Raw genomic sequence first — 222,279 nt, forward strand, 5'->3', positions numbered from 1 at the left:
GCAAGCGCCGGCGCGGCGAAGACATTCATGACGAAGGGCACGGCCATCAGCACGAGGGCCGTGGCGATTGGCCCCGTATTGTGCCACTGCCGCCCGAACAACAGGTCGATCGTCTCCTGCGAGAGGGCGCCGAAGCCGAACAGCAGCGGGAACGTACCCAGCGCCGCAGCACCGACGATGCGGTTGTAGGCGTTGCGGAAGGCCGTCTTGTCGTGCTGAAGGCGCGACAGCGTAACCAATGAGACGCTGCCGATCGGGGCAAGCACGGCCTGCCCGATCAGTTCGATCAGGCGCCAGGCGATGCGATAGCGCCCGACCTCGGCCGGGCCGTACCATCGGGCGATGAAGATGTCCTGCACCCGCGTCAGCAGCATCCACAAGAGCTGGCTGACCATCAGGCTGATGCTGAAGGTGAAGACGCCGCGAAAGCGCTGCATGTCGAAGCGCAGCTTCGGCATCCACGGGAAATAATACCACCCCAGCGCAACCGTCGCGACGGCCTGGACCGCCGCCTGTGCGACGAGGGCATAGACGCCCCAGCCGCCCAGCGCGGCCGCGATGGCGGCGCCGCCCGACAGCATGCTTGCGACAATGCTTTGCGCTGCCAGATTCTTGTGCCTGAAGTCGCGCGCCAGACGCGCATTGTGCACCACGGCCAGCGAGCCGAGAGGGATCAGGAAGGCCAGCCAGTGCAGGATCGGCTCTACCGCGGGGTCGCGCACGGCGGATGCATAGAAGGGCGCACTGAAGAAGATGACGAGGCCCATGGCGAGGCTGAAGGCGACGAGCGCCCAGAAGGCGGTGTCGGCCAGCTCCTCGTCCAGGTCGTACTGCCGCGTCACCGCATCGCCGAAACCGCCGAAAGCAATGATGCGGCCGACCTCGGTGAACAGGCTGGCCAGCGCGAAGGTGCCGAACTCGGCCGGTCCGAGCACGCGTGCGAGCACCAGGAAGATGACGAAGGTCGCCACTGTGCTCCACGCCACGCGCACGACCGACCACAGGACCGACAGGACCGTCTTGTGCTTCAGATCCGCGGTCGCGGGGGTGCTCATCGCCCGGCGGCCGGCCAGTTGAGCCAGTAGGACATCATGCCCGAGAGGCTGTCGCGCATGGTGCCGCGATAGGTCAGTCCCATCTCGGCGCTCATCGTCTGGCCCGTCCACAACTCGCGCGCCGCCATCCGCATATCCCAGCGCAGCATGCCGCGCATGTTGGAGCGGCGGTCGAAAAGGTACTTGGCATAGAGCGCGCCATTGCCGAAGGCGTAGCCCGATTGCAGCTTGCGGATATCCTCCGGCAGGCGGCGTCCGTGGAAATGGCGCACCACGATGTCGGGGCAGTAGACGACCGGGAATCCCGCCTTGAAGGCGCGATGGGTAAAGTCGGTATCCTCGCCCGAGCGGAACGGCGCACCGGCCCCGAAGCGTTCGTCGAACGGCCCGATGGCCTCGATGAGCGCGCGCGGAAAGGCCATGTTGCAGCCATGGATGAAGCCGCCGGGATGCAGCGTGCGGTCCAGCGTGGCGGGCTCGATGTCGGGCTTTATGGTGACGGGAAGGTCCCGGGCGTCGCCGAGCTCCACCCGTCCACCGCGCAGGACCGGCCCCTCGTCGGCGGCAAAGGCCTGCGACAGCGCCTGGAAATAGCCGGGTTCCGGTTCGCAATCATCGTCGGTGAAGGCGATGAGGCCGCCACGCGCCGCCGCGATGCCGGTGTTGCGGGCGACGGCCAGGCCGGGGCGCGCTTCGTGCAGCAGGCGGACAGGCAGCGGGGCGGACGACGCCCAGGCCGCGACGACGGCGCTGGTGTCGTCGGTGGAGCCATTGTCCACGAAGACGAGTTCGACCGCCGTCGGACCGGCCGCCCGTGCCGCGCGGCCGATGGCCCCCAGGCATGAGTCGAGGCCGTAGGCGCGGTTGCGCGACGAGACCACAAGGCTGATATCGCATGCACCCGAAGACATAGGGGCTCCTGGAACTTTCGGTCGATGGTCGCAGGATACGGGCGCAACGGCGGTGCGACAAGTTTATTGTGCCGTGCAGCATAATGGCAGGTCGTTCGCGGTTAGATGGTAAAATGGGCATCAACGGGGCAAGGCACTCACCTTGGGGTTGCTCTCGCATCGAAAACCGTGTGGGTTCTGGCTCATTGAAGGCTCGTTCAACGAAACCGGGCCACGACCATAATGGAGCAAGTCATGAACCGATTCATAGGCGTGGCGCTGACGAGCCTGCTGTTTGCCGGGGCTGCGCAGGCCAACGATCCGCAAAGCTGCGCGACGGTGCGCCTGTCCGATCCCGGCTGGAGCGATATCACGTCCACGAACGCCCTGGCTTCGGTGGTGCTGGAGGGGCTCGGTTACACCGCCGACGTCAAGACCCTGTCCGTGCCGATCGGCTACCAGGCCCTGGCCAACAAGGAGATCGACGTCTTCCTGGGCAATTGGATGCCGGCCCAGACGGCATTCCGCAAGGACCTTGCGGATAAAGGCGCCGCGGACGAGCTGGCACGCAACCTGGAAGGGGCCAAGTTCACGCTGGCCGTACCGACCTACGTCGCGGACGAAGGCATAAAGGACGTCAAGGATCTTAGCGCCCATGCCGACAAGTTCGGCTCGCGCATCTACGGCATCGAGGCCGGGGCGCCCGCCAACGAGAACATCCAGAAGATGATCGCCGATCCGGCCTTCGGCCTGTCCGGCTGGGAACTTACGGCCTCGTCGGAGCAGGGCATGCTGTCGCAGGTCTCGCGCGCGGAGCGGCGCAAGCAGTGGGTTGTGTTCCTGGCCTGGGCGCCGCACCCCATGAACAACAGCTTCGACATAACCTACCTGTCGGGGGCGGACGATTTCTTCGGCCCCAACTATGGCGGCGCCGAAGTCTTCACCCTTGCGCGCACCGGTTATGCAGGCGAGTGCCCGAATGCGGCCGGCTTCTTCAAGAAGCTCGTCTTCGACATCGACATGGAAAACGAGATGATGGCGAAGCTTGCCGAAGGGACGGAACCGCGGACGGCGGCGCGCGAATGGCTGGCCGCCCATCCGGATGTTCTGGACGGCTGGCTCGATGGGGTGACGACGCTGTCTGGAGAGCCGGGGCTTCCGGCCGTCAAGGCTGCGATCGGAGGTTGAGGCATCAGCATGGCATCCCGCCGACCGAATATCCTGATCGTCATGGTCGATCAGCTCAATGGCACCCTGTTTCCGGACGGCCCCGCCGACTTCCTGCATACGCCGAACCTGAAGGCGTTGGCCGCGCGCTCCGTGCGCTTTGCCAACGCCTACACGGCCAGCCCGCTCTGTGCTCCGGCACGCGCTTCGTTCATGAGCGGGCAGCTTCCGTCGGCAACCCGCGTCTATGACAACGCGGCCGAATTCTCATCCGAGATTCCGACCTTCGCGCATCAATTGCGCCTCGCGGGCTACCGCACGATCCTGTCCGGCAAGATGCATTTCGTGGGGCCGGACCAGTTGCATGGCTTCGAGGAGCGGCTGACCACCGATGTCTATCCGGCCGATTTCGGCTGGACGCCCGACTATACCAGGCCCGGGGAGCGCATCGACTGGTGGTATCATAACCTGGGCTCGGTCACGGGCGCGGGCGTCGCGGAGATTACCAACCAGCTCGAATATGACGACGAGGTCGCCTTCCATGCGGGCGCGCGGCTCTATGACCTGTCGCGGCAGCAGGATGACCGTCCCTTCTGCCTGACGGTGTCCTTCACCCACCCGCACGACCCCTATGTCGCCCGTCGGCGCTTTTACGATCTCTACGCCGACTGCGCCGCGCTGCAGCCGGCGGTCGGCCGCCTGCCGGACCCGGATCCGCACACCGCGCGCCTGATGGCGGCCTGCCGGGACGAAGCCTACGATATCACGCCGGAAATGGTGGCCAGGGCGCGGCGGGCCTATTTCGCCAACATCTCCTATGTCGACGAAAAGATCGGCGATTTGGTGGGGATACTCGAGCGCACCGGCATGGCGGACAACACCGCCATACTCTTCGTATCGGACCATGGCGACATGCTCGGCGAACGCGGCCTCTGGTTCAAGATGAACTTCTTCGAAGGGTCCGCACGCGTGCCGCTGATGTTGGCGGCGCCCGGTCTTGCGCCGGGCCTGTGTGCGACGCCGGTCTCCACCATGGATGTCATGCCGACCCTGTCGGAGATGGCGGGCCAGCCGCTCGGTGCGCTGGCGCCGTGGCTGGACGGGGTATCCCTGTTCCAGTCGCTTCACGGCGACCGCCCGCCCGTGCGTATGGAATACGCCGCGGAAGGCTCGATCGCACCGATGGTCTCGCTGCGGTCGGGCCCGTACAAGCTCAATCGCTGCAAGGCCGATCCGGACCAGCTTTTCGACCTGGCCGCCGATCCGCTGGAACTGACCAATCTTGCGGCCGATCCGGCGCACGGCGCGACGCTGGACGCCTTGTCGTCGCAGATCGACGCGTTGTGGAGCCTCGACGCGTTCGACGCTTCCGTCCGGGAAAGCCAGGCACGGCGCCACATAACCTATGCAGCGCTGCGCAACGGGCACTACTACCCCTGGGACTACCAGCCGCTCCAGCGCGCATCGGAACGCTACATGCGCAACCACATGGACCTGAACGTGCTGGAGGACGAAAAGCGCTTCCCGCGCGACGAGGCTTGATCGCACCCAGCGCGATGCCTGAGCTGTGGATGGAGATACAACCTATGGTTCAGGACGTTGCCCTGTCATGAAACTATCTTAGGTTTGTCACCAAGCTGTTCGCCGGCATGGGCTAGGAGGAGCCCACCGGCCGGACCGTAAAGGGTCGCAGCATTGGGAGAACGGAACTTATGAAGAAGATCGGGCTAATGGGAGCGGCGATGGCCGCGCTTTTGTCGATGGCCGGCCAGGCCGCCGCACAGACCGAAATCCAGTGGTGGCACTCCATGGCCGGTGAACTCGGCCAGAAGCTCGAGGGGCTTGCGAGCCGCTTCAACGAAAGCCAGTCCGAATACAAGGTCGTACCGCTCTACCGCGGCACCTACCCCGAATCGATGACGGCGGCCATCGCCGCCTTCCGTGCGGGCGAGCAGCCGCACATCCTGCAGGTCTTCGAGGTCGGCACCGGAACCTTCATGGCGGCGCGCGACGCGATCTACCCCGTGCAGGAACTGATGACGGACACCGGCGAAGCGTTCGATCCGGCCAGCTACCTGCCAGCCGTTACCGGTTATTACCAGACAGGCGACGGCGAACTTCTGTCGTTCCCGTTCAATTCCTCGTCCGTCATCCTGTACTACAACAAGGATGCCTTCGAAGCCGCCGGCCTCGATGCCTCCCAGCCGCCCAAGACCTGGGGCGAGCTGGCCGAGGCGGCGCAGAAGATCGTCAGCTCCGGCACCAAGACCTGCGGCTTCACCAGCACATGGCCCGCCTGGGTGAACCTCGAAAACCTTTCGGCCTGGCACAACAAGCCCATCGCCACGCAGCAGAACGGCATGGCGGGCTTCGACGCGGTGTTCAATTTCGAGGAAGCGGGCCTCGTCGGCAAGCACTGGGCCAATCTCGTCGAGTGGCAGAAGGATGGTGCCTACCAGTATCGCGGCCGCACCAACACGGCCGGGCCTTCCTTCAATTCCGGCGAATGCGCGATGCTGCTGGAATCGTCCGGCGGGCGCGCTTCCATCTCGGCCAATGCCGATTTCGACGTCGGCTACGGCATGATGCCCTATTATGACGACATCGAGGGTGCGCCGCAGAATTCCATCATCGGCGGGGCCTCGCTGTGGGTTCTGCGCGGCAAGGACGAGGACAGCTACAAGGGCGTCGCTCAGTTCCTGACATTCCTGTCGCAGCCGGAGATCCAGGGCGAGTGGCACCAGAGCACGGGCTACCTGCCGATCACCGAGGCCGCCTACGAGGCGACGAAGGCGTCCGGCTTCTACGAGAAGAACCCGGGGGCCGACACGGCCATCAAGGAAGTGACGCTGAATACGCCGACCGAAAACTCGCGTGGGCTCCGCTTCGGCAATTACGTCCAGATCCGCACCATGTTCGAGGAAGAGCTCGAGGCTGCCCTCGGGGGCCAGAAGAGTGCCGAGGACGCGGTCAAGTCGGCACAGGAGCGCGGTAACGAGATGCTGCGCGAGTTCGAATCCCAGAACCAGTAATTCATCCGCGGACAAGCAAGACGGGCCGTCGCCGTTCCGGCGGCGGCCCATTCATACTGAAAAGAGGGAGGCGGGGGCCGCATGGCACAGAAGCGCGTCACCTTCGGCGGCACCGCGCTGCCGATCCTGCTGCTTGCGCCGCAGCTCGCGATCACTGCGATCTTCTTCTTCTGGCCGGCCATCCAGGCGGTGCGGCAATCCATGTATCGCTCCGATGCGTTCGGCTTCGGAGAACGGTTCGTCGGATGGGATAATTTCACGGCGCTGTTCCGCTCGGCGCGGTATTGGGAATCGGTACAGGTGACGGCCGTCTTCGCCGCCTCCGTCGCCATCATCACGCTCTGCGTCTCGTTGGCCTTCGCCTCGGCGGTGGACAGGATGATCCGCAGCCGAACAACCTATTCGACGCTGCTCATCTGGCCCTATGCCGTGGCGCCGGCGGTGGCCGGCGTACTCTGGTGGTTCCTGTTCAACCCCTCGGTCGGCATCCTGGCCTACGTATTACGCGGCTTCGGCATCAGCTGGAACCATTTCACCAACGGCAACCAGGCGCTGCTTCTCACCATCATCGCCGCAAGCTGGGCGCAGATCTCCTACAATTTCATCTTCTTCCTGGCCGGCCTGCAGTCCATTCCCCGCTCGCTGATCGAGGCGGCCGCCATCGATGGCGCCGGCCCGACCAAGCGATTCTTCACGATCATCCTGCCGATGCTGTCGCCGACGATCTTCTTCCTGTCCGTCGTCAACATGGTCTACGCCTTCTTCGACACGTTCGGCATCATCGACACGACGACGGAGGGCGGTCCGGGCCGCCAGACGACGACATTGGTCTACCAGGCCTATACGGACGGCTTCCTCGGGCAGAACTTCGGCTCGTCCGCCGCCCAGTCGGTTGTGCTGACGCTCGTCGTGATCCTCCTGACCGTGGTGCAGTTCCGCTTCGTGGAACGGCGCGTACATTACTGACGAGGCGCCGAACCATGGTCGAGAACCGCCCTTTCCATACGTTCCTCACCCACGCGATCCTGATCCTCGGGGTTGCGCTCGTGCTGTTTCCGGTGTGGATCGCCTTCGTTGCATCCACCCATTCGTCGTTTCGCCTCAACAGCGGCATCGCGCCGTTCTGGCCGGGTGGCGAGTTCTGGACGAATTACGGCCTGATCCTGTCCGACGGAGCCAGCCGCAACGGTCTGCCGCCAGTGCTGCCGATGATGCTGAATTCGCTGGTGATGGCGCTGGGGGTGGCCCTGGGCAAGATCGTCATCTGCATCCTTTCGGCCTTCGCCATCGTCTATTTCCGATTCAGATTCCGCATGGTGGCCTTCTGGGCGATCTTCATGACCCTGATGCTCCCGGTCGAGGTGCGTATCGTTCCGACATTCCAGGTCGTCGCGGGGATGGGCTTGCTCAATTCCTATGCCGGGCTTGTCGTGCCGCTGATCGCCAGCGCGACGGCGACGTTCCTGTATCGGCAGGTCTTCCTGTCGATTCCGGAAGAAATGCTGGAGGCGGCGCGCATGGACGGGGCGGGGCCGCTGAAGTTCCTGTGGGATATCGTGATACCGCTCACCCGCACCTCGACGGCGGCACTGTTCGTGATCCTGTTCGTCTACGGATGGAACCAGTATCTCTGGCCGCTGCTCGTCACCACCCAGCCCGATTACTACACCGTCGTCATGGGTATCCAGCGGATCGCGCGGGCCGTCGATTCCGAGCCGGTATGGAACCTCGTCATGGGCGTCGCCGTGATGGCCATGCTGCCGCCGGTCATCGTCGTCGTCGCGATGCAGAAGCTGTTCGTGCGCGGCCTTACGGAAACGGAGAAATAGGAAATGGCGTCCATCGTTCTGGACACGGTCCGCAAGGTCTATCCCGGTGGACAGGAGGCGGTCAGGGGCATCTCCCTCGACGTGGCGGATGGCGAGTTCGTGGTGCTCGTCGGTCCGTCCGGCTGCGGCAAGTCGACATTGCTGCGCATGGTGGCCGGGCTGGAAACCATCACCAGCGGCGAATGCCGGATCGGCGACCGCCTCGTCAACGAGGTGGAGCCCGCCGACAGGGACATCGCCATGGTGTTCCAGAATTACGCGCTGTATCCGCATATGAGCGTACGCCAGAACCTTGCCTACGGTCTGCGGAACCGCAAGACCCCGAAGGCCGAGATCGAGAAGCGGATCGCCGATACCGCCGCGATCCTCGAGATATCCGATTTTCTGGATCGCAAGCCACGGCAATTGTCGGGTGGCCAGCGGCAGCGTGTCGCCATGGGGCGCGCCATCGTGCGGGAGCCGGCGGCCTTCCTGTTCGACGAGCCGCTGTCCAACCTCGACGCCAAGCTGCGGGTGCAGATGCGGGCCGAAATCCGCGCACTCCAGGCCCGCCTCGGGACAACCAGCCTCTACGTCACCCATGACCAGCTTGAGGCCATGACGCTGGCCGACAGGCTGGTGGTGCTGAATGGCGGGAAGATCGAACAGGTGGGCACGCCGCTCGAGGTCTACGAGCGGCCGGCCAGCCTTTTCGTCGCCAGCTTCATCGGTTCTCCCGCCATGAACCTCGTGCCGAAGGATGTCCTGTCCGAACTGGTCGGCCAGCCGGCGGCGGCCACCACCATCGGCGTGCGGCCGGAGCATATGCGCGTTGCCGAGCGCGCCGGCCCGGGGGAACTCGGGCTCGATCTCAAGGTCAGCGCCGTCGAGGTCGTCGGAGCGGAAACCTATCTCTATGGCCTGCGCGACGGGCTGACGGCGCCGATCGCGGTGCGCATGCCGGGATACCAGAGGCGCGACATCGGCGCGGCCTTCACGGCGGTCGCCGACCTTCAAAGCCTGCATCATTTCGACCGGGAGGGCAGCCGTATCGATTGATATGGAACCTGTAGTATATGATGCGAGTTTAAATAATGCCTAAAAGTTAATCTTGCCGCTCGGTGCGGCATTGTGTATAAACACCCTACACGCCGCTTGCGGGAGAGACTGGTCTTTATCGGCCGGCGCCGAAGGAGCAACCGCCCCGGAATCTCTCAGGCAGAAGGACCGCGCGGCGTTAAACATCCGGAGAGTGGTCGCGGAAACGCGCCCCGCCGAAGGAGAAAGCGTTGCGGGACTGACTCCTGTTACGTGAAGCTCTCAGGCCAATGACGGATGGGGCACGCAGTCAGCGCCGCGAAGCCGCGGCCGAAAGGATCTGTCGTGACCTCAGTTGCCGTCATCGGCGCCGGTATCACCGGCGTAACAACCGCTTACAAACTCATGAAGCAGGGCATGGACGTTACGGTCTTCGACCGGAACCCCTATGCCGCCATGGAAACCTCCTTCGCCAATGGTGGACAGCTTTCGGCGTCCAACGCCGAGGTATGGAACTCGCCGTCCACCTTCATCAAGGGCGTGAAATGGATGCTGAAGAAGGATGCGCCCCTGCTGGTGCATCCGGCGCCGACCTGGCACAAGCTGTCCTGGATGGCGGAATTCGTTCTTGCGGCCCGCAACTACGAAGAAAACACCATTGCCACCGTCAGGATGGCGGTCGCCGCGCGCCGGCATCTGCTGGAGATGGCCGAGGCCGAGGGCTTCGGCTTCGACGTCGAGAAGCGCGGCATCCTCCATGTCTACGAATCCAAGTCCGAATTCGAGCATGCGAACCGCGTCAGCCAGCTCTACAAGCAGGGCGGGCTCGACCGCCGCGCCTTGAGCGACAGCGAGATCCACGACATCGAGCCGGCGCTGGCCGGGAAGTTCTACGGCGGCTTCTTCACCGAAAGCGACTTCACCGGCGATATCCACCGATACACGCGCGGGCTGGCCGATGCCTGCCGTCGCAAGGGCGTCACCTTCGTCTACGAGGCCGACGTCACCAAGCTGCAGCACGGCCCCGAGGGCGTAACCGTCTCCAGCGTCGTGGGCGGCGCGCCGCAGGCCACCGACCGGCGCTACGACGCCGTCGTCATCTGCGCGGGCGTCGAAAGCCGCCGCTTCGCTTCCATGCTGGGAGACCGCGTCAACATCTATCCGGTGAAGGGCTACTCGATCACCGTCAATCTCGAGGATCATGAAAGCCAGCAGGGCGCCCCTTGGGTCAGCCTCCTGGACGACAAGGCCAAGATCGTCACCAGCCGCCTCGGCCGCAATCGCCTGCGGATCGCCGGTACGGCCGAATTCGCCGGATACAATCGCGATATCCGGATGGATCGCATCCGGCCGCTCGTCGATTGGTGCCGCCATCGCTTCCCCCGCGTGTCGACGGCGTCGTCCGTGCCGTGGGCGGGCCTGCGGCCGATGATGCCCGACATGATGCCACGCGTCGGACGTGGTCATGCGAAGGGGGTCTACTACAACACCGGTCATGGCCATCTGGGCTGGACCCTGTCGGCCATAACGGCCGACACCATCGCAGCGGAGCTGGCCGGCGACATGCTCGGCGGCTATCATGTCGCGCCTTCGCTTCCGACGGTCGATGACGTCCGCGATGCGGCGGCGAAGCAGGTGTCGCGGCAGGCTGCCTGACAATTGCGAAAGGCCGGGCGGCAAGCCCGGCCTTTGTCCGTCTGCCCGTCGGGCGGGGGGTGGCTATCGCAAACCGCTCGCCTATGTTCAGGGGCGAGATGCAAGCCAGAACCCAAATTGACTTCAGTCGCCATGCCCTGTTCCTCGACTTCGACGGCACACTCGTCGATTTCGTCGACGATCCGTCGGCCGTTTCCATTCGTCCAGCGACGCTGCGAAGCCTGATCGCGCTGCAGGCCGCGCTGTCCGGCGCGCTCGCCATCGTCAGCGGCCGGCGCATCGCCGATCTCGACCGTTTCCTGTCGCCGCTGGAATTCGCAGCCGCCGGCGTCCACGGGCTGGAGCTGCGGCCAGCGCCGGGCGATCCTGTCGAGCGGATCGCCAGCCCGCAGGATCTGGACACCGTCCGCGCCGCCCTTGCCGAGGGGGTTGCGGGGGATGCCGATCTGACGCTGGAAGACAAGGGAACGGCGCTCGTCCTGCATTACCGGACCGCGCCCCATCGCGGGCAGGATGCCGGACGCCTGATGGACGAGGCCGTGTCCGGTGTGCCGGGCTTGAAGGTCATGCATGGCAACAACATCGTCGAAGTTCATCCCGCGGGAATGGACAAGGGTGCAGCCGTCCGCAGGCTGATGCGCGATGCGCCCTTTTCCGGCCGCAGGCCGATCTATATCGGTGACGACACGACGGACGAGTTCGCCTTCGCCGTGGTTCCCCAGCTTGGTGGCGCCGGCATCAAGGTGGGCCCGGGTGCGACGGCTGCAACGGAGCGGCTGGACGATGTCGCAGCCGTCCAACGCTGGCTGGCAGAGGCTGGAGAGCGCATATGAGCGGGGAGGCGAAAAGGCTGGTCGTGGTTTCCAACCGCGTCGGCCCTCTCAACGACGAAGGCAAGGCCGGGGGCCTGGCGGTGGGCCTTGCGGATGCCCTGCGCCGGCGCGGCGGCCTGTGGTTCGGGTGGAGCGGCGATGTCTCGCCGCAGGGCACCTTCAGCGAACTGAAGACCGAGATCGTCGGATCGACGGCGCTCGTCACCATCGATCTCAACGAGGAAGAGCTGGCCGGCTTCTATTACGGCTATGCCAACCGCTCGCTTTGGCCGTTGCTCCATTACCGCCTGGATATCGCGCAGTTCGACCGGCAGTCCGATCGCATCTATCGCTCGGTCAACCAGCGCTTCGCTGCAAGGCTGTTTCCCCAGCTCGACGAAAGCGACATCGTCTGGGTCCATGACTATCATTTCTTCTATCTGGGTTCGGAACTGCGGCAATGCAGCTTCAAGGGCCGGCTGGGCTTCTTCCTGCACATTCCGTTCTGCCCACCCGAGATCCTGACCGCTTTGCCGGCCAGCCACGACCTCGTGCGTGCCATGCTCGCCTATGATGTCGTCGGCTTCCAGACGGCGCAGGACAGGCGCAATTTCGTGGCCTTCTGCATCCAGGAGCTGGGCGGCGAGGAACTCGACAATGACCGGGTCCGGGTCTCGGGCCGCACCATTCGCGCCAGCGCCTTCCCCATCGGCATCGACGCCGAAGGCTTTGCCGAGTTCGCGCTGAGCCCCGAGGCGGTCGAGCACGAGGACATGGTGCGCGATATCGCCCATGGCCGGCACCAGATCGTGGGCGTCGACAGGCTCGATTATTCCAAGGGCATCATCGAGCGGCTGCGCGGATTCGAACAACTGCTGGAGGACTACCCCGAAAACCGCGGCGCATCGCAGTTCCTCCAGGTCGCGCCGCTGTCGCGGGCCGAGCTGGACGCCTATGCGGAACTTCGGGTGGAAGTGGAGCAACTGGCCGGCAACATCAACGGCCGCTTCGCCACGCTGGATTGGACGCCGGTCCAGATCATGACGCGCGGCTTCACCCGCCGGGCGCTGGCCGGTATCTACCGTGCCGCGCGCGTCTGCATGGTGACGCCGCTGCGCGACGGCATGAATCTCGTCGCCAAGGAGTATGTCGCGGCCCAGAACAGCGACGACCCGGGCGTACTGGTGCTGTCGCGCTTTGCCGGCGCGCGGGAGGAACTGGGGCAGGCGCTGATCGTCAATCCTTACTCGTCGGAAGACGTGGCAAGGGCCATGCAGCGGGCCCTGACCATGTCCCTCTCCGAACGCAAGGAACGCCACGACGCGCTGCGGCGAACCGTTTTCAGCAATACCGCCGGGCACTGGTGCGCCGCGTTCCTGTCCGCGCTGGAGGACGACCGGCCCGAAGTCGCCGCGCAGGGCGACCCGGTCATCAAGGGCTGATATCGGGCGGATCGCTCCCGCTTCGGCGTAAAATGCTCTAAAAGCTCGGGCGAGCGAGTCGCGATGCGGTTGCCGCATGTCCATGAGAGGGAAGTGATATGGCGCAGAAGACGGATGCCTTGCGGACGGTGCTGACGGGACAGGCCGTCATTCCCGTGGTTGCTGTCGACAGCGCCGCTGCGGCGGTGGACCTTGCCCGTGCGCTTGCGGCGGGCGGCCTTCCCGCCATCGAGATCACGCTCCGCACGCCGGCGGCGCTGGACGCCATCCGCGCCGTTGCATCCGATGTGCCGGAGGCCATCTGCGGCGCCGGCACGATCCTGACGCCGCAGCAATACGACGCCGCCGAAGAGGCCGGGGCCACCTTCATCGTATCGCCCGGCGCGACGGTGGAGGTGCTGGATGCCGCCAAGGCCGGCGATGCGCCTCTTCTGCCCGGCGCGGCAACGCCCAGCGAACTGATGGCGATGATCGAGGAAGGCTACGAGATCCTCAAATTCTTCCCGGCCGAGCAACTGGGCGGCGTCGCCTATCTCAAGGCGCTCGCCCCCGTGTTCCAGAACATCAGCTTCTGTCCCACCGGCGGCGTATCGCCGTCCAATGTGCACGAGTATCTCTCACTGCCGAACGTTATCTGCGTCGGCGGATCCTGGGTCGCGCCGAAAGACCGGCTTGCGGCCGGAGATTTCGCTGCCGTCACGGCCCTGGCGGCGGAAGCTGCGGCCTTGCGGCGCTGAGAGCCGCGATGCGAATGGACCTGTCGCACTACACGCCGCGCCCGCACCCCGGCATGGCACCGATGGCGGGCCGCTTCGCGGATGTGGTGCGCGTCGACCACGCCCATCTGCGCGATCTCTACAAGGCTTTCACGCAGCCCGGCGGTGAGCGGCTCTGGGACTATCTGCCCTACGGGCCCTTCGCGGATTACGAAGCCTTCGAGCGGTTTGCCGAGGCCACCTATTTCGGCGACGATCCATGCTTCTACAGCGTGATCGATCGCAGCAGCGGACAGGCGCTGGGTGTCCTGGCGCTCATGCGGATCGACCGCGCAAACGGCGTCATCGAAGTGGGCAATATCTGCTTTTCGCCGGCGCTGCAGCGCAGCCGGATCGCCAGCGAGGCATTCCACCTCGTCTTGCGGCGTGTCTTCGGCGAGCTGGGATATCGTCGCTACGAGTGGAAGTGCCACAACGAGAACGCACCGTCCCACGCGGCCGCCAGGCGCCTCGGTTTCCGGTACGAGGGCCTGTTCCGCCAGCATATGATCGTCAGGCACCGCAACCGCGACACGGCCTGGTATTCGATCATCGACGCCGAATGGCCGGCGCTGGACGCCGCCTATGCGGCCTATCTCGACGATGCGAATTACGACACGGAGGGCCGTCAGGCCCGCCCCCTGCGCCGGTTCATAGCCGGGGCGACCCGTTAGAGCGTTTCCCGTTCATATGGGATCACTCTGCCGGAGGCGCTTCGGGCCACAATCGAGGTGGGTGTCGAAGGCCATACTGGTGTATGACCAGGATGCACGCCGAAGACGGCGGCTCGAATGCCCCGGCCCTTCGGGCTTCCCGGGGGCGGACGTCCGCGGCGTCAGCCGGACTTGCCCGTACCGCCGGTACGGCCTGCGTCGCCTTCCTGGCGGGCCATCCGGCCTCGGAGAAACAGAGTGGTTCCATATGAGCGGGAAACGCTCTAGCCCTTTGCGGGCACGACGGTAATCAGCGCGGTGTCGGGATAGACGCTTTCGTAAAGGACGCCATCGCCCGGCAAGAACTCGAGCACCGTACGGCCCGTGTCGTCGGCCATCAGCAGGGTCCCATCCGCGCCGACGCGCCAGTAAGCGGCCTTGGACAGGTCGCTCGAGGATGCGCATTCCGGCCCCATGGCGATGCGCTGCCAGGAGCCGTCGACACCCGTCGGTTCCGGAACCTTGCAGCTTGCGCCGTCCCGCAGATCGATGAAGCGGAGCGCCTTGCGCTCCGCGCCGTCGACCCGGTGCACCGAATTGGTGATCTCCGGTGATGGCGACAGGGACGACAGCAGCGACTCGTGTGCGGCCACCGTGGCGCCCTGCATATTCGACACCGCGATCACACCGGCCAGGCCGATCGAAAGAACCATCACGGCGTAATTCATGGCGATCCCTCCTTCTCGATCAGAAGGTCGGAAGTATAGCTTTCTTAAGCTTACCCAAGAGTTAACCGTGGCGACGAACACCGGCCGAAACGCATTCGGAAACGGGGGTCAGGACGTCCTTTCCGGAAAACCATGCCTTCAGGTTCTGGACGACGAGGCTGCCCATCTCGTTGCGCGTGTGGTGCGAGGCCGACCCGACATGCGGCAGAAGCACGGCATTCGGCAGGTCGATCAGCGCCTGTGGAACCTTCGGCTCCTTTTCGAAGACGTCGAGGCCGGCCGCCATGATGGTACCGTCCTTCAGCGCGGCGATCAGGGCTTCTTCGTCCACGGTCGTTCCGCGGCCGATATTGATGAGAATGCCCTTCGGCCCGAGCGCCTTCAGCACCGCCGCATCGATGGCCTTGTCCGTGGACGCGCCACCCGGCGCCGCGACGATCAGGGTGTCGACTGCGGCGGCCAGCTCTTCCAGCGACCCATGATAGGCGTAGGGCACGTCGTCCCGCTTGCTGCGGTTGTAATAGGCGATCTCGACACCGAAGCTCTCGAGGCGCCTGGCGATGGCGATGCCGATGCGTCCCAGCCCCATGATGCCCACGGTGCGGCCGCGCAGCGTACCGTGGGTGAGGGGGTACGGCCCCTCGGCCTGCCATTTTCCGGCGCGTAAGTGGCGCTCGGCCTGCGGCAATTCGCGCACCGTCATCAGCAACAGGCCGAGTGCGGTGTCGGCGACTTCCTCGGTCAGGACGTCGGGCGTATTGGTGACCATGATGCCGTGGGCGGCGGCGTGGGCCGCATCGACGCTGTCATAGCCGACGCCGAAACTGGCGACGATCTCAAGCGCCGGCAGCGCATCCATCATCGCGGCGGACACGTTGCCGAAGGACGCGATGCCGCGAATTTGGGCCTTCTCCTCGTCCGACAGTTCGGAAAGATCGCGTTTCTGAAATTCGCGGACCGCGAACAGCGCCTCCAGGGCTTTGCGGGATTCGGCGTGGAAGCCGATCGGGACGAGCACGGGCACTGTCTTGAGGTCTGTCATTTTCAGTCGTTTCCTTCGTGTGGGGGCGGGCTTTTCGTCAAAGCCCCTCGGTGGATTGCCTGACCTTGATCTGCGGTGTGATCAACTCGACCGATTCGACGGCCGGGGCACCGTTGAGCCGGGCCAGCAGCGCGGCTGCCGCGCGGCGGCCCACTTCGCTCTGGCCATTGGCGACGGTGGTCAGCGACGGCATGGCGATGGCCGCCTCGTCGATATCGTCATAGCCCGTGACGGCAATGTCGACGCCGGGTCGAAGGCCTTCGCGGGCCAGCCCGTACATGAAGCCGAGCGCGACGAGATCGGAGAAACAGGCGACGGCATCGGGCCGCTCGGGCAGGCGCAGGAAGCCGGCGACGGCGTCGAAGCCCGAGTGGCGGCTGCGCGGTCCGGGGATGCGCCATTCCGGCCGATAGGCGATGCCGGCCTCCGCCAGCGCCTCGCGGTAGCCGCGCTCGCGTTCGCGGCCGGTGGAAGTGAGGTCCGTGCCGCCCACCATGGCGATACGGCGATAGCCCTTGCCGATGAGATGATTGACCGCCAGGCGCATGCCATAGCTGTCGTCGCCGCTGAAAGAGGTGACGCCGCAGCCTTCGACCGTCCGGGCGATCAGGGTGACCGGCAGGTCGTTCTGCTCGGCAAGATGGATGTCGGGGGCGGGCGTCCCGATGGCGGGGGACATGATGAGGCCGTCCGCGCCGAGCTGCAGCATCGTATCCACGAAGGCGCGCTGCTTGGAGAGTTGGTCGTAGTGATTGCACAATACGAAGGTCTGGCGATGCCGGTCGAGTTCGTTTTCGATGGCTTTCAGGATCTCGCCGAAGAACGGGTTCATGATGTCGCTGACGCAGACGCCGATGATTCCCGATTTCGACGTACGCAGGCTCGCGGCGCGCCGGTTGTAGATGTAGCCGGAGGCGCGCGCCTCTTCCTTGATGCGCTCACGGGTCGACTCGGCCACCAGCGGGCTGTCACGCAACGCCAGGGACACGGTTGCGGTGGACAGGCCGAGCGCCTCCGCAATCGTCGACAATTTGACCTTTTGAGCCACCGATCTCCCGAGACATTCGATCCGGCAGTGAATCTGCCTGAACGATCCTTAAGCGATGGACCGCTTTTCATGCAACAGAGGAGTGCGAAGCCGCCTCGACTTCATCGCTTTCCTTTTCGGGCGGCGCAAGGTTGCGGGCCATCTTGGCGAGCAGCTTGCGCAGCCGCCGGCGCTGCTTCTGGCTGAATCCGGCAAGCGCGGCCTCCTCCATGTCGCGCTGCGCGCGCCGTGCGGCGCCTGCCGCCAGACGGCCGCTGTCGGTCAGGAAGGCGAAGTTCTGACGGCGGTCTTCGGTCGACGCCCGCTTTTCCAGGAAGCCTTCGGCGGACATGCGCCCCACGGTCTTGGTGATGGTGGGCGCCGAGACGCCAAGCTTCGAGGCCAGCTCCGCCAGGGATTGACCGTCACGCTCGGCAAGCGCGAGAAGCAGCGCGTCCTGGCCAGGATGCAGGCCAAGGCCGGCCAGGTGCCGCGCCAGCAACTGGCGCTCCGCCCGCGCGGTCACGGTCAGCTGGCGCAGGATGGATGTCTTGCCCTTCTTCATGGCGCGCCTTTCCGCAGAAGCCTTCGTTGCGAAGCCACTTTTGCAGGGGCGTCGCCGGCCCGTCCATAGCAGGGGCGGCCAGAACCTGCATCCTTGCCAAAATCATCCGTGCAATCGTGGCGCCGGCTCCTTATATCGGTGTCCAACCTATCCGCAGGAGACAGGCAAGCCCATGTCGCGCACAGACAACGCCGCCGCCGAACAGGTTCCCGTAACCGTGTTGACCGGCTATCTCGGCTCCGGAAAAACGACACTCTTGAACCGGATTCTCACCGGCGATCACGGCAAGCGCTATGCCGTCATCGTCAACGAGTTCGGTGAGATCGGCATTGACAACGACCTGATCGTGGAGACCGACGAGGAAATCTACGAGATGAACAACGGCTGCATCTGCTGCACCGTGCGGGGCGATCTCGTGCGGGTGGTGGAAGGGCTGGTGCGCCGCAAGGGCCGGTTCGACGCGATCATAGTAGAGACCACCGGTCTGGCGGACCCGGTTCCCGTGGCGCAGACCTTCTTCATGGACGACGACGTGCGCGCGCGCACGCGCCTCGATGCCGTGGTGGCCCTTGTCGATGCCAAGCATCTTCCGCTGCGCGTCAAGGACTCGCGCGAGGCCGAAGACCAGATCGCCTTCGCCGACGTCGTCATCGTCAACAAGACCGATCTCGTGACGGCCGAAGAGCTTGCCGCCGTCGAGGCTACGGTGCGTGCCATCAACCCGCACGCGCGCATCCATCGTGCCGCCCGCGCCGAAGTGAACCTTGCCCGGGTGCTGGACCAGCGCGCATTCGACCTTTCGCGGGTGCTGGATGAGGACCCTGCCTTCCTTGAAGAAGCGGCCCATGCCCATGACGATCACGTCTGCGGGCCGGACTGCGATCACGGCCACCATCACCACCACCATCATCATCATGGCGATCACGATCATCATCATCACGACCATGAGCATCACGACGGTCACCATCACCATGGCGAGGTCGCGGCCATCCACGACGTGACGGTAACGTCGATCTCGCTCAAGGGCGGCGAGATGGACGAGAAGGCCTTCTTTCCGTGGATACAGGCGCTGACCCAGACCGAGGGCCCCAACATCCTGCGGCTGAAGGGCATCATCGCCTTTGCCGGGGATTCGGACCGCTACGTGGTGCAGGGCGTGCACATGATCATCGAGGGCGATCACCAGCGCGCATGGCGCGACGGCGAGCCGCGTGAAAGCCGCCTGGTCTTCATCGGCCGCGAACTGGATCGTGCGCGGCTGGAAGCCGGCTTCACGGCCTGCCTGGCGAAAGCGAAGACGCCCGCCTGATGCCACAGATCGCTCCGTACGAGTTCGACACTTTCGTCGCCTGCGCGACCTTCCTGGGCGACGACCCCTTCTTCGCGCTCGCCGACGGTACGGTCCGGCGGATGCAGGGCGGGGAAACCGTCATCGAAACCAACCCGGCCGGCCTGGTGGTGGCAAGGCGCGACGAAACGTCGAACCGCATCCTCTGCGGCGGCGAGGACGGGCGCGTCGTCGCGCTTGCCGCCGACGGCCAGGCCGTGGAGCTGGCGTCGATCGGCCGCAAATGGATTTCCTCGGTCGCCGGCGGTCCGTCCGGCGCGGTCGCCTTCACCTCCGGGCGCACGGTCCATGTCCGCCTGCCCGACGGCACCGTGAAGACCCACACGCATGACCGCTCGGCCGAGGACGTGGCGTTTGCTCCCAAGGGCATGCGCGTCGCCTTCGCCCGCTACGACGGCGCGAGCCTCTGGTTTCCGGCCATGCAGGCTCCGCCGACCGGGCTCGAGTGGAAGGGCGCGCACATGTCCGTGTGCTTTTCTCCCGACGGACGATTCCTGGTGACGGCAATGCAGGAGAACGCGCTTCACGGCTGGCGCCTGGAAGACGGAAAGCACATGCGGATGACGGGTTATCCGTCCAAGGTGAAGGGCTGGTCCTGGTCGGCCAAGGGCAAGTATCTTGCCACGACCGGCGCTCCGGCGGCCATCCTCTGGCCATTCTCCGGCAAGGAGGGCCCGATGGGCAAGGTGCCGCTGGAGCTGGGTACACGCGGCGACACGATGGTGACAAGCGTTGCGTGCCACCCGGGCGACGACATCCTGGCGATCGGCTATGCGGACGGGATGGTGCTTGCGGTTCGCTTCGCCGACCAGAAGGAGGCGCTGCTGCGTCGCGGCGGCACCGGCGCAGTGAACAGCATGACCTGGCACCGCGAGGGTCGTCTCCTGGCTTTCGGAACGGAGTCCGGCGAGGCCGGCCTCATCGACATCGCCGCCTGAGAAGCGTCCGCACGGCTCATCGCAAGGCGCCCGGCTTACCGGTCTTCCGCCTCGTCCTGGCCAAGGTGCACCGGCGCCTCGATGACGAGGCTGGCTCCATCCGGGGGAAAGGTCAGCTCGACCGTTCCCCCGATCTCGACCGGCAGGGACTGCCGGATCAGCTTCAGGCCCAGCCCGAAGCGGCGCGGCGGCTGCACCGCCGGGCCGCCATGCTCCTTCCAGCTCATCCGGAGGTGTGGGCCGGACGGCGTCATCGAAACCGACCAGTTCAGATCGACAGTGCCGGTGTCGCCGCTGAGGGATCCGTGGCGGATCGCATTCGACAGCATTTCGAACAGGGTCAGCGACAGGGCAAGGCTCTGCCGGGCGGACAACGGCACGTCGGGCCCGCCGTAGTGGATACGCTTCGTCACGTCGCGGTCGGCCATGATCCGGTCGACGACGGCGCGCAGCGGGGCGCTGGTCCAACTGGTCGTCGTCAGGATCTCGTGCGCCTCGCGCAGGGCCGCCAGCCGGGCCACGAAGGCCTCGAGGCCCTCTTGCGGGGTCGCCGCCCGGCGCATCGTCAGCCCCGCCAGCCCCTCCACCATGGCAAGCGTGTTGTTGACCCGGTGCCGCAGTTCCCGCGTCATCAGGGCCTGCTTCTCCTGCCCCGTCCTTTCTTCCGTGACATCATGCACCGCCCCCACGAAGCGGACGACGCGTCCTTCTTCGGCAACGGTCTGCGCTTCGAGGCGGACGTGCCGGATGCCGCCGTCGACACGGTTGAAGCTGCGGAACTGCAGGTCCAGAAGGCTTTCCGCAGCCGAGGCGAGCGCCTTCTCGACCTGGGCCTTTACCGCCGGACAGTCTTCCGGGGTGATCGACCCCAGGAGATCGTCCGGAAAGGTCGGCTCGGCCGTCTCGGCAATGCCGAAGATGGCCCTGCATCTTTCGTCCATGTCGAACGCGCCGGACAGGGGGCGGTAGTCGAGCGTGCCGATCTCGGCCGCCTCCTGGGCCAGTCGAAGCCGCGTTTCCGTTTCGATCAGCTGCCGTTCGGCAAGCCGGCGGCGGCTGTAGGTCCAGGCGCGGTTGAGGATATCGCGGACGAAGGCGAGCTGCTCCGCGTCCCAGTTGCGGGGGCGGGAGCTGAACAGAAACAGGATGATCCGCACGCGACCGTCTTCCACCACCGCCATGTCGATCATGGCCGCGACGTTCAACCCCTGCCAGACTTCAATGTTGTCGCGGGTCGCCGGGTGCAGGTGCACATCTTCCACAACCAGCGTGCCGTCCTGGGTGAGTCTGTCCACCAGCCGCCGCTCGATCCGGCCGATCTTCCCGGAGGACGGGATGGGGGGCGAATTGCCGTCGGTCCATTGCGCGGTGACCGCGAAGTACCGGTCGTCATCCGTAATGGCGGCGTATCCCGCCTGGCCGAGCTCCAGCGTCTCGCCTATGATGGCCAGCGAGCGCGCGGAATAGTCGACGGCATCGCCCAGCTGCTCGACGCCTTCGTCGCCCAGGCGCAGCAACGCGGCCTGCATGTTGCGCCGGCGCTTTTCCTGAGTGATGTCGATGATGGCCCCGGGAAACCGGATCGGATTGCCGAGGGCATCGTGGAAGCAGCGCCCCTGCGCCGATACCCAGTGGACGTCGCCCGAACGGTCGATGGTGCGGTATTCCAGGGCGAAGGGCTGGCCCGATACCTTTGCGCCCATGATCCGGCTTCGGGTCGTCTCCCGGTCGTCGGGGTGGACGCCCGCCAGGAAACGCTCGACGGGGGCCCGTCGCCGCGGATGTCGGCAGTCCGAAGAACTCGCGGAACTTGTCGTCGGCGTAGACGAGGTCGTTGACGACGTCCCAGTCCCAGGTGCCGACGAGGGACGACGAATTGAGGGCATAGTCCAGCCGCTCGCGGCTTGCCTCCAGCTCATGCTGGATACGCCGCTCTTCCGTCCGGTCGCGGAGGATGTGCAGGAAGCCCGCCAGGGCATCGCTGTCGTCCCGCAGGACCATGACTTCCCCCGACGCGAAGAAGTGCATGCCATCGGCGCGGCGATGCCAGCGCTCCTGCCGGGTCGAGCTGGAGGCGAGGGCCGCCCGCATCGCTGCCGCCGGTACCTTGGCAAGGATATCGGCCTCGGTGAAGATGTCCTCGATCGAGCGACCGACCATCGCCTGTTCGGACCATCCGAACAGCATGGACGCCGATTCCGTCCACAGCGTGATCCGGCCGTCCAGATCGGTCGCGATGATGGCATAGTCGACGATGCTGTTGACGATCAGGCGGTAGCGCGAGCGGCTTTCGTTCAGGGCCTTGCGCGCCAGGGCCAGCTCCGCCTCGAGCGCGGCAATGCGTGCTTGCGCCGCATCGAGGGCGTCAGGCTCGGGCATCGGAACGGGCGCACGGAGCAGGCATCGGAGCGCAATCGGCTAATCGCAATGATCGTCAGCTAAACGTGTATCGGTCGATTCCGCAATCACTACTCGTGGTTCTCCTGCGTTCGACTGATCTCGAAGGGAATATGCTCAATCAAAAGTTATAGGCGCTCGCCAGAGTCGACATAATGCAGGCTCCTGGCCTGCTCGTCCGCAAGGACGCCTGCGATGCACGCGCCCAAGGCGGTGAAACCCGGCTCACGGCCGGACGACGCGCGGTATGCCAGCGCCAGCCGGCGCATCGGCTGCGGTGCATGGAACGGCAGGAAGTCGATACCGCCATTGCGACCTTCCGCGGCCAGTGCAAGCAGCGGCGCCAGCGTCACGCCGAGCCCGCCGGCCACCATGCGCAGCAGCGTCGCAAGGGAGGTGGCGCCCAACGATGCCAGGTCGCGGGTTTCCACGATCTTGCACACGGCCAGCGCCTGGTCGCGCATGCAGTGGCCTTCTTCGAGGAGGATCAGCCGTTCGTTGACCAGCGCCTGCGGCCGCACCGGCGACGCGATGCGCGCCGCATCGGCGCTCGGCACCGCCAGGTAGAACGGGTCGTCGACGAGTTCGACGATGCGGAAGGAGGGGTCCGTGACCGGAAGCGCGACGAGGGCGCAGTCCAGGCCGCCGGCCGACAGATCCGCCAGAAGGCGCTCGGTGACATTTTCCTTGAGGCCGAGGTCGAGGCCCGGAAAGCGTGTCGAGGCCCGCGGCAGGAGTTCGGGCAGGAGATACGGTGCGACTGATGCGATGACGCCCAGCCGCAATTGCCCGGTCAGGCCCTCGCGCCGCCCTGCCATGGCCTCGAGGTCCCGGATTTCGCCCATGATCCGCCGGATGCGCTGGCGGATCGCGTCACCTTCCGGCGTCAGGACCACGCCCGATGGGCGGCGCTCGAAGAGCCTGACCGCAAAATCCGCTTCCATCTGCGCGATCTGGCCGGAAAGGGCCGGCTGCGTGATGTTGAGGCGATGCGCCGCGCGTCCGAAGTGCAGCGCGTCGGCAAGCGCTTCGAAATAGCGCATCTGGCGTACGGTGAGCATCGTCATCAGATAAACTGATCGCGATGCAATGTAAATACGATTGGAATTAATCGAGAAAGGATGTTGGAACGGCTCCAGCTTTCGCCTGTTGGGCGGCAGAACGGAGACTGATCATGACCGACCGAAAGACCCTGACGACGACTGCCGGCTCGCCGGTGCCCAACAACCAGGACACATGGACGGCCGGTCCGCGGGGCCCGGCGCTTCTGCAGGACTACCAGCTTATCGAAAAGCTGGCGCATCAGAACCGCGAGCGCATCCCCGAGCGCGTCGTGCACGCCAAGGGCTGGGGCGCCTTCGGAACGCTGACGATCACCGGCGACATCTCGCGCTACACCAAGGCCAAGGCGTTGCAGCCGGGTGCCCAGACGCCGATGCTGGCGCGCTTCTCCACCGTTGCCGGCGAAATGGGTGCGGCAGACGCCGAGCGCGACGTGCGCGGCTTCGCCTTGAAGTTCTACACCGAGGACGGCAACTGGGACCTCGTGGGCAACAACACGCCCGTCTTCTTCGTGCGTGACGCGTACAAGTTTCCGGACTTCATCCACACGCAGAAGCGCCACCCCAAGACCAACATGCGTTCGCCGACCGCCATGTGGGACTTCTGGTCGCTGTCGCCCGAGAGCCTGCATCAGGTGACGATCCTGATGTCGGATCGCGGGCTGCCCGTCGCGCCGCAATTCATGAACGGCTACGGCTCGCATACCTTCTCGCTGTGGAACGACGCAGGCGAGCGCTACTGGGTGAAGTTCCACTTCAAGACCCAGCAGGGCCACAAGCACTTCACCAACGAAGAGGCGGACCAGGTCATCGGGCGCACGCGCGAGAGCTATCAGGAAGCCCTGTTCGGCGGCATCGAGAAGGGCGAGTTCCCGCGCTGGACGCTGCAGGTGCAGATCATGCCTGAGGCGGATGCCGAGAACACCCCCTACAACCCGTTCGACCTGACGAAGGTCTGGCCGCATGCGGATTATCCCCCCATCGATGTCGGCGTCATGGAGTTGAACCGCAACGCGGAAAACTACTTCGCCGAGATCGAGAACGCGGCCTTCTCGCCGTCGAACATCGTGCCGGGCATCGGCTTCTCGCCCGACAAGATGTTGCAGGCACGCGTCTTCTCCTATGCCGACGCGCATCGCCACCGCCTTGGCACGCATTATGAGACCATCCCGGTCAACCAGCCGCGTTGCCCGGTGCATCACTACCATCGCGATGGCCAGATGAACGTCTATGGCGGCATCAAGACCGGCAATCCCGACGCCTATTACGAGCCGAACTCGGTCAACGGTCCGTTCGAGGACAAGTCGGCGCAGGAGCCGCCTCTGCGTATTTCGGGCGACGCCGCCCGTTACGACCACCGCGCGGGCAATGACGATTTCGGCCAGCCGCGCGCCCTGTTCAACCTGTTCGACGAGGGGCAGAAGGCGCGGCTCTTCGCCAATATCGCGGCGGCGATGGGCGGCATTCCGGAAGAGATCGCCGAGCGGCAGATCGCCTTGTTCGACAAGGTCCACCCGGATTACGGGGCCGGGGTTCGCAAGGCGCGCGCCGAATTCGCCGGCCGCGAGCCTGCCATTTCGGTAACGCCGGCCACACCGCAGCAGGCCGCAGAGTAACCGGGCGCAGGCCTGCGCATCGAGGGGGCTGCCCGGCGACGGGCGGCCCCTTTTTCTATGGGCTTGCCGATGCCGGGTCCCTTCGATACCAAGCGGCAGCAACGACCTCAGGATCTTGTCCATGCGCCTTGGCGGAAGAATCGCGGCTGCGATCGAAATCATCGAAGACATGGATAGCCGGCGCCGCCCCGTGGCCGATGCGCTGAAGGATTGGGGCCTGTCGCATCGCTTCGCCGGCTCCGGCGACAGGGCGGCCATCGGCAATATCGTCTACGACGTGCTGCGTCGGCGCCGTTCGCTGGGCTGGCGCATGGGCGACGATACCCCCCGCGCGCTGGCTTTCGCGGCGGTCGTGGATGCCGGCCTGCCGGTGGACGATCTTGCGTCGGCGCTCGCGGGCGACAGGTTCGCGCCGCAGATGCCGCATCCGGATGGGTTCGTGCGCCTGGCGCAGGTGCGGCTGGACGATGCGCCGGACGCAATTGCGGCCGACGTGCCGGATTGGCTGGCCGTCGCGCTGGCACGCTCGCTCGGCGATGACTGGGTGAGCGAGGCGCGCGCCATGGGCGATCGCCCGCCGCTGGACATGCGCGTCAACACGCTGCGCGCCACCCGCGACGACGTGCTGGCGAAGCTGGCCCCGTTCGGCGCCGTACCGACGCCGCACGCGCCCCAGGGGCTCAGGATACCGCCGATAAAGGGGGATGGACGCCATCCCAATGTGCAGGTGGAGGAATCCTTCCAGACCGGCCAGTTCGAGATCCAGGACGAAGGGTCGCAGATCGCGGCGCTGCTGGCCGGGGCGCGGCCGGGTATGTCGGTTCTCGATTACTGCGCCGGCGCCGGCGGCAAGACGCTGGCTTTGGCGGCGGACATGGCCGGGCAGGGCAGCATCCACGCCTACGACGCGGATCGGCAGCGGCTGGCCCCCATCTGGGATCGGCTTCGCCGGGCCGGTGCCGAGGCGATCGCCGTTCACGCGCCGCGCGACGATCTTTCGCCCCTTGCTGGGACGATGGACCTGGTACTGGTGGATGCGCCGTGTACCGGGTCGGGCACCTGGCGGCGCCGGCCGGATGCGCGCTGGCGGCTGACGGAGCAGCAGCTTCACCGCCGCATGGCCGAGCAGGAGAAGGTCCTGTCGGCGGCCGCGCAGTATGTCAGGCCCGGCGGGCACCTCGCCTACGTGACGTGCTCCGTCCTGGAAGAGGAGAACGGCGCGCGCGTCAGCCGCTTCGTGGAAATGCACCCGGACTTTCGCGTCGAGGATGCGTCCATCCTCTGGCAACAGGCGCTGCCCGATGCGGACTCCCCGTACATTCCCACCGACGTCGCAGGCGGCCGCGCAATGACGATGACGCCGCATCGCACCGGCACGGACGGGTTCTTCTTTGCCCGGCTGGCCCGCATTGGAGACGCATGATGAGCGAGGCGCGGATCTCATTGCTGGCCGGAATGCCGACCCTGTTCGTCATGGCGGCGATGCCGGAATACGGGCCGCAACTGCGCAAGCGCATCCAGCCGGCCATCGTCGGCGTCGGGCCGGTGGAGGCGGCGCTCGAGACCGGTCTGGCCCTCCGGCTGGCGCAGGAGGCCGGCACCATGCCGGGCCTCGTGGTGTGCCTCGGCTCGGCCGGCTCGCGCATCCTGCCGCAGGGAGAAATCTACCAGGCTTCGAGCGTTTCGTGGCGCGACATGGATGCCTCGCCGCTCGGCTTCGACAAGGGGCAGACACCGTTCACCGATCATCTCGTCGAAACACCGCTGGAGACGCCCTTGCCCGGGGTTCCCTCCGCTCGTCTGTCGACCGGCTCCGACGTGGTGACGGGATCGCGTTATCTGGCCATCGACGCCGACATGGTCGACATGGAAAGCTTTGCCGTCATGCGCGCCTGCCAGCGCTTCGGCGTGCCGATGGTGGCGCTGCGGGGGATATCGGACGGCGCCGCTGACCTTCGGCGCTACGAGGACTGGACGCATCTTCTGGACGCGCTGGACGAACGCCTGGCGATCGCCGTGGATACGCTGGCGGTCGTGCTTGCCGGGGGATGGCGCCCGGCGCCGATCGCCGCCGATGCGGGCGGCGTCTGACCCATCCTCGTCGCAGAAAAAGCCCCTTGCCTTTTGGGCGGCTTTATCTAGAAGTTCGCCATGACCCAGCACCCCGACACTATCCTCATCATCGACTTCGGCTCGCAGGTGACGCAGCTCATCGCGCGGCGCGTCCGCGAGGCGGGCGTCTACTCCGAGATCGTCCCCTTCCAGTCCGCGGCGGAAGGCTTCGCGCGGTTGAAGCCGAAGGGCGTGATCCTGTCCGGCTCGCCGGCTTCGACGACCGAGCAGGACTCTCCGCGCGCCCCGCAGGAAATCTTCGATGCGGGCCTGCCGGTTCTCGGTATCTGCTATGGCCAGCAGACCATGTGCGCCCAGCTCGGCGGACGGATCGAGGGCGGCCTGCACCGCGAATTCGGGCGCGCCTTCGTCGAAGTGCAGAAGAATTCGCCGCTGTTCGAGGGCGTGTGGGCCGAAGGCACGCGGCATCAGGTCTGGATGAGTCATGGCGACAGGGTCACGGCGCTGCCCGAGGGCTTCGAGATCGTCGGGGTTTCGCCCGGGGCGCCCTTCGCGGCGATCGCCGATGAGGGGCGGCGTTTCTACGGCGTGCAATTTCACCCGGAGGTGGTGCACACGCCGGATGGCGCACGGCTGATCTCCAATTTCGTGCATCGGATCGTCGGCCTGAAGGGCGACTGGACCATGGCCGCCTTCCGCGAGCAGGCGGTTGCGGAGATCCGCGCGAAGGTCGGCGACGGGCGGGTAATCTGCGGGTTGTCCGGCGGCGTCGACTCCTCTGTTGCCGCGATCCTGATCCATGAAGCGATCGGCGACCAGCTGACCTGCATCTTCGTCGATCATGGACTGATGCGCCTGAACGAGGCGCAGGAAGTGGTCACGATGTTCCGCGACCATTACAACATTCCGCTCGTGCACGTCGAAGCGCAGGATCTCTTCCTCGACGCGCTGGAGGGCGAACTCGACCCGGAGGTCAAGCGCAAGACGATCGGCCGGCTCTTCATCGAGACATTCGAGGCGGAAGCCGCCAAGATCGGCGGCGCCGACTTCCTGGCGCAGGGGACGCTCTACCCGGACGTCATCGAAAGCGTGTCCTTCACCGGTGGCCCATCGGTGACGATCAAGTCGCACCACAATGTGGGCGGGCTTCCCGAGCGCATGAACATGAAGCTGGTGGAGCCGCTGCGTGAGCTGTTCAAGGACGAGGTCCGGGCCCTTGGGCGGGAGCTGGGCCTACCGGAGCAGTTCGTCGGGCGGCACCCCTTCCCCGGGCCGGGCCTTGCGATCCGCTGTCCGGGAGGCGTCACGCGGGAGAAGCTGGACATCCTGCGGCAGGCCGACGCGATCTATCTGGACGAGATCCGCAAGGCCGGGCTGTACGATGCGATCTGGCAGGCCTTCGCGGTGCTGCTGCCGGTGCAGACGGTCGGCGTGATGGGTGACGGGCGGACGTATGAATTTGTCTGCGCCTTGCGGGCAGTGACGTCGGTGGACGGCATGACGGCGGATTTCTATCCCTACGACATGGAATTCCTCGGCAATGCGGCCACCCGCATCATCAACGAGGTCCGCGGCATCAACCGCGTCGTCTATGACGTGACTTCGAAGCCCCCGGGCACCATCGAGTGGGAATAATTCGCGCCTACCCAAACGCCGCCGATAACCGCCGATTACCCTCCATAAAGCGCTGAAAATAAAGAATTTTCTTTCCGGCGTCTTTCGCCGTCAATTGCTGGGAAAGCCTCGCGATCGACGGCGGAGCTGACGGTATGGGGCGTCTTGTGACATCGCGGAATTGCATATACCGTCATGGCTAGAGAGCTTGTGACGGTATTTTTTTGATCTTATTCCATTGAGGATAAAGGAAAATTCGCCGTCAGGATTGGTCGATTTTGGCCTGACGGTATTTTTAGGGGCTCTCTGGCGTTTTTTTAACGATCTAGGAGGGTCAGATGCTCACCGATGCGGCAATCAAAGCACTGAAACCAAGGGACAAATTATACAAGGTCACTGACCGTGACGGTATGTATGTCGTCGTGAACCCGTCGGGCGCCGTCGTATTCCGCTATGACTATCGTATGCACGGTCGACGGGAGACCTTGACCCTCGGCCGATACGGGCCGGCGGGCCTCTCTCTGGCCCGTGCGCGGGAAAAGCTGATCGACGCGCAGCGTTCGATTCAGGAAGGGCGGTCGCCTGCCCAGGAGAAGCAGCGCGAGAAGCGCCGCATCAAGGAAGCAAAGAGCTTCGGCGAGTTTGGCGAACGCTGGCTGCAAGAGCACCGGATGGCCGAAAGCACCCGCGCGATGCGCCGCTCGATCTACGAGCGGGACATTCTGCCGACGTTCCGCAATCGGCTGCTGACGGAGATCACGCCCGAGGATCTTCGGGCGATTTGCGACAAGGTGAAGAAGCGGGGAGCGCCGGCCACGGCGATCCATGTTCGTGACATCGTGAAGCTCGTCTTCGCCTTCGCGAAGCTGCACGGGGAGAAGGTGTCGAACCCCGCCGAAGAGGTCGGGCCGGCGTCGATCGCGACGTTCGTTCCCAAGGACCGCTCGCTCTCGCCCGCCGAAATCCGGGTCATGCTCGGCCAGCTTGAGCATGTGGCGACGTTGCCTACCATCCGGCTCGGCCTGAAGCTGATCCTGCTGACGATGGTCCGCAAGAGTGAGCTGCAGGATGCGGTGTGGGATGAGGTCGACTTCGAGAATGCGGTGTGGTCGATCCCGAAGGAGCGGATGAAGCGTTCCAAGCCGCACAACGTCTATCTGTGCGAACAGTCGCTCGACATCCTCGTCACGCTCAAGACCTGTGCCGGCAATTCGCGCTACCTGCTGCCCTCGCGCTACGACGCGGATGCGCCGATGTCGCGCGCGACCTTCAACCGCGTCACCTCGGCAGTCGTCGTGCAGGCCAAGAAGGCGGGGTTGCCGCTGGAGCCGTTCACCGTGCATGACCTTCGCCGCACGGGCTCGACGCTGCTCAACGAGCTGGGCTTCAATAGCGACTGGATCGAGAAGTGCTTGGCCCACGAGGACGGGCGCTCTTCGCGCGGCGTCTATAATAAGGCCGAGTATGAGCACCAGCGCCGCCACATGATGCAGGAGTGGGGCAATTTGATTGACGCATGGGTCGGTGGACAGAAGTACACCCCGACGCTCTATCCGGCTTCTATGGACCTCCTAGCCCCGGAGCCTAACCTTTGACGGGCCGGAATTTCCTGAGCTTCACATCAGGAGACGGAGCACGTTTGATAGCTTTGTCTCTGGAGGCTTGGCGACGTTTTTCAAGCCAAGCCTCCACCTCGGCCAAGTCCCAAACCACGCACCGGGCCGTCAGATAGAACCGTTGGGGAAATTCACCCCGTTGCTCCATGTCGTAGATTGTAGTGTCAGCAAGGGGAACGAGTTCTCGAAGTTGATGCCTGCGAATCGTCCGTTTACCCGGCGCAAATGTCGGATCACTCATCTTCATAACCTCGGTAGCCATGTTCAACGGGATTCCGGGCAACTGGAGGCTCCCGAAACTAGGCGAACCATGCAGCGAGGTCGGCGGCCTGTAGCGTGCCGCGTTTGCGCCTATGCGCTGGCGGCACCCCCTTGATCATCATCCAAGTTAAATTTAGGATTTCTGTTTGTGCGAAAGTCGGTGGGGGAGCGATGACTTACAGGAATTATATTAACTTAACCGAAAAACAAAAAGATACGCCAATATACCGAGTATTTCCGGTGGGAAGATTTATTCAGATTTTGACGACAGGGAATCTAACCCTTGTGAAGCCCAAAAAATGGGACGATCCTTTTGAAAATATACTATTATCATCAAAATTCAAGATAGGAAGAGAATTGGCTGAAGTTTCAGCAAGAGACTCCGTCTATGGTCAATGCTGGACTTGGCACAGGGAAACCGACGCAATGTGGAGAATTTATTCTCCAAACAAAGATGGTGTCCGTGTCAAATCGACGCCGAGAAAATTACTGGAGTCATTAAGAAAGTCATGCGGAAAATTTTCCGATGTTCAGTGCTTCATCGGTGGAGTTAAATACATATACAAAAAAGATATGAGGGAGAAATTTGAGAATATTAACATATTTTCAACAGACGGCTCTGGAATTGCAGAATCTCTTCTTTATAAACGGAAAGAATTCTCGCACGAAAGAGAAGTCAGAATAATATATTCCGGAAAGGACGGAGAGTGTGAGAGAGATATTTTTGAATTCCAGATCGATGTATCGAAAACTATTGATAGAGTTCTATTTGATCCAAGAATGAGTGAAGATCTCCGTAGATCATATATAGAAGCTATAAAATCTCTCGGATATAAATCTGAGATAAAAAGGTCCAGCCTTTATGATCCGCCTGAGCAGCTAACTATAAATACATCTCAGTAACGGCAGAAATAAAAGGTTTTTATAGGTAAGATCAATTTCGCCGTGCTTTGGCAAAACCGCGATCCGATGCTATGAAGTGTTGAAGCATAGGCACGATGAGCCTGACGGGATCAGCGGCGGGCTGGCCGCTCTTGCGGGCCAGCACTTCGGCATAGGCGATCAGATCACGTTGAAGCGGTGCAGGCAGTTCCACCGTCACCTTTACCGGCTTGTCGTCGGGTAGCGGCCCGAGTTTCAGCTTGGTCATGGTCAATCTCCTGCCGGCTCGAACACAAGATCGCGGGTGACGATGATCCTGACCGGAAAGCCCGGCCGGATGGTGAGCGTCGGCGCGACCTGCAATTGGCGCTGGACAATCTGCTGACCGGCCTGGTTGATCGTGTCCTGCGCGCCGTCGCGGATGGCGCGGATCAGCCGGTCATTGTCGTCGGTCGCGAGTTCCGCGCCGACGCCGAGCAGGGTCGAGAGCGCGGCGGCCTTAGCGAGATCCCACCAGTGATAATCGACACCATCCTCCAGGCCGGCATAGCCCTGGGTATCGGCGCCTGGCTGGCGCTCAAGAACCATCGAGCGCCCGTTAGGCATGATGAGGCGGTTCCAGACGAGCAGCACGCGGCGCTGGCCGATCTGCACCGCGTTGTCATACTGACCGATCAGCCTAGTGCCTTGCGGCACGAGCAGGATGCTGCCCGTCGGGCTGTCATAGATGTTCTCCGTCACCTGCGCGGTGATCTGGCCGGGAAGATCCGAACGGATACCGGTGATGAGCGCGGCTGAGATGACGGCTCCGGCTTGCAGGACGAAGGGCGATGCCGGCGGCGTGACGCGATCCGGCGTCACGGTGCGTCGATCGACCGCCGCATTGAGGAAAGCAAGCTGCCGGTCCTGGGCGCTCGGTTGCCCTGTGGCGGCGCTGCCGGGGTCAAACCCCGCAAGGCCGGGCGTGGCTCCCGGCGTCGCGGCGGCCGTCGAGCCCTGCCGCGACTGGAAGAAGACGGTGCTGAGGCGCGCGGCTTCCTCCTCGGCGCGGCGGAGTTGCTCGGCCTCGTCGACGCCCGGTGTCGGAACGACAGGTGGCACGACGGGCTGGCCGGCATTCTGCGCGGACAGGATGGGGCCGCCCAGATCGCCCGGCAACGCCGGTCCAAGAATGGGAACTGTATAGTCGCGTGGCAGTCCGGCAAGACCATCGGCGGGCTGGCGGTTGGACGTAGAATATAGCTCCTGACCGTCATCGCCGCCCGTGCGCGTCTGGAGCGCATAGATCAGCGCGCCGCCGATCCCGACCATGGCGACGGCCGCGAAGCTGGCGAGCATCTTGCGTGACAGGCGCGTGACTCGGGGCGCTTCGGCACGCAGGCGCATCGGGGCGGTGTTGGTGTTGTCGGGATCGCTCATGACTGCGGCCTCCCATCCGTGCGGACGATCCTGACGGTCTGCTGGCTCTTGCCACCGCCAAGACGCAGCTCGGCCGCGCCGAACAGGCGGTCGACGATCAGGATGTGTTGGTAGACGCGGCTGTTGGCGATCTGTGCCTCGCCTTCGGGGCCAATGACGAAGATCGGCGGCATTTCACCCTGCACGATCCCGCGCGGAAACTCGACATAGACACGGCGGCCGTCGTCATAGACAGCAACGGGCTTCCATGGCGGATTGCTGGAGCCGGTCAGGCCATAGCGATAATTGCGTGCGGCTACGGCCGGAATGACCGGCGTAGCCGGAACGGCTTGACGCCCGCCACCTGGTGGCTGCGGGTAGGACCAGGCCACGGCGGGCATATATGGCTTCTCGCCGGAGCGCAGCTCGACCATGTAGGTGCGCCGGTCGGTGGTGATAACCAGATTGGTGGTGATGTCGGCGCGCGTCGGCTTCACCAGCACGTGGACGCGACGGGCGACACCGGAGCCGGACTCGGTGTCGCCGATGATCCAGCGGGCGGTGTCGCCGGCGGCGATCGGTCCAGGGCCGGTCAGGCTCTCGCCCGGTTCGAGCGCGATATTGGTGATCTGGCCTGGTGCGGCATAGACCTGATAGAGCGCGCCTTCCGACCACGGATAGACCTGAATGGCATTGAAATAGCCTTCGCGGCGCGGCTGCACGCGGGCGGCGGCATTGGCGTTCTCAACGCGGCCGGTCGCCGTGCTGGCAGTCTGGCCGCCGCGTGCGACTGTCCACGCCGGCGGGACATGGATCGGCCTCAGCCGCTCGTCCGTCACGGCGGCGGGAATAGCCGGCAGCGGCGGTACCCTGTTGTCGTAGCTGATTTCTGGCGGACGGTTGGTGGCGCAGCCAGCCAGCATGGTTGCGGACAGCAACAGAGCCGGAATGGTGGAGGTGCGAAGGACTGGGCTCATTGGCTCAGCTCCCGAGACCAGTTAATGGCGTTGACATAGATGCCGAGCGGATTGGCTTTCAGGCGTTCGGCGTCTCGGGGCGACTGGAGGACGATGGTCAAGATAGCCGTCCACCGCTCCGTCGTCGCGAGCTTGCCATCCTCGTAACGGCGCTCGGTCCAGGCGACGCGGAAGCTGTCGGCCGAGGCGCGAATGACGCTTGAGACCTCAACGGCGATCTGCTGCTTGCCCACCTTGGTGAAGGGGTCATTGGTGCGGGCATAGTCGTTGAGGGCGCCCGCCCCACGATCGGTCGTCCATTCATAGGCCCGAAGCCAGTTCTGGCGCACAATGATCGGATCGGCGGGGATGCTTCTGACCTGCTCGATGAAACGGGCGAGATGCCACGCGATCTGCGGATCGGTCGGGCGGAAGTCGGCAGTCGCCGGGGCGACGGTCTGGGCCTGGCCGAGCTTGTCGACCTGCACCACCCAGGGAACGACAGTTCCCTGCACTGACTGCCAGACAAGTGCGGCGGCGAAGCCACCAGAGAGAACCAGCGAGCCGAAGGCCATTAGCCGCCAGTTCTTGGCCTGCACACGGGCCGAGCCGATGCGCTCGTCCCAGAGCTGCGCGGCCTTCTGGTATGGGGTCTCGGGTTGCGGGGTTTTGCCGTAATGCGTGGCGGGTCGTCGAAACAGGTTCATGAGTGGTCACTTTCGGAAAGGTTGACGGAAGAGCCGGAGCCGTGGCCGTCGCCGGAGCGGACGGCATGGGTTGTGGTCTGGACGCCATGCGAGAGGCGCTGCGAGCGCTGCATTCGCTTCGCCCAATCGGGCTGGTCCTTGGCGGTGTGGATGGCGGAAGCGGCGTCGGCCGCCGCATCGGAAGAACCGCCGACTGTCCCCATGGTGGAAGAACCGCCCGTGACGCCGAAGCCGCTTTTCACGCCATCGGAAAAGCTGGCCTTGACGCCCTCCACGATGTCGATGGTGGGGACATAGACGTAACGCTCGGAACGGCTGTCATGCGCCTCGCGGGCGAAGATGGACGGGACGTGCCGAAACAGGGCCTCATTGTCGAGCGGTTCGCGTCCGCTGATCTGGTGAGCATTGCGGCCGAACCGGGTGGCGAGCTGGTGATACATGTTCTTTCTCCTGTGGGCTTGGGTTGGAGCGCAGCGCTGCGCTGCAACCCTGCCCGTCGGCGAGACCGGGGGGTGCAAGGTGCAAGGGCACCGGGACGGAGGGGGATCACCCGGCCTGCACGGAACGGAGGAACGGCGTGGAGGAAGGCCGGGGAACCGTCCCGGTCGAGAGTCAGCGATCCCTTGCGCCGCGCCGGGGGGAGACCCCCAAGCAAGCCGCCCGGCCAGCACGGAGCGGAAGCCGGGCACGAGATCCGATCGGGAGTCCCGTTCTCCCGATTCCCTGTTCCTTGAAGGTGGCGGACATGAGCATGAAGAAGCCCCGCCGCGGCGGGGCTTCTTGAGGGGCCGGTCTTACTCGCCGTTGCGACGGGACCAGATGAGGTTGTGGCTGCTGCCGTCCTCGGCTTCGACCAGGCTGGCGTAGATCGGGGCCGGGAAGCTCGGATCGTCCAGCTTGACCGAGAGGTATTCGCGACCGGTTTCGCGGGCGGTCTTGTTCCAGGCGGCGCCGAACTCGGTCGCGCCGGCGAAGATGACGCCGGACTTCGCAACAGGTGAACAAAAGCAGCTGCAATGGCGCGCCTTCGTTGCGGACTTTGCGCACAATCCGCGCGAGCTCGCCGATGTCGTGAGAGAAATAGCTGAATTCCTGACACCGCATGCCATCTCAGCATCGAGAATGGGCCGATGAGCGGCTTGATTTCAAGTGCTGGGCTTGTGGGGCACGAAAAGGCAGTCGCGCTGCGCCTCGAGCCTGACGTTCGGGCCAGACGCACTCACGGCGGCTGTCGCCAAGGGTCGCCACGACGCGGTGCGATGCACCCAGTTGGCACACAACCGTTTTAAGGGGAGCCGCGCCGCAAGCTCACTATTGACCTCCGGTGACGAGTCCAACATTATATTCATGGTTTGTTCTCGATCGTGGGCTCCGGCGTCAACGCGGATTCGAGCCTCCGTATGAGATTGGACTCCGGCGACGTGCGTCAATGGCGCGCAAACACCGGATTTCCGAAAATCTGGAGACCTGATGTCGGCGAGTCTTATTCTCGGCAGTTCCATTGCCAGAGGTCGGGCAAGTCAGAGGAAAGTAGTCGGCCACTAAAGCAAGCGTCACATAAAACGACCGGAAAAATACTTCAATAAAGCGCAGAAAGCGGCCTTTAGCGTGGAATTTACTGCAGTTACAAATTGTCAGCAATGGGTTGGTAGCCTCTGGACTTGGAGCGGGACAGAGGATTAAATGGCGCGCCGAGCGCCCGCGCACCTGCGCGGGCGCTCGGCTGTGAATCGGCCTTCGACGATACTTTTCCGGCTCGGACCGGCGTGGGAGAAAACTGGGGACGAGCGTGCATATAAGTAGTGATCAGCCTGTCTTTATCGATGCTTTCGCGGGCTGTGGCGGCCTCAGCCTGGGCTTGCTGCGGTCCGGGTGGCGGGGCATGTTTGCGATTGAGAAGGATGCATTTGCATTCGACACGTTAAAAACCAACTTGATCGATCCCGGCGCGCGGTTTCGGTACGATTGGCCAAATTGGCTTGAGCAGCAACCATGGACTATCGAATCGCTGATGGAGGCACATGGGGACAAGCTTTCAGCTCTTCGTGGCCAAATCGATCTCCTTGCCGGAGGGCCACCCTGCCAAGGGTTCTCAAGTGCAGGCCGTCGACGGCAAGGCGACCCGCGGAACGAACTGGTCGAACGCTATTTGGAGTTTGTTGATCTCGTGCTCCCCAAAATGGTGCTGATCGAAAATGTGCGTGGGATTACCTATGACTTTGTTGATGATGATGGGCGTGTGCCGCCTCGGAACTTCGCGGCAGAACTGATTGCCCGGCTTGGCCGCCACTATCATGTCTATAAGGACACAGTTCGGTGCTCCGAATACGGGGTGCCCCAGCAGCGGCCTCGCTTCTTCCTCGTAGGCATGCTGAAGGCTGAGATGCGTAAGCTGTCGCGCCGCGATGACCCGTTTGCTCGGCTGCGATCATCAAAGGTTCGCTTCCTCGCAGAGCGGGGACTTCGATCAAGGGTGAGTTGTAAGCAAGCGATTTCCGACTTGGAGCGCACGCACGCAGGCGCGGGCCCTTGTCCAGATTCCAAGGGATACGAAGCGTTGCTGACAGCTCACCCACGCACGGCCTACCAGTGCTTGATGCGGGATGGATTTGCTGGTGCTGTTCCAGATACCCGGCTTGCCAAGCATCGCGCTCATATCGTCGAGCGCTTTACAAATATCATCGCGGATTGCAAGTCAGCTGGTCGGCTCAGTGTACAACTGAACCGCGAGATGCGGGATCGCTATGGGATAAAGAAGATGGCGACCCGTGTACTGGATCCGGACAAGGCCGCCCCGACGATAACCAGCATGCCGGATGACCTGCTCCATTATTCGGAGCCCAGGACGCTGACGGTCCGCGAAAATGCGCGGCTGCAGACCTTCCCGGACTGGTTTGCGTTCCAAGGAAAGTACACGACCGGAGGCGAACGCCGAGCTCGCGAGGTGCCGAGATTCACCCAAGTGGCTAACGCAGTTCCACCACTGATCGCAGAGATGTGGGGAGAAGTTCTACTGAAGTATCTGGCTGCGGCGAGAAGAATTGACAGGTTGGCCGCGTAGAATGGGCGGCGATGAAAGGGTAGCTAATCAACTTGGATAAGCCTGTGGAGAATGAGAGCCGAGTGATCTATCCAGCGGGCTTACTTGACTGGGCGGGGCACCGCGGCGGCGGGGTGCGACGCCTCTTCGACCCTGGCAGCGGCCGCCCCGGCGAAACTGTTTTTGAGACAAATCTTCTCAGCCGACTTCGAGATTGGGCGCGACGCATCGCGACATCGGACGAGAATGCGCCGCGGGTTGTGCTACTTGTCGGCGGGCCGGGCAACGGAAAAACCGAGGCTGTAGAAGCAACCATAGAGGAACTCGACAAGGCGCTTGATTGCCGTGGCGCGCTGGTGGAGGAGTTAGCAAAATCCTATCATCCGCCCGAGGGCAAGGCTGTCCCGCGGCTTGTTGTCGTGGACGCGGGCGCGACGGGGCAACCGAAGCGAGATCTTCGTATCGAGGTGGTCCAAGACGCAACAGTTGGAGGACAAGGCAGCCACTCTCCCGCGATGTTACTCGTGGACGAATTGGAGGGCGCCCTACAGTCGCCGACAGGGGCATACATCTGCTGCGTGAATCGCGGAGTCCTTGACGACGCGTTAATTCACTCGATCGACCATCGGCTCAGCAAATCGCAAGACTTACTTGAGGCAATCGTGCGTGCGGTGAGCCTCGCACCCGACGCACCGTCGTGTTGGCCGCTGGATGAGTATCCGTTGGTCGCAGCGTGGCCTATGGACGCCGAGTCCTTAATCGAGCCAACTGACAACCACGATAATGCGCCAGCCGCGGCGGTGCTTAGCCGGGCGCTCGATCCGGCGCGGTGGCGGGAGGCTGGTGCGTGTCAGGCGGGTAGCGCCTGTCCTTTCTGCGGCAGCCGAAAGGCGCTGGCCGGGCGAAAGGAAACGGAGTCTTTTCTCCGTATGCTACGCTGGTTTGAACTTGGGACGAGCAGGCGATGGGCGTTCCGGGATCTCTTCTCCCTAACCTCCTACCTGTTGGCCGGTAATGGGACCGGACAGCGCGGAGCGTCCGTCGATCCATGTGAATGGGCTGCGGGTCTGGTAGAAGCAGACAAGCAGGCCCAACTGCGTGGAAGGCCCAAGCGCGACACGTCGGCGGCGCTGTTTTGGCTCGTCTCCGCGCAGTACCAACACGCTCTTTTCCATCGCTGGGAACGCGGCCTCGCGTCCTCCTTGCTTCAGGATATTCGGGACCTCGGGTTACAAGAGGACAACACAGCGATGGGGCTGCACTACTTCTTGCAGTCACGGATCGCAGGCTATGTCCCGGCGACGATTGCTGCGTCGCTCGACGCCTTTGTCGAACTATTAGATCCCGCCATGTCGTCGCCTGATGCCGAAGTGGCAGTATGGGGGGGGCCAATTCGACTGGGCGAATTTGACGCCCGTTTCAGCCGGTCCGTTCGCGAAGGCTTGGACTATGCGATTGGCTGCCGGGCGTTGTCTCATAACGAGCGCATGCTGCTCGAGCGGCTTTCCGGGCTGGATGAACTTCTCGCTGTTCCGCGGCTGCGGCTCAAGCGGCCAGCCGCAGCCAATCGCATCCAGCGCGCAGTAAGGGATTTCGCCTGCAGGGTGACGCGCCGCAGCGTCGGCGCGAGGAATGCGGCAGTGCCAGATGCCGCAACGTTGGACGCCTTCAAGCGCGTGGTGGCGGACGCTGACGGGCAGGGCCACGACTTGCGAGAGATCGCGAACCAGGTAGAGGACCTTCTCAACGAAGATCACAATTTCAATGTGTCGCTGACGACGACATTCGGCCAGCCATTGCCACCGTCCCGGCGCCGAGCGACTTTGGTCGTGTCGCGCCGGCGAGTCTTCCCTCGCGACCTGGCTCACTCGGGACGCCCGCGTCCGTCGATCTGCTTCCTAGACGTGGAGGTTGGATCAACGCTGCAGCCAATTGCGTTGACATACGACCTGTTCAAGGCCGTGAGCGATCTTGAACATGGGCTGTCGCCGGCGTCGCTTCCCCGTAGCGTGCTCGCCCTTCTCGACACAACGAGGGCTCGAATGGCGGGATCTATCGTCCGGGATCGCGACGTACGCGAGCGGCCTACGATCATCCTGGGAGAAGCAGTATCGGTCGAACGATACAGGGGACGTTTCGAGGCAGGGAACCTTGGGGGGCGCCGATGAGCCTTGCAGAATTTAAGGCGTCGCCGTGGGCGAAGTCCCACCAGCTGTATAAGGCGGCAGCGCTTTCGGTAACCCCGGCGCCGGAATATGCAAACTCTGAAGTCCTTGTAGCGGGCCTCTATCGAACCATCGGCCTTGCTGGACTGAGCGAGGGAATGGTTCCTCTCAAGGGAAGGGAGCTGGATCGCAATATCGGCACAAGACGTGACAGGCGGACCAAGCCCGACGGCGCATCGCTGGAGGGCGATGCTCTTCACGCGCTCCTGCACGATGTGCTGGAGAGTCCGAAGCTTCCCAATCAGTCGACCAAGCGCTTCGTACAAGTGACGCCTCTAGTCGGCGAGACGGCATCGTTCTCGGGGTCTGCGCGGTTAGCCGGCAATCCATGGCCGGCGGGCGCTCTGGTCCGTAGGATGATTTGGCTTGGATCCCACAGTGGCGAGGCGGCCGAGGCCCGCTGGTCAAGCCTGTTTGATGCATTGATGGTTCATGACGATGACGATGTTTTCGCGCGGTTCCTGAGAGACGAGCTGTCCGCTTGGACTGGAATCACGTGGGGTCCTGCATGCATACCACCCGACGCGAGCGACGTGCATTGCCTTCCACCTGATGAACTCGAAGGCTACGCGTTTCCGGCGCGGCAGTTTGTTCGAGACTTGGACGCAGTCGTTGCCGCAAAGCCTTCGATGACGCGCCGGCAGTGGACAAGCCTCCTAGAAGCCCTGGTGCGGGTCGCCGCGGTGGCGCATGTGGCGTGGCTTTGCGAAGTTCAAAAGATGACGTGGGATAGCGTAAGGCTTGCAATCGACGGCCAGACGGTCCCCGATGACCCCCGCACGCTGTTTTACCCTCGCGTGCTGAATTATCTCAGCTATGGCACTGGCGCTGTTTCGGAGCTCAAGGACCGCACGTCGAAGTACCTGCGATCACGCCTCGGAATGAATGCCGTGCTCTGGACTCTCGAAGAGGCCGGAGCAGCGTATGCGGGCACACTTTCATCTGCCGCTGACCTCGGCGCCTTTTGCCGCCACGTCGGCGCACATCGGTCGAAATTAACGGAGGTCATGAGCCTCGTCGACGACCTTGCCGATAGGGAGGCCCGCGCGCTCCTTTGTCGCAAGGGCGTGGGGTCGAACCTCATGGAGTTCGGGCGGCATGTCCTCTACCAGCGACAGGCCGCAAACCCGATCCTTCGCGGTTACGACCAAGGCTATATATTGCGCAAGCGCGGGGCGGCAAAATCGAGTCCGTGGGTGTGCGCCCCAGGTCCAGTGGCCGTGCTCGCCTTGGTACATTGTTCACTTGCAGGCCTTGCTGGGCCTCGATCCGTACATCGGCTCGCCCAGCATATGGCGGCCTACGGGATTGCAGTAGACTATCGCGACATTGCCCAAAACGAGCTGGGCCACCAGCTCCGCATGCTCGGTCTGGTGCTGGATAGCCCCGACGCCGAAAGCGGGATGCTCCTAGTCCCACCATTTGCGGCCGCTGGACAAGGCCGCGCGGGTGTAGCGCAATGAGCAAGCTTGTCGACTGGCTCGCCGGGGAGATCCTATCGCGTGTGGCTGAAACCGCCGCCGGGGGTGAGTCTCGGTTGATCTTCCATGGGCCTCCGCTCGAAATTCTTGGACAAGTTTACGAGCGGCTTACGGCGGGAACCGCAGGTCTAGGCCTGCCCATTCTCCTTCAAATCCCCCAGCACGAGCCAGATGGCACCAATCCTCCGATCGGCGCTTCCGGCCGATGCGATGAAACCCATTTGCTGGACTTGCGGAATTCGCCTAACGCTTCGAGTTACCTTGCCTTGGTCCCACCGCGGCAACACGCGATCCGGTCGGTGTCGTCGACAACCGACGAGTTTGGTGTGTCGGGCGCATGCAACGGTGCCAACGTGCCATTTGACGAATGGTGGGCCGACTCATTCGTCCAAAAAGCGATAGGAGCCTCGCTTGAGACCACCAAAATCTCTGCCGAGCTGCGCGATAGTGGTGCCGAGCTTGTGCAGCGGGCGATGCGAGCCATGGATGACGTCGACCCGGACAAGGATAGCCGCCGAGCAGCGTGGCGGCTCTTGTCACGCGTTTTCGCGGTTGGTGACGGTTCCCTCGCTGCTGCGCGAGGCATCAGCCTGGCCTGCGGCGTGCCGCCAATGTCTGGCGACAAGCTTTCTCCAAGTGAGCAGCACGCGAGTCTGGACGGGGTTGCTGCAGCGCTATCGGACGGGTTTAGGTCTGGCCTCGCCGACGCTTTCGACGCCGCCGCGACAGACCAAAAGCTGTTGCTTGAAGCCTTCCTCCAACACATTCGGTCAACCTGCGACGTCCCAACCGCTTTAGAGCGAGCGCCAGAAGCATTCTATGCGCCCGATGGTGGCCTCGGCCTCATTGATCCACCTGCTTGGTGGATGGGCCTGACGGCCGAACTATGGGCGGAACTGCTGAGCGACGAGCCAGAGATTACGGGCGATATACGGCTGGAGTGCCTCAATCCACTATTGCCCGCCTCGAAGGGTGTGCCCTTGCTGGTCGAGCGTGACGTGCAGCTTGCGATCCGAGCGGGAACCGAGGGCGAGGAACCCGTTGCGGTGACGCTCGGGCGCTCACCCGGCAAAAATGTCGGGGGGTTTCCTGGCGTTGTCGACGTCGAAGGCGGAGCCGAGTTCACAGACGCATCTCCGCCGCCGCATCGCTCGCCCATCCAGTACAAGGCCAGCGCCGAGAACCACAAGCTGGCGTCTATAAAGGTGATATCGCTGGAAACTTGGCTTCCGGGCATCTTTGTAGCGTGCCGCCTTGCGAGGAAAATTACCGCGCCGAAGGCGCCCGCGAGGCGAACACGCGGAGCGAACTGGGAGAGCAGTATCTCGCTTCCAGGCCCCGGCCGATACGAGCTCCTGATATTTATGTCGCCCGGCACGACGGCAGGCGGACGCGCGACAGGGACAGCGGGCGGCGAAGGTAATGGCGGCGACGAATCCCAGGAGCTCGTGCTCAGAGAGATGCGCCCGGGCTTGCACCAGCTCGAGGTTGAAGCGGACGGCTCGTATCAGTTCGACATAGCGTTCGAGCGGGCATTGCCGAACGGCAAGATTGCTTCGGAGACGTGCCGCGTATTCCTTTCATGCGAGGATGTAGTTGAGGATGGTTGCAAGAGCGAGTTCGAACGACTGATCAAGCTAAACCGGAGGCAAGTCGATCCGACTGGATCGAAGCCGGTTGTACAGCTGAATAGGAGCGCACGGACAAGCAGCTTGCAGGCATGGATGCTCCAGGACGAGGATGTCTCGCAATCCTACCTGCCGCTTGTCCTAGCCGAGGACTATGGCGAACAGTGGGTCCAACCGAAGTGGGCCGAAGAGACCGGGCGTATCTTGTCTGTTGGGCGGTTTCTTCAGGATCCACGCCCGCCGGCGAGCCACTTTGATCCTCCCGCCGCCTTTGTGGGGGCTCGGCGCGCGATCGCCGCGCTGATCCGAGGTCCAGGCGATCAATCTGGCCTCTTAGAGGCCGCCCCGCTGGGAGAGTGGATACGCAACCACGAGTCGTTCCCGGGGCTCATTGAGCAGTACCTCGATGCCTACGCTGCGTGGCTGAAGGCGAGCCCAGAGGTCGCGACGTGGTCCGACGTCGTTGCTGTAGCTTCTCTGGAGCCGGGCGGTCGCTCCTTGTCCCGAGTGCCTGACGCGATCCTGCTCTCGCCTCTGCATCCCTTGCGGTTGGCTTGGCACGCTGTAGCCCAGGGCGTGCTGGATGCGTCGGCATCAAGCAGCCGGCCTTGCCCGGCAGCTGGCGTACTCGACCCCGGCATGGTGCCAGACATCCTTCGGATGCCGATTATCTCCCCCGAAGGTATTGAGCACATCCCATTCCTGGCCGTTGAGTCCAACTCCGACTACTGGTCTGTCCTCTGGAACGGGACGCGCCTGCGCACGTTGCCAGAGCGTTCTCGATCCGCGCCTTTCGGCCCGGCGCTTGGTATTTCGGTTGGCGGAATCTCCACGGGCTTTAGTGCCAGTCAGGTGGAACGCGCGCTCGATGACGTCTCGAATGTGCTTTGCGCCAAGCCGATCATAAGCGTCGTTGTTAATAGCGCAGGAGGCGCGACCGACTCGTGCAACGAGGGCCTCGTGGCGTGGTCGGGCGCCCGCTACGCCGAGGGAGGCAAGCCGGTCAGGCGGCACGCATCCGGCCCCCGGCGCCTTGATGTATTTGACACAAGAACGGAGGCTGCGAGGCCGGACGAGGCCACGATTGCCAATCTCTCTGAGGACACCAGGAACCATGTCAGGTGGTTTTCGGGGCATCCACCGGGCGTTGGCCTTGACTTGGGCATTATCGCGCAGCTCGATTCCTCGGAACCTGAGGCTTCGGAGACGCCTTCGCTGTCAGCGCTTGGGGCTGGAGGTCTCATTCGCCATCGGGTACGCCGCCAGCTTCCGGGCTATTTCCTAAGCGAATCCCGGCAGGCGCGACCGGCCGGGACTTCGGGCGATCCTCTGGCAGACAAGGTTGCCGCTTGCATCGGGGCTTTGGAGAACACGAGTGTGCAGCCCGCAGGGCTTCGCTTCGCACCAAACGTCCATGCAATTAGCGACATGCTCGAGGAGAAGAAGACCGATTTTGTAGCCGTTTCGTCATCTGCGGTGGACCCGGCTTGCTTTCTCGGAGGCTGGCTCCCGCAATCCTACCTGTGGGACTATGACCTTCCCTCCTATTCGCACCGCGCCGGCGACACCAACGGCTATTATCTTTTGTCGCGAGTGAAGGCTTCGGACCGCGATGGCCTGAGAAAGGTACTATCCCGGCTCCCCGGCTGCGAAACGCTCGACGATGCACGGGTGGAAGACATCCTGCTTGAAGTCGCGCGCCGCGGAATCCCAACGATCCGCGGGCTCGCCGGCGACGATACCGGAGCAACAGGGGATTTAGGTCTTTTCGTTGCCGCCCGCCTCTTGCAGGACCGGTTCCGACTAGGGTCAAGCGCCAACAGCCTTATGCCCGTGATCGGCGGAAGTAGTGACCAACCAACAATCTCCTTGGTGATCCCGGTCGACCCATTCCGGGGATATCTCGATGACCTTTCTCGAGCGTTGAACAAGGATCGGCCTGACGCGACGTTGGCGCGGCCGGACCTCCTGGTCGTTGGCATCACCTTGGGTTCAGGGAAGACCCATATCCACCTTACTCCCGTCGAGGTGAAATGCCGCCTGGGCTCCGTCTTTCCGGCAGCCGACGTAAAGGACGCCCTAGGGCAGGCAAGATCCCTGGCGGACCTGCTTTCCGAACTAGCGGAGGACCACGACGCTCTGTCGGCTTGGCGTCTCGCCTACCAGCACCTCCTCCTGTCGATCATCGGCTTCGGGATGAGGGTGTATAGTGCGCATCAGGATCTGGTGGGCGCCTCGGCCGATTGGGCTGGCTTCCATGAGAGGATCGCCGGCGCTGTCCTAGGGGTAAATGGAGACGTCACTATCGACCGCCGTGGGCGTCTTATCGTCGTCGATGACACGGTCATCAGCGATGCAGTAGATCGGGACGGCGACGGCTTTGAAGAGACGATGATCATAGGGATGCGCGACGCTGAACGGATCGTGGCGGGTGACGCGCAGGGGTTCTACGATAGCGTCCGCGCGAAGATTGCCGACTGGTCGATGGGAGCGAGGTGCGCGGACCACGCCCGCGTCCCCGGCGGCGCTGCTGTCGCCGCCGATCCTTTGGACCTCATCTCCGAACCGTTCGACCTGACCGATCCCGAAGTTAACGGGGCTAATGGCGTTGTTATTTCTCCGACCGGCTCCGCGCCAGCGCCGGAGGCCAAGGATGCACCGACGCAACCGGACCCCAGTCTCGACGATAGCGGCGTCAAGCTTGCAGTCGGGATAACAGTCGACGGGTTTGAGCGCCGCGACGTCTCGCTTCTATTGTCGGACACCAGACTCAATCAGCTCAACATGGGCGTCGTAGGCGATCTTGGCACGGGGAAGACGCAGCTCCTAAAATCACTGGTCTTCCAGATTGCTTCTTCTGCACCAAGCAACAGGGGGATAAAGCCGCGCATTCTGATCTTCGACTATAAGCGCGACTACAGCAGCGGCGACTTCGTCAAGGCCACGGGTGCGAGGGTCGTGAAGCCTTATCGTCTTCCTCTCAATCTTTTCGATACGGCTGGAATGGAAGACTCGATGGTGCCCTGGCTCGATCGCTTTCGGTTCTTCGCCGATGTGCTCGATAAGATCTATTCGGGGATCGGTCCGGTCCAGCGGGATAAGTTGAAGCGCGCGGTGAAAACCGCCTATGAAAATTGTGCTGGGCGCGCGCCGACCATCTATGATGTCCATGCCGCATATGCCGACTTGTTGGATGGCAAATCAGATTCCCCGATGTCGATCATCGATGACTTGGTCGACATGGAAATCTTCGAGCCCGACCCGGCAAAGACCAAGCCATTTGCCGACTTCCTCGATGGCGCCGTGGTGATTTCGCTTGATGCGCTGGGCCAGGACGATCGCAGCAAGAACATGCTGGTCGCCGTCATGCTGAACATGTTTTACGAAAATATGCTTCGCACGCCCAAGCGACCGTTTATTGGAACGACCCCGCAGCTTCGCGCCATCGACTCATATTTGCTGGTCGACGAAGCGGACAACATCATGCGATATGAATTTGACGTCCTGCGCAAGTTGCTCCTGCAAGGGCGGGAGTTCGGCTGCGGTGTAATCCTCGCCTCGCAATACCTCCGGCACTTCAAGGTAAACGCAACCGACTACAGGGAGCCCCTGCTGACCTGGTTCGTGCACAAGGTCCCCAACGTGACGGCCGCGGAACTCAGTGCGCTGGGTCTGGCGAGCTCCGCAGGCGAGATCGCAGAACGGATCAAGGGCTTGCCGAACCATCATTGCCTCTACAAATCGTTCGATGTCCCCGGCCAGGTTGTCAAGGGCCTGCCTTTCTATGAGTTGATGGCGAACAAGGCCGAGGGCTAGGACATGGCGGATTTCCTGTCGCCCGCGGAACGCTCGGCTAGGATGGCGCGAATACGATCTAATGATACCTCGCCGGAGGTCGCGCTCCGCAGGGCGCTCCACCGTCTGGGCCTTCGATATGTGCTTCGCAAGAAGGGCCTTCCTGGCAAACCCGATCTGGTCTTCCCAAAGCATCACGCAGTCGTATTTGTTCACGGTTGCTTCTGGCATCGACACGCAGGCTGCAAGGTCGCCTCTACACCGAAGAGCAACACGCAGTTCTGGACGGACAAGTTTGACCGAAACGTTGCGCGAGATGCACGCGTCCAGGATGAGCTGCGAGCGCAAGGATGGCGTGTTTTTGTGATATGGGAGTGCGACCTTCAGTCAAAGATGCGGGCAAACTTAACGGCGGAATCGCTAGCCGCCGATATACGTTGTGACCTGACCTGGAATGAGCCGCCGACTCAGTCATGAAGGCCGCAATGGTTAGAATTTGGGCGGGGCGGCTTTGCCGGGCTGCCGCCTATTTTCCAGATGGCTCGGAACGCGCCACGTAGGTTTGGACGATGATGCTTTCTTTCGGCTGCCCGCTTTTGTCTGTCAGGACGAGGTATAGCCCACCCGGAAGAAGTGGCTTGTTGGTCACAGGCATGCCGTTAGCCTCCGCAATCGCGCGGCGCTTGCCGAATTCGCCCTCAGCCAAGATCAGGTAGGCTTGCTCGATACGCGAGCCTGGAAAGTAAGTCGCAGGATCGTAACCTTGCATTCTCTTGAAGGATGCAAGTAGCTCGTCGCTAAGGAAGTAGAATTCCTCCCGCATGAGGCCTCGCTCGACGGCATCGTCAGTGAGGATGCTATAGAGCCGCTCCATTATGGCCAGCTTCTCGCCGCCTTGTGCATCTACCGGTAATGACAGGTCCGGCCGCGCGTTAAAGCCTCGGTGCATCTCTCTGTGACACGGACTGCAAAGCGTTATGCCATTTCCAGTCTGAAATTGTGCCACGGTCAGGAACGACTTGCGACAAATGTGGTGAGCGGACAGACGGCGGCGCGAATGGCAGTCCACACACCTATGTCCGTCACGTTCTCGGATGAACTCGCTCCACCGGCGAAGACAGCGCTCGCGAGACAAGCCCTCCGCTACGGCGGCCTGGAGCTTCGTTAGTTTGGCGGTGATCGCTTCGAGAGCGGAAACATCGGCCGTTTGGGGCATTTGGCTACCTAATGCGACTGAACTTCAGTGGCGAGGTATTCAGACAGCGCCGACTGCATACGCAGACCGCCAATTTCCCGGACCGAATAGCGGTAGTTCGGCTCCGACACAATGACCGACTGGCCTTTCATGTCTTCGGCAGTAGCGAGCTGCGTTGTAATGCAATCCCTGCAGATTTTCACGATAGGTAGGTGATGTAGGCGTGGCTTGGTCAATAAGTTCTTCGATGGAATTGTGGCCTGCAATCGTGTGGAGGCAAGCGCGCGGCCACGCGCGATGTATGCGCCCCGACTTCTGCGGTTCATCCATGAATTCCTCAATTTTATGCATAATCCCTGCCCCCGGTTTGTTCGCTGAAGATACATCATGCCCGGACTGGCAGGATAATTATCGTCGCTGCCAATTACCCCACTTTCCCATAATGAAGTTACCACGACCGAGAGTTCAATCGGAACGGCCTGTGTCAGTGCTGTCATTTAGTGAGCAACGGCGCTAATGCGCGTCCAGGCGGTTAGGAACGTTCAATATCGCTGATGCGCTTCAAAATAGCGCCAAGGAACAAATCGCGCGGATGTTCACCTGGGCTTTCGCCTAGCTCAATCATTGCGGCCATGTCGTCTACAAGATCAGCGCCACCGGATACATGGTACTGAGGTTCGCCGCTGGCTCGATGCAACTGACCGGCAGCGATGCGCTGGATCGAAGCTGTATCCAGAGGTTCGATTTCACGGCTCAAAATTCTCAGCTTCTCGCCCGCAGGGAAATCGCCCACATCCGTATAACCCGGAGGAAGTCCGATGGCAGCTTCAACATCGCTCCAGTCGTAACCCAATGCCGTCATACCTTCTTCGGTAAAGGCACGACAGGGGCAGGAATCAAAGGGGAAGACCCTAACACATTCAAGAAGCAGGTTCGCCAATTTGACCAGATGGGCTGCACAACAGGCGTCAATGTCGCGACCTATGAGTTCTTCTGGCAGGGAATGCGGTCTGCCGACGAAGCGATAGGTCCACCCGCCTCCCGGGAGCGATCCACCCACGAAGGAAACCGGCCCTTGTTTCTGCGAGATGTTCCGCAATTCGATAAAAAAACGCATTGCGGCATCCGCCTTCATCACAGCTTGTTGCTGTCCGTACCATGAAGCAAAGCCGGTCACATCTGACATGGCTTTCTGAAGAACAAATGTCACGCTTCTGCTAGCGGAAAGGAAAGCGTTCAGCTCGAATTGAAATTCTAACCCATTCGAATACGTCAAGCGCGCGAGAAAATGCTCGGCCTCAAGGAGCTTTTCAACAGGGTGGCGAAGCGTTGTGAAGCTGTGGGTCATATGTCAGAGTGTAGCGGATGTTTTCTTCCGTGACCCACCCAGCTCGAAGAGCGAAAGAGCTCCCCATGCTAAACGCTACATCTATACGCTCGGGTTGCGCCGGAATAAGTTCTGCTTTGCTCAGCTAGTTGCGATCTTCTGGGGTCATGGGCACATTATGGTTTGGGAATAGACAGATCGATACCGTCACTGCTTCGAGCTATGCCGGCACGCAGCCGGGTGACCTACCTACAGACGTAACGTCGGTAGGGCCGCGGAGTCATGTGGAGACGATTGCCTCGCGGAAGATTAAGGGCTTTCTAGGCACGATAGACGAGAACGGCGAATACTACGATCCAGTCCACAAACAGAACCAGAGTCTCTCCCAGCACATCATCGCCGATTATCACGGCCGCTTCCTGATCGAGCTGATTCAGAACGGTCACGATGCGCACGACCGAAATCGCCGGGATGGCGAAATATCGGTGCTGCTGGCCAGCGACGAGGGTCATAGCGGAACGCTATACGTCGCCAACAGAGGACAGCCCTTCCGCCCGAATAACGTCGACGCACTTTGTGAGATGGGGCTTTCCAGCAAGCCGCCGGGGGAGGCCGTCGGGAACAAGGGCCTCGGCTTCCGGAGCGTGCGTCATGTCACAGACATGCCGCAGGTCTTCTCGCGGCTAGTCGAAGACGCATCAGGTGGCGCGTTCGACGGGTACTGCTTCACGTTTGCACGTGACGCTGAGCTCGATCCGCTGCTGCCCGATGAGACCACGCGGGCTTTGGCGCGCTCGGACCTACCCGCCTTCTACATCCCGCGCTGGATCGAGGACGTGCCCGATGCCGTCGCGGGCTTAGCGAGGAACGGCTTCTCGACGGTGATCCGGCTGCCGATCCGCAACGAGGCGGCCCTTAGCGCGGTCCGCGACGAGATGGTTGGGCTCGCGCAGGCCGACGCACCTATGCTGCTCTTCCTGCGCCGCATCGGCCAGATCAAGGCCGAGATCGCTGGCGAACGGCTGGCGGATGACGCCTTCTCGCTCACGCTGACCAGGGAGGAGACGCCGCTGGTCGAGAAGTCTGGGCCTGCCCTCGTCGATTTGGGGGAAAACGGGCGCTTCTGGATCGCGCGCGTCGAGATCCCCGAGCTGGAGATGCAGGCCGCAGTGGCCGAAAGCCTCGAGTCAGGCGCGCTCCCGGAGAGCTGGAGGGGTTGGAGGGGCGCAGGCGAGGTCGCGGTGGCGGTGCCCATCGGCGAGGAGCGTCCGGGATTCAATCCTCGACTGTATACGTTCCTGCCGATGGGGCGTGGCGCGACGTCTCCGTTTCGGGGATACCTGCACGGCAGTTTCTTCCCGAGCTCGAACAGGATGAGTCTCGATCCGGCGGTCAAGGTGAACACCCTTGTGCTCGAGCACGCGGTCACGCTAGCTGCGGACACGGCGCACTGGCTCGAGGAGCGAGGGTCGAGCGAAAGGGACGCCCCCGTTTCGGCCGTCACGGCGGCAAGAGCGGCGGTGGATCTGTTGGTCTGGAAGACGCCTGCGAGCCTGCTGCAGGCCGACAAGGACGACGACGGGGACGCCGTCGATCTGGGTGCGGGCATGGCGGCGGCCATTGTCCGACGTTGGTCGGCATCGTCGCTGGCCGATGCCAAGTTCGTACCATGCCTCGCGGATTGGACCGGTGATCCTCTGACGCGCCCGGAATTCGGTCCCGTCCGCTGGTCCGCGCCCGCTGCCGCGCGCAGGCCATCGGCCAGCGGCAAGTCCTTCTCGCTGGACGTCATCGCGCGCCATGGCGGATCAGCGTGGGTCGCGCCGCTGTGGCCTGGGCTGGGACAGCGCCGGGCAGATTCGCTTGCGGAATTCCTCCGCGTCCACTCTGGGGGCCGCTTCAAGGACCGCTTGTCGCCCGTCGAACGTGCCGAGATCGTGGAGGGGCTGGCCAAGGCGCTCGCCAAGGCTAAGCGGCCGGACTGGGCTCGCTGGCGCGCCTTCTACGGTGATCTATCGGACTTCATGGAGACCGACGGCGACGCGCTTGCAGCGCGCGAGATCCTTATCTGCCAGGACGGCAGCCTCCGGGCAGCTAGATCGAGTGCGCCGGTCGTGCAGGCGCCGGGTGGATCTCCCAAGAGGCGTCGTCGGCGCAGCCCGCTCGAGGCCTCGGTCTTTGTGCCGCCGCGTCGCGGCGAGGCCGAGGAAAGCATAGGCGAGGAGCTCTATCCGCCTGCTCCGGTCCGCGACTTCTTCGCCTTCCTGCATGATGCGCTGCCCTGGTACGGCGAACTCTCGGACGCGCGTCTTTTCCTGGAGAAGAAGCTCGCACAGCCCTTCGAGAGCGAGGCACTCCTGACCCGTATCTCCCAGATCGTCGAGCGTGACGAGACGAAGAAGGTCCGGGTCGCCGGCCTGCGCTGGGCATTCACGATCTGGCGGCGCTCGGTCGCGGTCAAGCGCGCGGTGACGCTGAGTCCGAGTTACCGGCTGTACGTGCCGACCCTCAATGGCGAATTCATCCGCGCCTCGGACGCGGTCTTCTCGTCGTCGTGGCCGGACCGCACCCTTGGTCACAGGCTGCAGCAGTTCCTCGAACTGGCGCCGAGCGGATCGCGTGACATCAACGAGGTCCGCGCGCGTCGGATCGCGTCGCCGTCGAACTCGGTTTTTGGTACTAAGCATCTGGAGGAATGGACCGACTTCCTCATCGGGATCGGCGTCCAACGCGGGCTTCAGCCCCGGTCGGTTAAGCTCGAAAACTATGTGGAGGCCTGGCGCGTCACGAGCTTCGATTTCCTGAAGGATGTCGGCTTTCCGGAAGCCTTCGGTTCATTGCTGAAGGAGGATATCGCGACCCGTCCTGGATGCAGTCTCGGCCTGCAGACGTCGACCAATTATCAGGTGACTGATCCGCTCTGGTGGCTGCCCGGACAATCCGACGTCGGCGAATTCACCGACGACGCCCTGGATGCGTACGCGACGCTCATCGTCGAGTGGATCGGCCGGGTCGAGCACCGGCAGCTCTGGATGGAGGTGCGCCACCAATACAATTACAGGTCGGACACCCGGAACTGGCCCACGCCGCTTGCGGCGTTCCTGCGATCGGCCGCCTGGGTGCCATGCGAGGAGCCCAGCGCGGATGGATGGAGGCGTCGGCGCTGCAAGGCCGCGGACGTATGGCTCTCGACGGGCTCGGATCGTTATCCACCATTCCTGCGGCGCCCGTCGTTCAAGCTGATGCGTGCCCTCGACCGTGTGCCCGAGGCGGTGATCGACCAATTGCGCAGGCGCTCCGAGTTCAGGACGTTCAACGCGAACGAGACCCTTCTCGATCAGCTCGGGTTCCTGGCGGCACAATTCGCCGAAGGTTGCGTCAGGCGCTTCTACGAACGCGAGCTGGTCAACATCTATAACCGCTGCTGGGTGCGCCTGGCGGACCAGTACGGCTCGCCGCAGGGGCCGGCTCCTGCGGCAAGGCCTCCGGCCCGGCTTCTCGTGCGTCGACGCGGCGAGCTTGGGTTCGCCAAGGTCGCCGGAAGCGGAGCGGAGACCGTGTACGTCCGCGACAGCGCGGATTTGATCGCGGCGGGCCTCGTCGAGGCGATCGGCGATCCGCTCATCGACGTGCGCACCAGCGAGCCTGCCAAGATGGGGACGCTCCTGCAACGGCTATATGAGAAGCAGATCCGCCGGACGTCGGAGCTAGCCTACGCCATCAACGTCGGCGGCGCCCCGCTGGGGGAACTCCCGCTCGGTCCGCGGCTGGTGGATCAGTGCCCATGGCTTCGCCCGATGCTCGCCGTGGCGCTCGAGGCGTTGGACAGCGTCGATCTTAACCGCCTACCTGCGGACCGGTCGAGCATCGTCCAATTGCTGGACCGCATCGAGCTCCAGATGAAGGACAGCGTGAGCTTCATGCTCGAAGGCCACAACGTGACGCCGCCGACGCTCCGTCCAGCCTATACGTTCCAGCGAACCGACGGCGAGCCCCTCGTCATCATCGTGGGCGACGGAGCGTTCAGCTGGTCGCACGTGGAGGCGGCGCTGCCGGCGATCGGCGACGCGATCCAGCACTCCGCCATCGTGCCGCACATGAAGCTGCTGATCCGCCAGCTCTCGCTCGACGGGATTCCCGTCGATGATAGGCCGATCGGGCATGAGGATCTGCTGCGGCTCTGTAGGGCGCTCGACCTCAGCGAACAGGCGAGCGAGGCCGCACGCGACGCACTCGGCGAGCGGATCGACCGTCAGCTTCCATGGCTGCGGGCCGTCGTTCATCTGGTCGGTGGGGAGGAGGCGCTGGAGACGTGGCTGGAGGGCGAGCTCGGTGCCGCCGAGGACCGCGCAGCCCTTATCGATCTCCTACGCGCCTGCCTGCCCGATGACGCTGTTTCGCCCGAAAGCATCGTTGAGGCGGTCAAGCTGAGCTTCTCGATCGGCGAGCTGCGGGAGCGGCTGACGCTCGACTTCGCAGCGTTCAACGCGAGCCTTATTGTGACGGGAAGCGTGCCCGACGTCGACCTGGAGGGGCAGACGTCGCAGCTCGCGTACTTCGTGCAGGACCGTCGCATCGCCATCGGCGATGCGCTCAGGAACATGGTGGCGCCGACGGTTCTCGGATTCGAGCCGGATGAGCGCTACAAGGTCGCGCGGGAGGGTTTGTCCGACCTGCGGCCGGATCCAGATTGGCTGCTGCGGTTCCAGCGCGTGCCGGACGAGCTGCTTGAGGAACACGTTGAGAAATGGCTCTCGGCGAAGGGCGCCCCGCCGATGGGAAGCAACCCGCTCGGGCTCGGGGACGTGGCGGCTGTCCGGGCCGCGAACACAATGGCCGTCAGGCAGACCGGGCGGACGGCGCAACCGCTCGTACGGGCGTGGGGCATACAGCATGCAGTGCCAATCCATGACCTCTGGCGCGACCTTGAAATGGTGGAATCGGACCTGCGCCGGCGGCTCGACGACGCCGGGGCATTCGACTGCAAGGCCTGGAGCGAGGGCGAGATGTTGATTTGGTTCGGCCGGCTTGGGCTCTGGCCGACCGGGATGGAGCTGACGCTCGACCGGGAAAGGCTCGGTGTTCCCGGGACGGAGGTCGAGGCCGAGGCGCAGAAGGCGCGCGAAGACCGCGAGCGCCGTGACCGGGAGGCGCGGTCGATGCGACTGAATGGCGAGTTGCGCGATCCGCAGGCGGTCGATTGGTTGAAGCTGTCTGAGGAGATCGCGGGCGGGCTTCCGAAGAGCGTGCTCAATAGGCCGATCGGCACCTTCGCCGATCTTGCTCCTGCACAGGAGGCTCGGAAGCGTCGTTGCGGATCCAGCGGAGGTGGTATTGGTGGCAGCTACGGTGGGATCCCGCAGGAGAAGAAGGACATGATCGGTCGGCTCGGCGAGCTGACCGTCTACCACTGGCTAAAGGCGCGGCAGCCTGGTCAGGACATCGACCGCTGCTGGATGTCAGGTAACGCGGCCCTATTCAACGGTCAGGAAGGCAACGATGGGCTCGGTTATGACTTCTGCATCAGCTTCAACAAGCAGATCTGGTACATTGAGGTGAAGACGAGCACAGACGACCCGTGCCAGTTCGAGCTCGGTGAGACAGAGGTTCGGAAAGCGCGCGATGTTGCTCGCTCAAGGACGGCCGAGCGTTATGTGATAGCATATGTGGCGAACGTCGGGCAGACGGGTTCGACCACAGTCGATATCCTTCCCAATCCGTTAAGCCCCGATGCCGATGGGTTGCTGAACATCGCCGGTGACAGCATCCGCTATACTTTCAGACGCCGATGACGCCGAGCGTCGTAGACAACCCATGTTAGGCCCGATGGGGCGATAGTCGTCGGAGGTCGGCGTGGATGGATGAGCAGAGGGCTGGCATGAGCTGCTATTTTCCAGGCTGCAACGAGAAGGGGACCACGAAAGAGCACATACCGCCGCGCTCGTTCTTTCCCGTGGGCGAGAGGTTGCAACTGCTAACCGTCAAGTCTTGCAAGAAGCACAACAATGATAAGTCAACGAACGACCTATATGTGTTAGCGCAGATATGCATGAACGCGTCGCCGAGCAACCGGGCACGAGAGGTGTTTCAGGAGAGGGTAGCACCGCAGCTTTCGCACAATAACGATATGCTCCGACGGATGCTGCTGAAGGGGGCATTCAAGGTCCGCGGAGGTGTTGCGTACCCTGTGGACCACGCGCGTTTTGACGAGTTCTTCACAGCGCTATCATGTGGCCTGATTTACAAGTCGCAGAAGGCTCCTCTGCCGTCCGATTACAAGGTCAGCCATATCTATCACCGATTCATCAGCGACGCAGATGCCGAGCGGCAAGCACTCGAAGCAGGTATCGACCGCTTTTATGATGGAAAGCCGCTGGATTTCATGTCGTTCGGGAATCCCGACCTACGCAACGAGCGGATCTACACTGTCGAGATCCACGGCCTTCCCGGCTTCCAAGGAAGCATCACAATCGTTCATAAGTTCTTTGGAGTGTTCAAGGTGACCTCGATGCTCACTCGGTTCGTGAGCCGAAAGGGTGGCGATCCTATGTAACCGGGACGCTGGCCTTGGTCCGCTTCCACGTCCCACTTCAAAGCTGCATTATTGCAAACGGTCCATAGCGTTTCATCCCAGGTTGGTGTTTGCCGGAACGCTCGCTGCGTGAAGGCGCAACACGATCCCTAACGCATCATTTGCAGGAACAAACGCGTGATTGTAGTCGAATGCGTGCCAATCGATTTCTGTCCGAGCGCCAAGCTGATCTTGATGGATCTTGTCGCGCACGGCTTTTACTCATCGCATCTTGATGTCGAAGTCGAGTGTACCTTGCGGGTCCGCCGCCGCCACCAAAGAACCAATCCAGTTGTTGGGTGAAATACGTGGAGCCGCAGCTCCATCATCATTTTGGCTACGAAGCCAAAGCGCTGAACCAATACCCTCGCAAACAGAGAATACTCCAACGCAGAACTCGAACGTCAGCAACTGACAATACGGCTCAAAAAGCACGGCCCGGTTGGAGATCCGCGTCGCATGCGGCACGATCAAGGCGGCTTTCATCTCCAGACCCACCAAGATGTGTTTAAGGTTCGAACGGAGACGGCTCGTCACACCGGCATGGAGACCTGCAGGAATGACTGCATTGAGCCACGGCTCCCAGTCGGTAGAGGTCGAGAGTGTCACGTAACCTGATGGGTTTTCTGGGTACTCTGAAAGGTAAAACACGTTGTTCGCTCCCGCGTACATGAATTAGCGGATGTTACGTGCTGTATGCCGCCAGCGAAATAACCCTCTCGGATTGTTCGTCAAGAGGGAGGCTCGTGCACGCCCAAATCACACAACACCCGGATGGGGCGTGCGGTAACGTTGGTCATGGATTTGGACCAAACCTACTGCGTAAAGCTTCTACCTGGAAACCGTCTTTTGTCGGTTTTGACGGTTAGTGTTCCCCATGTTCCGCCATTGATCGCCTCACCGGTGCCGATCTCCCGTCCACAACTACACTGTCAATTTTCGGCCCTTTCGAACTGTTATCTGTCGAATAACCCATCGTTACCAGCGCGCTTTCGATCCCAAGCATCTAGCAGCGTCTGAACTGTATTAAGGTCGTCCTGGTTCAGCTTTCCACTTGCCGCGATTTCCTTCAATCGAGCCCGAAATGCCTCGGAGTCAATAATCTCGGTATCGTCGCTGATCTGTGCCACCACGGTGACTTTGGAAACACGATCACCGAGGCTTCCAAATCCGCCCATTCCCATAGACCATGAGCGTCCCGTGAAATCCCGAGCAAGTGCGACAAGGCTAGGATCTTCGAGGATACGCGCGCCCGTCCACTCGCGCACTTCGGTCGAGTCGCCGCCGAGCAGATCACGCCAACGATAAAGGACATAGACGAGATCCCGGTGGTCAATCAGCGAGCCGTTCGCCGCGGCCGTACGGATCGTATCCAATGCTAGTTTGCGCACAGGCTCGATGGCGGAGGCTTGCACAAGGCAATCCTCGTCCCGCTTTGGACCTTGCTTCCGTTCCTCCTCATGATCGCCAATGGCTGATGAAGCAAAATCGACTAGCCAACCGAGGGCCGCATTCTGAATCGCCGCAACGAGGACATTGCTCCGTTCCTCCGGCGTGAAGCGCTCGCGCGTAACGCGGCGTAGTAGCCAGTGATAGCGCAGGCTCGTGTTTGCTATTCCGCCAAAGCCGCGCTCGGAATCGACGTCGAGGTCGATCTCATCGTGGATCTCAAATAGTGCCCCGAGAAACGCAGTTACTTTGCCTTTGTCGACGCGAGCGGCATGTGTCGTCAGTTCGTCTAGATAGACGGGCACCATCGATTTCCCGTTGCGGCGAATCGCTTTCGCGGCCGTTCGCATCGTCATCTTGATGAAATCGGCATCGTCAGCCCGCTTTGCCATCTCCTCAATGATCTTTGTCGGGAGTGTTTCGTCACTCAGGGTGAGGCGGAAATAGGTATCGAAATGAGCCTCGATGCAGACGCGGCGTTCGGCATCCCAATGTGAAATCCAATCGCCGCCGTAGCCCATGTTTTCGAGCCTAGGGAACAGGCGCTGCAATGCTACCTTTGCTAGATCGTGACGTGACACAGGAACATCATCCAAGAACGGCTCCAGACGATCATCGTGATTCTGATTGCCGTTATGCTGATTGGAGACACCACACGCCTCCTCTTTTCGGGAGCGTATCGCCCGAAACAAGCCAGGCTCATACAGGCGCAGTGCTTCCAGAGCGATGAAGTCGGCCAAGCTCACCTCGCCTGCAACGGCGGGCCACGTCACGCTGATCGCATTCTGATATCTGGCCACATGCCGAGGGGTCGCCATGTATGGAGCCACGATATCGTAGAACAGGTTCATGATGCGGACGATCTGAGCCTCTTCTGGGTCGCCGCAAATCTCCTGGATTGCGGTAAGGACCGCTTGGTTCAAGTCTGTTTGGAGAGGGGCAGGCACTTCAAATCCCGCTTGGACGATCTTCTCCAAAAAGTGGGGGCCTTCCGAAGGAAACCGCTCCTGCACCGCCTTTTCGGCCAGATCGCGGTCGAACACCAGCAGGTACATGATATTGGGCAAGCGGCCGACGGACTTCACCAGCCGGAATATCGCTATCGCTTCGTCGGGCGAGAGACGATCGATGTCGTCGATCACGACGAGGAATCGACGATCCTCATCGGCAATGATTTTTGCCAGCTTCTGAAATGTCTTCTCGAGAGTATCGCCCTGGGGAAAGAAAGTGCTCACAAACTTCGAGCCGCCGGTGAACAGGGCTGTCAATGGCGCGCCGCTTGCCAGAGTCACTGCTGCGCCGATAGTCGGTCCGGCTTGAAGCAGGCGTTGAGTGATGCTGGGGATCAGGTCTCTTACCTTGTCGCCCAGGCTGGTTCGCAACGTTCCATTTAGGCTTTGCAGAAAGGCGAGCGCCAGCGCTTCTTCACCTCGGTACCACCAGCATTTGAAATCCGAAACCACCAGCTTTTCGCTGCCGGATTGTGCTAGCGCAGCGCGGATGAGGTTGACGACGCTGCTTTTGCCGGACCCCCACGGCCCATTGAGTGCAATGGTCGTTCCAACTGGCTTTTGCATTCGCATGATGCTCTTCGCGATCGATTCCGCAAAACCGGTCACTCCATAGCGGTCATCGTCGGCTGCTTCGATAGGGCTGTCATTGAAATAGCTTCGTTCGGAATCGCTCATTGTTTGCCCACTCCCATCCGCTCGCAGCTGCTTACTCTTCCACGAATAAATGTAGAGACAATGGAAATGAACGTTATTTCCGAACCCTACATGATTTAAACTTACCGATGATTGTCCGCGCTGATCAGAAAACGATATTGCTTCGGCTTCAAGCTCTTCGAACGACAATTTGATGGCTGGGCACAAGACCTTAGTGAGGGCGACATCTGCGAACTGAATTTCAGCTTTGCTAAGTCGAACGTCGAAAGGTACCCGTCGGGTGCCGGCCTTTACAAGAAATTGGCCTGATAACTGGTTGCCATCAGCGACACATGCGCCTCCAACGGAGGCCGCAACTCAAATGCCCGTGGCTCCCGTCCGAAATTCCATAACCTCACCAGTCGCCAATCGCCGCGGCGCTCCTCGGCAAGGGCCAATTCATTCCGCGTGATGTGAAACGGCGTTCGTTCCCAGCCTTTGGTCGTCTTCACCTCGATCAGCCGATCGCGGCCATCGGGATCGAAACTAAGGATGTCGTAGCCGGCACCGTCGCCATCGACCTGCGATACCCAGCGGATGCGATCTGCGAGATCACTTCGGCCGGCGGCGAGCAGGCTGGCACGCTCATGGGCGAGGATCCGCTCCTCGCCGGCGCGGCCCAGTGCGCGGTTGCGGGCATCACGCTCGGCCACATCGTACTTCCGGGCGATAGCTGTCATCTGCTCGAGTTCATTGGGCGGCGGCGCATTGCTGTGCGTCGGTGGCGGGCCGATCCATAGAATCGCCTCTTCCCTCAGCGCTGTCGGCGACGGATTCATGGCCGTCCGTGCGATGGATACGAGCCAATCCGGATGACGATCCAGCCAGCGAACCACCGCGTCGACGAGCGACGCTTGGAAATTGAAGGCCGGTTTATAGCCAGGGATCCAATCTTCCCCGAGGCCCTTTAGCACTGCGCTGATGTTCTGGTGCTTATATTCTATGGAACCCCGAGGCCGCCCAATTACCGCCTGCAGCAGCCGGTTGTGGTCGGCCTTGCTGTATGGCCGGCCGGCGATGTCGTCGGCGAGCATTGCGAAGTAATCCGCAACGATCGCGTCGTTCTGCTCCTCAGTCCAGACACCAGCCATCTCCGCCATCGCTTCGCCTATCTCGTCAGGACCTCTTGAAGCTGTTTCACCAGCGTCCCCCGCTTCTCGGCACTCAGGCTATCGAGATTCTGTTGCCGCCACCGCACGGCCGGCAGACTAGCGGCTGCCTCCAAGCCGACTGTTGACCAATCGGGCTCGCCTCGTTCGAACGCCAACAGGAATTGGCGGTGAGCATCAGGCATTGAACCGACGATTTCGCTGATCAGCGCTTCACGCGCTGCCAGAAGGTCGTCGAGTGCAACCGGCTGCCGCGTCATGCCGACGAAGCCGCGCTCGAACTCAGCTTTGATGTCTTTCCGGCGCGCCGCAAGCACCTCGGCCATGGGCCGGTCGTGGCTGATGAGGTAGACGAGAAAGGTCCGCCGCAGCGCGTCGTCGATGCCTTCGTTTGCCAGGAGGTCGCGCGCATCGAAGAGGTCACGTGGATGCTGCCGGTCGAATGCGGCGACGATCTTCCCGGCGTAGAGATCGGGGAAGGAGACAATCCGCATTTCCGCGAAACCAAACTCGTCTTCGACGCCAGAGGAAACCGCACGAAATTCGGGTTCGAATACGCAGCCTCGCAGGACCGGCGTGACCTCGATTTTGATCTGCGCACTGTCGCTGCGAACCACGAGCTTGGTGACGACGTTTTCGCGCGAGCGCGACGGTGCGACGCGGGTGCCACGAACCGCTTCAGTGATGCGCTCCGCGATGCGTAGCATCGCCGCATCGATCGCAGCTAGCGAGGCCGCGCGTTCCTGAACCGGCACATAGGTGAGGTCGATATCGACCGAAAGCCGTGGCAGGTCCCGGATGAAGAGATTGATGGCCGTGCCGCCCTTCATCGCAAAACACTCTTCCGCTGCGACTGAAGGCAACGCGCGGATCAGGAGCGCGACCTGGTTGCGGTAGGCGTCAGCAAAAGCCATCAGGGTGCCTCATCCAGTTCTTTCGGCACGGTGATCTGATAGACGGGATCGTAGCGCCCCTCCTTGAACAGCATGCGCTTGCCCGAGCCAAAATCGATTGCAGCGCGCTCAATGTGTTTGAGCCATGCGTGGCGATGCCGATCGGCAAAGAAGAAGAAGAGGCGCTTCACCTTTACGCTTCGACAGCGGACAAGCAGCTTCTGCAGCCGTCGCGGAGCAAGATCGCTCAGGCCCTCCATGAGCACGTCGACCTGATGGAAGCTTTCATGGTCGGGCAGTTCGTCGAGAAGCTCGAGGATGGCACGTTCCGGTGCTGAAACCGTAAGCGGCCAATCCCATTGTCCCCAGGCAAGGGAGCGCAGTCCGGCCTCCTGGAGAGGCCGGTCGCCTTGCTTGCCGGCACCCGGAACGAGGGAAGGGAAGTCAACATCGTCCAGGTCGCTCCCAAAAAGCGGTGTGCTGTTGCGGTAGACGAATTCCTCCTTGAGTGGCAGCGCGGCGAGCCAGTTGGGAGGCTTGGTTGGACCGTGAATATAGACCTTAGAACTGCCTTGCGAGACGTAGTGGGCATAGCCTTGCAGTTCGAGAGCTGTCCGACCGCCAACGACAAGGCGATGGTCGAGGAGCGTCTGGAGCGAGATAATGACCTGCTGCCAGCTCAACTGTCCGCGGGGGCGTCGATAGACCCGGCGTGCCGGCTGTTCGAGCCAGCCCGAGGCGACATATTTGGTGCGCAGCGAAGTATAGTAGTCACGCGCGGAGAGCCACGCGGAATCGACGAGCAAGCCCTCCGGGAGGAGGCGCTCGAGCTGTTTCAGCTTTCCTGCGTTTTGCTCACTCATGGTGGACTTTTTAGCCCATATTCAAACTGCACACCAGTTCGAAGATATCCCCGTTAGCGTCACTTCGGTTGGCAAATACGGCATATGGCAAACCGCAAGGCCTTGCGTTGATACAAATCCTCGAATTTTGATGGCTGAAACTGGTTTCGTATCATTCAGTCGGAGAGGCTTCGCCCGTTTCTGCTTCCTCGATCGGCAAGGCCAAGGCGTCTGTCCACTCCAGCGGCGAGCACGAGGTGGCCAGCCCCTTTTCGTCGTCGACAGACCAGAGTTGGAGGGTGATGGGGGGCGAATAGTAAAAGCTGCCCCTTTCTGCTTCCTGTTCAGGATCTGGCTCGGCGAAATCGACTTTCGACGATCTCGCCGAAATGTCGAGAAAATGGGGATTGATCAGGGCGTCGATCTGGTTCAGACGCTGCCGGACCCAAGTCGTCATTGCGCTCACTCTTGCAGCATCCTCAGACGTTGCATTTTCGAGATGATGCAGCACTGCAGTAAGTTTGTCCCGTTGGCTCAATTGCTCATGGACTGCATCCACAAACTCCATGCGGCGCTTCTCGCGGCTATTGAATGCCTCTTCACGCTGGCGTCGAGCTTCGGCCTCTCGCTGGCGGCGCTCCCGCTCGTCGGATTCTCTCCTGCGCTCACTAATGTAGGCTGCGTGCCCGGCGAAACCTGCCAATATGTCGGGCAGCATGCTTTCCAAGGTTTGTGTCTTTCCGTCTGAGTAAGTGCGGCGAAGACCCGAATATGGGTTGGCGTGAATGACGATGGCGAGCCGGCCGGATGGAAATTGGTCGTATTTAGGCCATGGATCGGTGGTGTAGCCCCAGCGCGCCCTTTCATCCCGCCGCTTCAATTCCGCGGGTGTTGGTTGATGCAAGGTTTTCTCGGGCTGTTCCTCCAGGCCGAACGCAATTGACTCATTCTCGACAATGAGCACCAACCCGTCTTCAGTCGCCTTGGGCAAATGGCCTTGGGTTACCGCAAGAGTGAACAACTGGCTTAGAACCCGAATTCCCCGTTCAATCGAAGCACGAGCAATTTTGAGTGGGACAACGCCTTTCGAGCGGACCGACGCGAAACCTTGGTCGTCAGGACGCGCTTTCAAAATCGCGCGCCTTGTCGCAGCGAGAGACGGCGGTTCAACGATGCTTAGCGTCGGTTCGGATTCAGAGACCAGAAGCGGCTTAGCCGTAGCGTGCTTGTGGAGCCTGTCTCTGGCTTTTTCCTTGGCGTCGCGGACCGACGGAGACAGATGCTGCTCGGAACTTCCTGATATCCTCACCGTAGCCAAGTTTGGTTCGCTCAGTGGCGGTAGTGCTTCCTTGTTGACCCGCTTTCCGTATTCCAGCTTCGCCCAGTATCCACGTTCTGGTGTTGGAATGTCGTGGCGGTCACAGGTCTTCTTCAACGCCGTACCCGTAACGCCATAATCAGCGGCAACTTTGGTCATGGGTTTGGACCAAACCAGCTCGTAAAGCTCTTCCCGAGAAACTGTCTTCACCTCTCAACCTCTGCCGTCCATGCAATGTTCGATCTCAGCCCGCCGATCCACGACCAAGTGGGAGCATTGATTTTGCCGGTTTTGACGGTACTTTATCGACGCATCAGATTCGACGTTTGTGGTTGCTGCCTCACTGCGAAGCAGCCGATAGATGCCGAAAGTTCACAGGATTTTTTCAGCAAGTTTGACGCCTGAAAACTCAGCAAAATCAAGAGGCTAGGTTTTTGACGGCACCTTACACGGCATAATCGGACGCTGAAATTATTTTTCGCAGATATATCAGATGCTTAGGGCGAAAAAAATATTTGAGTGGGAATAATTCGGGCCTATCCGAACGCCGCCGATTTTACGCTTCGGCACGATATAAGTTACTGAAAACAAAAATAAAATCATCCTGTGTCTATCGACATCTATCGGTGGGCATAGATGGCGTTCGGCGGTCTCACTGACGGGCCTCACCCCCATTGATCAACCGGAAAAACGAAAGTACCGTCAGGTCAACCGAGGCCAATGACGGTACTTTTTTCGAACCAATGCGCTGAATATAAGTGTTTTCGACGACATCGGCCAGCAAAAACCGCGTGACGGTACTTTTCCGCGCGGAGGCCCTAAATGTTGACCGATGCAGCACTCAAGTCTTTGAAACCAAAAGCCAAAATGTATAAGGTTTCCGATCGTGACGGCATGTATGTGCGCGTCGCGCCGTCGGGCGCCATCTCATTCAGCCTCGACTATCGGCTGAACGGCAGGCGGGAGACCGTGTATCTCGGCAGATATGCCCGTGACGGAATATCGCTCGCCAGGGCTCGCGAGCTATGCATCGACGCGCGGCGCGCGATCACCGAGGGGCGGTCTCCCGCCATCGAGAAGCAGCGCGAGAAGCGCTGGATCAAGGAAGCAAAGAGTTTCGGCCAGTTCGGCGAGAAGTGGCTGACCAACGCGACCATGGCCGACAGCACGCGCGCGATGCGTCGCTCTATCTTCGAACGCGAACTCATGCCCGTCTGGCGAAATCGTCTACTGACAGAGATCAAACCGGATGATCTACGCGCTCACTGCGGCAAGATCGTCGAACGGGGTGCTCCTGCAACTGGTATCCATGTGCGTGATATCCTTAAGCAGATCTACGGTTTTGCCATTCTCCACGGCGAGAAGGTCGCCAATCCGGCCGATGACGTCGGTCCAGCCTCGATCGCTACCTTTACGCCAAAGGACCGCGCGCTTTCGCCGGCAGAGATTCGCATCATGTTCAAGCAACTCGAGCATATTGCGACGTTGCCAACGATCCGCCTCGGTATGAAGCTCTACCTGCTCACCATGGTCCGGAAGAGCGAGTTGCAGGATGCAGTTTGGGACGAGATCGATTTGGACAACGCCGTCTGGACCATCCCGAAGGAGCGCATGAAGCGGTCGAAGCCGCACAACGTCTACCTGTGCCGACAGACGTTGGACATCATGATTGCGCTCAAGACCTGCTCCGGCAACTCCCGATATCTTTTGCCGTCCCGGTACGATGCGGACGCGCCGATGTCGCGCGCGACTTTCAATCGGGTCACCTATGCTGTCGTCGAACAGGCCAAGAAGGAGGGGCTACCGCTGGAGCCTTTCACGGTCCATGATCTGCGGCGGACGGGCTCGACGCTACTAAATGAGCTGGGCTCTAACAGCGACTGGGTCGAGAAGTGCCTGGCGCACGAGGATGGGCGTTCGTCGCGCGGCGTCTATAACAAGGCCGAGTATGAGGTGCAGCGTCGGCATATGATGCGGCAGTGGGCGGATACCGTGGACGCCTGGATCGACGGCCGGAAGTATGCCCCCACGCTCTTGCCGCAAGCTATGCCCTTGATGGAGCTTGATCCCGCCCTTTGACCGGGCGGGATTTACGCTTGGAAACATCAGGATGTTGGGCACGCCGGATCGGCGCAGCCCGCCGTGCCGTGAGCCAAGCCTCAACCTCGGCCAAGTCCCATACGATACAGCGCGGCGAGAGCGCGAACCGACGGGGGAACTCGCCACGCTGCTCCATTTCATAAATAGTGCTGTCAGCCATCGGCACCATCTCACGCAACTGCTGCCGCCGGATTGTTCTCCGAATTTGCGTAGTTTCGATCTTTGCCATGCTCAATCTCCTGCGTTGCTGAAGCGATTGAGACTGATAGATGCTGATACTGGAAGCCCCGTTGAAATCCCATGCGGTGTTTTCGGGCCATAGCGTACACATCGGCGGGTTTTGCCCGACTGCTAGGTGCAGAGTAGGAGCGAACAGGCGCTGCTAGACGAGCTCGAAACTTGCGGCACCCGCTACGAGGAGGCGCATTCAGTAAACGCGACTCCCTTCAAAATCCGGTTCCGAAAGGAGTGTCGGTTCGATTCCGACCACCCGCACCATCCTTCTTCAAAGGGCTCGACGTAGTTGAGTTCGAGTCCGGCTCGGCTCCCCGGACTGAATGAAGAAACGAATCTCATGTCCGAGATTCCCCGAGAAACTACGCGGAAACCACACGCGAAGCAAAGGAAGCGTGATCGAGAACGGGCGGAGCGTGTACGTCTAGCTGGGAGCTCCTCCTTCCCTGAGGTCGCGGGCCGTTGCGCTGGCTCTTCAGAAGGGAGAGGTTCGAACGAAGGATTTGACCGATATTGGAGTCCCTCGTTGTTACCTGTCTCGCATGTGCGACGAGGGGCTGCTCGTAAAGGTGGCTTATGGACTTTACCGGGCTGCACTTTCTGATGCTGCTTGAGCGCGTAGGTGGCAGCCGAAAGATTGAGGCCGGTGGCGTCGGCGCACCTGCCGCTTTGCCGCCTGTTCATGCTGTCGCAGCGGTTGCCTGCGCGGTAAGAAAGTCGATGAACGCCCGTAGCGGCGGTGGTATGTGACGGTTCCGCGGGTAATAAAGTGTCCAGCCTGGAAATGGCGGGCACCAGTCATCGAGCAGGCGTACCAGGCGCCCGGCATCAAGATGGTCAGTGATCGTCGCTTCGGTGATACAGGCCAGACCGGCGCCATCGAGCGCGGCCGCGATCAACAGGTCCACGTCATTCGTCGTCAGCGGGCCGTCCAGTGATAGCGCCACCTCTTTCCCCGCTCGCGAAAACTCCCACGGCAGCAACCGTCCGCTGAACGGCAGCCGGTAATTGAGCCAGCGGTGATGGGACAACGCCTCCGGCGTGGTCGGCACGCCGGCGACCGCAAGATATGCCGGGGAGCCAACGACTACACCGCGCAAGGCGCCGCTTACCGGAACCGCCTCCATGTCACGGCGGACGCGCTCGTCCAGGCGAATACCGGCATCGAACCCGTCGGCGACGCTGTCGACCAAGGCGTCATCCACCGTAATCTCCAGGCGAATATTGGGATAGTCGGCCAGAAACTGACCGAGGATCGGGGACAGCACCATCTGCGCTGCCACCCGCGGCACGGTCAGACGCAACGTGCCGGCGGGCTTGTCGGCGCCGGCCGCAGCCTCCTGCACCGCTCCCTCGATGTCGGCGAAGGCCGGTGCAAGCCGTCGTTCCAGCTGACGGCCGGCATCGGTCAGCGAGACGCTGCGCGTGGTGCGGTTGACGAGCTTGGTACCCAGGCGGTCTTCAAGGGCGCGTAACGTGTGACTGATCGCTGATGGGGAAACGGCCAAGGCGTCCGCCGCCTGACGAAAGCTTCGATCGCGCGCGACGGCCAGAAAGGCCACCAGCTCGGCATATTCAACTCCGCGCAATTGCTGCTCCCTGCTCATTAATCTGCTGAGATACTAGCGTATTATACCGTTCCGCACATCGCCTATCTTTTGAGGTAGAATTTCAAGTGGAGACGGGCATGACGAAGACAGTCGGCAGGTTGGATGGCAAAGTCGCACTGGTGACAGGCGCAGGAAGCGGAATCGGCGAAGCCGCTGCGCTCCGCTTTTCGCGCGAAGGCGCCGCCGTGGCGCTCGCCGGTCGCCGAGAAGCCCCTTTGGACGAGGTCGCGCGCACGATCGAGCGCGAGGGCGGCAGGGCGATCACGGTCCCGACCGATGTCTCTGACGAACGTGCGGTCGAGGCATTGATCGCGCAGGTGGAAAATGCGCTGGGACCGCTGGACATGGCTTTCAACAATGCCGGTATCCTTGGACCGTTCAAGCCGATCATGGAACTCTCCGCCGCAGACTTCGACGAAGTGGTGGGCACGAACCTGCGCGGCGTATGGCTGCTTGCGCGCGCGGAGATCCGCGCCATGACGGCGTCCGGTCGACGCGGCAGTATCGTAAACACGTCGTCGTTTGTGGCCGAGGCCGCAACGCCTGGCACATCGGCATATGCCGCGAGCAAGGCCGGGCTGAATGCGCTCGTGCGCGCCCTGGCTCTCGAAGTCGGACCTCAGGGCATCCGGGTCAACAACGTCGCCCCCGGCGTCATCCGGACGCCGATGTCGGCCGGGCTGAGTGATGACTTTTACGAGGCGCTCGCCAACAATGCGGCGCTCAAGCGCCTGGGCGAGCCCCGCGACGTGGCCGATGTCGCGGTGTGGCTCTGCACGGAGGAGGCGCGCTTCATCACGGGTCAAACCATCCGTGCCGACGGCGGCTTCGCGATCCCGGGACTGCGCTGACGCAAGAAGACGTGCCTCCCAAGGTAGAGACGGGCGGCGGACGGACGCGGTGGATGCGCCCGTCCGAACATCATGCAGACACCTGACTGCGTGGTGAAAAGCCTCCCCGCATGTCGCTCACCGCAGTCGTCTTCAAAGTCCAGCCGTCACGAGCGCATGGACCACGGGGAAAGCTGTTCTCGCTCCATCGGCCGCCGCGAGTATCGCCTGTTGCACCGGCCCTGCCGCACAGTCCCCCGCCGCCGATAGACCGGGGACGGAGGTCTCGCCGCGCTCGTCCCGCCAGATGGCGCCGTCTTCGCGTAGACGCAGCCCGAGCCTGCCGACCAGGGGCGCCTGGCTCTGTACCGGCCGCACCCACAGTGACCCCACCTGATGGTCGGACCCGTCTGCAAGTTCGACGCCCCGCAGCGAATGTCCGTCACCGCCGACGACCCTGGCGATGGCTCCGCCAACGAGACGAATGCCGCGTTGACGAAGCGCGTCGTGCCGTTCAGCGCTCACGTCGCCGGGCCGTGCGAATACCGTCATATGATCGGTCCACCCGCGCAGGAACAAGACGTAATCCAGAACCTCGGGCTGATCCGCGAGGACGCCCCAATGTCGATCACGATGTTCGTAGCCGTCGCAGTAGGGACAGGCATGAACACCCTTGCCCCAGTTCTCGCCCAGACCTTCGATGTCGGGGAGCGTGTCCACGAGGCCGAGGGCGAGGATAACCTTGCGGCTCGTGACCGTGTCATCCCCCATGACGACCTCGAACCCCTGGCCGGTGCTGCGGATGTCGGCTACGACGTCGGCACGGCGCACGATGGTGGAATAGGCCGCCAGTTCGTCGTGACAGATGGCGCGGAAGTCCCCCGGCAAAATGCCGTCGCGCGACAGGAAACTGTGCATGGCGGGCGCGGCTGCATTGCGAGGGCTGCCGCCGTCGATAAGGATCGCGCGCCGGCGCGCCCGGCCGAGCACCAATGCGGCGGATAGGCCCGCGGGGCCGCCGCCGACAATGGCGACTTCGAAATCATTCTGCATGTCGCTGCTCCTCATACCGGCCAGCATCGGCTGTGCTGTGGCAGTCCATAGGCGCGCTCCAGGAACGCTGCCGGATAGGGAGGACAGCAGGCGCTCGGCCGTTCCTTGAAGCGCGTGTACCAGGCGCCGAGTCTCTCCAACTCTTGCGGCAGCGGCACGCCATATGCGCCTTCGGCGAATTCCAGCGTCGCCATGGCCACGCAGTCGGCCAGGCTGATCCTGTCGCCCCCCAGGAAAGGTCCGCCCGTCTCGCGGAGCAACAGATCAAGACGGTCGAGCTGCCGCCGATAGGAATGTGCCGCAAAGCGCGCCGCATCCTCACTCTGCTCCTCCGCGCCCGCAAAGACCGGGCTGCCCTTGTGGCACCAGATTCCCAGGTGCAGCGCCGCTTCGTCCGCCACACTCATCAGCTCGCGGGTGAGCGCCCGTTCTTCCGGCGTGTGGCCGATCATGTCGGGCTCGGGAAACCGCTCTTCGAGATATTCAAGGATCGCGATGGAAGACCGAATGCGGCAACCGCCTTCGGTTTCCAGAACCGGGACCGTGCCCAACGCGCTCAAGGCCTTGAGCCTTTTGCCCGATCCTTCATCCATCGCATCGAACGCAATGCGCTCGATGCCCTCCATCCCCTTCTCGGCAAGATAGATGCCTATCCGGCGCGGATAGAGTGCCCAGTCCAGTTCATAAAGCTTCACCGTTGCTCTCCTTTACGCATCATCATAAGTTACGTGATGGCAGGGCGCAAGAGATAAGCAACATACGAAGTTGCATGATAACCTGAGCCGACCTATTTCGACGAGGCAAGCTGATGAGACCTGACAGTCGCCTTTCCCGTATGCTGCACGTCCTTCTCCACATGGCCTGTGCGGAGGGCCCGCTCACGTCCGAGCAGATCGCCGCCATGCTCGGCACGAACGCCGTCGTCGTCCGCAGGACCTTGGCGGGGTTGCGGGACCAGGGCTATGTCCAGTCGGACAAGGGGCATGGCGGGGGCTGGCGCCTGGCCTGCGATCTGCGCCGCGTCTCGCTGCTGGATATCCACAAGGCAGTGGGCGGCCCGAACCTGTTCGCCATAGGCAATGCCTCCGACAATCCCGATTGCGCGGTTGAAAAGGCCGTCAACGGAGCGCTGACCGGAGCCCTCGAGGCGGCGGAAGCGATCTTGTTGAAGCGACTTGCGGACACGTCTCTGGCCGACCTTGCCGAAGACTTCGGCGCCATCTGTGGAAGCGATCGGAAAGCCACCGCCTGAGAGGCAGCCCTTCGGGGAAGAAGATGGATGTTCGCGACTGATGCCGGTATCTATCGATCGATAGGCTGTTCGGTTAGTTGTGCTGAACAATGAAGATCGACTTGAACCTCCTGCCCTTGTTCCTCGCCGTTGCGGAGGAGCGCAACTTTCGCGCCGCGTCCGATCGCCTGGGCGTGACGCGCTCGGCCGTCAGCCAGGGAATACGCCGTCTCGAGGACGCCTTCGGCACGGCGCTCCTGATGCGAACCACACGTTCCGTGCACCTGACCGAGGCCGGCGAACGCCTGCGCGATGCGTTGACGCGGCCCTTCTCGGACATCGCGTCGGCGCTCGAAGGCGTGGCGGAAGAAAACGAACCGCGTGGGCTCCTACGCATCGCCGCGACTTCGATCGCCGAACGGTTCCTGTCCGGCTCGCTGCTCGCCTCGTTCGCAGCGGCCAACCCGGGTGTGACGATCGACGTCACGGTCACGGACGAGGAGTTCGACATCGTCGCCGCCGGCTTCGACGCAGGCGTCCGGCTTGGCGAGGTGATCGAGCAGGACATGATCGCTGTTCCCCTCGGCGGCGACCAGCGCGAGATGGTGGTCGCAGCTCCGGCCTATCTGGCCGCCCACGGCGCTCCGGCGCACCCGCGCGACCTCGTCCATCACCGCTGCATCGGCTGGCGCCCGGCGTCGAATGTCGCGCCCTACCGATGGGAATTCGAGGAGAACGACATCCCCTTCGACGTGGCGGTCGAGCCCCAGATCACCACCAACGACCTGCGCCTGATGCTACGCACCGCGCTTGCGGGAGGCGGCGTCACCTTCGCGTTGGAGGAAACCTTCCGGTCGTTCGTGGAGAGCGGTGAACTCGTGCCCCTGCTGGATGATTTCCTGCCGCCATTCCCCGGCTTCTTTCTCTACTTCCCCCAGCGTCGCAACATGGCGCCTAAAATGCGCGCCCTGATCGAGCATGTCAGACAGTGGAGGTAAGGGAGGCCCGTCGTGATGGAGCGCCCATCGCGGGTCAGGACCCAAATCAGACGGAGCAGGCATTCGCTGGTCAAGGGACCGGCGTGACGGATTTACTCGTCGGGCACGGCGACCGGACGAAGCAGACGGTGGATGCCGGGTATGATGGCGAACACCATTGCGGCGACGATCACCGGAACGATGACCAGATGGCGTTGCCACAAGTCCCATTCCGGCGTGACCGCCTGCATCAGATACGACAGCCCGGTCACCAGCGGGTACACGGCGCCGAACACCAGGATGCAGAAGGCCAGACGGCCCGTTCGGTATCGGCGTAACATGGCGGCACCCATTCAGTAGTCCGCGCTTGGCCGGTCACGAAAGCGCTTGTACCAGCTGTCCAGCCGCGGATGATCGTTGCCGAAGGCAAGGTCGAACCGCTCGCGCGCCGTCTGGAAGATCGGGAAGGCGGTGAAGTCGGCGATCGTCGGCGTCGGGCCGGCAATGAACGCGTGCTCGCCGATCTCCTTCTCCAGCACGTCCAGCAGCTCGGTGATGTAGCGGAAAATTCGGTCGGCGGCATCGCGCGACGGCGCAGGCTCCTTGCCGGGGAACGCGTCGGTCTGGTTCCACAGCCACAGCTGGCCGCGCGCCACGAGGTCGGCGGAAAGACGCTCGAGCGAGCGCACCCGGGCGCGCGAGGCCGCATCAGCGCCGATCATCGGGCGCTCGGGATGCAGTTCCTCGAGATACTCGACGATCGCCGCCGAGTCCGTAATCGCGAGACCGGCATCGGTCACCAGGGTCGGCGCGCGGCCGGATGGATTGATGGCGCGGTACTTCTCGGAGCGGTGCTCCTTGTTCTCATAGTCGAGTTCGTAGCGCGGGACATCGATGCCTTTCTCGGACAGGTAGATGATCACGCGGCGCGGGTTGGTGCCCTTGCGGAATTGGTAGAGTAGCATGGCGTCTGTCCTCCGGGTCAGATCTGCGAGGCTGGCGTGCCGGCGCGCAGCGGTGCGAAGATGTGCTGCTCGGCCAGCTCAGGAGTCCACTGGACGTACTCGACCACGCTGCCGTCGACGTGCTTCATGTACATCATGCGGCCGGTGGGCACGTCCTCGATGTCGCGCAGCACCGTAGAACCCAGCGCCAGAAGCCTGGCTTTCGCGTCGTCGATGTCCTCCACGATCCAGGGGCCGAGGCTGCCGCGGATCGGCTCCAGCGCCTCCTCCGTTCCGCCGACGGCGAGCACGTCGCCGATTCCGACGAGCGTCCAGGGATCGAAGTCGAGCCTGAAATGCGGCTCGGTGCCATGGACCGCCTTGAGCGTGGCGACGGTCGCGTCGAGGTCCGTCGTGAAGATACGGGTGTAGGTCTTGAGGATCATGAGCTTGCCTTTCTGCTGGGAGGTTAGAGCCGGGAGAAGGCTGCCAGTTCGCGATTGAAGCGTGCAGCATCCTCGTAGAAGGGTGAGTGACCGGCTTCCGGATAGATCGAGAGGTTCGATCTGGGGTTCACGATGAGCATGCGACGCGACATGCCGGGGCGCACGAGGGCGTCGCGGGCGCCATGGCTCAGCAGGATGCGGGGCACGCGCGCATAGCCTTCGTCCAGCCCGTTGGCCTCGATCGACCCCAAGCCAAGGTGAACGGCCCGAGGGACCATGCCGTTATAGGCGAGCATGCGATCGAGGTCGGTCTTGGGCGGAAGCTTGGCGAAGCACAGTGAGAGGAAGCGGGCGATCGCTTCGGACCGAACGTCGAGGTCCGGCGAGGCGAGACGGGCGCCCCAATGGCCGGACTCCTCGGTGCGGAACTGTGGGTCGAACGACGTGACCGCATCGACCAGATTGACGCCAGCTACTGCGCCCGTACCGTGGCGGCGCAGATAATGCCCGATCACCAGGCCGCCGAACGACCAGCCTACAAGGATGGCGCCTCGCGAACCAGTCTGCTCGATCACGGCGGCCAGGTCATCGGCCCAGCGGGCGCCGTCGGCATAGGCTTCAGGTTGAGTCGGCTTATCGGAGTCTCCGTGCCCTCGCAGGTCGAAGGTGATCAGGCGGTGGTGCGCGAGCTCTGCGACCAGCTGGCGATCCCAGCACAGTCGGCTTTGGCTGAGACCGTGAACGAAGATGATCGGCGGCGCGGCCGCATCGCCGTAGCTCATGGCGGACAAGGCCAGGCCATCCCTCGTTCGGATGGAGACAGGCTGGCCGACCGGCTGGGCGGGGTCTGTGGCCATGGCTGTGGCCGGCATCAGCGTGCCCATGGCCGCGACGGTCAGTGAGCCTGCTAAAATTTCCCGTCTGGTCGCCATGTCTCCGGCCCTTGTGTTGTTTAGTGGTCGCTATATATGCGATGAGCGAACTCAGGCAAGGGTCATTTTTAGTGGTCAGTAAAAAAGGTAAGGGAGGTGCTGGCGGTCGACCGGCCAGCTTCGAACGGGAAGCGGCGGTGCGTACGGCGTTGGACCTGTTCCGGGCTCGCGGTTATGAGGGTGTGTCGATCGCCGACCTTACGGCCGCGATCGGCGTGGCCCCCCCGAGCCTCTACCATGCGTTCGGCAGCAAGGCCGGCCTGTTCGAGGAAGCGGTGGCGCTCTACGAGCGCGGTGAGGCCGGCCTCGACCTGGACAAGCTGGCGGATGCGACGACGCTCGCGGAATGGGCTCGCGGCCTGCTGGAAGCAGGCGCGGAGAATGTCACGAAGAGCAACAGGGGGTGTCTGATCTCGAGCGGCATGATCGTGTCCCACCCCGACAATCGGGCGGTTTCAGAGAGGCTGGCCGACCGCCGGGCGACCTTCCGACGGGCGATCGGAGAGCATCTGCTCCGCTGGCTGCCGGCGTCGGATGCCCATGATCTCGCCCGCTATCTCGCTACGGTTCTGCAGGGCCTCTCGATACAGGCGCGGGACGGCGCGACGATGGAGGAACTTCGTCCCACCATCGATCTGGCGCTCTTGGCTGTAGAACAAAAGGCGGTAGATCTGAAGGCAAGTACGGCCGTTGGCATGGACCCATTGATCACGACTTAGCTCAGCGCGTCGCCGGCTGCGACGTGAGAAGTAGTCCGTCCAGAAAGACGTCCAGCAGCGCTATGACACGGGCTTGCCAGCCCGGCTCGTCGAATTCGTAGCAAAGCGCGACCAATACGCGCAGCAGTTCCTGCGCGGTGATCGTGCTCCGCGACCGTCCCTCCCGCAAGGCATCACGCAGCAGATCCTCCACGCTACTGGTGAGGCGGTCGCTGGTATAGGTTGCGAGATCGGCCGGCATCCGCGCCGACCAGCTTAGCGCTTCGGCCATTCCTTTTTTGGTGGCGACGAAGTCGACCGTGGCGCGCAGCCACTTGCGCAGGGCAGCGGGAGCATCATCGGTGCGGTCCGCCGTGCCCGCCAGTGAGACCAGCTCTTCTACTTCCTTTCGGTATACCGCCCCCGCCAGTGCCTCGCGCGAGGCGAAGTGGCGATAGAGCGTCCCGATGCCGACCCCCGCACGCTTGGCGACGGCTTCGAGGCTCACCGTCCGCTCACCGGCGCGAAACATCACGCCGGCCACTTCGATGATGCGCTCACGATTGGCGGCGGCATCCGACCGAGGCGCCCTGTCTGATTTCTTTGCCTGGAGCCCCACGCCTGTCCCTTCAATAACCGGAGGTGCCTCCGTATATAGTTCTCAGAGACGGTATGGATACCCTGAACAGCGTCAAGAAGGCGACATATGACACAGACAGATCACCGCACGAAGGCAATGGGCGAGGAGCAGATCGAGAAGGTCCTGAAGGGTATTGCCGACGCCTTCAAAAGCCAGCTCCGTGCGCCCATCCTGCGCACGCCCGCCGACGTTGGGCTCACCTTCGAGGAGGTGACGTTTCCTGCCCTGGACGGAGTGCCGCTGGAGGCCTGGTTCATCCCCCGCGAAGGCTCGGACAAGTTGGTGATCGTCAACCATCCGCGCGGTTTCAACCGCTACGGCCAGCCGGCGCATCTGGAGCCGTGGAAGTCGATGCTTGCGCCGGCTGGCAACGACATCGAGGTGGACTTCACCCTCGATTATCGAATTCTGCACGATGCCGGCTACAATATCCTCACCTACGATCTACGCCACCACGGTCTTAGCGGGATCGGCAACGGCATCGTCACGAGCGGCCGGTTCGAGGCTCGGGACGTGGTCGGGGCTCAACGCTACGTCCGCTCTCGCGCGGACCTCAACAGCATGACGATCGGGCTGTTCAGCCGGTGCCTCGGCTGCAACTCGACGATGTTTGCGCTGTCTTCCTATCCCGAGGAGTTTGAAGGCGTACGCTGCCTCGTCGGCGCGCAGCCGCTGTCACCGCAATACTATTACGAGGGTCAGCTGGCGCTGTCCGGGGTGCCCGCCGACCGGATAGCGGAACTCGACAGGCTGATAAAGATGGCGACAAGCTTCAGCTTCGATCAACTTTCGCCGCGTGAGGCTGCCAAGGACGTCAGGCTGCCCACCTTCATCTACCAGGTGCATGACGACTCGATGAGCAAGCCGATCGACGTGCAGACCGTCTTCGACAACATCGCGGCCGACGAGAAGGAATTGTTCTGGATCGAGGGAACGACGCGTCGCTGGGACGGCTACGGCTATTTCTCGCGCAATCCTGCGCCGATGCTAGCGTGGCTGGATCGATACATGAGCTGAAGTCATACCGCCCCGAGAACCTCGGCGTGTGAGGACTATGATGCCGGCCTGCGAACTGCGCACCTACGTCACAAGCGATCCAACCCCTTCAGCGTGATCTGCAAGGCGTCAGCCAGCGGGGTGGCCGGCACGTCGCGCAGAAAGCCGCGCAACTTGCCATCCAGGAGTCGCAGCGGACGACGCCAGAGATAGATCATCTCGCGCATCTCCCGCGCCGTTTCGTTGAAGGGTGCGGCGGCATGTACGAGGGCCCAGGGGAACGGATAGATCGGTGCCACGGGGCGTCCTGCCGCCAGACGGATCGCCTCGGCGAAGGTGCGATTATCCTCCACCCAGGCCCCGCCGAAATGGAAGATGTCGAAGTCGGGCAGTTCGTGGCGTCGCTCCAGCACACGCACCATCGTCTCCGCGAGATCGGGCAGATAAGCCCAGGCGTGGCCCACCCCCGTGCGAGCCGGATTAAAGACCCTCTTCACGGGGCCTCTTGTCGGAACCATGCCTTGCGCCAGCCAGCTGTTGCCGCTGTGCGGCCCGAAGAAGTCGCCCGCGCGCACCACCAGCGCCTTTGCGCCTTCCCGGCTTGCTTGCTTTAGCCGGCGTTCCATCTCGACGCGGATCGCGCCCTTACGGGTGATCGGGTTCTGCGGCGCGTCTTCGTCGACTGCTTCGCCTGCGTCCGGGCCATAGTTGTAGACCGTGCCCGGCAGCAGCACGCGTGCGTCGTTTACCTTTGCGGCAGCGATGGTGTTGTCCAGCATCGGCAGGACCAGACCAGCCCAATTGCGGTAGCCGGGCGGGTTCACGGCGTGAACGATCACCGACATGCCTTCCGCCGCCCGGGTGACCGCGGACCGCTCCATGGCGTCACCCTTTGTCCAATACAGGTCGGGGTTGCTCGCGCTTGCGCGTTTCGGATCGCGGTGGAGGGCGTGCACGTCCCAGCCCCGGGCGAGCAACGCCCGGGCAACCTCGCCACCGATGCCACCGGTCGCGCCCATGACGAGCGCCTTGTTCGTTTCGTTCGCCAAGATATGCCTCCGTGAATTGTGACAGAGGTGGGTGGAACTGGGTCAAACGGAAATTGCGTAAAAGTGCATTTCGGATATACAAATATGCATGGATAGTAGCGACCCCGGTTGGGACCTTTGGCGAACGTTTGACGCGGTCATGCGCGAGGGCAGCCTTTCAAGTGCGGCTCGTGCTCTGGGACTTACTCAGCCGACGGCCGGTCGCCACATCGCGGATCTGGAAGCGTCGCTGGGCTCCGGAGCCCTTTTCACCCGATCAGCGCGTGGTTTGCAGCCGACTGAGACCGCCATGGCGCTGGCGCCCCACGCCGCCGCCATGGCCGCGGCTGCCGCGGCGCTGGTGCGTACAGCCTCCGCCCCGGCGGGTGCGGCTTCCGGCGTTGTCCGGATAAGCGCAAGCGAAGTGATCGGCGCCGAAGTTCTGCCGCCGATACTGGCTGCGCTTCACGCCGCCCATCCCGGGCTGACGCTGGAACTGGTGCTCACCAACGCCCAGTCCGACCTGCTGCGACGCGAGGCCGATCTGGCAATCCGGATGGTCGAGCCAAAGCAGCAGGCATTGCTGGTCAAGTCGATAGGCCGCATTTCCCTCGGTTTCTACGCGCACCGGGATTATCTCGCCCGCTCGGAAGCGATCGAGCGGCCGGCCGACTTGAACCGTCATGCGATCATCGGCTTCGACCGAGACGCGGAGTCTCTCCGGTTGCTTGATGCGGTCTGGCCCGACCTGCCGGCCTCCGCGCTTCGCACGGACAACCAGCTCGCCCAGATCGCGATGGTGCGCGCCGGATGTGGAATCGGCGTCATGCAGAAGCCGATCGCCATGCGCGACGCGGCGTTGGCGCCTGTATTGCCCGACGTTTTCGGCGCCGATCTTCCGGTCTGGATCGCGATGCATGAAGACCTTCGGTCGACGCGGCGCATGCGGATCGTCTTCGATGCGATGGTGCAAGGCATGACCGCTCACGTTGGAGCACAGCGTGCCGCTGTTCGTTCTTCGTCGCAGAACCGCCGTTCCCGCTGAATCCAACCGCGCAGCCAGTTTGGCCACGACCAAGCCGGTGGACCCCTGACTTGATCGGCCGCTGCGCGCACGCTGGCAGCGGGCGACGTCGGCCACTGACGGGCGCTGAGGACACCTACATTGTCCAGCACGGCTAACCAAGCCATGCAGGATTGGGGCAATAGTTGAGCCGTCCATGCGGCACTACCTTTCTGACGAACACTGAAAGGAGAACACCATGGACAAGATCGTACTCATCACAGGCGCGAGCAGCGGCATCGGCGAGGCGACGGCCCGCGTGCTGGCACAAGCAGGCATGACCGTCGTGCTGGGCGCGCGGCGCACCGATCGGCTCGAACAGCTCCGGCGCGAGATCTCCGCGGCGGGCGGCAATGCCCGCGTGCGGCGGGTCGACGTGACCGATCGCGACGACGTGGCCGCGTTCGCGCAGGAGGCGCTCGACGAATTTGGACGCATCGACGTGATTGTCAACAATGCCGGCGTCATGCCGCTCTCTCCCATGTCGTCGCTCAAGGTCGACGAGTGGGAGCAGATGGTGGACGTCAACATCAAAGGCGTGCTGTGGGGCATCGCCGCCGTGCTGCCGGCAATGAACGCGCAAGGCTTCGGCCACATCATCAACATCGCTTCGATCGGCGGCCTGGCCGTATCTCCGACGGCCGCGGTCTATTGCGCCACCAAGTTCGCGGTGCGCGCCATCTCGGATGGGCTGCGCCAGGAGAACGACCGCATCCGCGTCACCAGCGTGTGCCCCGGCGTAGTCACGTCCGAGCTGGCCGACAGCATTTCCGACGAAGCCGCCCGCCGCGAGATGGAAGCCTTTCGCGCCGTTGCGCTCCAGCCCGACGCGATCGGGCGCGCCATTCTTCACGCGATCATCCAGCCCGAGGACGTGAATACGACCGAGATCGTCGTGCGTCCGGTCGGGAACCCGGCGTGATGGAGGCGAGCCATCCTTATGTCGGGATGTGGGTGACGGCGGACGGCCGCATCCGGCACGAGTTGCTGCCGGATGGTCGGTACGACGAGGCGCGGGGCGGTCGGGCCCACGCCTACCAGGGACGCTACCGCGTCTCCGGAACCCACATCGACTATGTCGATGACACCGGCTTCACCGCCGATGGCGACTTCGTGGCAGCCGATGTGCTGCACCACGCCGGGATGGTTCTGACCAGGGAAAAGCCGGCGAAGTGAGCCCGAAGAACCAGGCGATCGTCGACGTTCGATAGCTTCGATCGCCTGAGAATTCATTCGACACCGTGCCTTCCTGGCAGCGCTGTCGACAGGAGACGTGAAATGTCAAAGACCATCCTAATTACCGGAGCCGGCACCGGCTTCGGCCTGCTGACCGTCAAGACCATGCTGCGCGCCGGTTGGGCCGTCTATGCCGGCATTCGCGAGCCGGAGACCCGCAACGCCGAGCGGGCGACCGAAGTGCGGGACTATGCCGCCTCGGTCGGCGGCGAGGCTGTTGTTATCGACCTCGATGTCCTGAAGGAGGAGAGCTGCGCGGATGCCGTGCGCACCGTCATGGCGCGCCACGGCCGGCTCGACGCGGTGTTCCACAACGCCGGGCATCTCTACATCGGCTTCACCGAGGCGTTCACGCCGGAGCAGGTGCGCGAGGCGTTCGAATTCAACGCGTTGGGCGCTCACATCCTGAACCGTGCGGTTCTTCCGGTGATGCGTTCCGCCGGCCGCGGTACGCTGATCTACAACAGCACGGGCAGCGCCTATGTGATCGGCCCCTTCATGGGTCCTTACGTCATGGGCAAAATGGCCTTCGACGCGATCGCCGAGGCGACCGCCTACGAGGTCGGCGCCTTCGGCATCGAGAGCGTCATCATCATGCCCGGCGCCTTCACCAAGGGCACCTCGCACTTCGACTCTCACGTGGCTCCGTCGGACAAGGCCGTGCTGGCCGAGTACGGTCGCCTTCAAGCGGATTTCGACAATTACGGTCCCGGCCTGGAGCGCCTGTTCGAAGGGCGCGAGCAGCCGGCGCAAGCCGTCGCAGACGAAGTTGCCCGCGTTCTGGCGCTCCCCCGCGGGGAGAAGCCGCTCCGCAGTGAAGTGGACTTCTCGGAATGGGGCGCGGGTGTCGTTGACGCCGTTTCCCAGCACGAAACGCGCCGCCTCTGGGGAAAGATGGGCCTCGGCCACCTTCTGCGCCCCGATGTGACCGCAGCCGATTCAGACGACTGAGTTCAATATGATGGAGAAACCTATGAGCCCCGAAGATCACATCCGCCGGCTCTATGCCGCGGTCAACGCCGGCGACCTCGCCACGATCGAGGCGTTCGGTTGCGAAGCGAGCGAATGGCTCGACGTGCCGTTCGACTATCTGGCGACCGGCACGCGCGCGATCGTCGACCCCTGGGCCGCGTGGCTCGGCTATTTTCCCGATACCGACTGCCAGCCCTACAGCATCGTCGGGATGGGCGACACCGTGGTGGCGCAAGGCATCACCGTCGCCACCCATCGCGGGGCGTTCGACTCCCCTGCCGGCCGGCTCGAACCGACCGGCCGCCGCATCGAGACGCGCTTCTGCGACGTCTACCGATTGCAGGGCGACAAGATCATCCGGGCCGACAGCTATTTCGATTTCTACACGCTGCTCGGTCAGCTCGCGCCGGAATTGCTGCCGAAGGTGGCGGCATGACGGCCCCTCGAACCTGGTTGATCACCGGCGTTTCGCGCGGACTTGGACGCGCGCTGGCCGAGGCTGCTCTCGCCCGTGGTGACACGGTCGTGGGAACGACCCGGAGCGGCACAGCTGATCTCGCACCTGGCTCGGGCATTTTGCACATCCTGCCGTTCGAGCTCGCTGATGCCGGGGCCGTCGCCTCGATGGTGGCGCGCGCCTTCTCTCTCGCCGGGCATATCGACGTGCTGGTCAACAACGCCGGCTACACGCTGCTGGGCGCGCTGGAGGACGCGAGCGACGCTGAAGTCGAGCGCCTCTTCTCCGTCAATGTGTTTGCACCGCTTCGCGTGATCCGGGCCGCACTGCCGCGACTGCGCGCGCAAGGGCGAGGCCACATCGTCAACATCACCTCCGTCCAGGGCCGCGATCCCAGTGCCGGGGTCGGCGTCTATGCGGCGAGCAAGTCGGCGATGGATGCGCTGACGCAGGCGCTCGCTCTCGAGATCGAGCCGCTTGGACTTCGCGCCACGGCCGTTGCTCCGGGCGGATTGCGAACCGAGTTCCTGTCGGATCGCTCGGTCGACCGTAGTTCGGGAAGCAGCGTCGCGGCGTACCCCAGCGTCGGCGCGGCGCTCGACCGCTTCAGGACAGTCAGCGGCCAACAGGCGGGCGATCCCCACCGGGCCGCGGCGGCCATCATTGCCATCGTCGATGCCAAGGAACCTCCGCGGCGCTTGCTGCTGGGTTCCGATGCAATCGACCGGGCGCGCCGGAGCGTCGAGGACGCGGAGGCTGAGCGCGCGCGTTGGGAGACATTGTCCCGCTCCACCGATGTTCCGGAGGCCGGAGACGCTTAGCCGGCGTGCGGCCAACTCCAGCAACGAAGCAGCTGCAGAATGGCGGCCGCGCTCGCGCAACACCCGATCGCTATGATGACACACCCACGGAGTGACCGCATGACCGACCGTTCCGACCGCTTCCAGCACGGGCTGGATGTCTATGACGTGATGACTGCCAAAGAGTTCGGGAACGAGCTCAGCCCCGGTCTGAAGGCGCTCGAATCAGATTTCCCGTTCCTCGTCGACGCGACGATGAGCTACGCGATCGGCGACGTGTGGGGGCGGACGCAGATGCACGCGCGCACGCGCGAGCTCGCCATGATCGCGGCGCTCGGGGTCGTGGGCGCCGGTGCTGCTGTGCAACTGCGACAGCATGTCGAATATGCGCTCAACCTCGGTGTGAGCGCCGACGAGGTACGGGAACTGGTCTATCTGACCTCGGTGGCAGCCGGCTTCCCCCGCGCGCTCAACATGGCGGCCGAGGTGAAGGCGGTGTTCGAAGCCAAGGGCATCCCCGATGTGCCGGCCGAGCGCTCCGATACGCCGGACCGTCACCAGCGCGGTCTCGACAAGATGGCGCAGCTTGGTCGTGAAGAACAGGTCGACATCGCCGCGCATCCGGTTCTCGGGCCGCTGTCGCGCGCCTTCCCGTTCCTGATCGACGGCGTGATCGAGTACGCGATGGGCGACGTCTGGACCCGTCCCGCACTCGACATCGCGATCCGCCAGGTCGCAACGGTCGCGGCGTTCGCCGCGTTGGGCGATGCGTGGCCACAGGTCAAGCTGCACACCGGCCATGCGTTACGGCTCGGTGTCTCGCGGGAGACGTTGGCAGAGGTCGTCAACCTTCTGACCGTCGCGGTCGGGTTTCCGGTCGCGCTGAACGCCGCCGCCGCCATTCGTGAGGTTTTCGACCAAATGGATGCTTAGCTGTCACCTATGCATGCAAAGTTAGCTGTCATGCAGTTTATGTAAAGGAAGAGACTATGGAAGTGAATCGTCGGACGTTTACCACCTCGTTGCTAGCCGCCGGCGTGACGCTCAGCGGGCCGGTGGCCATCGCCGCCACCCGGTCAGTGCCGCGCGCCGACAATGTCGTCCTCGTCCACGGCCTGTTCGCGGATGGCTCCTCGTGGCTGGAGGTGATCCCGCATCTGCAGGCGCGCGGCCTGAACGTCACCTCGGTGCAGAACCCGCTGACCTCGCTCGCCGACGCGGTCGCCGCTTGCAGCAGGGTGCTCGATCGGCAGACCGGTCCGACCGTGCTCGCCGGCCACTCCTTCTCAGGCATGATCGTCACCGAGGCCGGCGTGCACCCGAACGTGTCGGCCCTGACCTACGTCGCTGCGCGCGCACCGGATGCGAACGAAGACTATACGGCGCTCGCCGCGAATTACCCAAGCCGCCCGCATCGGCGGGCATCGTCTTCGATGGCGACGAGGGCCGGCTCAGCGAGGAGGCGTTCCTGCGCGACTTCGCCCCCGACGTGCCCCCGGCGAGGGCACGGGCGCTCTACGCGGCCCAATGGCCGTTCAGGAAGTCGCTGACCGAGGCCAGGACCACGCACGCGGCCTGGCGATCGAAGCCGAGCTTCTATGCGGTCTCGACCCAGGACCGCGTGATCGATCCGGGCCTCCAGCGCTTCATGGCCGAGCGGATGGGCGCAAAAACCGTCGAACTCGCCGCCAGCCATGTGTCGCTGTTGTCCCGTCCGCGCGAGGTCGCAGACCTCATCCTCGAGGCGGCGGGACGCGCCTGATCGCCCTACCGCCGCCGCGCCGCGGCGATGAAGTCGAGAAAGGCGCGCAGCGGCGGCGGGACCAAACGGCGGCTGGAGTAGTAGAGGAACGGCCCCGGAAAGGGAGTCCACCAATCGGGTAGAACCGGAGCAAGGCGGCCCGCCTCGATATGCGGCCGCAACCACTCCTCGAAGAGCCCGATAATACCGGTCCCCGCAATGGCCATGTCCACGGCGAGATCCATCGCGCCGCTGATGCTAACGGTGAGCGGCCCCTGCGGCTCGATCCGGACTGTCTCGTCGCCCCGTTCCAGTTCCCAGGGGCTGAAGAGCGATCCATTGCCGAACCTGCCGCGCAGGCACCGATGCCGCAGCAGGTCCCTTGGATGCTCGGGGCTGCCCGCCGCCGCGAGATAGGCGGGCGAGGCAGCCATCGCGAACCGCTGGACCCGCGGACCGATCGGCACTGCGATCATGTCCTGCTCCAGCTTCTCGTCGTAGCGGATCCCCGCGTCGGCGCCCGCCGCGAGAACGTCGACGATGGTGTCCTCGGCGACGACCTCGACCTGGATGTCGGGGTAGAGGGCAAGAAAATCCGGCAGGATGCTTGGGAGCACCAGGCGCGCGACACCGACCGGCACGTTGAGCCGAAGCGTGCCGGCCGGGGTGTCGCGCAGGTCGTTGAGGCTGGCGAGCGCCGCGTCCATCCCGGCGAGGAGCGGACCGAGCTGCTCGACGAGACGCCCACCGGCTTCGGTCGGGGAAACGCTGCGGGTCGTGCGGTGAAGCAGGCGGACGCCCAGGCGGTCTTCCAGCCGACGGACGGTCTCGCTGAGCGTCGTTGGGCTGACGCCGAGCGAACGGCCAGCCTCGCGGAAACCCCGCGCTCGCGCGACGGCGACAAAAGCAGTCAGGTCGTCGATGTTCGCAGCCAATGTCCAATTATCCGTACAGCCTGTCTCGATTATGCCGGATTATCATCATGATCCGCAAGGGGTACATGATGGACATCAGCCACCATCCAAACCCGCTGAGCTCTGAAAGGACATCGACATGACCCAGGCAACACAAGCTGAAGCAGCCCAACCGACCCGCGCCGACTTCGTCGCCGGCCTGGTCTCCGCCATGCAAAATCCCCCGCGCTCGCCCATCCTTCGCTCACCGGCGGACGACGGCATCGCGTTCGAGGACATCTATTTTCCCGCTGCGGACGGCGTGACGATCGAGGGCTGGTTCATCCCGGGCGACAGCGACAAGCTGATCATCGCCAATCACCCGATCTGGGCTAACCGCTATGGCTTTCCGGGCCATCTGAAGCCCTACAGCGACGCCTGGGAGGCCAGCGGCAACAACATCGAAGTCAACTTCATGCCGGACTACAAGCATCTGCACGAAGCCGGCTACAACATCCTGGCCTACGACCTGCGCAACTTCGGCCAGAGCGCGGCCGGCAGCGGCGGCGTGATCGGCAACGGCATTCGCGAGTATCGCGACGTGATCGGCTCGCTGCGCTACGTCCGCTCGCGGTCGGACCTCAAGAACCTGAAGCTCGGCCTGCTCAGCCGCTGCTGCGGCATGAACGCGACCATGGTCGGCATGTCCAGGCATCGCGAGGAGTTCGACGACGTCCGTGCGATCGTCGCGCCGCAGCCGATCTCGCTCAGCTCCTTCTACCGTACGATCCTGGCTCACATGGGCATGTCGGACGCACTGCCCGAAGTGGCCGACGCCCTGCGCCGCGCGACCAGCATGGAGCTGAAGGACATGGACATGCCGCCCTATGCGACGGCAGTGGATATCCCGACGTTGCTTCTGCAGGTCCGCGACGACACGCTGACCACGCCCGCCGACGTGCAGGCGATCTTCGACGCCATGCCGACAGAACAGAAGGACCTGATCTGGATCGAGGGCACCAACCGGCGCTTCGACGGCTACAACTATCTGCCCGCAAACCCCAAGCCGATGCTCGACTGGTTCGAGCGGTTCGTCGCCTGACGCCAATGCCGGTGTGATCAGACGCCTCAGAGGTCAACCGGCATAAGGACCAGGCGTCCGCTAATCATGAGAGGGGCTCCGCTCTGTGGAGCCCCGACATGTTGCAAGGATGTCATCCATGTACTGGTTCTCTATCGGCGTCGCGTTGTTGGTTTCAGTCGGCATCATCGCCATCGGCGGGATGTATCTCGCGCGCCCGGCGACCGCGATGCGCAGCTTCGGATTGCCGCTGCCGGGAGCCGGCGACAATACCCTGTGGTGGCTGCGCCTGAAGGGCGTACGCGACATCGCGACCGGGCTGGTCGTTCTCGCACTGCTGCTGTCGGGCCACCCCCGGATTATCGGCGTCGCTTTGCTGATCGATGCGCTCATTCCGCTCGGCGACATGTCTCTTATCCTGGCCGCAAAGGGTTCGACGCGAGCGGCGCTCTCGATCCATGGCGTCACGGCGCTGTTGATGGTCGCAGCCGCCATTCCCCTGATTACGGGGCTGGTGTGACGCATACATCCGAATGGATTGCGAGGCTCGTCCATAACCGACGGCAAAAAGCCATCGCCGCGACAAGCCGTTATTACGGTTGGTCGTCAAATACCTGAACGAGCCAGTCGATAAAGACGCGCAAACGCCGCGATACATACCGCTGGCTTGGATAGAGCACGGACAAAGGCGTGGGTGTGGGCGGGTTTTGCGGCAGCACCTCGATGAGCGCGCCCGACGCCAGATCGTCTTCGAAGCGAAACCTGGGAGCTTGCGTCAGGCCATATCCCTCGCGAACCAAAGCCGCGCTCGTGTCCGAACTGGTGACCGTGAGGGGAGATGAAAGGGTGATAAGCCTTGTCGCACCCGCCTCCGTGAACTCGAGGGGCAAGGTCAATCCCGTTCTCGAGGAGACGAAGCCGATCATCTTGTGACCTTGCCTCTCCAGATCGTCGATGATGAGTGGCACGCCATGCGCGGCGAGATAGGAAGGGCTGGCGACCGTGACCTCTTCCATCAACGCGAGACGGCGGCCGATCATGCCGCTGTCGCTTTGCTCGCCGGCGCGCACGACACAATCGACACCTTCGCGCACGAGGTCCACCAATCGGTCGCCGTCGCCGATATGCAGCGTCAATTCGGGATGCTGGGCTGTGAACTCGCCGAAACGGGGCAGAAGCAACTGCCGGAACAGGTTGCCGTGCACATCGATGCGCAGATGGCCCCTGACGGCGGAGGTGGTGAACTCGTCCTCCATGGCTTCAAGGTCCGACAGGAAGGCCCGGCACCGCTGCGCATAGGTTTCTCCCTCCGATGTCGGAGCGACATGCCGTGTGGTCCGTTGCAGAAGTCGTACGCCAAGACGCCGCTCCAGCGCCTTGATCGCATTGGTGGCTGTCGCACGCGGGATCCCGATGTCATTGGCGGCTTCGCTGAAGCTGCCTCGCTCCACGATGCGAACGAACAGGCGCATGCTCTGTAAGAGGTCCATGCTCCCATTGTTATCTTCAGTGGAATTATGATGTCAATTTAACGCTGATTATTATCAGACGATCGTCTTCTAAGCTGAAGGCCTCACACTGGAGAGAGCCACATGGAAGACAACCACGAACAGAAAGACATCCTCAACACGAGCCGGAGAAACATGCTTGTCGGATCGGTCGCCGCGACCATTGCCGCAGGCTATCTCGCATCGGGTTCGACGGCTTCGGCGCAGGCACAGCCTGCCGCGTCGGCCGCCCCGACCCGCCCGGCGCTGCCCGCGAGCGGAAACACCATCCTGATCACCGGCGGCAGTTCCGGCATCGGGCGCGCCCTTGCCGAGCAGCTTCATGCCCGCGACAATACCGTGATCATCGCAGCAAGGCGGACAGCCGTCCTTCAGGACATCGCCAGCCGTTTTCCGAACATGCATGCCATGACCGTCGACGTGCGCGATCCCTACAGCGTCAAGCGTCTTGCACGCGAGATCGTCGAAAAGCATCCCACACTCAACGTTGTGTTCAACAACGCCGGCATCATGCGCCCGGAAAACGTCTTCGATGGCGACAGCGCGCTTGCCGAAAGCAGCGATCATATCGAAACGAATTTGAACGGTCCGATCCGTCTCACCGCCGCTCTTCTGCCGCATCTGGCCAAGCAGCCGCGGGCGCGCATCGTCAACACCTCGTCGGGTCTGGCCTTCGTGCCTCGAGCAACTTTTCCGACCTACTGCGCCACGAAGGCCGGCGTTCACTCGTACACGGTCAGCCTGCGCCACCAGTTACGTCGCACGTCGATCGACGTCCTGGAACTCGCGCCGCCCGCGCTTCGCACCGAACTGACCCCCGGCCAGTCGCGTATCGAGGCGTTCATGCCACTCGACGCTTTCATCAACGAGGTCCTGGGCCTTCTCGACCGAAATCCGGTTCCTGACGAACTGATCGTCGAACGCGCCAAAATCCAGCGTCTCGCCGAAGCCGAAGGCCGCTTCTTCCAGACTTTCGAGGCGATCAACCGTGCCGACGGCTGATCCCCATTCCTAAGGCGAGCAGACAAGGAACTCACTATGAACTTTTCTAAGGCAACCATCCTCATCACCGGGGGCAATTCGGGCATCGGTCGCGGACTCGCCGAGGCGCTGGCCGCTCTCGGCGCGAAGGTCATCATCACCGGGCGGAACAAGGATCGCCTCGATGAGGTGATCGGAGGGAACCCTGGCATGAGCGGATATCAGCTCGATGTCACAAGCGCCGACGATATCCAGGCTTTCGCCGAGAAGCTGATCGAGGAGCATCCCGATCTGAACGCCGTCGTTCACAACGCCGGAATCCTGCCATACGAGAACGTGCTGGCGGAGCGTTACGACCTGGAGATCGTCGACAAGGTCTTCCTCACAAACCTGTATGCTCCCATCCGGCTGACGGCGGCGCTTCTTCCGCACCTGCGGTCGAAGCCGGAGGCGGCGATCGTCACCGTTTCGTCGGGCCTCGCCTTCGTGCCGCTGGCGTCCGCTTCCGCCTACAGTGCGAGCAAGGCGGCCATCCATTCGTGGAGCCAGAGCCTGCGCCACGAGCTGCGCGGCACGAACATCTCCGTCGTCGAGATTGCGCCTCCGCTGGTGGCAACCGAACTGACGCCGGGTCAATCGAACAATCCGCATGCGATGCCCCTCAAGGCCTTCATCGCGGAAACCGTCGGATTGCTGTGTGCGGATGTCACCCCGAAGGAAGTGCTTGTTCAGCGGGTCATGCCCCAGCGTACCGCCGAGCAGACAGGCAATTTCGAGAAGGTGTTCAACCTGATCAATCCGTCCTGATCGATCGTCGGGCAGGCTATCGCTTGCCGGCCTCGCCTTGCTCTTGCCGCAACGGGGAGCGACAGCGGCTCACGTGGCGCTTCAAGAACGCGATCGAGCGGCTTCCAGATAGGCGTTGCACATCATCACGACCTGGCCTTCGATCGCGCGTTCCTCGTGCGGATCCAGGCTGCGCTCGAACACGTTGCGGACGGTGCCGAACACGGTCGCGAGCAGGGTGAGCGTGACGGTCGGAAGATCGTCGAACGAGGCGTCGGATGCGGTGGCGAGCATGGCGGCGGTGGCGGCATCGACGCGGGACGCGAAGGCTGCGATCAGCGCCTCGTTGTCGATCTCGACGACGGAGCGGTAGAGCGCCCGCGTTACCGCCGGCCGCTCCGTCTTCGCGGTCCAGTAGGTGGTCACCAACGCCTCGACCATTTGCCGGATCGATGCGCCGTGCTGTGCGAAGCAGGCCATTTCGACCTTGTCCGCCAGCACGTCGAGATAGCGCTCGTTCAGCGCGTAGAACAGCGCCTGCTTGTGCGGGAAATATTGGTACATGGTGCCGACCGAAACGCCGGCCCGCTCCGCGACGCGGGTGGTCGTCAATCGGTGCGGTCCATCGGTCACCAGAACCTGAATGGTCGCCTCGAACATGGCGTCCAGGGTCGCTGTCGCGCGCGCCTGACGCGGGGTTTTTCGGGGGTTTAGGTGGGCCGGCCGCGCCGAAGGCATAAGCGAATCCTCAAACTGAACAATCCTTCATATCATGAGGCATCACCAGAACGAACCCTGTGAGGATTCCGATATGACTGACACCAACCGCATCGCGCTCGTTACTGGCGCGAACAAAGGCATCGGACTGGAGATCGCCCGGCAACTGGCGCAGGCTGGCGTTTCCGTCATCATCGGCGCCCGCGATCCCGGCCGCGCGAGCAAAGCGGTCGACACGCTCTCGTCCGACGGCCTTCAGGTGCGCTCCGTCGCCCTCGATGTCACCGATCACGGCAGCATTGCTGCGGCGGTCGAGACCGTCCGTGCCGAGCACGGCCGGCTCGATATCCTGGTGAACAACGCCGGTATCGTCGATGCCGAGGATGGGCCGCCCTCCAGCGCTGTTCCGGACGCGGCTCGCCGCATCATGGAGACCAACTTCGTCGGCACGCTGGCCGTAACTCAGGCGATGTTACCACTGCTGCGCCTGTCTTCGGCGGCCCGGATCGTGAACCTTTCCAGCTCCCTTGGCTCGCTCGCGGTCAACGGCGATCCTGCCTCGCCCTATTATTCGGCACGGCTGATCGGCTACAACGCCTCGAAGGCCGCCTTGAACATGCTGACGGTGCAGCTCGCCGCGGAGCTGCGCGATACGCCGCACGTCGTCAACTCGGTCAGCCCCGGCTATGTGAAGACCGATCTGACGGGCCACAATGGCTTCATGACGCCTGAGGAAGGCGCGAAGCTTCCCGTTTACTATGCGCTGCTTGGACCGGACAGCGTCTCCGGCCGCTTCGTCGAACCAGGCGGCGAGACGCCCTGGTAAGCTCGTGTCGTGGGTCATCCCCGCCAGCTCGGCCTTCTGGCTGCCCCCGGAAATTAGGAAGATCACCGATTCTGCGACACGGCAGCGCGATCAGGCGATCCGCCGAGGCGCCCCTCTTCGCTGTCCGCTTGGATAGCTGCCGAACGCCGGTTCGAACTCAGACCGTTACGGACTCTCGGGCGAGCCTGCAGTTTGCCTGCTCACGCTCCGCCCAGACACAGGAACGGAAGCAAAAGTGAAGAAGCCCGAGATCGCTCCCACTTCCCGAGGACAATTTCGCCAGGGCTGAGCAAGAAAGCCGCCGCGTTCCTGGCCGGAATGGTAACATGAGGCATGGCCGGAGTTGAGGAGGACGATACCGTTGCCTTCAAATGCCCGACGGACCTGATCGCGACAGGATTCGTACACCTCAAGTCCGCTGTCGGATTCGAGGCGCTTCAACGCGGTCAGTGATACCCGGGCCTTGTCGGCGAGCGTCTCCTGTGTCCAGCCCAGCAGCGCGCGTGCGGCCCGTGATTGTCGGGCGGTGATCATGCATGATCACCTCCCACACGGACCTACGCGTACGCCAAAACTACGGCTATAATAGTCGTTCTTTTGCGAGATATTCCAGTCGCAAGTGCCTCTTGCGACGCTCTCCGCCCCTGTCGAGCGGCAACTGATTCGGTCGCCCAGCCGAAGACGACGGACTTACGGTCGGGGCCTCGTGCGGACCCTGTCGCCGTCGTGGAAGCGCTGGCGCCAGACGGCGCCGATCCGGTCCGCCAATCAGAGCCCGGTGACTGGGGCGTTCTCGTCGGCGTGGCGTTGATCGGGGCGACGCGCGAGGTCCTGACCCGGACGCCGAGCATGGCGATCTGTTTTTCGACTGCCGGCATATCCATGGTGTGGCGCGACTTTCGGCGTCGCCTCGCTACAGAATGTCCCGTCTGAGGAGTTGCTCTAGCCAATCCGCAAAGACCTGCAATCGGCGCGAGAGATGCTGCCTGTGCGGGTAGAGTAAAGCCATGGGCATCGCTTCGGCACGATGGTCCGGCATCACCTCGACGAGCTCGCCGGCGTCGAGGTGGCGCTTCACGTCGTAAGCCGGGATCTGGATCAATCCGAGACCAGCGAGGCAGCAGGCGATGTAGGCCTCGGCGCTGTTGACCGTGACACGGCCGCGAACCGGCATCATGCGCACCTCGCCGTTCTCAACCCACTCCCAATCCTCGACCCGGCCGGTCGATGGCGAGGCATAGCTGACGGCGAGATGCACGCCGAGATCGTCCGGCGCATCTGGCGTCCCACGTTGGGCGAGATAGGCGGGGCTGGCGACATTGATCAGCGGGAGATCGCCGATCTTGCGGGCGATGAGCCCGGAATCGCTCAATGGGCCGACCCGTAGCACGCAGTCCACGCTCTCCTCGACCAGGTTCACAGACCGATCGGTGACGCGCAGTTCGATGTCGAGCTGCGGATGCCGGTCGAGGAATTCCGGCAAGGCGGGCGCGATAATCAAACGACCGATCCGGCCCGGCACATCGACCCGGAGCTTGCCGGTGGGCCCGACAGAGGTTTGCCGGAACAACCCTTCCGTCTCCTCGACATCGGCGATGAGGCGCAAGCAGCGTTCATAGAAGGCAGCGCCGTCCTGGGTAGGAGAGACTTTTCGGGTGGTGCGGTGAAGCAGGCGGGCGCCGACCCGTGTTTCGAGCTCGATCACCGCGGCCGACACGGACGAACGTGGCATCCCGAGCGTATCGGCGGCGCGGGTAAAGCTCGCGCATTCGACGACGCGGGCGAAGGTGCGGAAGAGATCGATACGGTCCAAGGGCTTCAACTTGCTTGATTGGTCGCTCGGTCTGACAGGTGATGTCAGAATGAGTGACTTTATGACAAATCTATAGACGATATGGTGCGATGCAGGAAGCGGTCACCGATGGCCGCGAGGCAACCGAAGGAGGCCAGGGCCAATGACCGATCACAGCATCAAGGGCAAAACCGTCATCATCGCCGGCGGCGCGAAGAACCTGGGCGGACTGATCGCCCGCGATCTCGCCGTGCAGGGCGCCAAGACGATCGCCATTCACTACAACAGTGCGGCGACCAAAGCGGACGCCGATGCGACGGTTGCGGCGGTAAAAGCGGCCGGCGCCGAGGCAATCGCCATCCAGGCGGACCTGACAACGGCGGGCGCCGTCGAGAAGCTGTTCGCCGATGCTGTCGCCGCCCTCGGCCGCCCAGACATCGCCATCAATACCGTCGGCAAGGTGCTGAAGAAGCCCATGGTCGAGATCTCGGAAGCCGAATATGACGAGATGGCCGCGGTGAACTCGAAGAGCGCTTTCTTCTTCATCAAGGAAGCGGGCAAGCACCTCAACGACAACGGCAAGCTGGTGACCGTCGTCACATCGCTGCTCGGCGCCTTCACGCCCTTCTATGCTGCCTATGCCGGCACCAAGGCCCCGGTCGAGCATTTCACGCGGGCGGCCTCCAAGGAATTCGGCGAGCGCGGCATCTCGGTGACGGCGATCGGTCCCGGCCCGATGGACACGCCGTTCTTCTATCCGGCCGAAGGCTCCGATGCCGTCGCCTATCACAAGACCGCAGCGGCCTTGTCCGGCTTCTCGAAGACCGGCCTCACCGACATCGAGGATATCGTCCCCTATATCCGCTTCATGGTGTCGGACGGCTGGTGGATGACCGGCCAGACCATCCTCGTGAATGGCGGCTATACCACGAAGTAGGAACGGATGGACGGCCTGTCCCCGTGGCAGGCCGTCCAGTCTTTATCGCGGCACAGGGGGACGCGCTCATGCATATGCTGCTGGTCATCGTCGGAGGCGCCGTCCTGCTCGGTGTGTTTGTCCTGTTCGGGAAACTCTGGGGCGGCGATCTCGCCGGTATCGCCATGGGCGCGAAACTCTTCATTCCCGCCTGGCTTGCGGTGGCGCTCGTCAATATGTGGGTCGGGGTGACCCGGGCGGGCTACACCGTCGCGCAGGAACTGCCGATCCTGCTGGTCGTCTTCGCCGTGCCGGCGGCCCTTGCCGCGGTCCTCGCCTGGCAACTGGCGAGAGGCTGATTTCATGGCAACGGAGGCCGTTTCCCACGCCACCGAGGCCGCTTCGGCGCATGGCTTCAACCTCGTCCCGATCGTCGTCTTGCTGGGCGCGGCCGTCATCGCCGTGCCGCTGTTCAAGCGGCTCGGCCTCGGCTCCGTCCTCGGCTATCTCGCCGCCGGGCTTGCCATCGGGCCGTTCGGCATCGGCCTGTTCTCCGACCCGCAATCGATCCTGCATGTGGCCGAACTCGGGGTCGTCATGTTCCTGTTCATCATCGGGCTGGAGATGCAGCCGTCGCGGCTGTGGTCGATGCGCGGCGAGATCTTCGGGCTGGGCCTGGCGCAGGTCGGATTGTGCATCGGTATGCTCACGTTGGTCGGTCTCGCGCTCGGCTATCCGGTTGCGCAGAGTTTCGTGGCGGGCGCTGGCTTCGTGCTGACCTCGACGGCCATCGTCATGCAGATGCTGGAGGAGCGACGCAGCATGGGGCTGCCGAAGGGCCGCAGGATCGTCGCGATCCTGCTGTTCGAGGATCTGGCCATCGTCCCGCTTCTGGCGCTGGTCGCGTTCCTGGCGCCCGGCGGAGAAAACGCCATTCTCGCGGACCGGCTGACCGGCATCGGGATCGGCCTTGCCTCCATTCTCGGTCTGGTGCTTGCCGGACGGTATCTGCTCGACCCGCTGTTCCGCCTGCTCGGCAAGGCGAAGGCCCGCGAGGTGATGACGGCGGCGGCGCTGTTCGTGGTGCTCGGCGCCGCCCTTGCCATGCAGCTTGGCGGGCTGTCGATGGCGATGGGCGCGTTCCTTGCCGGTGTACTCCTGTCGGAATCCTCGTTCCGCCATCAGCTCGAAGCCGATATCGAACCGTTCCGAGGCGTCCTGCTCGGCCTGTTCTTCCTTGGCGTCGGCATGTCGCTCGACCTCACGGTGATCACGGCCAACTGGCGGCTGATCCTCGTCGCCGTCATCGCCTACATGGCCCTGAAGACAGTCGGCATCTATCTGATCGCGCGCCTTTTCCGGGCCGACAATCGTGAAGCGATCGAGCGTGCCGTGCTCATGGCGCAGGGCGGTGAGTTCGCCTTCGTCCTGTATGCCGCCGCCGCATCGGTCGGAATCATCGACACCGAGGCCAATGCGATCCTGACGGCGACGATCATCGTCTCCATGGCGCTGACGCCGCTGATGATCATCCTGCACGACCGGCTGATGCCGAAAGCGACCGCCTCGATGGAAGGCGTCGAGGCCGCGGAGGGCTTGTCCGCCAACGTGCTGCTGATCGGCTTCGGTCGCTTCGGCCAAATCGTCAGCCAGCCGCTTCTGGCAGCGGGTTCCTCGATCTCCATCATCGAGACCGATACGGACGCGATCCGCGACGCGGGCGACTTCGGGTTCAAGGTCTATTACGGCGATGGCGCTCGGCTCGATATCCTGCATGCCGCCGGCGCGCATGACGCCCGTCTGATCGTCATCGCCGTCAACGACCGCGAGGCGAGCCTGAAGATCGCCGAGCTGGTCAGGGTCGAATTCCCGCTCGTCCCCGTGCTCGCCCGCTCCCTCGACCGCGAGCACGCCATCGAGCTCATCCATGCCGGTGTCGAATGGCAGGTTCGCGAGACCTTCGAATCCGCGCTCGCCCTCGGTGAGAAGGCGCTGGCGCTGATGGATATCGATGACGACGAGCGCGCCCGTGTGATGGAGGATGTCCGCCGCCGCGACGGCGAGCGCTTCGCCATGGAGACGGCAGAGGGCATCTATGCCGGCCGCGACCTGATCCACGGCAATGCGCCGCGCAAGGATGGCCCTGCCCAACAGGGCGCGCAATGATGGTCTCGCTGCGCGGACAGAACAGCGCAGGCGCCGATCCGCAAAGCACGCAGGTCGTCGCCTTCTGGAAGAAGGCTGGCGCGCAAGGGCGATGGTTCGACAAGGACGGGGGCTTCGATCGCGTCTTCCGCGAACGCTTCCTCGACCTGCACATGGCCGTCGCCGCGCGCCGGCACGACGGCTGGATGGCCTCGCCAGAGGGTGCGCTGGCCTTGCTGATCCTGACCGACCAGTTCCCGCGCAACGCATTCCGCGACACGGGACATATGTATGCTACCGACCCGCTGGCGCGCCTTTATGCGCGGCAGGCATTGGAGGCCGGGCACATGGACCGTGCCGAGCCGGACCTGCGGCTGTTCTTCTGTCTGCCGTTCGCCCATTCCGAGGACATCCTCGACCAGGACCTCTCCGTCAGTCTCAACGCCCGGCTCGGCCAGCCCTGGCTGGAGCATGCCGAGGGCCATCGCGACATCATCCGGCGCTTCGGCCGCTTCCCGCACCGCAATCCCATGCTGGGCCGCACCACGACGCCGCAGGAGGCCGATTTCCTGAAGCAGGGCGGCTTCGGAGGATGAGGTCACAGAAAGCACATCAAGAAGGAGAACGCGCTTATGCCCGCATCGGATCTGACAGTCGATACCCGCATCGGCGTGCGTCGCAAGCCGCGCCGCATCCTGTCCATCGTTTCCAATACAGCCGAGCTGAAGGGCTTCCCGGTCGGCTTCTTCGCCGAGGAGATGACGCGGGCCTTTTTGATGTTCATCGAAGCCGGACATCGCGTGGATCTCGCTTCGCCAAAGGGGGGCGAAGTGATGTTCGACACCCATAGCGATCCGCGCACGCCAGGCGGCGCCTATGCCGACGATCTGATCAGCCTCGGCTTCGTCCATCATGCGAAATTTGGCCCGCTGCTGAAGGACACGCTGCCGATCAGCGCTGTCAGCGTCGATGACTATGACGCGGTCTGGGTCGCCGGCGGCGGCGGTCCGCTCCTGACCTTCAAGGACGATGCAGCGCTGCACGCCCTGATCGCGTCCTTCTACGAGAAGGGCAAGATCGTCACGCTGATCTGCCACGGATCGTCCCTGCTGCTCTGGACCCGTCTCTCCAATGGCAAGCTTCTGACCGAGGGCAAGAAATGGACGGGCTTCACCGACGAAGAGGAAGAGGACGTCAACACCGCCTTCGGCATGACGTTGAACGACTACACCATCCAGAGCGAGGCGGCCCGAATGGAGGGCACAAGCTTCCTGTGCCACGGCGCGAACGAACCTTTCGCCGTTCGCGACGGCCGTCTCATCACCGGCCAGCAGCAGTATAGCAGCGGGTTGACCGCCGAACTCGTATTGGACGCTCTCGACGAATACTGACGCTCGCAGGTATTGACGCGATTCCTGCCAAAAGGAACAAATCGCGCCGGGAGCTATGCCAATGGCTACCGAAAAGGACGCCGCCCCGGTCAGAGGGGCCTGGTGCCGCCGCCATCCTGGGGCTCGCACGAGGGCGGCGACACCGGCCGGGTCCTGCTCAACAAGTAGCGCCGGGTTGATTAGCGATAGACCGCGACTACCCGATGACCCATGGGTTTGAGGATGCACGCGCCGTCTTCGCCTCTCTCGATCCTGGCTCCTTCGGTAAGATCGTCATCAAGGTGAGCGGATAAGGGCGACACGGCTTCGTGGTTTTCTCAGGCTGTCGCCTCCTCGTCCCGGTGATCGGCGTCCCCGCGCTTCCAATAGCCCGCCGCGTGAAGATTCTCGCGCGCGATCCGCCACTCCTGGACGGCGTGACGGCGGATGGACTGGACGATGGACGATTCCGCCGCCAAGAACACCAGCGTCTCCGGTCCCGGCGCGGAGATCGCCCTGGCGGCCTCGACAAGCCTGCTGTTCGCGCCCCGGCCGTCCCGGCAGAGCCAATCGACGTTCACCGCCGCAGCGCTTTCGATCCGCTGCTCCTCGGCTTGATCTTCGATTTCGACGAAGACGTCGGCGCGTGTCGTCGCCGGCAGCGCTTCCAGAATGCTGGCGATCGCCGGCAGCGCCGTCTCGTCGCCGAACATCAGATAGTGCGTGTGGTGCGGCTCCAGACGAACACCGCCGCGCGGATGCGGGTCGCTGATCTCGAACCGGTCGCCCGCCTTCGCCTGCATGGCCCAGTTCGAAGCCGGCCCCGCGTCGCCATGGAGGACGAAATCCATGTCCAGCGCACCGGTCGCGGCATCGAACCGCCGGATCGTATAGGCGCGTCCGACCCTGTCCGTCTCGTCGTCGGTGGGGACGAAGACCTTCAGCCATTGAGCCGGCACGCCCTCGCGATAGGTCGTCGCCAGGCAGCGCCCATTGATGGTGATCCGCCGCAGGCGCGGGGTCACCGACTGAACCTTCTCCACCATCACGGGATACAGTCTGAAGGGCGGATTGGCCATGGAGAGCGCTTTCCTTATCTGGAACATGCGCTAATATGTGAGCGATAACTCACATCGTCTACTCGCATTCCCAAGGCGCTTCCGATGATCGAGCAGCAACGGCCTCATCCCCGTAAGCGGCCGAGACAAACCCGGTCGCAGGAGACGGTGGCCACCATCGTCGAGGCGACCGCTCGCATTCTGGAGGACGCCGGACACCATGGGTTCTCGACCAATGCGGTCGCCCGGCGCGCCGGGGTCAGCATCGGATCGCTTTATCAATACTTTCCCGACAAGGACGCGCTGATCGGCGCTCTCGTCGCTCGGGAAGGTGATCGCCTGTTTGAAGCGGCGGAGGCCGCGGCCTCCGTGCCATCCGGCAAGGACGCCCTGGAGCGCCTGATCGCCGCGGCCGTGGCGCATCAGTTCCGCCGACCCGGCCTCGCGCGCCTTCTGGATTTCGAGGAGGCGCGTCTGCCGTTCGACGCGAGCGTCCGCAGCCTCGACGATCGCTTCAGGCGTCTGCTCGGCGAGCTTCTGGCGCGCGAGGATGTTCGCCCGCAAACGGATCCTCAAGCGGCCGCGCGTGACGTGCTGGCGATCGTCAAGGGGATGGTGAACGGCGCCGGCGCGGAGGGAGAGCAGGACACATTCGGTTTGACGCGCCGCGTCCGGCGGGCTGTCTTCGGCTATCTTGAAACGGCTTGAGGGAGTCGACCGCGCTGGAAGGGACACTGTCAGGCCAAGGGATCGGCCTTCCATCCCTCGTTGCCGGTGTTGGCCTTCTTCATGAAGTCGACGAAGGCGCGCACCGCGGGCGACAGTTCGCGGCTGGTCGGAAACACCAGGCTGACGTCGACCGCGGGCAGCGTCCAGTCCGGCAGCAGCCGGATCAGGCTGCCGGCCTTGATGTCGGGCCCGCACAGATAAGCCGAGATGACGCCGATCCCGGCATTTTCGCAGACCAGCCGATTGATCGTCAGCGCATCGTTGACCAGCACGCGCGGGGCGACGTCGAGGCGCACGACCTCGTCGCCGCACGTCAGTGTCCAGGGCCGCGCGTGGCCGCTTCCCGTCGGCATGTCGAGCAGGTCATGCTCCAGCAAGGCTTCCGGCGTGGTCGGCGTGCCGCGCCGGTCAAGATAGGCGGCGGAGGCGCACATATAGCGGGTCATCGTTCCCAGCCGCGTCGCGACCAGCGCGGAGTCGCTAAGCGGCCCCATGCGGATCGCCACGTCGACCCCGTCGGCGACCAGTTCCGCCTCTCGGCTCGACAGGTCGAGCCGGATGTCGACGTCGGGATAGCGCTCGAGGAAACCGGGCAACTGTTTGCCTAGCACGTTGATGCCGAAGCCGATGCCGGCACTGATGGTCAACCGCCCGCGCGGCGTGCCGGCGAGGCTTGCGGTGAAGGTCAGCGCGTCGTCGAGACCGGCGAGCAGCGCGGCGCAGCGATCGAGCAGCGCCTGACCGGCCGGCGTCAGGCGAACCTCTCGGGTGGTGCGCTGGAGCAGACGGATGCGCACCGCCTCCTCCAGCCGCGCGACGGAGCGGCTGACACTGGAGCGCGGCAGGTTGAGCGTCCGCGCCGCATCCGAGAAACTATTCAGCCGAGCGACGCACTCGAACACGCGCAGGTCGTTGAGATCGATCATCACTCCCGATTGTGCCAGCACATGCACAATGTGTCCATGTGCTGGACCGTTCCTCTCGGCCGCTCGCGCGTTAGGTCGGCATGGATAGCAACAATCACAACAACGCGCCCCGCGTCCTTGCGGTGGGCGCCGCTGGCAAGTTTGCCGGCCACGTCATTCCGGCGCTCGCCTCGCGCGGCGCGACCGTGCGGGCACTTGTTCGCCAGGAGGCGGAAGGTGAAGCGGCGCGACGGGCTGGCGCTGCCGAGATCGCCATCGGCGATCTGACCGACGCCCGGAGCATCGCCGCCGGGTTGAGCGGCATCGACGCCGCTTTCTATATCGCTCCGGCCTTCATCCCCGATGAGGCCGGGATCGGCAAACGCTTCGTGGCGGCTGCGGTCGATGCCGGCGTCCGGCGGATCGTGTTCTCGTCGGTGATCCACCCGGTGATCAGCAGCCTGGTCAACCACGCGGCCAAGGCGCCGGTCGAGGAGGCGATCCTCGACAGCGGGCTTGACTATACCTTCCTGCACCCGGCGCTGTATTTCCAGAACTACCAGGCGTCCTGGGACACGGTGGTGAAGAGCGGCACGCTGGCCGAGCCTTGGTCCTGCGACACCCGCTTCAGCCGGGTCGACTATCGCGACGTGGCGGAGGTCGCGGCGATCGCGCTGACAGAGGACCGGCTGCTCTACGGCACCTTCGAGCTCTGCGCCGAAGGTTGGCTGAACCGGCACGATGTCGCCGGCCTGATCGGCGACGTGCTCGGCCGGGAGATCAGGGCGGCGCGGATCGATCCCGCGACGCTCGGCCCCGAGGCCGACCCGATGCGGCCGATGTTCGCGCATTACGACCATGCCGGGCTCAGGGGCAATCCGCTGAGCTTGCGCGCCATTCTCGGCCGCGAGCCGCGACGCTTGCGCGCCTTCTTCGAGGAACTGGCGCAATCCCAGAAGGAGAAACAGCCATGAAGACCGGCAGAACCATCGTCGTCACCGGGGCGGCGGGCGGCATCGGCAAGGAATGCGTGCACCGCTTCCTCGCCAATGACGACACCGTGATCGCCACCGACACCAGCGACGAAGCGCTCCGCAAGCTCGCCGACGAGTTGGCAAATGAACAGCTGCATGTTCAGAAGGCCGACATCACCGACGAGGGCGACGGCGCGCGTCTGGCCGAACTCGCTCAGGAAAAAACTGGCCGCGTCGACGTGCTGGTCAACGTCGCGGGCTTCTTTCCCGTCCAGCCTTTTCTGGAGATGAGCGCCGAGGACTGGCGCAAAATCATCGACATCAATCTCACCGGCACGGCCTTGATGTGCCGGGCGATGCTGCCGCTGATGACCGGGCGCGGCTGGGGCCGGATCGTCAATATAGGCTCGGCTTCGGTCAACGAAGGTGTGCCCGGCCAGGCGCATTACGTCTCGGCCAAGGCCGGCGTGATCGGGTTGACCCGCAGCCTCGCCCGCGAGTTCGGCGACGAGGGCATCACCGTCAATCTGGTGGCGCCGGGCGTCACCATCACGCCGAACGCCGCCAAGACGCTGCCCAAGGACGTCCAGGCGGCGCAGATCGAGAAGCGCGCGATCAAGCGCGAGGAGAAGCCCGCCGACCTCGTCGGCCCGGTGCTCTTCTTCGCCTCTCCCGATTCCGACTTCGTCACCGGCCAGACGCTCGTCGTCGATGGTGGCCACCACATGAGCTGAAAGGAAATCGACATGACAGACCTGTTCACCCCGATGGACCTCCACGGCCTTTCCCTCCGCAACCGCATCTGGATGTCGGCGATGACCCGTACCCGCGCCACGCCGGACAACGTGCCGACGCCGCTGATGGCGGAGTATTTCGCGCAGCGCGTCGAGGCCGGGCTGATCGTCACCGATTGCACCGCCGTGTCCGAACAGGGCAAGGGCGTCATCAACGGCCCCGGCATCTGGCGGCAGGACCAGGTCGAGGGCTGGCGGATCGTCACGGACGCGGTCCATGCCGCCGGCGGACGCATCTACTGCCAGCTTTGGCATTGCGGCCGCGTCGCCCATCCCGACATGCGCGGCGGCGAACTGCCGGTCGCGCCGTCGCCGCTGCCGGCCGAGGGCAAGTTCAAGTTCCCGGATCACGAAGCCGATTTCCCGGTGCCGCGTGAACTGAGCGCCGACGAGATCCCGGCGATCGTCGCGGACTTCGTCACCGCGACCCGCAACGCGCGCGAGGCGGGGTTCGACGGCGTCGAACTGCACGGCGCCAATGGCTATCTGCACGACCAGTTCCTCCAGGATGTCAGCAACAAGCGCACCGACGCCTGGGGCGGCTCGGCCGAGAACCGGGCGCGGCTGATGCTGGGGACGATCGACGCGATGGCGGCGGCCTGGTCGATGGAGCGGGTCGGCATTCGCCTCGGCCCGTCGATCTCGCTCTACGGCATGGGCGACAGCGACCCGCTCGCTACCTTCGGCTATGTCGTGCGCGAGCTCGACCGGCGAAAGGTCGGCTATCTGACCATGCTGGAGCCCAACAAGAAGGACCTGGAGAAGGGTGTCGCGATCCCGCAGGTCGCGAAGACCTTCCGGCCGATGACCTCGCTGCCGTTCATCGCCAATACCGGCTTCGACGAGGCCAAGGGGATGGAAGCGGTTTCGTCCGGCGAGGTCGATGCCGTCGCCTACGGATCCCTGTTCATCTCCAATCCCGATCTCGTCGCGCGCTTCGCCGCACACGATCGGGATTTCAACAAGCCCGATCCCTCGACCTTCTACGGCGTCGGCCCCAAGGGCTATACCGACTATCCGGCCCGGGCCGAGGCCGCCGCATGACGGAATGGCGCGACTTCAGGGTCGAGCGGATCGACACCGGCGAGGCAACGCTCGCGGTCCGCGTCGGCGGCAGCGGACCGCCCGTCGTGCTGCTGCACGGCTTTCCCCAGCATTCGCCGATGTGGCGGCGGATCGCACCCGTTCTTGCCGAGCGCTTCACGGTGATCGCCCCCGACCAGCGCGGCATGGGCGCCTCGACGCTGCCCGAGCGCGGTTTCACCAATACCGACATGGCGCGCGATATCGCCGCCATGCTCGATGCGCTGGGGCATGAGCGCGCCTGCGTGGCTGGATACGACCTCGGCGCCGGCGTCGCGGTCGCTTTCGCGCGCGACTATCCCGAGCGCGCCGAGCGGCTGGCGGTGATGGAGTTCGTCGCCGCCGGCTTCGGGCTCGAACAGGCGATGGCGCCAAGCAAGGGCTGGAACGCCGATTCCAACTGGCATTTCTCAGTGTTTGCGGCCCCGGATGTCGCCGCGTGGCTGTTCACCGGGCGCGAGCGCGAGTTGCTGAACTGGTTCTTCGGCCATGAAGGCCATGGCGGCAACGGCACGGTCGATGCGGACGATCTCGACCACTATGTCCGCGCGCTGTCGCGGCCGGGCGCGTTGCGGGCCGGTGCGCAATATTATGCGGCGATCTTTCAGGACGGCGAGGACAATGCGCCGCTCAAGGATCGGCCGCTCGCCATGCCAGTGCTGGCGGTCGGCGGTGCCTCCCATGCGGGGCCGATGCTCGAACAGCTCTGGCGCCCGGTCGCCACCGATCTTTCCACCGCGATCATCCCCGCGGCCGGGCACTGGCTGGCGGAGGAGAACCCCGCCGACACCGCTGCGGCGCTCGCCCGCTTTTTCTCGGCAACCGACAAGGAGACTGACCGATGACCATACCCGAAGACGATCCCATCCGCCGGCTGACGATCGCCGATCCGGACGATCCGGCGCTGCCGCACGTTGCCGTGGTCGGCGACACCTATACGATCCTGGTGTCCGGCAAGCACACCGGCGGGCGCTATTGCCTGATCGACATGCTGGTGCCCGATGACGGCGGTCCGGCGCCGCACCGGCATGATTTCGAGGAGATGTTCACCATCCTCGAAGGCGAAATCGAGGTGACTTTTCGTGGCGACAAGCACGCCGCGAAGGCGGGCAGCACGGTCAACATTCCGGCCAATGCGCCACATGGGTTCAAGAACGTCTCCGGCGCGCCCGCGCGGATGCTGTGCCTGTGCACGCCCGCCGGCCAGGACGAGTTCTTTCTTGAGGTTGGCACCCCGGTCGCGAGCCGCACCGCACCCGCTCCGGCGATGAGCGAGGATGAGCAGAAGGCTTTCATGGCCAAGGCGAAGGAACTGGCGCCGCAATACCGGACGGAATTACTGCCGCCGGGCGAGTGAATGGCGAGAATGCCGCTATCTCAAACAAGGAGACTGTCATGACAGATACGACACGTTGTGCAATCATCACCGGATCGTCCGGCGGCATCGGCGCCGCCATCGCCGAGCGGCTCGCCGCCGACGGGTGGGCGGTAACCGTCAACTATTCGGGCAGTGAGGCGCCGGCGCAGGCGCTCGTCGATAAGATCGGTTCGGCCGGCGGTCAGGCCATCGCCGTCAAGGCGGACGTGAGCGACCCCGCCGCCGTCGCCACCCTGTTCGACCGCAGCGAGCAGGCGTTCGGCAGTATTGATGCGCTGGTCAACAATGCCGGCATCATGAAGCTCGCCCCGCTCGTCGAAACCGACGACGCGCTGTTCGACCGGCATCTGGCCGTCAACCTGAAGGGCGTGTTCAATTGCCTGCGCGAGGGCGCGCGCCGGATTCGCGGCGGCGGCCGCATCGTCAGCTTCTCGTCCAGCGTGGTCGGCCTCTACCAGCCGACCTACGCCGCCTATGCCGCCACCAAGGCGGGCGTGGAGGCGATGACCCACATCCTGGCGAAGGAACTGGGACCTAGGAACATCACCGTCAACGCCATCGCGCCGGGGCCGGTGGCGACGAAATTGTTCCTCGACGACAAGACCGATGAGCAGGTGGCGGCGGTCACGAAGATGATCCCGATGGGCCGGCTGGCCGATCCCGCGGACATTGCCGCCGCCGTCGCCATGCTGCTCGGCCCCGACAGCCACTGGGTCACCGGCCAGGTGATCCGCGCCAATGGCGGCGTGGTCTGACAAGGAGAAAAGCCATGAGCCTCATCGCACTCGTCACCGGCGCATCCAGCGGCTTCGGTCAGATGATCGCTCGCGACCTGGCCGAAGCCGGCCACACCGCCTATGCCTCCATGCGCGGCACGACGGCCAAGAACGCCGACAAGGTGAAGGACAACGCATCCTTCGCGCAGAGCCAAGGCGTCGACCTGCGCTCGATCGAGCTGGACGTGCAGGACGAAGCCTCGATTGCCGCCGCAGTGGAGGCGATCATCGCCGAGCACGGCCGCCTCGACATCCTTGTCCAGAATGCCGGCCACATGGTTTATGGGCCGTTGGAGGCGTTCACGCCGGACCAGCTCGCGCAGCTCTACGACGTCAACGTATTAGGCACGCAGCGGGTCAACCGCGCCGTGCTGCCGCATATGCGCCAAGCCGGTTCCGGGTTGCTCGTCTGGATTTCCAGCAGCAGCGTCGCCGGCGGCGTCCCGCCGCTGCTCGGTCCGTATTTTGCCGCCAAGGCGGGGATGGACGCGCTCGCCGTCTGCTACGCCAGGGAACTGGCGCCGCTCGGCATCGAAACGTCGATCGTCGTGCCCGGCGCCTTTACAAAGGGAACCAACCATTTCGCCAACGCCGGCCATCCCGCCGACGAGGCGGTCGCCGCCGGCTATACGGATGCGTGGGCGGACGGGTTCGCAGACCGCATACAGCAAGCGCTCGCCGCCACCGTTCCGGAGGATGCCGACCCTGGTGCCGTTGGCCGCGCAGTGGTGGACATCGTCGCCACACCGGCGGGCAAGCGCCCCTTGCGGGTCCATATCGATCCGGCCAGCGACGGCGCAGCCGTGACCTTTGCCGTCATGGATCGGGTGCGTGAGCAGTTTCTCCACCGGCTCGGCTTTCCAGAACTGCTGCATGTGGAGATTTCTCAGGGACGCGGGACTGGATGACCCGGACAGCGCTCTCTCCGCGCCGACAAATCGGTGCGATAGAGCCGACCCCGCACGATTCCCCATCGCGAGGCGGCCGATGCCGAACGGCTCGGCGGACGGCTCCTGACGAGCGTTCTCGACCGTCAGCGCAGTGTAGATGTCGAAGGCCCGCGCGACGTTGGCGGCCGAGCCGACGTCGGCCAGGCAGGAGAAGCGGTGAGAAAATCGGGCTTGTCAGGCCTGAAACGGAAAAGGACGGGGTGACGGAAGGTATGCGCGGCGGCCGGGCCGCCACGCGAGGTAGCTCATTGGGCTGCAATCTGGGCCGCTTCCTCGTTCTCGACGTCGTCGCTCTTCTCATCGATCTCCGGCAGTGCCGCGCCGTCACCAGCATGTACAGGTCCGCGCGCTGCTACCGCGCGCCAGCGACAATAGCAGACGACGCTGGCCCGCTTCCGTCTCGTCAGGAATGGCGGATGATGGCCAATGCCGTCAGGCAGGGACAAGACCGTGCCTGAGCATGATCTCCTTGACCTTGGAAAGGTCGGGCGTGCCGGGAACGTTCACTTCGCTGGCGATCTCCTTGAAATAGCGCCGGCCGATCGAGCCCGGCGACATGACGATCAGCGACCGCGCTTTCTCGTCATGGAGGTTCTCGTGGGTGTGAACACTGCCGCGAGGGACGAACAGGCTCTGCCCTGGCCCGAGTTCATGCTTGCGACCGTCAAGCGTCGTGGTCGTGACGCCCTCGATGCCATAGACAACTTCGTCAACGTCCTTGTGAAAGTGCGGAGCCGGCACCCGGGCGCTTGGTGGCACCGAGAATTCGAACATAACCAGATTGCCGGAACCGACTGTCTCGTCGACCAGAAAACGCAGTTCGAGGCTACCGATCCGGACGACATCGCTACCAGCCGCTTTCATTGACCCTCTTCCTATTGTAAAGCGCCTTTACAATACTGATCATAAAGGCGCTTTACAACGTGAATAAGACGAGCCACCATCCTGGGCCACCCTATATTGGCGCGTTGCTGCGCTTGTGCTGGTGGCGAGTTCGAGCCCACATTGCTTATGCGGTGCGGCATAATGGCTTTGCGGATCTCCAGGACGCTCATCTTGCCGTCTTCTCCTATCCCCTGCCGGACGGTGTCCGACCATCCGATCTCGCCCGCCAACTCCACATTTCGCGACAGGCGACCAATTACCTTGTCGGCCAGTTGGAGGCGCTCGGATACCTCGAGCGCCGCGCCGGTCCCGGCAATGATCGAAGACGTGTCTATTTGACCGGGCGCGGGCAGAGCGTGGCCGACGTCATCTACGCGTCTCTGGGCGACCTCAGATGCAGTGGGCGCGAGAGGTCGGGGACGATCGCTTCATGGTCTTCATGGATGTTTTGAAATTATTGTCGAAAGACGAGATTCATTAGCAGACGGAATACAGGTCATCCGCCGCTTGACGTGAGGCTGGTCATGAAGCCAACTTCTTGTCTGGAGCTGCTGCGCGTGCATCCAGTTGGCAACTTGCTGCGCCTTGCTTGCGGCAGTGAAGATGGCTCGGGGATCGCCCTCAGCAATTCGATCCACGAGACAATATACGCGGCATGATCGGCGCGCGGATGGCACAAGCTCGCTGACTATCTCGACGCAGCATTCCCGGGCCGGACAGGCAGGCGAGCCGAACCGACCTGACAGACTCTCAGCGCCGTGCTGAGGGGGAGGCTGTGCTCAAACTCAGGCTAACTTAATGCAGCTCCTGTTTCTGGATCGACCTTCGGAAGGCGGGTGCGTGCGATGACGGCTCCGGTGATCGCGATCGCGACGACTGCGCCGATCCACGCCCCGTAGAGGTTCTGCCCGAGGATGAAGCCCGCGATAGCCGGCGTAACGATGTCGGTCACCGCGACGAGCGATTGGAAAGATCCCATGACCACGCCCTGGTGGCTGGGGGACACATGCACGGAGAGGGCCGCGATAAAGGTCGGACGAGCCAAGGCCACACCGGTGCTGACGCACAGGACAGCCAGGGCAAGTGTCGGGATTTGTGTCGCAACACCGGCGAGGATATAGCCGGCCGACAGGATGCAGAACACGAGGACGATCAGGTTGCGTTCGCTGAACCTGCTGCCAAGCCATTTCAGCAGGAGCAGCTGGACGACGATGTTGATGGCGCCGTCGGCGGTGAGAATGTAGCCAAGTTCCCGCGGCCCGAAGGCGTGGCCGTTCCAGAGGAAGGTGTCGCCGAGAAACACGGCCAGCTCCGAGCTGAACAGCCCGTATGAGAAGTAATGGCACAGCAGGACGGCCAGGAGGATACGGATCACTGGCGATGTCAGGATGGGCCGGAACGAAGGCCTTTCGGTGACTGCCTCGTCCTGCCCGGTTGCGGCGCGGCCCTGGCCGCCTGCGTTGCTGCCCCTCAGAAAGATGCCGGTGACGATGATACTGGATGCGGACAACCCCAACGCGACCCAGATCGGAACCGTCAGCGCGATATCCGACAGATATCCCGAGAGGCTCGGGCCGATCATTCCGCCAAGGCCAAGCCCCGCGCTCAAGACGCCGATGGCCTGCCGGCGCGTAGCGGGGCTGCTGTTGTCGGCGGCGTGGGCCGCCGCGGCCGCGAAGTTCGCCGCGGTCAGGCCCAGCAGGATCCGCGCCAGCAGCACGAACACGACGCTGTCGGCCAGCGCAAGCAGAGAAAGGCTGACCAGCGCTCCGGCCTGGCTTGCGAGCAAAACCCTCTTGCGCCCGAAACGGTCGGAGAGCTGTCCCAGAAGCGGGGCCGCGACGAACTGGCTCAGGGCCTCCGCGCCGAGGACAAGACCGAGGACCAGTGGCGTGGCGCCCAGGTCCCGGAGGAAGAACGGCAGGATCGGCAGGATCGCGCCGGCGCTGGCGGCGTCGAGGCTGACGATGATGAACACCGGCAGCATCAGCCGCCAGTCGAGCTGTTGCGGCGCAGCGCCTTCGCCGGCATCGGACGAATACGCCTGGCCGCTCATCTTCCACCCGGCTGGTTCACGGTGAACACGGTTCTGTTCACGCTATCGTCGTTCGGCCATGCCTTCTCGAATTCGCAAAGGGGTGCAGGCTTGAAGGCAATCCTGAAGCCGCCGGGCACGGTCGCCTGCAGCACGCCCTCGATGGCTTTGACGAGACGGTCGACAGGAATACTGCCGATACCGCTGCCCATGAGATCGATCGCGGACGAGCGCAGCACGGCGCTTGGCAGGGTGATGTCCTGGCCGCTGGCGGAGCCGACCTGAACAAACCGGATCGGCACGGCATCGCGACCCGCCTTGGCGCCTGCGATGAGCAGGCACTGGGCGCTCTTGCCCCAGAGATAGTCGATGACGACATCGATCCCCTGCGCGAACTGCTCCTTGAAACTCGCCTCCAGCGCGGCCTCGTCCTCGCCAAGCGCAATCACGACGTCGGCGCCGAGAGCTTTGAGCGAGACAAGCGCGTCGATATTGCGGCCGGTCGCGATGACCTTCTTCGCACCGAGATGTTTGGCGATCTGGACGGCGAGACGCCCCGCCGTGCCGGTCGCGCCGTTGACCAGCACCGTCTCGCCAGGCCTGAGGCTGGCGCGTTCCACATATGCGGCCCAGGACGACATACCGGGATTGGCGATGGCGGCGGCCGTCGCATCATCGAGATCGTCAGGCAAACGCAGGCATCGAGCGGACGCCACCACCGTCCGTTCCGCCATGCTGCCGAAGGGCGCGCGCGGCATCACGAAATAGACCCGGCTGCCGTCATCAAGCCGCCCCACGCCGTCGATGCCGACGACGAACGGGAACTGATCGAACGAACCGTAATGCGCGCCGGAAGCGCGCCTCCTGGCGTTCTGGCTGATGGCCGAGGCCGTCACCCGAATGAGGTGCTCTCCCGCAACCGCCACTGGCTCTTGGAAATCCCCAAAGATGGGCGCCTGTCCGACGCCCTGAACGATTGCGGCCCTCATAACCGCTCTCCTTCAACGAGGCCGAGTCCGACGTCTTTGAGATACGTCCGCAGCGCCTCGATCTCGCCGGACGCAACAATGGCGCCGACATAGCCGTCGGGGCGAACAAGCACCCAATCGCCCGGCGCCAGGGCATAGGCCTCGCGGAAATGACCGCCGTCATCGATGAGATCGCCTTGCGGACCAAAGCTATGGATATGCAGCCCTGGGCGCGCCGGCACGAGATCGCGCGCGACCTCATAGCCGAGCAGCGTCCAGTGCGGTCCCTTGATCAGTTCGAACAGGCGTGTCGGCTGGCCGGCCGCCCCGCGGATCGGCGCGTCGGGCGCGCGGTCGCCCGCAAGCAGGCCGCCGCTTCGTTCCGGCTTCTCCAGCGCCAGCGCCGATTCAGGATAGCCGATGTCGATCTGGTGGACCTCGCGGCCACGCCGCATCTCGCCCCGCTTCAAGGCATCGAGAAGTTTGGTGGCAAGGCCCAGCATGGCGGCAGCGATCGGGCGGCGTTCGTCCTCGTAGCTGTCGAGTAGCGTATCGGGAGCGCCGGCTGCGACTGCGGCAAGCTTCCAGCCGAGATTATAGGCGTCCTGAACGCTGGTATTCAGCCCCTGACCTCCGGTGGGGGGATGGATATGGGCGGCGTCGCCCATCAGGAAGACCCGACCCACACGATAGCGATCGGCAAGCCGGCCATTCATGGTGAAAGCCGACGCCCAGGATACCGAACGAACGACGATATCGTTCCAGCCGGTGCGGGCTGCGACCAGTGCGGTCAGTCCCTCGGCGGTAAGATCGACCTCACCTTCCAGCGGGATCGGCCCCTGGATCTGGAACATCTCTGTCCCGGCCAGCGGGCACAGCGAAATCTGCCGCTCCATGTCGCTCTCGGCGAAACGATGCCAGACATCGCGACCGAGGCCGGTCAGCGTGACATCGGCAACGATGGCGCGGACGCCGAGCGTCTTGCCGGGAAAGCCGATATCGAGGGTGTGACGCACGAAGCTTCGACCGCCATCGGCGCCGATCAGATAGCGTACGCGGATGCTCTGTTCGCCTGCCTTGCTCACAAGGCGTGCGGTGACACCATTCTCATCCTGCTCGAACCCGACCAGTTCGCACCCGAACTCCGGGCGGTGCCCGAGTTCGAGAAGCCGCTCGCGCATCACGCCCTCGGTCAGGAATTGCGGCACCATCAGCGCGAGATGATAGGGCTCGGGGGGCGTCGGTTCCTGGTGCTCCACGACGTCCGATTCGGTATAGCTGCCATCGGCGCGATATTCCCGCTGCTGCGGATAGATGCCGCCGACCGCGACGATCCGGTCGAGAATACCGAGATCCTCGAAAATCTCCTGGCTGCGCGGCTGAATGCCCTTGCCGCGCGAACCGCGGAACGGATCGTCCATCTTCTCGATCAGCCGGAAGGAAACGCCCCGGCGCGCCAGGTCGATCGCCAGCGTGAGGCCAGCCGCTCCCGCACCGCAAATCAGCACGTCTGCCGCAAATTGCTCTGTCATTTCCGTCTCCATGTGTGTATTATGCACATAATGGGAGAAGCGGCATGACGTCAACAAAGAAAGTGCATAATACACATATTGGCGATCAGCTTCGCCAGCTTCACGGTGCGCTGCTCGACATCGTCAGCGTCATGAACCGACCACAGCGCGATGAGGGCATGGTTCGGGAAGCCGGCATCTCGCTGGACCGCGCGCTGTTTCCGCTTCTGGTCGGCATCGAGAGGTTCGGGCCGATTGGTGTGGTGGAGATGGCCGATCGCGTCGGTCGAGATTATACCACCGTCAGCCGGCAGGTCGCGAAGCTGGAAAGCCTGGGACTGGTCGAGCGCCACGGCAGTGCGGCGGACCGTCGGGTCCGCGAAGCAACCATCACGCCGAAGGGCAAGGCGATGACCGATCTGGTCGATGGCGCGCGGGAACGGATGGGTCGCGCGATTTTTGCCAGTTGGGATCAACGAGACATTGATGACCTGGTTCGGCTCATGCGCAAGTTCGCGGACGACATAAAGGCGGACGTGCCAGGTTCGTCGGGGGGCACACAATGATGGACATAGGAAGAGACTATCGCGAGCAGGTCAGCATTTTACCCGCGCGCCGCGTGAGACGTGGTGGAAATACGGGGCTCTTCTCGATGGAAAATCCGCTCCTGCCGGGGTCAGATCACAATGGAAATGAATACGCTCGTTACGCAGTTGCTATCGACCGCGGTCAAGTCGGTAAACTATGCATCGGTATCGCATCATCGCGCCTCTGGGTCCTGCTCAGTTACGCGGGCACCGCGAGTTCATCGGTCAAAAGACCTCATCGCCTGCAGTAACGCACGGACACTGCGGGCCGCCGTTGGACACCGTTCAACCTAGGGACCGCCGTGCCCGAGACTGGGTCTGCACCGGCAAACCACGTCGCCGAAATCAGGTGAGGCGGGGCCCCGGCCGGAAGGGCCTGATGCCGCCGCCATTCCCGCAACCCGCACGAAGGCGGTGACGCCGACCGCGACCGTGCCAATGACGGAGAAGGCGATCTGCCAGCCGTCGGATGGCATGAGGTGCTTCACGATGCCATGGGTCGCATGGTAGCCGGCGAGCGCCGCCGGTGCGATGAAGGCGAGTGCGATTGCGATACGTATCCAGAGCGGACGAATGACGGCGAGCAGGAACTGGCCGACGCCGAGCGTCAGCGCGACGGCGGCGAGGCCGACGAGGATCGCGCCGAGCCAGCCGGCGCCGGTCCCATAGGCCCATGTGCCGGCGCTGACGCCCGCGAAAAACGGCAGCGCGAAGATGGCCAGTGTAAATAGAATCCAGCACAGGCCGCCGATCGCGGCGATGCTGGCGAGGATGCCGATGAAGATCATGGCGGTGGTCTCCGTGAGAAAAGGTCTGACGGTCGCGCCACCACCACCACGGCGCATCGTCAGTATAGCCGAAGAGACGGTGCGACGGGAGCGGAAATCCCATGGATCTCCGCTAGCGATCGCGACGCCTCGCCCGCGATCAGCGGGCGAAGGGATCGACCTCGTGAACGATGGCGGCGAAATCGCCGTCATATTCGCCGGCGGGCATGACGCCCATGGTGCCGTCGCCGGCCTGGAAGATGACGATGGAAACCATGAGGGTGGTGGCGGGGCTGAAGGCGAAGGCGTGAGCTTGATTGAGGGACATGTGACCGGCTCCTGTCTTGGAGGCGGGAAACCATCTCCCGCGCGACAGGCGCCCGATGTGTCCGGCCGATGGCCACAATCACCGCATAGGCGCAGCCGGAGCGGCGGCATGCTCGCATAGCCGACCCTTGATGGGTTGATGGCGTCAGGCCAGCGGCTGGACCAAGGATCAGCGCATTGGAAGCGGGAGATGGTTTTCCGCCGTGACGGGAGCCAGGATGGAAACGCCGGTTCAATGCTTTCACGTCAAAGCATCACCGCCATGCTGCCAGTCGTGATGCCGCCGACATGGGCCGGTATGGTCATGGGAACCGCAACAGCCGAAGAGAACGCCCATGCCGAAACTGCCTGAGAAGACCGATTTCCCCGTCAGCCAGGTGCGGCGCTATCTGGAGCCCGGCCCGATTGTGCTGGTGTCGTCGAAGTGGCAGGGCGCGACCAACATCATGACGCTCGGCTGGCACACGATTCTGGAGTTCTCGCCGTCACTCGTCGGCCTGATGATCTCCGGCGGCAATCACAGTCACGGCATGATCCGTGAGAGCCGCGAGTGCGTCATCAACCTGCCGACGACGGCGCTGACCGATACCGTGGTCGGGATCGGCAACACGTCGGGGGCCGACATCGACAAAATCGCCAAGTTCAACCTCACCGCGCAAGACGCGAGCGAGGTCGATGTGCCGTTGATCGGCGAATGCCACGCCAGCTTCGAATGCCGCCTTCACGACGACGCGCTGGCCGACAGGTACAACTTCTTCATCTTCGAGGTGGTGAAGGCGCACGTCGCCGCATCGCCGAAACATCCCGAGACGTTGCACTATACCGGCGACGGCGTGTTCGTGGTCTCCGGCAAGGTCATCAGTCGAAGGTCGCTATTCCGGCCGGAGATGTTGTGAGAGGGGCGCTTACGCGCCGCCTCCCTTCGGGCGGAAGTCGAACAGCGGGATGCCGAGCTTCCTCGCCTTGTCGGCGAGGTTGTCCTGAATGCCGGTGCCGGGGAAGACGATGACCCCGATCGGCAGGACGTCGAGCATCTGATCGTTGCGCTTGAACGGCGCGGCCTTGGCATGTTTCGTCCAGTCGGGGGCGAAGCCTACCTGTGGCACTTTGCGGGTGTCGGCCCATTTGGCGGCGATCTTCTCGGCGCCCTTCGGCGACTTGCCGTGCAACAGCACCATGTCGGGGTGCTTGGCGTGGACCTGATCGAGCTTGGCCCAGATCAGGCGGTGATCGTTGAAGTCGAGCCCGCCGGTGAAGGCGATCTTCGGACCGGCGGGGAGCAGCACCTCGTTGTCGGCGCGCTTCTTGGCGGCGAGGAAGTCCCGGCTGTCGATCATCGCCGAGGTGAGGTTGCGATGGTTGACCATCGATCCGCTGCGCGGTCGCCAGTTCGACCCGGTGTGGCGCTCATAGTGCTCGGCGGCCTGGTCGCGCATCAACTCGAAGGCGTCGCGGCGTTCGATCAGGGTCTGGCCCTCGGCCGTAAGGCGCTCCAGCTCGACGGCCTTCACTTCGCTACCGTCCTGTTCGCGCTGGCCGCGGCGCTGCGCCTGTTCATTGTCGTCCAACTCGCGCTCGATCCGTTCGGTGGCCCGATGGAAGACGTTGACCGTCGACCAGAGGAGATCGTGGAGGTCGGGCTCGAGGCGGGTGTCCTCCAGGGTAACAATTAGGGCGTCGAAGGTGTCGGCGATGGCGCCCGCGACATGGTCGCCCTCCGGAAGCGCCCGGGGATCGGGTTCATCCGTGAAGGGACGGTAGCCGTAGAGCTGGAGTTCGCTGAGAACATGGTCGGTGGGAGAAGAGGCGTGGTGCGGTTCGTAGTCGTCGTGCTCGCTCATGGGGATGCTCCGTCGGTTCGGCCGCGACCCTCGCGGCCTTCATGGCGACGAAAGCCGGCGGGCGGGCCGGACCTGCATCCGCAGCGAAGCGGAGGGCCGGAGCACAGCGGAGGATGACGAAGGCGGGCTATTTTGTTTCGCGATGGAAAGCGGCCGTTGGCCGCGCCGGAAAATAGTCCGCCGCAGGCATTGCGGGTCCGGGCCGTTCGCCGGCCGATCGCCCTCTCGAAGGCCGGGTCGCGGTTCTCTCCGACCTGGGGATCATCCGAGCGATGCCGACGACGGCGCTCCCGCCGCCTGCATTCTCCTGTCGGCCTATGCCGCCAGCGCCATGAAGCGTGCGACGTCCTCTGGCGCGATCTGCACCCGTGCCGCTGCCCGGAGGCTGTCCAGGCCTGCCAGGCGGAGATCCTCGTTGAAGTCGCCCAGGGTTGGAGACACTACGACCGCCTCGATCCCGGCCGCGTTCGCCCGTTCGATCAACGTCGCCATCGCACCGTCACCGGCCGCATCGTTGTCGCGGGCGATGTAGAGCCGTCGCAGTGTGTCGGGGAATAGGATGGCCGAGATATGCGCCGCCGAAAGCGCCGCCGCCATCGGCATGTTGGGCAGCGCCATCCTGAGCGACAATATCGTCTGGATGCCTTCGCCCGCCGCCATCACGTCGCCCGCCACACCGAAGCGAACGGCGTGTCCCAGGAGATCGCCCATGGCCCGTCTCGGTGTGTCGATTGGGGCCTTGTCCGATCCGTCGGGGGCGAGCCATGTGCGATGCGCGCCGGTCTGATGCCCGTCGAGATTGGTGACCGATGCGATCATTGCTGACCAGGTCTCGGTCGGAGAGTGCTCGTCAGGCCGATAGTAGCAGCGCGGATGGAAGCGCAGGCTTCCGATTCCGTGCAAATCCGTAATGCCGCGAGTACGCAGATACGTCTTTACGAGCGTGCCCGAAATCGGCTGCGCCATCGCGAACATGGAACGCGACGGCGAGGTGCTTCGGCTCGCACGAGGACTTTATCAACTTTCCGATGCGCCGCTCGACGTTCACCACAGTCTGGCAAAGTCCGCCAAACGGATTCCCAAGGGCGTCGTTTGCCTCGTTTCGGCCCTGGCGTTCCACGGGCTGACCGATCAACTGCCGAGGAAAATTTGGCTCGCCGTGGGTCAGAAGGACTGGACCCCGAGACCCGAAGGCACGCCCATTCGGCTGGTACGTTTCACAGATCGTCTCCTGACGGAGGGGGTTTCCAAAACGAGGCGATTGTGGTCGGGGGGCACGGACAAGCATTCTTGACCTTGAATAAAACTCGTCATATATGACAATTAAATTGGCGTATTACGTCAAATATGGATGATTGAGATGGGTTCCCCCAAGACGAAGCCAGCACTGGAACGGTTGGGCCAGGATATCCGCAACGCGCGGCTGCGGCGTGGTATTGCCGTGGCGGATCTCGCCGTGCGTGCGGGAACCTCGCCAAGTTCCATCACCCGCCTTGAACGGGGTGATCCGGGCGTTGCCATCGGAACGCTTGCCGACGTTCTCGTTGTGCTGGGACTTCTGGAGCGTCTCGCTGACCTGATCGATATCCGAAAGGACGATCTGGGGCTGGCGCTGGCAGCGGAGCACGGACCGCGCCGGGGCCGCTCCTTTGCGGCAAGGCTGAAAAAGCAGAAGGCTCAGGCGGAGGAGACGCAGGGTCGGCAAGACGTTGTGGACCCTGACGGGGCTTCCTTCTGATGGCCGATTTCGTTGCCCATGTCGCGCTTGGCGAAGGCCGCACATCGGTGGGCCAGTTGCGTTTCACCCATGCCGGGCCGCGTCAATTCTCGACCTTCGCCTATGGCGCCGAATGGATCGAGAATCCGCGCGCCTTCGCCATTCAGCCCGATTTCCCTCTCGATGCCGGCCCATTTCACACCTCGGGACAGCCCGGTAACATGCGCGACGCATTGGCCGGTGTTTTCGCCGATGCGGCTCCGGACAGTTGGGGGCGCAGGCTGCTCGAACGCGCCTATGGCAATGGCCTCAGCGAGTTTGAGTATCTGACGCTTTCCGACGATACCTGCCGGCAAGGCGCGTTGCGCTTTCTGGACGACGATGGCGAGGCCATTCGCGGCAAGGCAGCGGATGCCGTTCCGCGTCTGGTCGACCTCGAAACCATCACGGCGATCGCGCGCGCCTATGAGCAAGGCAAGGAAATCTCACCCGAGGATATGCAGGCGCTCGCCGGCGCCGGCGGCTCCGGCGGCGCCCGTCCCAAAGCCAATGTGAGGGACGGCGATGCGCTGTGGCTGGCAAAGTTCACCTCGGTCCACGATCAACAGCCGATCGAGCGCGTCGAGGTCGCGACGCTGCGCCTGGCGGCAGCCTGCGGTATCCGCACGCCCGAGACACGGTTGGAACTGGCGGACACGCCGTTTCCAGTTGCACTGATCCAGCGATTCGACAGACGCGGTGCCGCACGGATTCCCTACATCTCCGCGCGCACCGCACTCGGCAAGACGGGGGTGGAGCTGGGTTCCTATACGGAGATCGTTGATTTCATGCGGGCTTATTCACCCGATCCTTCTGACGATTTCCGCGAACTCTATCGGCGTCTGATCTTTACGATCCTCGTGTCCAACAAGGATGATCATCTCAAGAACCACGGCTTCCTCTATGTGGGGGCGGGTCGGTGGCGCTTGTCGCCGGTATTCGACGTGAACCCGGCGCCGGATCGCAACCCGCATCTCGAGACGGCAATCCTCGAGGGCGGGCCCCATGACCGCTCGGTTAACCTCGCTCTAGAGGCCTGCGCATTTTTCGAGATTCCCGAGGCCGAGGCACGGGAGATCATCCGAACCATGGCGCAGCGCATTTTGGACGGATGGCGGGAAGCCTTCAGACAGGTTGGCGTTTCTGGCGCGCTGGCCCGCGACTATGAGGCTGCTTTCGTTGGCGCTGAGATGGAGGTCGCGCAAAGACTTTAGTTCATATATGACAAGTTATTTTCCATTGCGTGTCAAATATGATTGTTCCGATTGATGGTTGGCTTCGTGGTGACGTGCCACTGAACCTTCATCCAGCGGCGCTTAGAGCCTCGTCCGTTTCTGTTACGCCCTGAGGCGCGAGTTGAGCAACCGGATTGCCGGTTGCGGCGAGAAGCCCGGCAAAAGCCGCCGGGGTTTGATAGCCAAGCGAGGAGTGCGGCCTCGTCGTATTGAAATCCTCCACCCATTCGGCGATGGCGCTGCGGGCATGGTCGAGGCCGAAGAACAGGCTCTCGTTCAAGAGTTCATCGCGCATTCGCCCGTTGAAGCTCTCGACATAGCCGTTCTGCATCGGCTTTCCGGGCGCGATGTAGTGCCACTCGACGCGGTGATCCTTCGACCAGGCCAGGATCGCGTTCGAGGTGAACTCCGTGCCGTGGTCGGACACGATCATCCCCGGCTTGCCGCGACGAGCGATCAGGTCGGTCAGTTCACGAGCAACACGCCTGCCGGAGATCGAGGTGTCCGGGATTGCAGCCAGGCATTCCCGCGTCACGTCGTCGACGATGTTCAGCACCCGGAACCGCCGCCCGCAGGCAAACTGGTCATGCACGAAGTCCAGCGACCATCGAGCGTTTGCCTTCGCCTCAACCAGGATCGGAGCACGTGTGCCGACTGCTCGTCGTCGTGATCGGCGCTTGCGAACCGTCAGCCCTTCCTCCCGGTAGAGACGGTAGATGCGATTGATCCCCGATGGTTCGCCCTCCCGCCGCAGCAGGATGAACAGCCGACGATAGCCGAAGCGGCGGCGCTCGTTGGCGATATCCCGTAGCCGACCACGCAGTTCCGTCTCCGGCGGACGGTACGACTGGTAGCGCACCATCTTCCGATCCGCGCCGACGATGGAACAGGCCCGCCGTTCCCACAGGCCCATGACGGCCTGCAGATGCGCAACGGCTTCGCGCTTCACGGCGGACCCTACCATTTTTTTGACAGAAGCTCCTTAAGCGCCGCAGCTTCCAGCATCTGGTCGGCCAACAGCTTCTTCAGCTTCGTGTTCTCATCTTCCAGAGCCTTCAGGCGCTTGGCGTCGGACACGTCCATCCCGCCATACTTCGCCTTCCAATTATACAGCGTCGCCTCGCTGATCCCGTGTTTGCGTGCCAGATCGCCTGCCTTCGCACCCGCCTCGTGCTCCCGCAGCACCGCGATGATCTGCTCTTCCGTAAATCGCTTCCGCTTCATCTGTCCGTCCTTCAATCAAGGCCGGACTCTAATCTCAGTTGGAGGAAAAACTCAGTGGCACGTCAAGGTCTATATCCCACCGCGCAACGGTCGATAGATGCCAATAGTTCACAGAATTCTTTATGCGCTAAAATTGCCAAAAAATCTCGTAAAATCAAAAGGATAAGTTTTTGACGGCCTGCGCCTCGGCGCTGGCGGCCAAAGAAAGGATTTTCCGCAATAAAATCGTTCGCTTATCGTAGAATAAATATTAGAGTGGGAATGATTCAAGCCTACGCAAACGCCGCCGGAAGCGTGATTGTTGCAGCAACGAATCAATGCCCGGCAATCAGCGCCTGTCAGCAGCGGCCCGGCCGGCCTTAAGCTCGGCCCGCCGATTAGACGCGGATGCAAGGGCCGCCTGCGCGGCGCGCCTGCCACAGGGCATCCGGGATGCTCCACGGCAATGCCAGCGACGGCATCAGGAACCTCGCCAGGTGCTTGATCGCGCCCTTCGCACGGAACCCCTGCCGCGCTGGCTGCATAGTGTCCGCCCGGATCATGGAACCGACGTGCCAGACGATCGGTGCGAAGGGATCCGGATCGCCGCGGCCTCGTGGGTAGGCACGGCGGTGCCGGGACGCATGACGCCCCGGCTGGAGAAACGCCTTAGTTGGTGACGAGCCAGCCTTCGCGTTCGAAGAGCTGACGGGCGTTGGCCTTTTCCGTTTCGACGAGCTTGGTGAATGCCTCGCCCGTCAGGAAGCTGTCGGTCTGCGAGGTGCGCGCAAGCCATTCCTTCCATTCCGGCGCCTCGCGCACCTTCGACAGGACGTCGGCGTAGTAGGCGACCGCTTCCTGCGGCACTTCCGCGTTCATCCAGATGGTGCGCGGCATCTTGTAGTCCCCGACGGCGATCCCTTCCTCCTTGCAGGTGGGAATGTCGTTCCAGGACATCGTGTCCGTGACCTTTTCCTTGTAGTCCATGCGCTCGGGCGAGAAGACGCAGAGCGGGCGCACCATGCCGCCGCGCCATTGGGCGACGTTCTCCTGCGGATTGTTGAAGTTGGCCTCCAGATGCGCGCCGGCGAGCTGCGTGGCCGCCTCGCCGCCGGACTTGAAGGGAATGTAGGTGAACTTGGTGCCGGTTGCGTGCTCCAGGTGCTTGGACAGGATCTGGTCGGTATCCTTCGACTGCGAGCCGCCCACCTTCATGTTGCCTTCCTTTGCCTTCGCCACGAAATCGGCGGCGTTTTCGTAGGGCGCGTCGGCATGCGTCCACAGGAGGAACTCGTCCATCGCCATCGCCGCCACGGGCTGCAGGTCGCCCGGCCCGTAGGCGGCCTTGGTGACCATCGGCAGGAGCCATTCGTTGTTGGTCCCGAATACGAGCTTATGCGGATCGTTCCCGGCAAGCTTGCCGTCGACGAAGGCTTCCGTTCCCGCGCCGCCGCCCTTGTTGCTGACGACGATCGACACCGGCATCAGGTCGTTCTTCTGGATGATGGACTGGATGATGCGGGCGAACTGGTCGGTGCCGCCGCCGGCGCCGGAGGCGACGACGAATTCGACGGGCTTCTGGGGCTGCCAGTCCTGCGCGAGGGCCGGCGTGGCCAGCATGGTCGCGGTGGCGAGGGCCAGTCCGATCAGGCGATTGATGGATGCCATTGGGTGTTTTCCTCCGTTTTGATCCTTGTGTTCGATTGCCCGTTCGGACGGGTCAAACCGTCTGCTGCGCCGGGGCGCGGGCCCCGTGTGCGAAGAAGTGCGCGTCCTGGCGGCGGCGCAGCGCCAGAAGCGGCGCGGACTCGTCCAAGGTCACGTCCGCCATGGTGACCGGCGCGCCGGCGGGTATGTCCCGCTTCAGGCGCCGACCCGACAGAAGATAGTAGGGGAGGGCACGATCGGCCGCGAGCGGGCGGGCCTCCACCAGTTCGGGGCCGACGCCGTCGATCGTGTGGTGATGGCCTTCGGCTTCCAGAAGCGTGCCGGCCTCCAGCCTGCGGCGCGCCCGGCCCACAAGGTCGACCACCGGCCTCGGCTCGCCGGCGACCGAGACGCCGTTGACGACGGCGTCGAGCAGGCTGATCGGCGCCTCGAGCCCCAGAAGATGCCGCGGCAGCCACAGCATGGCGGCCTCGCCGCTGCGGCTGACCGTGTGGCCCTTCTGCGCCAGCACGGCCCAGGTTTCTGCATCCTCGCAGCGCACCACCACGAAGACGCCGCCTGCAAAGGAGATGTCCTGCGGCGTGCGCAGGCAGTTGAAGACGTCGATCCGGCGCTCGCCCGACAAAAGACCCCCCATGGCCGTCGTGTCGAACAGGCTCGGCACTTCGGCGATCCGGGCGATGGGGGCGTGGAAGGCGGGCCGGTCCGGCATCAGCCCGGTCGCATTGGCGACGACCGCGAGTTCGCACAGGTCCGGTACGGCAAGCTGCGGCAGCGCATGGGCCAGGGCCGCGCGCTGCGAAACGAGCTCTGCCGCCGGCCCCGTGCCGAGCGCCATCGCATCGACGAAGCCCGGCGCCGACACCGTTCGGCTCTCGCTGGACAGGCTGCCCGTGGCCGCGTCGAAAACGAAGTCGTATTCGCTGGACTTGCCGGCAGCCAGGATCGGCAGGCCCAGCGTTTCCGCCCAGGTGACGAGGGCGATCAGCAAGGCGGGCTGATCGCCATCCACCGGGGTGCAGACGAGGCCAAGCTCACGCGCATGCCAGGCGAGATAGGGGCCGACGACCGAGTCCGTTTCCTTGGTGACAAGGCCCACATGCTTGCCGGCGTCCAGGCTCGCCAAAGCGTGCGCAGCACCGGCTTCGGCATGGCCGCTGGCCTCCACGACGATGTCGACCGGCAGGGACAGGATATCCGCAAGCCGGCCGGCGGCCACGCAGTGACCCGCCTTCCACGCGGCCTGCGCCTCGGCACGGCTGTGGCAGACAACAATCTGCCCCGCGTCCCAGCCTACGGCACGGAAGGCGTCGGCCGCGCGTTCGGCGGTCACATCCACCGCCACACGCACATTCATCAGCGCCATGCGGCGGCCCTGGCCAAGCAGCGAGCGTCCAAAGGCGCCGGCGCCCACAAGGGCAACCTCGATCGGGCGGGAAGCGCGGGAAAAGCGGTTATGGGCGTTCACGGCAAGCCTCGTCGTAGCTGCGTCGATCCGCCGGCCGGCAAGGTCCGGCGGTACAGGATGGGCGCGATGTATCGTGGTGCGGAACCTCCCCGCGCGGCCGATTTTCTCAGCTCTTGAATTTGGTATACCAAACTGACGGCCAGCATGGACGTCGTCAACTTCTATTTTCGAAATTGCGCATTTGTAGGTATCGTGGGATGGTTCCGGCTCAGGAAAGGGTGTGGCGTTGGAATACCAGGAACCAAATTCTCTGCACGCGCTTGTGGCGGACAACCGACCCGGTCCGGCCTGGCACGCTGTCAGCCCACCCCTGGTGGAGGACGCACCAGCCGCGGAAACGCTGGCCGAGCGTCTGGCGGACCGGCTCCGGGACATGATCGTCACGGAGGAGTTTGCCGTGGGAACGCCCCTGCGGGAGCGGCAATTGGCCGAGCGTCTCGGCGCATCGCGCACGCCTTTGCGCGATGCCCTGAAAATCCTGGCAGCCGAGGAACTGGTGGTCCTGTCGCCGAGGCGGGGAGCCACCATCGCGCCGTTCTCGCCCTCGGCGATTGCCGACAAACTCGATCTCCTGTCCGTGCTCGAGGGCTTCGCCGGCGAGTTGGCCGCAAGCCGGGCAAGCGATGCCGAGATCGTGGAAATCCGTGCTTTGCATCACGAGCTTCTGGCGGCCTATGAGCGCCGCGACCGCCTGTCCTACTTCCGGCTCAACCAGGCGATCCATCGCGCGATCGTCGAGGCGGCACGCAACGGCGCGCTTTCGCGCAGCCATGCCCAACTGAACCGCCAGGTCTATGCCTATCGATGGCGCGGCAGTGCGGATGCGTCCCTGTGGCGCCGCGCCATCGCCGAGCATGGCGATATCGTCGATCGTCTGACACAGCGCGACGGGCCGGGCCTTTCGGATGCGCTGCGCGCCCATGTGGGCAGCACCTGGCGGCAGCTTCGGGCTGCGGGCGACGGGGCCTGAGGTTTCAGACCGCCTCCTTCACCCTTTCCCACGCGTTTCGCAGGTGCCGACCGAGCGTTTCAGCCAGGGCATCGCCATCGCGCCGTTCCAGCGCGGTGATCATCTCTTCATGCTCGGCGATGGCCGCTGCCCACCGCTCCGGCCCCTCATGGCCGATGAAGCGGATACGCTTCAGCCGCATCTGCAGTGTCGCATGGACATGCGCCAGCGCTTCGTTGCCGGAATAGCGGACGATGAGGGTGTGGATCTCCTGGTTCAGCTTGTAATAAGCGAGCCGGTCGCCAATGCCGTAGAGGCGCATCATCTCGTCATGGGCGGCGCGTATGGTGGCGATTTCGGCGTCCGACGCGTTCCGGCAGCACAGGCGGCCCGCCAGTTCCTCCAGATTGCCGATGACCACGAGCATATCGTGGACATCCTTGGCGTCGAACCGCTTCACGACGGCGCCCCGGCTCTGCACAAGCTCCACCAGCCCTTCGCTGGCGAGGTACTTGATCGCCTCGCGCAGCGGCGTCCGGGAAACGCCGAGCTCTTCGCCGAGCTGGCCCTCATGCAGTCGGGAGCCGGGCGGAAGCTGCCCTTCGATGATCATGTCGCGCAGGTGTCCGACAAGCGTATCGTGGAGCGACTGGCGGGATATGCGGCGCGTGCCACCGTCCGGTGTCGCCGCACTCCGGCCTGCGCCTGCGATCGCTAGCGATTCAACCATCTTCACCTCGGATCTGCCGGCCCCTTGTGCGCCATCGCCGCAGCGATGCGCACGGGGAAACCACTAGAGCAGTTCCAACATGCCAGCCAGTCAGCGTCAAACGAAAATGCTGTATGCAGAATACAAAACGCTTGATGCGTGCATTTTTGTTGGCTACAGATACCGCCGATGAACGCTCGGGGAGGAACCGTCATGTCCGTCGAAACCGCAGATGCACGCCCAGTCATCGCCTTGGCCATGGGCGATCCGGCTGGCATCAGCCCCGAACTGACGGCCATGCTTCTGGCCGATCCGGAAACGCGGGAAGCCGCCCGGATCGTCGTCTTCGGTGACCGCCGCATCCTCGACAAGGGCGCGCAGGAAGCCGGCGTCGAGCTGGACCTCGAAATGCTGGCAGCACCCGGTGCTCCAACCGGCGAGCGCCATGCCATGGTGGATCTGCAGCATCTTGCGCCGGACGAGGTCGAGCGCGGCGAAGCCACGCTCAAGGGCGGCACCTTCGCCACCACCAATTTCCGCAAGGCGCTCGAAATGGCCGATGCCGGCCGCGCCGATGCCGTGATGTTCACGCCCTTCAACAAGAAGGCCATGCGCTACGCCTATCCGGGCTATGACGACGAGATCCGCTTTGTGGTCGACGTCACCGGCTTCAACGGCAAGGTGCGCGAGTTCAACGTCCTCGAAAAGGTCTGGAATGCGCGGGTCACCTCGCACATTCCGCTCAAGGACGTCTCGGAGCATCTGAGTGTCGACGCCATCCTGGCAGAGGTGGAGCTGACGGTCCGGTGCCTAAAGCAGTCCGGCATCGAAAAGCCGCGCGTGGCGGTTGCCGGGTTGAACCCGCATGCCGGCGATGGCGGCTCCTTCGGCATGGAAGAGATCGACGTGATTGAGCCGGCGGTCAAGGCGGCGCAGGAGCGCGGCTATGACGTCGAGGGTCCGTTCCCGGCCGACACGGTCTTCCTGCGGGCCCTGAAGGACGAGTTCCACGCCGTGCTGACCATGTATCACGACCAGGGCCAGATCGCGATGAAGATGATGGGCTTCGACAAGGGCGTGACCATGATGGGCGGCCTGCCGTTCCCGCTTTGCACGCCTGCGCATGGCACGGCCTATGACATCGCGGGCAAGGGCATCGCCGACCTCGGTGCGACGCGCGAGGCTTTCCGGCTCGCCGTGCGGATGGCGAACCGACGCCGCTCCGTTATGGTGGCGCCTGCCGCGGCCTGACCGGCCGCGCGCCGCTGGTATGGGAGCCGCGGCCAGTTACGCTTTTCGGGGAGGACAGAGCATGGGAATGCCAGCATTCGGCGCCAACGCACGGCAGCGCTACGATCGGACGAACTGGCCGATCGCCGCGGCGATGATCCAGTATGCAAACCAGTTGCCCGATGGGCGCAGCGTGCAGGACCAGAGCGCGGATGAATGGGCCGCCACCCTGTCCGAGATCGCCGATGCCGGCTTCACCGAACTCGATCCCACCGATTGCTGGCTGCGCGTCGGCGACCTGTCGCCGCAGCGCCGCCGGGAATTCCGCGATGTGGCGGCCAGCCTCGGGCTGACGATCGCGGCCGTATCGACGGCGCGCAAGAACCTCATCGACGCCGATCCGGCGGTCGGCGAGGCGAATGTGAGCTATGGCCACCGGGTGATCGACGCCGCGGCCGAGATCGGCGCGTCGGCCGTCTCCTTCGGCTTCTTCGGCCCGCTGACCGAGCGGCAGAAGGAGGTTCTCTGGTTCTGGACGCAGGATGGCGTGCGCAATCCCGACGATCCGGCCATGTGGCGCCTGGCCGTCGAGCGCGTCCGCGAACTTGGCCGGCATGCCGCCGAACTCGACCTGGAAGTGTCGCTCGAAATGTACGAGGACACCTATCTCGGCACCGCCGAAAGCGCCGCCCGCTTCGTGACCGAGGTCGACCTTCCCAATGTCGGCGTCAACGCCGATATCGGCAACCTGATCCGTCTGCACCGCCCGGTCGAAAAATGGGCGGACATGATGGCAAGGCTCGCGCCCCTGTGCCGCTACTGGCACGTAAAGAACTACATTCGCGACGAAAGCGCGGACGGGCGCATCGTGACGCATCCCGCGCCGCTCGAATCCGGCATCATCAATTACCGCGCCGCCCTGTCCATGGTGCTGGCGCACGGTTTCAACTCGGCGCTTCTGCTCGAACATTACGGTGGCGACGGACTCAGCGTCTGCGCCAGCAATCGCGACTATCTGCGCCGGATCCTTCCTCGTCCGGAGGCGCGCCCATGACTACGATCTTCGACGAACCGGAGCGCTTTGCCGCCCGCGCGCTGGAAGGCTTCTGCGACATCCATGCCCGCATCGTGGCGCCGGTGCGCGGCGGAGTGCTGCGCTCGACGCAAACCCCGCAGGGCAAGGTCGCCCTGGTCATCGGCGGTGGCTCCGGTCACTACCCGGCCTTTGCCGGCTATGTCGGCGTCGGCTTCGCCGATGCGGCGGTTGCCGGCGACGTCTTCGCTTCGCCGTCCACCGAAAGCGTGGCGCGCATCTGCCGCCAGGCGGACAAGGGCGCCGGCATCGTCCTCGGCTTCGGCAACTATGCGGGCGACGTCCTGAATTTTGGTGCGGCGGCCACCCGCCTGCGCGCCGAAGGCATCGACGTCCGCGTACTGGCCGTCACGGACGATGTCGCCAGCGCGAACCGCTCCGAGCGCGAGAAGCGCCGCGGCGTCGCCGGCGACGTACCGGTATTCAAGATCGCCGGGGCCGCGGCGGAAGCCGGGATGGATATCGACACGGTGGACGCGCTGTCGCGCCGCGCCAATGACAGGACCGTATCCTTCGGCATCGCCTTCTCCGGCTGCACGCTGCCGGGTGCCAATGGACCGCTCTTTACCGTCGCGCCGGGCACGGTGGCGGTCGGGCTCGGCATCCATGGCGAACCGGGGATCCGCGACGAGCCGGCCATGAGCGCGAAGGCGCTTGCACAGCTTTTGGTCGAGCCGCTTCTGGCCGAGCGGCCCGAAGGCGCCAACGGGCGCGTCGCGGCGCTCCTGAACGGGCTCGGCTCCACCAAGCATGAAGAACTCTTCGTCCTGTGGACGCATGTGGCGGCGCGTCTGCGCGACGCCGGGCTGGAACTCGTGGCGCCCGAAGTGGGCGAGTACGTCACCAGCCTCGACATGGCCGGTTGCTCGCTGACGCTGACCTATCTGGATGCGGACCTGGAGCCGCTCTGGCTTGCAGCGGCCGACACCGCCGCCTTCCGGCGCGGCACGGTGGAGCCGCGGGCGGCGGCCGATCCGCTGCGCGAGGACGTCGTCGGAGCTATCGACTATCCGCAGGCGAGCGAAGCGTCGAAAGCCGACGCGGGTTGCGTGGCCGACATCGTCGCCACGGTGGCCGCCGCGCTGGCCGAGGCCGAGGACGAACTCGGGCGCATCGACGCCGTCGCAGGCGACGGCGATCATGGCCAGGGCATGCGGCGCGGATCGGCCTCGGCCGCCGAGGCGGCGCGTGCCGCGGCAACGGCCGGCGCCGGTGCGGGAACCGTGATCGCCGTTGCGGGCGACGCCTGGGCCGACACCGCCGGCGGTACGTCCGGCGCCATCTGGGGCCTGATCCTGCGCGGCTTCGGCACGGCCATCGGCGATTCAGCGCGCATCGACCTGCGGGCCGCGGCGGCAGCCATGCAGGCGGCCTTGTCGGACGTCACGCAGCTCGGCCGGGCGCGGGTCGGCGACAAGACGCTCGTCGATGCCCTCGTTCCCTTCGTCGACACGCTCGCGGCCGAGGCCGCCTCCGGGCACGATCTGGCGAAAGCCTGGCGTGCGGCCGCAGTGCGCGCCACCGAGGCCGCCGACGGGACGCGCGATCTGTCGCCGCGCCTCGGCCGCGCCCGGCCGCTTGCGGCGCGCAGCATCGGGCATCCGGATGCGGGTGCCGTCTCGCTGGCGCTCGTTGCCCGTACCATTGCGGACGCGCTGGAGGCGCGACCGCGCCGCTGACGCTCAACGCCCCGCCGGCTTCGATGCCGGGGGGCGCCCATCATCATTTCCGGGAGGAACTGCCATGAAGACGATCCTGTCCAGCCTTATCGCCATTGGAGCCGCGCTCGCGGCCGGGCCGGCGCTTGCCCAATGGGCGCCGTCCAAGCCTGTCGAGTTCATCGCGGCAGGTGGCGCGGGCGGCGGTACGGACCAGTTCGCCCGCCAGCTCCAGGCGGCTATCGCCAAGGAGAAGCTGACCGAACAGAACGTCGTCGTCGCCAACAAGGGCGGCGGATCCGGCGCCGAGGCGTTCATCTATGGTGTCGGAGCGGCGGGCGACGACCACAAGCTGATCTTCGGCACGTCCAACGAGTGGCAGCTCCCGCTCGTCACGCGTCTCGGCTACAAGGCCGAGGACCTGACGCCGGTGGCGACGCTGGCGGTGGACGAGTTCATCGTCTGGGTCCAGGCCGACAGCCCCTTCGAGACGATCAACGATCTGATCGCGGCCGGCAAGGAAACGCCCGGCAAGCTGCGCTTCGGCGGCTCGCAATCCAAGGACGTTGACCAGACGCTGCTGCGCCAGATCGAAGACGTGTCCGGCGCCAAGTTCCTGTACATCCCCTTCAAGTCCGGTTCCGAGGCCGCGGTGCAGCTTGCCGGCAACCACATCGACGCCAACACCAACAACCCGGCCGAGAATGTCGGCCAGTGGCGGGCAGGGCAGGCCAAGCCGCTCTGCGTCATGGCGCCGGAGCGCATGGCCTACACCGACAAGGTCACCGAGACGATGTCGTGGAACGACATTCCGACCTGCAAGGAGCAGGGGCTCGCCATCGAAAGCTACCAGATGCCGCGCACGGTCTTTGCCCCTGCCGACGTTCCGGCCGAGGCCATCGCCTACTACACGGAGCTCCTGCGCAAGGCATCCGAGACACCGGAGTTCCAGGCCTACCTGAAGACGACGTCGCAGACGGCCCGCTTCATGGCCGGCGACGACTTCAAGGGCTTCATCGCCGCCGACGTCCAGAAGTCGCGCGCGCAGTTCGAAGCCGACGGCTGGCTCGTCCAGTAACGCGATCACGAGGCGGGGCGGGTGGAGGAGTGTCCGCCCCGCGCTTGGCTTTCTGCCTACGGGCGCTGCAAGAGCGGGAGGAACGCGATGTTGACGCGTCGCCATGTCGAAGTCATCACCGGCCTTTGCGTTGCCCTTCTGGGCGCCGTCACGGCCTATGGCAGCCTGGAGAACGGCATCGGCTGGACCGATTTCGGACCGGCCTCGGGCTATTTCCCCTTCCGGATCGGGATCCTGATCCTCGTTCTGGGGCTGGTCATCGCGGCCCGCTACGCCCTGAGCCATCGTCGACGGGCTCCCGCCCGGGCAGCGCCGGAGGTTACCGGACCGGCGGCTTTGCATGACGATGCCGGGCTGGACGAGCGGTTCATGCCGGACGGGGCCATCGGCCGCATCGGCTCGATCCTCGTGCCGACGACGATCTGCGCGGCGCTGATCCCGTGGCTCGGCCTGTATCTGTCGGGCGGGCTCTTCCTGCTCTTCTCCATCATCACACTGGGCAAGACCGGCTTCCCGAAGGCGCTCGCCATTTCGGTCGGCGTCATGGCGGCCTTCTTCTTCATGTTCGAGTGGTGGTTCCAGGTCCCGCTGGCCAAGGGCATCATCATGCCGGCCATCGGCATCTACTAAGGGGAGACGGGCAATGGCCGATTTCGCCAATCTGATGCACGGCTTCTCCGTCGCATTTTCCTTCTACCATGTCTGGTTGATCGTCTTCGGCGTTCTCCTGGGCATCCTCGTCGGCGTCCTGCCCGGCCTCGGCGCCCCGAACGGCGTCACGCTGCTGCTGCCGCTGACCTTCACCATGGAACCGGTCTCGGCCATCATCCTGCTGTCGTCCATGTATTGGGGCGCGCTCTTCGGCGGATCGACGACATCCATCCTGTTCAACATTCCCGGCGAGCCTTCATCGGTGGCCACCACCTTCGACGGCTATCCCATGGCCAAGAACGGGCGGGCCACCGAGGCGCTGGCGACGGCCTTCTTCTCGGCGGGCCTCGGCGCGCTGACCGGCGTGCTGGTCATCACGCTTCTGGCCGGCTGGATCGCGGATTTCGCGCTGCGCTTCTCGTCGCCGGAATTCTTCGCCATCTACCTCCTGGCCTTCTGCTCCTTCATCGGGCTGGGCGGCGGCGATCCCATGAAGGCAGCCGTCTCGCTTCTGGCGGGCCTGGCCTTCGCGACGGTGGGCATGGACACGGTGTCGGGCGAGCTGCGGTTGACCTTCGGCTTCACCGATCTTCTGCGCGGCATTTCCTTCCTGGTCGCGGTAATCGGCCTGTTCGGCATCGGCGAACTGCTACTGACCGTGCAGGAGGAGATGAAGTTCAAGGGCGTCTCGTCCAAGATCGAGATCCGCGAGATCTTCAGGGCCCTGGCGCGCCTGCCGCATTACTGGGTCACCTTCCTGCGCTCGGCCGCGGTCGGTGTCTGGATGGGCATCACCCCCGGCGGCCCGACGGCCGCGTCCTTCATGAGCTACGGTCTGGGCCGGCGCTTCGGCAAGTACGGCAAGAACTTCGGCAAGGGCGAGCCCGAAGGCGTGATCGCGCCGGAAACGGCCGACCACTCGGCCGGCACCTCCGCGCTCCTGCCCATGCTGGCGCTCGGCGTGCCCGGATCGGCGACGGCCGCCGTCATGATGGGCGGCCTGATGATCTGGGGGCTGCAGCCTGGTCCCTTGCTGTTCGTCGAGCAGCCGGACTTCGTCTGGGGCCTGATCGCCTCGATGTACATGTCCAACATCATTGCCGTCGTCCTTGTCCTGGCCACGGTGCCGCTCTTCGCGTCGATCCTGCGGATCCCCTTCGGGATCATCGGCCCGATCATCATCGTGGTCTGCCTGATCGGCGCCTATACGGTGGCCAATGCGGAGTTCGACGTGCTCATGGCCGTCGCCTTCGGCATCGTCGGCTACATCTTCAAGCGGCTGGACTATCCGATCGCACCGCTGGTGCTGGCCATGGTTCTGGGCGACAAGGCCGAGGACGCCTTCCGCCAGTCCATGCTCTACTCGGGCGGATCCTTGTCCATCTTCTGGTCCAATGCGCTTGTCGGAACCATCATGGGGCTGGCGATCCTGCTTCTTGTCTGGCCGATCCTGTCCAGGGGAGTGGCCTTCCTGTTCCGCCGCGGCGCGGCTTCTGGGGCCCACTGATCCCAGCCTTGAGCATCGACCACGCAGTTCAAGGGCCCCGCCCGGCGCGACACGCCGGGCGGGGCCTTTCTGCTTTTATGGCCGAGCCTTGGAAGCTGCCGGCTCGGGCAACCATCAGAGAAGGCCCCTGGCCTTGAGGTCGGCGGCGAATGGAGCGAGTGGCATGACCAGCGCGAGAGGCTGGTTCTCCAGCGGCTCGGCTCCGTAGCTGGCACACCATTTTGCTGCGGGCTCGCTCCTGGTGTCGATGATCAGCAGCACACCGCCGGCCTCGGCGGCGAGAAGCTGACCGCCCAGACCGTGGCCCGCTACGGACATGTCGGTTGCGATCCTTGCCAGCTTGAACCCGGCGATTTCGTGCCGGGCCAGCCGCTTCTTCATCGATGCCGGCACGCTTGCCTACATCACGGAAGCGGGGGCAACAGTGTAGAAGCCCAGCACACGGCCGGGCGTGGAAGCGTCGATCGCACAGAAGGTTTTCGAGGCTTTCTGTTCGTGGCTTTGACGCGCATAGCGCCGGAAGAAGTCGTTCATCGCCGGATCGCCGCAATCGAGGCTTTGACGATCATGGGATTTTGCGGTTGCTTCCTCGCTCCAGGCGGGCGGCGTCATAAAGTATCAGGCAGGGCCGTTATCGCTGACCGCAGCTTCGCGGTGGGCTTGGGTGGATTTTCCAGCAATGCCAGCACGCGCACATGGTCGCGCGCCGTCAGGTGAACGACTTCGGCCGCCTCGATCACAGCTTCGGCTTCACGCAAGGCGGTCTGCGTAACGACGTTGGTCAAGTCGGTGTTGCGCAGCGCAGCGGCGCGCACGAGCCTGGCCTTCGTTTCCGGCGAGACCCGCAGGTTCATACGCTTGTTATCGTCTACGGCGGCGCGAGGCATCTCCGCCCTCCTGGATTTCGTACACATTCAAGATGTACGTGATCTGAAGTGAAAAATCAGGCCTGTCAGGAGACCCTGCCGTTCCCGGCGAGAAAGTCGAGCAGCTCCCGCACCCGCGAGGGCAGGGGGCCGCCCTGGCCGACATAGACGGCGTGGAAGGTTTCCCTCTCACCCGTATCGAGATCGCCGAGAACCGGCACGAGTCGTCCGGCGGCGATGTCTTCGCGCAGGGTGAACGCAGCAAGCCGGGCAAGGCCGACGCCAGACAGAGCCAGATGACGCAGGCCCTCTCCGTCGCTTGCCTGCACCCGTCCTGTCGCGGGCACCACCACGGTTCCGCCGTTGCCGCGGAGCGGCCAGCCATCGACGGCACGGGCATAGCCGAATCCAAGACAATTATGTGCCTCGAGATCGGCGATGGAGCGAGGTTCGCCCCAGCGATCGAGATAGGAGGGCGCGGCCACGATCATCAGCGCCGTCTCGCCAAGCTTGCGCGCCACGAGGCTGGAGCTTTTCAATGGCCCTGCCCGGATCGCCACGTCTGCGCGCTCGGCTACCAGGTCGACCACGGCATCGGTCTGTACGATATCGAGTGTGACGCCCGGATGCTCCGCCATGAAAGCCGGCAGGATCGGCGCGAGGATATGGTTGGCATAGGAGGCGCTGGTATTGACCCGCACGCGGCCCACCGCCTGTTCACCTGCGCCCGCCGCGCGTTCCGCATCTTCGATATCGGCCAGGATGCGCGTTGCCCGTTCGTAGAAGGCACAACCTTCCGGCGTAAGCTGAACTCGTCTCGTCGAGCGGCTCAGCAGGCGTGCACCCAGGCGCGCTTCCAGCCGGGCGATCAGTTTGCTGACCGCCGACGGCGTCATGCGCGCGGCCCGCGCGGCGGGTGAAAAGCCGCCAAGTTCGACCACGCGGACGAACATGTCCATCTCGCCGGAGCGGTTATGATTGAGACTGCCCATCCTGCCCGCCCCGACCTGATCGCCAATCTGTGAATTCAGTTCATAGATGATGTTCCACTACGCCGTCTACGTCAGCGCCATGGGAGGGTCTATTTTGTCCTGACTGTTCCGGCCTATCACCCAGGAGCCTTCCCATGGACTATCGGTCACTCGGCAAATCCGGTCTCAAGGTGCCGGTCCTCAGCTTCGGTGGCGGTACCTTCGGAGGCTCCGGCCCATTGTTCGGCAATTGGGGCCGCTCCGACACGTCGGAGGCCAGCCGCCTCGTGGACATATGTCTGGAGGCCGGCGTTAATCTGTTCGACACCGCGGATGTCTATTCGAACGGGGCTTCCGAGACCGTGCTTGGCGAGGCGATCAAGGGGCGGCGCGATACCGTCCTGATCTCCACCAAGACCAGCCTGCCGATGGGCGATGGGCCGAACGATGCAGGCTCATCGCGGTTCCGGCTGATCCGAGCCGTCGAGGATGCGCTGCGCCGCCTGCAGACCGACTATATCGATATCCTGCAGCTTCACGCCTTCGATGCCGGTACGCCGGTCGAGGAAGTGCTCTCGACACTCGATACGCTCGTGCGCGCCGGCAAGGTGCGTTATGTAGGCGTATCCAACTTCTCCGGCTGGCAGATCATGAAATCGCTGGCCGTCGCCGACCGCTATGGCTGGCCGCGCTATGTCGTCAACCAGGTCTACTACTCTTTGGTCGGGCGCGATTACGAATGGGATCTGATGCCGCTGGGCGACGATCAGGGCCTTGGGGCGATGGTCTGGAGCCCGCTCGGCTGGGGCAGGCTGACCGGCAGGATCCGTCGCGGGATGCCGTTGCCCGATGGTAGCCGGCTGCATGCGACAGCCGAGTTCGGCCCGCCCGTGGACGACGAACATCTGTATCGCGTGGTCGACGCGCTCGACGGAATTGCCGGGGAAACGGGCAAGACCGTACCGCAGATCGCCCTCAACTGGCTGCTGCGGCGGCCGACCGTTTCCTCGGTCATCATCGGCGCGCGTAACGAGGACCAGCTTCGGCAGAACCTGGGTGCGGTCGGCTGGAGCCTGACGGCCGACCAGGTGGCAAGGCTGGACGAAGCCAGCGCGGTGACCGCCCCATACCCGCATTTTCCGTATCGCCGGCAGGAGGGCTTCGCGCGGCTCGATCCGCCGGTCGCAGGGTAACGGCGGCTGCAGCCCGGCGCTGCCGGGTTGCCGCCTACGGCAAGGTTCCGCTGCCCGGTCGACAGCCATCAGATATGTTGATATAAACCTTTTATGGGAAGAGACGAGGTTTTCGACATGCCAACCGACAAGAACAGAGTTTGCATCTGGTACGTCAATGACGCCGAGGAGGCGGCGCGCTTCTATGCCGAAACGTTCCCGGACAGCCGCGTGGCGGCGGTATACCGCGCGCCGGGCGACTACCCCTCCGGCAAGGCGGGTGACGTCCTGACGGTGGATTTCACGGTCGTCGGCATTGCCTGCATCGGCCTCAACGGCGGGCCGACGTTCCGGCACAGCGAGGCATTCTCCTTCCAGATCGCCACCGACGACCAGGAAGAGACCGACCGCTACTGGAACGCCATTGTCGGCAATGGCGGGCAGGAGAGCCGATGCGGCTGGTGCAAGGACAGATGGGGCATATCCTGGCAGATCACGCCGCGCGTGCTGACAGAGGCGATGGCAGCCGGCGGCGAGGAGGCGAAGCGCGTCTTCGCGGCCATGATGCCCATGGGGAAGATCGACGTCGCGGCCATCGAGGCGGCGCGGCGCGGCTGATCCGCGCCGCCAGGCCGGGTTCCGTTCAGGCCGGTTCAGGCAGGTGGTCCGGCAGCTCCAGTTGCAGGGTCGCGGTGGTTTGTGACAGCAGCGAGCGGAAAAGATCCGGCTGCGAGTTCAACTGCGTGCCGAAGCTGGGCACGATCTCTCGGATCGTGGCCTGCCATTCGGGCGTGGCGAACCGGTCGGGGAACATTTCCTGAAGGGCGTCCAGCATGATGGACGGCGCGGTCGAGCCACCGGGCGATGCGCCGAGAAGGGCGGCGATGCTGCCGTCTTCGGCCACCACCATGCGCGTGCCGAACTCGAGATTTCCGCGACCGGATTCGTCGCGATCGATGATCTGCACCCGCTGGCCGGCCTGGACGAGCGTCCACTCGTCCGCCACCGCATCCGGGAAATAGGCACGGAGCGCCTCTATTCGGTCTTCCTGCGATTGGAGCACTTCGCCGACCAGATACTGCACCAGACCGAACTCATCCATCCCGACATGCACCATCGGGCCGATATTGGTGGTCTGCACGGACGACAGGAGGTCGAGCCGCGACCCTTCCATCAGGAAGTTGGTCGAGAACGTCGCAAACGGGCCGAACAGCAATGCGCGCTCGCCGTCGATCACCCGCGTATCGAGATGCGGCACCGACATGGGCGGCGCGCCGGCCGCCGCCTTTCCGTAGGCCTTGGCAAGGTAACGATCGGCAAGCACCGGGTTGCGGTTGACGAGGAAGGAGCCGCCGACCGGAAAGCCGCCATAGGAGTCCGCTTCCGGAATGGCGCTTTCCTGCAGCAGAAGGATTGCCGCACCGCCGGCGCCGATGAAGACCGAGCGGGCATTCACCGCCCTGCGGTCGGACCCGTTCGTGGCCGCATAGATGACCTTCCAGGTGCCGTCCGGATTGCGCTCCAGGCCTTCGACTTCGCTGGAGAGCTGCAGACCGAAGTTGTCGGCTGACTGGAGATGGGCGACATACTGGCGGGTCAGTTCACCGAAATCGACATCGGTGCCGAGGCCAGACCATGTCGCTGCGATCGGCTGGGTGGTATCGCGACCCTCGATCAGCAACGGTGCCCACTGATGGATCTCCACCGGATCGGTGGAAAAGCGCATGCCCGTGAACAAGGGCTGTTCCACCAGCGCAGCATGGCGGCGGCGCAGGAAATCCACATCCTCCTCACCCCAGACGAAACTCATGTGGGGCGTGGCATTGATGAAACTGCGCGGATTCTGAAGAACGCCACGGGTGATCATCGATGACCAGAACTGCCGCGAAACCTGGAAGGATTCGTTGATCTGGACAGCACGCGCGACGTCGATGTTTCCGTCTTCGTCTTCCGGCGTATAGTTGAGCTCGCACAGCGCCGAATGGCCGGTCCCGGCGTTGTGCCAAGCGTTGGAGCTTTCAAGCCCGACGGCATCGAGACGCTCGAACATCTCGATCGACCAGCCGGGTTCGAGTTGCCGCAGCAGGGCACCGAGGGTGGCGCTCATGACGCCGCCACCGATCAGCACGACATCCACGGTGCGGTCCGCCTCGACCGCCGGCGCCCCGCAGGCGGGAAGCGTGGCGACCGCCGCACCGGCCATCGCGCCCCCCAGAAGCTGGCGGCGGCTGATCGTCAGAAGGCCCGACCGGTTGCCGGGGCTCTTGCCTGAATCCTGCTTCATATGCGCCGCCTTTCCGTTGCGTCCGATCCGGGGTGTTATCCTGAAGGTTCCACCGACTTACAATGGATCGGCCATGCGCTTCGGGAAGGCCTGCCTTGCAATATGTGGGTCGGCTCCCCCGATCGTCGAAAGGAGATGCGATGCGTCTCGTTTTCGCAGTATCTGCGATCCTCCCTGTACACCGCCGGTTGATCGTCCGTCAGGCAAAGGTGCGTGGAACCAGGCGGATCATCCAGAGCCGGAAGAAGATGCTGCGTGCACCCTGGAAGACGAGCAGCGACAGCCACAGGCCATGATTGCCCCAATGGGGCGTCAGCACCGCTTCCGCCGCCATGTAGATGGCAAGGGACGCCAGCATCATGTTGCGCATCTCGCGCGACCACGTCGCCCCGATGAAGATGCCGTCCATCTGGAAGGCGATGACGCCCGACAAAGGCAACGCCACCGCCCAGGGCAGGAAGGTGAGGGCGGCGGCCTCGACCGCCGGTGTCGGCGCCATCAATGCGATGACCGAAGGGCCCGTAAAAAGAATGGCCGCCGCCATGGCGGCCGCGAAGCCGACGCCCCAAAGCGTCGTCAGCCGCACCGTCCGCTCGAAGGCGGGCCGGTAACGCGCGCCGACGGAGCGGCCGGCCAACTGTTCGGCCGCGGCTGCCACGCCGTCGAGGAAGGACACCGCCAGGAAGTAATAGCGCAGCAGGATGGTGTTGGCGGCCAGAACATCCGTGCCGAACTGTCCGCTCTCCCGCGTGAAGAAGGAGATGCCGAGAAGCAGCGCGATGGAGCGCACCATCATGTCGGCGTTGACGCCGAACAGCCTTCGCACCCGGGAGCCGTCCCGCAGCAGGGCCGGATGCCAATGCCGCCGGTCGGTCCTGAGAAGGACGATGGCGGCGCCGGCCAGCGTCGTGACCGCCTCCGCCACCAGCGTCGCCCATGCTGCGCCGGCAACGCCCTGCCCCTGGCCCAGCACCAGCCACAGGGCAAGGCCGATGCCGAGGCCGTTGAGCAGCGTCTGCAGGGCGAGGGCAAGGAAGGCTTCGCCGCGTCCGAGAATCCAGCCGAAGACGACGTAGTTGAACAGGACGAACGGGGCGGACCACACACGAATGGCGAAATAGGTTTGCGCCGCGTCCGCCACGGCGCCGTCCGCGCCCAGCAGCGACAGGCCGAACCGCCCGATGGGCGCCTGCAGCACCAGGAGGGAGAGGCCGATGGCAAGGGCCATCAGGATGCCGCCCGCCAGCATCGTCTGCTCTTCCGTCTTGTCGCCGGCGCCGACCGCCTGTGCGGTGAAACCGGTCGTGGCTCCGCGCAGGAAGTTGCACGATACGAAGACGACGTCGAAGATCACGGCGGCCAGGGCGACGCCGCCTACCAGCGCGGCATTGCCGAGTTGTCCGATGACGCCGGTGGACACCAGCCCCACCAGCGGCGTCGACAGGTGTGTCAGCATCATCGGCAGGGCTATCGCCAGGACGGAGCGGTGCGTGACGGCAAACGGGCGCGGCGCGACCCTGCCTTCCACGCCCTTGCCATCGCGGTCCGGCAGGTCGGCTGTCACCCTTCGATCGCTTCGCCCAAGGTGTGCATCAGCCGGTTTGCCCACCCGAAGATCGCCACGGCGTGGATCAGGTCGAGGATCTCAAGATCCGACAGGCCGACGTCGCGCAGGGATTGCGTGTCGGCCTCCGAAAGATCGTGGGGCGCGCGCGTCAGCTTGACGGAATAATCGAGGATCGCCTGCTCCCGATCCGGCAGCGCGGCCTTGTCCTTGTCGGCATAGATGGCATCGACCACCGCGCGCTGGCCGGTTTCGCCGATATAGCGCGTGGCGTGGACATAGGCGCAATAGATGCAGTGGTTCAGCACCGACGCAGCGAGCGAGCCGAGCTCGCGCTCGCCGCGCGACAGGCCGCCCGGCGCATACATGATGTCGTTGAAGAGGGGTGTGCGCTCAGCGAGCATCTCGGGGTCATGCGCCAGCACCAGCACGTAATCCGAGATCTTGCGGTTCGAGGGCGTGACCTTGAGCGCATCCTTCTGCGCGTCGGTGGCCGCATCCAGCGAAACCGGCTGCACGTAGGGCCGCCAGCCGACCGGGTCCAGCGTGAAATCGGTAAGGCTCCGGCTCATGTCAGTTCCCCTTCAAGGCGCGCAGTCCGGCGGCGACGCGCAGCTGGTAGTTGACGAAGGCGATCAGCCCGGTCAGCGAGACGATCGTCCGGGTCGACAGGCCGGCTTCCTCCAACGCGGTCACATCGCCGCGCGTCGCGGTTTCGGGCCGCAAGGTCAGCTTGTCGGCGCGCGCGGCCATCACGGCCAACCGCGCGTCCTCCGGCACATGGGCAGGGTCGGCCAGTGCACGCACGTCTGCCCCGGCATCGCCGATCATCCCGTCATAGAGGGCGGCAGCGGCGTCGTCCCGCAGCAGCCGCGCCATGCGGGCCGCAAGGGCGGCGCGCATCGCCTTGGGCAGGTCGCCCTCGTCCTGCGGCGTCAGGCTGGCGACGAAACTCGTCTGGCTGAGGCGCAGGATCGTCTCGCGTTCGCCGCGCAGGTCGAACAGGTTCGATCCCTCCGCGATGGAGGCGATCCTGTCGATGGCGTCTTCCATTGTCGTTCTTCCTTGTCCTGTTTCCCGCGGCCCGGCCTCAGGCCGAGCGCGCCGCCGGTGCCGGCCCGGCGTCCGCATCCGTCCATTCGTCGCCGACAAGTTCCGGCTTCTCGTAGGCCAGAAGCGCCTGCCAATGGATGTCGATGTCGTCGTCGAACAGCGCCGCCGAAATGCCGCGCGCCAACCATTGTGCGCCTTCGCTGATGGCGGGTATGTCGCCCGAAACCTTGCCGAGGCTCAGCGATGCGCTGAAATTGAAGCAGTGCAACCGCTTGAGGAAAGGCGCCATGCCCGGCGATTTCTCGGTGAAGGAGAAATCCTCCGCAAGCCAGGGAAACGCGGCCAGCGATGCGTCGGCATCCTCGGGCGGCGGGGTGAACCGCTCTCCCCAGGTGGCGATGGAGCCGGCAAAGTCGGCGATCTCCGGCCGCGACCGCACATCCACGGTGAAGCCCGTGCCGAGGATGACGAAATCGGTGGTGAAGCGCCGGCCCGACACCGTCGTCAGCACGATTTGTCCATCCGCCTCCTCCGCGCGGGCGATGCCGGCCGAGAAGTGGAAATAGGCGTTGGAGTGCCGGCTGACGCGGCGTGTCGAATTGCTGGGAGCGGGTGTCTGCTGGCGGTTGGAATAGGCCATGATGCGCCAGCGCCATTCCGGCGACAGCGTCGGGAAGCCTGCCGTCAGCCCATAGGAGCCGACGCCCATCAATTTGTTGACGGTGGGCATCGCCGGCCGGCGTGCCAGAAGTCGCACTTCGCGCGCGCCGGCTTCCAGCGCCGTCGCGGCATTGTCCACCGCCGAGGCACCGACGCCGATGACGACGACGCGCCTGCCGGCGAGGGCGTCGAAATCGATCGTTTCGGACGAATGTGCCCAACGGCTGCGCGGCAGCCCATCGACGAAATCCGGAATGGTCGGGCGGCCAAGGCCCTCGCGGCCGCCGGCCATGACCACGCGGCGTGCCAGGATCGCCTCGCCGGCGCCGCCCGCGACCTCCAGCTCGAACAGCCCGTCGTCGCGCGGCGCGATGCGCGTCACGTCGACGCCGCTTTCGACCGGCAGGGCCAATGCCTTGCGATACCACGCGAGGTAATCCATCCACATCGGACGGGGGATGCGGAAGAGGGCATCCCATGCGGCATCGCCCCGGGTTGCCCTGTACCAGGCCTGGAACGTCAGCGACGCCATGCCGTAGGCCGGGCCGAGAAGCTGCTTGGGAGAGCGCAGCGTCTCCATCCGCGCATAGGTGACCCATGGTCCCTCGCGCCCGGCGGGGGCGCGATCCACGATCCGGATGTTGGAGATACCTGCGCGCAGCAGGCCGAAGCCGGCCACCAGGCCGCACATGCCCGCCCCGATCACCACCACGTCCGATACCGGGCGGCCATCGGCGGAGGTGCGCGGCGGCACCCAATTGGCAAGCGGATAGTTCAGCAGCGCCAGATCTTCCGCAAGGCGCTCCTGCAACCGCTCCAGCCGGGCCGCCGCATCGGGAAGGAGATCCTGTTCGTCCGGTGTCGGCATCATGCCTCCGCGGCCCTGGGCAGTACGACGGCATCCTCCGCCGCCCAGCCAACCCACAAGGGCCCGTCGTCCAGCCTGGAAGCGCTGGCCGGATCGGCCATGACCTCCAGCGTGGCGCCGTCATCCAGCGCCACGGAAAGCAGGAGATGGCTGCCCTTGAAGATGCGCTCGCGGACGCTGGCCTGGAACGCATTGTCGAGTGCCGGCGCGGATGTCGACAGGGTTATCGCCTCCGGCCGCACCGCCACCTCCGCCTCTGCACCGTCGGCCGGCGGGGTCGCGCCGGCCCGCGCCAGAAGGCGGCGGGAGCCCCACTTCAGAGAAACCCTGTCGCCCACCCTGCCGCCGACCTGGCCGGCGATCAGGTTGGTGTCTCCGATGAAATTGGCGACGAAGCGCGATTGCGGGTTGCGATACAGCTCTTCCGGACCGCCCATCTGCTCGATGCGGCCCTTGTTCATCACCACGACGACGTCCGACATGGTCAACGCCTCCTCCTGGTCGTGGGTGACGAACAGGAAGGATTTGCCGGTCCGCTTCTGGATGCTCTTCAGCTCCACCTGCATCTGGTGACGCAGCTTGGCGTCCAGCGCCGACAGGGGCTCGTCCAGCAGCAGCACGTCGGGGTCCGGTGCCAGGGCGCGGATCAGCGCCACGCGCTGGCGCTGGCCGCCGGACAGTTCGGTCGGCATGCGCACCGCGAAGGCGCCAAGCTCCACCATGTCGAGCAGTTCGCGCACGCGGCGGTCTATGGCGGTGGAATCGAGGCCCTTCAGTTCCAGGCCGAAGGCGATGTTCTGCCGCACGTTCATGTGCGGAAACAGCGCGTAGTCCTGGAAAACGATGTTGACGTTGCGCCGGTTGGGCGGGACGCGCGTCACGTCCTTGCCCGACAGGAGGATGCGCCCCTGCTCGGGCGTCTCGAAGCCGCCCAGCATGCGCAGCGTCGTGGATTTGCCGCAGCCCGACGGGCCGAGCAACGTAACGAACTGGGCTTCCTCGATGGACAGGTTCAAGCCATCGACGGCCTTGACCCCGCCATACAGTTTGGTGACGTCGACGAACTGCGCGACATTGCTCATTCAGCGGCTCCTTGCCCGGCGCGTCGCATACTCTGCATAGAGGCCGACGACGGCGGTGGCGATCAGGATCAGCGTCGCCATGGCATTGATGTCGGGGCTCAGGCCGCTTTGGAGCTTGGCGAACATGAGCATCGGGATGGTGGTGCGATACCCGCCCAGGAAGAAGGTACGCACGAAGTCGTCGATCGACAGCAGCGCGGCGAAGACCATGCCGCCATAAATCGCCGGCTTGAGGTAGGGCAGCGTGATGCGCCAGAAGGCGACGAAGCCGTCCGCCCCAAGATCGCGCGCGGCGTCCACGAGATTGGGCGGCATGGTGCGCAGCCGGGTCAGGGCCATGATCATCACGAAGGGCACGGCGTGGATGCTGTGGCCGAGGATGATGGCGCCCGTGCCGGTGGGAATGTCCAGGGTCGCGACGAAAATGCGGATCGAAATGGCCGAGATCATCCCCGGCACCACGGCGGGCAGGCAGGCCAGCGCGAAGATGAGGGTGCGCAGCCAGATGCCCTCGGCCGATATCAGCATGGCGATCCAGACGCCGACGACGGTGGACACCAGCGTCACCGCGACGGCGATGAGGATGGAGTACCAGAGCGCCGACAGGAATTGCTGGTCCTGCACCACCTGCATGTACCAGCCCAGCGTCACGTCGCCGATGGGAAAGGCGATGAAGTTCGCGTCCTTGAAGCTCAGCGCCGTCATCAGGAGCAGCGGACCCAGAAGATACAGCACGAACAGCCAGTATACGGCGGAAAGGGCCAGGCGCGGCCCGTCGGCGCGGCGTCCCATCAGCTGAACCTCACCGTGCGGCGGCCGACGATGCGCATGAACAGTCCGGCGATGCCGAGGGAAAGAACCAGCATGACCACCGACATCGCCGCCCCGACTGGCCAGCGGTCGCTGGCACCGTGGAAGAAGGAGGCGATGGTTTCGGGGAACAGGCCGGTGGATGGGCCGCCCAGCAGGATGGGCGTTGCGAAGACGCCGATCGTCGTCAGGAAGACCAGCGAGCAGCCAGAGACGATGCCGTCCTTCGACAAGGGCAGGATGATGCGCCGAAACCGGGTGAAGGGTCCGGCTCCAAGGTCTGCCGCCGCATGCAGCAGCGGCGTCGGGATCTTCTCGAGCGCCGAGTAGAGCGGCAGCAACATATAGAGGCAGACCAGGTAGATCATGCCGAAGGACAGCGAATAGTAATTGTAGAGCATCGGGATGGGCCGCGTGATCAGCTCCATCTCGCGCAGCGCGAAATTGATGGCGCCGCGATTGGCGAGCAGCATGATCACCGCGTAGGTGCGGATGATCTCGCCCGCCCAGAAGGGGACGAGCAGCAGGAGCAGGGCCCGCGTCCGGTTTTCCGGCTTGACGATCTTGGCGATGTAGTAGGCAACCGGATAGACGACCAGCAGGGTGACGGCGGTGACCGCGAAGGCGAAGATCACCGACCTGATCAGGGGCGTGAAGTAGAGCGGTTCGGCAAAGAAGACGCGGAAATTGTCCAGCGTCAAGGCAGACCCGCCTTCGTGCACGATCGGGTACTGGCTCATGAGGCTGATGCGCGCGAGCTGGAACACCGGTCCCAGATCGAAAACCACCAGCCATATCAGCGGGACGGCGCAGAGAAGCAGCAGCCGCCCCGCGCGGCTGTCGCTGAGGCTTCCGAGCGTGGCGCGGTACAGGGGGGAGGCGATCAGCCGACCCCAGCCTGTGGAATACCGCGCCTTGGTCGGCGCCGCGACTCCGGGCGCCGGGCCGGCGTGGGCTTCTTCCTGCATGTTCACGATGTCAGGCCGCCTTGATCTCGGCCACGGCGCGGTCGAGCATCTGGTTCTTCATGTCGCGATTGACGGTCGAGAAGAAGGTGATCCGCTCGACCTGCTCGGGCGGCAGCACGGACGCGGCCCGCTCCCGTTCGTCCAGGATCGTGTCGACGCCCGCGAAGGTCGAGGTGAAGCCCGACTGGCGGGTCATCGCAGCACCCACTTCCGGTGAGGCGGCGATGGCCTCCAGGAACTTGTACGCATTGTCGGCATTGGCCGCGTTGTTCACCACGTTGAACGTATAGACGAAGCCGTAGGTGCCTTCCTTCGGCACCGACTGGGCGATCGGATGACCGTCCATGATCAGCTTGGAGATCGGCCCGGACCAGGCCTGTGCGACGTAGATGTCCTCGTTGATGAACATCTGCTGCACTTCGGACCCGGCGTCGTAGTAGCGGCGCACCTTGTCCTTGTTCTGGATCAGGAAATCGCGCGCTTTGTTCGTGGCGGCCAGGGCCTCTTCCGGCTTGTCGACATAGGTGACGTAATCGCCGTCGTCGCCGAGGTACTTCATGGTGATGGAGAGGAAGTCGCTGACGATGTAGGAGGTCGCCTGCTTGTTCTCCTCGTCGAACATCACGCTCCAGCTGTCGACATCCTCGACATAGTCGGTGTTGCGCGCCAGGCACTCGAAGCCGGCCAGGATGGGCAGGCCCCAGATCGAGCCGTCGATGCGCAGCCACGGTGCGTCCTGATAGGAGGGGATCAGGTTCTGCCAGCTGGCGATGCGGGCCGTATCGATGGGCGCGAGGAGGTTGCTGCTCAGGAACTGCGAATAGCGATGGCCGACCACGGTGACGATGTCCGTCGTCGGGTTGGCTCCCTCGGCCGCCAGCAGATTGTACTGCTTGCCCTGATCGTCTGTCAGGCGGATCTGCACGTTGATGCCGGTCTCGCTCTGGAACCGGTCCAGGAAATCCTGCGGGATGAACTTGTCGTAGGTGGTGATGTTCAGCGTATTCGATTGGGCCCAGGACGGACGGGGGCGGATTATGTAAGGGGCCGCCAGGACGCCCGCGGCGCCCCCCAGAAGCTTCAGGGTGGTGCGTCTGCTCGGCCGTTCGAAAACCATCCCGACATCTCCTGATCGAAATCCTGTTGCTCAGATTATGCACAAACCTTTAGTTGCACAATGTGCACCCAGCAATGGGCTGCCATGTCAAAACCGGCATTAAGGGTTAATTATGAAGATCGGAATTCTGGGTGCGGGCGCGATCGCCAGCGGAGCTGCCGCCTATCTTGCGCAGAACGGCCATGAGCCGACCCTCTGGTCGCCCTCGGGCCGCCGCCTGGGTGGGCTGGGCGAAGGCGCGCCGTTGACGGCCAAGGGCGGCATCGAGGGCACGTTCGCGGTATCCGTGGCGGCGAATGCCGCAGAGGCCGTATCCGGAAAGGATGCCGTGCTGGTGGCCCTGCCGGCCAATGGCCACCGCATGGTGCTGGACGCCGTGGCGCCCCATCTCGTTGATGGTCAACCGGTGATCTTCAGCTCGCACGCCTCGTTCGGCGCGCTGTATCTTTCCAGGCTGCTTGCGGCACGCGGCGTATCGGTGCCGATGATCGTCTGGGGCACGACGTTGACGACGGGCCGCATGGCGGGCGACGAAGCGGTGAACGTCTCAACGCTCCGCAAGAAGATCGACTACGCGACGCTCGGCGCCTGGGATGGCGAATCGGCCGTCGGCTTATTGACGGAGCTGTTCGGCGACCGCTTCGTGCCGCGTGACGGGTTGATGGCCATCGCGCTGTCCAACCTGAACCCGCAGAATCACCTCGGCATCGCGCTGCTCAACCTGACGCGCATGGAAAAGGGCGAAACCTGGGGGCAGGCGGAGCACGTTACCCCGGCGGTGGGCCGCTTCATCGAGGCGCTGGATGCCGAGCGGCTGGCCATCGCCGAAAGCTTCGGGCTTTCCGTCCGCACCGTGCGCCAGCATTTCTCATTGTCGTTCCATGTACCGGAAAACGACGTGTCGACGATGAATCAGGAAATGTTCCGCAACGGCCATGTGACGTCCGGCCCGTCGACGATGGACAGTCGCTACATCTACGAGGACGTGCCCTTCGGCCTGTATCCGACGGCGCTGCTGGGCCGCGTGGTCGGCCGCCCGGCGACGCTGCATGAGGCCGGGATCGCCATCTTCTCCGCGGCTGCCGGGCGAGACCTGACCGCCGACAACGACCTCCTGCCGGCGCTGGACTTCGCGACGCTGGATCGCGAGCGGCTGGAGGCGCTGGCACGATCCGGGTACTGAGGGTCACTCGGCCGGCCGGTCCACTTTCGGCAGCAGGATGGTGACGAGGCCCAGCAGCGGCAGGTAGGACGTGAGGGTATAGACCGTGTCGATGCCCTGGCTGTCCGCCAGCCCGCCCAGCATGGCCGCGCCCAGCCCGCCCGCGCCGAAGGCGAAGCCGAAGAACAGCCCGGCCACGAAGCCGATACGGCCGGGCAGCAGCTCCTGCGCAAAGACCACGATGGCCGGAAACGCCGAGGCCAGCACGAGGCCGATGATGGCAGCCAGAACGCCCGTGAAGAACAGGTTGGCATAGGGCAGCAGCAGGGCGAACGGGATGACGCCGAGGATCGAGAACCAGATGACGAAGCGGGCGCCGAACCGGTCGCCGAAGGGGCCGCCGACCAGCGTGCCCACCGCCGCCGAGGCCAGGAACAGGAACAACATCAGCTGCGCGCTCTGGATGCCGAGACCGAAGCGGTCGATGACGTAGAAGGTGAAGTAGCTGGAGAAGCTGGCCATGTAGACGTTCTTCACCAGGGTCAGCGCCACGAGGATGACGATGGCCATCACCACCGTGTTGCGCGGCAGCGGCAGCGCCTGGGAGGCAGCCGGGCGGCCGCGCATGGCCCGTTGCTGGGCGGCGTACCAGCGCGCCGTCCACGACAGGATCAACATCCCCAGCAGCGCGACGATGGCGAACAGCGCGACGCTCTTCTGTCCGTTCGGCACCACGATGAAGGCAGCCAGCAAGGGACCGGCCGCCGAGCCGGCATTGCCGCCGACCTGGAAGAAGGATTGTGCAAAGCCGAAGCGCCCGCCCGAGGCGAGGCGTGCGACGCGCGAAGCCTCCGGATGGAAGATGGCCGAGCCGAAGCCGATCAGGCAGGCGCCGAACACCAGCATCGGATAGGTGTGCGCCTGCGACAGGAGGATCAGGCCGATCAGCGTCGATCCCATGCCGAACGGCAGGGAGTAAGGCATCGGGCGCTTGTCGGTGATGATGCCGACGGCGGGCTGCAGCAGCGAGGCGGTGATCTGGAAGGCGAGGGTCAGGAAGCCGATCTGCGCGAAGGTCAGGTCGAACTCGACCTTCAGCAGCGGATAGATTGCCGGGAGCAGCGATTGCATGATGTCGTTCAGCATGTGGCAGAGACTGACCGCCACGATGATGGGTAATGTCTGCGTCGTGCCCTTGACTGCGGCTGTCGTCGTCATTGCTGTCTCCCCGCCGACCGAACGCTGGTCAGCGAACCTTATTATCCGTCCCCGCGGCTTCGTTCCAGCTATCGCGACGGTGCGGCTGGCGGCCGAAATCGGCGTCGGCCGTATCCTGTCCGGCTGCGATGATCGATCGCCGGATGGCGCGCGTGCGGGTGAAGAGGTCGAAGAGGGCGTCCCCGTCGCCCCAGCGGATGGCGCGTTGCAGCGATGCGAGGTCTTCCGAGAACCGCGCCAGCATCTCCAGCACGGCGTCGCGATTGGTCAGGAAGACATCGCGCCACATCGTCGGGTCGGACGCCGCGATACGGGTGAAATCCCGGAAGCCGGAAGCCGAAAACTTGATGACCTCGGATTGCGTCACCGTTTCGAGGTCCGCCGCCGTGCCGACGATATTGAAGGCGATGAGGTGGGGCACGTGGCTGACGATGGCCAGCACCAGGTCGTGGTGCTCCGGCGTCATCGTCTCCACCATGGAGCCCATGCCTTCCCAGAAGGCGCGCAGCCGCTGCACCGCCGCATCGTCCGTGCCCTCGACCGGGGTCAGGATCGTCCAGCGGTTCTCGAACAGTTCGAGGAAGCCGGCATCCGGGCCGGACTGCTCCGTACCCGCGATCGGGTGGCCCGGCACGAAGTGCACGTGTGCCGGCAGGTTGGGACGCATCGCATCCACGACGGAGCCCTTCACCGAGCCGACATCGCTGACGATGGCGCCCTTGGCTAGGCTTGGCGCAATGAGCGCGGATACCGCGCCGCAGGCGCCGACCGGCACGCACAGAATGACGAGGTCCGCGCCCGACACCGCTTCGGCGAAATCGGCGTGATAGCTGTCGCCCAGCGCAAGCTCTCTGGCGCGCGCCAGCGTTTCCGGGCGGCGGGTGGCGATGGCCACATGCCGCGCCAGCCCGCGCTGCCTGGCGTTGATGGCGATGGAAGAGCCGATCAGCCCGATGCCGATCAGCGCGACGCGTTCGAAAAGAGGTTCGCTCATCGGCCCAGGAACTCGGTCAACGCCGCGACGACGCCTTCATTGGCCTCGTCGCTGCCGATCGTCATGCGAAGCGCGTTGGGGAACCCGTAGCCGCCGACGCGGCGCAGGATATAGCCGCGCTCGGTCAGGAAGGCATCCGCCTCCGCCGCGCCCTTGCCGGGCGTTTGCGGAAAGTGGATCAGCACGAAGTTGGTGACGCTGGGGCTGACGCGAAGGCCAAGTCCCTCGAAGGCCTCCGTCAGCCGCACGATCCAGCCGTTATTGTGCTCGACCGTGCGCTCCACATGGGCACGGTCGCGGATCGCCGCCGCTGCGGCCGCGATTCCGAGCGCGTTCAGATTGAAGGGCCCGCGAATGCGCTCGACGGCATCGGCAATGCCTTCCGGCACATACATCCAGCCGACGCGCAGCGAGGCCAGGCCGTGAATCTTCGAGAAGGTGCGCGTCATCACCACATTGTCGGCGCTCGACACGAGTTCGATCCCGGCCTCGTAGTCGTTGCGACGGACATATTCGGCATAGGCCGCGTCCAGCACCAGCACGCAGTCGGCAGGCAGGCCGGCATGCAGCCGGCGAATTTCGTCGAACGGGACATAGGTGCCCGTCGGGTTGCCGGGATTGGCGATGTAGACCATGCGCGTCCTGGCGGTGACCCGCTCCAGGATCGCGTCGACATCGACATGCGCGTCACGCTCCGGCGCCATGACTGCCGTTGCCCCGGTGGCCAGGATGGCGGTCCGGTGCAGAAGGAAGCCGTGCTCGGTGTAGATGCCTTCGTCGCCATCGTGCAGATAGGTCTGCGCCAGGAGGCTCAACACCTCGTCGGAGCCGTTGCCGCAGACGATGCGCTGCGGGTTCAGGCCATAGCGCTCGGCCAGCGCCGCCTTCAATGCGGAAGCCTGCGGATCGGGGTACAATTCCAGATGGCGGCTCGCTTCGGCGATCGCGGCGGAGACGTGGGGCGAGGGCCCCAGCGGTGTTTCGTTGGATGACAGCTTGTGCAGGCGGACACCGGCCGGCGCGTGGCTCTTGCCGGGCACATAGGCTTCGATGTCCAACACTCCCGGCCGTGGCGCCGGCGCCTTCGTCAGGCCCTGCATCGTCATATCCTTAAAATCGTCGCGCGGGCTACGCCCGCAAGGGAGCGGCATAGCCCCCGACCGGGCGAATGTCGAGCGTTTCCAGCCGCTCGCCCGAAACCGGTGGCACGCCGCGCGGACCGGCGACGAGGCGGCTGCCTTCGGCACTGGCCAGGACGGTGAACCCCTCCGCCAGGTCTATGCCGTCGCCCTCGATCACATGGCACTCGACCTCGAAGGGGACCGGGTCGGCCAGTGGCGGCGCCAGCACCAAGGCGGGCTCGCCGGCGGGGCGGCCATCCTGCTCGATGAAGGGAAGGCGCGCCACGATGGACGCGCGGCCGAGCCTCCGCCACCACGGTCCGGAGGCCTCCTTGAGCATGACGATGCCGAGCCAGTCGTCACCTTTTTCGACGCGGTCGATGACGCCGGCCGCATCGGCCGCGAGGTGCATGGGTACCGAGAAGCCGCAGGTGAACCGCGCCGTGTCCACGGCGGCGGCGACGTCGCCGGCCGTCGATACGGCAACTTCAAAGGGGGCTTGCAGTGCGGTGAAGGTGGAGATGATCTCGCGCCAGAGATGCTCGACGGCGGTGATCGGCAGGTGCCCGCGATGCCGGGCGACAAGACGGCGCATCATGTCCGCCTCGCGGCCGGGGCGGAAGGCCGCGCCGTTCTTCTGCGTGCCCTTGGCGGCGATCAACTCGTCGATCACGGTCGCCCGCTGCATCAGGAGATGGTGGATGGATTCGTCTATGGCGTCGATCTTGGCCCTCAGTTCCGAAAGCCGCGTCGCATCGCCCGCCTGCCCGTTCGCCATATCTTCCCTTCCCCCGCGTGACGGTCCCTCGTGTGGCGAAAGTCCTACACAGCTGCCGCAGCGGTTGCAAAGAAGCGTTGATCTATCGGGGCCATGTCGGTAGCAGAGGGGCCTGAATCAGTCGGGTACGACACACGATGAACGCTCCCTCCATGACAGAGGTGGCCAGCCTCAGCCTGCGGGAGGCACGCCAACCTTCCAGCAAAATGGCGCATTTCGGAGCCGACCAGCCGCTGGCGCTGGATGCCGGGCAGGTGCTGTCGCCCTTCGATATCGCCTACGAGACCTGGGGTGAGCTGAACGCCGACAAGTCGAACGCCATCTATGTCTGCCACGCGCTGACGGGCGACCAGTATGCGGCGAGCCGCAATCCTGTCACCGGCAAGCCGGGCTGGTGGTCTTCGCTGATCGGGCCGGGCAAGCCCATCGATACGGACCGCTATTTCGTCGTCTGTTCCAACGTCATCGGGTCCTGCATGGGGTCCACGGGCCCCGCCAGCATCGACCCGTCCACGGGCCTGCCCTATGCGCTCGACCTGCCGGTGCTGACGATCGCCGACATGGTGCGGGCGCAGGCGATGCTGATCGACCGGCTCGGCATCGACCAGCTCTTCGCCGTCATCGGCGGCTCCATGGGGGGCATGCAGTGCCTGCAGTGGACCGTGGCCTACCCCGAGCGGGTCTTCTGCGCGCTGCCCATCGCCACCGGCGCGCGCCATTCCTCGCAGAACATCGCCTTCCACGAGGTCGGGCGGCAGGCCGTCATGGCCGATCCGGACTGGCAGAGCGGGCGTTACATCGAAGGCGGAGTGCGGCCGCACAAGGGGTTGGCCGTAGCGCGCATGGCCGCCCATGTAACCTACCTGTCGGAGGCCGCGCTGCAGCGCAAGTTCGGCCGGAACCTGCAGGACAGGGAGTCGCTCGGCTTCGGCTTCGAGGCCGACTTCCAGATCGAGAGCTATCTGCGCCATCAGGGCACCAGCTTCGTCGACCGGTTCGACGCCAATGCCTATCTCTACCTTACCCGCGCGATGGACTATTTCGACATCGCCGCCGATTACGGCGGCCGGCTGGCCGACGCCTTCGCCCGGACGAGAACCCGTTTCTGCCTGGTGTCGTTTTCCTCGGACTGGCTATTTCCGACGGAGGAAAGCCGCGCCGTCGTACACGCGTTGAATGCCGCTGCGGCCTCGGTCTCCTTCGTCGAGGTGCAGACGGACAAGGGCCACGATGCCTTCCTTCTGGACGAGCCCGTGTTCTACGCCGCGGTCGATGGGTTCCTGTCGTCCGCCGCACGGGCCAGGGGGCTGCGACAGGAACGGATATGAGCGACACGGAAGCACCCCAGGCGACGAGCCAGATCGTGGCGGCCGACGCCAATGTCCGAGTCGATCTTGCGCTGATCGCGGACCTCGTGCAGCGCGGCGGCCGCGTGCTGGATGTCGGCTGCGGCGACGGCAGCCTCCTGGCATTGCTGGAGCGCCAGCGCGGCGTCGACGCGCGTGGCATGGAGATCAGCCAGCAGGGTGTCAACGAGGCGGTTGCGCGCGGGCTTTCCGTCATCCAGGGCGACGCCGACCGCGATCTCGTCCACTATCCGGACGACGCCTTCGACTACGTCATCCTGTCGCAGACGATCCAGGCGACGCAGAACCCGAAAGCCGTGCTGAGCGAGCTTCTGCGGATCGGTCGGCGCGCCGTCGTGTCCTTTCCCAATTTCGGCCACTGGTCGGTACGCCTGTCGCTGCTGGCCAAGGGGCGCATGCCCGTCACGCGCAACCTCGCCTATAGCTGGTACGACACGCCGAACATCCACTTCTGCACCATCCGCGACTTCGTCGACCTGACGCGCGAGGTGGATGCGGAGGTGGAATCGGCCATAGCGCTGGATTCCACCGGGCAGCGCATGGGCATGCGCCTGCCCTGGGCCTTCTGGAACCTGTTCGGCCAGCAGGCGGTCTTCCTGTTGAAGCGCCGCGGCAAGTAGGCCGACGCGTCCGGCGCGCCGGCCCGGCTTTGCCGTCAGAGGTTGACCGTCTTCATGCCGGCATCGGCATAGCGGGCGCCGGCAGCGGCGTCGGCGGGGAAGATGTCGTCGATCTCTTCCATCTCCTCGCGCGTGAGTACGATGGATTGCGCGCCGACATTCTCTTCCAGATAAGGGATGCGGCGCGTGCCCGGTATCGGCACGACATCCTCCCCCTGCGCCAGAACCCAGGCCAGTGCGATCTGCGACGCCTTGACCCCCTTGCGGCGGGCGATGGCCTCCACCGCATCCACCAGCTTCAGATTGCGGCCGAAATTCTCAGGCGAAAAGCGCGGCGAGTCGCGCCGATAATCGTCCTCGGGCAGGTCGGCGGCGGTGCGGAAACGCCCGGTCAGAAAGCCGCGCCCAAGGGGCGAGTAGGGCACGAAGCCGATGCCGAGCTCACGCAGGAGCGGCAGGATTTCCTGTTCCGGCTCACGGCTCCACAGCGAGTATTCGGTTTGCAGGGCGGCGATGGGATGCTCCGCATGGGCCCGGCGGATGGTCTGCGGCGCGGCTTCGGACAGGCCGAGGTAGCGGACCTTGCCCTGCTCCACCAACCGGCCCATCGCACCGACGGTCTCCTCGATGGGGACGTTCGGATCCACGCGGTGCTGGTAATAGAGGTCGATCACCTCGACGCCCAGCCGCTTCAGGCTGGCTTCGCAGGCCGCCTTCACATAGTCGGGCCGGCCGTCGATGCCGAGTCGCTCGCCGGCCGGGCCACGCACGTTGCCGAACTTCGTTGCCAGCACCACCTCGTTCCGCCGGCCACGCAGCGCGCGCCCCACCAGCTCCTCGTTACGGCCCACGCCGTACATATCGGCCGTGTCGAGGAAGGTGACGCCGAGGTCGAGTGCGCGATGGATCGTCGCGATGGACTCCGCATCGTCGGACGCTCCGTAGAACTCCGACATGCCCATGCAGCCGAGGCCCATGGTCGATACGGTCAGGTCCGGTCCCAGTTTGCGCTGTTGCATCGTCTTGTCCCCCAAGTCCAGTTGCAGCGTCGGAGCCGCAATGTGGGAAGGGGGGCGCCCGAGTTTAAGATGCCCGGGGCAGTCCGTTTGCGCTTTTCGGTGCGCCGTCCTGCCGTGCCGAGGCGCCCTGGGGCACCAGAACCGGTTTGACGAGGCGCAGCCGGGCCCGTTCGTTGCGGGTTACGGGGATGCCGCGATAGACGAGCTTCGTCGCCTCGATGATGAAGACGCCGGCAAACAGCGGCCATGCCTGGCGGCCGGCGCGCTCCAGCGGATTGGCGAGGTTGACGAAGCCGGCGCGGCGGAACGGCGGGAAGAACAGCGCCTGGCTCACACCCGAAGGCGAGAACATGGCGCCGTGCAGCAGGCGCTGGGCCTGCCCCCGCGACCAGGGACGCCCCGAGCCGAAGGGCGTGCGGTCGAAACGGGCCCAGACCCCGGCGCGGTTCGGAATGACGATCACCAGCCGCCCGCCGGGCGCCAGGGTACGCCACACCTCGCACAGGAGTTGCGAGGGGTTCTCGGCAAATTCCAGGGCATGCACCATCAGGACGCGGTCCACCGAGGCATCGCCGAGCGGCAGGCAGGATTCGTCCACCATGGCGCTGGTGGACGAGCCGGCCGAAGGCCAGCGTATGGCGCCCTGAGCCGCCGGCATGAAGGCGAGCGTGCGGTCCGCGTCCGCCGAGAGCCGGTCCAGATAGGGCAGGGTATAGCCGAGGCCGAGCAGGCGCTCCTGCGAAATGGACTGCCATAGCGGAGCCAGGGCCATGCCGATGGCCCGGGCCGTGGCGTGGCCCAGCCGGCTGGCATAGAAATCGCGCAGGTCCACGATATCGGCGTTCATCTGCTGCGTGATGCTGATGGCGCATCCCTCCGAAAGGACGTTCGCCTCTTGCAAGGCGTCTTTCCATTCTATCTCAGCTTGGCAGGGACGACATGCAAGAAGGAAATTTCCATGAGCACGGTTGAAATCAGGCAGTTCATCTGCCGCACCGATAATTTCGGCGTGCTGCTGCATGATGCCGACAGCGGATCCACCATCGCCATCGATGCGCCGGAAGAGGGGCCGATCCTGAAGGTCCTGGATGAGGAAGGCTGGAACCTCACGCACATCCTGACGACGCATCATCACGGCGATCATGTCGCGGCCAATGAAGCCCTGAAGGCACGGTTCGGCGCGATCGTCGTCGGCCCGGCGGCAGAGGCGGACCGCATTCCGGGAATCGACCGGCAGGTCGCGGGCGGCGAAACCTTCGCCATCGGCGCCATTGCGGTGGAAGTGCTGGACACACCGGGGCACACGCTGGGGAGCATCTCCTACCACATGCCCGGAATATCGGCCGTTTTCGCCGGAGACGCGTTGTTTTCCCTGGGCTGCGGCCGGCTGCTCGAGGGCACGGCCCCGATGCTCTGGGAATCGCTCAGGCGGCTGCGCGCCCTGCCGGACGAAACGATGCTGTATTGCGGCCACGAATATACGGGCGCCAACGCGCGTTTTGCGCTGTCGGTCGATCCGAAGAACCTTCTTCTGCACGAGCGCGCGACCGAGGTCGAGCATCTGCGGGTGGCCGGGGAACCGACACTGCCCGTCATGCTGGGGCGCGAAAAGAAGACCAATCCGTTCCTGCGTGCCGACGATGCGACCCTTGCCGAGGAGATCGGCCTGTCAGGCCAGCCGCCGGAGAGCGTCTTTGCGGCGCTGCGCAGCCGCAAGGATACGTTCTGACGCCCGGGGTCAGGATCGGGCGAAGGTCGATGCGTTCAGCGTCAGGGGGCCGATCTTGGTCGGGATGCGGACATAGACGGGGGCGTGGATGCCGCTGTCGCCTATGGGCGCGAACCAGATCTTGATCGTCTGGCCCATCAGGTACCGGAGGCCGGACGAGTTTCGGCGAAATCCGCCGATGGGTTCGATCCGCGCGTTGCATACGACGGCCTTGCCCGAGAAGCCGTCGGCTTCGAACTCGGCCGTACCGCCCGCCGACAACTTCAGGTCGAGGCGCGACCAGCCGTCGAAGATGGGCAGGGTGCGGTTGCAGATGCGGTCGGCCCGCGCCTTGATCATCATGCTGGCGAGCGGGTCCACGACATTGGCAAGCTGCGCCGGCGTCACCGGGACGTAGTCGGACGGATGCGTCTTGCGCTGCGGGGGCGAGACGTCCGTTCCGACAACGCGCCCGCCGCGCATCCGCACCGTGCTTGACCAGCTCTTGCCGTCGCTGGTGTAGCTCAGCGCGTATCGGTTGGACTGCACCCTGTCGGCGCGCACCTGCCCATAGGACGAGCTCGTTCCCTGCGTGCTGGAGACGAGGGCGCCGAGGCCGGCGGACCGGAGGTTGCCGGAGACCGAATAGCGGTTGCCGGCAAACTCGGTGGTGAAGTCGGCCCGGCCGACCGTGACGCCGAGAATCGAAATGCTGTAGCGTGTCTGAAGCGTCTCGGCGCGGGCCGGCCCGCCCGGCAGCGCAAGGACGCAAAGGAAGAGTGTAGCGGCGATTCGCTTGAACGGCATCGGAACGGAAAACCTGACGGAGTGCGGTACGAAAGCCTGTATACCAGACCGCTCGCGCGTACAGGATCAATCTTCGCGGAAAGGCGGATTTCGCGTTGTGGGCGCTATTGTCCTCCGCTTCTTGACCTTGCCTGCCAAGCCGATTATAGGAACCGCCAATCCCGATCATGCCCGTTGGCTGATGATCGCGCCGTGCTTGTTGCGGTGGCGCGACCGGCCGGGGCTCTTGGACTTTTGAAAGGTGATCCTATGTCGCGCGCTTGCGAACTGACTGGCAAGGCCGTCCAGTCCGGCAACAATGTCAGCCACGCGAACAACAAGACGCGTCGCCGCTTCCTGCCGAACCTGTGCAGCGTCACGCTGATCTCCGACTCGCTCGGTCAGCGTTACCGGCTCCGCATCAGCGCCAACGCGCTGCGTTCGGTCGAGCATCGCGGCGGCCTGGACGCTTTCCTTCTGAAGGCTTCCGAAGACGATCTGTCGCAGCGCGCCCGGCTGCTGAAGCGCCAGGTCGCCAAGAAGGTCGCTTCGGCCGAAGCCTCCGCCTGAACCGGCGTTTCGTCGGCTCGGCCGGCATACGAACTAAGGGGCCTCGCCGGCGGCGGGGCCTTTTCGCGTGCGAACATCCAAGCGCAAGATCTCTGGAACGCTGGTGCCATACCCCAGCCTAAAAAAATGGAACACGCGCATGTCGCTTCCCCGCCATTACGTGCTGCCGGTCCTGGCCATGACGCTGATCGTCCTGGCCTCCAATATCGCGGTCCAGTTTCCGGTGCAGGGCACGGTCGGGGCGTTGTCGCTGGGCGACATCCTGACCTGGGGTGCCTTCGTCTATCCCTTCGCCTTCATCGTCACCGACATCAACAATCGTCTCTACGGCCCGCTCATGGCGCGCAGGGTTGTCTATGGCGGGTTCGCGACGGCCATCGCCGCGTCGATCGTGCTTCCGCCACTGCTGTTCCAGCTTGGGCTCATCCCGTTCGGGCTGGAAGCCGGGCGCCTTGTGCGCATCGCATTGGCCAGCGGCCTGGCTTTCCTGGCGGCGCAGCTTGTCGATATCCTGGTGTTCAATCGCCTGCGCCGCAAAAGCTGGTGGAAGGCGCCGATGGCATCCGGCGTCGCCGGCACCATCATCGATACGCTGCTGTTCTTCTCCATCGCCTTCGCGCCGATCTTCGTGGCCCTCGGCCCGAATGACGGCTTCGCGCTGGAAGGGGCACCGCTTCTGGGCGTCTTCACCGGCACGGAAGCGCCGCGCTGGCTGTCCTGGGCCCTGGGCGATTTCGCGGTCAAGCTGGCGGTGGCCGTGTTCGGCCTGGTGCCCTACCGGGTCATCATCAACATGGTGCTGCCCTACCGGGAGGCGCCGGGCGTGCGCGCCTGATCCTCGGACGCAAGTCGAAATTCAAGGTAGAGATTGCGCTGGAAGAACGAGCCGTTGTCGTCGGAGGCGATAGCGAAGACGATTTCGCCCCCCGCATCGCGGAAGATGTCCAGGGCTTCCATGTTGTCGATTTCGAAGCGGCCATCGGCTTCCATCAGCACGTCGCCATCCACCAGGGCGCCGGGCTCGATGGCGCCGCCGGCGATTCGGCGAAGCCGCATGCCGATGCGTCCGAAGCCCTCATAGCGGCGTTCCAGCAGCACGAGATCGCCAAAGGGCAGGAAAGCCCCGTCGGTGACGTGCCATGGCGGGTTTCTGACAATCTTGAAGACACCACCGGCGGGGCCGAGCACCGCCGCGAAGAGATTGCCCTCCGCGTCCACGGATTGCTCGCTGACGACGACGGTGCGTCCGTCGGGGGCGGTGGCGATAGCCTCCAGGCCCTGGTTGCGACGAAGCTCGCGCCGGGGGATGTGGAAATCTAGTTCGGCCGTCACCGCGCCGGGCAAGGCACCACCGACCTCATAGGCGAGGACGCGGTGATCCCGCTCGAAGGATACGAGTACCCGGCCCTGCCCGATCGCCAACCCTTCCGCGTCGGCATCGCCCTTGCGTGGCTGTGGCCGGCCGCTGCTATCGACGATGGGGGCGAGCCGCCCGTCGCCGATGCCGATGGGCACACCGGCAGCATCCCGAAGGACAGTTCCGGCAAACCACAGGCCCGTGTCGGTCACGGCCAGGAAGCGGCCGCCGGCGGCATCCGTGAACCGCCATCCCGAAATGCCCTGCAGGCGCCGCTCGGATGGGCGGAAGCTGAAGCCGCCGCGATATTCTAGGGCGCCGAAGCGCGTTTGCGTGCTGCCGGGCAGGAAGGTCTCGATGGCAATGGGCGTCAGCGCAACCGGTGTCTGCGCCTGCGTGGACGTGGCGGCGGCAAGCACGAGCCAGCAGCAGGCAAGGCCGCGATGGATCCGCCTTGCGAGCTTCAACGACGTGCCGCGGCCCGGCTTCGGATTCCTCCGCCTTCACCCTCCAGGTCGAACAGGGCAGCCAACTGCTCGGTCATGGCGCCGGCCAGCTCTTCGGCGTCGACGATGGTGACGGCCCGGCGATAATAGCGTGTCACGTCGTGGCCGATGCCGATGGCCAGCAACTCCACCGGCGAACGCTGCTCGATCTCGTCGATGACGGAGCGCAGGTGCCGCTCGAGGTAGTTGCCGGGGTTTGCGGAGGAGGTGGAGTCGTCCACCGGTGCCCCGTCGGAAATGACCATCAGGATCCGCCGCTGCTCGGAGCGCGCCAGAAGGCGATTATGAGCCCAGATCAACGCCTCGCCGTCGATATTCTCCTTCAACAGCCCTTCGCGCATCATCAGACCGAGATTGCGCTTCGCACGTCGCCATGGCGCGTCGGCCGACTTGTAGACGATGTGGCGGATGTCATTCAGCCGGCCGGGGCGGGGCGGCTTGCCTTCCTTGCGCCATTGCTCCTGGGATTGGCCGCCCTTCCACGCGCGGGTCGTGAAGCCGAGGACTTCCACCTTCACACCGCATCGCTCCAGCGTGCGGGCCAGGATATCCGCGCAAGTGGCTGCAACGGTGATCGGGCGTCCGCGCATCGAGCCGGAATTGTCGATGAGCAGCGTCACGATCGTGTCGCGGAATTCGGTGTCCCGCTCCATCTTGTAGGACAGCGGCTGCATCGGATCGGTGACCAGGCGGATCAGCCGCGCCGTGTCGAGATAGCCCTCTTCGAGATCGAAGTCCCATGACCGGTTCTGCTGCGCCATCAAGCGGCGTTGCAGACGGTTTGCGAGCCGCCCGACCACGCCCTGCAGGGCAGCAAGCTGCTTGTCGAGGAAAGAGCGAAGGCGCTCGAGTTCCTCTTCGTCGCACAGATCCTCGGCACCGACGATTTCGTCGAACTGGGTGGAGAAGATCTTGTAGTCGCTGTCACCCGCCTGCAGCGTCAGAGGCTGGTTGGGACGGCGCGTATCGCCCGGCGTTTCGGTGTCGGCCGAATCGTCCTCCGAAGGGTCGTCGGCGGACGCGTCGGAAGCCTCGGCCTCTGCCGCCTCGTCGGTCTCTCCCTCGACATCGGTTTCCTGCGGTTGGGAATCTTCCTGCCCGGCTTCCTTTTCCGCACCCGATTCCTCGGAGTCGCGCGCCTGGTTGTCGCCCGCCTCCTCGTCGTCGCTGCTTTCCTCCGGCTCTTCGTTGGCCAGTTCCTCGGCCATCTCCATCGCCACGAGAACGTCCCGCATGGCACGGGAAAAGGCACGCTGATCCTCGATCAGCTCGTTCAACCGGCCGAATCGCTCTCCGGTTCGTTCGGTGATCCAGTCGCGCCAGACGTCGACGACCGCTCTGGCGCTCTCGGGCGCCGGCCGGCCCGTCAACTGCTCGCGGATCATCAACGCCACTGCATCTTCCAGCGGCGCCTCTGCCTTGTCGGTGACGGCCGACAGGTTGGAGCGCTGGTATTTGTCTTCCAGCATGGCCGATAGATTGTCGCCCACGCCCTGCATGGCGTTTGCGCCGATCGCCTCGCATCGCGCCTGCTCGGCTGCGTCGAAGACGGCGCGGGCGTTGCGCCCATCGGGCGACAGATTGGCATGGACCTTGGTGTCGTGCCGGGCGCGGCGCAGGGCCATGGCATCGGCCAGCCCGCGCGTTACCGCGATGTCGGATGCATCGGGCCGTTTCGGCAGGTCGGGCAGGCGCGCCTTGGCGCCCGAAAGTCCGGGCCGCTCGTTGCCGAAGGAGACGTCCAGCTCCGCCTCGCCGGCGATGGCGCGCATGCAGCCGGTGATGGCCCGCCGGAACGGCTCCCGGTCGAATGCGGGCATCTTGCCCGGCCTGGAATTGTCGCCCGCACGCGCCATCGGCCGCTCAGTCGAGAACGAGGTTGGAAGCGGATTCCGGCAGTTCCTCGCCGAAGGCGCGTTGATAGAACTCGGCGACCAGCGGCCGCTCCAGCTCGTCGCATTTGTTGAGGAACGTCAGACGGAAGGCGAAGCCGACATCGCCGAAGATTTCGGCATTCTCGGCCCAGGTGATGACGGTGCGCGGGCTCATCACGGTCGACAGGTCGCCGTTGACGAAGGCCGAGCGCGTTAGATCGGCCACACGCACCATGCGCGAGACGATCTGCCGCCCTTCCTTGCTGTCGAAATGGCGCGCCTTGGCCATCACGATGCCGACTTCGTTGTCATGCGGCAGGTAGTTCAGCACGGTGACGATGGACCAGCGGTCCATCTGCGCCTGGTTGATCTGCTGCGTGCCGTGATAGAGGCCCGTCGTATCGCCGAGGCCGACCGTGTTGGCGGTGGCGAACAATCGGAAGGCCGGATGCGGGCGGATGACGCGGCTCTGGTCCAGAAGCGTCAGACGGCCGCTCGATTCCAGCACGCGCTGGATGACGAACATCACGTCCGGGCGGCCGGCGTCGTACTCGTCGAAGACGAGCGCGACATTGTTCTGGTAGGCCCAGGGCAGGATGCCGTCGCGGAATTCCGTTACCTGCTGGCCCTCGCGCAGGGTGATCGCATCCTTGCCGACGAGATCGATGCGGCTGACATGACTGTCGAGGTTGACGCGTACGCAAGGCCAGTTCAGCCGGGCCGCCACCTGCTCGATATGGGTGGATTTGCCCGTGCCATGGAAGCCCGACACCATCACGCGACGGTTTTTGGCGAAACCGGCGAGGATGGCCAGCGTGGTCTGCCTGTCGAAGAGGTAGTCCGGGTCGATCTCTGGCACATGCGGATCGGCCACGGAATAGGCCGGGACTTTCAAATCGCTGTCGAAACCGAAGGTTTCGCGGACGGAGACGATGGCGTCGGGCAACCCGGCCACTTCCAGTTCCGCTGCACTCATCACACCTCCATGGATCGGCATCGCCGAACGCGCCGATCGATCGTTTTCTTGCGCCCGAAGCTGTAGAACCTTTCAGCCGCCATTTGAAGCCGGTTCAGCAGAAACCGGCCTGCTTCAGCAACTTGTAGGCCTGGATGACCTCGCGCAACCTGTCCTCGCTGCCACGGTCTCCCCCATTGGCGTCGGGGTGGTACTGCTTGACCAGCGCCTTGTAGCGCAGGCGGATCGTTTCGCCATTGGCGTCCTGCCGCACGCCCAACGTAACCATCGCCTTGATCTCCAGGGGCCTCGCCCGCCGCCGTGGCCCGTCGCGCCGCGGCAATTCGCCATCGCGGAACATGTTGTAGGCATGGGTATGGCGGCTCCACCGCTTGCCGGGCGCGGGCTCGCCCTGCGCCTGCGCGCCGCCGCTGGAGTTGGCTCCCATCTTCCAGGTGGGCCGATGCCCGGTCATGGAATCCTTCAGGAAGGCCTGGATGTCGTTGTCGGCAAGGCCCGAGAAATAATTGTAGCTCTTGTTGTACTGGCGCACATGCTCGAAGCAGAAGAAATAATACTGCCCCTCCTGGTCGCGGCCGCGCGGCGCCCGGTGGGTACCGGGTTCGCAGCAGCCTTCCCAGGCGCATTCCGGGGTCAGCGGCTCCGGCTTGGTGCCTGCCTTGACGCGGATACGGTCGAAATATTTGGAATCGAGCTTCATCACGGATCAATTATGGGTTCCAGCGCGTGCGCTAACAAGAATTGACAGATGCGAAAAGCCGCGCGAAACGGAAACTTTCCGCCGCAGCGAATCCGGGGCACGCCATGAGCATCCAGTCCGCCATCGAAGAAAAGCTTGCCGCCGCCTTCCGGCCGGACAGCCTCGAGGTCGTGAATGAAAGCCACCTTCATGCGGGCCATCATCACGATACGAGCCATCACGCGCCGTTCGACGGTACGGGAGAAACCCATTTCCGTGTCCGCATCGTGGCCGACGCCTTCGGCCCGATGAGCCGCCTCGAGCGGCACCGTGCCGTGAACGCGGCCCTGGCGGGCGAGCTTGCGGGCGGCGTCCACGCTTTGGCCATCGAGGCGCGCGCACCGTCGGAGGCCGCAGGCCGGTGACGACGCCGCACAGGCGGCGGCACCGCAGGCTGCGGCGCGGGCGGCTGGGCGCCGGCCTGTTCCTGACGGTCTGCCTGTCGGCGCTCGCCGGCATGACGGATGCGATCGGCCTGATGATGATCGGAAGCTACGTCTCGTTCATGAGCGGCAACACGACCGAGTTCGCCGCCGCGCTGGTGCGCGGCCAGTACCAGCACGCAGCCATGCTGGCAGCCATCCTTTTCGTCTTCGTGGCCGGCAACGCCCTGGGCGAGATCTTCATCCGCCTGACCCGGCGCAACCATGTGCCGCTCCTGTTCGTGACGGCGGTGCTGATCGCCCTGCCGATGGCGCTGCCCGGCGCGATATGGCCGATGCTGGCGGCGGTGCTTGCCATGGGTATGCTGAATTCCGGCATCGAGCAGGTGGAAGGGCAGGCCTTCGGCATCACCTTCATTACCGGGGCGCTGTCGCGCTTCGGACGCGGCATCGGCCGCCGACTGATGGGAGAGACGGGCGGCGGATGGCCGCTGCAGATCGTGCCCTTCATTGGCATGCTCGCCGGCGCGACGGCCGGCGCGCTGGCCTACCGCACCATGCCGGAGACCAGCCTTGCGGCCCCCGCCGCGTTCAGCCTGGTCCTCGGTATCGTAACGCTGGTGATTCCGGATCGCTGGCGGCGCAGCTACGTGTCGCCGCCGCGCGTCAGGCGGCCGCAGCCGTCTCCGCGCTGAGGAAGGCGCGGACGTCGTCGGGCAGCACGTCCCGTGCGATGAAGGACTGGCCGATGCCGCGCGTCAGGATGAAGGTGAGCCGCCCCCGGGATACCTTCTTGTCCTGTGCGATCCTGTCCATCAGCATATCGACGTCCAGGGCGGGCCCCGGTATGGCGTCGATGCGGGTGGGAAGCCCCACGGCCTGCAGATGGCGCTCGACCCGCGTGACATCCTGCCCGTCGATCAGGCCCAGGCGATGCGAGAAACGGTGCGCCAGCGCCATGCCGATGGCCACCCCCTCGCCATGCACGAGGCGCTCGGGGTCGTAGCGGACGGCCGATTCCAGCGCGTGGCCGAATGTATGGCCGAGGTTGAGCAATGCGCGGTTGCCGTCCTCGCGCTCGTCGTCGGCAACCACGGCGGCCTTCGCCTCGCAGCACCGTGCCACGGCCTCGATGCGCGCCGGCCCCCCTGCGAAGATCGCCGCATGATTGGCTTCCAGCCATTCGAAGAAGGCCGGCCTGTCGATGAGTCCGTACTTGACCACCTCCGCATAGCCGGCGGCGAATTCCCGCATCGGCAGTGTCGAGAGGATGTCCGTGTCGGCCAGCACCAGCGCCGGCTGATGAAAGACGCCGATGAGGTTTTTGCCGCGCGGGGAATTGATGCCCGTCTTGCCGCCGACAGACGAATCCACCTGTGCCAGCAGGCTGGTCGGAAGCTGGACGAACTGCATGCCGCGGCGCACGATGCCGGCGGCAAAGCCGGACAGATCGCCGATGACGCCGCCACCGAGCGCGATGACGGCATCGCCGCGCTCCAGCCGCGCGGCGAGAAGCGCGTCGACGAGCTGCATCAAATGGTCGAAGCTCTTGGTGGTTTCGCCTGCCGGGAGAACGATGGATACGTGGCCGATGCCGGCCTCGTCGAGGGCTGCGGTCAGGCGGTCGAGATGAAGCGGCGCGACATGCGCGTCGGTCACGATGGCGGCGCGGATGCCGGGCAGCCGCGACGCGATCTCTTGTCCGGCGCGGGCCACCAGACCGCCGCCGACGAGAATGTCGTAGGAGCGTGCGCCGAGCTCGACATGCACCTTGCGCGTATCCGCGCCTGCATCGGAAACGATCATCGCCCTTGCCTGTCCTTCTCGATCTTCTGGCGTAGCGCCGAAACGATTTCCGCCGCGATCGTCTCGCGCCGCGCGTTGCGGCTTTGCACGGTCAGGTCCGCCTGTGCGTAGACGGGGTAGCGGCGGTCCATCAGCTCGCGCATGACGGCGCGCGGATCGGCCGCCTGCAGCAAGGGCCGGGTGGGGCGCTTCGAGACGCGCTCCATCAGAAGGTCGAGGTCGGCCTTCAGCCAGACGGTATAGGCGCGCTCGCGCAGCAGCTCCCGGGTCGCCTCGTTCATGTAGGCGCCGCCGCCCGTGCCGATCACGCGCGGCTCTTCTTCGGCGATGCGCGCGACGACGCGGGCTTCCAGCGCCCGGAACTCGGGCTCGCCATAGGCGGCAAAGAGCTCCGATACCGTCATGCGCGACACGCGCTCGATCTCCGCGTCGGAATCCACGAAGGGGAGGCCCAGGAGCTGCGCCAGCTTGCGCCCGATGGTCGTCTTGCCCGCGCCCATCAGCCCGACAAGCGCGATGGAGCGGCCATGCAACTCCAGCGGCGCGGCCTTCAGCCGTGTCTTGTCGGCGGTGGACGTCATGCGGGGGGTGTGCCCTTCATTGCGATCCGCCTCGAAAACAGGAAAGCGCCCTCCGCGTCAAGCTTGGCGCGGGGGCAATGGAAGTGTTAACCCTTGCCGAGGGACAATCGCTGCTCTGAACGGTCCGAAGCCCGAAAGCGACATGCCTACACTCGTTCGACTCCTGTCCGCCCTGATCGTCATCGCCGCCCTGGTCATCGCCTCCATGGCGCTTCTGGTCCTGTATGTCGAGCCGAACCAGCGCGAAGTCACGCAGACGGTGCCGCTGCGCAGCCTGGGGCAGGGCGGGCAAACCCCGGCGGAAGAGGTCGACGGGTCCGCGTCCAGCCAGCCATGAGCCGCGCCATCGACGATTTCCTCGAGGCGCTGGCGGTCGAACGCGGCGCTTCGCCCAACACCCTGGCGGCCTATCGCCGCGACCTGACCGACATTTCCGACCGGCTGGCCGTCCGGCTGGAGGCCGCCGGCGCCGACGACCTGTCTGCCCTGATGGACGAACTCGCCAGGGCCGGGCTTGCGCCGGCAACGCGCCGGCGCCGCATGGCGGCAATGCGGCAGTTCTTTCGCTTTCTCTATACCGAGGGCCGGCGGGCGGACGATCCGACCGGCGCCCTCGACGCGCCCCGCAAGGCCAGGGCGCTGCCGAAATCGCTGTCGGAAGACCAGGCCGGCCGCCTCCTGGACCGTGCCGAGGCCGAGGCCATGGACACGGAACTTTCACCGGCAAGGCGCCTGCGGGCCTTGCGGCTGCATGCCTTTGCCGAGACGCTCTATGCATCGGGCATGCGCATATCGGAGTTGATCGGTTTGCCGCGCTCCGTCCTGCGCGCCGGAGGCGCGGCCATCCTGGTGCGCGGCAAGGGCGGCAAGGACAGGCTGGTGCCGCTGGGCGAGCGCGCGGCCGAGGCGCTGGCCGCCTTTTCGGCGTCGGCCGAAAGGACAAAGGGCGGTTCGCAATGGTTGTTTCCCGCTCTGTCCGCCAGCGGCCATGTGACCCGGCAGGCCGTGGCGCGGGAGTTGAAGGGCCTTGCGGCACGCGCCGGGCTGCCGCCGTCCATCGTGTCGCCGCATGTGCTGCGCCATGCCTTTGCCAGCCACCTCCTGCAGAACGGCGCGGACCTGCGCGTGGTGCAGGAGCTTCTCGGCCATGCCGATATCTCGACCACCGAAATCTATACCCATGTCCTCGAAAACCGGCTGGTGGATCTGGTGACCGCGCATCATCCCCTGTCGGACGCCTTCGAGGAGGGTTGAAACGCCAAGCCGGACGCAACGGGTGCCTTCCTTGACAAGGCAGGGGCTTGTCGTCAGTTTGCGCGCAAAATCACCGGCCTCCCGGCTTTTTCCGCGTCTTGCGGAAGTCCGGCTGGCAAAAGGACGGCCCCGCCGCTGACGGATGCACAACTACCTCGACTTCGAAAAACCGGTCGCCGATCTCGACAGCCAGATCCTGGAGTTGAAGCGGATCAGCAATGACGAAGGCAGCCTCGATGTCGGCGACGACATCGCGCGGCTCGAAAAGCGTTCGCAGGACGCGCTCCTGGATCTGTACCGCAAGCTTTCGCCCTGGCAGAAGACGCAGGTTGCGCGCCACCCCGACAGGCCGCATTGCCTGGACTACGTCAACGCGCTGATTACCGATTTCACGCCGCTTGCGGGCGACCGTTACTTTGCCGAAGATCTCGCGATCATCTCGGGCTTCGGCCGCTTCGACGGCAAGCCCGTCGCGGTCATCGGGCAGGAAAAGGGCTCCGATACCCAGACGCGACTGAAGCACAATTTCGGCATGGCGCGTCCGGAAGGCTACCGCAAGGCCGTGCGGCTGATGAACCTGGCCGAGCGTTTCGGCGTGCCCGTGCTGACGCTGGTGGATACGGCCGGCGCCTATCCCGGCATCGGCGCCGAAGAGCGTGGGCAGGCGGAGGCGATCGCCCGCTCCACCGAAACCTGCCTCAACCTCAGGGTGCCTCTGGTGTCGCTGGTCATCGGCGAGGGCGGCTCCGGCGGCGCCATCGCCATTGCTGCGGCCAACCGCGTCCTGATGCTGGAGCATGCGATCTACAGCGTCATTTCGCCGGAGGCGGGGGCATCCATCCTGTGGCGCGACGCGACGCGCGCCAAGGACGTCGCCCAGGCGATGAAGATCACCGCCCAGGACCTCAAGGGCTTCGGCATCATCGACGAGATCGTCGAAGAGCCGGTCGGCGGGGCGCATCGCGACAAGGATGCCACGATCCAGCGCGCGGGGGAGGCCATACGCAACGCCTTCGCTTCGCTTGACGGCCTCGACGGAGATGAATTGCGCCGCGAGCGCCGCCGCAAGTTCCTGGCGATGGGGCGTGACCTCAAGGTCTGATCCTTTTGGTAGAATGCTTTTCGTTTCGTTAACCCGCCTGCAAGGTTGACGGAGTCATAATTCGGCGAGAAAGTTGGATCGATACGGCCAGGGACGTGGCGAAACGTCGGGCCGCAGAGGGGAACGGGGAATGTTCGCCAGACGCCTTGCTACTGCCGCCCTGATGGGAGCCGGAATGATGGTGCTCGCGGCCTGCCAGCCGGGAAGCATCGACGACCTCATGGGTTCGGAAGCGCCCTTGCCGGCTGCACTCGTCAAGGAAATGCGCACCAAGGGCATGGGGCAGCAGTCCCCCATGCTGGTGCGCCTGTTCAAGGAAGAGTCGGAACTCGAGGTCTGGAAGCAGACCGACAGCGGCGCCTACGCCCTCCTCAAGACCTATCCGATCTGTGCATGGTCCGGAAAACTCGGACCCAAGAAGGCCGAGGGCGACCGGCAGGCTCCCGAAGGCTTCTACAACATCACGCGCGGTTCGCTGAACCCGCGCTCGCAGCATCATCTGTCCATCAATATCGGCTATCCCAACCGCTACGATGCGTCCAACGGCTTCACCGGCGAGCACCTGATGGTGCACGGCTCGTGCAACTCGTCGGGCTGCTACGCGATGGATAACAAGCAGATCGAGGAAATCTACGCGCTCGCCCGGGAATCCTTTGCCGGCGGGCAGCGCAATTTCCAGTTCCAGGCCTACCCGTTCCGGATGACGCCGAAGAACATGGCGCGGCACAAGAATTCCGCTCACTATGCCTTCTGGTCCATGCTGAAGGAGGGGTATGACGGCTTCGAGGTGACGAAACGTCCTGTAAAGGTCGATGTCTGCGAACGGCGATACCTCTTCAATGCCGCGCTTCCCGAAGGGACGCAGCTGGATCCGGCCGGAGCCTGCCCGACGGTGCAGGAAAACCCCGCAATCGCCGCGCGCCGCATCTCCGACGATGCCGAAATCGCGTCGCTCGTCGCCAAGATGAACCCCAGTGATTTCGCTATCCAGTCCACTTTCACATATCGCACGGGCGACCCCATCACGGCGGAAGCCTATGCGCGGGAGCAGAACCGCCGCGAGGGGTATGACAGGCTCGGCAACCGCATGACCCCTGCCAAGACATCGATGTTCGGCTCGCTGCTGAACCGCTAGACAGGTCATGCAGCGATGCATGGCTGCCATGCGGCAACAGCGCTGGTGTGTGGTCACTTAAATCGATACAAAAATACCCAGCGGGCTTCCTCCTCCCAAATAGCCCGCCATTTTCAAAGCCCGCCCGGTCCTCCCCCGGTGCGGGCTTTTTTCTTTCCCTGTTCACATTTCAGGCATCATGCCTGTTCCTGCGCCATCGTCGGGAACGACTGACACCTCCATGCGGTTGTGCAGACGAGAGCGGTCGCCATTGAAGGCCGCCTGCGTCGGGAGGAAATTGTCCATGTCGTATCTATCCGCCGATCTTATCGCGCCGACTGCGGACAACGTCCGGCAACCGGTGGACATATCCAACGACGATTGGGCGGCGACCATGTATGCCGCCTCCCGCAGGGGCGCTGATCTGCAGCAGGCGTCGCGCCCATGGCTGAGCCGGCAGCCGCCGAAGCTGCGCCAACAACGCGCGGCGCTGTCCTAGAGGGCAGGGGCCTCGGTCAGGGCGCGCGTTTCCACGCAGCGGTCGAAATTCACGAAATCATAGGTCAGCAGCACGAAGGGGCGCCCGTCTTCTCTGGCTCCGACGCTGAGCGCAATGGAGCGTGCGTCCTCCTCCGGCGCGCCATGCCAGAAGGCATAATGATAACGGCCGCCTGACGCGATCTCGGCGGACCAGCCGGTATCGCCGGTGCCTGCGGGGATGGCGAAGGAATAGAGCTTCGCCTCGCCGTACAGGCGCGACAGGCGCGTGGCGAGCGCATCGAAATACAGCCGCGCTGCTATGCCTTCGACGTCGCCCTCAAACGGCGCCGTTACGCCCGCAATCGAGCAAAGGCCGTTCGCCTCGTCATACCGCGCATAAAACTGGACAAGGCCAGGATAGGCAGCGGGCACATTTCCAACGACCAGCGTGCCATCCCCGTTGTCCCGCAGGATCGTGAAGGATGGTGGCCTGTCGCCGGCGTGCAGGCCGAAGGGCGCCGCAGCCGTGAAGGTCGGTGCGAGAATGCATGCGGCAAGGGAGGCGACAGCCAGACGGGCGGGCATGAGATCGACTTTCCATCCCGGATCCCGGGCCGTATGGCCCAGGACTTGTGGATGGAGGATGATCTTCGCGCGCCATCGCGCTCAAGAATTCAGAAGTTGTACCGACATGCGGCGGATTGCCGCATGTCCCGTGCGGCGACGATCAGGCGAAGACGCCGTGGCAGTGCTTGAACTTCTTGCCGGAACCGCACGGGCATGGCTCGTTGCGCGCGACATGCCCCCAGGTCGACGGGTCCGACGGGTTGCGGCCGGAATTGTCGACCTCGTCCTCGCCGGTCGTGGCGTCGACATGGTGCGCCTGCATCGGCGGCAGGTCCTGCGGCTCGGGCTCCGGCGGACGCTGCTGAATTTCCACGCGCGACAATTGCTGCGTCACGCGCTCGCGCAGATTGTCCAGCATCGACTGGAAGAGCTCGAACGCCTCGGACTTGTATTCGTTCAGCGGGTCGCGCTGGGCATAGCCGCGGAATCCGACCACCGAGCGCAGGTGATCGAGGTTCACGAGATGCTCGCGCCACAGGCCGTCGATGGTCTGCAGGACGATGGAACGCTGAACGTAAGCGGTAACCTCGGGCCCGAAGCGCTCCGTCTTTTCGGCGGCTGCCGCATCGGCGGCCTCATGCACGCGCTTGCGGATGTCGCTGTCGTCGATGCCTTCCTCTGCGGCCCATTCCTCGATGGGCAGGTCGAGATTGACGATCTCGCGGAGAGCCTCGGCAAGCTGCCGGCTTTCCCACTGCTCGGGATAGGCGCGCTCGGGGATATGCTTGGAGATCAACATGTCGATGGTTTCGCCGCGCATGTCGTCCACCGTCTCGGTCAGCCCGGCGGCGTCCATCAGCTCCAGCCGCTGGTCGAAGATGACGCGGCGCTGGTCGTTCATGACATCGTCGTATTTCAGAAGGTTCTTGCGGATGTCGAAGTTGCGCGCCTCGACCTTCTTCTGGGCCTTCTCCAACGCCTTGTTGATCCAGGGGTGGACGATGGCCTCGCCTTCCTTGAGGCCGAGCCGCGTCAGCATCGTATCCATGCGCTCGGACCCGAATATCCGCATCAGGTCGTCCTGCAGCGAAAGATAGAACTTCGAACGGCCCGGGTCGCCCTGGCGGCCGGAGCGGCCGCGAAGCTGGTTGTCGATGCGCCGGCTTTCGTGCCGCTCGGTGGCCAGCACGTACAGGCCGCCGGACTCCAGCGCCTGCTGCTTGAGCCTCTTGATGTCCGCAACGATCTCGGCGGCGCGGGCGTCCCGCTCCGGACCTTCCGGCATATCCTGCAATTCGGCGTCGATCCGCATCTCGGCATTGCCGCCGAGCTGGATGTCGGTTCCGCGTCCCGCCATGTTGGTGGCGATCGTGACGGCGCCGGGCACGCCCGCCTGGGCCACGATGTAGGCTTCCTGCTCGTGGTAGCGGGCGTTGAGCACCTGGAAATCCTTGAGGCCGCTCTTGCGCAGGCGGTCCGCGAGGTATTCGGATTTCTCGATGGACGTGGTGCCCACCAGGATCGGCTGGCGCCGCTCGGCCGCAGCCTTGATCTCCTCGACGATGGCCGCGTATTTTTCTTCCGCCGTCCGGTAGACCTCGTCATCTTCGTCGATGCGCTGCACGGGCAGGTTCGTCGGAATCTCGATGACGTCGAGCCCGTAGATGTCGGCAAACTCGCTCGCCTCGGTCGAGGCGGTGCCCGTCATGCCGGCCAGCCGCTTGTACATGCGGAAGTAGTTCTGGAAGGTGATGGAGGCCAGCGTCTGGTTTTCCGGCTGGATGGTCACGCCTTCCTTGGCTTCAAGCGCCTGGTGCAGCCCCTCGGAGAAGCGGCGGCCGGGCATCATGCGGCCGGTGAACTCGTCGATGATGACGATCTCGTCGTTGCGGACGATGTAGTCCTTGTCGCGCTGGAACAGCGTGTGCGCCTTCAGCGCGTTGTTCACGTGGTGGACGATGGCCACGTTCTCGATATCGTAGAGCGAATCGCCCTGAAGGTGCCCGGCGTCGCGCAGCATGCCTTCCAGCTTCTCGGTCCCTTCCTCGGTGAACGAGACCTGGCGCTGCTTTTCGTCGAGCTCGTAATCTTCCGGCTTCAGCAGCGGGATGAAGGCGTCGATGGTCTTGTACAGATCGGAGCGGTCGTCGAGCGGGCCGGAGATGATGAGGGGCGTGCGCGCCTCGTCGATCAGGATCGAATCGACCTCGTCGATGATCGCGAAGTGATGGCCGCGCTGCACCATCTGCGCGCGGTCGTACTTCATATTATCGCGCAGATAGTCGAATCCGAGCTCGTTGTTGGTGGCGTAGGTGATGTCGCAGGCATAGGCCGCGCGCCGCTCGTCGTCCGACAGCCCGTGCGTGATCACGCCGACGCTGAGCCCGAGGAACTTGTAGACCCGCCCCATCCAGCCCGAGTCGCGCGTGGCGAGATAGTCGTTCACGGTGACGACGTGCACGCCCTTGCCTTCGAGCGCGGCAAGATAGACCGGCAGCGTGCCGACCAGCGTCTTGCCCTCGCCGGTGCGCATCTCGGCGATGGCGCCGCTTGCCAGCACCATACCGCCGATCATCTGGACGTCGAAGTGGCGCATGCCGAGCGCCCGCCTGGCGGCTTCGCGTACGGTGGCGAAGGCCGGCACCAGCAGGTCGTCGATCGTCTTGCCGCCGGCGATCTCCTCGCGGAAGCGCTGCGTGCGGGCGACGAGTTCCTCGTCTGACAAGGCTTCCAGCTCTGGCTCAAGCGCGTTGATCGCGCGAACCGTCGGATCGAAGCGCCGGACGCGCCGGGTGTTGGCCGAACCGAACAACAAGCGGGCTAGGCCACCGAAACTGACCATGAAGGGTCCTTCCAAGAGAATTGGCGGTGGGGTTTTTCACCGCCCGCCGCCGCCGGCGGGTCGCCGCTTGACTTGACCGGAACCGGCTGGACTTTAAGAACGTGCGAGAGATAAGAGGGGCTCTTGGCGATGTCAACGCTGGCACGCCGTTTGCGGCGGGAGCGGTTCGCCGGCCTGTCCTGAAAAAGCCCACATGCCTCGGCAAAAGGCCGGGCCCGCCCATCGGGAAGGAACCTGAACCCATGATCCTCAGCTTGAAAGCCCGCCTGCTCGCCTCTGCGCTGGCCCTTGGCACCCTTGCCACCCAGGCCCACGCCCAGGACGCTGCGGCCCCTGCCGCTCCGGCGGCGGAAGCGCCGGCCGAGGCCGCGCCCGCCATCTCGCCCGAGACGGTGGTTGCCCGAGTCGGCGGTGCGGAGATCACCGAAGCCGACCTGGACGCCGCCGCCGAGGACCTGTCCCAGCAATTCGCCCAGCTGCCGCCGCAGCAGCGCAGGCTGGCGACCATCTCGGCCCTCATCGACGTCAAGGCCCTGGCCACGAAGGCCGAGGCCGAGGGTCTGCAGGACGAGGACGCCGTCGCACGGCAGATCGCCTTCCTGCGCGAACGCGCCCTGCACAACGCCTATTTCGACAAGCACGGTGCAGAGGCCATCACCGAGAATGAACTGCGCGCCCGCTACGATGCCGAAAAGGAGCGCTTCGTTCCGCAGGAGGAGGTCCATGCGCGCCACATCCTCGTGGAGACGAAGGAAGAGGCGGACAAGCTGATCGAGCGTCTCGGCGCCGGCGAGAAGTTCGAGGACCTCGCCCGCGAAGCCTCGCGCGATCCGTCGGCCCAGAACGGTGGCGACCTCGGCTTCTTCACCAAGGGGCGCATGGTTCCGGCCTTCGAGGAAGCGGCCTTCGCGCTGGAGCCCGGCAGCTATACGCAGCAGCCGGTGGAGACGCAGTTCGGCTGGCACGTCATCCAGGGCGTGGAAAAGCGCCAGACGCAGTTCCCGCCCTTCGAGCAGGTGCGCGAGCAGGCCCGCCAGGTGGTGCTGCGCGACAAGTATATCGAGATGCTGGAGGCCGCGCGGCAGGACCTCAACGTCGAATATGTCGACCCCGAGCTGAAGGCCCAGGTGGAAGCGCTGGAGCAGGGGCTCAACCAGGGCGAGATGCCCGAGGGCGCCGGCCAAGGCGAGGCCGCGCCGCAGCCGGCACAGTAGACCTTTCGGCTCTTGCGCCGGGGCGCGCCTTGATGCAAAGGCTCTGAACACTTCGACGGCCCGCCGATGGTGGGCCGTCTTCGTTTACCGTCGCCGCTCGGCGTCCGCTCCGGCCCAGGATGCGTCGCCGGCCGCAGAGCCGAGGCTGACCGCAGATGTCCGACGCCGTTTCCCCGCTTGCCCCGTCGACCTATCCCGACATGCCCGCCATCGCGGGCGTGCGAATCGCAACGGCTGCCGCCGGCATCAAGTATCGCGGCAGGACGGATGTCCTGATGATGGTGCTGGATGAGGGCACGAGCGTCGCAGGTGTCTTCACGACGTCGCGCTGCCCATCGGCGCCGGTGGATTTCTGCCGTGCCAACCTGCCGGGCGGCGTGGCGCGGGCCATCGTCGTCAATTCGGGCAATGCCAACGCCTTCACGGGGCGGCGCGGCCGCGAGACGACGCAGGCGACCGCCGAGGCCGCCGCTCAGGCCGTCGGCTGCTCGGTGTCGGAGGTGTTCCTGGCCTCCACCGGCGTCATCGGCGAGCCGCTCGACGCCGGACGGTTCACGCATGTGCTTGCGGGGCTGGCCGAAACGGCGGCCGAGGGTGCCTGGCGGCAGGCGGCCGAGGCCATCATGACCACGGACACCTACCCCAAGATGGCAACGTCCACGGTGGATTTCGGCGGCGTCAGCGTGCGTATCAACGGCATCGCCAAGGGCGCTGGCATGATCGCTCCCGACATGGCCACGATGCTGTCCTTCGTCGCCACGGACGCCGCCATCGCGGCACCGGTGCTGCAGGCCCTGCTGGCCGGGGCGGTGGTGCCGAGCTTCAACTCGGTGACGGTCGACAGCGACACGTCCACATCCGACACGCTCTTGATGTTCGCCACCGGGCAGGCCGGCGGCGCGCCGGTTGTGGATATCGAGGATGCGCGCCTCGATTCATTCCGCGAGGCCCTTCTGGAGCTCCTGACCGACCTTGCGCGGCAAGTGGCGCGCGACGGGGAAGGCGCGCGCAAGGAAATCCAGGTGCGCGTGGAAGGCGCAGTGGACGACGCCTCGGCCCGGCGCATCGCCCTGTCCATCGCCAACTCGCCGCTGGTCAAGACCGCCATCGCCGGTGAGGATGCCAATTGGGGCCGTGTGGTGATGGCCGTCGGCAAGGCCGGCGAGCCGGCCGACCGCGACAGGCTGGCGATCTCGTTCGGATCGGTGCGCGTGGCCGTCGACGGCGAGCGCGACCCGGCCTACAGCGAGGCGGAAGCCAGCGAGGCGATGAAGGAGGATGTCATCCGGATCCTCGTGGATATCGGGCTCGGCGATGGCGCCTGGACCGTGTATGGATGCGACCTGACCAAGGAATATGTTGCGATCAATGGCGACTACAGAAGCTGACAGGTTGCGCCAGTTCGCCATCACGCGGCGGCTGGAGGCCGCGGGGTTCCGCGCCTGGCCGGCCACCTCGACCCATTACGACGGCACCTGGGCGGTGCGGCTGACGACGAGCTTCCCGGCCAAGCGCCTGAACTCGGTGAACCCGCTCGACCCATCGGACGACCGCGACATCGAGGGGCGGATCGCCCGGGCCCGGGCGCATTTCGCCGCTGCCGGGCGGGAGTTGATCTTCCGCCAGTCACCCCTGGTGCCCCCGGCGCTGAAGGCGCATCTGGATGCAGAGGGTTGGGAAAGCTTCGGGGAGTCCGTCGTCTTTACGGCGGATCTGGCGACGCTCGATCTTTCGGATGCGCTGGACCGGATCCCCATCCGCGATGCCGAACGCTACCTCGACGCCAGCCTGCGCGTCCACGAACGGCCGGAAGAGCTGCGGACCGGCCTTGCCGAAGTGCTGGCGTCCATCCGGCCGCCGGCAGCCTATTTCGTCCGCGAGGATCGCGATGGCCGGCCCTTGGCCACCGCGCTCGCGATCACCGACAACGACCTTGCCGGCATTCTCGACGTGGCCGTGCTGCCGGATGAGCGCCGAAAGGGTATCGGCCGCGACCTCATCGTGACCGCGCTCCGTCACACGCTGCACAAGGGCGCGCGCACGGGCTGGCTGCAGGTGGAGGCCGATAATCTGGCCGGCGTCGCCCTGTACAGCCGGCTCGGCTTCAGCGAGGCCTATCGCTACGTCTATCGCCGCAAGGGTACCGCATGAGCGGCGTGCGGATGCTGCTGGTGGTCGCCTGCGCCCTCGTCGACGCGGACCGGCGGGTGCTCCTGGCCCAACGCCCCGAAGGCAAGCAGATGGCCGGCCTGTGGGAGTTCCCCGGCGGCAAGGTCGAGGCGGGCGAGCAGCCGGAAGCCTGCCTGATCCGCGAGCTGCGCGAAGAGCTGGGTATCGAGACATGGGAAAGCTGTCTGGCGCCGCTGACCTTCGCCAGCCATGCCTACGACGATTTCCATCTGCTGATGCCGCTGTATGTTTGCCGCCGTTTCGATGGCATTCCGCGCGGCCTGGAGGGGCAGGCGCTGAAATGGGTGCGCCCGCGTGACATGCGCGATTATCCCATGCCGCCTGCCGACCTGCCTTTGATCGCGCCGCTGATCGACCTTCTGTAACCCCGCCGCGTCGTTAACCATCCCCTGACGGGCGTAATGCCCATTCAGGGTTTATTAACCCGCCGCTTGGCAGATGGTAGGTCTTGATTGGCAGGATGGCTGAGGGGCTTGAAGGCGCAATGAGCAGGGTGAGCTACCAGGGCAGGCGTTGCACGCGGCGCGACACGGCGATGGCGCTCTGCCGCGCCACGATCGTGTTCGGTGCGGTTGCCGTCGTGGCCGCACTCGCCATTCAGCCGGGCAATCTGCGCTCCGAACCCCGGTTCGCGACCATCCCGTCGGGCGTCGACCGGATGGAAACGGGGTCCATCGGCCTGCAGCAGCCCGCCGGCGCAATCCGCCTCGACACCGGCCGCGGGCCGGCGCCCTGCCTGGAGCTGCCCGACGGCAGCCGCCGGGGCAGTTGCTGACGCATCGGCGCAGGCAGGTTTTCGACGAAGTCTGAAAGGCGCTAGCCGCCCGACCGATCCTTCAGCACATCCGCAAGGCTCGCCTTCGCGCTGCCCGGCGCCAGTGGCTTCTGCTGGCTTTCATGCGGCTTCCAGCCCGACAGGTAGATGATATCGAAGGTGGCGCGGACGCGGCCGTCGGCATCTGAGAACCGCTGTGCGTACAGTTCCGCCGCACGCAGGAAAAGCCGCCGGCCGACCGGCTTGCGGCTGCGCGCAAGCAAGCTGTTTGCCATGCCCATCGCCCTCAGATCGGTCATCAGCCCGAACATCGTATCGTAGCGTACCACCTGTCGCTCCTGGTCGATGACCGGCAGCGCGAAGCCCGTGCGCTGCAGGAGCGCGCCGGCATCGCGCAGTTCGATGAAGGGCTGCACACGCGGCGATGCGCCACCGTAGATCTCAGCCTCGGCGGCGATCAGGCTGGCGCGCAGCTCCCACAGCGTCTCGCCGCCCATCAGGGCCGCGAGGAACAGCCCGTCCGGCCTCAGCGCGCGGCGGATCTGCGCCATCGCGCCGGGCGTGTCGTTCGTCTGGTGCAGGGTCAGCGGCGCCAGGACCAGGTCGAGACTGTCGTCCCGGAAGGGAAGCCATTCATCGTCGCCGGCAACCGCCAGTGGTGTTTCCGCCAGCCATCGTCGTTCGGGCGCCATGCGAATCATGGTTTCGACCTGCGCTGACGCCGACCGTGCCAGCCGCCCGTCATACCCGCCAATCTCCAGGCCCGTCTCGAACCGGCGCTGAACGAGCGAAAGGCGCTCGGACAGTTCGGCGGCGACGGCATCGTAGAGGAAGCTCGCCTCTGCCATGCCGCGCCCCGCCCAGCGCAATCTCAGGTTTGCCTGTCGATCCCGGTCGAACGGGGCTTCGGCCTGCTTGCGATCGTTCGCCATGATGTTGCTGCCTCGTCCTTGTTGCGGCATGATGTCGCATATAGGGACATATGCATGCGGCACTGGGTGAATAGCGCGGCGAGGCCGCCTTGGCGAGCTTGGCCGTCCGGCCTGGCCTCGGCATGCCTGGACATGGCCTTCCCGCCCATCTGCATCGGCTGTAGCGCGGCCACGACGCTGCACGGCGGCCTTTGCCCGGCCTGCTGGCCGCGTGTCGCCTTCATCGACAGGCCGTATTGCGCCATCCTGGGCACGCCCATGGAGTTCGATTTCGGCGACGGCCAGGTCAGCGCCGCGGCGCTGGCCGATCCACCGCCTTTCGATATGGCGCGCTCGGCGGTCGTCCACCATGGGCTCGGCCTGGCGTCGCGCCTGAAATATGGAGACCGCGCGGATCTCGCCCGTCCCATGGCGCAGTGGATGGTCCGGGCCGGCGCCGATCTCCTGCCATCCTGCGACCTCGTCGTTCCGGTGCCGCTGCATCGCATGCGCCTCCTGAAACGACGGTTCAACCAGGCGTCCGAACTGGCAGTTCAGGTGTCCGGCCTGTCCGGTGTGCCGCTTCGGCAGGATGCGCTGGTGCGCAGCAAGGCGACGCGCAGCCAGGTCGGGCTCGGCCGCGCCGAACGCGCCGCCAATGTGGCGGGTGCCTTCATGGTGCCCAGGCGCAAACGCGCCGGGCTGAAGGGCAGGGCCGTCCTGCTGGTCGACGATGTCTATACGACAGGGGCCACGGTCAGCGCCGCGACCCGTGCCTTGAAGGCGGCCGGTGCGTCGCGGGTGTTCGTCCTGACCTTCTCGAGGGTTGCGGCCGGCGTCCCGCCGCCGCATATGTGGCAGGATTTCTCGGAAGGGCCACGGACTGATGGTGCAGGTTACGGTTTATACGCGGCAGCTTTGCGGTTTTTGCACAAGCGCAAAGGCGCTGCTGGACAGAAAGGGCGTTTCCTTTGAGGAGAAGGACGCGACCATCGACCCGGCCTTCCGGCAGGAGATGCTGTCGCGTGCCAACGGCCGCACGACGTTTCCGCAGATCTTCATCGGCGGGGTCCATGTCGGCGGTTGCGACGACCTCTATGCGCTCGACGCAGCCGGCCGGCTCGATCCGATGCTGGCCGGGCAGGAGGGCTGAACCATGGCAGAGCTTATCGCGGCAGTGGTGCAGATGCGCTCCACCACGAAGCCCGAGGACAACATCGCATCGCTGGAAACGCTGGTCGGCCAGGCTGCGGCCCAGGGGGCGGCCTATGTCCAGACACCGGAAATGACGGGCGCCGTCTGTCGCGACAGGGACGCGCTCCTGGCCAGCCTGAGGCCGGCGGCGGACGACCCGGTCGTCGCGGCGGCGTCCCATCTGGCACGGCGCCATGGCATCTACCTGCATATCGGCTCCACCGCCATCGCGGCGCCGGGCGGCATGGCGGCCAACCGGGCCTTCCTGTTCGGGCCCGATGGCCATGAGGTGGAAACCTACGACAAGATCCACATGTTCGACGTCGATCTCGACAATGGCGAAAGCTGGCGCGAGTCGCGTACCTATGTGCCCGGCGAACGTGCCGCCCTGGCAAGGTTTTCCGTGGGCGGGGCGGATGTGCGACTGGGGTTTGCGGTGTGTTACGACATGCGCTTTCCGGAACTGTTCCGCGCCGAAGCCCTGGCCGGCGCCAACGTGCTGACGGCGCCCGCCGCCTTCACGCGGCAGACCGGCGAGGCGCATTGGCATGTGCTGCTGCGGGCAAGAGCCATCGAGAACAACGCCTTCATGATTGCCGCGGCCCAGGGCGGACGGCATGCCGACGGGCGCGAAACCTACGGCCATTCGATCATCATCGATCCCTGGGGCCGGGTGCTGGCGGAAGTCGACGGAGACGAGCCCGGCATCGCGGTGGCCCGGCTGGACCTGACGGCGGTGGATACGGCGCGCGGCCAGATTCCCAACCTGCGCAACCGGCGTCCGTTCGCCACCGAGTTTTCCGCCAAGGCGTCATGATCCGCTATTCGCTTCGTTGCACATCCTGCGGCCATGGTTTCGACGGGTGGTTCCGCTCGGGCGCGGATTTCGACCGGCAGTCGGCCGGCGGCCTGCTGCAATGTCCCGTCTGCGATGCGGCGCGCGTCGAGAAGGCATTGATGGCGCCGGCCGTCGCCACCGCCCCGGAAGCCGCTCCTGCGTCGATGGCGATGGTCGGGGACAGGATGGAGGCGGCCATGGCGAAGCTGCAGGAACTGGCCCGCGCGGTTCGCGCCAATTCGGACTATGTCGGCCATAAATTTGCCGAGGAGGCCCGCCGCATCCACTTCGGCGAGAGCGAGAAACGCGGCATCTATGGCGAAGCGACGGCCGAGGACGTGCGATCGCTCCTGGAAGACGGCGTACCGGCCCTTCCGCTTCCGCCGTTGCCCGAAGACCGGAACTGACGCTCATGGCCGGCCTGTGGCGCAAGGCGCCATCTCCTTGCATCGGTGTCTGCAAGTTCCGCGATGCGGGCCATTGCGTCGGCTGCCGGATGACCAGGCCCGAGAAGAAGCGGTTCAAGCGGCTCGAGGGCAAGGCGAAGAAGCGCGCCTTCTTCGTGGAATTGAGCGAGCGCCTCCAGCAGGCCGGCCGCTATGCGTACTGGGCGCGCATGTATCGCCGCCGCTGTGAGAAGAAGGACAGGCCCTGTCCGCTCGACAAGCTGGAAGGCCGCGGCTGAGCCTCTTATATTGGACGCATTCCAATCAGGAGAGTGCCGTGTCCGACCCCTGGGCCGATGCCCCATCCCCCTGCGTCGATGTGTGCAAGTACAAGCGCCAGGGGCGTTGCGTCGGCTGCACCATGACGAAGGCGGAAAAGGATGCCTTCCCGCAATCCGGCAGCGGCCCCATGAAGAAAGCCTTCATCATGGGGTTGATCGAGCGTGTCTCGAAGGAACGCAACCCGGCCTTCTGGGCCATCGCCTACCGTCGCAAATGCGAGCGCGCCGGGGTGGCGTGCCCGCTGGATGTGCTTGAGGAAGAGGACCGGTGATCAGGGCCACTTCACCACGGGCGGCATGGACGACAGGATCGAGTTGACGTTGCCTCCCGTTTTCAGCCCGAACAGGGTACCCCGGTCGTAGAGCAGGTTGTATTCCACGTATCGTCCGCGCTGGATCAGTTGCTCCTCGCGGTCGGCCTCGGTGTAGGGCTTGCGCATGTTCTGGCGCACGAGATGCGGATAGACCACCAGGAACGCCTTGCCGACATCGCGCGTAAAGGCGAAATCGGCATCCCAGCCGCCGCTTTCGATCGGAGAATGCAGCCAATCGTAGAAGATGCCGCCGATGCCCCGCGCCTCGTTGCGGTGGGGCAGGAAGAAATACTCGTCGCACCATTGCTTGAAGCGGTCGTAGTTGGCGACCCCGGCATGTCGGTCGCAGACGAACTTCATCGCCTTGTGGAACGCCAGTGTATCCGGGTCGTCCTGGTTGCGCCGGCGCGCAAGCGTCGGCGTCAGGTCCGCTCCGCCGCCGAACCATTGCCCGGTCGTGACCACCATGCGTGTATTCATGTGCACGGCCGGCACGTTGGGGTTGCGCATATGGGCGATCAGCGAAATTCCCGAGGCCCAGAAATTGGGATCGTCGCCGGCGCCGGGAATCTGCTTCGCGAAATCCGCGCTGAACTGCCCGTGCACCGTCGACACGTGGACGCCGACCTTCTCGAAGACCCGCCCATGCATCATCGACATAACGCCGCCGCCGCCATCCTTGTCGCGTGACCAGGGCGTGCGGACGAAGCGTCCGGCCGGCGTTCCGCCGTCTTCCTGCATCTCGTCCTCGATGGCCTCGAAGGTTTGGCAGATCCTGTCGCGCAGGGTTTCGAACCATTCGCGCGCTATCGTCTTCTTGTCGTCGAGCCCCTCGGGGAGCCCCTGCGGCAGATCCGGTCTTTCCATGTCGTCCTCCAGTAGCGCGCGCCAGTACAGTCATAACGCGCGACGCCGCTACCCAACCGACAAGCAAACTAGTGCGTTTACCTTCCGCGTGGAAGGCTTTGCCATTTCTGCGGATCCGGGATCCACTTCGATGGCGGTCCGCCCTATCTTTCAACAGGAGCAAAGGCCCCGCCTGTCGCGGAAGCCATGGGTTTGGTGATGGCGCGCATGCAGAAGCCACCGCTGGACGGTTTGAAACGCCAGCTTGCCAGGACGCGCGCGAGGCCGGGCCCGCCGCGCGACAGCTTCGTGCGGGAAACCTATACGCTGCCGCGGCCGGAAGCCCGCGTGAAGGCGCGCGAATGGTTCGATCGGTATCCGAAGGCGGCCTACTGGACGTCGGTGGAAAGCTGGCGGCTGCTGCCGGACGGCAGTGTCGAGTTTACGATGCGCCGCCTGCCGAGTGCCGATTGAGCGATCACGCGGCGCAGCGCGCCTCGCCATCCAGGACGATCGCCAGGGCGCGCTCGGACCAGGCCAGGGCTTCGGCGACCCGCTCGCCTTCAAGAACCTTCGCAAGGAAGACCTCGCTGCGGTAACCGCCGTCGACCGGCACCAGATAGACATGGGTAAACGGGCCTGACGAGCCGCGATGGACGACGCAATAGACGGCGCAGGCGCGCTTGCCGCACCCCGGCATGGTCATGGCATGGCCGATGAACATGGCCGAGTCGGCCTTGCCCAGATGAAGCCTGGAGATCGGATCGAAGTTCGAACTTTTGCCCATCGTGCCATTTCCCTGCTGTGAGCGGCGCGACGATGGGGCTTGTCCGTTTGGTTGCCGGAAAGGCCACATCCTCCCTTGCGGAAGCACCACCTTGCCCGGATCGGCAGGTTGGCGTTGGGTCGCGCCCAACTCTTGATGCGGGGCGCATAGTGCCATGGCGGGGCGGACCGTTCAAGCCCTTCGGCGAAGCGACGTTTGACAGGCCCGCGGCTTGAAGGTCATCACATAGAGGGGCGTCCGGTCTGGCCGGCGCGGCCGGCAGGAGGGCATTCGGCATCATGGTAAAGATCCGGCAGGACGACGTGCAGAGACTGGACGATGCCGCAAGGGCCGGCTGGCTGTACTATGTCGCCGGCCGCACGCAGGACGAGATCGCGCGGCAACTGGGCATTTCCCGGCAGAGCGCCCAGCGTCTCGTCTCCCTGTCCATCAGCGCCGGCCTCGTCAAGGTGCGCATCGACCATCCCATCGCGGCCTGTCTGGATCTCGCCCAGTCGCTGCGCGAGGCCCATGGATTGCGCTCCGTCGAGGTGGTGCCGTCGGATGCATCCTCCAGCTCCACCACCCTCGGCGTTGCGCTGGCCGGTGCGGCGGAAATCCAGCGGCGCCTTGCCGAACAGACACCCTCCATCCTGGCCATGGGCACCGGCCGCACCTTGAAGGCCGCCGTGGAGCAACTGCCGGCGTTGCGCGCGCCGCTGCACCGGATCGTATCGCTGACCGGCAACATCACGCTCGACGGCTCGGCCTCCGTCTTCAACGTCATCTTCTCGATGGCAGACCGGATCGAGGAGGCCTCGCTCTATCCGATGCCGCTGCCGGTCGTCGTATCCTCGCCGCAGGAGCGGGCCCTCCTGCACGAGCAGAAGGTCGTCGAGCGCACCCTGTCGCTTGCGGCCCAGGCGGACGTGACCTTCGTCGGCATCGGCGAGATCGGCCCGAATGCGCCGCTGATGAAGGATCGCTTCATATCGCCGGAGGAATGCGACGAGCTCGTCCGCCTCGGGGGCACCGGAGAAATCGTTGGCTGGGTCTTCGACGAAAAGGGCCGTTTCCTCGACTGTCCCTATAACGAGCGCGTGGCGAGCGCGCCGCTGCCGGCGACCGGAAAGGGAGATGTCATCGCACTCGCCATGGGCCGTTCCAAACTGCCGGCCATGCGGGCCGCCGTGGTCGGCGGCCTGGTGAGTGGCCTGATAACCGACGAGGAAACCGCGCGCGCCCTTCTGCCCTAGCGTCGCAAAATCAATTGTGCGTCGCGCAACCAAATTGATTTGACACCGGGGACGGTCGGTGAGAATTTGCCCATGGAACGGACATTTGCTCACTTCTCTGGGTTGGGAGGCCCTCATCCTCATGTTCAGACAGGCGCTTCTGGCTGGCGCAGCGTCACTTCTGGCCCTTGCGGGGCCGGCCGCCGCTCAACAGACCCTGACCGTCGCGACGGTCAACAATGGCGATATGATCCGCATGCAGGGTCTGACCCAGGAATTCACCGCGCAGCACCCGGACATCCAGGTCAACTGGGTGACGCTGGAAGAGAACGTGCTTCGCCAGCGCGTGACGACGGACATCGCCACCAAGGGCGGCCAGTTCGACGTCATGACCATCGGGACCTACGAGGTGCCGATCTGGGCGAAGAACCAGTGGCTCCTGCCGCTCGACAATCTGGGTGCGGATTACGACGTCGACGACATTTTGCCGCCCATCCGCGAGGCCCTGTCGCAGGACGGCACGCTGTATGCTGCGCCCTTCTATGCCGAAAGCGCGATGACGCTTTACCGCAAGGACCTGTTCGAGGCGGCCGGCCTGACCATGCCGGAAGCGCCGACATGGCAGTTCATCGCGGAGGCTGCCGAGAAGATCAAGGCGTCCAACCCCGACGTCTACGGCATCTGCCTGCGCGGCAAGCCCGGCTGGGGCGAGAACATGGCCTTCCTCGGCTCGATGGCCCGGTCCTTCGGCGCCAACTATTTCGATGCCGACTGGCAGCCGCAGTTCGAAAGCGAAGGCTGGAAGACGGCCGTCGCCATGTATGTCGACCTGATGACGAAATACGGCCCTCCGGGCGCCGCGTCGAACGGCTTCAACGAAAACCTGTCGCTGTTCAACCAGGGGCGTTGCGCCATGTGGATGGATGCGACGGTGGCCGCGTCCTTCGTCACCAACCCGAAGGAAAGCCAGGTGGCCGACAAGGTCGGCTTCGCGCCGTTCCCCTGCGGGGTCGAGAACTGCCCCAACAGCGGCGCCAACTGGTTGTGGGCATGGTCGCTGGCCATTCCGGCCGGATCGCAGAAGGCCGAGGCGGCGGAGACCTTCATTTCCTGGGCCACGTCCAAGGCCTATCTGGACCTCGTCGCACAGAAGGAAGGCTGGGCGAACGTTCCTCCGGGCACGCGCACCTCGTTGTACGAGAACAGCGAATACACCAGCGCCGCGCCCTTTGCCGCCGCAACGCTGCAGGCGATCAACAACGCCGACCCATCCATCACGCCGGACAAGCCTTATGTCGGCCTTCAGTTTGCCGCCATCCCTGAATTCCAGGGGCTCGGCACGGCGGTCGGGCAGCAGATGGCTGCGGCGGTCTCCGGCTCCATGCCCGTGGAGCAGGCCCTCAGCGCTGCCCAGCAGACGGCGGTGCGCGAGATGACCCGCGGCGGGTACATCAAGTAGCACCCGAAGACGGGCGGCCGCTCCGGGCAAGTCCGGCAGCGGCCGCGCACATGCTGCCTCATGCTTCAGCAAGGGCGAAGTGTCTGCGCCAGGTGCGTGGCCGCAACGCCGAACCACCGGACCAACCGCCATGGCTACCGCACAGACGCATACGGCCGCCCGGCTGATGCTGGCGCCCTCGGTGATCGCGCTCCTGATCTGGATGATCGTGCCGCTGTCGCTGACGCTGTATTTCTCGACCCTGAACTACAACCTGTTCAATCCGGCCGAGACGCCCTTCATCGGGCTGACGAACTACAAGTTCTTCCTGTCGGACCCGGCCTTCTTCACGGCCCTGCGCAACACGCTGGCGCTCGTTGCCGGCGTCCTCGTCATCACCGTCTGCGGCGGCATCCTGCTCGCCCTGCTGCTCGACCAGGCCTTCTGGGGCGTCAACATCGTGCGGCTGCTGGTGATCGCGCCCTTCTTCGTGATGCCCACCGTCGCCGCGCTGGTGTGGAAGAACATGATGATGAACCCGGTCTACGGCGTGATCGGCCAGGCACTCAACGCCATCGGCATCGGCGCCATAGACTGGTTCTCGGTCGCGCCGCTGACGGCCGTCATCATCATCGTCGCCTGGCAATGGCTGCCCTTTTCCACCCTGATTCTTCTGACCTCCCTCCAGTCGCTGTCGGAAGACCAGCGCGAGGCGGCCGAGATGGATGGCGCCGGCGCCCTGTCGATCTTCTGGTACATCACGCTGCCGCACATGGCCCGCGCCATAACGGTGGTCGTGCTGATCCAGACGATCTTCCTGTTGTCCATCTTCGCCGAGATCTACGTGACCACCAGCGGCGGCCCCGGCCTGCAGACGACCAACATTCCCTATCTCGTCTACAGCCAGGCGCTGCTGCAGTTCGACGTGGGCGGCGCCTCGGCCGGCGGCATCGTGGCCGTGGTGCTGGCGAACATCGTCGCGATCTTCCTGATCCGCATCATCGGCAAGAACCTGGAGGCCTGAGACCCATGGCGCGCGCAGTCTCCACCCGCCGCAAGGCCGCCTTTACGGTCATCGGATGGCTCGTCGGCCTGATGATCTTCTTTCCGGTGCTCTGGACCGTCCTGACCTCGTTCAAGTCGGAGCTGGATGCCATCGCCATCCCGCCGAAATACCTGTTCTTCAACTGGACGCTGGAGAACTACCGCGAGGTAAACCAGCGGTCGAACTATTTCCGCTTCATGATGAATTCGGTGTACCTGTCGCTCGGCTCCACCTTCATCGGACTGCTCTTCGCGGTGCCGGCGGCCTGGGCCATGGCCTTCTCGCCCGGCAAGCGCACCAAGGACATCCTGTTGTGGATGCTGTCCACCAAGATGCTGCCGGCCGTGGGCGTGCTGGTGCCGATCTACCTTCTGTTCCGGGACTTCAACCTTCTGGATACGCGGGCCGGGCTGATCGGCGTGCTGTTCCTGATCAACCTGCCGATCATGGTGTGGATGCTCTACACCTACTTCAAGGAGATACCGGGCGAGATCCTGGAAGCCGCCCGCATGGATGGCGCCTCGCTGCGGCACGAGATTCTGCACGTGCTGGCGCCGATGGCGGTGCCGGGCATCGCCTCGACCGTGCTTCTGTCGGTGATCCTGGCCTGGAACGAGGCGTTCTGGACGCTCAACCTGACCACCACCAACGCCGCGCCCCTGTCGGCCTTCATCGCATCCTTTTCCAGCCCGCAGGGGAATTTCTACGCCAAGCTGTCGGCCGCATCGACGCTCGCGATCGCACCCATCCTGATCATCGGGTGGTTCTCGCAGAAGCAGCTTGTGCGTGGCCTGACCTTCGGCGCCGTCAAGTGAGGAACCCGGCATGAGTGCGATCCAGCTGACCAACGTCCAGAAGCGCTTCGGGGACGTGACCATCATTCCCGGCCTCGACCTGACCATCGAGGACGGCAAGTTCGTCGTCTTCGTCGGTCCGTCCGGCTGCGGAAAATCCACCCTGCTGCGGCTGATCGCCGGGCTCGAGGATGTGTCCGGCGGCAAGATCGAGATCGACGGGCAGGACGTGACCAACGTGTCGCCGGCACGGCGCGGCCTTGCCATGGTGTTCCAGTCCTATGCGCTCTATCCGCATATGAGCGTGCGGGCCAACATCGGCTTTCCGCTCAAGATGGCCGGCGTCGCCAAGGCGGAGATCGCCCGCAAGGTGGAGGCGGCGGCAGCCACGCTGAACCTGACGGACTACCTGGAACGTCGCCCCCGCGAACTGTCGGGCGGCCAGCGCCAGCGCGTCGCCATCGGCCGCGCCATCGTGCGCGAGCCGAACGGCTTCCTGTTCGACGAACCCCTGTCCAACCTGGACGCCGCCTTGCGCGTCAACATGCGCCTGGAACTGTCGGAACTGCACCAGCAACTCGGCACGACCATGATCTACGTGACGCACGACCAGGTCGAGGCCATGACGATGGCCGACAAGATCGTCGTCCTGAACAAGGGGTGCGTCGAGCAGGTGGGCTCGCCCCTGGAACTCTACCGTAAGCCGGCCAACCTTTTCGTCGCCGGTTTCATCGGCTCTCCGCGCATGAACTTCCTGAAGGGCGAGTATGCGTCCCGGAACGGTGCCGCCACCGTCGGCGTGCGGCCCGAGCATATGACGATTTCCACCACCGGCGGCGACATCAGGGGTACGGCGGGTGTCGCCGAGCACCTGGGGTCGGACACATTCATCCACGTCCGGCTGGACAGCGGCGAGCAGATCACGGCCCGCTCGATCGGCGAGTATCGGGTGGCGCATGGCGACCCGGTCTGGCTGACGCCGGAACAGAACAACCTGCATCGCTTCGATGCCGAAGGCCGCTCCGCCGGCTGAGCAAACCCGAACAGTCTAGGACACGCATCATGTATCTCGAAAAGCTGAAACTGGACGGCAAGGTCGCCGTCGTGACGGGTGCTGGCCAGGGCATCGGGGAAGCATGCGCCAACGCCCTCGCAGAGGCCGGTGCGACGGTGATCGTTGCCGACATGGATGGCGAGCGGGTAAAGGGCGCCGTCGAGCGGCTGACCGCGAAGGGCGCCAAAGCCTTCGGCGCGACGCTGAACGTGACGAAATCCGCCGATGTCGCGGCGCTGGCCGACAGAGTGATGGCCGATCATGGCCGCGTCGACATCCTGGTCAACAATGCCGGCGTGGCGATATCGGACGTGCGCGCCGAAGACACGAGCGACGAGCATTGGCGCTTTCATATGGACGTCAATGTGGACGGCCTGTTCTGGTGCTGCCGCGAATTCGGCCGCAAGATGCTGGAAGGCGGTTCGGGCGCCATCGTCAATATCGGCTCCATGTCGGGATTCATCGTCAACAAGCCGCAGCCACAGGCCTTCTACAACGCCTCGAAGGCCGCCGTGCACCACCTGACGAAATCTCTGGCGGCCGAGTGGGGCCAGCGCGGGGTGCGCGTCAACGCTGTCGCGCCGACCTATATCGAAACGCCGCTTACACGCTTTGGTATGGAAGAGAACCCCGAAATGTATAAGGTGTGGCTGGACATGACGCCGATGGGGAGGGTCGGTCAGCCGGAGGAGATCGCGTCGGTCGTGCATTTCCTGGCTTCCGATGCTTCCAGCCTCCTGACGGGCTCCATCGTCGTCGCCGACGGAGGCTACACCTGCTGGTAAGGGAATGATGGACGCATTCATTGGGGTCGATGTCGGCACGGGGAGTGCGCGGGCAGGCGTTTTCGACGACACGGGCAAGCTGCTCGGCACCGCGCGGCGGGATATCCGCATCTGGCGGGGCGAGCACGATATCGTCGAGCAGTCTTCGGACGATATCTGGGCGGCGGTCGTGGCCTCCGTCCGCGAGGCCATGGCGCTGTCCGGCATCGAGCCGTCGGCCGTGCGGGGCCTCGGCTTCGACGCTACATGCTCTCTGGTGGTGGTCGGGCCGGGCGGCAAGGGCCTGCCCGTCGGCCCCAGCGAGGATCCCGCCCGCGACATCATCGTCTGGATGGACCACCGCGCGCTGGAGCAGGCCGCCCGCATCAACGCGACGGGGCACAAGGTGCTGCGCTATGTCGGCGGCGTCATTTCGCCCGAGATGGAGACACCCAAGCTTCTCTGGCTGAAGGAGAACCGGCCCGCCATCTTTGCCGATGCCGAGCATTTCTTCGACCTTGCGGACTATCTCACCTTCCGCGCCACCGGCAGCCTGACGCGCTCCGTCTGCACGCTGACCTGCAAATGGACCTACCTTGCGCATGAGAGGCGGTGGGACCCGGATTATTTCCACACGATCGGGCTCGGCGAACTGGCGGAAGAAGGCTTCGTGCGTATCGGCACCGATGTCGCCGACATCGGCGAGCCGATCAGCGGCGGCCTGACGCAGGCGGCGGCAGCGGAGCTGGGGCTCCAGCCCGGCACGGCCGTCGGTGCGCCGGCCATCGACGCCCATGCGGGCGGCATCGGCACTTTGGGCGCCAGCCGCGACGGCGTCGCCGCCGAGCCTGCATCCGAGCTCGCCTTCATCATGGGCACCTCCTCATGCGCCATGGCCGTCACCCGGGAGGCCGCCTTCGTCGACGGCGTGTGGGGCCCGTACCGGGATTCTCTCCTGCCGGGTTACTGGCTGCTGGAAGGGGGGCAATCGGCCTATGGCGCCGGTCTGGACTTCCTGGTATCGCTGCATCCCGCCCATGCCGCCGTGCGGCAGGCGGCCGAGGCGCGGGGCCTGTCGCTGCTCAGCGAGCTCGAGCGCCGGGCCATCGAGGCCGCCGGTTCGGTGGAAGAGGCGGCGCGGCTGGCGCGCAGCCTGCATGTGGTGCCCGAATTTCTCGGCAATCGCTCGCCGGAGGCGGACCCGGCCGCCACGGCCGCTATAACCGGGCTGACGCTGGATGCCAGCGAGAACGCGCTGGTGCGCCTGTTCGTGGCCGGCCTGTGCGGCCTGTCCTACGGTACGGGCGACATCGTCCGGGCCATGGCCGAAAAGGGCGTGGCTCTGGACGCCATCGTCGTATCGGGCGGCGCGGCGCGCTCGCCCCTTCTGCGGCGCATCCTGTCCGATGCCACCGGCATGCGCGTCGTTCTGCCCAAGACGGCCGAGCCGGTGCTTTTGGGCAGCGCCATCATCGGCGCCGTGGCTGCCCGAGCCTTTCCGGATCTGTCGGGGGCCGCCGCCCATATGTGCGGCATCGGGGACGAGACCGTGCCAAACCCTGATCTTGCGGAGTTCCACGCCCGCAAGCGTGCGGCCTACGACATACTCCGCCGGGCGGAGAGAGAGGTTCGCGCGTTGGGCAGGTGACTGTCCAGCGCCAGCGCGGTGCGGCGCACGCCTTCCGCGATGCGGTCCGCCGGGATGGACGAATAGGCCATCCGGAAAAATCGGCACGGGGCGTCCGGGTCTGGAAAGAACGGTGAGCCGGATTCGATCAGCACGCCGTCGCTGCGCAACTCCTCGACCAGCCGGTCGGCATCCGTGCCATGCGGCCCCTCGATCCAGAACGAGGTGCCGCCGCTTGCCGCATTGCTGGCGATGTCCAGCCCGGCCGCGGCCAGCGACGCCGCCATGACCTCGTGCCGCTCGGCGTAGGCAAGGCGCATGCGCCGGATGACGGCGTCGTAATGGCCGAGCGCCAGGAAATAGGCCGCCGTGCGCTGGAGATGGCCGGGCGGGTGCCGCAGGATCAGGGCACGCAGCGCCCGGGCCTCGCGGATAACCGGTGCCGGCGCCACGAGATAGCCAAGCCGCAAGCCCGGGAAAAGCGATTTGGAGAAGCTGCCGATGTAGAAGACGCGTCCGCTTCGGTCGATGGATTTCAGGGCCGGCATCGGTGGTGCGAGAAAGCTCATCTCGAACTCGTAATCATCCTCCAGGATCACGAAATCCCGGCGTTCCGCTTCGTCCAGCAAGTGCTGGCGGCGCTCCAGCGGCATGCGGACCGATGTCGGGCTCTGGTGGCTGGGTGTCACCACCACGGCATCCAGCCGTGCCGGGAGGTTGCCGGGCGGCAGGCCCATGCGGTCCACGTCGACGCGCCATACCTTTGCGCCGGAATGGTGCAGGGCGGCGAAGATATCCGGATGGCAGGGGTTTTCGCAGGCGGCGTGCGTGCCCCGCCGCAGGATAAGCTGGACGGCCAGCCACAAGGCATTCTGCGCACCGAGCGTAACGAGGATCTCTTCCGGCTGGGCCCTGATGCCCCGGCGCGGCAAGGTGCGCGAACAGATATAGCTGACAAGCTGCATATCGTCGGCGGCGGCGAAATCGCCGGCCATATGCTCGAAGTCGCCGGGGCTCAGCGCGCGCCGCGCACAATCGCGCCAGCCGCGCAGGTCGAACAGCGACCGGTCCATCTGGCCGTACAGGAAAGGGTAGGGGTAGCGGTGCCAGTCCAGCGGCTTGCGGATGGGCTTGACGCCGCCGAAGTGCTGCTTCAGCCGTGTCTCCCAGTCTATCTGGCGGTCCGGCCGCTCCGTTTCCAGCGGCCGGACACGCTTCACGGGGGCCTGCTCCGATATGCGGAACACCCGCCGCGCGCCGACTTCTATGTATCCTTGCGCCGCAAGCTCCTGATAGGCCAGCGTCACGGTGATCCGGGCGATGCCGAGATAGCTGGCAAGCCGTCGCGACGACGGCAGCCGCGCGCCCGGAATGAGGCGGCCGGACAGGATCCCGGAGACGAGGGTTTCGCGGATCTGCGACTGCAGGCCGGTCGGCGCGCCGCGGTCCACGAAGAAGATGGCTTCCGATATTCGCGCCACGGCCGCATCCGGACGGATTCAACTGGACCTAATGTTGGTTGCATCTGGCTCTATTGTAAAGCGCGCCCCTCGCTAAACTCTCCCGAGTGTTCAGGCATGACCGGCAAGATCGACCAACCAATCGTACTGGAGGGCACCTATCCATGCGCCTATCGTTTCGGGGTATCGCCAGGGCGGCGATAACGGCTGCTGCAATCGGGCTTCTGTCGGGCGCGGCCAGCGCCCAGACCAACGTCGTCGTCGGCTATCAGCAGATCGTCGGCCCGTTCCTGTCGGCCATCGCCGACGGCCGCTTCGACGCCGCCGCCACCGAGGCCGGCTACACGATCGACTGGCGGCAATTTTCGTCCGGCGGCGATATCTCGACGGCGCTGGCGTCGGGCAACGTTGCCGTAGGGGTGCTCGGCTCCACCGGGACGACCGCCGCCGTGACGCGCGGCGTCGACCTGCAATTGTTCTGGATCCTCGACGATATCGGCCGTTCCGAGGCGCTGGTGGCGCGGCAGGGATCGGGCATCGAAAGCCCGGCGGACCTGAAGGGCAAGCGCGTCGGCGTACCCTTCGTATCGACCTCGCATTTCCACCTGCTCGTCGCCATGCGCACCATCTGGAACATCGATCCGCGTGAGGTTTCCATACTTAATATGCAGCCGCCGCAGATCGTGGCGGCCTGGCAGCGCGGCGATATCGATGCAGCCTATGTCTGGCCGCCCGCGCTGTCCGAGATCGAGAAGACCGGCACCGTCATCGCCGATTCCAGCGAGATCGGGAAAGAGAGCGTTCCGACATTCGACGGACTCGTCGTCTCTACCGAATTCGCCGAGGAAAATCCGGCCTTCATGAAGGCGTTTACCGGGGTTCTGGCCGCAGCCTACGCAGACTATGCGGCAAACGGCGCATCCTGGACGGCCCAGTCGCCGGAGGTGGCCGGCATGGTCAGGCTGATCGGCGGCAACGCCGAGGATGTGGTGGGTGCATTGAAGCTCCTGAACTATCCGACGCGCGACCAGCAGGTTTCGGATGCCTGGCTCGGCGGCGGTGCGCTCAAGGCCCTGCAGGAAAGCGCGACCTTCCTGAAAGACCAGGGCCAGATTGACGCCGCCCTGTCCGACTATGCGCCTTATGTGAACGCGACTTTCGCGCAGGAAGCCGAATAGCCGTCCGGCCGACACGAAGGAGGCACCCCGATGACGACGCTCAGGGTTCGTAATGTGGGCCTGGTCTATCCCGGCCTTGCCGACCACAACGAGATCGTAGCGCTCAAGGGCGTGAACCTGACGATGGAGCGCGGCGATTTCGTCGTCGCGCTCGGAGCCTCCGGCTGCGGGAAGACGACGCTGCTGAACCTTCTGGCAGGGTTTCTTGCGCCCACCAGCGGAGACATCACCCTGGGCGGCAAGGAGGTCACGGCGCCCGGAGCGGATCGGGGGGTGGTCTTCCAGAAGCACGCACTGCTGCCCTGGCTGAACGTCATGGACAACACGGCCTTCGGCCTCAAACTGCAAGGGGTGCCGAAGGCCGAACGGCGGCAGCGCGCCGAGCGCAACCTGGAGCTTGTCGGGCTTCAGGATTTCCATAACCACATGATCTACCAGCTGTCGGGCGGCATGCAGCAGCGCGTCGGCATTGCAAGGGCGCTCACCTGCGACCCTGCGATGCTGCTGATGGACGAGCCGATGGCCGCGCTGGACGCGCTGACGCGCGAGACGATCCAGGAACTGCTGCTGAAGGTCTGGGACCTGACCGGCAAGATGGTGTTCTTCATCACGCATAGCGTGGAGGAGGCGTTGTTCCTGGGGTCCCGCCTGATCGTCATGTCGCCCCGGCCGGGGCGCATCACCCACATCTACGATCTCGATTTCAACCGGCGCTATCTGGCCAGCGGCAACGCACGCGAAATCAAGTCCAGTCCGGATTTCATCGCCATGCGCGAAGTGGTGCTGAACATCATCTATGGCGACGAGCGCGCCAACGCCGCGCTGGAAGCGGCGCTTCGGGAGACGGCCGATGTCTAGCCAGATCCGCGACCTCAGCGAGGCGCCCCGCGTAGAGCCAACCCGCAGGCCCCGCCGCAGCGGCTATTACGGCGCCCCGGGCCAGGGTAATTCCGCCCATATCAGCATCGCGACGGCCATCGTGCTGTTCCTGATCTGGCTGGCGATCACGCAGATGGGGCTGGTCAAGCCGCTGTTCCTGCCTTCGCCGCTGGCGGTCTGGAACAAGTTCGTCATCGCCATGACGGACGGTGTCGCCAACTCCACGCTGACGGAGCATGCGGCGGCAAGCCTTGGACGGGTCATGGGCGCCTTCCTGCTGGCCTGCCTGACGGCCATACCCGTGGGTGTCCTGATGGGGGTCAACAGGGTGGCGCGGGGCCTGTTCGACCCGATCATAGAATTCTACCGGCCCCTGCCGCCGCTGGCCTACCTGCCGCTGGTCATCATCTGGCTCGGCATCGGCGAGTTTCCCAAGGTCTTCCTGATCTACCTCGCCATCTTCGCGCCCATGGCTATCGCAGCGCGGGCGGGGGTGCGCTCGGTGCAGGTGGAACAGATCCATGCGGCCTATGCCATGGGCGGCACGCGGCTGCAGATCATCTGGCACGTCATCATGAAGGCTGCCCTGCCCGAGATTTTCACCGGCATGCGCATCGGCATCGGCGTCGGCTGGACGACGCTGGTGGCGGCCGAAATGGTGGCCGCCGACAGGGGCCTCGGCTTCATGGTGCTGAACGCCGCGCAGTTCCTCGCCAGCGATACGGTGGTGATGGGCATCATCGTCATCGGCATCTTCGCCTTCGCTTTCGACCTGATGGTCCGCGCCGCCGAACACAGGCTCGTACCGTGGAAGGGCCGCATCTGACGCGACGCCTTCGGGAGGAGAAAATCACATGACCGACAAGCAGACCATCGCCGGCGCGGACGACCTTGCCGCGCTGTTCGATGCCTTCAACCGCCACGACCGGGCCGGCATCATGCGCTTCTTCGCGCCGGACGCCATCTTCAATACCGTCGCCGGGCCGGAGGCCCATGGCAGCCGCATCGCCGGCGAGGATGCCATCGGCGCTGCCTTCGAGGCCGTCTGGCGCGCCATGCCCGACGCGCATTGGCGGACACTGTCGCATTTCGTGGCGGGGGACAGGGCCGTGTCCGAATGGCTGTTCACCGGAACGGCTGCGGACGGCAGCCGCATCGAGGCCGAGGGCGCCGACATCTTCACGCTGCGCGCGGGCCTCGTCGCCGTCAAGCAGGCGCTGCGCAAGAACCGTCCAGCCCTGGCCCCTGCGACGGCGCTGGAAGGGGCGTGAGACGATGGAACTGCCCCCCGACGCCTTCCGGCCGCACCAGCAGCCCTACGACCCGGCCTACGATCCTGTCCATGCCCGGGATCCCGGCCGCAACCGGGACTACGCGCCGACCTACTGGATCGCCACGGCCGGGTCGCCGCCCGAGGACGATGGCCCGGTAACCGGGGACATGGATGTCGACGTGGCGATCGTGGGGTCCGGCTATACAGGGCTGTCCGCGGCCATCCATCTGGCTCGGGAGCACGGCATCAAGGCGGTGGTGCTTGAAGCCAACCGTACTGCCTGGGGCTGCAGCACCCGCAATGGCGGACAGGCGCAGATTTCGGCCGGGCGGCTGAAGCGATCGCAATGGGTGGAGGCCTGGGGCGTCGAAACGGCCGTCAGGCTGCACCGCGAGATCGCCGAAGGGTTCGACCTCTTCCGCAGCCTGATCGCGGAACTGGACGTCGATGTGGAACCGCAGGATGGCGGGCACCTGTATATCGCCCATCGGGCGCGGCTCATGCCGGCGCTGGAGGCCGAATGCCGGCTCATGAACGAGACGTTCGGCTATGGAGCGCGCATTCTTTCGGGCATGGAGGTCCAGCGGGAGCATGTCGGGGACCGCGAAGCGGCAGGCGCGCTCTGGGAGCCGGACGGCATCGGCATCCATGCCGGCAAGCTGGCCTTCGGCTACCAGCGGCTTGCGCGTCGGCTGGGCGCCAGGGTCATGACGGCCAGCCCGGTGCTGGACATCGCCGGGCGCGGCGGCATGCAGCATCTGCGCACGCCCGGCGGCACGGTACGGGCACGGCGCGTCGCCATCGCCACGGCCGGCTACACGCCGCCGGGAATGTATCGGCCGACGCGCCACCGCCTGATGCCGATCCTGTCCAATTCGGTGGTGACGCGGCCGCTGGACGCAAGCGAGATCGCCGCGTGCAATTTCCGCACCCGCATGGTGCTGACCGACACGCGGACGCTGCGCCACTACTATCGCCTGCTCCCCGACAATCGCGTGCAGATCGGCAGCCGCAGCGCGGTCACCGGCGCCGACGCGGCGAATCCGAGGCACCTGAACCTTCTGCTTGAGGGCCTCTATCGCAAGTTTCCGACCTTGCGCGGCATACCTCTGGATCATTCCTGGTGGGGATGGGTGGACGTCAGCCACGACATGATGCCGCGCATCGTGCAGGCCGAGCCGGGAGCCCCGGTGTTCTATGCCATGGGGTATGGCGGCAACGGCGTCATGTATTCCGCGCAGGCCGGGCGGCGGCTGGCGCAACTGGTAGCGGGGCAGGCGCTGGACCGGACCCTGCCCATCTTCGCTTCCACCTTGCCCTCGCACGGCCTGTTGACGCCGTTCCGCCGGCTGGGGCAGAGGCTGATGTACCAACTGTACCAGCGCAGGGACGAGGCGGTGTGACGCCGTTCAGTCGTCGTCGGAGAAATGGTGCGCCAGACCGTCGATCCGGTCCGTCAGCTCGGCCAGTTCGGCCGCCAACTGGGCCTGGATGGCGATGGCGACCTCCGGATACTCTTCCAGCAGGCGGCGGAAAAGCTGCCGCCCGATCCGGATGACTTCGCTGTCCTGCGTCGCGACCGCCGTCGAGTGGCGGCGCGTCTCGGCGATCAGGGACAATTCGCCGATCAGCGTACCGGGCCCGACGGCCCCGAACAGCTCGCGCTTGTCGCGCGACATCAGCGAGATTTCACCCGATACGATCACGAAGCCGCCATCGGCGCGGGCCTCTTCCCGGAACAGGGTTTCCTGGGCGGAAAGCCAGCGGTGTTCCGCGCCGAAGGCAAGCAGCCGCAACTGCTCGCGCGTCATGTTCGCGAACAGGGGCACGGTGCCGAGAAGGGCGATGTCGCTTTCCAGTCCCATCGATGCGGGGCCAACTCCGGTCGGTTCTTGCGTGTCCGACTCGGCAGCCTAGTCGCAATGTCCTTCCAAAGCGTCAAGATCGCACGACGGCAAAAGGCCCGCCGGGTGGGCGGGCCTTGATCTTCAGGGCATCAGCTTGTAGCCGCCGGCCTCGGTAACGATCAGTCGCGCGGCGGATGGCTCCGGCTCGATCTTCTGTCGAAGGCGGTAGACATGCGTTTCCAGCGTGTGCGTGGTGACGCCGGAATTGTAGCCCCACACTTCCTCAAGCAGCACGTCGCGCGTGACGACGCGGCGGTCGGCCCGATACAGATAACGGATGATCGCCGTTTCCTTCTCGGTCAGGCGGATCTTGCCGCCCTTGTCGTCCATCAGCATCTTCTGGCTTGGCTTGAAGATGTAGGGCCCCACCTGGAAGGTCGCGTCCTCGCTCTGCTCGTGCTGGCGCAACTGGGCGCGGATGCGCGCCAGAAGCACCGCGAAGCGGAAGGGCTTCGTGACATAGTCGTTGGCGCCGGCCTCGAGACCCAGGATCGTGTCGGCGTCGGCGTCCTGCGCCGTCAGGATGATAACGGGAGCCTTGAATCCGGACTTGCGCAGCAGCTTGACAGCTTCGCGCCCGTCCATGTCGGGAAGGCCGACATCCATGACCACGAGATCGATGAGCCCGGCACGCGCCGTCGCGATACCCTTGGCGGCGGTCGGCTCTTGAAGGACGTTGAACTCCTCGTAGAGCGACAATTGCTCTGCCAGGGTCTGCCTCAGGTCGTCGTCGTCGTCGACTATCAGGATACTGCGTGCGTTCATGAATACTCGTCGGTCAGGATGATGTCAGGTTGCATGACTATGCTTGCGATCGGGGTTCGATCACGGCTTACTCCATATTATGTGTGTGCAGACAGGGCATTTTTCCAGCCAAGGCAATGCAAAAACGCTTGATTGACAAGGTTATCATCGTGCGTCGGGCTCCGGGTGCGCCGACGCGCGGCATCCTCGCCGCCGGACCGCTGGCCATTCGGTGCGCTCTCGGCCGATCCGGCATCGCCACCCGCAAGCGGGAAGGAGACGGCGTGACACCACGCGCTTCCATGCGTCTCATATCCGCATTCCGGCGCAAGGGCCGCCTTGCGGGCCTGCATCCGGCGCTGCCGCAGCACTGGACACGGCCCTTTGACGGCTGGTGCGACGCGCCGGCCCACGCCGCCTACAACCGTCCGGTGCGGCTGCCTTTTCCAGCCAGTGCCGAGACCTTGCAGCGCGCCGACCGGCTCTACGATTTCGGTGTGGTGACCGATTTCAACATGACCCGGCGCAAGCGGGGCGGCGGCAGCGCTATCTTCCTGCACATCGCGCGCGAGGGTTATGCGCCCACGGAAGGCTGCGTCGCCGTTTCGCCGGCCGACATGGTGCGCCTTCGCCCTTGGTTGCGGCGCGGCACGCGACTGATCGTCCGGGGCTGACGCCGGAACCGTCGTACCCTGCCGCCCATTGCTGTCTGAGGCGACACGCACTGCGGGGTAGGAAACGATGGACGGTCAACGCAAAGCCGACAAGGTCGAGGTCGAGCAGTATGACAGCCCGACCGGCGGCTGGGGCTCGGTCGGCTCGCTGGCGCGCTACAGCGCGCGCGAGGGCATCGGCAGCCCGGCCTTGTGGGCCAGCCTGTATCGCCAGAACAAGCCGACGGGCTTTGCCTGCGTTTCCTGTTCCTGGGCGAAACCCGCAACGCCGCATCGCTTCGAATTCTGCGAGAACGGCGCCAAGGCGACGATCTGGGAGCAAACCCATCACCGCACCGACCGGAATTTCTTCGCCAGCCACCGGGTCAGTGCCCTGCGGGAATGGTCCGACCACGATCTGGAGCGCCAGGGGCGGCTGACGCATCCCCTGCGCTACGACGCCTCGCTGGACCAATATGTGCCGGTCACCTGGGAAGACGCCTTCACCGCCATCGGGCGGGAACTGGCGGCGCTGGACCCACGGTCGGTCGTCTTCTACGCGTCGGGGCGGGCTTCGCTGGAAGCCACCTACATGTACCAGCTCTTCGCGCGGATCTACGGCTCGCAGAACCTGCCCGACTCATCCAACATGTGCCACGAATCCACGTCGGTGGGCCTGCCGAAATCCATCGGATCTCCGGTCGGTACCGTGACCATAGAGGATTTCGACAAGGCCGACATGATCTTCTTCTTCGGCCACAATACCGGCAGCAATGCGCCGCGCCTGCTGCACCCGATCCAGGAAGCACGCAAGCGCGGCGTGCCGGTGATCGTCTTCAACCCGCTGCTGGAACGTGGCCTCATCCGCTTCAAGAACCCGCAATCGCCGGCCGAAATGCTGTCGGCCAGCGAGGGGACCCGCATGAGCTCGGACTATTTCCAGCTCCGATGCGGCGGCGACATGGCGGCCATGACGGGCATTGCCAAGTCACTCTTCGAGATCGAGAGCGCGGGCGGGCAAGCGGGTGCCAAGGCGGTGGACCGCGCCTTCATCGCACAGCACGGCCATGGTTTCGAAGCCTTCGAGGCGTTCGTGCGCGCCACTGGCTGGGACGAGATCACCAGCCGCTCCGGCCTGGAGCAGGAGGCGCTGGAAGATGTCGCGCGCCGCTATGCGCAGGCGGAGCGCGTCATCGCCAATTACGGCATGGGGCTGACGCAACACCGGCATGGTGTCGGCAATGTGCGGATGCTGGCCAACCTGCTGCTGATGCGTGGCCAGATCGGCAAGCCGGGAGCGGGCATATCGCCCATTCGCGGCCATTCCAACGTGCAGGGGCAGCGCACCGTGGGCATGACCGAAAAGCCGGAGCTTGCGCCGCTGGACGCGTTCGCCGAGTTCTACGGCTTCGAGCCGCCCCGGGAGAAAGGGTTGGACACGATCGGGACCTGCGAGGGCATCCTGGATGGCAGCGTGAAGGCGTTTATCGGGCTCGGCGGAAACTTCTCCCGCGCGGTGCCGGAGACGGCCCTGATCGAGGAGAAATGGGGCGGCCTGCGGCTGCATGTGCAGATCGCCACCAAGCTCAACCGGAACCATCTCCTGCCGGGGGAGGTCACCTATCTCCTGCCCTGCCTGGGTCGGATCGAACGCGACACCCAGGCAAGCGGCGACCAGACCGTGTCGGTGGAGGATTCGACCGCCTGCGTCCACGCGTCCTTCGGACGTCGCCCGCCGGCCTCGCCGGTGCTTTTGTCGGAGCCGAAGATCGTGGCCGAACTGGCCAAGGCCACCGTGCCGGGCCGCAGCAGCATCGACTGGGACGCCTGGGTGGCGGATTACGGCATCGTCCGCGACGAGATCGCACGCGCCTACCCGAAGGATTTCCACGATTTCAACGCGCGGTTCCGGCAGCCGGGTGGCTTCCACCGCGATATCGCCGCCTGCCGGCGGGAATGGAACACGGAAACCGGCAAGGCCAATTTCTATGTGCCGGAGACCCTGGATGTCGACTCGAATGTCGATACGACGGGATACGACGTCTTCAACCTGATGACCGTGCGCTCCAACGACCAGTTCAACACAACGGTCTACGGCATGGAGGACCGCCTGCGCGGCATCAGCGGCACGCGCCGCGTCATCCTGATGAACCGGGCCGACATGGACCGGCTGGCGCTGAACGACCAGGATTTCGTGACGCTAGAAACCCATGTCGAGGACGGGGTGGAACGCCGCGTCGGCAATCTCCGCGTCCATGCCTTCGACGTGCCGCCGGGGGACATCGCCGGATATTATCCGGAGTTGAACTGTCTTATCCCGCTATGGCACCACGCGGAGGAAAGCCACGTACCGGCCGCCAAGAGCGTGCCGGTGCGCATGTTCAAATCCAGCGCGCCTCAGCCTGCATAGCGGAAGATATCGACGCGCTTGACCTCCGCGTCTTCCAGCGCCCGCGTCACCGGGACGCGATAGGTGGCAAGATGGCGGATCCTGTCCCGGGGCAGGTAGGCGCGCCCCGGATCGCCGACGAGGACGTCCACATCCTGCCGCAGAAGGGTGTCGAACCAGGGTATGATCGCCTCGGCGAAGCCCTTGTCATAGAAGACGTCGCCGGCCAGCAGGCAATCCGTTTCAAGGCTCGTGCCCACGATCTGCCGCGACAGGGATTGGACGGCAACGCCGTTGAGCCCGGAATTGAGGCCGATGGCTGCTTCGGCGAAGGGGTCTATATCGACGGCGGTGGCGTGCGCGGCGCCGGCTTTCATGGCGGCGATGGCGACAAGGCCGGAGCCGCTGGCAAAATCGACGATCCTACGGCCGGCGACACATTCGGGATGGTCGAGGACGTAGCGTGCCAGACCCTGCCCACCGGCCCATGCGAAGGCCCAGAAGGGCGGCGGCAGGCCCATGGCCGCCAGTTCCTCCTCGGTCGAGTGCCACAGCGCATGGGCGTCGTCGGCAAGGTGCAGGCGCAGTTCCGGCACATGCGGCAAGGGCGCGATCGCAGTGTTGGCTTCGATGAAGCGCCGCGCACGTTTCGGCGAATATGGCGTGATCATCGGAACCCGAACCCCCATCCGGCACTTTCGAGGATGAAACATCCATGTAAGGAGTAAGATATGCTGAAGGGTGGTTTGCTGTGGCTGATCGGGTTGCCGATCCCGATCATCATCATTCTATGGCTCTTCGGCTTCCTGTCGTAGAACATCATTTCGCCCCGGCCCTCGAAAAAGCCGGGGCGAATTCGTTTCAGGCAGCCATGGCCCTGTCGGGGTCGAGGCCCCCCATCCGGCAGATCGTCTCGAACTCGGCCTTGCCGACCGGCTGCACCGACAGCCGCGAATTCGTCACCAGGACCATGTCCTTCAGCTTCGGCTCTTCCTTGATCTCATCCAGCGTGACCGGGCGCGGCATGTCCATGACGGCCTTGATGTCGACGCACTCCCAGCGGGCATCGTCCGTCGTCGAATCGGGATGCGCCTCGGCCACCACCTCCACGATTCCGACGACGGCCTTGCCTTCGTTGGAATGGTAGAAGAAGCCGCGCTCCCCCACCTTCATCTCACGCATGAAGTTGCGCGCCTGGTAATTGCGCACGCCGTCCCATTCCTGGCCCTTGTCGCCCTTCGCCTTCTGCATGTCGAACGACCATTTGAACGGCTCGGACTTGAACAGCCAGAAGGCCATTACTTCTGCTCCGGATTGTTCACCGACCAGTTCCAGCGGCGGATGGTGACGCTCGAGAACAAGCCGGCCTTGGCATAGGGGTCGCCTTCCGCGATCGCGCGAGCCTCCTGCTCGCTTCCGGCCTCGACGACGAGGAGGCTGCCATTCGGCTTCTCGTCGGCAAGGAAGGGGCCGGCGAACTTCAGCACCGGTCCGAGACCCTTGAGATAGTCCAGATGCGTGGCCCGCGTTTCGGCCCGCAGGTTGCCGGCATCCGGGCGGTCTTCACAGAGAAGGGCATAAAGCATGATAGATCCTCTTTCGGTTTCGGCCTGTCAGTCCGTTTCGCGCTTCAGGGGGCGCGACAGAAGCGCCCGGATGGCGTCGTCCAGCGACACCGCCCCCTCCAGCACGTCCGCGACGGTCTGGATGATGGGGGCCTCGATGCCGTGCTGGCGGGCAAGCCGGGCCGCGATGCTGGCGGAATGGACACCCTCCGCCAGCTTCAGCGTCGTCAGATCCTCGCCGCGCCCAAGCGCGGCTCCATAGGCGAAATTCCGCGACTGGTCGCTGGAGCAGGTGAGCACGAGGTCGCCGAGGCCGGACAGGCCCATCAGCGTCTCGGTCCGCGCGCCGAGGGCCTCTCCGAGGCGGCGCAGTTCCACGAAGCCGCGCGTGATGATGGCGGCCCCGGCGGAAGGCCCCATATGCCGTCCGGCAATGGCGCCGGCCGCCAGCGCCAGTACGTTCTTCAGTGCGCCGCCGGCCTCGACGCCGACGATGTCGCTGGAGGCATAGATGCGCAGCGTATCGCCCGACAGCGCTGCGGCGAGCCTGTCGGACAGATCCACATCTTCGGCGGCCAGCGTGACCGCGGTGGGCAGGCCGCGCGCCACGTCATGGGCGAAGCTGGGGCCGGACAGCACGGCAAGCGGCTGGTCGGGCAGTTCCTCGGCCACGACCTGCGAGGCGAAGCGGCCGGTGCTCTTTTCGATACCTTTGCTGCACAGGACCAGCGGCAGCCCGGCCGGCAAAAACGCCTTCAACTCCCGCGCAAGGATGCGCAGTGTCTGGGCCGGCACGACGATCAGGGCCATGTCGGCGCCGTCGACGGCACCCTCGAGGCTGTCCGTCGCCGTCAATTCCACCGGCAGTCCGACGCCCGGCAGGTAGGCCGGATTCTCGTGCGTGTCGTTGACGGCGTCCACCGTCTGCCGCTCGCGGGCATACAGCGTCACGTCGTGCCCGTTGCGGGACGCGACGGTGGCCAGCGCCGTACCCCACGCCCCTCCGCCGATCACCGCGATCCTCCGGCGTTCCGTCATGCCTTCGCTCCCCTCTTGCCGAAGCCCAGCACGGGCGCGGCGTCCTCGTCCAGCGGCCAGCGTGGCCGGATGGCCCCCGTATCGCCCGTCAGGCCGGCCTCGATTCGCTCCAGTCCGGCATAGGCGATCATCGCGGCATTGTCGGTGCACAGGGCCGGCGGCGGCGCCACGAGCCGTACGCCGTGGCGCCGTGCGGCCGCTTCCAGCACGGCGCGGATGGCACCATTGGCCGCGACGCCCCCCGCGACCGCCAGGACCGGGTCGGCGAGGCCGGGACATTCTGTGCGAAAGCGGGCCAGGGCGCGCTCCACCCGGTCGCCCAGGCTTTCGGCGGCCGCCTGCTGGAAGCCGGCGCACAGATCCGCGACGTCGTCGTCCGACAAGGGACTGGCCGCTTCCGCCGCAAGGCGCAACGCCGTCTTCAAACCGGAAAAGCTGAAATCGAGCCGGCTTTCGCCTTTCATGGGCCGTGGCAGGCGAAAGCGCGCGGCGTCGCCCCGAAGGGCCATTCTTTCCACCGAAGGGCCGCCGGGGTGCGGCAGGCCGAGCAACTTGGCCGTCTTGTCGAAGGCCTCGCCGAGCGCGTCGTCGATGGTCGTGCCCCATCGCTCATAGGCGCCGAGACCACGCACCAGCAGTATCTGCGTGTGGCCGCCGGATACCAGAAGCAGAAGATAGGGATAGGACAGGCCATCGGTCAGGCGCGGCGTCAGCGCATGGCCCTCCAGGTGGTTGATGCCGATGAAGGGTAGGCCGGACGCGGCGGCGATGGAGCGCCCCGTCAGGGCGCCTACGATCAGCCCGCCGATCAGGCCGGGGCCGGTGGTGGCCGCCACCGCGCTGATGTCGCCAAGCCCGAGGCCGGCCTCGGCCAGCGCCGCCCGTACGATGCCGTCGATCGCCTCGACATGGGCGCGCGCGGCGATCTCCGGCACGACGCCGCCATAGGCGGCATGGTCTTCCACCTGGCTGTAGACGACATTGGACAGGATGCGGCAGGTGCCATCGGCGCTGCGGCCGGTGATGCTGGCTGCGGTTTCGTCGCAGCTCGTCTCGATACCCAGCACCCAGCGCCCGCCGGCCGCGCGGGCGGTGTTGCCAGCCTTCCCAGGTGATGCGGCAGCATGCTGCAATGAATGGATCCCGTTTCGTCAGGTGCCGACATAGCGTCTTGCAACGCAAAGCGCCACCGCTGCGCGAAGCACCGATGGGCCGGCCGCCATTTTGCTTGCATTCTGCAGGCAAGGTGCGGCATTCCGGGCCGCATGACAGAGGCTTATCCCATCCGCATCGGCACGCGTGGCAGCAAGCTGGCTTTGGCGCAGGCACAGGAGGTGCGTGCGCGGCTCATGAAGGCCCATGCGCTGCCGCGGGATGCCTTTGCCATCGAAGTCATGTCCACCGCCGGCGACCGCATCCAGGACAGGGCGCTTTCCGAAGTGGGCGGCAAGGGCCTTTTCACGCAGGAGATCGAGGACGGGCTGAACGACGGCAGGCTGGATATCGCCGTTCACTCGTCCAAGGACATGGCGACGACGCTGCCGCACGGGCTCCATATCGGCGCCTATTTGCAGCGGGAGGACGTGCGCGACGTCTTCATCGGGCGGCTTGCGCCGAGCCTGCAGGAGCTGCCGCCCGGCGCGGTGGTCGGCTCGGCGTCGCTACGGCGGCAGGCGTTGATCCGCCGCATGCGGCCCGATCTCAACGTCATCATCTTCCGTGGCAATGTGCAGACGCGTCTGGCCAAGCTGGACAACGGCGCCGCCGACGGCACGCTTCTGGCCATGGCCGGGCTCAATCGCCTCGGCATGGCGGATGTCGCTACGCAGGTTCTGGATCCGGAAACGTTCCCGCCGGCGCCGGGGCAGGGCGCAATCTGCATCGAGTGCCGTATCGCAGACGAGCGGATAGAGCGCCTCATCGCGCCGCTCGACCACGCGCCGACGCATGCGGCACTGACGGCGGAACGCGCCTTCCTGCGGCGGTTGGACGGCTCCTGCCGCACGCCCATCGCGGCCCTGGCGCGGCTGGAGGGCGACGGGCTGGGCCTGCACGGCATGATCCTGACGCCGGATGGCACGCGCATGTTCGAGGGTCGTATGTCCGGGCCGGTGGCGGAGGCGGCGCTGGTCGGCGACGCCCTCGGCGCCGCGTTGCTGGATCGCGCCGGCCCCGACTTCTTTTCCGGCTGGGGCGGGTGATGCGGGTTCTGCTGCTACGCGAGGAGACGCGTGCGGCGGAAACTGCCACGGAGCTTCGCGCGCATGGGTTGACGCCGCTTCTGTTGCCGTTGGAAACCGTTGAGATGCTGTCGCCCGAGCCGGGCGAGGGCCGCTTCGACGTTCTGGCCGTGACGAGCGCCCATGCCCTGCCTTGGCTGCACCGCCATTGCCCTCCCGACGGGCGCGCGCTCTTTGCGGTCGGGCCCGCCACCGCCGCTGCCGCGAAACGGCTCGGCTATGCCGACGTCACGGCGGCAGGGGGCAATGCCGCCGCGCTGGCCGGCTTGCTCGTGCAGCGGGCCGGTGGGCGGCGTATCCTCTATGCCGCCGGCCTGCCCCGCCGCCCCGACCTGGAATCGGCCCTGGCCCAGGCCGGGCTGGACGTCGCCACGGTGGATGTCTACCGCGCCGTCACCCGTCAGCCATCGACAGGCGAGGTGGAGGCCGCGCTGGGCGACAGGCCGGCCGATTGCGTTATGCTTCTGTCTGCTGGACAGGCCGAAGCCTATGGGCGGCTTTACGCCCGCTTCGGCGACAGGCTGGGCGCGGGGCCTCTTTTCTGCCTGTCGGAGCGCATCGCGGCGGCGGTTCCGCCAAGCCTTCGGCACAATTGCGTCGTTTCTCCCATATCGACCATGGACAGCCTGGTCGATGCGATGCTTCGGTATCGTTGCACTCCGCCATGACGGCGCTACATGCAGGAACGCGAATGCCCGGCCCCGATGGCGTGGCGGGGTCGACGGCGCAGGGGTCGATGCCGGCCCTGGACTGAAGATCGAGATCGAAGGGCCGGCGCCAGCCGGACCGACAAGGGAACGGAGCAAACGCATGGCGAATCGTCCGCGGCGGTCGAAGGCGAGCGACAGGACCGCCCCGAAGACCATCGACCTGATGGCGGAGGGGGACACCCCGGCCGACGGCGCACCGCTGGTCGAAGGGTCGAATCCGTCCGGAGAGCCATCGCTGGAGCCGGGCTCTTCGCCGGAGCCGAAAGCTTCGCCAGAGCCGAAATCTTCGCCCAAGCCGAAGTCTTCGCCGGAGCCGGAGACTTCGCCCCCGTCTGCCGCGGAGCCGGTGTCTGCGTCCACGCCCGCCCCCAAGCCGGAACCGCGCCTGCCGGCGCCCAGTCAGCAGCCTCTGGCCGCCTCCGGAGAGGGGGTGGCCGCGCAGGCGGCATCGCAGGACCGGTCCCGTTCCGCGCCGAAGCCCGAAAACGCGGATGCGGCCACGGATGCCCGTCCGGACAGCGCCACCGACGCCTTTGCCGCAGAGGAAGGCTTCACCCGCCCCTTGTCCGATGCCGATTTGTCCGAGTTCGAAGATGACGAGACGGTGCTTTCGGCTGCCGCGCCGGATACAGCCGCCACGCCCGAGGCCGCGCCCTATGTCGAGCCGGAGATTCATCCTGCCCCGCCCACGACCGGCTCCCTCGTGGGAGCCGCCGTCGGCGGCGCGGTGATCGCGCTCGTCGGAGGAGGCATTCTTCTTTACGCCGGCCTGCTGCCTGGGCTTCCCGTAGCTCAGCCCGCCGCTTCGCAATTCGCTTCCGCCGGTGAGGTGCAGCGCCTTTCCGGAGACGTATCGGCCATGCGCGAGGTGGTGGAGCAGATCCAGTCCGCCCAGGCCGCCGGCGGTGCGACGACTTCGCCCGTATCGGCCACGGATTTTTCGGCGTTGTCGGATCGGGTCGCCGCTGCGGAGCGTACGTTGCAAAGCGGCACATCCGCCTCCGGCGATCTTGCGACCGGCCTGGACGATGTCCGCGCGCAGATCGATCAGGTACGCCAGGCGGCCGAGGCGGCGCAGCAGGCCGCCACCGGCGCGGCCGACACCGCCAACCGCGCCAATGAGGCGGCAACCGCAGCACGCGGCGATGCGCAACAGGCCGGGGAGCAGGTCGCGTCGATCGGCGGCCGGGTGGATGCCATCGAATCGGCCAACCGCAACGCCGCCATCGCCCTGTCCGCCGCTGCGCTGAAGGCGGCGATCGACCGGGGCGGCGCCTTCATGCCGGAGCTGGAAGCCTATGCACGGGCCAGCGGCGGCGGCGAGGCAGTGGACGCCCTGCGCGACAGCGCGGCCAGCGGCGTGACGACCCTTTCGCAATTGCAGGCGGACTGGCCGGAGCTGGAGCGGACTTTGCTGCTGGCCGTTCGTCCGGAAACGGCGAACGCGCCGGTGGGAGACCAGTTCATGGCGGGGCTTCGCTCCCTCGTCACCGTGCGCCCCGAGGGTGCGGCCGGGGAAACGGCGGAAGGGCCGGAAGGCGCGGTGGCACGCATGGATTCGGCCCTGCGGCGGGGAGACCTGGCCGCGTTCCTCGCCGAGCGCCAGACGCTGCCGGAACCCGCACAGCAGGCGAGCGCAGATTTCGCCGCCCGGGCCGAGGCGCGCCGGCAGGCCGGCGAACTGGTGGATGGCGCGCTGACCAATGCCCTGAATGCAACCACCCCGACGACGGAGTGAGGCCAAGACATGCTGCGTATTCTCGCGTTTTTTCTTCTTGTCCTTGCCGCCGGCCTCGGCTTCGCATGGCTTGCCGACAATCCAGGCACGGTCAGCATCGTCTGGCAGGGGCAGGAGCTGCGCACCAGCTTCATGGTGCTCGTCATCGCGCTGGGCCTCGTCGTCCTGGGCGCCGTGCTTCTGTTCTGGCTGTTCCAGTCGCTGTTCGGCGCCCCGGACAGGATCGGCCGTTTCTTCGATATGCGCCGCCGCGACCGGGGCTACCGCGCCCTGTCCAACGGTATCCTGGCCGCCGGCGCGGGCGATGCCGTCACGGCGCGCCGCATGGAGCGGCAGGGGCAGAAGCTCCTGTCCTCCGACAAGGAGCCCCTGTTGCGCTTTCTCGATGCGCAGACCGCGATGATCGAGGGCGACCAAGCAAGGGCCCGGCGTGTGTTCGAAACCATGGAAGGCGATTCCGATACACGACTTCTGGCGCTGCGCGGCCTGTATCTGGAGGCGGAGCGCTCGGGCGACATGACGGCCGCGCGCCACTATGCCGAGCAGGCCGTGCGCATCGCGCCGCATGTGCCGTGGGCGGGCAACGCCGTCCTGGAATTGAAGGCGGCGGAAGGAGATTACGACGGGGCGCTCGCCATACTGGAGGCGCAGCGTAATTCCCGCCTGATCGAGCGTTCGGAAAGCCATCGCCAGCGCGCCGTCCTGTTGACGGGCAAGGCCATCGCCTTGTCGGATTCTGACCCAGCGGCCGCCCGCATGGCCGCGCGCGAGGCACAGAAGCTGCAGCCCGATTTCACCCCGGCCGCCCTGGTTGCGGCGAAGGCGCTGGTGCGTCTCGAAGACAGCCGCAAGGCGCAGAAGATCCTGGAATCCTCCTGGCGGGCCGAGCCGCATCCCGATGTGGCAGATGCCTATGTCCATCTGAATGCGGGCGATAGCGCCGAGGAGCGTTTGAGGCGGGCGCAGCGCCTGGCCGGCTACCACCCGGACCATCCGGAATCGCATCTCGCGGTGGCCCATGCCGCCTTCGAGGCGCGGCACTACCCACTGGCCCGCACAGAGGCGGAGGCCGTCGCCGCGAAGACCCCGCGCGAAAGCGTCTATCTGCTGCTCGCCGATATCGAAGAGGCCGAAGGTGGCCCGGAGGGTCGCGTCCGCGCCTATATGCAAAAGGCCCTGCGCGCGCCGAAAGACCCGGCCTGGACGGCCGATGGCGTCGTCTCGCGCGAGTGGCGGCCATTCTCGCCGGTGACAGGCAAGATCGACGCCTTCAAATGGAAGGTGCCGATGGAGGCGGAATCCGGCGAGGGCGCGTTGCTTGAGGACGTTCCCATGCCGCCCCGACATGAAATCGAGCAAAGGGCGGTGACGCCGGACACCGGTGACGACCGACAGGTCTCGGAGCCAGCCGTCGCCAACGACGTGGTGGCCCCACCCGCGACCGACGGCGAGACTTATGAAGCGCGCAAGGAAGCGCGGTTCAATTGATTTCGCCGATGGAACACGCGATGCTGCGTTGCGGTATGGTGATTTGGATCCACGGTGAGGGATGTTGCAGGCAGACATGCTCGACCGCCTGAGAGAATTTCTGGAAGGATTCGCCATGCCGGCGGATCGCGCGCGACCCGGCGCGGACGATCCGCGCGTGGCCATAGCCGCACTGCTCTACCATCTCTGCGCCGCCGACGGGGTCGTGACCCCGGACGAGTCGGACCGCATCCGCGACCTGATCGCCGACAAGTTCGCCATCGGGCCGGACGAGGCATCCCGGATCTTCGAGGCCGGGCGGGAGGCCGATGAGGAGGCCGTGGACCTGTTCACCTTCACCAGCGTCCTGATGCGCCATCTGGACGAGGACGCCCGTGTGCGCTTCGTGCGCGCCTTGTGGGAGGTCAGCCTTGTGGATGGCCAGCTCGGCGAACTCGAGGACAACCTCATCTGGCGCATCTCCGACCTTCTCGGCATCTCGACGCGCCAGCGCATGGAAGCCAAGCAATATGCGGCAGGGCGGCTCAAGGGCGATGGCTGACGGCGGCGAACCGCGGGGCCTGGTCGGCGCCGAGGCCGAGGCCGAGCGGCGCTACGCGCTGGACGCAATCGTCGATCCGCGCCCGATCCTTGTCGTACTGCATCAGGAAACCTCCACGCCGGGTCGTGTCGGACAGGTTCTGGACGCGGCCGGCGTTGGTCTCGACATCCGCCGACCCGTTCTGGGAGACAGTCTGCCGCCGACGCTGGAAGGGCATCGCGGGGCCATCGTCTTCGGTGGCCCGCCCAGCGCCAACGACCCCGAGCCGCATTTGCGGGCAGAGATCGACTGGATGTCGGTGCCCCTGCGCGAGGAACGGCCGCTCCTCGGCATCTGCCTTGGCGCACAGATGCTCGCCAAGCATCTTGGCGCCCGGGTCGGCCCGCATCCGGACGGGCTGGTGGAGGTGGGTTACTATCCGATGCGCCCGACGTTCGAAGGGCGCAGCCTGCTGCCGCACTGGCCGGGCATGGTCTACCAGTGGCACCGGGAAGGGTTCGACCTGCCGGCCGGCGCCCGCCTCCTGGCGGAGGGCGACACCTTTCCAAACCAAGCGTTCAGCTATGGCGGCAAGGCATTCGGCGTGCAGTTCCATGCGGAACTGACACTGGCGATGATGCATCGCTGGACGACCCATGGGCACGAGCGGCTGACGCTGCCGGGCGCGCAGGCACGGGGAGCGCATTTCACCGGCCGCGCCATCTACGATGCGCCCGTTCGCCGCTGGCTGGAACAGATGCTGGCCATGATCTTCGGCGGCGCGGTGACGTAAATCCGCACCGGCACCGTTGCCGCATACTTCGATCCTTGCGGGAAACGCGGTCCGGTGGCCGGACTGGAAAGGGGCGCCGTTGCCGGCGCCCCGTTGGTCAACCGAGGTTGAAGACGACTTTGGTGCAGCCGTCGCGCTTTTCCTTGAACGCCTTGTAGAGGTCCGGCCCATCGGCGAGATCGCCGCTCCTGTGGCTGATGAGCGAGGTCATGTCGACCTTGCCCTCCTGGATCAGCTTCGTCAGCGGCTCCAGATAGCGTTTGACGTGCGTCTGTCCGCTCCGGAGGGTCAGGCTTTTCTGGACGACCTGGCCCATATTGATCGACAGGGGGCCGCCATAGACACCGGGGATCGACACCACACCGCCGGGGCGCACCGACTGGATCGCCTGGGATAGCGCAAACTCCCGCTCGGCGGGTGCAACCTTCTCCTTGATGGACGACAGGATGCCGCCCTGCCCATGGCCGGCGTCGGCCTCCATGCCGACGCAGTCGATCACCGCGTCGGCGCCTTCGCCGTGGGTGATCTCCCGGATCCGCTCGTAGACGTCCTCCTTCGCGAAGTCGATGAAATGCGTCGCTCCGGCCCGCCGCGCGAGTTCGATGCGTTCCGGCACCGTCTCGATCGCTATGACCCGTTCGGCGCCGAGAAGCCTGGCGGACTGGATGGCGAAAAAGCCGACCGGGCCACAGCCCCAGACGGCAACCGTCTCGCCGCCTTTCAGGTCGCACTGCTCCGCGCCCTGGTAACCCGTCGGGAAAATGTCGGTCAGGAAAAGGACATCATCGTCGCTCATCCCCTCCGGCACCTTGATCGGAGCGAAGTCGGCCATCGGCACGCGGACATATTCGGCCTGTCCGCCCGAATAGCCGCCGAGGATGTGCGAGTAGCCGAAGAGCCCGGCGATCGGGTAGCCGAACATCTCGGCCGCCTTGTCACCGTTGCGGTTCGACCGCTGGCAGCAGGAGTAGAGGCCCATCCGGCACATGCGGCATTCGCCGCAGTTGATGTTGAAGGGCACGACGATGCGGTCGCCCTTCCGGAGAGGATGGCTCGGCGAGCCGACTTCGACCACCTCGCCCATGAATTCGTGGCCCAGAATGTCGCCACTGTGCATGTCCGGCATCAGCCCGTCCATCAGATGCAGGTCCGATCCGCAGATGGCGCAACTCGTGACCTTGATGACGACGTCGCGCGCATCTTCGATCCTGGGGTCGTCGACGGTATCGCATCGTATGTCGTTGGTTCCGTGCCAGCATAAAGCTTTCATGGGAGGTTTCCTCTTCGTTGCGTCCTGCCGGGGATTCGCCGGCACAGCCTGGAGGAACTACGCAGCCGGGCGCGGGGCGTTCCGCTTCGACGCCCGGTAATTGCGTACCAGAGCGGATTACCGGCGATAGGGGGGCTGATTGCGTTATACTGCTTTATGCTTCCGATCGCGGGCAGGGGTCGCCTCAAGGGGGCTGGCCACCGTGGGCGGACGCCGCTGTACGGCATTTTCCAGGCCCTGTCCGGCTGCCTTGAAATGGAGATAGGCCGGATCGAAACCGGCGAAGGCCGTTAGCGCGGGAATGTCCGGGATCGTAATCACACGCCCCGTTTGGGTAATGAGGTTGGCGCGGCGCATCGTCTGCAGCGCACGGTTGACCGACACCGTCGTCAGCCCCACCGTATCGGCAAGTTCGGACTGCGTCACGGGCAATTGGAAGCTGTTGCCGCTTGCATGGCCGACCGCCTGCAGGCGAACGAACAGTTCGCAGACGATATGCGCCACCCGGCGGTCGGGCTCACGGCGGCCGATGTTCAACAGCCACTCCCGCAGGATCGCCTCATCGACCAGCGATGACCACCAAAGGGCCCGAGTCAGGGCCGGTCTCTCCATCAGCATCGCGATGTCCGCTTCCTTCAGTCGGACAACGACACATTCATTCCGTGCCGCGATGCTGTGGTCCATTCGCTCCAGGACGAAGGTGTAGAGATCGCAGAAATCGCCCGGCACGAGGTAGCCGATGATCTGCCGTTTGCCGTTCGGCAACAGCTTGTAACGATACGCCAGACCTTCGAGCACGATATGCACGAACTCGGCCGCATCGCCCTGGTTTATGAGCTCGGAGCCGGGCGGCAGGCGGCGACCCGCGCCGACGATGGCGTGGAGGAGATCGCAATCCGCCTGCGGCAGCGTGTTTCCACGAAGGAGCTTTGCGACGACTGCTGAAACCAAGACCGTCTCCCCGCCTACAGGCTTTGTGGCTGCCCGACCTTCGCTTCATCATCGCGGCCGGCCCATGCCGGTCGTTCGAGATGCGGGAGCAAGCCCCACCCGCCAGATCCGATCCCGATCGCGAGGGACGCGAAGCGTCCGGGCGTTTCGGGAACGATCGGGTCAGGTGGTCGTATATGAACGGTGGGACGGCGTAGTCCAGTGGTTCCGGCGTCGCCCTCGACCGACAAGACAGGATCGATGGAAACCGATGGCCAAGCGAAGCTTACTCAATCGCATCTTCTCGTTCGGCCATGCGCCCGAGGCGGACCGCCGTGCCGAGAAGGAAAATCTCGTGGCCGCGCCCGACATCGGCGCCAGGACTGAAGGTTCTCCCGACAATGATGCGCATCACCCCGCTGCAGCTTCCACGGATACCGATACGGAAGCCGGCGCGGACCTGCGCGCTCCGGACGAAGGAGGCATTACGCCCCTGTCGCCGGCTTCCCGCAAATAGGTCCACATAGGCGCCGGGAGGGGCCGGTGGCCCCTCCCGCTCGTGACATAGATTGCCTGATTGTCGTCAGGCCGATTTGCGGCGGGCAGCCGGCTTCTCGGCCTCACCGTATGACAGGCTTCCGGCGATCTGACTCAGAAGGGCATCCGTTGCCTTCTCTTCCTCGAGCGTTTTCTCCAGAAGCGGCACGGCGTCGGTGTAGCCCAGTTTCTCAGCCCAGGTCTTGAGAAGGCCGTAGCGAGCGATCTCGTAATGCTCGACCGCCTGTGCGCAGCCAATGAGCACCTGGTCGGCGGCGTCCGTTCCGCCAAAATCCTCCAGATCCTCTTCCATCTCGGAGGTGATGCCCTGCATCGCCTCGCAGGTCTTGGCCCGTGGTGACTTGCCGATGATTTCGAACACCTGGACGAGACGTTCGACCTGTTCGGCGCTTTCCTCGCCGTGCTTCGTGAATGCGTCCTTGAGTTCCTGAGCCTCGGCAGCCTTGGCCGATTTCTTCAGCGCCTTCACCGACTGCTTCTCGGCGTAATAGACATCCTTCAGCGTCTCGTGGAACGCGTCCGCAAGCGTCTTTTCCGTAGCCATTTCATGATCCCTTCACCTGATCCGCCGAATGGCGGGATCCATGCGAAAGAAAGCGCGGCGACCGATAGAGGTTCCCGGCGATTCACAGGTGAAGTCTGGAGCCCCGACCGAAGCGCCGTGCGAGCCGCATTCACATTGCCAGCAGGCCGGCGGCAGAGCTGACAGCGGTCTTGCTTCGCCCGGGTGTCGGCGGTCAGTCGTCATGGGGAGAACTGGTGGAGCTGAGCGGGGACTATCCTTGAGGCCCGGCCAGCCTGCAAACTGGACAATACAAGGGGTCTCGGGTACTCAAAGCGGGTACGCAATCGGGTACGCAGGGCTCCAGAATGGCACGCGGAAAGTCTACAGACACAAGCTTTCTCGAAAAGAAGGATGGTCGATACCGCGTCGTGGTTGCCGTACCGCGAGCCCTTCACGCTGAGCTTGGCACAAAGCTGAAGCGTCCACTAGGAACGGACAGTCTCGCCGCAGCCAATGTGCTGAAGTGGCAAGTCGTGGCCGAACTAAAGGCCATCATCAATGCCGCCCTGAAGCGAGGCGGCCGAGACCCGCTCGCTCGTGAAGCCCTAGCAATGGCGGCTGAACGGCGGCGGGCGCAGACCCATGAAGACCTGCAAGCCCTAGACGACGCGGTGAGCATTCGGGCGGAGCAGATTGCCGGCGCATTCCAAACTGTCGATCACCCTCTTCTAGGCGAGGTGGAGGAAGCAGTTGACCCTTCACGGCTTCGGGATGCCCAGGCGTTCACCGCGCTCGCGCTAGGCAACGCTACACCAATTGCACATCACCATTCCGACTACCTTGCCCAACTCACCGTCAAGAGCCGCACACGGGCAGATGATGAGCGGGCCATCCGCTACCTTGAAAACTGGTGCCACCGGAACCGTGTGGCCGCCACTTTGCAAGCGATCACCCGAAGGACCGCAACGCGCTTCATGGATGACATGGGGTCTGTGGCGGCGGGGCTGAGCAACATCACGCTTCAGAAATACATCAACCGCCTCTCCGCCTACTGGAAGTGGCTACTCCGTCGCGAGTACGTGGAGGCAAATGTATGGGCCGGCCTATCGCTGCCTAACCAGTCCCCGAAGCACGATGAGCGCGAGCGCCCTTTCACGGCGGAGGAGATGGTCAAGCTCTTCGCCGGACCCGCGCCGACTGCCTTGCGAGACGTGATGCTTATCGGCGCTTTGACGGGCGCACGGTTGGACGCGGTGGTGGACCTCAAGGTCAAGGACTGCGCGGACAGTCTATTCCTCTTCAAGCCTCAGAAACGGGAGCCGGCACCCCGAGCCGTTCCGATCCACTCCGCATTGGTTGACCTCGTAGCCCGCAGGACTGATGGCAGGAAGCCGGACGACGACTTGTTCCCGGAGTGGCCGGCTCCGAAGGCAAACAGTCTCCGCGAGCGATCCTTCAAGACCTCCAACGCCTTCACCGCCTATCGCCGCGAAGTTGGGGTTGATCAGGTGGTCCAAGGCAAGCGCCGCTCGCTCGTCAATTTCCACTCATTCCGCCGTTGGTTCATCACGGAAGCCGAAAGGGCAGGGCAGCCCGAGCACATCATCGCTGCCGTGGTTGGTCATAAACGGCAAGGAATGACACTCGGCCGGTACTCGGCAGGTCCCGCGATTGCGCAAGCCCGTGAGTGCGTGGAGGCCGTCCGACTGCCGAAAGAAAAATGCATAGAGACCCCACCTGTCGAAGAGGCCGGCGAAGCCCCGGAGCTTTCGCCCCGGAGCGTCTGATTTGGGTCTAGTGGGTGCTCAGCCTATGCAAAATGCACCCCCTAGTGTTTGCATAGTGCCGGCCTAGTAATCGCCTTCGCCTTCCTCCTCCGAGACCATCCCCCGAAGCTCAGCCATCACGGCAGGCAGTTTGCGGCCGAAGTGGATCGCCAAGGCCCGTGCTGCAATCTCCGGGTTCCGCGCGAGGCCACCCGCGAAGGTCCGGGCCATGGTGTCGGCGTGGCGTTGCGCCGTGCACTCCAGCCAATCCTCCCGCTCGTCATCCGTCATGTCCGCAGGGTCGGCACCCTTCGCCCTGAGCCTTGCTTGCCACCAAGCGACATAGGCGAATGCCTCCACACCAAGTTGAGCCATTGCGCTCCGCATGTAGGCAACCGTACGCTCCGCCACGCCGGTGCTCTGCGCGATGGTAGCCTTCGAGTAGCCGCCAAGTAGGACATACCGCCAAGCCGCATCTGCCCGCTCTGTGGCAGACATAGGAAGCTTGCTCTTGTAGTTCTCCCCGCACGCCGCCAGCACGGCCTCCCGCAAGGTCCCCGCGAAGTACCGCACTGCTACTTCCTCGCGGCCGACCATCTGGTGAGCGGCAAGGCGGTGGTGTCCATCCACAAGCACGGCAACACTGCCAACCTGTACGACGAGGAGAGGGGGGAAGACCGCCCCCCCTGCCAACGCCTTCGCCAGTTCCCCAGCATGGGCCTCGCTAATCGGCCGACACTGGAAGAGGTCCGCGTGGGGTTGGATGGCTGAGACCGGGAGTATGTCCGGCAAGGGCTGGTAGGTGGTCTCACCCGATGCCATCGCCTCAAGCTTTGCCAGAATGTCGGCCGGCGCGAAGCCTTCCGCCGCGTGCCCGGCGCTCATTCCCCTTCGCGGCTCCATACAGCCATCCGCTGGCGCTGCGCTTCGGTCCTGGCGAGGAGGTCCGCGTGGGCATTCTCGCGGTCGTTACCATGCGCTTGGACCCATTCAAACTTGATGGCGGGCCGCAGGTCCACGAGCGCAAAGAGTTCGGCCCAAAGCACGGCATTCTTCACAGGCTTGCCGGTCGAGTTCCGCCATCCCCGCTGCTCCCAAAGCTTACGGTGCACATTCACGCCATCCACGATGTAACGGCTATCACTCCTCAGGATACCTTTCGCACCTTCAGGCAGTATCTTGAGCGCCTCGATACTAGCCCGAAGCTCCATCATGTTGTTGGTGGCGTAAGCCTCGCCGCCCACCTTCTCCACGCGCTTCGCCTTGCCGCCGATGATGATGGCAGCCCAACCGGCTGGGCCCGGATTGTCGAGCGATGAGCCATCCACGTACACCGTAAAGGTGTCAGACTGCGGCTTCCCTCGTGTCGTGCGCTTGCGCAGGGCCTTTGGCATTTGTCGCCGTGCCTCATCCTCAGGAACCGGGATGTCGAAGGACACGAGGAAAGGGCCGGGTGGTACGATGGGCACGCCGGCCGGAAACTTCTGGTTGTTATCTATCTGCTTCTCCTTCGCGGGACACCTGCCCGCGTTCTGATGGGTCATGGTCTAGGATGGGAGAGGGGGCGGCCTCGCGCCCCGCCTCATGTCGTGAAGTGGTCTACTGTCCGGCCCCGAAGACGCCGCCGAGTTCCACTCCGAATGCCTGCCCGACGCCCGGCCGGCCGGCTGCCTGTTTCTCCCGCCGCATCTCGCGGTAGGCATCACGGACCTCAAGCCGACTCTTTATGAACGCCTGCCGCACCACGGGGTCCGCTTTGAGCCGCTGAAGGGCGGCCCTGCGATACTGCGTGAATGGCTTGGACAGGATGTTGAGCTTGGTACCTTTGGTGTTGATGTCACCGTCCGGCGCGTTCTGGTATGCTTCGGTGGCCATGATCTTCCCCACCACCTGCTTGAGGGACCGCTGCGCATTGGGTAGATGGCCACTGTACTGCTGGTAGACCTCGTAGGCGTTCCGCCCGTCTTCCATCGTGATGTCCCGGAGGTCTACGCCGGCCTGGGGCTGGGGGCCAACCCTCAGCGGGGCCGCACCGTTCTCCAGACCCAGCCGCACCATCTCGCTGTCCACAAGGCTGCTCTCGTCGCTGGACCACAGCCCCTTGCGCGTGACGATAGGATCGCCGAAGGCATCGTACCGCGCCGGCAACGTCTCGCTGATGCCGGGGATGGTGTTCATGATGCGGTCCACTACATCCCGCGCCTCTCGGAGATGGGGGTCTGGGTTGAACTGTCGCAAGCCTGCCGAGAAGGGGACGAAGTTGGCAACCATCTGGCCGCCCACCGGGCCAATCCGCTCCGGGTCTTCGAGCACCTCCAGCATCGAGGAGACGCCAGTTAGGAACGTCTTGTCTCGAAACTGTTTGGACAGGGCAACGGATAGAGCCCCGATAGCAGACCCTACATGCCCTAGAACCGTGCGCTCGTCGGCTTCCTCACCCAAAGCCGCTATGCTGTCCTGAAGGTCCGCCACCATGCCGAACGGGATGGCGATGGGGTCAAGACGATTGTACGGGATGTAAGTCTTGGTGCCGTCTGCGTTCTGCTTAACTATGGAGTAGGGCTGCCAGCCGGTCGCCACTAATTCCTGCCGGAGCTTATAGTCTCTTGGCCCGCCTCCCGTGATGCTGCCCTGCGACACCATGAAGGCCGCTGTGCCCATGAAGAGCGTGCCCATGGCCATTTGGCCCACCGCCTGCGCCTGCGCTTCACGGCCCATCGCCCCACGTAGCATGTCCCGGTATTCGGCCTGCGCGAGGTTGAGCACCGGGGTCATCTTCCAGCCGTAACGGATAACGTTGGCGGGTGTCTTTACGAACGGCAGGACGAACCGCAGTTCGGGGTGGTTGTGAACCAGGGACTGAAGCGATTTGCCTATTGTCCTCGGCAAAAGCTCCTGTTGGAACGTCGCAATGTTTGCTTCGCGGATGGCGTCGGGGTCGGTGCCGCGCCCCAAGTCGTCAAAGGCATTGGCCAGCTTGTCGGCAATGTGCTGGCGCATGAACGCTCGGCCCTCCTCGCCCTTGAGGCCGCTTGCCGCCGCCCGTTCAGCCGCCTCCATGTGCGCCCGAGCCATGACTTTGGAACGGTAGACTGTCTGCTTCACAAGCTCATCCACGAAGCCCAGCGTGCGCGTGGGCAACTGCCGGCCTGTCGCCACAAGCAAGGCATTGTGCAGAACGTTGCCGGTCGAGTCCCACGGCTTCCAAGCCAAGCGAGGCATCATGTTGCCGGCCGCGCCCCGGTACAGTTCAGAACGCTGCGGAGCGAGCACGCTGTCCCCTTGCAGGAAAGCCTTCTTGGCAAGGTCGAAGCCTTCCCGGAATGCGGTGCCCATGTAGGTGTACTGCCGCACGGACTGCTTGAAGATGGCGTTGCTGGCGGCGTCCCCTCGTGCCGCCCCATAGGCAGACCCCAGAATGCGCTCCATCGGCCGCGCACCCACCATGTAGGCGTTGGTTACGGCGTTGATGAAGTGGGTCTTTGGCCCGGAGAGAAGGCCGTTGATGTAGAGGGTGGACAGGCCATCAACCGCTTTTCCCCACCACGTGGGGTTAGCCGCCTTGGCAAGACCCTGAGGAGACCCATTGGTATTCGAGATAACCTCTACCAACTGGTCGCCATCCATGCTCTGGAGCTTGGAGACATCCTCAGGGTTAAGCTTGAACTCCCGCCGCATCCTGCGCACCGCCCGGCCCGCGTTGGCCGTGATGGACCGCGAGGCAGCATAGGTGGAGGACGCAAGGCTCAGGCGCTTCTTGAGTTCCGTAATGGCAGCTTCCCGCCCACCGAACTCGGAGAAGTCCCCAATCTTGATCCGCTGCGCCAGGGCGTAGGTGTCCTGGAGCATGCGCGAGGTGACGAGGTAGCCGGCCTCCATGTCGGCAACCATACGGCTGGCCATCTTGCCCGACTGCTGGAGCATGCCAATGACGGACGCGGGGTCATCATTGAATAGCTGCGCTCGCTGGTTGATGAGCCGCTGGACCTTGGCGTCTGTCAGGATGTCCCCGCCCTTGATGGCGTCTATGCGCTCCTCGGCGGTGTCCACCACACGGGCCATGAAGTCGTCCAGGTCGGCTTCCTGATTGAGCTTCCCGTAAGGAACGCCTTCACCCTTGCCGAACGTGTGGCCCTTCTCGATGGCCTCATACCATCCGCCGTGGGCCGCCATGGCCTCCGCGTCTGCCTCCATGCCTCGGAGCACCTCTTCGGTGTTCTCATCGCTGAGCCGGATGGCAGGCTGTGCGGAAGGCGTGGGGGTGCCTTGAAGGTCCACTCCGGCAGCGTTGGCCGCGTCGGTGGGGGACTGCGCAACCTGGACCTCAATGTCATCCACCATGTTGGCGGGCGGAGAGGTGGGTGCTTCGGTGCCCCCGAGACCACCGGCCTCCAAGTCCACCTCCCGGATGGCGTCTTCGGGGTCCACGCCCACTCGCACATCGCTCGCCTGGTTGGGGACCACCACCTCATCCAGCACAATGGGATCATCGGGCGTGCCGGCTCCGGCAGGCATCGGCTCGTCTGCCAATGCGGCCCGCGCCTCTGCTTCACCCTGAGCGGCAGCCCTTGCGGCTCCCTCGGCATCACCGTTGCGTAGGGCCTTGTAGACCTTAAGCCCGGCCCCGAGCGTCCCGATGATGGCGATGTCCAGCCCGATGCTTTCCAGCGCGGCTTTCATCCGGCCTTCCGCTGCGCTGTCCGTAGGGTCGGCCGCGAGGTAGCGGGTGACGGGGTTGGACAGGGGGCCACTCTCGATGAGGTTGGCTAGGCGCTCCTCGTGGGGATCGAACGCAACGGCACCAACGGTGGCAGCCTTTGCAACTTCCACACCGGCCCGGCCTGCACGGGTGGCATCGAGCGAGGCATCTACAGCCTTCAGCCCTTTGCCAAACCATGGGAGTGCCTTGGCGGCGGAGGTGAGCTTGCCCAGGCCATACATGCCAGCGGCGAACTGGCCAATAGACACGGAGACCCCGGCGATGATGCCTTGATCCTTGGTTGCCTGAAGGCTCTTCTCGAAGTCCTGCCGCATCTGCGACTTGTCTTCGTCCTCGGGCTCATCGAAGAGGAAGTCCTTGGTCTCCAGCACGGAGTTTACGGCACCGCCAAGGAGACCCTCAGCGGCGGCATCTGCGCGGCCTACGCGGCCATCGTCTGCGGCGGCATAGTGCGCCTTCTCCTCCTCGCTCAGGTCCCCAGCGGCATTGCTGAAGTCCCGAGCGGGAGGGGTGGACGGGGTGGCGGCTTGCGGTTCAGGCTTGGCAGGCTCTTCCTTAGGGGCGGGCGAGGGGTCGGCCTTGGCTGAGACGGCCTGCATCGCTTGCTCAAGGAGCGCGGGGTCTAGAGGGGTAGCGCCGCCGGGAGGACGGGATGAGGTGAGTTGAAAGGCCTGTTCCAAAAGGTCTGCATCGAGATCATCGGCAGTCACAGGGGCACGGCGGGTGGCGGCCAGTACAGCTTCGAAATCTTCAAGGTTCATGGGGTTGGCACCTAGTTCGGCTGGGTGGTTGCCCGTGGTGGGTGGCGGGCATGACGAAAAACCCGCGAGCGCACAGAATGCGGCGGGCTAGTCGTGGGCGGATATGGTGGTGACGGATGGAGGCCTTAACGGCGGCAGGCAGGTAGGGCGCGAGGAGTACCGACAAGTACGGTCATTGAGTAGCACCGCATTGATGGTATCCTTCGCACGAGGGCGTGCGTGAAACTCGCTGTCATTGAACTGTCAGTCGGCGGAGGAGGATTTGGCGGCTTGTCATCGAGACGCCTAACTGCGTCGGCTCCTCATCGAGCTACCTAACTTCATGCTTCCTCTCAAAGAGAAGGGAATTGACTGTCCCGTGGTCCGGGGCTGTCTTAGAGCGGCCTAACTGCAAGGTGGTGCTCATAGACAAGGATAACTTCGCTAGTCTCTCAGAGAATAGCCTAACTTTGCCCCTGCACGCCCGGAATGGCGGCCCCGGATTGCTCATTGAAGTACCTAACTGCAAGCCGCGTCCTAGCGCGAGGGGAACTGCCCGGCATCGCTGCCTTGCTCATAGAACTGCCTATCTCCTCATTGAGGAGGATAACTCGCTCATCCCAGAGGACGACCGCTCATATTCGCTTCTCATAGAGCGGCCCAACTATCAGCTGGCCGTCTTGCCGCTCGCGCTACCAACTCCATGCCGGCCCTAAGATCGTCATGGCTCACATGCGTGTACCGCTGTGTGGTCGTCACGCTGGTGTGCCCCAAGAGGCGCTGGACCATCCGCAGGTTTCCCGTTGCCCGGACCAGCCGCGTTGCCGCAGTGTGGCGCGTGTCGTGGAACCTAAAGTCCTTCATCTTTGGCCGGACATGCCGGTTCCAAGCGGTCTGGAAACCATCCACGGTGATGGGATAGTGCTGCCCCTTCACGCGGCCATCGCGGGTGCGTTGAGCCTGGAACGTGAAGACCGCCTCGGGGTGGTTGCCTTCGAGAGACCGAAGGATCGCCTCCACCTCATCCGTCATCGGGATGGTGCGGGACCTGTCGCCTTTGCCCGTCACGCGGAACTCAGCGGCCGGGAAGTTCACATCCTTCCAGCGTAGACCCACTATCTCAGCGCGGCGGCAGCCCGTAAGCAGAGCAAACAGGACAGGCGGGCGGTAGTCGGCGGGGAGGGCCTTAAGCAACGCCTCCTCTTCCGCTTCCGTCGCCTCCCGGACACGTTCCTGAGGCTCCTTCAAGCGGTGCTTCTTCCAGTTCACGCGGGGGACCTCAAGGCCCCACACGTCAACCGCACGCCGCATCAGGGTCCGCAGCGGCTCCACCATGCTCCGGTTGACTGTGGCAGGCTTCACGCCTTCCTTGCGGCGGATGCCGACAAGGCGGGCCACTTCGGCGTCTGTTACGGAGGAGAGGAGGCTATCCTCGCCAAGGTGGTCTAGAAGCCACGTTAGGTGCCGAAGGGTGGTTGCCGGGACCCGGTGGTACTGCCCGACCTCCGAATGAAAGCGGGACGCCGCGTCCATGACAGTGATATCGCGTTTGGGCCTTAGTGCCTGCTGCCGGACTTCGCGCCTGAGAGCCTCATCGACTGCTTGCGCCTCTCGCTTAGTCGCACAGCCAGTTGTGCCGCTATATCGCCGTCCGCGAAACTGGAAGTCATAGACGTAGATAGCCGAGTCGGTCGGTTTGAAGACTGACATTTTCGTTCCTGAATGAAGGCGTCTAAATCCTCCCGGGCGTAGCGGCGCGTCTCGCGGTCCCGAAGGCCGATGTTGACGTACCGAAGGCACCCGGCCCGGCTGAGGTCGCGTAGCTGTCGTGTGGAAATGGCGAGGTATTGGGCCGCGTCCTGTGGGGTGAGGAGAGCGGCGGAGAGCGTCGGTCGTTCCATTACGTTCAGCTCCCGCTCAGGCCGGTATGCGACCATCGCCAGCGTACCATGGGAAGTAGGCGCAGCCCGCAGCCATCATGGCCCGCGCTCTGGAGAACTGGCGGGTGAAAGCCATGTCCACCGCGATGCGGCGGGAGACACGCACTTGGGCGGCGTTGACCTCGTGAGGAGCGATGGCAAAGGTCTCCGAAAGGCTGCAATCGCTAACGTCGCAAGCCCCTTGCACAAGGCATATCACCACGTCCCGCCCATCGGCGCAGGCGGCCGAATTGCTCACCTGAGCCCATGCTGTCGCAGCCAGACCACAGGCCACCTGAACTGCGGCGATGACTGAGGGGCATTCATCGTCCAAGCCGGCGAACCCCAACGGCGTGGCAATTCCTGCGGGGGTCTGCGGGATGCCCTCCGCGTTTCGTACAATGCCGAACTTGTCGCGGGCATAGTAGGGTGCGAACCCTGGCACACCCCCACGGCGAACTTTACGGGTATAATCGAGGCCGGCAAGCGTAGGATATGTGCCAGCATTGCGGGCCTTGTGGGTGCCATTGGTTGACACTGGGTTCCATTCGCGCATTTTGGTCTCCTGTGCGTTTTCGTATCAAAGTTACGATAACGGCCAGTCTCCAAAGCGGTCAATAAAAATCGTAGGATTGTTACGAAAATGTCTCCACTACAGTGCAGGCTCGCCCGTACCGCGCTGGGCTTCGGCGTTCGCGATTTGGCGGCGCTGGCTTCTGTGTCTCCTGATACTGTCGCACGGTTCGACCGTGGGGAAACCCTCAAGCCGGCAACCGTTGAGCGCCTGCGGGCCGTGCTTGAGGAAGCTGGCGTGGTCTTCCTTGATGCCAGCGATGGCGAAGGCGAGGGGGTTCGCCTCCGCGCCGGGTGATTACTCCATGGCCTCGCCCTTGAGGATGCGATGGACAGACCCCTTTCCGATGCCAACCTTGATGGCAATGCTTCCCATGCTCATCCCTTCGGCCGCCAGTGCTCTCACCTCGTCCGCCTTTGCGCGGGCGGTGGGCTTCCTGCCCTTGTAGAGCCCCGCCAGCTTTGCCTTGGCGATGCCCTCCCGTTGCCGCTCCAGCATCATTTCCCGTTCGAACTGAGCGACAGAGGCGAGCACGTTGAGCATCAGCTTGCCGGTGGACGTAGCCGTGTCGAGACCACCTTCTCCGACACCAAGGGACACGATGCGCAGCGCCACGCCTTTGGCTTCAAGCCGGGCAACAAGCTCACCCATATGCGTGACCGAGCGGGCGAGGCGGTCCAGCTTCGTGACAACCAGCGTGTCGCCTTCCCGCACGTACTCAATGGCGGCATCAAGCTCAGGCCGTGTGCCGACCGATGA

The 222,279-nt window shown here is 64.6% G+C and carries 217 protein-coding genes, 10 pseudogenes and 2 riboswitches (2 of these 229 running past the window's edge); of the genes and pseudogenes, 122 read left to right on the forward strand and 105 right to left on the reverse strand.

Annotated elements, in window-relative coordinates; translation table 11 throughout:
- Nucleotides 1–1,055 carry the 5' portion of a lipopolysaccharide biosynthesis protein gene (locus IGS74_RS03460; protein ID WP_192389356.1) on the reverse strand. The gene continues 445 nt to the left of window position 1, outside the view, so the window shows 1,055 of its 1,500 coding nt (coding positions 1–1,055); its start codon is at nt 1,053–1,055; its stop codon lies off the left edge, out of view.
- Entirely contained in the window at nt 1,052–1,966 is a 915-nt protein-coding gene (locus tag IGS74_RS03465) for a glycosyltransferase (RefSeq protein WP_192389358.1), read from the reverse strand. The genes IGS74_RS03460 and IGS74_RS03465 overlap by 4 nt, the downstream gene beginning before the upstream one ends.
- A gap of 222 nt (nt 1,967–2,188) precedes the next feature.
- Here IGS74_RS03465 and choX point away from each other — a divergent pair, with 222 nt between their 5' ends.
- The 11 genes from choX to IGS74_RS03520 all read left to right on the forward strand — a co-directional run bounded on the left by choX (nt 2,189) and on the right by IGS74_RS03520 (nt 14,329).
- Entirely contained in the window at nt 2,189–3,133 is a 945-nt protein-coding gene (choX, locus tag IGS74_RS03470; RefSeq protein ID WP_192389360.1) for a choline ABC transporter substrate-binding protein, read from the forward strand.
- A 9-nt stretch (nt 3,134–3,142) separates the two neighbouring features.
- Complete coding sequence (gene betC / locus IGS74_RS03475) at nt 3,143–4,654, forward strand: choline-sulfatase (RefSeq protein ID WP_192389362.1); 1,512 nt, start codon at nt 3,143–3,145, stop codon at nt 4,652–4,654.
- A 170-nt stretch (nt 4,655–4,824) separates the two neighbouring features.
- Entirely contained in the window at nt 4,825–6,144 is a 1,320-nt protein-coding gene (gene ugpB / locus IGS74_RS03480) for a sn-glycerol-3-phosphate ABC transporter substrate-binding protein UgpB (protein WP_192389364.1), read from the forward strand.
- Nucleotides 6,145–6,225: 81 nt separating this feature from the next.
- The gene (ugpA, locus tag IGS74_RS03485; protein ID WP_039195208.1) at nt 6,226–7,110 is read left to right on the forward strand and encodes a sn-glycerol-3-phosphate ABC transporter permease UgpA; all 885 of its coding nucleotides are present in this window, start codon (nt 6,226–6,228) and stop codon (nt 7,108–7,110) included.
- 14 nt (nt 7,111–7,124) lie between these two features.
- Complete coding sequence (gene ugpE, locus IGS74_RS03490; protein ID WP_192389366.1) at nt 7,125–7,973, forward strand: sn-glycerol-3-phosphate ABC transporter permease UgpE; 849 nt, start codon at nt 7,125–7,127, stop codon at nt 7,971–7,973.
- 3 nt (nt 7,974–7,976) lie between these two features.
- The gene (locus tag IGS74_RS03495; RefSeq protein WP_192389368.1) at nt 7,977–9,011 is read left to right on the forward strand and encodes a sn-glycerol-3-phosphate import ATP-binding protein UgpC; all 1,035 of its coding nucleotides are present in this window, start codon (nt 7,977–7,979) and stop codon (nt 9,009–9,011) included.
- A gap of 89 nt (nt 9,012–9,100) precedes the next feature.
- Nucleotides 9,101–9,192, forward strand: a riboswitch (glycine riboswitch).
- Nucleotides 9,193–9,335: 143 nt separating this feature from the next.
- Nucleotides 9,336–10,646 carry a D-amino acid dehydrogenase gene (locus IGS74_RS03500; protein ID WP_192389370.1) on the forward strand — a complete coding sequence of 437 codons (1,311 nt, stop codon included), beginning with the start codon at nt 9,336–9,338 and terminating at the stop codon, nt 10,644–10,646.
- Nucleotides 10,647–10,744: 98 nt separating this feature from the next.
- Nucleotides 10,745–11,479, forward strand: a complete 735-nt coding sequence (gene otsB, locus IGS74_RS03505) for a trehalose-phosphatase (protein ID WP_039195339.1) — start codon at nt 10,745–10,747, stop codon at nt 11,477–11,479.
- Nucleotides 11,476–12,900, forward strand: coding sequence for a trehalose-6-phosphate synthase (locus IGS74_RS03510; protein ID WP_192389372.1), 1,425 nt, complete (start codon nt 11,476–11,478; stop codon nt 12,898–12,900). Before otsB ends, IGS74_RS03510 begins: the two co-directional genes overlap by 4 nt.
- Before the next feature lie 98 nt (nt 12,901–12,998).
- On the forward strand, nt 12,999–13,637 hold the full coding sequence (gene eda / locus IGS74_RS03515) for a bifunctional 4-hydroxy-2-oxoglutarate aldolase/2-dehydro-3-deoxy-phosphogluconate aldolase (protein WP_039195214.1): 639 nt from the start codon (nt 12,999–13,001) through the stop codon (nt 13,635–13,637).
- Between the two features lie 8 nt (nt 13,638–13,645).
- Nucleotides 13,646–14,329 carry a GNAT family protein gene (locus tag IGS74_RS03520; protein WP_192389373.1) on the forward strand — a complete coding sequence of 228 codons (684 nt, stop codon included), beginning with the start codon at nt 13,646–13,648 and terminating at the stop codon, nt 14,327–14,329.
- Nucleotides 14,330–14,592: 263 nt separating this feature from the next.
- On the opposite strand, the gene IGS74_RS03525 is transcribed toward IGS74_RS03520, so the two are convergent.
- The 4 genes from IGS74_RS03525 to IGS74_RS03540 all read right to left on the reverse strand — a co-directional run bounded on the left by IGS74_RS03525 (nt 14,593) and on the right by IGS74_RS03540 (nt 17,670).
- On the reverse strand, nt 14,593–15,036 hold the full coding sequence (locus IGS74_RS03525) for a hypothetical protein (protein ID WP_192389374.1): 444 nt from the start codon (nt 15,034–15,036) through the stop codon (nt 14,593–14,595).
- Nucleotides 15,037–15,097: 61 nt separating this feature from the next.
- Nucleotides 15,098–16,078, reverse strand: coding sequence for a 2-hydroxyacid dehydrogenase (locus IGS74_RS03530; RefSeq protein WP_192389375.1), 981 nt, complete (start codon nt 16,076–16,078; stop codon nt 15,098–15,100).
- A gap of 37 nt (nt 16,079–16,115) precedes the next feature.
- Nucleotides 16,116–17,126 carry a LacI family DNA-binding transcriptional regulator gene (locus tag IGS74_RS03535; protein WP_039195219.1) on the reverse strand — a complete coding sequence of 337 codons (1,011 nt, stop codon included), beginning with the start codon at nt 17,124–17,126 and terminating at the stop codon, nt 16,116–16,118.
- A gap of 67 nt (nt 17,127–17,193) precedes the next feature.
- Nucleotides 17,194–17,670 carry a MarR family winged helix-turn-helix transcriptional regulator gene (locus tag IGS74_RS03540; protein WP_192389376.1) on the reverse strand — a complete coding sequence of 159 codons (477 nt, stop codon included), beginning with the start codon at nt 17,668–17,670 and terminating at the stop codon, nt 17,194–17,196.
- A gap of 172 nt (nt 17,671–17,842) precedes the next feature.
- On the opposite strand from IGS74_RS03540, the gene IGS74_RS03545 reads away from it, so the two are divergent.
- The gene (locus IGS74_RS03545) at nt 17,843–18,979 is read left to right on the forward strand and encodes a GTP-binding protein (RefSeq protein WP_192389377.1); all 1,137 of its coding nucleotides are present in this window, start codon (nt 17,843–17,845) and stop codon (nt 18,977–18,979) included.
- On the forward strand, nt 18,979–19,956 hold the full coding sequence (locus IGS74_RS03550) for a WD40 repeat domain-containing protein (protein ID WP_192389378.1): 978 nt from the start codon (nt 18,979–18,981) through the stop codon (nt 19,954–19,956). Before IGS74_RS03545 ends, IGS74_RS03550 begins: the two co-directional genes overlap by 1 nt.
- A gap of 35 nt (nt 19,957–19,991) precedes the next feature.
- On the opposite strand, the gene IGS74_RS03555 is transcribed toward IGS74_RS03550, so the two are convergent.
- Complete coding sequence (locus tag IGS74_RS03555) at nt 19,992–21,659, reverse strand: HWE histidine kinase domain-containing protein (RefSeq protein WP_192389379.1); 1,668 nt, start codon at nt 21,657–21,659, stop codon at nt 19,992–19,994.
- On the opposite strand from IGS74_RS03555, the gene IGS74_RS03560 reads away from it, so the two are divergent.
- Entirely contained in the window at nt 21,658–22,398 is a 741-nt protein-coding gene (locus IGS74_RS03560) for a hypothetical protein (protein ID WP_192391908.1), read from the forward strand. The two genes, IGS74_RS03555 and IGS74_RS03560, sit on opposite strands and share 2 nt — an antisense overlap.
- An 83-nt stretch (nt 22,399–22,481) precedes the next feature.
- Here the strand turns inward: IGS74_RS03560 and IGS74_RS03565 are convergent, their stop codons facing one another.
- Nucleotides 22,482–23,420, reverse strand: a complete 939-nt coding sequence (locus tag IGS74_RS03565) for a hydrogen peroxide-inducible genes activator (protein ID WP_246722866.1) — start codon at nt 23,418–23,420, stop codon at nt 22,482–22,484.
- Between the two features lie 107 nt (nt 23,421–23,527).
- On the opposite strand from IGS74_RS03565, the gene katA reads away from it, so the two are divergent.
- The 5 genes from katA to IGS74_RS03590 all read left to right on the forward strand — a co-directional run bounded on the left by katA (nt 23,528) and on the right by IGS74_RS03590 (nt 30,312).
- Entirely contained in the window at nt 23,528–25,030 is a 1,503-nt protein-coding gene (gene katA / locus IGS74_RS03570; RefSeq protein WP_192389381.1) for a catalase KatA, read from the forward strand.
- Between the two features lie 121 nt (nt 25,031–25,151).
- Nucleotides 25,152–26,453 carry an RsmB/NOP family class I SAM-dependent RNA methyltransferase gene (locus IGS74_RS03575; protein WP_192389383.1) on the forward strand — a complete coding sequence of 434 codons (1,302 nt, stop codon included), beginning with the start codon at nt 25,152–25,154 and terminating at the stop codon, nt 26,451–26,453.
- On the forward strand, nt 26,453–27,121 hold the full coding sequence (locus IGS74_RS03580; RefSeq protein WP_192389385.1) for a 5'-methylthioadenosine/S-adenosylhomocysteine nucleosidase: 669 nt from the start codon (nt 26,453–26,455) through the stop codon (nt 27,119–27,121). The genes IGS74_RS03575 and IGS74_RS03580 overlap by 1 nt, the downstream gene beginning before the upstream one ends.
- A gap of 60 nt (nt 27,122–27,181) precedes the next feature.
- Nucleotides 27,182–28,738, forward strand: a complete 1,557-nt coding sequence (gene guaA / locus IGS74_RS03585; protein ID WP_039195230.1) for a glutamine-hydrolyzing GMP synthase — start codon at nt 27,182–27,184, stop codon at nt 28,736–28,738.
- A gap of 317 nt (nt 28,739–29,055) precedes the next feature.
- Nucleotides 29,056–30,312: a tyrosine-type recombinase/integrase gene (locus IGS74_RS03590; protein ID WP_192389387.1), complete on the forward strand. Its 1,257-nt coding sequence runs from the start codon at nt 29,056–29,058 to the stop codon at nt 30,310–30,312.
- Here the strand turns inward: IGS74_RS03590 and IGS74_RS03595 are convergent.
- Nucleotides 30,302–30,595, reverse strand: coding sequence for an AlpA family phage regulatory protein (locus IGS74_RS03595; protein WP_246722868.1), 294 nt, complete (start codon nt 30,593–30,595; stop codon nt 30,302–30,304). The two genes, IGS74_RS03590 and IGS74_RS03595, sit on opposite strands and share 11 nt — an antisense overlap.
- Before the next feature lie 110 nt (nt 30,596–30,705).
- Here IGS74_RS03595 and IGS74_RS03600 point away from each other — a divergent pair, with 110 nt between their 5' ends.
- Nucleotides 30,706–31,497: a DUF2971 domain-containing protein gene (locus IGS74_RS03600; RefSeq protein WP_206688210.1), complete on the forward strand. Its 792-nt coding sequence runs from the start codon at nt 30,706–30,708 to the stop codon at nt 31,495–31,497.
- Between the two features lie 31 nt (nt 31,498–31,528).
- On the opposite strand, the gene IGS74_RS03605 is transcribed toward IGS74_RS03600, so the two are convergent.
- The 7 genes and pseudogenes from IGS74_RS03605 to IGS74_RS20190 form a co-directional block, all read right to left on the reverse strand.
- Nucleotides 31,529–31,744, reverse strand: a complete 216-nt coding sequence (locus IGS74_RS03605; RefSeq protein WP_192389389.1) for a DUF2274 domain-containing protein — start codon at nt 31,742–31,744, stop codon at nt 31,529–31,531.
- 2 nt (nt 31,745–31,746) lie between these two features.
- A complete protein-coding gene (locus tag IGS74_RS03610; protein ID WP_192389391.1) occupies nt 31,747–32,895 on the reverse strand; it encodes a TrbI/VirB10 family protein in 1,149 nt (382 codons plus the stop codon).
- Entirely contained in the window at nt 32,892–33,851 is a 960-nt protein-coding gene (gene trbG / locus IGS74_RS03615) for a P-type conjugative transfer protein TrbG (protein ID WP_192389393.1), read from the reverse strand. The genes IGS74_RS03610 and trbG overlap by 4 nt, the downstream gene beginning before the upstream one ends.
- Nucleotides 33,848–34,537, reverse strand: coding sequence for a conjugal transfer protein TrbF (trbF, locus tag IGS74_RS03620; protein ID WP_192389395.1), 690 nt, complete (start codon nt 34,535–34,537; stop codon nt 33,848–33,850). Before trbF ends, trbG begins: the two co-directional genes overlap by 4 nt.
- Nucleotides 34,534–34,809 (reverse strand): annotated as a pseudogene (locus IGS74_RS03625) (P-type conjugative transfer protein TrbL); the annotation flags it as partial. The gene trbF and the pseudogene IGS74_RS03625, both read right to left, overlap by 4 nt.
- Nucleotides 34,798–34,977: pseudogene (locus tag IGS74_RS03630) on the reverse strand (hypothetical protein); the annotation flags it as partial. The pseudogenes IGS74_RS03630 and IGS74_RS03625, both read right to left, overlap by 12 nt.
- 354 nt (nt 34,978–35,331) lie before the next feature.
- Entirely contained in the window at nt 35,332–35,646 is a 315-nt protein-coding gene (locus IGS74_RS20190; RefSeq protein ID WP_246722869.1) for a DUF736 domain-containing protein, read from the reverse strand.
- A 680-nt stretch (nt 35,647–36,326) separates the two neighbouring features.
- On the opposite strand from IGS74_RS20190, the gene IGS74_RS03640 reads away from it, so the two are divergent.
- The 5 genes from IGS74_RS03640 to vsr all read left to right on the forward strand — a co-directional run bounded on the left by IGS74_RS03640 (nt 36,327) and on the right by vsr (nt 47,183).
- Nucleotides 36,327–37,598 carry a DNA cytosine methyltransferase gene (locus IGS74_RS03640; RefSeq protein WP_246722871.1) on the forward strand — a complete coding sequence of 424 codons (1,272 nt, stop codon included), beginning with the start codon at nt 36,327–36,329 and terminating at the stop codon, nt 37,596–37,598.
- A 62-nt stretch (nt 37,599–37,660) separates the two neighbouring features.
- Nucleotides 37,661–39,745 carry a hypothetical protein gene (locus IGS74_RS03645; protein ID WP_192389397.1) on the forward strand — a complete coding sequence of 695 codons (2,085 nt, stop codon included), beginning with the start codon at nt 37,661–37,663 and terminating at the stop codon, nt 39,743–39,745.
- Nucleotides 39,742–41,265 carry a hypothetical protein gene (locus tag IGS74_RS03650; RefSeq protein ID WP_192389400.1) on the forward strand — a complete coding sequence of 508 codons (1,524 nt, stop codon included), beginning with the start codon at nt 39,742–39,744 and terminating at the stop codon, nt 41,263–41,265. Before IGS74_RS03645 ends, IGS74_RS03650 begins: the two co-directional genes overlap by 4 nt.
- A complete protein-coding gene (locus IGS74_RS03655; RefSeq protein ID WP_192389402.1) occupies nt 41,262–46,727 on the forward strand; it encodes an ATP-binding protein in 5,466 nt (1,821 codons plus the stop codon). Before IGS74_RS03650 ends, IGS74_RS03655 begins: the two co-directional genes overlap by 4 nt.
- Before the next feature lie 3 nt (nt 46,728–46,730).
- A complete protein-coding gene (vsr, locus tag IGS74_RS03660) occupies nt 46,731–47,183 on the forward strand; it encodes a DNA mismatch endonuclease Vsr (protein ID WP_192389404.1) in 453 nt (150 codons plus the stop codon).
- A 49-nt stretch (nt 47,184–47,232) separates the two neighbouring features.
- Here the strand turns inward: vsr and IGS74_RS03665 are convergent, their stop codons facing one another.
- From IGS74_RS03665 to IGS74_RS03675, 3 genes are all read right to left on the reverse strand, one after another.
- On the reverse strand, nt 47,233–47,580 hold the full coding sequence (locus tag IGS74_RS03665; RefSeq protein ID WP_192389406.1) for a hypothetical protein: 348 nt from the start codon (nt 47,578–47,580) through the stop codon (nt 47,233–47,235).
- Nucleotides 47,581–47,930: 350 nt separating this feature from the next.
- A complete protein-coding gene (locus IGS74_RS03670) occupies nt 47,931–48,227 on the reverse strand; it encodes a hypothetical protein (protein ID WP_192389408.1) in 297 nt (98 codons plus the stop codon).
- Between the two features lie 206 nt (nt 48,228–48,433).
- Nucleotides 48,434–49,249, reverse strand: a complete 816-nt coding sequence (locus tag IGS74_RS03675; protein WP_192389410.1) for a hypothetical protein — start codon at nt 49,247–49,249, stop codon at nt 48,434–48,436.
- A 263-nt stretch (nt 49,250–49,512) separates the two neighbouring features.
- Here IGS74_RS03675 and IGS74_RS03680 point away from each other — a divergent pair, with 263 nt between their 5' ends.
- A complete protein-coding gene (locus tag IGS74_RS03680) occupies nt 49,513–55,020 on the forward strand; it encodes a DUF3883 domain-containing protein (RefSeq protein ID WP_206688211.1) in 5,508 nt (1,835 codons plus the stop codon).
- Between the two features lie 65 nt (nt 55,021–55,085).
- Complete coding sequence (locus IGS74_RS03685; protein ID WP_246722873.1) at nt 55,086–55,781, forward strand: hypothetical protein; 696 nt, start codon at nt 55,086–55,088, stop codon at nt 55,779–55,781.
- Between the two features lie 72 nt (nt 55,782–55,853).
- Here the strand turns inward: IGS74_RS03685 and IGS74_RS20195 are convergent, their stop codons facing one another.
- The 7 genes from IGS74_RS20195 to IGS74_RS03715 all read right to left on the reverse strand — a co-directional run bounded on the left by IGS74_RS20195 (nt 55,854) and on the right by IGS74_RS03715 (nt 63,326).
- Nucleotides 55,854–56,012 carry a hypothetical protein gene (locus IGS74_RS20195; RefSeq protein ID WP_246722875.1) on the reverse strand — a complete coding sequence of 53 codons (159 nt, stop codon included), beginning with the start codon at nt 56,010–56,012 and terminating at the stop codon, nt 55,854–55,856.
- A gap of 9 nt (nt 56,013–56,021) precedes the next feature.
- Nucleotides 56,022–56,450, reverse strand: coding sequence for a hypothetical protein (locus IGS74_RS03690; protein ID WP_246722877.1), 429 nt, complete (start codon nt 56,448–56,450; stop codon nt 56,022–56,024).
- 305 nt (nt 56,451–56,755) lie between these two features.
- Nucleotides 56,756–58,936: a P-loop NTPase fold protein gene (locus tag IGS74_RS03695; RefSeq protein ID WP_192389412.1), complete on the reverse strand. Its 2,181-nt coding sequence runs from the start codon at nt 58,934–58,936 to the stop codon at nt 56,756–56,758.
- 269 nt (nt 58,937–59,205) lie between these two features.
- Nucleotides 59,206–60,054 carry a DUF3883 domain-containing protein gene (locus tag IGS74_RS03700; protein ID WP_192389413.1) on the reverse strand — a complete coding sequence of 283 codons (849 nt, stop codon included), beginning with the start codon at nt 60,052–60,054 and terminating at the stop codon, nt 59,206–59,208.
- 8 nt (nt 60,055–60,062) lie between these two features.
- A complete protein-coding gene (locus tag IGS74_RS03705) occupies nt 60,063–60,977 on the reverse strand; it encodes a nucleotidyl transferase AbiEii/AbiGii toxin family protein (protein WP_192389414.1) in 915 nt (304 codons plus the stop codon).
- The gene (locus IGS74_RS03710) at nt 60,977–61,819 is read right to left on the reverse strand and encodes a type IV toxin-antitoxin system AbiEi family antitoxin domain-containing protein (protein WP_192389415.1); all 843 of its coding nucleotides are present in this window, start codon (nt 61,817–61,819) and stop codon (nt 60,977–60,979) included. The genes IGS74_RS03705 and IGS74_RS03710 overlap by 1 nt, the downstream gene beginning before the upstream one ends.
- 151 nt (nt 61,820–61,970) lie before the next feature.
- The gene (locus tag IGS74_RS03715) at nt 61,971–63,326 is read right to left on the reverse strand and encodes a hypothetical protein (RefSeq protein WP_192389416.1); all 1,356 of its coding nucleotides are present in this window, start codon (nt 63,324–63,326) and stop codon (nt 61,971–61,973) included.
- Nucleotides 63,327–63,938: 612 nt separating this feature from the next.
- Here IGS74_RS03715 and IGS74_RS03720 point away from each other — a divergent pair.
- Nucleotides 63,939–65,195, forward strand: a complete 1,257-nt coding sequence (locus tag IGS74_RS03720; protein ID WP_192389418.1) for a site-specific integrase — start codon at nt 63,939–63,941, stop codon at nt 65,193–65,195.
- On the opposite strand, the gene IGS74_RS03725 is transcribed toward IGS74_RS03720, so the two are convergent.
- Complete coding sequence (locus IGS74_RS03725) at nt 65,161–65,445, reverse strand: AlpA family phage regulatory protein (protein WP_192389420.1); 285 nt, start codon at nt 65,443–65,445, stop codon at nt 65,161–65,163. The two genes, IGS74_RS03720 and IGS74_RS03725, sit on opposite strands and share 35 nt — an antisense overlap.
- Nucleotides 65,446–65,953: 508 nt before the next feature.
- Between IGS74_RS03725 and IGS74_RS20200 the strand changes: the two genes are divergently transcribed.
- Complete coding sequence (locus IGS74_RS20200; RefSeq protein ID WP_246722879.1) at nt 65,954–66,064, forward strand: type IV toxin-antitoxin system AbiEi family antitoxin domain-containing protein; 111 nt, start codon at nt 65,954–65,956, stop codon at nt 66,062–66,064.
- Between the two features lie 66 nt (nt 66,065–66,130).
- Here the strand turns inward: IGS74_RS20200 and IGS74_RS03735 are convergent, their stop codons facing one another.
- Nucleotides 66,131–67,057: a LysR family transcriptional regulator gene (locus IGS74_RS03735; protein ID WP_246722881.1), complete on the reverse strand. Its 927-nt coding sequence runs from the start codon at nt 67,055–67,057 to the stop codon at nt 66,131–66,133.
- Between the two features lie 80 nt (nt 67,058–67,137).
- Here IGS74_RS03735 and IGS74_RS03740 point away from each other — a divergent pair, with 80 nt between their 5' ends.
- Nucleotides 67,138–67,911 carry an SDR family NAD(P)-dependent oxidoreductase gene (locus IGS74_RS03740; RefSeq protein ID WP_192389422.1) on the forward strand — a complete coding sequence of 258 codons (774 nt, stop codon included), beginning with the start codon at nt 67,138–67,140 and terminating at the stop codon, nt 67,909–67,911.
- Between the two features lie 132 nt (nt 67,912–68,043).
- On the opposite strand, the gene IGS74_RS03745 is transcribed toward IGS74_RS03740, so the two are convergent.
- Complete coding sequence (locus tag IGS74_RS03745) at nt 68,044–68,943, reverse strand: NAD(P)/FAD-dependent oxidoreductase (RefSeq protein WP_192389424.1); 900 nt, start codon at nt 68,941–68,943, stop codon at nt 68,044–68,046.
- Between the two features lie 11 nt (nt 68,944–68,954).
- Nucleotides 68,955–69,638, reverse strand: a complete 684-nt coding sequence (locus IGS74_RS03750; protein ID WP_192389426.1) for a glutathione S-transferase family protein — start codon at nt 69,636–69,638, stop codon at nt 68,955–68,957.
- Between the two features lie 113 nt (nt 69,639–69,751).
- Here IGS74_RS03750 and IGS74_RS03755 point away from each other — a divergent pair, with 113 nt between their 5' ends.
- Both IGS74_RS03755 and IGS74_RS03760 read left to right on the forward strand, forming a co-directional pair.
- Nucleotides 69,752–70,195 (forward strand): Rrf2 family transcriptional regulator, encoded by a 444-nt coding sequence (locus tag IGS74_RS03755; protein ID WP_192389428.1) that lies wholly within the window; start codon nt 69,752–69,754, stop codon nt 70,193–70,195.
- Between the two features lie 89 nt (nt 70,196–70,284).
- Nucleotides 70,285–71,172, forward strand: a complete 888-nt coding sequence (locus IGS74_RS03760; RefSeq protein ID WP_192389430.1) for a LysR family transcriptional regulator — start codon at nt 70,285–70,287, stop codon at nt 71,170–71,172.
- 92 nt (nt 71,173–71,264) lie between these two features.
- Here IGS74_RS03760 and IGS74_RS03765 read toward each other — a convergent pair whose 3' ends face one another.
- The 4 genes from IGS74_RS03765 to IGS74_RS03780 are packed head-to-tail and all read right to left on the reverse strand — an operon-like array spanning nt 71,265 to nt 73,473.
- Complete coding sequence (locus IGS74_RS03765) at nt 71,265–71,492, reverse strand: hypothetical protein (RefSeq protein ID WP_192389432.1); 228 nt, start codon at nt 71,490–71,492, stop codon at nt 71,265–71,267.
- 12 nt (nt 71,493–71,504) lie between these two features.
- A complete protein-coding gene (locus IGS74_RS03770) occupies nt 71,505–72,116 on the reverse strand; it encodes a glutathione S-transferase N-terminal domain-containing protein (RefSeq protein WP_192389434.1) in 612 nt (203 codons plus the stop codon).
- A gap of 17 nt (nt 72,117–72,133) precedes the next feature.
- Complete coding sequence (locus tag IGS74_RS03775; RefSeq protein WP_192389436.1) at nt 72,134–72,541, reverse strand: VOC family protein; 408 nt, start codon at nt 72,539–72,541, stop codon at nt 72,134–72,136.
- Nucleotides 72,542–72,564: 23 nt separating this feature from the next.
- Complete coding sequence (locus tag IGS74_RS03780; protein WP_192389438.1) at nt 72,565–73,473, reverse strand: alpha/beta hydrolase; 909 nt, start codon at nt 73,471–73,473, stop codon at nt 72,565–72,567.
- A 41-nt stretch (nt 73,474–73,514) separates the two neighbouring features.
- Between IGS74_RS03780 and IGS74_RS03785 the strand changes: the two genes are divergently transcribed.
- A complete protein-coding gene (locus IGS74_RS03785) occupies nt 73,515–74,192 on the forward strand; it encodes a TetR/AcrR family transcriptional regulator (RefSeq protein ID WP_192389440.1) in 678 nt (225 codons plus the stop codon).
- 1 nt (nt 74,193) lies between these two features.
- Here the strand turns inward: IGS74_RS03785 and IGS74_RS03790 are convergent, their stop codons facing one another.
- Nucleotides 74,194–74,790, reverse strand: a complete 597-nt coding sequence (locus tag IGS74_RS03790; RefSeq protein WP_246722884.1) for a TetR/AcrR family transcriptional regulator — start codon at nt 74,788–74,790, stop codon at nt 74,194–74,196.
- An 87-nt stretch (nt 74,791–74,877) separates the two neighbouring features.
- Here IGS74_RS03790 and IGS74_RS20205 point away from each other — a divergent pair, with 87 nt between their 5' ends.
- Nucleotides 74,878–75,828 (forward strand): alpha/beta hydrolase, encoded by a 951-nt coding sequence (locus IGS74_RS20205; protein ID WP_246722886.1) that lies wholly within the window; start codon nt 74,878–74,880, stop codon nt 75,826–75,828.
- Nucleotides 75,829–75,896: 68 nt separating this feature from the next.
- Here IGS74_RS20205 and IGS74_RS03800 read toward each other — a convergent pair whose 3' ends face one another.
- Nucleotides 75,897–76,856, reverse strand: coding sequence for an NAD-dependent epimerase/dehydratase family protein (locus tag IGS74_RS03800; RefSeq protein WP_246722888.1), 960 nt, complete (start codon nt 76,854–76,856; stop codon nt 75,897–75,899).
- Nucleotides 76,857–76,944: 88 nt separating this feature from the next.
- Here IGS74_RS03800 and IGS74_RS03805 point away from each other — a divergent pair, with 88 nt between their 5' ends.
- The 8 genes and pseudogenes from IGS74_RS03805 (at nt 76,945) to IGS74_RS03840 (ending at nt 83,125) form a co-directional block, all read left to right on the forward strand.
- Nucleotides 76,945–77,880 carry a LysR family transcriptional regulator gene (locus IGS74_RS03805; RefSeq protein ID WP_192389442.1) on the forward strand — a complete coding sequence of 312 codons (936 nt, stop codon included), beginning with the start codon at nt 76,945–76,947 and terminating at the stop codon, nt 77,878–77,880.
- A gap of 217 nt (nt 77,881–78,097) precedes the next feature.
- Nucleotides 78,098–78,820 carry an SDR family oxidoreductase gene (locus IGS74_RS03810; RefSeq protein ID WP_192389444.1) on the forward strand — a complete coding sequence of 241 codons (723 nt, stop codon included), beginning with the start codon at nt 78,098–78,100 and terminating at the stop codon, nt 78,818–78,820.
- 11 nt (nt 78,821–78,831) lie between these two features.
- Nucleotides 78,832–79,074: pseudogene (locus IGS74_RS03815) on the forward strand (Atu4866 domain-containing protein); the annotation flags it as partial.
- Between the two features lie 102 nt (nt 79,075–79,176).
- Nucleotides 79,177–80,085, forward strand: a complete 909-nt coding sequence (locus IGS74_RS03820; RefSeq protein WP_192389446.1) for an SDR family NAD(P)-dependent oxidoreductase — start codon at nt 79,177–79,179, stop codon at nt 80,083–80,085.
- Between the two features lie 22 nt (nt 80,086–80,107).
- A complete protein-coding gene (locus IGS74_RS03825; RefSeq protein ID WP_192389448.1) occupies nt 80,108–80,542 on the forward strand; it encodes an ester cyclase in 435 nt (144 codons plus the stop codon).
- Entirely contained in the window at nt 80,539–81,384 is an 846-nt protein-coding gene (locus tag IGS74_RS03830) for an SDR family NAD(P)-dependent oxidoreductase (protein WP_192389450.1), read from the forward strand. The genes IGS74_RS03825 and IGS74_RS03830 overlap by 4 nt, the downstream gene beginning before the upstream one ends.
- Before the next feature lie 99 nt (nt 81,385–81,483).
- A complete protein-coding gene (locus IGS74_RS03835) occupies nt 81,484–82,296 on the forward strand; it encodes a carboxymuconolactone decarboxylase family protein (RefSeq protein ID WP_192389452.1) in 813 nt (270 codons plus the stop codon).
- A gap of 56 nt (nt 82,297–82,352) precedes the next feature.
- Nucleotides 82,353–83,125 (forward strand): annotated as a pseudogene (locus tag IGS74_RS03840) (alpha/beta hydrolase).
- Between the two features lie 5 nt (nt 83,126–83,130).
- Here the strand turns inward: IGS74_RS03840 and IGS74_RS03845 are convergent.
- Entirely contained in the window at nt 83,131–84,039 is a 909-nt protein-coding gene (locus tag IGS74_RS03845; RefSeq protein ID WP_192389454.1) for a LysR family transcriptional regulator, read from the reverse strand.
- Nucleotides 84,040–84,157: 118 nt separating this feature from the next.
- Between IGS74_RS03845 and IGS74_RS20210 the strand changes: the two genes are divergently transcribed.
- Nucleotides 84,158–85,099, forward strand: a complete 942-nt coding sequence (locus IGS74_RS20210) for a lysophospholipase (RefSeq protein ID WP_246722890.1) — start codon at nt 84,158–84,160, stop codon at nt 85,097–85,099.
- 118 nt (nt 85,100–85,217) lie between these two features.
- Complete coding sequence (locus IGS74_RS03855) at nt 85,218–85,598, forward strand: DUF4267 domain-containing protein (protein ID WP_192389456.1); 381 nt, start codon at nt 85,218–85,220, stop codon at nt 85,596–85,598.
- A gap of 73 nt (nt 85,599–85,671) precedes the next feature.
- Here IGS74_RS03855 and IGS74_RS03860 read toward each other — a convergent pair whose 3' ends face one another.
- Nucleotides 85,672–86,568: a LysR family transcriptional regulator gene (locus IGS74_RS03860; protein ID WP_192389458.1), complete on the reverse strand. Its 897-nt coding sequence runs from the start codon at nt 86,566–86,568 to the stop codon at nt 85,672–85,674.
- 102 nt (nt 86,569–86,670) lie between these two features.
- Between IGS74_RS03860 and IGS74_RS03865 the strand changes: the two genes are divergently transcribed.
- Nucleotides 86,671–87,588: an SDR family oxidoreductase gene (locus tag IGS74_RS03865; protein ID WP_348641882.1), complete on the forward strand. Its 918-nt coding sequence runs from the start codon at nt 86,671–86,673 to the stop codon at nt 87,586–87,588.
- 36 nt (nt 87,589–87,624) lie between these two features.
- Entirely contained in the window at nt 87,625–88,374 is a 750-nt protein-coding gene (locus IGS74_RS03870; RefSeq protein ID WP_192389460.1) for an SDR family NAD(P)-dependent oxidoreductase, read from the forward strand.
- An 81-nt stretch (nt 88,375–88,455) separates the two neighbouring features.
- Here IGS74_RS03870 and IGS74_RS03875 read toward each other — a convergent pair whose 3' ends face one another.
- Nucleotides 88,456–89,013, reverse strand: a complete 558-nt coding sequence (locus IGS74_RS03875) for a TetR/AcrR family transcriptional regulator (RefSeq protein ID WP_246722892.1) — start codon at nt 89,011–89,013, stop codon at nt 88,456–88,458.
- Nucleotides 89,014–89,164: 151 nt separating this feature from the next.
- Between IGS74_RS03875 and IGS74_RS03880 the strand changes: the two genes are divergently transcribed.
- Nucleotides 89,165–89,896 carry an SDR family oxidoreductase gene (locus tag IGS74_RS03880; RefSeq protein ID WP_192389464.1) on the forward strand — a complete coding sequence of 244 codons (732 nt, stop codon included), beginning with the start codon at nt 89,165–89,167 and terminating at the stop codon, nt 89,894–89,896.
- Between the two features lie 339 nt (nt 89,897–90,235).
- Here the strand turns inward: IGS74_RS03880 and IGS74_RS20215 are convergent.
- Together IGS74_RS20215 and IGS74_RS03890 are read right to left on the reverse strand one after the other, a co-directional pair.
- A pseudogene (locus tag IGS74_RS20215) lies at nt 90,236–90,430 on the reverse strand (helix-turn-helix transcriptional regulator); the annotation flags it as partial.
- Between the two features lie 379 nt (nt 90,431–90,809).
- Complete coding sequence (locus tag IGS74_RS03890; protein WP_192389468.1) at nt 90,810–91,709, reverse strand: LysR family transcriptional regulator; 900 nt, start codon at nt 91,707–91,709, stop codon at nt 90,810–90,812.
- Between the two features lie 142 nt (nt 91,710–91,851).
- Here IGS74_RS03890 and IGS74_RS03895 point away from each other — a divergent pair, with 142 nt between their 5' ends.
- The 5 genes from IGS74_RS03895 (at nt 91,852) to IGS74_RS03915 (ending at nt 96,140) form a co-directional block, all read left to right on the forward strand.
- Nucleotides 91,852–92,625: an SDR family oxidoreductase gene (locus IGS74_RS03895; protein ID WP_192389470.1), complete on the forward strand. Its 774-nt coding sequence runs from the start codon at nt 91,852–91,854 to the stop codon at nt 92,623–92,625.
- Nucleotides 92,626–92,693: 68 nt separating this feature from the next.
- Nucleotides 92,694–92,963, forward strand: coding sequence for a hypothetical protein (locus IGS74_RS03900; protein WP_192389472.1), 270 nt, complete (start codon nt 92,694–92,696; stop codon nt 92,961–92,963).
- 4 nt (nt 92,964–92,967) lie between these two features.
- A complete protein-coding gene (locus IGS74_RS03905; RefSeq protein WP_192389474.1) occupies nt 92,968–94,770 on the forward strand; it encodes a monovalent cation:proton antiporter-2 (CPA2) family protein in 1,803 nt (600 codons plus the stop codon).
- Nucleotides 94,767–95,345 carry a DUF924 family protein gene (locus tag IGS74_RS03910; protein ID WP_246722894.1) on the forward strand — a complete coding sequence of 193 codons (579 nt, stop codon included), beginning with the start codon at nt 94,767–94,769 and terminating at the stop codon, nt 95,343–95,345. Before IGS74_RS03905 ends, IGS74_RS03910 begins: the two co-directional genes overlap by 4 nt.
- A gap of 36 nt (nt 95,346–95,381) precedes the next feature.
- Nucleotides 95,382–96,140 carry a type 1 glutamine amidotransferase domain-containing protein gene (locus IGS74_RS03915; RefSeq protein WP_192389476.1) on the forward strand — a complete coding sequence of 253 codons (759 nt, stop codon included), beginning with the start codon at nt 95,382–95,384 and terminating at the stop codon, nt 96,138–96,140.
- A gap of 317 nt (nt 96,141–96,457) precedes the next feature.
- On the opposite strand, the gene IGS74_RS03920 is transcribed toward IGS74_RS03915, so the two are convergent.
- A complete protein-coding gene (locus IGS74_RS03920; RefSeq protein WP_192389478.1) occupies nt 96,458–97,198 on the reverse strand; it encodes a siderophore-interacting protein in 741 nt (246 codons plus the stop codon).
- Between the two features lie 147 nt (nt 97,199–97,345).
- Here IGS74_RS03920 and IGS74_RS03925 point away from each other — a divergent pair, with 147 nt between their 5' ends.
- Nucleotides 97,346–97,885 carry a TetR/AcrR family transcriptional regulator gene (locus IGS74_RS03925; protein ID WP_246722896.1) on the forward strand — a complete coding sequence of 180 codons (540 nt, stop codon included), beginning with the start codon at nt 97,346–97,348 and terminating at the stop codon, nt 97,883–97,885.
- A gap of 29 nt (nt 97,886–97,914) precedes the next feature.
- Here the strand turns inward: IGS74_RS03925 and IGS74_RS03930 are convergent, their stop codons facing one another.
- Entirely contained in the window at nt 97,915–98,832 is a 918-nt protein-coding gene (locus tag IGS74_RS03930; protein WP_192389482.1) for a LysR family transcriptional regulator, read from the reverse strand.
- A 122-nt stretch (nt 98,833–98,954) separates the two neighbouring features.
- Here IGS74_RS03930 and IGS74_RS03935 point away from each other — a divergent pair, with 122 nt between their 5' ends.
- The 7 genes from IGS74_RS03935 to IGS74_RS03965 are packed head-to-tail and all read left to right on the forward strand — an operon-like array spanning nt 98,955 to nt 104,724.
- Nucleotides 98,955–99,785 (forward strand): NmrA family NAD(P)-binding protein, encoded by an 831-nt coding sequence (locus tag IGS74_RS03935; protein ID WP_246722898.1) that lies wholly within the window; start codon nt 98,955–98,957, stop codon nt 99,783–99,785.
- A complete protein-coding gene (locus IGS74_RS03940; RefSeq protein ID WP_192389486.1) occupies nt 99,782–100,519 on the forward strand; it encodes an SDR family NAD(P)-dependent oxidoreductase in 738 nt (245 codons plus the stop codon). Before IGS74_RS03935 ends, IGS74_RS03940 begins: the two co-directional genes overlap by 4 nt.
- A 12-nt stretch (nt 100,520–100,531) precedes the next feature.
- The gene (locus tag IGS74_RS03945) at nt 100,532–101,623 is read left to right on the forward strand and encodes an alkene reductase (protein WP_192389488.1); all 1,092 of its coding nucleotides are present in this window, start codon (nt 100,532–100,534) and stop codon (nt 101,621–101,623) included.
- Entirely contained in the window at nt 101,620–102,507 is an 888-nt protein-coding gene (locus tag IGS74_RS03950; protein WP_192389490.1) for an alpha/beta hydrolase, read from the forward strand. The genes IGS74_RS03945 and IGS74_RS03950 overlap by 4 nt, the downstream gene beginning before the upstream one ends.
- The gene (locus tag IGS74_RS03955) at nt 102,504–103,019 is read left to right on the forward strand and encodes a cupin domain-containing protein (protein WP_192389492.1); all 516 of its coding nucleotides are present in this window, start codon (nt 102,504–102,506) and stop codon (nt 103,017–103,019) included. The genes IGS74_RS03950 and IGS74_RS03955 overlap by 4 nt, the downstream gene beginning before the upstream one ends.
- A gap of 38 nt (nt 103,020–103,057) precedes the next feature.
- Nucleotides 103,058–103,795, forward strand: coding sequence for an SDR family oxidoreductase (locus IGS74_RS03960; RefSeq protein ID WP_192389494.1), 738 nt, complete (start codon nt 103,058–103,060; stop codon nt 103,793–103,795).
- Between the two features lie 14 nt (nt 103,796–103,809).
- Nucleotides 103,810–104,724 carry an SDR family oxidoreductase gene (locus IGS74_RS03965; RefSeq protein ID WP_192389496.1) on the forward strand — a complete coding sequence of 305 codons (915 nt, stop codon included), beginning with the start codon at nt 103,810–103,812 and terminating at the stop codon, nt 104,722–104,724.
- Between the two features lie 474 nt (nt 104,725–105,198).
- Here the strand turns inward: IGS74_RS03965 and IGS74_RS03970 are convergent, their stop codons facing one another.
- On the reverse strand, nt 105,199–105,630 hold the full coding sequence (locus IGS74_RS03970) for a cupin domain-containing protein (RefSeq protein WP_192389498.1): 432 nt from the start codon (nt 105,628–105,630) through the stop codon (nt 105,199–105,201).
- A gap of 152 nt (nt 105,631–105,782) precedes the next feature.
- On the opposite strand from IGS74_RS03970, the gene IGS74_RS03975 reads away from it, so the two are divergent.
- Nucleotides 105,783–106,103, forward strand: coding sequence for a MarR family transcriptional regulator (locus tag IGS74_RS03975; protein ID WP_348641893.1), 321 nt, complete (start codon nt 105,783–105,785; stop codon nt 106,101–106,103).
- On the opposite strand, the pseudogene IGS74_RS20220 reads toward IGS74_RS03975, so the two are convergent.
- The 4 genes and pseudogenes from IGS74_RS20220 to IGS74_RS03990 all read right to left on the reverse strand — a co-directional run.
- A pseudogene (locus tag IGS74_RS20220) lies at nt 106,089–106,397 on the reverse strand (zincin-like metallopeptidase domain-containing protein); the annotation flags it as partial. The gene IGS74_RS03975 and the pseudogene IGS74_RS20220 sit on opposite strands and share 15 nt — an antisense overlap.
- A 44-nt stretch (nt 106,398–106,441) precedes the next feature.
- Nucleotides 106,442–107,707 (reverse strand): MFS transporter, encoded by a 1,266-nt coding sequence (locus tag IGS74_RS03980; RefSeq protein WP_192389500.1) that lies wholly within the window; start codon nt 107,705–107,707, stop codon nt 106,442–106,444.
- On the reverse strand, nt 107,704–108,675 hold the full coding sequence (locus IGS74_RS03985; protein ID WP_192389502.1) for a zinc-binding alcohol dehydrogenase family protein: 972 nt from the start codon (nt 108,673–108,675) through the stop codon (nt 107,704–107,706). The genes IGS74_RS03980 and IGS74_RS03985 overlap by 4 nt, the downstream gene beginning before the upstream one ends.
- On the reverse strand, nt 108,672–110,186 hold the full coding sequence (locus tag IGS74_RS03990; protein ID WP_192389504.1) for an FAD-dependent oxidoreductase: 1,515 nt from the start codon (nt 110,184–110,186) through the stop codon (nt 108,672–108,674). Before IGS74_RS03990 ends, IGS74_RS03985 begins: the two co-directional genes overlap by 4 nt.
- A gap of 44 nt (nt 110,187–110,230) precedes the next feature.
- Between IGS74_RS03990 and IGS74_RS03995 the strand changes: the two genes are divergently transcribed.
- The gene (locus tag IGS74_RS03995) at nt 110,231–110,731 is read left to right on the forward strand and encodes a MarR family winged helix-turn-helix transcriptional regulator (RefSeq protein WP_192389506.1); all 501 of its coding nucleotides are present in this window, start codon (nt 110,231–110,233) and stop codon (nt 110,729–110,731) included.
- A gap of 311 nt (nt 110,732–111,042) precedes the next feature.
- Here IGS74_RS03995 and IGS74_RS04000 read toward each other — a convergent pair whose 3' ends face one another.
- Together IGS74_RS04000 and IGS74_RS04005 are read right to left on the reverse strand one after the other, a co-directional pair.
- On the reverse strand, nt 111,043–111,540 hold the full coding sequence (locus tag IGS74_RS04000; protein ID WP_246722901.1) for a hypothetical protein: 498 nt from the start codon (nt 111,538–111,540) through the stop codon (nt 111,043–111,045).
- A gap of 139 nt (nt 111,541–111,679) precedes the next feature.
- Nucleotides 111,680–111,847, reverse strand: a complete 168-nt coding sequence (locus tag IGS74_RS04005; protein ID WP_192389508.1) for a hypothetical protein — start codon at nt 111,845–111,847, stop codon at nt 111,680–111,682.
- A 334-nt stretch (nt 111,848–112,181) separates the two neighbouring features.
- Here IGS74_RS04005 and IGS74_RS04010 point away from each other — a divergent pair, with 334 nt between their 5' ends.
- Nucleotides 112,182–112,742 carry a flavin reductase family protein gene (locus IGS74_RS04010; protein ID WP_192389510.1) on the forward strand — a complete coding sequence of 187 codons (561 nt, stop codon included), beginning with the start codon at nt 112,182–112,184 and terminating at the stop codon, nt 112,740–112,742.
- A gap of 9 nt (nt 112,743–112,751) precedes the next feature.
- On the opposite strand, the gene IGS74_RS04015 is transcribed toward IGS74_RS04010, so the two are convergent.
- Both IGS74_RS04015 and IGS74_RS04020 read right to left on the reverse strand, forming a co-directional pair.
- Entirely contained in the window at nt 112,752–113,687 is a 936-nt protein-coding gene (locus tag IGS74_RS04015; RefSeq protein WP_192389512.1) for a DUF2493 domain-containing protein, read from the reverse strand.
- Between the two features lie 315 nt (nt 113,688–114,002).
- Nucleotides 114,003–114,671, reverse strand: a pseudogene (locus IGS74_RS04020) (toprim domain-containing protein); the annotation flags it as partial.
- On the opposite strand from IGS74_RS04020, the pseudogene IGS74_RS20225 reads away from it, so the two are divergent.
- From IGS74_RS20225 to IGS74_RS04030, 3 genes and pseudogenes are all read left to right on the forward strand, one after another.
- Nucleotides 114,598–114,921: pseudogene (locus IGS74_RS20225) on the forward strand (hypothetical protein); the annotation flags it as partial. The pseudogenes IGS74_RS04020 and IGS74_RS20225 overlap by 74 nt on opposite strands.
- A gap of 126 nt (nt 114,922–115,047) precedes the next feature.
- Complete coding sequence (locus tag IGS74_RS04025) at nt 115,048–115,425, forward strand: helix-turn-helix transcriptional regulator (RefSeq protein ID WP_192389514.1); 378 nt, start codon at nt 115,048–115,050, stop codon at nt 115,423–115,425.
- Complete coding sequence (locus IGS74_RS04030; protein ID WP_192389516.1) at nt 115,425–116,657, forward strand: type II toxin-antitoxin system HipA family toxin; 1,233 nt, start codon at nt 115,425–115,427, stop codon at nt 116,655–116,657. Before IGS74_RS04025 ends, IGS74_RS04030 begins: the two co-directional genes overlap by 1 nt.
- 88 nt (nt 116,658–116,745) lie before the next feature.
- Here the strand turns inward: IGS74_RS04030 and IGS74_RS04035 are convergent.
- The 3 genes from IGS74_RS04035 to IGS74_RS04045 all read right to left on the reverse strand — a co-directional run bounded on the left by IGS74_RS04035 (nt 116,746) and on the right by IGS74_RS04045 (nt 121,017).
- Nucleotides 116,746–117,902, reverse strand: a protein-coding gene (locus IGS74_RS04035; RefSeq protein WP_192389518.1) for an IS3 family transposase whose coding sequence is annotated in 2 segments (ribosomal slippage) — nt 116,746–117,650 and nt 117,650–117,902 — 1,158 coding nt in all. Because the reading frame shifts where the segments join, the coding sequence is not laid out codon by codon here.
- A gap of 648 nt (nt 117,903–118,550) precedes the next feature.
- A complete protein-coding gene (locus IGS74_RS04040) occupies nt 118,551–119,549 on the reverse strand; it encodes a tripartite tricarboxylate transporter substrate-binding protein (RefSeq protein WP_192389520.1) in 999 nt (332 codons plus the stop codon).
- 52 nt (nt 119,550–119,601) lie between these two features.
- Complete coding sequence (locus IGS74_RS04045; RefSeq protein ID WP_192389522.1) at nt 119,602–121,017, reverse strand: flagellar biosynthesis protein FlgA; 1,416 nt, start codon at nt 121,015–121,017, stop codon at nt 119,602–119,604.
- 262 nt (nt 121,018–121,279) lie between these two features.
- Between IGS74_RS04045 and IGS74_RS04050 the strand changes: the two genes are divergently transcribed.
- The gene (locus IGS74_RS04050) at nt 121,280–121,987 is read left to right on the forward strand and encodes a GntR family transcriptional regulator (RefSeq protein WP_246722904.1); all 708 of its coding nucleotides are present in this window, start codon (nt 121,280–121,282) and stop codon (nt 121,985–121,987) included.
- Nucleotides 121,988–121,991: 4 nt separating this feature from the next.
- Here IGS74_RS04050 and IGS74_RS04055 read toward each other — a convergent pair whose 3' ends face one another.
- Entirely contained in the window at nt 121,992–122,696 is a 705-nt protein-coding gene (locus IGS74_RS04055) for a GntR family transcriptional regulator (protein WP_192389524.1), read from the reverse strand.
- Between the two features lie 192 nt (nt 122,697–122,888).
- Here IGS74_RS04055 and IGS74_RS04060 point away from each other — a divergent pair, with 192 nt between their 5' ends.
- The 6 genes from IGS74_RS04060 to IGS74_RS04085 all read left to right on the forward strand — a co-directional run bounded on the left by IGS74_RS04060 (nt 122,889) and on the right by IGS74_RS04085 (nt 129,892).
- Nucleotides 122,889–123,926, forward strand: a complete 1,038-nt coding sequence (locus tag IGS74_RS04060; protein ID WP_246722907.1) for a 4-hydroxythreonine-4-phosphate dehydrogenase PdxA — start codon at nt 122,889–122,891, stop codon at nt 123,924–123,926.
- Nucleotides 123,927–123,987: 61 nt separating this feature from the next.
- On the forward strand, nt 123,988–124,959 hold the full coding sequence (locus IGS74_RS04065; RefSeq protein ID WP_052194408.1) for a sugar phosphate isomerase/epimerase family protein: 972 nt from the start codon (nt 123,988–123,990) through the stop codon (nt 124,957–124,959).
- On the forward strand, nt 124,956–126,677 hold the full coding sequence (locus tag IGS74_RS04070; protein WP_192389528.1) for a dihydroxyacetone kinase family protein: 1,722 nt from the start codon (nt 124,956–124,958) through the stop codon (nt 126,675–126,677). Before IGS74_RS04065 ends, IGS74_RS04070 begins: the two co-directional genes overlap by 4 nt.
- Before the next feature lie 64 nt (nt 126,678–126,741).
- Nucleotides 126,742–127,734: a tripartite tricarboxylate transporter substrate-binding protein gene (locus IGS74_RS04075; RefSeq protein ID WP_192389530.1), complete on the forward strand. Its 993-nt coding sequence runs from the start codon at nt 126,742–126,744 to the stop codon at nt 127,732–127,734.
- Between the two features lie 87 nt (nt 127,735–127,821).
- Nucleotides 127,822–128,364 (forward strand): tripartite tricarboxylate transporter TctB family protein, encoded by a 543-nt coding sequence (locus IGS74_RS04080; protein WP_192389532.1) that lies wholly within the window; start codon nt 127,822–127,824, stop codon nt 128,362–128,364.
- A 13-nt stretch (nt 128,365–128,377) separates the two neighbouring features.
- Nucleotides 128,378–129,892 (forward strand): tripartite tricarboxylate transporter permease, encoded by a 1,515-nt coding sequence (locus IGS74_RS04085; RefSeq protein ID WP_192389534.1) that lies wholly within the window; start codon nt 128,378–128,380, stop codon nt 129,890–129,892.
- A 114-nt stretch (nt 129,893–130,006) separates the two neighbouring features.
- Here IGS74_RS04085 and IGS74_RS04090 read toward each other — a convergent pair.
- The 3 genes and pseudogenes from IGS74_RS04090 to IGS74_RS04100 all read right to left on the reverse strand — a co-directional run bounded on the left by IGS74_RS04090 (nt 130,007) and on the right by IGS74_RS04100 (nt 131,750).
- Nucleotides 130,007–130,504: pseudogene (locus tag IGS74_RS04090) on the reverse strand (GNAT family N-acetyltransferase).
- The gene (locus IGS74_RS04095) at nt 130,501–130,779 is read right to left on the reverse strand and encodes a DUF1778 domain-containing protein (protein WP_192389536.1); all 279 of its coding nucleotides are present in this window, start codon (nt 130,777–130,779) and stop codon (nt 130,501–130,503) included. Before IGS74_RS04095 ends, IGS74_RS04090 begins: the two are co-directional and overlap by 4 nt.
- Before the next feature lie 65 nt (nt 130,780–130,844).
- Complete coding sequence (locus IGS74_RS04100; RefSeq protein ID WP_192389539.1) at nt 130,845–131,750, reverse strand: LysR family transcriptional regulator; 906 nt, start codon at nt 131,748–131,750, stop codon at nt 130,845–130,847.
- A gap of 134 nt (nt 131,751–131,884) precedes the next feature.
- Between IGS74_RS04100 and IGS74_RS04105 the strand changes: the two genes are divergently transcribed.
- Together IGS74_RS04105 and IGS74_RS04110 are read left to right on the forward strand one after the other, a co-directional pair.
- Complete coding sequence (locus tag IGS74_RS04105; protein ID WP_192389541.1) at nt 131,885–132,922, forward strand: aldo/keto reductase; 1,038 nt, start codon at nt 131,885–131,887, stop codon at nt 132,920–132,922.
- Between the two features lie 117 nt (nt 132,923–133,039).
- Nucleotides 133,040–133,519, forward strand: a complete 480-nt coding sequence (locus tag IGS74_RS04110; RefSeq protein WP_192389543.1) for a VOC family protein — start codon at nt 133,040–133,042, stop codon at nt 133,517–133,519.
- A gap of 25 nt (nt 133,520–133,544) precedes the next feature.
- On the opposite strand, the gene mqo is transcribed toward IGS74_RS04110, so the two are convergent.
- The 9 genes from mqo to IGS74_RS04155 all read right to left on the reverse strand — a co-directional run bounded on the left by mqo (nt 133,545) and on the right by IGS74_RS04155 (nt 143,307).
- On the reverse strand, nt 133,545–135,185 hold the full coding sequence (mqo, locus tag IGS74_RS04115; protein ID WP_192389545.1) for a malate dehydrogenase (quinone): 1,641 nt from the start codon (nt 135,183–135,185) through the stop codon (nt 133,545–133,547).
- 199 nt (nt 135,186–135,384) lie between these two features.
- Nucleotides 135,385–136,749 (reverse strand): MATE family efflux transporter, encoded by a 1,365-nt coding sequence (locus tag IGS74_RS04120; RefSeq protein WP_246722909.1) that lies wholly within the window; start codon nt 136,747–136,749, stop codon nt 135,385–135,387.
- A complete protein-coding gene (locus IGS74_RS04125; protein ID WP_039188036.1) occupies nt 136,746–137,321 on the reverse strand; it encodes a peroxidase-related enzyme in 576 nt (191 codons plus the stop codon). Before IGS74_RS04125 ends, IGS74_RS04120 begins: the two co-directional genes overlap by 4 nt.
- A 1-nt stretch (nt 137,322) precedes the next feature.
- Nucleotides 137,323–137,802: a hypothetical protein gene (locus tag IGS74_RS04130; RefSeq protein ID WP_192389547.1), complete on the reverse strand. Its 480-nt coding sequence runs from the start codon at nt 137,800–137,802 to the stop codon at nt 137,323–137,325.
- A 37-nt stretch (nt 137,803–137,839) separates the two neighbouring features.
- Entirely contained in the window at nt 137,840–139,333 is a 1,494-nt protein-coding gene (locus IGS74_RS04135) for an NAD(P)/FAD-dependent oxidoreductase (RefSeq protein WP_246722911.1), read from the reverse strand.
- Nucleotides 139,330–140,412: an ABC transporter ATP-binding protein gene (locus tag IGS74_RS04140; RefSeq protein ID WP_192389549.1), complete on the reverse strand. Its 1,083-nt coding sequence runs from the start codon at nt 140,410–140,412 to the stop codon at nt 139,330–139,332. Before IGS74_RS04140 ends, IGS74_RS04135 begins: the two co-directional genes overlap by 4 nt.
- The gene (locus IGS74_RS04145) at nt 140,413–141,204 is read right to left on the reverse strand and encodes an ABC transporter permease (protein ID WP_192389551.1); all 792 of its coding nucleotides are present in this window, start codon (nt 141,202–141,204) and stop codon (nt 140,413–140,415) included.
- Nucleotides 141,204–142,190, reverse strand: coding sequence for an ABC transporter permease (locus IGS74_RS04150; RefSeq protein WP_192391341.1), 987 nt, complete (start codon nt 142,188–142,190; stop codon nt 141,204–141,206). The genes IGS74_RS04145 and IGS74_RS04150 overlap by 1 nt, the downstream gene beginning before the upstream one ends.
- Before the next feature lie 10 nt (nt 142,191–142,200).
- A complete protein-coding gene (locus tag IGS74_RS04155; protein WP_192389553.1) occupies nt 142,201–143,307 on the reverse strand; it encodes an extracellular solute-binding protein in 1,107 nt (368 codons plus the stop codon).
- Nucleotides 143,308–143,419: 112 nt separating this feature from the next.
- Here IGS74_RS04155 and IGS74_RS04160 point away from each other — a divergent pair, with 112 nt between their 5' ends.
- Entirely contained in the window at nt 143,420–144,490 is a 1,071-nt protein-coding gene (locus IGS74_RS04160) for an NAD/NADP octopine/nopaline dehydrogenase family protein (RefSeq protein WP_192389555.1), read from the forward strand.
- Between the two features lie 3 nt (nt 144,491–144,493).
- Here IGS74_RS04160 and IGS74_RS04165 read toward each other — a convergent pair whose 3' ends face one another.
- The 4 genes from IGS74_RS04165 to pheA are packed head-to-tail and all read right to left on the reverse strand — an operon-like array spanning nt 144,494 to nt 148,580.
- A complete protein-coding gene (locus IGS74_RS04165) occupies nt 144,494–145,687 on the reverse strand; it encodes an MFS transporter (RefSeq protein ID WP_039188043.1) in 1,194 nt (397 codons plus the stop codon).
- 28 nt (nt 145,688–145,715) lie between these two features.
- Entirely contained in the window at nt 145,716–146,681 is a 966-nt protein-coding gene (locus IGS74_RS04170) for a prephenate/arogenate dehydrogenase family protein (RefSeq protein ID WP_039188045.1), read from the reverse strand.
- Nucleotides 146,678–147,781 (reverse strand): histidinol-phosphate transaminase, encoded by a 1,104-nt coding sequence (locus tag IGS74_RS04175; RefSeq protein WP_192389557.1) that lies wholly within the window; start codon nt 147,779–147,781, stop codon nt 146,678–146,680. The genes IGS74_RS04170 and IGS74_RS04175 overlap by 4 nt, the downstream gene beginning before the upstream one ends.
- Before the next feature lie 28 nt (nt 147,782–147,809).
- Nucleotides 147,810–148,580, reverse strand: coding sequence for a chorismate mutase (gene pheA / locus IGS74_RS04180; RefSeq protein WP_192389559.1), 771 nt, complete (start codon nt 148,578–148,580; stop codon nt 147,810–147,812).
- A 137-nt stretch (nt 148,581–148,717) separates the two neighbouring features.
- On the opposite strand from pheA, the gene IGS74_RS04185 reads away from it, so the two are divergent.
- Together IGS74_RS04185 and metW are read left to right on the forward strand one after the other, a co-directional pair.
- Entirely contained in the window at nt 148,718–149,908 is a 1,191-nt protein-coding gene (locus tag IGS74_RS04185) for a homoserine O-acetyltransferase (protein ID WP_192389561.1), read from the forward strand.
- A complete protein-coding gene (gene metW, locus IGS74_RS04190; protein ID WP_156122180.1) occupies nt 149,905–150,567 on the forward strand; it encodes a methionine biosynthesis protein MetW in 663 nt (220 codons plus the stop codon). Before IGS74_RS04185 ends, metW begins: the two co-directional genes overlap by 4 nt.
- A 35-nt stretch (nt 150,568–150,602) precedes the next feature.
- Here metW and IGS74_RS04195 read toward each other — a convergent pair whose 3' ends face one another.
- Together IGS74_RS04195 and IGS74_RS04200 are read right to left on the reverse strand one after the other, a co-directional pair.
- On the reverse strand, nt 150,603–151,586 hold the full coding sequence (locus tag IGS74_RS04195; RefSeq protein ID WP_192389563.1) for an aldo/keto reductase: 984 nt from the start codon (nt 151,584–151,586) through the stop codon (nt 150,603–150,605).
- 64 nt (nt 151,587–151,650) lie between these two features.
- Entirely contained in the window at nt 151,651–152,433 is a 783-nt protein-coding gene (locus IGS74_RS04200) for a methyltransferase domain-containing protein (protein WP_039190362.1), read from the reverse strand.
- Between the two features lie 111 nt (nt 152,434–152,544).
- Between IGS74_RS04200 and gloB the strand changes: the two genes are divergently transcribed.
- A complete protein-coding gene (gloB, locus tag IGS74_RS04205; protein ID WP_192389565.1) occupies nt 152,545–153,315 on the forward strand; it encodes a hydroxyacylglutathione hydrolase in 771 nt (256 codons plus the stop codon).
- 9 nt (nt 153,316–153,324) lie between these two features.
- On the opposite strand, the gene IGS74_RS04210 is transcribed toward gloB, so the two are convergent.
- Nucleotides 153,325–154,101 carry a DUF3108 domain-containing protein gene (locus IGS74_RS04210; RefSeq protein WP_192389566.1) on the reverse strand — a complete coding sequence of 259 codons (777 nt, stop codon included), beginning with the start codon at nt 154,099–154,101 and terminating at the stop codon, nt 153,325–153,327.
- Between the two features lie 249 nt (nt 154,102–154,350).
- Between IGS74_RS04210 and rpmB the strand changes: the two genes are divergently transcribed.
- Nucleotides 154,351–154,650 (forward strand): 50S ribosomal protein L28, encoded by a 300-nt coding sequence (gene rpmB / locus IGS74_RS04215; RefSeq protein ID WP_192389568.1) that lies wholly within the window; start codon nt 154,351–154,353, stop codon nt 154,648–154,650.
- A 139-nt stretch (nt 154,651–154,789) separates the two neighbouring features.
- On the forward strand, nt 154,790–155,485 hold the full coding sequence (locus IGS74_RS04220) for a queuosine precursor transporter (protein WP_192389570.1): 696 nt from the start codon (nt 154,790–154,792) through the stop codon (nt 155,483–155,485).
- On the opposite strand, the gene IGS74_RS04225 is transcribed toward IGS74_RS04220, so the two are convergent.
- The 4 genes from IGS74_RS04225 to IGS74_RS04240 form a co-directional block, all read right to left on the reverse strand.
- A complete protein-coding gene (locus IGS74_RS04225) occupies nt 155,455–156,474 on the reverse strand; it encodes an esterase-like activity of phytase family protein (RefSeq protein ID WP_192389572.1) in 1,020 nt (339 codons plus the stop codon). The two genes, IGS74_RS04220 and IGS74_RS04225, sit on opposite strands and share 31 nt — an antisense overlap.
- Nucleotides 156,471–158,369, reverse strand: coding sequence for a cobaltochelatase subunit CobT (gene cobT, locus IGS74_RS04230; protein ID WP_192389580.1), 1,899 nt, complete (start codon nt 158,367–158,369; stop codon nt 156,471–156,473). Before cobT ends, IGS74_RS04225 begins: the two co-directional genes overlap by 4 nt.
- Nucleotides 158,370–158,376: 7 nt before the next feature.
- Nucleotides 158,377–159,363, reverse strand: a complete 987-nt coding sequence (cobS, locus tag IGS74_RS04235) for a cobaltochelatase subunit CobS (RefSeq protein WP_039188055.1) — start codon at nt 159,361–159,363, stop codon at nt 158,377–158,379.
- Between the two features lie 94 nt (nt 159,364–159,457).
- Complete coding sequence (locus tag IGS74_RS04240; protein WP_039188056.1) at nt 159,458–160,063, reverse strand: J domain-containing protein; 606 nt, start codon at nt 160,061–160,063, stop codon at nt 159,458–159,460.
- Nucleotides 160,064–160,167: 104 nt separating this feature from the next.
- On the opposite strand from IGS74_RS04240, the gene IGS74_RS04245 reads away from it, so the two are divergent.
- Nucleotides 160,168–160,467: a BolA family protein gene (locus IGS74_RS04245; protein WP_192389582.1), complete on the forward strand. Its 300-nt coding sequence runs from the start codon at nt 160,168–160,170 to the stop codon at nt 160,465–160,467.
- Nucleotides 160,464–161,180 carry a YoaK family protein gene (locus tag IGS74_RS04250; protein WP_206688213.1) on the forward strand — a complete coding sequence of 239 codons (717 nt, stop codon included), beginning with the start codon at nt 160,464–160,466 and terminating at the stop codon, nt 161,178–161,180. Before IGS74_RS04245 ends, IGS74_RS04250 begins: the two co-directional genes overlap by 4 nt.
- Here the strand turns inward: IGS74_RS04250 and aroB are convergent.
- Nucleotides 161,152–162,291, reverse strand: a complete 1,140-nt coding sequence (aroB, locus tag IGS74_RS04255; RefSeq protein ID WP_192389584.1) for a 3-dehydroquinate synthase — start codon at nt 162,289–162,291, stop codon at nt 161,152–161,154. The genes IGS74_RS04250 and aroB overlap by 29 nt on opposite strands.
- Nucleotides 162,288–162,872, reverse strand: coding sequence for a shikimate kinase (locus tag IGS74_RS04260; protein WP_192389586.1), 585 nt, complete (start codon nt 162,870–162,872; stop codon nt 162,288–162,290). Before IGS74_RS04260 ends, aroB begins: the two co-directional genes overlap by 4 nt.
- Before the next feature lie 142 nt (nt 162,873–163,014).
- Between IGS74_RS04260 and IGS74_RS04265 the strand changes: the two genes are divergently transcribed.
- The 4 genes from IGS74_RS04265 to IGS74_RS04280 all read left to right on the forward strand — a co-directional run bounded on the left by IGS74_RS04265 (nt 163,015) and on the right by IGS74_RS04280 (nt 166,363).
- A complete protein-coding gene (locus IGS74_RS04265; protein WP_039188064.1) occupies nt 163,015–163,209 on the forward strand; it encodes a hypothetical protein in 195 nt (64 codons plus the stop codon).
- Nucleotides 163,206–164,126 carry a tyrosine recombinase gene (locus tag IGS74_RS04270; RefSeq protein ID WP_192389594.1) on the forward strand — a complete coding sequence of 307 codons (921 nt, stop codon included), beginning with the start codon at nt 163,206–163,208 and terminating at the stop codon, nt 164,124–164,126. The genes IGS74_RS04265 and IGS74_RS04270 overlap by 4 nt, the downstream gene beginning before the upstream one ends.
- Nucleotides 164,127–164,268: 142 nt before the next feature.
- A complete protein-coding gene (locus IGS74_RS04275; RefSeq protein ID WP_192389596.1) occupies nt 164,269–165,228 on the forward strand; it encodes an acetyl-CoA carboxylase carboxyltransferase subunit alpha in 960 nt (319 codons plus the stop codon).
- Between the two features lie 130 nt (nt 165,229–165,358).
- The gene (locus tag IGS74_RS04280) at nt 165,359–166,363 is read left to right on the forward strand and encodes a murein L,D-transpeptidase family protein (protein ID WP_192389598.1); all 1,005 of its coding nucleotides are present in this window, start codon (nt 165,359–165,361) and stop codon (nt 166,361–166,363) included.
- A 162-nt stretch (nt 166,364–166,525) separates the two neighbouring features.
- On the opposite strand, the gene IGS74_RS20385 is transcribed toward IGS74_RS04280, so the two are convergent.
- On the reverse strand, nt 166,526–166,648 hold the full coding sequence (locus IGS74_RS20385; RefSeq protein ID WP_281413039.1) for a hypothetical protein: 123 nt from the start codon (nt 166,646–166,648) through the stop codon (nt 166,526–166,528).
- On the opposite strand from IGS74_RS20385, the gene IGS74_RS04285 reads away from it, so the two are divergent.
- Nucleotides 166,647–166,841 carry a hypothetical protein gene (locus IGS74_RS04285; RefSeq protein ID WP_192389600.1) on the forward strand — a complete coding sequence of 65 codons (195 nt, stop codon included), beginning with the start codon at nt 166,647–166,649 and terminating at the stop codon, nt 166,839–166,841. The genes IGS74_RS20385 and IGS74_RS04285 overlap by 2 nt on opposite strands.
- Here the strand turns inward: IGS74_RS04285 and IGS74_RS04290 are convergent.
- Nucleotides 166,838–167,407, reverse strand: a complete 570-nt coding sequence (locus tag IGS74_RS04290) for a hypothetical protein (RefSeq protein WP_192389602.1) — start codon at nt 167,405–167,407, stop codon at nt 166,838–166,840. The genes IGS74_RS04285 and IGS74_RS04290 overlap by 4 nt on opposite strands.
- A 142-nt stretch (nt 167,408–167,549) precedes the next feature.
- Nucleotides 167,550–170,231, reverse strand: a complete 2,682-nt coding sequence (secA, locus tag IGS74_RS04295; protein WP_192389612.1) for a preprotein translocase subunit SecA — start codon at nt 170,229–170,231, stop codon at nt 167,550–167,552.
- Between the two features lie 242 nt (nt 170,232–170,473).
- On the opposite strand from secA, the gene IGS74_RS04300 reads away from it, so the two are divergent.
- The 5 genes from IGS74_RS04300 to IGS74_RS04320 all read left to right on the forward strand — a co-directional run bounded on the left by IGS74_RS04300 (nt 170,474) and on the right by IGS74_RS04320 (nt 174,410).
- Nucleotides 170,474–171,445 carry a peptidylprolyl isomerase gene (locus tag IGS74_RS04300; RefSeq protein ID WP_192389615.1) on the forward strand — a complete coding sequence of 324 codons (972 nt, stop codon included), beginning with the start codon at nt 170,474–170,476 and terminating at the stop codon, nt 171,443–171,445.
- Nucleotides 171,446–171,600: 155 nt separating this feature from the next.
- Entirely contained in the window at nt 171,601–172,833 is a 1,233-nt protein-coding gene (gene argJ / locus IGS74_RS04305; protein WP_192389617.1) for a bifunctional glutamate N-acetyltransferase/amino-acid acetyltransferase ArgJ, read from the forward strand.
- Nucleotides 172,814–173,596 (forward strand): GNAT family N-acetyltransferase, encoded by a 783-nt coding sequence (locus IGS74_RS04310; protein WP_246722915.1) that lies wholly within the window; start codon nt 172,814–172,816, stop codon nt 173,594–173,596. Before argJ ends, IGS74_RS04310 begins: the two co-directional genes overlap by 20 nt.
- Nucleotides 173,593–174,000 (forward strand): (deoxy)nucleoside triphosphate pyrophosphohydrolase, encoded by a 408-nt coding sequence (locus IGS74_RS04315; RefSeq protein WP_192389621.1) that lies wholly within the window; start codon nt 173,593–173,595, stop codon nt 173,998–174,000. The genes IGS74_RS04310 and IGS74_RS04315 overlap by 4 nt, the downstream gene beginning before the upstream one ends.
- Nucleotides 174,001–174,119: 119 nt before the next feature.
- Nucleotides 174,120–174,410, forward strand: coding sequence for a hypothetical protein (locus IGS74_RS04320; RefSeq protein ID WP_192389623.1), 291 nt, complete (start codon nt 174,120–174,122; stop codon nt 174,408–174,410).
- A 41-nt stretch (nt 174,411–174,451) separates the two neighbouring features.
- On the opposite strand, the gene IGS74_RS04325 is transcribed toward IGS74_RS04320, so the two are convergent.
- On the reverse strand, nt 174,452–175,342 hold the full coding sequence (locus IGS74_RS04325) for a methyltransferase domain-containing protein (RefSeq protein ID WP_246722919.1): 891 nt from the start codon (nt 175,340–175,342) through the stop codon (nt 174,452–174,454).
- Between the two features lie 132 nt (nt 175,343–175,474).
- Between IGS74_RS04325 and IGS74_RS04330 the strand changes: the two genes are divergently transcribed.
- Genes IGS74_RS04330 through IGS74_RS04355 form a run of 6 tightly spaced genes read left to right on the forward strand, consistent with a single transcriptional unit; the run spans nt 175,475 to nt 178,352 of the window.
- On the forward strand, nt 175,475–176,296 hold the full coding sequence (locus IGS74_RS04330; protein WP_246722921.1) for a ComF family protein: 822 nt from the start codon (nt 175,475–175,477) through the stop codon (nt 176,294–176,296).
- Nucleotides 176,208–176,474 carry a glutaredoxin 3 gene (gene grxC, locus IGS74_RS04335; protein WP_039188079.1) on the forward strand — a complete coding sequence of 89 codons (267 nt, stop codon included), beginning with the start codon at nt 176,208–176,210 and terminating at the stop codon, nt 176,472–176,474. Before IGS74_RS04330 ends, grxC begins: the two co-directional genes overlap by 89 nt.
- Before the next feature lie 3 nt (nt 176,475–176,477).
- Nucleotides 176,478–177,332 (forward strand): carbon-nitrogen hydrolase family protein, encoded by an 855-nt coding sequence (locus IGS74_RS04340; RefSeq protein ID WP_192389627.1) that lies wholly within the window; start codon nt 176,478–176,480, stop codon nt 177,330–177,332.
- Nucleotides 177,329–177,760 carry a DUF1178 family protein gene (locus IGS74_RS04345; RefSeq protein WP_192389628.1) on the forward strand — a complete coding sequence of 144 codons (432 nt, stop codon included), beginning with the start codon at nt 177,329–177,331 and terminating at the stop codon, nt 177,758–177,760. Before IGS74_RS04340 ends, IGS74_RS04345 begins: the two co-directional genes overlap by 4 nt.
- Nucleotides 177,761–177,765: 5 nt before the next feature.
- Nucleotides 177,766–178,038: a DUF1289 domain-containing protein gene (locus IGS74_RS04350; protein WP_192389629.1), complete on the forward strand. Its 273-nt coding sequence runs from the start codon at nt 177,766–177,768 to the stop codon at nt 178,036–178,038.
- 38 nt (nt 178,039–178,076) lie between these two features.
- Complete coding sequence (locus tag IGS74_RS04355) at nt 178,077–178,352, forward strand: DUF1289 domain-containing protein (RefSeq protein ID WP_039188083.1); 276 nt, start codon at nt 178,077–178,079, stop codon at nt 178,350–178,352.
- Here IGS74_RS04355 and hemF read toward each other — a convergent pair whose 3' ends face one another.
- The gene (hemF, locus tag IGS74_RS04360) at nt 178,353–179,261 is read right to left on the reverse strand and encodes an oxygen-dependent coproporphyrinogen oxidase (RefSeq protein ID WP_192389630.1); all 909 of its coding nucleotides are present in this window, start codon (nt 179,259–179,261) and stop codon (nt 178,353–178,355) included.
- A gap of 198 nt (nt 179,262–179,459) precedes the next feature.
- On the opposite strand from hemF, the gene IGS74_RS04365 reads away from it, so the two are divergent.
- Entirely contained in the window at nt 179,460–179,714 is a 255-nt protein-coding gene (locus IGS74_RS04365) for a hypothetical protein (RefSeq protein WP_192391344.1), read from the forward strand.
- A 4-nt stretch (nt 179,715–179,718) separates the two neighbouring features.
- Here IGS74_RS04365 and IGS74_RS04370 read toward each other — a convergent pair whose 3' ends face one another.
- Entirely contained in the window at nt 179,719–180,027 is a 309-nt protein-coding gene (locus tag IGS74_RS04370; protein WP_192389631.1) for a hypothetical protein, read from the reverse strand.
- 37 nt (nt 180,028–180,064) lie between these two features.
- A riboswitch (SAM-I-IV-variant riboswitch) is annotated at nt 180,065–180,171 on the reverse strand.
- Nucleotides 180,172–180,305: 134 nt separating this feature from the next.
- Here IGS74_RS04370 and IGS74_RS04375 point away from each other — a divergent pair.
- The 7 genes from IGS74_RS04375 to IGS74_RS04405 all read left to right on the forward strand — a co-directional run bounded on the left by IGS74_RS04375 (nt 180,306) and on the right by IGS74_RS04405 (nt 187,984).
- Entirely contained in the window at nt 180,306–181,262 is a 957-nt protein-coding gene (locus IGS74_RS04375) for a sugar-binding transcriptional regulator (protein WP_192389632.1), read from the forward strand.
- A gap of 121 nt (nt 181,263–181,383) precedes the next feature.
- Nucleotides 181,384–182,700, forward strand: a complete 1,317-nt coding sequence (locus tag IGS74_RS04380) for a sugar ABC transporter substrate-binding protein (RefSeq protein WP_192389634.1) — start codon at nt 181,384–181,386, stop codon at nt 182,698–182,700.
- A gap of 130 nt (nt 182,701–182,830) precedes the next feature.
- Entirely contained in the window at nt 182,831–183,703 is an 873-nt protein-coding gene (locus IGS74_RS04385; protein WP_192389636.1) for a sugar ABC transporter permease, read from the forward strand.
- A gap of 5 nt (nt 183,704–183,708) precedes the next feature.
- Entirely contained in the window at nt 183,709–184,539 is an 831-nt protein-coding gene (locus IGS74_RS04390) for a carbohydrate ABC transporter permease (protein WP_192389638.1), read from the forward strand.
- A 10-nt stretch (nt 184,540–184,549) separates the two neighbouring features.
- Nucleotides 184,550–185,551, forward strand: coding sequence for an ABC transporter ATP-binding protein (locus IGS74_RS04395; RefSeq protein WP_192389640.1), 1,002 nt, complete (start codon nt 184,550–184,552; stop codon nt 185,549–185,551).
- A 29-nt stretch (nt 185,552–185,580) separates the two neighbouring features.
- The gene (locus IGS74_RS04400; protein ID WP_192389642.1) at nt 185,581–186,357 is read left to right on the forward strand and encodes a glucose 1-dehydrogenase; all 777 of its coding nucleotides are present in this window, start codon (nt 185,581–185,583) and stop codon (nt 186,355–186,357) included.
- Nucleotides 186,358–186,361: 4 nt separating this feature from the next.
- A complete protein-coding gene (locus tag IGS74_RS04405; protein ID WP_192389644.1) occupies nt 186,362–187,984 on the forward strand; it encodes an FGGY-family carbohydrate kinase in 1,623 nt (540 codons plus the stop codon).
- On the opposite strand, the gene IGS74_RS04410 is transcribed toward IGS74_RS04405, so the two are convergent.
- Nucleotides 187,933–189,444, reverse strand: coding sequence for a PLP-dependent aminotransferase family protein (locus IGS74_RS04410; protein ID WP_156122182.1), 1,512 nt, complete (start codon nt 189,442–189,444; stop codon nt 187,933–187,935). The two genes, IGS74_RS04405 and IGS74_RS04410, sit on opposite strands and share 52 nt — an antisense overlap.
- Nucleotides 189,445–189,587: 143 nt before the next feature.
- Here IGS74_RS04410 and tauA point away from each other — a divergent pair, with 143 nt between their 5' ends.
- Genes tauA through IGS74_RS04435 form a run of 5 tightly spaced genes read left to right on the forward strand, consistent with a single transcriptional unit; the run spans nt 189,588 to nt 194,156 of the window.
- A complete protein-coding gene (gene tauA / locus IGS74_RS04415) occupies nt 189,588–190,601 on the forward strand; it encodes a taurine ABC transporter substrate-binding protein (RefSeq protein WP_192389646.1) in 1,014 nt (337 codons plus the stop codon).
- A gap of 30 nt (nt 190,602–190,631) precedes the next feature.
- On the forward strand, nt 190,632–191,459 hold the full coding sequence (locus tag IGS74_RS04420; protein ID WP_192389648.1) for a taurine ABC transporter ATP-binding protein: 828 nt from the start codon (nt 190,632–190,634) through the stop codon (nt 191,457–191,459).
- A complete protein-coding gene (locus IGS74_RS04425; protein ID WP_192389656.1) occupies nt 191,452–192,306 on the forward strand; it encodes an ABC transporter permease subunit in 855 nt (284 codons plus the stop codon). The genes IGS74_RS04420 and IGS74_RS04425 overlap by 8 nt, the downstream gene beginning before the upstream one ends.
- Before the next feature lie 28 nt (nt 192,307–192,334).
- Nucleotides 192,335–192,751, forward strand: a complete 417-nt coding sequence (locus IGS74_RS04430; protein ID WP_192389658.1) for a nuclear transport factor 2 family protein — start codon at nt 192,335–192,337, stop codon at nt 192,749–192,751.
- Nucleotides 192,752–192,755: 4 nt separating this feature from the next.
- Nucleotides 192,756–194,156, forward strand: a complete 1,401-nt coding sequence (locus IGS74_RS04435; protein ID WP_192389660.1) for an FAD-binding oxidoreductase — start codon at nt 192,756–192,758, stop codon at nt 194,154–194,156.
- Nucleotides 194,157–194,162: 6 nt separating this feature from the next.
- On the opposite strand, the gene IGS74_RS04440 is transcribed toward IGS74_RS04435, so the two are convergent.
- Both IGS74_RS04440 and IGS74_RS04445 read right to left on the reverse strand, forming a co-directional pair.
- Nucleotides 194,163–194,618 carry a cyclic nucleotide-binding domain-containing protein gene (locus tag IGS74_RS04440; RefSeq protein WP_039188108.1) on the reverse strand — a complete coding sequence of 152 codons (456 nt, stop codon included), beginning with the start codon at nt 194,616–194,618 and terminating at the stop codon, nt 194,163–194,165.
- A 123-nt stretch (nt 194,619–194,741) separates the two neighbouring features.
- Nucleotides 194,742–195,425, reverse strand: a complete 684-nt coding sequence (locus tag IGS74_RS04445; RefSeq protein ID WP_039188110.1) for a response regulator transcription factor — start codon at nt 195,423–195,425, stop codon at nt 194,742–194,744.
- A gap of 128 nt (nt 195,426–195,553) precedes the next feature.
- On the opposite strand from IGS74_RS04445, the gene IGS74_RS04450 reads away from it, so the two are divergent.
- Together IGS74_RS04450 and IGS74_RS04455 are read left to right on the forward strand one after the other, a co-directional pair.
- The gene (locus IGS74_RS04450) at nt 195,554–196,078 is read left to right on the forward strand and encodes a L,D-transpeptidase family protein (RefSeq protein ID WP_246722923.1); all 525 of its coding nucleotides are present in this window, start codon (nt 195,554–195,556) and stop codon (nt 196,076–196,078) included.
- 67 nt (nt 196,079–196,145) lie between these two features.
- Complete coding sequence (locus tag IGS74_RS04455; protein ID WP_192389669.1) at nt 196,146–198,467, forward strand: FdhF/YdeP family oxidoreductase; 2,322 nt, start codon at nt 196,146–196,148, stop codon at nt 198,465–198,467.
- On the opposite strand, the gene IGS74_RS04460 is transcribed toward IGS74_RS04455, so the two are convergent.
- The 5 genes from IGS74_RS04460 to tsaD form a co-directional block, all read right to left on the reverse strand.
- Nucleotides 198,455–199,117, reverse strand: a complete 663-nt coding sequence (locus IGS74_RS04460; RefSeq protein ID WP_192389671.1) for a methyltransferase — start codon at nt 199,115–199,117, stop codon at nt 198,455–198,457. The genes IGS74_RS04455 and IGS74_RS04460 overlap by 13 nt on opposite strands.
- Nucleotides 199,118–199,307: 190 nt before the next feature.
- Nucleotides 199,308–199,745, reverse strand: a complete 438-nt coding sequence (locus tag IGS74_RS04465; protein ID WP_192389680.1) for an EVE domain-containing protein — start codon at nt 199,743–199,745, stop codon at nt 199,308–199,310.
- Nucleotides 199,745–200,032 (reverse strand): YciI family protein, encoded by a 288-nt coding sequence (locus tag IGS74_RS04470; protein WP_192389682.1) that lies wholly within the window; start codon nt 200,030–200,032, stop codon nt 199,745–199,747. Before IGS74_RS04470 ends, IGS74_RS04465 begins: the two co-directional genes overlap by 1 nt.
- 27 nt (nt 200,033–200,059) lie before the next feature.
- The gene (locus IGS74_RS04475; protein WP_039188121.1) at nt 200,060–201,049 is read right to left on the reverse strand and encodes an NAD(P)H-dependent glycerol-3-phosphate dehydrogenase; all 990 of its coding nucleotides are present in this window, start codon (nt 201,047–201,049) and stop codon (nt 200,060–200,062) included.
- A complete protein-coding gene (gene tsaD / locus IGS74_RS04480) occupies nt 201,046–202,116 on the reverse strand; it encodes a tRNA (adenosine(37)-N6)-threonylcarbamoyltransferase complex transferase subunit TsaD (RefSeq protein WP_192391346.1) in 1,071 nt (356 codons plus the stop codon). The genes IGS74_RS04475 and tsaD overlap by 4 nt, the downstream gene beginning before the upstream one ends.
- 198 nt (nt 202,117–202,314) lie before the next feature.
- Between tsaD and hemC the strand changes: the two genes are divergently transcribed.
- The 6 genes from hemC (at nt 202,315) to IGS74_RS04510 (ending at nt 208,538) form a co-directional block, all read left to right on the forward strand.
- Nucleotides 202,315–203,250, forward strand: a complete 936-nt coding sequence (hemC, locus tag IGS74_RS04485) for a hydroxymethylbilane synthase (protein WP_192389684.1) — start codon at nt 202,315–202,317, stop codon at nt 203,248–203,250.
- Nucleotides 203,250–203,957, forward strand: a complete 708-nt coding sequence (locus tag IGS74_RS04490; RefSeq protein WP_192389686.1) for a uroporphyrinogen-III synthase — start codon at nt 203,250–203,252, stop codon at nt 203,955–203,957. The genes hemC and IGS74_RS04490 overlap by 1 nt, the downstream gene beginning before the upstream one ends.
- Before the next feature lie 142 nt (nt 203,958–204,099).
- On the forward strand, nt 204,100–205,737 hold the full coding sequence (locus tag IGS74_RS04495) for a hypothetical protein (RefSeq protein WP_192389688.1): 1,638 nt from the start codon (nt 204,100–204,102) through the stop codon (nt 205,735–205,737).
- Between the two features lie 9 nt (nt 205,738–205,746).
- Entirely contained in the window at nt 205,747–207,225 is a 1,479-nt protein-coding gene (locus IGS74_RS04500) for a heme biosynthesis HemY N-terminal domain-containing protein (RefSeq protein WP_192389690.1), read from the forward strand.
- Nucleotides 207,226–207,286: 61 nt separating this feature from the next.
- Nucleotides 207,287–207,766 (forward strand): TerB family tellurite resistance protein, encoded by a 480-nt coding sequence (locus IGS74_RS04505; protein ID WP_245282908.1) that lies wholly within the window; start codon nt 207,287–207,289, stop codon nt 207,764–207,766.
- Nucleotides 207,759–208,538, forward strand: a complete 780-nt coding sequence (locus tag IGS74_RS04510; RefSeq protein WP_192389692.1) for a glutamine amidotransferase — start codon at nt 207,759–207,761, stop codon at nt 208,536–208,538. Before IGS74_RS04505 ends, IGS74_RS04510 begins: the two co-directional genes overlap by 8 nt.
- Nucleotides 208,539–208,635: 97 nt before the next feature.
- Here the strand turns inward: IGS74_RS04510 and IGS74_RS04515 are convergent, their stop codons facing one another.
- Complete coding sequence (locus IGS74_RS04515; protein ID WP_192389694.1) at nt 208,636–209,808, reverse strand: zinc-dependent alcohol dehydrogenase; 1,173 nt, start codon at nt 209,806–209,808, stop codon at nt 208,636–208,638.
- 144 nt (nt 209,809–209,952) lie between these two features.
- Nucleotides 209,953–210,759: a Crp/Fnr family transcriptional regulator gene (locus tag IGS74_RS04520; protein WP_192389696.1), complete on the reverse strand. Its 807-nt coding sequence runs from the start codon at nt 210,757–210,759 to the stop codon at nt 209,953–209,955.
- A gap of 250 nt (nt 210,760–211,009) precedes the next feature.
- Between IGS74_RS04520 and IGS74_RS04525 the strand changes: the two genes are divergently transcribed.
- A complete protein-coding gene (locus IGS74_RS04525; RefSeq protein WP_192389698.1) occupies nt 211,010–211,255 on the forward strand; it encodes a hypothetical protein in 246 nt (81 codons plus the stop codon).
- A 66-nt stretch (nt 211,256–211,321) separates the two neighbouring features.
- On the opposite strand, the gene IGS74_RS04530 is transcribed toward IGS74_RS04525, so the two are convergent.
- Nucleotides 211,322–211,840, reverse strand: a complete 519-nt coding sequence (locus IGS74_RS04530; RefSeq protein WP_192389700.1) for a DUF892 family protein — start codon at nt 211,838–211,840, stop codon at nt 211,322–211,324.
- Nucleotides 211,841–212,166: 326 nt separating this feature from the next.
- On the opposite strand from IGS74_RS04530, the gene IGS74_RS04535 reads away from it, so the two are divergent.
- Complete coding sequence (locus IGS74_RS04535) at nt 212,167–213,588, forward strand: tyrosine-type recombinase/integrase (protein ID WP_192389702.1); 1,422 nt, start codon at nt 212,167–212,169, stop codon at nt 213,586–213,588.
- A 63-nt stretch (nt 213,589–213,651) separates the two neighbouring features.
- Here IGS74_RS04535 and IGS74_RS04540 read toward each other — a convergent pair whose 3' ends face one another.
- The 7 genes and pseudogenes from IGS74_RS04540 to IGS74_RS04570 form a co-directional block, all read right to left on the reverse strand.
- A complete protein-coding gene (locus IGS74_RS04540) occupies nt 213,652–214,452 on the reverse strand; it encodes a ParB N-terminal domain-containing protein (protein WP_192389704.1) in 801 nt (266 codons plus the stop codon).
- Nucleotides 214,449–215,111, reverse strand: coding sequence for a ribonuclease H (locus tag IGS74_RS04545; RefSeq protein WP_192389706.1), 663 nt, complete (start codon nt 215,109–215,111; stop codon nt 214,449–214,451). The genes IGS74_RS04540 and IGS74_RS04545 overlap by 4 nt, the downstream gene beginning before the upstream one ends.
- 55 nt (nt 215,112–215,166) lie before the next feature.
- Nucleotides 215,167–219,048, reverse strand: coding sequence for a hypothetical protein (locus tag IGS74_RS04550; protein ID WP_192389708.1), 3,882 nt, complete (start codon nt 219,046–219,048; stop codon nt 215,167–215,169).
- A 627-nt stretch (nt 219,049–219,675) separates the two neighbouring features.
- Nucleotides 219,676–220,737 carry a site-specific integrase gene (locus tag IGS74_RS20390; protein WP_281413040.1) on the reverse strand — a complete coding sequence of 354 codons (1,062 nt, stop codon included), beginning with the start codon at nt 220,735–220,737 and terminating at the stop codon, nt 219,676–219,678.
- Between the two features lie 14 nt (nt 220,738–220,751).
- Nucleotides 220,752–220,964 (reverse strand): annotated as a pseudogene (locus IGS74_RS20450) (helix-turn-helix domain-containing protein); the annotation flags it as partial.
- On the reverse strand, nt 220,945–221,502 hold the full coding sequence (locus IGS74_RS04565; RefSeq protein WP_192389714.1) for a hypothetical protein: 558 nt from the start codon (nt 221,500–221,502) through the stop codon (nt 220,945–220,947). The gene IGS74_RS04565 and the pseudogene IGS74_RS20450, both read right to left, overlap by 20 nt.
- A 315-nt stretch (nt 221,503–221,817) precedes the next feature.
- On the reverse strand, nt 221,818–222,279 hold the 3' portion of the coding sequence (locus IGS74_RS04570) for a recombinase family protein (protein ID WP_192389716.1). Its footprint extends 111 nt past the window's final position; 462 of the gene's 573 nt are visible here — the last part of the coding sequence; its start codon lies off the right edge, out of view — the gene reads right to left on this strand; its stop codon occupies nt 221,818–221,820.

Origin of the sequence: Aureimonas sp. OT7 (genome assembly GCF_014844055.1) — a bacterium.
Classification (GTDB): Bacteria; Pseudomonadota; Alphaproteobacteria; order Rhizobiales; family Rhizobiaceae; genus Aureimonas; species Aureimonas altamirensis_A.

What these genes read in the sequence shown, in the direction of transcription:
- trbG (WP_192389393.1), bottom strand. Translation starts at nt 33,851, where the DNA reads ATGAGCCCAGTCCTTCGCACCTCCACCATTCCGGCTCTGTTGCTGTCC.
- IGS74_RS04275 (WP_192389596.1), top strand. Translation starts at nt 164,269, where the DNA reads ATGCACAACTACCTCGACTTCGAAAAACCGGTCGCCGATCTCGACAGC.
- IGS74_RS04420 (WP_192389648.1), top strand. Translation starts at nt 190,632, where the DNA reads ATGACGACGCTCAGGGTTCGTAATGTGGGCCTGGTCTATCCCGGCCTT.
- IGS74_RS03810 (WP_192389444.1), top strand. Translation starts at nt 78,098, where the DNA reads ATGGACAAGATCGTACTCATCACAGGCGCGAGCAGCGGCATCGGCGAG.
- IGS74_RS03855 (WP_192389456.1), top strand. Translation starts at nt 85,218, where the DNA reads ATGTACTGGTTCTCTATCGGCGTCGCGTTGTTGGTTTCAGTCGGCATC.
- IGS74_RS04200 (WP_039190362.1), bottom strand. Translation starts at nt 152,433, where the DNA reads ATGAACGCCGATATCGTGGACCTGCGCGATTTCTATGCCAGCCGGCTG.
- IGS74_RS03540 (WP_192389376.1), bottom strand. Translation starts at nt 17,670, where the DNA reads ATGAAGAAGGGCAAGACATCCATCCTGCGCCAGCTGACCGTGACCGCG.
- otsB (WP_039195339.1), top strand. Translation starts at nt 10,745, where the DNA reads ATGCAAGCCAGAACCCAAATTGACTTCAGTCGCCATGCCCTGTTCCTC.
- IGS74_RS04460 (WP_192389671.1), bottom strand. Translation starts at nt 199,117, where the DNA reads ATGATCACGCCATATTCGCCGAAACGTGCGCGGCGCTTCATCGAAGCC.
- IGS74_RS03930 (WP_192389482.1), bottom strand. Translation starts at nt 98,832, where the DNA reads ATGATCGATCTCAACGACCTGCGCGTGTTCGAGTGCGTCGCTCGGCTG.
- argJ (WP_192389617.1), top strand. Translation starts at nt 171,601, where the DNA reads ATGTCCGACGCCGTTTCCCCGCTTGCCCCGTCGACCTATCCCGACATG.
- IGS74_RS04165 (WP_039188043.1), bottom strand. Translation starts at nt 145,687, where the DNA reads ATGACGACGACAGCCGCAGTCAAGGGCACGACGCAGACATTACCCATC.
- IGS74_RS03545 (WP_192389377.1), top strand. Translation starts at nt 17,843, where the DNA reads ATGTCGCGCACAGACAACGCCGCCGCCGAACAGGTTCCCGTAACCGTG.
- IGS74_RS03610 (WP_192389391.1), bottom strand. Translation starts at nt 32,895, where the DNA reads ATGAGCGATCCCGACAACACCAACACCGCCCCGATGCGCCTGCGTGCC.
- IGS74_RS04040 (WP_192389520.1), bottom strand. Translation starts at nt 119,549, where the DNA reads ATGGCATCCATCAATCGCCTGATCGGACTGGCCCTCGCCACCGCGACC.
- IGS74_RS03495 (WP_192389368.1), top strand. Translation starts at nt 7,977, where the DNA reads ATGGCGTCCATCGTTCTGGACACGGTCCGCAAGGTCTATCCCGGTGGA.
- IGS74_RS03865 (WP_348641882.1), top strand. Translation starts at nt 86,671, where the DNA reads ATGGAAGACAACCACGAACAGAAAGACATCCTCAACACGAGCCGGAGA.
- IGS74_RS03830 (WP_192389450.1), top strand. Translation starts at nt 80,539, where the DNA reads ATGACGGCCCCTCGAACCTGGTTGATCACCGGCGTTTCGCGCGGACTT.
- IGS74_RS03720 (WP_192389418.1), top strand. Translation starts at nt 63,939, where the DNA reads ATGTTGACCGATGCAGCACTCAAGTCTTTGAAACCAAAAGCCAAAATG.
- IGS74_RS04140 (WP_192389549.1), bottom strand. Translation starts at nt 140,412, where the DNA reads ATGAGCAATGTCGCGCAGTTCGTCGACGTCACCAAACTGTATGGCGGG.
- IGS74_RS04160 (WP_192389555.1), top strand. Translation starts at nt 143,420, where the DNA reads ATGAAGATCGGAATTCTGGGTGCGGGCGCGATCGCCAGCGGAGCTGCC.
- IGS74_RS20190 (WP_246722869.1), bottom strand. Translation starts at nt 35,646, where the DNA reads ATGGCATGCGGTGTCAGGAATTCAGCTATTTCTCTCACGACATCGGCG.
- IGS74_RS04270 (WP_192389594.1), top strand. Translation starts at nt 163,206, where the DNA reads ATGAGCCGCGCCATCGACGATTTCCTCGAGGCGCTGGCGGTCGAACGC.
- IGS74_RS03675 (WP_192389410.1), bottom strand. Translation starts at nt 49,249, where the DNA reads ATGACCCACAGCTTCACAACGCTTCGCCACCCTGTTGAAAAGCTCCTT.
- IGS74_RS03590 (WP_192389387.1), top strand. Translation starts at nt 29,056, where the DNA reads ATGCTCACCGATGCGGCAATCAAAGCACTGAAACCAAGGGACAAATTA.
- IGS74_RS04380 (WP_192389634.1), top strand. Translation starts at nt 181,384, where the DNA reads ATGTTCAGACAGGCGCTTCTGGCTGGCGCAGCGTCACTTCTGGCCCTT.
- ugpE (WP_192389366.1), top strand. Translation starts at nt 7,125, where the DNA reads ATGGTCGAGAACCGCCCTTTCCATACGTTCCTCACCCACGCGATCCTG.
- IGS74_RS04125 (WP_039188036.1), bottom strand. Translation starts at nt 137,321, where the DNA reads ATGAGCCGGAGCCTTACCGATTTCACGCTGGACCCGGTCGGCTGGCGG.
- IGS74_RS04245 (WP_192389582.1), top strand. Translation starts at nt 160,168, where the DNA reads ATGAGCATCCAGTCCGCCATCGAAGAAAAGCTTGCCGCCGCCTTCCGG.
- IGS74_RS04025 (WP_192389514.1), top strand. Translation starts at nt 115,048, where the DNA reads ATGGGTTCCCCCAAGACGAAGCCAGCACTGGAACGGTTGGGCCAGGAT.
- IGS74_RS03910 (WP_246722894.1), top strand. Translation starts at nt 94,767, where the DNA reads ATGATGGTCTCGCTGCGCGGACAGAACAGCGCAGGCGCCGATCCGCAA.
- IGS74_RS04030 (WP_192389516.1), top strand. Translation starts at nt 115,425, where the DNA reads ATGGCCGATTTCGTTGCCCATGTCGCGCTTGGCGAAGGCCGCACATCG.
- IGS74_RS04150 (WP_192391341.1), bottom strand. Translation starts at nt 142,190, where the DNA reads ATGCAGGAAGAAGCCCACGCCGGCCCGGCGCCCGGAGTCGCGGCGCCG.
- IGS74_RS03905 (WP_192389474.1), top strand. Translation starts at nt 92,968, where the DNA reads ATGGCAACGGAGGCCGTTTCCCACGCCACCGAGGCCGCTTCGGCGCAT.
- IGS74_RS04350 (WP_192389629.1), top strand. Translation starts at nt 177,766, where the DNA reads ATGGCCGGCCTGTGGCGCAAGGCGCCATCTCCTTGCATCGGTGTCTGC.
- IGS74_RS04155 (WP_192389553.1), bottom strand. Translation starts at nt 143,307, where the DNA reads ATGGTTTTCGAACGGCCGAGCAGACGCACCACCCTGAAGCTTCTGGGG.
- IGS74_RS03700 (WP_192389413.1), bottom strand. Translation starts at nt 60,054, where the DNA reads ATGGCGGAGATGGCTGGTGTCTGGACTGAGGAGCAGAACGACGCGATC.
- IGS74_RS04300 (WP_192389615.1), top strand. Translation starts at nt 170,474, where the DNA reads ATGATCCTCAGCTTGAAAGCCCGCCTGCTCGCCTCTGCGCTGGCCCTT.
- IGS74_RS04085 (WP_192389534.1), top strand. Translation starts at nt 128,378, where the DNA reads ATGGCCGATTTCGCCAATCTGATGCACGGCTTCTCCGTCGCATTTTCC.
- metW (WP_156122180.1), top strand. Translation starts at nt 149,905, where the DNA reads ATGAGCGACACGGAAGCACCCCAGGCGACGAGCCAGATCGTGGCGGCC.
- IGS74_RS03550 (WP_192389378.1), top strand. Translation starts at nt 18,979, where the DNA reads ATGCCACAGATCGCTCCGTACGAGTTCGACACTTTCGTCGCCTGCGCG.
- IGS74_RS03955 (WP_192389492.1), top strand. Translation starts at nt 102,504, where the DNA reads ATGACCATACCCGAAGACGATCCCATCCGCCGGCTGACGATCGCCGAT.
- IGS74_RS03565 (WP_246722866.1), bottom strand. Translation starts at nt 23,420, where the DNA reads ATGACGATGCTCACCGTACGCCAGATGCGCTATTTCGAAGCGCTTGCC.
- IGS74_RS04390 (WP_192389638.1), top strand. Translation starts at nt 183,709, where the DNA reads ATGGCGCGCGCAGTCTCCACCCGCCGCAAGGCCGCCTTTACGGTCATC.
- IGS74_RS03980 (WP_192389500.1), bottom strand. Translation starts at nt 107,707, where the DNA reads ATGAGCGGCCAGGCGTATTCGTCCGATGCCGGCGAAGGCGCTGCGCCG.
- IGS74_RS03785 (WP_192389440.1), top strand. Translation starts at nt 73,515, where the DNA reads ATGAGCGAACTCAGGCAAGGGTCATTTTTAGTGGTCAGTAAAAAAGGT.
- IGS74_RS04135 (WP_246722911.1), bottom strand. Translation starts at nt 139,333, where the DNA reads ATGATGCCGACACCGGACGAACAGGATCTCCTTCCCGATGCGGCGGCC.
- IGS74_RS04425 (WP_192389656.1), top strand. Translation starts at nt 191,452, where the DNA reads ATGTCTAGCCAGATCCGCGACCTCAGCGAGGCGCCCCGCGTAGAGCCA.
- choX (WP_192389360.1), top strand. Translation starts at nt 2,189, where the DNA reads ATGGAGCAAGTCATGAACCGATTCATAGGCGTGGCGCTGACGAGCCTG.
- IGS74_RS04340 (WP_192389627.1), top strand. Translation starts at nt 176,478, where the DNA reads ATGGCAGAGCTTATCGCGGCAGTGGTGCAGATGCGCTCCACCACGAAG.
- IGS74_RS04220 (WP_192389570.1), top strand. Translation starts at nt 154,790, where the DNA reads ATGTCGCTTCCCCGCCATTACGTGCTGCCGGTCCTGGCCATGACGCTG.
- IGS74_RS04265 (WP_039188064.1), top strand. Translation starts at nt 163,015, where the DNA reads ATGCCTACACTCGTTCGACTCCTGTCCGCCCTGATCGTCATCGCCGCC.
- IGS74_RS04375 (WP_192389632.1), top strand. Translation starts at nt 180,306, where the DNA reads ATGGTAAAGATCCGGCAGGACGACGTGCAGAGACTGGACGATGCCGCA.
- IGS74_RS03755 (WP_192389428.1), top strand. Translation starts at nt 69,752, where the DNA reads ATGAGACCTGACAGTCGCCTTTCCCGTATGCTGCACGTCCTTCTCCAC.
- IGS74_RS03725 (WP_192389420.1), bottom strand. Translation starts at nt 65,445, where the DNA reads ATGGCAAAGATCGAAACTACGCAAATTCGGAGAACAATCCGGCGGCAG.
- IGS74_RS03965 (WP_192389496.1), top strand. Translation starts at nt 103,810, where the DNA reads ATGAGCCTCATCGCACTCGTCACCGGCGCATCCAGCGGCTTCGGTCAG.
- gloB (WP_192389565.1), top strand. Translation starts at nt 152,545, where the DNA reads ATGAGCACGGTTGAAATCAGGCAGTTCATCTGCCGCACCGATAATTTC.
- IGS74_RS03685 (WP_246722873.1), top strand. Translation starts at nt 55,086, where the DNA reads ATGGATGAGCAGAGGGCTGGCATGAGCTGCTATTTTCCAGGCTGCAAC.
- IGS74_RS03510 (WP_192389372.1), top strand. Translation starts at nt 11,476, where the DNA reads ATGAGCGGGGAGGCGAAAAGGCTGGTCGTGGTTTCCAACCGCGTCGGC.
- IGS74_RS03990 (WP_192389504.1), bottom strand. Translation starts at nt 110,186, where the DNA reads ATGACAGAGCAATTTGCGGCAGACGTGCTGATTTGCGGTGCGGGAGCG.
- IGS74_RS03895 (WP_192389470.1), top strand. Translation starts at nt 91,852, where the DNA reads ATGACCGATCACAGCATCAAGGGCAAAACCGTCATCATCGCCGGCGGC.
- IGS74_RS03875 (WP_246722892.1), bottom strand. Translation starts at nt 89,013, where the DNA reads ATGTTCGAGGCGACCATTCAGGTTCTGGTGACCGATGGACCGCACCGA.
- IGS74_RS03950 (WP_192389490.1), top strand. Translation starts at nt 101,620, where the DNA reads ATGACGGAATGGCGCGACTTCAGGGTCGAGCGGATCGACACCGGCGAG.
- IGS74_RS04395 (WP_192389640.1), top strand. Translation starts at nt 184,550, where the DNA reads ATGAGTGCGATCCAGCTGACCAACGTCCAGAAGCGCTTCGGGGACGTG.
- IGS74_RS04170 (WP_039188045.1), bottom strand. Translation starts at nt 146,681, where the DNA reads ATGAGCGAACCTCTTTTCGAACGCGTCGCGCTGATCGGCATCGGGCTG.
- eda (WP_039195214.1), top strand. Translation starts at nt 12,999, where the DNA reads ATGGCGCAGAAGACGGATGCCTTGCGGACGGTGCTGACGGGACAGGCC.
- IGS74_RS04330 (WP_246722921.1), top strand. Translation starts at nt 175,475, where the DNA reads ATGGCCTTCCCGCCCATCTGCATCGGCTGTAGCGCGGCCACGACGCTG.
- hemC (WP_192389684.1), top strand. Translation starts at nt 202,315, where the DNA reads ATGACAGAGGCTTATCCCATCCGCATCGGCACGCGTGGCAGCAAGCTG.
- aroB (WP_192389584.1), bottom strand. Translation starts at nt 162,291, where the DNA reads ATGATCGTTTCCGATGCAGGCGCGGATACGCGCAAGGTGCATGTCGAG.
- IGS74_RS03665 (WP_192389406.1), bottom strand. Translation starts at nt 47,580, where the DNA reads ATGGAGCGGCTCTATAGCATCCTCACTGACGATGCCGTCGAGCGAGGC.
- IGS74_RS04210 (WP_192389566.1), bottom strand. Translation starts at nt 154,101, where the DNA reads ATGCCGTTCAAGCGAATCGCCGCTACACTCTTCCTTTGCGTCCTTGCG.
- hemF (WP_192389630.1), bottom strand. Translation starts at nt 179,261, where the DNA reads ATGGAAAGACCGGATCTGCCGCAGGGGCTCCCCGAGGGGCTCGACGAC.
- cobT (WP_192389580.1), bottom strand. Translation starts at nt 158,369, where the DNA reads ATGGCGCGTGCGGGCGACAATTCCAGGCCGGGCAAGATGCCCGCATTC.
- IGS74_RS03940 (WP_192389486.1), top strand. Translation starts at nt 99,782, where the DNA reads ATGAAGACCGGCAGAACCATCGTCGTCACCGGGGCGGCGGGCGGCATC.
- IGS74_RS04525 (WP_192389698.1), top strand. Translation starts at nt 211,010, where the DNA reads ATGGCCAAGCGAAGCTTACTCAATCGCATCTTCTCGTTCGGCCATGCG.
- IGS74_RS03900 (WP_192389472.1), top strand. Translation starts at nt 92,694, where the DNA reads ATGCATATGCTGCTGGTCATCGTCGGAGGCGCCGTCCTGCTCGGTGTG.
- IGS74_RS03595 (WP_246722868.1), bottom strand. Translation starts at nt 30,595, where the DNA reads ATGGCTACCGAGGTTATGAAGATGAGTGATCCGACATTTGCGCCGGGT.
- IGS74_RS03740 (WP_192389422.1), top strand. Translation starts at nt 67,138, where the DNA reads ATGACGAAGACAGTCGGCAGGTTGGATGGCAAAGTCGCACTGGTGACA.
- IGS74_RS03805 (WP_192389442.1), top strand. Translation starts at nt 76,945, where the DNA reads ATGGATAGTAGCGACCCCGGTTGGGACCTTTGGCGAACGTTTGACGCG.
- IGS74_RS03735 (WP_246722881.1), bottom strand. Translation starts at nt 67,057, where the DNA reads ATGAGCAGGGAGCAGCAATTGCGCGGAGTTGAATATGCCGAGCTGGTG.
- IGS74_RS03530 (WP_192389375.1), bottom strand. Translation starts at nt 16,078, where the DNA reads ATGACAGACCTCAAGACAGTGCCCGTGCTCGTCCCGATCGGCTTCCAC.
- IGS74_RS04060 (WP_246722907.1), top strand. Translation starts at nt 122,889, where the DNA reads ATGTCCGTCGAAACCGCAGATGCACGCCCAGTCATCGCCTTGGCCATG.
- IGS74_RS04000 (WP_246722901.1), bottom strand. Translation starts at nt 111,540, where the DNA reads ATGATCTTCATCGGCATCCTCGCCAGCATCGCCGCGATCGGCGGCCTG.
- IGS74_RS03860 (WP_192389458.1), bottom strand. Translation starts at nt 86,568, where the DNA reads ATGGACCTCTTACAGAGCATGCGCCTGTTCGTTCGCATCGTGGAGCGA.
- IGS74_RS04185 (WP_192389561.1), top strand. Translation starts at nt 148,718, where the DNA reads ATGAACGCTCCCTCCATGACAGAGGTGGCCAGCCTCAGCCTGCGGGAG.
- IGS74_RS03985 (WP_192389502.1), bottom strand. Translation starts at nt 108,675, where the DNA reads ATGAGGGCCGCAATCGTTCAGGGCGTCGGACAGGCGCCCATCTTTGGG.
- pheA (WP_192389559.1), bottom strand. Translation starts at nt 148,580, where the DNA reads ATGGCGAACGGGCAGGCGGGCGATGCGACGCGGCTTTCGGAACTGAGG.
- IGS74_RS03765 (WP_192389432.1), bottom strand. Translation starts at nt 71,492, where the DNA reads ATGTTACGCCGATACCGAACGGGCCGTCTGGCCTTCTGCATCCTGGTG.
- IGS74_RS03580 (WP_192389385.1), top strand. Translation starts at nt 26,453, where the DNA reads ATGAGCGAGGCGCGGATCTCATTGCTGGCCGGAATGCCGACCCTGTTC.
- IGS74_RS20210 (WP_246722890.1), top strand. Translation starts at nt 84,158, where the DNA reads ATGACCCAGGCAACACAAGCTGAAGCAGCCCAACCGACCCGCGCCGAC.
- IGS74_RS03520 (WP_192389373.1), top strand. Translation starts at nt 13,646, where the DNA reads ATGCGAATGGACCTGTCGCACTACACGCCGCGCCCGCACCCCGGCATG.
- IGS74_RS20385 (WP_281413039.1), bottom strand. Translation starts at nt 166,648, where the DNA reads ATGGACAATTTCCTCCCGACGCAGGCGGCCTTCAATGGCGACCGCTCT.
- IGS74_RS04285 (WP_192389600.1), top strand. Translation starts at nt 166,647, where the DNA reads ATGTCGTATCTATCCGCCGATCTTATCGCGCCGACTGCGGACAACGTC.
- IGS74_RS03870 (WP_192389460.1), top strand. Translation starts at nt 87,625, where the DNA reads ATGAACTTTTCTAAGGCAACCATCCTCATCACCGGGGGCAATTCGGGC.
- IGS74_RS04545 (WP_192389706.1), bottom strand. Translation starts at nt 215,111, where the DNA reads ATGACCCATCAGAACGCGGGCAGGTGTCCCGCGAAGGAGAAGCAGATA.
- IGS74_RS04345 (WP_192389628.1), top strand. Translation starts at nt 177,329, where the DNA reads ATGATCCGCTATTCGCTTCGTTGCACATCCTGCGGCCATGGTTTCGAC.
- IGS74_RS04430 (WP_192389658.1), top strand. Translation starts at nt 192,335, where the DNA reads ATGACCGACAAGCAGACCATCGCCGGCGCGGACGACCTTGCCGCGCTG.
- IGS74_RS03695 (WP_192389412.1), bottom strand. Translation starts at nt 58,936, where the DNA reads ATGAGCGATTCCGAACGAAGCTATTTCAATGACAGCCCTATCGAAGCA.
- IGS74_RS04470 (WP_192389682.1), bottom strand. Translation starts at nt 200,032, where the DNA reads ATGCTTTATGCCCTTCTCTGTGAAGACCGCCCGGATGCCGGCAACCTG.
- mqo (WP_192389545.1), bottom strand. Translation starts at nt 135,185, where the DNA reads ATGAAGCAGGATTCAGGCAAGAGCCCCGGCAACCGGTCGGGCCTTCTG.
- IGS74_RS04540 (WP_192389704.1), bottom strand. Translation starts at nt 214,452, where the DNA reads ATGAGCGCCGGGCACGCGGCGGAAGGCTTCGCGCCGGCCGACATTCTG.
- IGS74_RS03760 (WP_192389430.1), top strand. Translation starts at nt 70,285, where the DNA reads ATGAAGATCGACTTGAACCTCCTGCCCTTGTTCCTCGCCGTTGCGGAG.
- IGS74_RS04385 (WP_192389636.1), top strand. Translation starts at nt 182,831, where the DNA reads ATGGCTACCGCACAGACGCATACGGCCGCCCGGCTGATGCTGGCGCCC.
- IGS74_RS03555 (WP_192389379.1), bottom strand. Translation starts at nt 21,659, where the DNA reads ATGGGCGCAAAGGTATCGGGCCAGCCCTTCGCCCTGGAATACCGCACC.
- IGS74_RS04080 (WP_192389532.1), top strand. Translation starts at nt 127,822, where the DNA reads ATGTTGACGCGTCGCCATGTCGAAGTCATCACCGGCCTTTGCGTTGCC.
- IGS74_RS03825 (WP_192389448.1), top strand. Translation starts at nt 80,108, where the DNA reads ATGAGCCCCGAAGATCACATCCGCCGGCTCTATGCCGCGGTCAACGCC.
- IGS74_RS20205 (WP_246722886.1), top strand. Translation starts at nt 74,878, where the DNA reads ATGACACAGACAGATCACCGCACGAAGGCAATGGGCGAGGAGCAGATC.
- secA (WP_192389612.1), bottom strand. Translation starts at nt 170,231, where the DNA reads ATGGTCAGTTTCGGTGGCCTAGCCCGCTTGTTGTTCGGTTCGGCCAAC.
- guaA (WP_039195230.1), top strand. Translation starts at nt 27,182, where the DNA reads ATGACCCAGCACCCCGACACTATCCTCATCATCGACTTCGGCTCGCAG.
- IGS74_RS03820 (WP_192389446.1), top strand. Translation starts at nt 79,177, where the DNA reads ATGTCAAAGACCATCCTAATTACCGGAGCCGGCACCGGCTTCGGCCTG.
- trbF (WP_192389395.1), bottom strand. Translation starts at nt 34,537, where the DNA reads ATGAACCTGTTTCGACGACCCGCCACGCATTACGGCAAAACCCCGCAA.
- IGS74_RS04405 (WP_192389644.1), top strand. Translation starts at nt 186,362, where the DNA reads ATGATGGACGCATTCATTGGGGTCGATGTCGGCACGGGGAGTGCGCGG.
- IGS74_RS03770 (WP_192389434.1), bottom strand. Translation starts at nt 72,116, where the DNA reads ATGCTACTCTACCAATTCCGCAAGGGCACCAACCCGCGCCGCGTGATC.
- IGS74_RS04175 (WP_192389557.1), bottom strand. Translation starts at nt 147,781, where the DNA reads ATGCAGGGCCTGACGAAGGCGCCGGCGCCACGGCCGGGAGTGTTGGAC.
- IGS74_RS20390 (WP_281413040.1), bottom strand. Translation starts at nt 220,737, where the DNA reads ATGTCAGTCTTCAAACCGACCGACTCGGCTATCTACGTCTATGACTTC.
- IGS74_RS04130 (WP_192389547.1), bottom strand. Translation starts at nt 137,802, where the DNA reads ATGGAAGACGCCATCGACAGGATCGCCTCCATCGCGGAGGGATCGAAC.
- IGS74_RS04530 (WP_192389700.1), bottom strand. Translation starts at nt 211,840, where the DNA reads ATGGCTACGGAAAAGACGCTTGCGGACGCGTTCCACGAGACGCTGAAG.
- IGS74_RS04310 (WP_246722915.1), top strand. Translation starts at nt 172,814, where the DNA reads ATGGCGACTACAGAAGCTGACAGGTTGCGCCAGTTCGCCATCACGCGG.
- tauA (WP_192389646.1), top strand. Translation starts at nt 189,588, where the DNA reads ATGCGCCTATCGTTTCGGGGTATCGCCAGGGCGGCGATAACGGCTGCT.
- IGS74_RS04105 (WP_192389541.1), top strand. Translation starts at nt 131,885, where the DNA reads ATGGACTATCGGTCACTCGGCAAATCCGGTCTCAAGGTGCCGGTCCTC.
- IGS74_RS03465 (WP_192389358.1), bottom strand. Translation starts at nt 1,966, where the DNA reads ATGTCTTCGGGTGCATGCGATATCAGCCTTGTGGTCTCGTCGCGCAAC.
- IGS74_RS04455 (WP_192389669.1), top strand. Translation starts at nt 196,146, where the DNA reads ATGGACGGTCAACGCAAAGCCGACAAGGTCGAGGTCGAGCAGTATGAC.
- cobS (WP_039188055.1), bottom strand. Translation starts at nt 159,363, where the DNA reads ATGAGTGCAGCGGAACTGGAAGTGGCCGGGTTGCCCGACGCCATCGTC.
- IGS74_RS04445 (WP_039188110.1), bottom strand. Translation starts at nt 195,425, where the DNA reads ATGAACGCACGCAGTATCCTGATAGTCGACGACGACGACGACCTGAGG.
- IGS74_RS04465 (WP_192389680.1), bottom strand. Translation starts at nt 199,745, where the DNA reads ATGGCCTTCTGGCTGTTCAAGTCCGAGCCGTTCAAATGGTCGTTCGAC.
- vsr (WP_192389404.1), top strand. Translation starts at nt 46,731, where the DNA reads ATGGCGGATTTCCTGTCGCCCGCGGAACGCTCGGCTAGGATGGCGCGA.
- IGS74_RS04550 (WP_192389708.1), bottom strand. Translation starts at nt 219,048, where the DNA reads ATGAACCTTGAAGATTTCGAAGCTGTACTGGCCGCCACCCGCCGTGCC.
- IGS74_RS03945 (WP_192389488.1), top strand. Translation starts at nt 100,532, where the DNA reads ATGACAGACCTGTTCACCCCGATGGACCTCCACGGCCTTTCCCTCCGC.
- IGS74_RS04070 (WP_192389528.1), top strand. Translation starts at nt 124,956, where the DNA reads ATGACTACGATCTTCGACGAACCGGAGCGCTTTGCCGCCCGCGCGCTG.
- IGS74_RS04495 (WP_192389688.1), top strand. Translation starts at nt 204,100, where the DNA reads ATGGCGAATCGTCCGCGGCGGTCGAAGGCGAGCGACAGGACCGCCCCG.
- IGS74_RS04475 (WP_039188121.1), bottom strand. Translation starts at nt 201,049, where the DNA reads ATGACGGAACGCCGGAGGATCGCGGTGATCGGCGGAGGGGCGTGGGGT.
- IGS74_RS03560 (WP_192391908.1), top strand. Translation starts at nt 21,658, where the DNA reads ATGATCCGGCTTCGGGTCGTCTCCCGGTCGTCGGGGTGGACGCCCGCC.
- IGS74_RS04240 (WP_039188056.1), bottom strand. Translation starts at nt 160,063, where the DNA reads ATGAAGCTCGATTCCAAATATTTCGACCGTATCCGCGTCAAGGCAGGC.
- katA (WP_192389381.1), top strand. Translation starts at nt 23,528, where the DNA reads ATGACCGACCGAAAGACCCTGACGACGACTGCCGGCTCGCCGGTGCCC.
- IGS74_RS03920 (WP_192389478.1), bottom strand. Translation starts at nt 97,198, where the DNA reads ATGGCCAATCCGCCCTTCAGACTGTATCCCGTGATGGTGGAGAAGGTT.
- grxC (WP_039188079.1), top strand. Translation starts at nt 176,208, where the DNA reads ATGGTGCAGGTTACGGTTTATACGCGGCAGCTTTGCGGTTTTTGCACA.
- IGS74_RS03605 (WP_192389389.1), bottom strand. Translation starts at nt 31,744, where the DNA reads ATGACCAAGCTGAAACTCGGGCCGCTACCCGACGACAAGCCGGTAAAG.
- IGS74_RS04320 (WP_192389623.1), top strand. Translation starts at nt 174,120, where the DNA reads ATGAGCAGGGTGAGCTACCAGGGCAGGCGTTGCACGCGGCGCGACACG.
- IGS74_RS03915 (WP_192389476.1), top strand. Translation starts at nt 95,382, where the DNA reads ATGCCCGCATCGGATCTGACAGTCGATACCCGCATCGGCGTGCGTCGC.
- IGS74_RS03780 (WP_192389438.1), bottom strand. Translation starts at nt 73,473, where the DNA reads ATGGCGACCAGACGGGAAATTTTAGCAGGCTCACTGACCGTCGCGGCC.
- IGS74_RS03745 (WP_192389424.1), bottom strand. Translation starts at nt 68,943, where the DNA reads ATGCAGAATGATTTCGAAGTCGCCATTGTCGGCGGCGGCCCCGCGGGC.
- IGS74_RS04145 (WP_192389551.1), bottom strand. Translation starts at nt 141,204, where the DNA reads ATGGGACGCCGCGCCGACGGGCCGCGCCTGGCCCTTTCCGCCGTATAC.
- IGS74_RS04280 (WP_192389598.1), top strand. Translation starts at nt 165,359, where the DNA reads ATGTTCGCCAGACGCCTTGCTACTGCCGCCCTGATGGGAGCCGGAATG.
- IGS74_RS04435 (WP_192389660.1), top strand. Translation starts at nt 192,756, where the DNA reads ATGGAACTGCCCCCCGACGCCTTCCGGCCGCACCAGCAGCCCTACGAC.
- ugpA (WP_039195208.1), top strand. Translation starts at nt 6,226, where the DNA reads ATGGCACAGAAGCGCGTCACCTTCGGCGGCACCGCGCTGCCGATCCTG.
- IGS74_RS04110 (WP_192389543.1), top strand. Translation starts at nt 133,040, where the DNA reads ATGCCAACCGACAAGAACAGAGTTTGCATCTGGTACGTCAATGACGCC.
- IGS74_RS04490 (WP_192389686.1), top strand. Translation starts at nt 203,250, where the DNA reads ATGCGGGTTCTGCTGCTACGCGAGGAGACGCGTGCGGCGGAAACTGCC.
- IGS74_RS04510 (WP_192389692.1), top strand. Translation starts at nt 207,759, where the DNA reads ATGGCTGACGGCGGCGAACCGCGGGGCCTGGTCGGCGCCGAGGCCGAG.
- IGS74_RS04055 (WP_192389524.1), bottom strand. Translation starts at nt 122,696, where the DNA reads ATGGTTGAATCGCTAGCGATCGCAGGCGCAGGCCGGAGTGCGGCGACA.
- IGS74_RS04325 (WP_246722919.1), bottom strand. Translation starts at nt 175,342, where the DNA reads ATGGCGAACGATCGCAAGCAGGCCGAAGCCCCGTTCGACCGGGATCGA.
- IGS74_RS04015 (WP_192389512.1), bottom strand. Translation starts at nt 113,687, where the DNA reads ATGAGCGAGCACGACGACTACGAACCGCACCACGCCTCTTCTCCCACC.
- IGS74_RS03710 (WP_192389415.1), bottom strand. Translation starts at nt 61,819, where the DNA reads ATGAGTGAGCAAAACGCAGGAAAGCTGAAACAGCTCGAGCGCCTCCTC.
- IGS74_RS03670 (WP_192389408.1), bottom strand. Translation starts at nt 48,227, where the DNA reads ATGAACCGCAGAAGTCGGGGCGCATACATCGCGCGTGGCCGCGCGCTT.
- IGS74_RS04370 (WP_192389631.1), bottom strand. Translation starts at nt 180,027, where the DNA reads ATGGGCAAAAGTTCGAACTTCGATCCGATCTCCAGGCTTCATCTGGGC.
- IGS74_RS04260 (WP_192389586.1), bottom strand. Translation starts at nt 162,872, where the DNA reads ATGACGTCCACCGCCGACAAGACACGGCTGAAGGCCGCGCCGCTGGAG.
- IGS74_RS04065 (WP_052194408.1), top strand. Translation starts at nt 123,988, where the DNA reads ATGGGAATGCCAGCATTCGGCGCCAACGCACGGCAGCGCTACGATCGG.
- rpmB (WP_192389568.1), top strand. Translation starts at nt 154,351, where the DNA reads ATGTCGCGCGCTTGCGAACTGACTGGCAAGGCCGTCCAGTCCGGCAAC.
- IGS74_RS04440 (WP_039188108.1), bottom strand. Translation starts at nt 194,618, where the DNA reads ATGGGACTGGAAAGCGACATCGCCCTTCTCGGCACCGTGCCCCTGTTC.
- IGS74_RS04075 (WP_192389530.1), top strand. Translation starts at nt 126,742, where the DNA reads ATGAAGACGATCCTGTCCAGCCTTATCGCCATTGGAGCCGCGCTCGCG.
- IGS74_RS03655 (WP_192389402.1), top strand. Translation starts at nt 41,262, where the DNA reads ATGAGCAAGCTTGTCGACTGGCTCGCCGGGGAGATCCTATCGCGTGTG.
- IGS74_RS04315 (WP_192389621.1), top strand. Translation starts at nt 173,593, where the DNA reads ATGAGCGGCGTGCGGATGCTGCTGGTGGTCGCCTGCGCCCTCGTCGAC.
- IGS74_RS03995 (WP_192389506.1), top strand. Translation starts at nt 110,231, where the DNA reads ATGACGTCAACAAAGAAAGTGCATAATACACATATTGGCGATCAGCTT.
- betC (WP_192389362.1), top strand. Translation starts at nt 3,143, where the DNA reads ATGGCATCCCGCCGACCGAATATCCTGATCGTCATGGTCGATCAGCTC.
- IGS74_RS03880 (WP_192389464.1), top strand. Translation starts at nt 89,165, where the DNA reads ATGACTGACACCAACCGCATCGCGCTCGTTACTGGCGCGAACAAAGGC.
- IGS74_RS04100 (WP_192389539.1), bottom strand. Translation starts at nt 131,750, where the DNA reads ATGGGCAGTCTCAATCATAACCGCTCCGGCGAGATGGACATGTTCGTC.
- IGS74_RS04290 (WP_192389602.1), bottom strand. Translation starts at nt 167,407, where the DNA reads ATGCCCGCCCGTCTGGCTGTCGCCTCCCTTGCCGCATGCATTCTCGCA.
- IGS74_RS04515 (WP_192389694.1), bottom strand. Translation starts at nt 209,808, where the DNA reads ATGAAAGCTTTATGCTGGCACGGAACCAACGACATACGATGCGATACC.
- IGS74_RS04500 (WP_192389690.1), top strand. Translation starts at nt 205,747, where the DNA reads ATGCTGCGTATTCTCGCGTTTTTTCTTCTTGTCCTTGCCGCCGGCCTC.
- IGS74_RS04535 (WP_192389702.1), top strand. Translation starts at nt 212,167, where the DNA reads ATGGCACGCGGAAAGTCTACAGACACAAGCTTTCTCGAAAAGAAGGAT.
- IGS74_RS03775 (WP_192389436.1), bottom strand. Translation starts at nt 72,541, where the DNA reads ATGATCCTCAAGACCTACACCCGTATCTTCACGACGGACCTCGACGCG.
- IGS74_RS03525 (WP_192389374.1), bottom strand. Translation starts at nt 15,036, where the DNA reads ATGAATTACGCCGTGATGGTTCTTTCGATCGGCCTGGCCGGTGTGATC.
- IGS74_RS04400 (WP_192389642.1), top strand. Translation starts at nt 185,581, where the DNA reads ATGTATCTCGAAAAGCTGAAACTGGACGGCAAGGTCGCCGTCGTGACG.
- IGS74_RS04365 (WP_192391344.1), top strand. Translation starts at nt 179,460, where the DNA reads ATGGCGCGCATGCAGAAGCCACCGCTGGACGGTTTGAAACGCCAGCTT.
- IGS74_RS03835 (WP_192389452.1), top strand. Translation starts at nt 81,484, where the DNA reads ATGACCGACCGTTCCGACCGCTTCCAGCACGGGCTGGATGTCTATGAC.
- IGS74_RS03650 (WP_192389400.1), top strand. Translation starts at nt 39,742, where the DNA reads ATGAGCCTTGCAGAATTTAAGGCGTCGCCGTGGGCGAAGTCCCACCAG.
- IGS74_RS03575 (WP_192389383.1), top strand. Translation starts at nt 25,152, where the DNA reads ATGCGCCTTGGCGGAAGAATCGCGGCTGCGATCGAAATCATCGAAGAC.
- IGS74_RS04565 (WP_192389714.1), bottom strand. Translation starts at nt 221,502, where the DNA reads ATGCGCGAATGGAACCCAGTGTCAACCAATGGCACCCACAAGGCCCGC.
- IGS74_RS04095 (WP_192389536.1), bottom strand. Translation starts at nt 130,779, where the DNA reads ATGCCTCGCGCCGCCGTAGACGATAACAAGCGTATGAACCTGCGGGTC.
- IGS74_RS04505 (WP_245282908.1), top strand. Translation starts at nt 207,287, where the DNA reads ATGTTGCAGGCAGACATGCTCGACCGCCTGAGAGAATTTCTGGAAGGA.
- IGS74_RS04010 (WP_192389510.1), top strand. Translation starts at nt 112,182, where the DNA reads ATGCCGAAACTGCCTGAGAAGACCGATTTCCCCGTCAGCCAGGTGCGG.
- IGS74_RS03960 (WP_192389494.1), top strand. Translation starts at nt 103,058, where the DNA reads ATGACAGATACGACACGTTGTGCAATCATCACCGGATCGTCCGGCGGC.
- IGS74_RS03970 (WP_192389498.1), bottom strand. Translation starts at nt 105,630, where the DNA reads ATGAAAGCGGCTGGTAGCGATGTCGTCCGGATCGGTAGCCTCGAACTG.
- IGS74_RS04195 (WP_192389563.1), bottom strand. Translation starts at nt 151,586, where the DNA reads ATGCAACAGCGCAAACTGGGACCGGACCTGACCGTATCGACCATGGGC.
- ugpB (WP_192389364.1), top strand. Translation starts at nt 4,825, where the DNA reads ATGAAGAAGATCGGGCTAATGGGAGCGGCGATGGCCGCGCTTTTGTCG.
- IGS74_RS03705 (WP_192389414.1), bottom strand. Translation starts at nt 60,977, where the DNA reads ATGGCTTTTGCTGACGCCTACCGCAACCAGGTCGCGCTCCTGATCCGC.
- IGS74_RS04005 (WP_192389508.1), bottom strand. Translation starts at nt 111,847, where the DNA reads ATGTCCCTCAATCAAGCTCACGCCTTCGCCTTCAGCCCCGCCACCACC.